The following is a 230686-nucleotide window of genomic DNA, read 5'->3' as shown; positions in this document are numbered from 1 at the left end:
ATCATACGTGTCTGTTATGGCTTCTGATTATACTCGCGGCTTGAGCTTACAAGCAATCAAGATGGTCTTTGACAATCTTGAAACATCTGTTAAAACAGCAGATCCAGAAGCCCGTGAAAAAATGCATAATGCTTCTGCAATGGCAGGGATGGCCTTCGCCAATGCTTTCTTAGGAATTTGTCACTCAATCGCTCATAAGATCGGTGGAGAATACGGCATTCCTCACGGACGTACCAATGCGATTCTATTACCGCATATCATCCGTTACAATGCGAAAGATCCACAAAAACACGCGATGTTCCCTAAATATGACTACTTCCGTGCAGATGCTGATTATGCTGATATCGCTAAGTTCTTAGGACTTAAAGGCAATACCAATGCAGAATTAGTAGAGGCATTGATTGAAGCAGTGTACAACTTAGGTGTGACTGTTGGAATCGACATGAACTTGAAAGCACAAGGCGTGACTCAAGAAACCTTGAATACGACGGTTGATCGTATGGCTGAACTGGCTTACGAAGACCAATGTACAACAGCAAATCCAAAAGAACCATTGATCAGCGAGCTGAAAGAAATTATTGTGACAGCTTACGATTACAAAGCATAAATTTTCGTGAAAGAACTCTCCTCGTGAGGGTTCTTTTTTTGAATTTAACTCAAATGCAGTATTTTATTTAAAAAATTCATTTTATTTAGATTAAATGAATCTCTTTGATTGTTCTGACCCTCAAAAAACGATAGACTAGAATTAAGATGGGGGGAAGGATTCAAGATCATGGAAAAATTGAAGCGTGAGATACAAGAATTAAGTGAATCCAATGCGCGATTAGGCGCCTTGATTGACTATCTAGTAAATGAAAAAAAATTGATGGCCAGTAAGGCAAATCATATTTTTATGTTAGATATGCAAGACTATGTTGCTGCATTGAATGGCTTGGCTCCTTCGAATGCACAAATTTCTGTGACTCCTCAAGAGATCAAACAAATTAATTATTTGCTGACACAGCAATATGAACTGATGAAAATCATTCAAAGGGATTATACCCGCCTTGCTGTCGCGGAAACTGAAGAGAAACAGGCGGCAAATGAAAAGAAGCTACGCATCATTAAACGGCTGTTGGTGATTAACCAGTTGTTGCTGCAAGATAATATCTTGTTTCAATCCTTGCTCGAAGCAAAAAAAATAAGCGGAACGATTCGTATTGGTGAAAAGAAAAATTGGCTGCAGCGGTTATTGAGACGCTAGAGGCTGATTAATAAAGGCTTTCGTGTAGCCGGACATGGATATATCTTCTGTAAAGCGATTGATTCATGTGAAAAATTTATACTTTCTTTGTATGAGGCAAAATAAGAGGTGGAGATCAATTGATCTCCACCTCTTATTTGCGTGTCGCTAATTGTTTGTAATCAATTCCGCGGGCTTGGCACCATTCTTTAGGTGCACCGCTTAAAATAATCGGGTTCTGGCTTAATTCTGCCGTGGTTGCTTTGTTAGTCATTAGATATAAACGCTGCAGCTGAATTTTCCAGTCTTCGATCATAGCAATAGTGGATTCGATGCCATCACTCATTAGCTGATCAAGGATCGTCGCCGAAATACCAACAGCTTTAGCACCTAAACATAAAGCTTTAAAAATATCATAGGCACCTCGAATGCCACCAGAAGCCAGAAGGGTCAGATCATTAACTGACTGAGCTTCTAAAAGGGATACGACCGTCGATTGGCCCCAATCATCCAAATAAGTTAGTTCCCGCTTTTTCCGGCGAGCGTTCTCAATTTGTGAGAAGCTAGTACCGCCGCGACCGGAAACATCGATTGCCTGCGCTCCTAATGAGTGTAATTGTTGAAGCGTTTCTCGTGTCATGCCAAAACCGACTTCCTTGACGATGACAGGAACATTCAGTGCTTGAATGGTTTGTTGGATATTTTGTGGCCATTCATGAAAATCACGATCGCCTTCAGGCATGACTAATTCTTGCGGAACATTTAAATGGATTTGTAAACCATCTGCTTGCAGCAGCTCTACGATTTTTTTGGCATCTTCACTAGTTCGACCAGCCCCCATATTGCCCAGAATCAGGCCGTGAGGATTGGCTTTTCGAACGACCGTGTAGGAATCTGCCACACTTGGATCTTTCAACGCCGCGCTGACAGAACCAGTTGCCATCATTAGATCCGTCTCGCGAGCGATGATGGCCAAGTCGTGATTGATTTTTTTAGTTTTTTCACTGCCGCCGGTCATAGCGTTGATATAAAAAGGGACGCTTAATTTAAGGCCGAGAACTTTGGTGCTTAAATCGACCTCTTCAGGACGTATCGTTACGATGGAAGAATGCAATAACCGAATCGCATCGAAATCATTTTCCTTTGGTTTTTGATGGAAAGCTCGAGCCAATGAAACATGTTCGTCTTTACGATTCATGGCGATCCTCCGTAAAATGATAGACGTGAAGAGGCAGTGGCGTGATGCCAGCCTTTTCCCAAGAACTCATTAAAGGCAGGATTCCTGCACGTTTGTCAACGATCACAATGCCGCAATCACCACCGCCAGCACCGGAAGATTTTGCGGCGCCACCGTATTGTTCAGCAAGATCATTCAACCGTTTTAATTCCTCGGTTTCAATCAAGACGTTGCTGATCGTCGTCAATTGGTTCAGTAATTCGCGATTTTCACGAATCATTTGCTGGATCAAGGATACATCATTTCGCTTGAACCCTTGGATCATTTCGTCTACGCAAGCTTTGCTGTCTTGTAGAAAGTGTTCGTAAGAGGTGCGTTTTTCATCCCGTGATTGATGGACTTGGTCGACTAGATCAGAAGTCGATGCTGGACTGCCAGTCCAACCGATTAATAGGCGCAAGTCTTCGGGGACTTGCAATGGTTCAATTTGTAAATTAGGCCAGTCATTTTCGATTAAAGTGGTCAATTTTTCGGTCGTCATTTTTTCTAAGACCCAGTCATGGTCGAAGGTAGAAAAGGCTAACCAACCACCGTAGCAGCTGGCGGCAATATCTCCACAGGAGCCGTTGCCTTGGACATTTAAATGAGCGAGGGTCGCTAATTTAAATAATTCTAACTGCGAAAGATTCAGTTGATAAAAAGCATTCAACGCTTTGACCGTGGCCACAGTGACAGCACCACTGGAGCCTAGACCGTATTTCCGGCCATTAGAATTATCCAGTTCACTTGTTACTTTTAAGTCGAAGAAGGCCAATTTTTTGCCTTTTTCCTGGGCGTATTTCTCGGTGAAGTGAATCGCCGCTAAAATATAATGGAAAGGATTGTCACGAATGTCTAGGACTAATTCGTTATTCCGGCGAGTCCAACGTATGGGTAGATCGCTATATTGGGCGGATTGGATACTTCCGCTTTTTTTGGCCGGTCCGATGGAGACGGAAATGAATTGGTCGATGGCTACGATGATCGCGGGATGTCCCGGTTCTACAACGGCGTATTCACCGGCGATATAAAGTTTTCCAGGGGCAGATACTTCAATCATTTACGCGTCCTCCTTTGATAAAATTTCGATTTTGGGTCCTGCGTGAGCAAGGATTAATTGTTGGGAATCAAAATGCTCGGCTAAGGCAGCCTGAACCTTTGCTTCATTTTTACGTTCGACTAAGATTTTGACATTTGGTCCAGCATCCATTGTGAAGTAGCAAGGAATACCGGCAGTTCTGATTTGGCGGACGAGATTCATGGCTTGCATGCTTTCTGCCGACCAATAGGTGAAGGGCGGATTCGCGGCTAAGGTTGTACCGTGCATTTTTAAGGCGCTGGCTTCGGTAACTTCTCCTAAGGCAATGAAGTTTTTTTCAGCGATGGCTTGTTTGGCTTTTTGTAAATCTTGCGGAACAGTTTGTAGCCAACCATCATAAAAAGCCGACGTTTCGACCGTTCGTTGCATGCCATCGCGACTAGAAATATCTTTTTGGGCATCATTGACCACAACAAAGAGCATACTTAACTCATTTTCGAAGTCGTTGCTTGGTATTTCGACTGCATAGGACGTCTCGTCACTAGTCCCTTTTTGCCATTCTGCAAAGCCGCCGTAAATGCTGCGGCAGGCAGAGCCGGAGCCCCGACGTGCAAGCCGCGATAATTCTTCCGGTGATAAGTCTAGATTTAATGCTGCACTAGTAGCGCCAGCCAAAGCGGCCAAACCACTAGCAGAAGAAGCTAAACCTGCAGCTGTAGGGACGAAGTTTTGGCTTTTTACCGTCGCATAAAGGCTGCAGTCGGCTTTTTGGCGGACTAAATCAAGAAAGCGACTCACTTTTAAGGTCGCTTTCGGATCTTGCAGTTGATTGTCTAAGTAGAAATGATCTTCCTTCAACTCTTCGGAAAAAGTGACGGTCGTTTCAGTATAAAAAGCATCCAACGTTAACGATAAACTATTGTTCATTGGAATGATTAGTTCTTGATTTTCTTTGCCCCAATATTTAATCAAGGCGATGTTCGTATAAGCTCGAGCTTTGCCACTAAACATGTGCGTAGACACCTAACCCTTCAATCCATGTATCACGTGCGCCAGCGTCTAATAATGTTTTCTGCAGCTGACGTCCGCTTGTTTCATTCTCTGCTAGAGCGATCATGCAACCACCGCGGCCGCCACCGGTCAGCTTCGCACCTAATGCGTGATGTTCTAACGCCGTTTCGATTAGGTGGTCTAAGTTGCGATTGCTGGCACCTAATAAGCGTAAGAGACCTTGAGCTTGGTTCATACAGTCGCCTAAGACGCGAGGCTTATTTTGCAAAACGGCTTGCTGAGCTTGATTGGTTAACTGTCCAAGTGTCCGCATTTGCTGATTGGTCTCATAAGGGCGCAGTTCCATCAATTTAGCGATATCTTTCACTGCTTTGCGCGTCTGTCCTTTTACGCCAGTGTCAGCCACAACTAAAAAAGCATCCATGTTTAATTGGAAAGGTTGGAAGCCGATGCCTTTTTGATAAAGGATCGGTTCAGTTCCACTAATCGTCGTCGCGTCAATGCCGCTAGGGTTGCCATGAGCCACCGCTTCCGCTTGATTGACAAAGTGTAAGACGTTTTCTTGGGTTGCTGGTTCTTCCATCCAATCGAAAACAGCCCGGGTAATCGCAACTGCTACGGCAGCGCTTGAACCCATTCCCCGTTCGGCTGGAATCGAGCTTTCAATCTTTAAATAGAAAGGTTCTGGAATTTTAAAATGTTTTACTAAATACCACAGTAAGACCGTTACATTGCGCATCGTATTCGGCGCGGCTGAAAGCGGTCCGTGGAAGAAGCTGGATTCGATCCACGACTCAAGTTTATTTACCTTGATCGTCGCTTGGATACCTGTTCCTGCAAAAGGAAAGGCGATCGCCGGCTCCCCATAAACAACCGAGTGTTCTCCCATTAAGATAATTTTTCCACTGGCATAACCCGTGCCAATCGATTTCATTAAAAAAACCCCTATTTCGTTTTAGAGTATGTATTTTTCATTTTTATTTGTTTAACTATTGTTTTCATTGAGAAAAATTCTTGTTTCTCGACTTCCTTATTATAAACGAAATTATTACTTAATAGTAATAAGCCATTTTAGTCTCTTCCCATTTTACTCAGAGAAGACCTACAAGTAAACGAAACCGCTGAAAAGTTTTTGAAAAGCTACGATTTTTTAAACATTCCTTAGAAGAATAAAGTTTGTTTTTCTGTAGATATTTTGTTTGACGCTACAAGATATTGGGGGTATATTGGATAAGTTGAAAAATACGCACTATATTTTGTATGAAACGAGTTGGGGGTTTATGAGTGTGATCGTATTAGCAGGAACCATTGGAGCAGGGAAATCAAGTTTGACCGCAATGCTGTCAGAGCATCTAGGAAGTCAGGCTTTTTATGAATCGATTGATGATAATGAAGTATTGCCGCTATTTTATGCTGATCCAGAGCAGTACGCATTTTTATTGCAAATCTATTTCTTAAATAAACGTTTTGATAGTATTAAAAAGGCGATGCAAGACGACAACAATGTCTTGGACCGTTCAATCTATGAAGATTCTTTATTATTTCATTTAAACGCTGATCTTGGCCGGGCAACCGAGACAGAGGTCAAAGTTTACGATGAATTGTTAGCCAATATGATGCAGGAGTTGCCTTATGCGGCTCATAAAAAGCATCCCGATCTATTGGTCCACATCCGGGTTTCTTTTGAAACGATGATGGAACGAATTCAAAAGCGTGGACGTGAATACGAGCAATTAGAATTTGATCCCACCTTGTATGATTATTACAAGGAGTTAAACAGCCGTTACGATCAATGGTATGAAGACTATCATGAAAGTCCCAAAATCCAAATCGATGGTGATCGTTTGAATTTTGTTGATAATGCTGACGCACGGGATGAAGTGATCCGTATGATCGATGAGAAAATTTTAGAGGTTCAAGGAATTACAGCGGAATAAGCAAAAAAACTTTGCCAGATACTTAGGCAAAGTTTTTTTGTTTACTTGAGATAGTTATTAGTAATGAGTCAATGCTTTTTGACTACAATGGCTTCATACGGGCGCAGGATCAATTTTTTTTGCCAAGTCGTATTTGGATAATTGGTTAACAATACTTCAAAGGAATCATTTGGATTGGTCCAATAATTTGGTAAAGTAACGGTTTGTTCCTTTTCGCTTAAATTGGTTAAAACAAAGACTTCGTTTGTTTCATCTTTACGAGTGTATGCCCAGACTGAAGGATGCTTGGCGAGCGCGATCTGATAGCTTCCAGAAGTAAAGACGGGCAGTGATTTTCTTAGAGTAATCAGCTTTTTGTAATAATTGAAAGGTGAAGTTGGATTCGCCTGCTGAATGGCAACATTGATTCTATCCGTATTGGTATTTAGCTTCATCCAAGGTTGATTGGTAGAAAATCCGCCAAGCTCTGTCCAATGCATCGGTGTTCGTGAGTGGTCGCGTGTCCAGTGAGTGGTCAAACGCAAAGCTTCATTTTGTGATAGCCCTTTGTTTAGCCAATCATGATAGGTTTGCAGCGATTCAGTTGTCCGCAGCTCATCGATTGATTCAAAGGGGAAATTCGTCATTCCCAATTCTTGTCCTTGATAAATAAACGGTGTCCCTCTTAATAACAGATAGGCAGTTGCCAAAGCAGTGGCGGATTCATTCGTTTCATTTCCAAAGATCGAATTGCTTCTGGGATTATCGTGATTGTCAATATACAGAGCATTCCAGCCGTTTGGTTGTAAATCTTTTTGCCAGCGAGAGAGGACCTTTTTAAAGTCAGGCAAGCTTCCAATTTCGTATCCTGGCTCGCCAGTCCTAACTTGATGTTCCAGTTCAAAAATCATATCGATATATCCGTCTTCTGGATCGGTCCAAAGCGCGGCACTTTTACTGCTAACACCACTGGCTTCTCCGACGGTCATAATATTATAACTGCGAAAGATTTCTTTTAGTTCCGCCATATAAGTCTCGATGCCAGCGACATTCATGAAAGGAGCCCAAGGATTATCTGTGATCTTGAAGTCCCAGGGCTGCTTTTGGATATGACTAATGGCATCTAAACGAAAGCCATCGATGCCAAAATCAAGCCACCAGCGAATCATTTGATAGATATCCTTACGCATCGCTGGATTCTTCCAATTTAAATCAGGCTGTTCTTTAGCAAAAACGTGGAAATAGGCTTGTTTGGTGGAGGAGTCATACGTCCAAGTTGAACCGCCAAAAAAGCTTTGCCAATTATTAGGCATTTTTTCAGGGGAAGCATCGGCCCACAAATAATAGTCGCGGTAGGGATTTTCTTTGGATTTTTTTGACTCCAAAAACCACGGATGTTGGTCGCTAGTATGATTGATGACGAGATCCATGATCAACTTAATTTGATTATTATGTGCTAGTTGGATCAGTTCTTTTAAATCCTCCAAAGTGCCAAACTCTGGGTTGATGGCTTGATAGTCGGAAATATCATAACCATTATCAACATTTGGACTTTGATAGATTGGATTGAGCCAAATAAAATCGATACCTAATTCTTTGAGATACGGAATTTTAGCTTGAATCCCTTTTAGATCACCAATGCCGTCATCGTTACTATCCATGAAACTGCGAGGATAAATCTGGTATCCAACAGCATTTTTCCACCAATTTGTCATTACACTTCTCCTAACTCCACCACAAAAGCATCCCAAGGTGCTAGGGTGATCGTCTTCTCACGGGGGATCATTGTAGTTAAGTTTGAAATAATTGTCGAGCCGATTTCTCCCTCGGGATAAGTAAATGCATGAGGATTATTGGAAAAATTAGTCACGATGAGCCATCTTTTTCCTTGGTAAGTTCTCAGATAGCTGAAGACTTCCTCATGCGTCTCTGTCAAAAGCTCATAATCGCCCCAGACCATAATGGGAGAGCTTTTTCGCAGTTGGATTAATTTTTGATACGTATAAAAAAGGGACGCTGGATTTTCTAACGCTTGTTGGACATTGATTTTTTCATAATTTGATACAACTGCCAACCAAGGCGTTCCGGTTGTAAAGCCAGCTTGAGGAGATGAATCCCACTGCATCGGCGTTCTTCCGTTGTCGCGTCCTTTTTGGTTGATCAGCGTTAGCAGCTGCTCTTTGGTGTGGCCTTCAGCAGTTTTCTCAAAATACATATTGCGGCTTTCGATATCTTGAACCTCTGAAATATCTGTCACCGTATGATTCGTCATGCCGATTTCTTCCCCTTGATAGATGTAAGGTGTGCCTTTTAAACAGTGAAGTAAGATCGCTAATAATTTTGCCGATTTTTCTCGATAGTCGCGATCATTTCCCCAACGCGAAACGATCCGCGGAAGGTCATGGTTGTTCCAAAAGAGTGAATTCCAGCCTGTATTTTTTAATTCTGTTTGCCATTTAGAAAAAACCGACTTTAATTCATTGATCTGTAAGGGGCGGCTGCTCCATTTGGATTGTCCGGGGACCTCATCTAAACTGATATGCTCAAATTGAAAGACCATCGACAATTCATCCCGTGCTGGATCGGAATAAAGCTTAGCTAACTCAGGTGTCGCGCCCCAAGTTTCTCCAACCGTCAATAAATCCTTTTTACCAAAAGTCGTGTGATTCATTTCTTGTAAGTAATCATGCAATTTAGGTCCATTAGCTGTGATTTCTTGGTCGGGTACTTTTCCGATCAAATCGATGACATCCATCCGAAATCCGCCGATCCCTTTGTCGATCCAAAAATTCATCATATCGTAGATCGCATCACGGACGTTTTCGTTTGCCCAATTCAAGTCAGGCTGTTTTTTACTGAATAAATGCAAATAGTATTGCTGAGTTGCTTCGTCAAATTGCCAGGCGGGTCCGCTGAAGATACTAGTCAGTTCATTTGGATAGGAATCGTTGATAGGGTCACGCCAAATATAATACTCACGAAACGGATTATCTTTGGCTTTTTTTGCTTCAACAAACCACTTGTGTTCGTCGCTAGTATGATTTACGACAAGGTCTAAAATAATTCGAATCCCACGTTTTTTAGCTTCTTGGATCAACTGCTCCATTTCAGCCATCGTGCCAAATTCTTCCATAATCCCACGATAATCAGAAATATCGTAGCCATTATCGTCATTGGGACTTTGATAGACAGGGCTTAGCCACAAAGCTCCGATCCCTAGTTTCTCTAAATAATCCAGCCGTCTAATTATTCCTTTCAAATCTCCAATTCCATCTCCGTTGCTGTCTTGGAAACTCCGTGGATAGACTTGATAAACGACAACTTCTTGCCACCAGTGCTGCATTTTTTATCCTCCTATGAAAAAAGCCGAGAGAGGTCTCCCAGCTTTTTTTATTTTTTAGCGATTACAAATCCGTTCGGCTTAATTGTCAGCTGATTTTTTTGGATATTTGCCAAATGGACAAAGCTGACTTCACCAGAAAGATCTTCTTGGATAGGCTGATCGCCGGTGTTGAAGATGCCGATTAAACACTCTTCAGGTGTGCTTCTTTCAAAGATCAGGATGCCGTTGTCAGGATCGATTTTTAACCATGCGAGTGTGCCTTCGCTAAGCGTAAATTGATTCTCTAAACGAAAGGCAATGAGCTGTTTCATGAAGGTGAACATGTTTCTATCCTGTTTTTCAGGCTCCCAAACCATGCATTTCCGGCAGTCTGGATCCATTCCGCCATCCATCCCAATCTCATCGCCATAATAAAGACACGGAACTCCCTGCTGTAAATAAAGAAAGGCGAGGACTTGCTTCATTAAGTCCTTATTCCCGTCTGCCAGAGTCAGTAAACGAGGTGTATCATGAGTGTCGATCGTGTTTAACATCATTTGGTTAGTCTGCTTTCGATAGAGGGTCAGCTGCTCATTCAAATTACTGACGAATTTTTCCAATGAAATCGTATGTTCTAAAAAATAATTAATGATCGATTCAGTAAAGGAATAATTCATGACAGCAGTGAACTCATCTCCTTGGAGCCAGCTTTGAGAACTATGCCAAACTTCACCTAAAATATAAAAATCATCTTTTAACTCATGACAAGCTTCGGCAAATTTTTTCCACAAATGATGGTCTACCTCGTTTGCGACATCTAAACGCCAAGCGTCGATATCAAATTCGTTGATCCAGTATTTTGCGATGGTTAAAATGTACTCTTGGACTTCTTTGTTGGCGGTATTTAATTTTGGCATGTGGGGCGTGAAAGCGAACGTATCAAAATTCATATCTTTTGCAACTTCGAAATCAGCGGTCTTCGTATAGTGAACAGGAAAAGAATGGATATGGAACCAATCTTTAAAACGCGACGCTGCACCGTTTTCTACCACATCGAGCCATTGCGGTGAGGTATCTCCAATATGATTGAAGACGGCGTCTAACATAATTCGGATTCCGCGCTTATGGCATTCGGTTACTAGTTCTCGAAAGAGTTCTTTGTCGCCGAAGGCCGGATCAATCTCTAAATAATCGATCGTATCGTATTTATGATTGGAATGCGCTTTGAAGATTGGGCAAAAATACAACCCATTCACGCCTAAGTCGCTTAAATAATCCAAGTTGTCGAGCACTCCCTGGAGATCGCCGCCGTAAAAATCTTGACGACCAGGGGAGTCTTTGCTCCCCCAAGCAAGGACATCTTCAGGATCGTTAGAAGTATCTCCATTTGCAAACCGTTCGGGGAAAATTTGATACCAGACAGTCTCTTTGACCCATTGAGGAGCTTTAAAGCGATCGATCTCATGGAAAAAGGGCATACGGAAATAATTATTTGCCATGGTTAGGAATTGTTCTTCGAGTGGAAAAACGCCGTGCTCGGTAAAGAAAACGGCACTGCCATCGTAACCGGTTACAACAAATCCGTAGCTTAGACGACGATAAGGGGCCGTGACATCGACTTCCCAAAAATCATATAAATCAGTCGATAATGTCTTTCGCATGTTTGTCGTTTGTTTGTGCCATCGATCTTCTTCTAACGTATAGGGATCACCGTGGATCAGGGACACAGAACGGCAATCGGCTCTAGCTGTTCTTAGCCGAATATGCATCGAATCTTTGGTATAGAGATACGCGTACTCGCTGTCAGGATGATGATGAATTGCTGCTGTATTCATAAAAAACCTCCGTATTTAATCAATGTCGATTGCTTCTTCAGTATCGAAATCAAAAAAGCGTGCCTTATTTAAATTGAATGCTAGTCTGATCTCGGTGCCGGGATCATGAAAATCGCGGGCATCCACTTTTGAAACAAACTCTGTATCGCCGATCGTCGAGTAGAGCATGGATTCGTGTCCGAGCAATTCGCTGACTACCACAGTCGCTGCAACAACTGAATCCTTGTAAGCCTCTAAAGCAATTGATTCAGCATCAATGTCTTCGGGGCGAATCCCAAACGTCACTTTTTTTCCTTCATAACCGTTCGCAGTTAATAATTTTTTTTGACCTTCTGTCAAAGGAAGATCCAGCCCTTTGTTATTTGTTATTCGTCCGGCTTGATAAGTGACTTCGAAGAAATTCATCGCGGGGCTGCCTAAGAAGCCTGCAACAAATTTGTTTGTTGGCTTGTTATACAATTCCTGCGGTGAGCCGACTTGCTGGATGACTCCCGCATTCATGATTACAATTCGATCGGCTAAAGTCATGGCTTCAGTCTGATCATGAGTGACATAGATTGTCGTAGAACCGAGATTTTGATGGATCTTAGCGATTTCGGCCCGCATTTGAACCCGTAGCTTAGCATCTAAGTTGGACAAAGGCTCATCCATCAAGAAAACCTTTGCATCTCGAACGATTGCCCGGCCCATAGCTACCCGTTGCCGCTGTCCACCAGACATGTCGGCTGGTTTGCGATCTAACAGTTCCGTTAATCCTAAAATTTTTGCTGCATCCTCAACCCGTTGTTTGATTGCGTCTTTTGGATATTTCCGTAACTTCAACCCAAAGGCCATATTTTCGAAAACGGTCATATGAGGATAGAGTGCATAATTTTGAAAGACCATTGCGATATCACGATCTTTTGGAGGGGTATCATTCATACGAACGCCATCAATCTCGAAATCGCCTTCAGAAATATCCTCTAAACCGGCGATCATTCGTAGGGTTGTCGATTTTCCACAACCAGAAGGGCCGACGAATACGATAAATTCATGATTACTGATTTCAAGATTAAAATCTTTAACCGAATACTCAGAGTTATTTATGTATTTTTTGCTTATGTGCTTCAGATTCAATTCAACCATTACCATTGCTCCCTTTTAGCTATTTTTATTTTATTTTTGCTGACATTATCACATATAGCGCAACCGGTTGCAATAATAAAAAATCAAAAACTTAAAAAGAGCGGCTTTTTAACAAATAGTTTGAATATATAAAATGTTTGACAGATGCTGATAATATAGTATTTCCCCTTATTCTTCTTGGTTTTTTAGTGGAACGGTTCAAGTCGCTAATAAATAAATTTCTTTCTGTTTCAAAAAAATTAAGCGTTTGCACTTGCTTTTCAGAGCAACCGGTTGCATAATGTGTCTTGTATTAAAATAAACAATAAGATTCGGGAGGAATCGAGATGAAGAGCAATTTGAAAAAATATTTAGTCTCAGGTGTGTTGTTAGGGGCGGCGGCTTTGACGTTAGCCGGTTGTGGATCAGAAGCGAAAAATGAATCCGCTTCCGATTCGTCTGATAATACTGAAGTTACACTGTGGGTCACGACAGATTCAAAAAAATTCTATACCAATATTTTAAAGGATTTTGAAAAGGACAATCCTGATATCAACGTGAAGGTAGTTGAAACAGAGGATGCCAAGGCGCAAGAAAATGTAAAAAAAGATCCTTCATCGGCGGCGGATGTTTTTGCTCTTCCTCACGATCAATTAGGTCAATTAGTTGATTCAGGAGTGATCCAAGAAATTCCTGAGAAGTATGCTGATGAAATTAAAGCGGATCAATCAGAAACGGCACTAGCTGGTGCGACCTATAAAGATAAAGTTTACGCCTTTCCTTATGGCATCGAATCGCAAGTATTGTATTACAACAAAAAATTATTGAACGCGGATCAAGTGAACAATTATGAAACGATCACTAAAGAAGCGACCTTTGGCGGAAACTTGAAAGCGGTTGATGCATATAAATTCGGCTCACTCTTTATGTCAGTTGGAGATAAATTATTTGGCGACAACGGAGAAGATGTTAACGGGACAGACTGGAATAATCCAGCGGGAGTCTCCGTTTTACAATGGATCGCCGATCAGAAGGATAATCCTGGTTTTGTAAACGTGGGCGATGATTATATCTCGCAATTTGAGAATGAAAAAATTGCTTCCTTTGAATCAGGTCCATGGGATAAAGAAAAAGCAATCGAAGCAGTAGGAGAAGACAATTTAGGAATCGCTGTTTACCCTAAAATCACGATTGGTGGAAATGAAGTTCAGCAAAAGGCCTTTTTAGGAGTTAAATTATACGCGGTGAACCAAGCTCCAGCTGATGGTGATGCTAAAAAGATTGCTGCTGATTACAAAGTCGCTGCTTATTTATCAAATCAAACAACCCAAGAGGCTCAATTTAAAGATAAAAGCCGTAATATCATTCCGTCGAATACAACGATTCAACAAGCAGACTACGTAATGAATGATGAATTAGCCAAAGCAGTCGTTACGATGAGTGGTCCTGAATACTCTGTCGTTATGCCGAAAATTCCTGAAATGGCAAACTTCTGGACGTCATCTGCGGCGGTATTAAGCGATACCTATAATGGGAAAATCAAACCTGATCAATATCAAGCAAAATTAGATACGTTAGTTAAAGATATTTCAGGCGAAAAATAAGCAAAGACGAAAAAAACTTGGGACAAAAGACACGTTCTTTTGTCCCAAGAATATTTTCGCAACTACATAATCCAAAAATTAAGGAGGTCTTGCTGATGGAGCGAGTCAGTGGTTACGACGATCAAGTCTCGATGAAACAAGTCTTTTCAGAGGGTGATCTTAAAACGAAGTTGTCATTTGTGATCATGGGACTAAATAATCTTTTGAATAAGCAATTTTTGAAAGGTTTCTTATTTTTACTATCTGAATTATTGTTTCTTATTGCCTTTGTCTATCAAATTGTCCCAGGCTTTATCGGATTAATTACACTGGGGACCAAAACACAAGGAATGCAGTGGCAAACAATTGATGGGATTCGAATGAAAGTCTCGGTTGAAGGAGACAATTCCATGCTAATGATGATTTACGGATTAGCTGCTATTATTTTTTGTGGGATTTTTATTTATGTGTATTGGTGCAGTTTAAAAAGCAATCGAAAGATTTTTATTTTTAAGAAAGAACAACTGAAATTACCCACTATGAGAGAAGACTTTAAGACGTTGACGGATGGTCGTTTCCATATGACCTTGATGATTATTCCATTGATAGGGGTCCTGCTGTTCACAGTATTGCCGTTGATTTACATGATCTCAATTGCTTTTACAAATTATGATCATAATCATTTGCCACCGGGTCATTTGTTTGATTGGGTCGGACTGGCTAATTTTGGGAATATCTTGACTGGTCGTATGGCGAGCACGTTTATGCCGTTATTGTCTTGGACTTTGATCTGGGCAGTGGTTGCCACTGCAACAAATTTCTTTTTTGGAATTTTATTGGCCTTGCTGATTAACACAAAAGGATTACGAGGTAAAAAGATTTTTCGGACGATTTTTGTTATAACGATGGCTGTTCCCCAGTTCATCTCGTTGCTAGTCATGCGTAATTTATTGGCAGATTGGGGACCGCTAAATGCTTTGTTAGAACGTTGGGGCTTGATTTCAAATGCTCTGCCTTTCTTAAGTGATGGTACTTGGGCAAAATTTTCGATTATTTTCGTCAATATGTGGGTAGGGATCCCAGTAACAATGTTGATCTCGACAGGAATTATTTTGAATTTGCCGACAGAACAAATTGAAGCTGCAGAGATTGATGGTGCGAATAAATTTCAAATTTTCCGTTCGATTACATTTCCCCAGATTTTGCTGATTATGACTCCGACCTTGATTCAGCAATTCATTGGGAATATCAATAACTTTAATGTCATCTACCTTTTAACCGGCGGAGGCCCGAATAATTCGGCTCTTTATCAAGCTGGCGATACCGATTTACTAGTGACCTGGCTTTATAAATTGACAGTCGTAGCCAGTGATTATAATTTAGCCAGCGTAATCGGCATCATTATTTTTGTGTTGAGTGCCATCTTTAGCCTGCTGGCCTATACACGATCCAAATCCTATGAAGGAGGCATCTAATAATGAAAAAACAAAAGCGTCGAACATTAACCTTTGTTTATATTACGCTGATTGTTCTCTCTGTTATCTGGCTATTTCCAATTTTATGGGTTTTCCTGACCAGTTTCCGAGGTGAGGGAGCGATGTCTGTTAATTATATTATCCCTAAAACCTATACCTTAGATAACTACAAGATGCTGTTTAGCAATAGTTCCTATCCCTTTGCTCGCTGGTTTGGAAATACCTTTTTTGTAGCGACCGTGACCTGTATCATCTCGACCTTTATCACGGTTGCGATTGCTTACTCTGTCTCAAGAATCAAGTTCAAATTCCGTAATCGCTTTTTAAAACTGGCGTTAATCTTAAATATGTTTCCAGGCTTTATGAGCATGATCGCCGTCTATTATATTTTAAAGGCGATTGAGCTGGATGGGACGCTGATTGCTTTGATCATGGTTTATTCTAGTGGAGCGGCACTTGGTTTTTATATCGCGAAAGGCTTTTTTGATACGATTCCTTATTCTTTGGATGAGTCTGCGATGATCGATGGCGCGACGAAAAAGGATATTTTCTTAAAGATCACCTTACCGTTGTCAAAGCCAATCATTGTTTACACGGCTTTGATGACGTTCATGGCCCCATGGATGGATTTTATTTTCGCACAAGTGATATTGGGGCAACAAAAACAAAAGTATACTGTAGCAATTGGTCTGTTTACCATGCTGCAACCGGATAAAATCAATCAGTGGTTCATGCCGTTTACTGCGGGATGTGTCATTATCGCTATTCCAATCACCTTATTATTTATGTTCATGCAAAAATATTATGTAGAAGGAATCACTGCTGGTGGAGTAAAAGGATAGCAAAGATCAAAAGCAAGGGCGGAAATCCGTTCTTGCTTTTTTTGCTTAAGGGAATTCTTGTTTATTTTTATCATTCCGATTACTATAAAATAAAGGAGGGAAATAATGGACAGCAAACAAACATTTAATCAAGAGATGTGTTCATGGGTCAATGTCGATGCGACACAGCCTCACGAGATCAAAAAATTGAGAGCTAGCTATTCTATCAGCGATGAGATGTTGACGTATGCGCTAGATGATAATGAACGGGCGCGGGTGGAATATGATCCGATGGAAAAGGCTTTGCTATTGATCTTTAATGTGCCGAACCTCTTAAAGAAAGACAATCATTATGAAACGAGTCCGATGGCCTTCATTTTGAAGGATCATTTTTTCTTTTCGTTTGTCAATGAACGGACGGCTTATGTAGAAAATATTATTGAGAATCTGTTACAGAATGAACCGAACCAAAGCACGGCGAGTCTGTTATTCCATACACTATTTTTGATCTCTGATTACTATTTCCCTTTAGTTGAAGAGGTGGATAGTCAACGGATTGTCTTAAATGCGAAATTACGAGAAAAAACCACCAATAAAAATTTATTGGCGTTGTCCGATTTGGAAATTGGCTTAGTGTATTTGGTAACGGCCACGAAACAAAACGCGGTTTTGCTGGAGCAGGTCAAGGTTCAAGCAATCTTTTCCAGCTTCACGGATAAGGAAAAAGAGGAATTGGATGACGCGTTGATTGAAGCTAAGCAGGCGGTGGAGATGACCAAATTATCCAGTGAAATCTTAGATCAATTATCCGGCACCTACAATAACTTGTTAAATAATAATCTGAATGACACGATGAAAATCTTAACAATCTGGTCTTTGATGTTGACGATCCCTACTATTGTCACCGGTTTTTTCGGCATGAATATGCCATTGCCTTTGGTTCATTCGGAAGCGGGTTGGCTGATTTCATTAGTGATCAGTTTGGGCCTTTCCGCCTGGCTGATTTTGATCCTATGGCGGCGAATACGTTAAAAGGAAGTGAGACGAAATTTCGTCCCACTTCCTTTTTTTGAATAAACGGTATATCAGAAGTCACTTCCTCGAACGTGAGGCAAAATGGTTCTGGAATTTTTCTAGTACAACCAGCTAGTGCAGCAATAAATTAAAGAATAAAGGTCTCAATCACTTCGGCGACAGCGCTGTTTTCATGGTCAGCGGTAGTCGTATGCTGAGCGGCGGCTTTGACAGCCGGCACAGCATTGGCAACGGCGACCCCTAATTCGGCTGCTTGGATCATCGCTAAGTCATTGGTGTTATCACCGATCGCGATGGTTTCCTCCATTGGAATCCCTAAATGATCCGCCAATGTTTGCAAAGCCACGCCTTTATTGACGCCTTTTGGATTGAACTCGATGTAACGATTTGATGAATAACTAATTTCTAGAGCCGTTTTCAAATCGGCAGGCAGGTCGGTTTCAATTTGTTCTAAGTAATGACGGTCCAAGTTTTGGAATAAGGCTTTGTAACAGGTTTGATCTTTTAGAAAATCAATGTCATCGTCTAAACGCTTCTCGTGAGGGATCGTCGTTAAATAGGCATCTTCGTCAGGATTGCTATGATACACATAGGTTTGCTCGAAAGTATAAAGATGGATCGCTACTTCGTATTTTGAACCGAATTCAAACAATTGCGCCAGAACATCATAAGCTAGCGGAAAATCCTTGATAATGGTAGGACCTTGGTTTTCAACGACTACGCCGCCGTTGAAGCCGATCATGTAATGTTGCGCTTTGTTATCGGCAGCTAATTCAGCTAGCGTTTGTTTGATGGAGTAGAAGCCGCGGCCAGTCGCTGGTGCGAAGATCAAACCTTGTGCTTCTGCTTTTTTTATCGTTTCTCTTGTTTTGGGCGAAACGTGACGCTGTTTATCTAACAATGTTTCGTCCAAGTCACAAGCAATTAATCGATACATAATGGTGCCTCCTTCATTTTCTTGACTAGAAAGAAAGTATAAAATTTTCACATGAATAAATCGCTTTACAGCAGGCATATTCATGTCCGGCTTCACGAACTAGCTTTATCGGCAATAAGCAAAACTATTTCGAAATTTGAGAAGCAATTTAGAAATAGTTTGGTCTTATTGCTCAAAAGCTGAGCGAGTTCGCGAAAGCCTTTCTTACTCTCATTATAGCAAAAACCGAGTGAGGACACTCGGTTTTCAGTTTCTTTCTATTCAATTGAATGGAATTTACGATTATAAAAAGTTAGGCTAGTAGTCATCAGCCAAGCGGCTAATAAACCTAACAGACTGCCGATCACGATGCCTAAAAAACGAAACTGCAACAGCGTGTAAAGGTATTGCTGCTTGACTAATATTGAAAGCATTAGGGACATTGGAGTAGTAAAAAATTGTGCAATCGCATAATTGCGTTTAACGAAAAATTCAACCGTTACAAACAAAGCGGTGATCACTAGTAAAGTTGCGAAAACGGATAAGGATAAATTCAATAATAAAGCCGCGATAGCTAAGCCTACCACTGTACCAAAAATTCGTTGAATATTTCGGTGAGCCATTGCGCGCAGATTGTCTCCTTGTAAAATGGAAGCACAAGAGACGACGAGCCAATAAGGATTCTTTAATTGGAGTCCAACGCTTAGATAGACTGCAAAAAATAAAATACCGCTATATAAAAGACTATCCATGATGGCGGCAGGATCTTGATTGACCCGCTGTGTCACTGTTTTTGGAACGTCATTATTTGGGACAGGGTCTGTTTCTAAAAAATGTAGAATGAAAGCAAAAACGAGCGCAAATAGGACGCCAATAAAAAAGTAGCCACTCATGACGGGGATTTTAGTTAAGGGAATTTTGGTACTGACGCCCATTGCCGTAACCATCACAACAAAGAAGGGTCCCGGCTTTGCGATGCCATAAAGCCTAAAAAAGAATCGTCCTAAAAAGCCAATAGCCGCAACTGCGATTGGAGCGGTCCAAGCAGCGTGAGTTGAAAGCATCCCGAAAAAGTTTCCTGCCGTTAAAAAGCCCCCAACGATCGATAACCGAAGCATTAATTGTTTTAGAGGTAGGCGTTGGTAATAGAGAAAGGTAAAAATACCTAATGAACCGAAACTAGAAATGGCCAGCTGATGAGTTAAATAGCCGGTGAATAAAACGCAGATCATACAAAGGCCAGCGCCGATCAAGCGAAAGGGCGATTCCTTTGGTTTATTGTAATGAATCAATTCTTTAAAAAAAGATTGCTCCATCTTATCACTTCCTTCCTATTTAACTTAACATAAAAATGAAAGGAAACTCAACTAATGTTTTCTGAAAACGGGCAAGAAAAGAAATAAACCTGTTGACAATTGCTGAAATAATTTGTATACTATACAAGTTGAGAAATGAAAGCAGAAGCACCCGCTTCTCGCCTTATGCGAATATCTCGCTGGGCTAGATAGTTAATGACTGATCGTTTTGATGAGTCGAACTAGGTGCGGGTTCATAAAGAACTCGTTTTTTTATTTGCTTTTTTTCTCTCAAAAATTTTGGAGGTGAATGACCATAGCAAAGGATATGATGGTTAACGACGGCATTCGTGCACGTGAAGTACGTTTGATCGGACAAGACGGCGAACAACTAGGTGTTATTTCGAAAGTAGAAGCCTTAAAGATTGCTGAACAAGCAAACCTTGATGTAGTTCTAGTAGCCCCAGGTGCAAAACCACCCGTGGCACGTATTATGGACTATGGAAAATACCGCTTCGAATTACAGAAAAAAGAACGTGAAGCTCGCAAGAAGCAAAAAGTGATCAATATTAAAGAAGTTCGTTTAAGTCCTACAATTGACGTGAATGACTTTAATACTAAACTTCGTAACGCACGTAAATTCCTAGAAAAAGGTGACAAAGTGAAAGCTTCGATCCGCTTCAAGGGCCGTGCCATTACCCATAAAGAAATTGGTCAGAAAGTTTTGAATCGCTTAGCTGAAGAAACTGATGATATCGCAACAGTGGAACAAAAAGCGAAGATGGACGGACGTAGCATGTTCTTAGTGCTTGCACCGAAAGAGAAGAAAGACTAGCAATAATTTTGAGAATGCTTCTTCGACTTAGTTGAAGAGTAGGCGAAATGAAAAGTAGGAGGAATTTTAGTCATGCCAAAACAAAAAACACACCGCGGTTTAGCAAAACGCGTAAAACGCACTGGTAACGGCGGTTTAAAACGTTTCCGCGCGTTCACAAGTCACCGTTTCCACGGGAAAACTAAAAAACAACGTCGTCAACTACGTAAAGCGTCTATGGTATCAAAAGGCGATTACAAACGTATCCGCCAACAATTGGCACGCATGAAATAATTGCGCAACCCGCTTTACAACTTAAAAAATTCAATGATTTATTTATTAGGAGGAATTAAACATGGCACGTGTTAAAGGTGGAACAGTAACTCGTAAACGTCGTAAAAAGACATTAAAACTAGCTAAAGGTTACTACGGTTCTAAACACACTCTATTTAAAACAGCTAAAGAACAAGTAATGAATTCATACAACTACGCATATCGCGATCGTCGTCAAAAGAAACGCGACTTCCGTAAATTGTGGATCGCTCGTATCAACGCAGCGGCTCGCATGAACAACTTGAGCTACTCAAAATTAATGCATGGTCTTAAACTTGCCGGTATCGAAATCAACCGCAAAATGTTAGCTGATTTAGCAGTTAACGATGCAGCTGCTTTCACAGCACTAGCTGACCAAGCGAAAGATTCATTAAACAAATAATGAATAGTCAACCCCGCTCATATGAGCGGGGTTTTTCTTTTAAAAAATTTTGATTTAAAGCAGGGCTAAGCATATTAGGAGATACATCGTAGCACTTGTGCTAAGGTAAATACATAGAGAATTGTCAAAAGTCAAAAAATTTTAGGAGGAAATAGAGATGAAAACAGTATTTAAGTTTATGGTGGCTAGTACATTGATCGTCGGTGGTGTTTTAGTGGCAGGTACAGTTTTTTCAGCTAAGAAGATTGATAAATACGGTGATGATCTACAAAACTTTTTGCATTAATTTAATGGTAAATAATTAAACATGCTAAATAAAATGCTCCCTGTCAACCAATGACAGGGAGCATTTTATTTAATGATCAGTTTTAATTTCGGGATAGTCTTTTAAAGCGATTGAAGTCTTTGTCAAAAGTTGGTCGAATTGAGCAGCATCTTTTTCAAATAGGTGCTGATTTAAAGCATCAACTTCTAGCTTGATTCCTTGAGCTGTTTCGGTGCCTAAAGGTGTCAGCTGCAATAATTGACTGCGCTTGTCTTTTGCAGGCAGTTTTTCGATATAGCCTTTTTCAACCAATGAATTGATCGCCCGCGTGATCGTGCTTTGGTTCACCTTAATCAGCGCATTAAAATCACTTTGAGTGATACCAGGATTGTCTAATAGTTTGAGCAGATAAAAATAATTATTCGCGTTGATGGCTGGAAACTGTAACTGTTGATTTAATAGATTCGTTATTTCTTGATTCAACAATGCGATTCGCTGAACCCAGCCCGTTTCCTTAATGGTCTGCATGTTTTTGCCTCGCCTTCATTCTCTCTATAAATGAAGATAGCGAAAAAAAGGAACAGAAGCAAGAGCTTCTGTCCATTTTATATTTAGGATTCTAAAAAGGTTGGATTTTCTTTAAACATATTCCATGTATTTTGTGTAGTTTGGTCGTTGACTTCTTTAGTGGCGTTGAACTGTTCATTCGAAGTACCAAAAGTAATGTTAAATTGGTCTGATTGAATTTGTTTAATCACGGCTGGAATGAAATCATCCAAGGATACGCCGTAAGTATGCTCACCAGAACCTCCAAGGTTTGTGTTGACTGCTGGTGGGAAGACTTCAAAGACTTTCACCTTGGTATCTTGTAACTGCAGACGCAATACTTGAGAATAGCCGTGAAGCCCTGTTTTGCCGGCTGTATAAAACGGAACCCAAGCGCCTGGATTGATAACGAGGCCAGAAGAAACATTAATGATCGCAGCTTCTTTTTTATTTAATAATTGATCCAGTGTCAAAAGTGACAAATGAAGCGGTGCTTCAAAATTGATCGCTAATTCTTGGTGATAGAAGCTCCAATCTTTTTTATCGCTGTTTTGTAAGTTGATCCAACGTTGGATGCCGGCATTATTAACTAAGACATCGTAATCAGGGAAAACTTTTTCTAAATCTTTCACAAGGATTTCTCGTTCTTGTGGATTACTTAAATCGGCCTTTAAGGCTTTTAGTTTTGGTTCAGCTGCCAGCGCTTTTTCAATATTCTCTGCGCTGAAATCAACGACCAGCACTTCGTTTCCTAAAGCTAAGAGCGCTTGTGCTAATTGAAATCCGATCCCGGTTGTTCCACCAGTAATGATAATATGTTTATTTGTAAGTTCCATCATGATACCCCTTTCTTAATGGCTAAATAATAGCACTAAGCGAGGGATAAGTAAATGCATTTGCATCTTTATTGTGATAAGTGTTACAATTAGTTTAATAAAGAAGGAGGAAAAGGAAATGATTTTAGTTACATCAGCAGCGGGTAATACCGGAAGAGTGATCGTCAAGCAATTAGTTGAAGCTGGATTAGATGTTTTGGCTACAGATATCAATCCTAAAGTGAAAGATCTACCTGGAATTAAAGAAGCGATGGTTGGGGATTTGACCCAATTGAATTTCATTGATGAATTAATGCAGAAGGCCGATCAAGTTGTCTACATTCCACCATTGTTTTCAGCCGAAGAGGCGTTGATTGGAAAACGAATGGCAGATAAGGCAGTGGAACATGACGTGGCTCATTTTGTTTTTGTTTCAGTAATTCACCCGATTTTGACCACTTTATTGCAGCATACGGCTAAGCGAGATGTCGAAGAATACTTGATCTACAAAGGAATGTCTTCTGATTTTTCTTATACGATCTTACAGCCAATGCATTACATGCACAATTTCAATCCGCAAGCAGTGGCAGAGAGCGGCGCCTACAGTATTTTTTACAATATTGATACGAAGGTTGGCTATGTGGCGACAGAGGATGTTGCTGAAGTGATCGCAAGTGTATTGGCTGATCCGAAAAAACATAACAAAGCTACCTATGAATTAGTTGGAACACAACCTTATTCACCGAATGATTTAGTAAGCATCTTCAATCAGCTATCCGGAAACAAAGCTACAGCTACCTATATGGAGGTTGAAGCCTTCTTAGATATGATTCATGCTGAGGATCTTTATTTCCGCGAAGGCTTCAAACAATTGGCTTATTCTTATTCGACTTGGGGCTTAGATGGCAATAGTAATGTGTTGGCCTTATTATTAGGGCATCAACCAACGTCTTTCGAAGAATATGTGAAGGCTCATTTAGCTTAAACTTAATAGACAAAGGTTAAAGAGTAGAGAAATCTACTCTTTTTTCTTTGAAAAAATCGATTGTTCAGGTTAGTAAAAACTACTGACACCTTATTTTGGAAAACGTTACCAAGTGTTTGCTGCCGCGATGAAGCTGTTTTTGAGGTTTAAAGGACAGTTTTCTTTTACTCAATTATTTCAGGTAGGACTGAAATTATCGACCTTAGAAAAACTTATTTCTCCGTATACTAAGGGTATCAAGTAAATGATATGGAGGAATAATTATGAAATGGTATAAACTTTCGAGTACAGAAATGCTAAAGAAGACCGCAGCACAAAAGCAAGGTCTAAATAAACAAGAGCGTGAATCAAGATTGATGAAAAATGGACCAAATAAGATAGAAGAAAAAAAGCAATTAAAGACTTGGCAGAAAATCGCTAAACATTTTACGGACTTATTGATGGTAGTTCTGATCGTTGCGGCACTTTTAAAATTTGCAACAGGAGAATTTGTTGAAGGCGGCATTATTTTCTTAGTCGTCATCGTGAACGGTTTTGTCGGTTATTGGCAAGAACGAAAGGCAGAAGAATCATTAGATGGACTGAAACAAATGATGGGACAAGAGGCGACTGTTCTGAATGAAGGACAGCCAATCAAAATCGCTTCAGAAGAATTAGTCCAAGGGGATGTCGTAGTATTAAAGGCTGGGGATGTCGTTCCCGCAGACTTAAGAATGATTGAGGTCCATGACTTAACCATCGAAGAATCTATCCTAACTGGAGAGTCAGAAGCAGTCGAGAAAAGTATTGCTGCCATTGACCGGGAAGTGCTTGCCGGCGATCAATTAAATATGGCTTTTTCAGGAACGCTGGTCCAGACAGGATCGGCTAAAGGGATCGTGGTCGAAACGGGAAATGATACTGAGATCGGTAAAATCAATCGAGCCTTACAATCAATCCAATCGCAAACGACCCCGCTAGTTAAAAAGATGCATCAATTGAACAAACAGATTTTTAGAGGGATTTTGGCACTGATCGTGTTCTTACTATTCTTTACTACCTTTAGATACGGCATGGATTGGAACTTGATGTTCTCTGCCAGTATCGCGCTGATTGTAGCGATGATCCCAGAAGGTTTGCCAGCCGTTTTAACGATGATCCTTTCGATGGGTGTGAAAGAAATGGCGAAGGAAAATGCGATCATTAAAGGAATGCCAGCAGTGGAAACATTAGGTTCGATGACGGTTATCTGCTCGGATAAAACAGGAACGTTAACGAAAAATGAAATGACTGTAACCGAAGTTGTGACGGAAGAAGCGCCGATCGTAAAAGAAATCATGAATAATTGTCAGGAATTAAAAACCCAAGATGACCAAGCGATTGAAACAATCCAAGGAAATCCGACTGAGTTGGCACTCTTAAAATACATAGCTGAGGAAAAACAAAGCCTAAAACAAGTTTTAGGTAAAATTCCTTTTAGTTCTTCTTATAAATATATGGCGACGATGCATCCCGCTGATCATGAGCAAGTGATTTTTGTTAAAGGCGCACCTGAAGTATTATTGGAAAAAGCTGACTTGACGACGGAAGAAAAAGCCAACTGGGAGAATCAAGGCGAGCAGTTAGCCAGCAAAGGTCAACGGGTACTAGGCTTTGCCTATAAAAAAGTGAGCCCGCAAGAAGCATTGACGCATGAATCATTATCAGAACTAACCTTCGCTGGTTTGGCGGGAATCATTGATCCACCAAAAGAAAGTGCCATTCAAGCCGTTGAAAAGGCACAGCAGGCAGGAATCTCTGTAAAAATGATTACAGGTGATCATAAAGCAACGGCACAAGCGATCAGTAAACAAATTGGCTTAAAGCACACCTCAAAAATTTTAGAAGGAGCGGATCTTGATCGCCTTTCAGATGAAGAGCTGGCACAGCAAGTTGAACAGGTAGACGTCTTTGCTCGGACAACACCAGAGCATAAGTTGCGGATCGTGACAGCCCTACAAAAGAAGGAAGAAGTTGTCGGAATGACTGGTGATGGAGTCAATGATGCTCCTGCACTAAAACAGGCAGATATTGGAATTGCGATGGGAATCAAAGGTAGCGAAGTCAGTAAACAAGCCGCAGACATGGTCTTGGCTGACGATAATTTCTATACGATTATCAAGGCAGTCAAAGAGGGTCGGCGAATTTTTGACAACTTGCAAAAAACAATCAATTTCTTTTTACCAACAGCCTTGGCACAAGGCTTGATCGTTATTCTTGCCTTATTAATGAATCGCCCACTGCCATTAACCCCCATTCAAATTTTATGGGTCAACATGGTCACCACGATTACTCTATCCTATGCGTTAGGTTTTGAAGGGGCTAGTAAAGATACGATGAAGCGCCCGCCAAGAGATACAAAGATGGGGATTTTGACAGGCTACAGCTTCTTTAGGATTATCTATGTATCCTTACTGATCATGATCCCTGCCTACTTGTTATCGATGCGTTTTGAAGGGGCAGCTTTGCAGCAAACGATCCTATTACAAAATATCGTGATCGGCCAAGCGGTCTACATGATCAATTGTCGTGAAAGGCTGGATCGTTCAATCAATCGTGGTATGTTGAAGAATAAAGTACTATTTATTTCACTAGGTATTCTTATTTCACTACAAGCCGCCGTCGTTTTCTTACCTATCGGTCAACAGTTGATAGGAACGACAGCACTAAGCTTAGGACAACAAACAGTGATACTTGGAAATGCGTTACTACTATTCTTTGTAGTAGAACTAGAGAAACGAATCAGTAAAGGAATCTTCCAAAGAAAAGCCAAAACGGTCAGCCACTACAATAATTCATAGCCGTCTAACCGTTTCGTTTAGAAATAAGAACTAGAGGTGAGCTCAATCAACTGACTGAGCTCATTTTTTGTTGGCGTAGTTGATAAATAGAAAACCGGAATCGCTACTGAGTCCAACGGGATGTTTGACACCAGCAAAGTCCCTTCTGCAATCTCAGCAGTAGATAATTGAGAAATTTCGATGGGAACAAGTTTGACTCGTTTACCTAGAAAATCAGTCAGCTCTTGAAAAAGGAAACTTTTCCAAGCGGGTTCGCTTTGAAAAATAAAATAAACGATCTTAGTATCCGAGTGAATGGATGAAATGGCTTGGCGGCTCAAAAGCAGAAAAAGATTCACGAAATAAGTGGTGTCTTCAATCGTAGAAAATTGTGGAAGCCCCTCAAAAAGTTTCCTTCCGTTATCATTCAGACTAGGATAGCCTTCGTTATGCTGGATCAACAATTCCTGATATTCTAATTGAAATTGCTGCGATAACGCTGGTGATTCGGCATACTTTAATAGAAGCAGCAGTAAATTTTCAGTTAGGTTAGTCGTTAGCAGTTGAGGCAGCTGCAGTTCATTTGCAATTTCCTGAACCGTTCGTTGGGCTTGTTCCAATAAAAAGAGATAATCATTAGTAAGGATTTTAGCAACCTGAGACCCTAAGTGATTATCGTAATTCCAACTTTCTAAAAAGCAGAAAAAAGCAAAAAAGATATCTGAGCTTTGCAAATAAATGCCTTCTTTTTTATAGAGCTGCTGCAAAAGCGGCGCGTATAGCTTAAACAAGGAATCATTGAAATCATAGCTGAAGTCATCAATTCGACAGCCTGCCTTGATTCGAATGCTATTAATAAAGAACCAGCAAATACCAAAAATCTGTTCTGTATCGACTGCCGTGTCACCAGCGAGTTCCCTAGTTAAAAAATATAAATAATGCTCCTCATGAATCGAATAATCCTCAAAGAAATAATTGTTATGGGTGAAGGGGAGCAGCAGGCGATGATAGAAAATTCGTATGGCACTTTCAGCACCAGTTAAACTTGCTTGATAAGTTGTTAATTTGATTTTTATCTGATAAGGAGCTAATTGTTGGTTGATTTTATTTTTATGGCGTTTCAGCGTTTCGTATGAGATTCCTGTTTCAGCGAGAAACTCAGAGACCTTCAGCTCTTTAGTAAAGAACAGCTGTTTAATTAATTGTAAACTTACTGAATGAGGTAAAAACACTTCCCAAATATCATTGGTTAGCGAGTTCCCATCAGTGATTAAACGAATCCCGTTACTATCTGTATCTAATTCCCAATTTTCTGGCAGGTAATCGCGGATGAGCTGAAGATCAGAAAAAATGGTCCGCTGGGTCGTTCCAGTTTTTTCTGCCAATTCTTTAGCGGTTAGCTGGGAGTGATTAAGCAACTGTTCTAATAGTAAAATTTGACGGTAAATATCTTTTTCTGTAATGATTTTTTTTAGCATCGAATACATCAAGGAACCCTCCCTTATAAAAACTAGCATACGGAGAAAATCAAAGAGGGTCAAGCCGGAGCTGTTTGATACTGACAGGAATAAGTGGAGGGCCGACAATTAATTGTCCCATCTTTTTCACTAGCAATTTGTTCAAAATAGTCTATACTTTTAGAGGTAAGTAAAAAGTTTCTTCAGAGAGGATGAACCCTATGTTACAACGTAAAATCGGCAACAGCTATTGGGAAACTTCAGCAATCGCTTTAGGCAACATGCGAATGGCAGCGCTAACTTCAACCGAGGCGGCGGAAGTTTTAGATACAGCTTTAGAAAATGAAATCAATTTTATTGATTCAGCAGATATGTATGGTAATGGGAAATCAGAATTGATTTTCGGCGAAGCACTAAAGGAAGCAAAAATCTCGCGGGATAAATTTTTCATTCAATCAAAAGGTGGTATCGTTACCGGTGACGAGAAGCGCTATGACTTTTCAAAGCAATATTTATTAGATTCAGTAGATGGTATTTTGAAACGGATGGGGATCGAGTATTTAGATAGTTATTTGTTACACCGTCCAGATCCATTGATGGAACCTGAAGAAATCGCGGAAGCTTTCGATATTTTACAAGCCAATGGCAAAGTCCGTCACTTCGGTGTATCCAACTTCAATCCAGAACAATTCCAAATGTTGCAAGCCGTTGTAGATCAAAAACTAATGATCAACCAATTGCAATTCTCTATCATGCATACAGGAATGGTCGACTATGGAATGCATACCAACATGACGGATACACGCTCTTTCGATCATGATGGCGGCATCTTGGAGTTTGCTCGCCGCAATGATGTGACGATCCAAGCGTGGTCACCATTTCAATATGGTTTCTTTGAAGGAGTCTTTGTTGATAACGACAAATTCCCAGAATTAAATGAGCTATTGGCGAAATTAGCCAAGAAATATGATACGAATAAAAATGCGATCGCGGTGGCCTGGATCTTACGGCACCCAGCGAACATGCAAGTGATCCTGGGTACGATGAATCCTAAGCGTATTAAAGAAAGCGCGGCTGGCGGAGCGATTACGTTAACGAAGCAAGAATGGTATGACGTATATTTTGCAGCGGGAAATGATTTGCCATAAGAATGACTAAACGAGATGCGGAGTCTAGCATCTCGTTTCTATTTGTTTAAGGAAATATCTATCGATGAGCGGTCCATCATGTGACGGCTCTTTTTTGCGTGCTAATAAAAAACAAATGAAAAAGTTGATGGTTTAATGTCAACACTTCAAAATTTGGCTTAGAAAATAAAAAAGATTTCCTTTTGAACGCCTTTTTTTGTGTAAAAAACCGTCGTTTTTCACAAATAAATGGCTAAAAAAGCTAAAATCTCAGTTTAAATGAAAACGTTTCCCTTTTTTATTTGAATTGTATTAGAAAAAAATCGTGATAGGAAAAAATGTTTTTTATTCAAATTAACTGATAGTCAAAATTTCTTTGTGAGTAAACTAGCTTCAAATATTTCCGCTAAAAAAGTATTTAATAAGTATTTTTTTAGGATTAATCAATAAATTCGCGTTTCATTGTGAAAGATCATTCATTTAAAAGCTTTCTCCATTTAGGAAATATTTTTTTGGATGTTATGTTAAAAAGGGGCCGAGATCAATTATTAAATAAAATCTATTAGAATTGGTTTGAGTTTTATGATAATTCAAAGAATTGTCTGTTCACAAACTTGTAAACGTTATCAATCGCCGATAAACTAAGAGTGTAAATTACGAAAGCGCAAACATTAAAATAAGCTGTTCGCTTTTTTCGCTAATAAAAATAACAACTTAAATTGCGCAATAATCAGTATGGAGGAGAATTGTTATGAGTTCAAAAGTTCTTGACCAATTTCTAGAAACGAATTTGGAAGATTTAAAGGAAAAAGGATTGTTTAACACAATCGATGTTTTAGAAGGAAGCAATGGACCAATCATTACTGTCAATGGTAAAAAAATGGTCAACTTAGCCTCTAATAACTATCTAGGATTCGCTACTCGTCCAGAATTGATCGAAGCAGACGTTGAAGCAACGAAACATTATGGCGCTGGAGCTGGAGCTGTTCGGACAATCAACGGAACTTTAGACATTCACCAAAAATTAGAAGAAAAAATTGCTGAGTTCAAAGGAACGGAAGCAGCGATCGCTTTCCAATCAGGGTTCAACTGTAACATGGGCGCAATCTCAGCAGTGATGAAAAAAGGCGATGCGATCCTTTCAGATGAATTGAATCATGCCTCAATCATTGATGGCTGTCGTTTATCCGGCGCAAAAATCATCCGCGTCAATCACCAAGATATGGAAGATTTAGAAGCGAAAGCCAAAGCAGCAACTGAAAGCGGCGAATACAACAAAGTAATGTATATCACTGACGGCGTCTTCTCAATGGACGGCGACGTGGCTAAGATTCCTGAAATCGTAGAAATTTGTGAAAAATACAATGTGATCACTTATGTAGACGACGCTCACGGAACGGGTGTTATGGGTGAAGGTCGCGGAACAGTGAAACACTTCCACATGCAAGATCATATTGATTTCCAAATGGGTACGTTATCAAAAGGGATCGGTGTTGTTGGCGGATATGTCGCTGGGACAAAACAGTTGATTACTTGGTTAAAATCTCAAGCACGTCCATTCTTATTCTCAACTTCTTTAACTCCAGGAGCTGCGGGTGCTTGTATCGAAGCGATTGATTTGATTCAAAACCATCCTGAATATGTTGAAACACTTTGGGAAAATGCGAATTACTTCAAATCAGAATTAAAACGGATTGGTTATGACATTGGTAAATCAGAAACACCAATCACACCAGTTATTGTTGGTGATGAAAAATTAGCACAAGAATTCTCTAAGAAATTAATTGAAAACGGCGTCTATGTAAAACCAATCGTGTTCCCAACTGTACCATTAGGAACTGGCCGTGTACGGAACATGCCGAATGCCGGTCATACAAAAGAAATGTTAGATGATGCAATCAAAGTTTACGAAAAAGTCGGTAAAGAATTAGATATCATCAAATAAAACTGATCATTAAAACCAAAATAGGATAATGAGAGAGGAAGTCACAGTCATGAAAAAAGTATTAATCACAGGTGCGTTAGGACAAATCGGATCAGAATTAACGGAAAGATTACGTAAAGACTTAGGTGTTAAAAATGTTATCTCAACAGACATTCGTACGGTTGAAGGCAGCCCAGTCGTTGAAAATGGTCAATTTGAGGAATTAGACGTAACAAACTACGAAAACTTTTTAGATATGGCAAAACGTTATGAAGTAGATACCATTATTCACTTAGCAGCATTACTTTCAGCTACAGCCGAAAAACGTCCAGCGTTTGCTTGGAACTTGAATATGACTGGTTTAATGAACGCCTTAGAAGTGGCTCGTGAAATCGGACCAGAAACAAAATTCTTCGCACCATCTTCAATTGCGGCCTATGGACCAGATGCTGAACCAGATAATACACCACAAGATACTGTGATGCATCCAACAACAATGTATGGTGTCACGAAAGTAGCCGGCGAATTATTGGAAAACTACTACCATGAAAAATATGGTGTTGATACTCGTTCCGTTCGTTTCCCTGGTTTAATCTCATATAAAGTAGAACCTGGTGGCGGTACAACAGACTATGCAGTTGATATTTATTACGAAGCATTGAAAAACAAATCTTACACATCATTCATTGATAAAGGAACTTATATGGATATGATGTATATGGATGATGCGATCGAAGGAATCGTAAAATTAATGAATGCGGATGCTAGCCGTTTAGAACATCGTAACTCATTTAATATTACAGCGATGGCGTTTGAACCTGAACAAATCGCCGCTTCAATCAAACGTCGTATTCCAGACTTCGAAATGAAGTATGATGTTGATCCCGTTCGTCAAGGCATTGCCAACTCTTGGCCAAACTCAATCGACGACAGCGATGCTCGCAAAGAGTGGGACTTCAATCCTCATTTTGATTTAGATAAAATGACCGACGAAATGTTAGAAAGATTGTCAGAAAAATTTGAAGCTGAAGGTGTCGAAACAAAAATCTCTTTCGGGAAAGTAAATTCTTAAAATAGTCTGTAATTCTTAACGCAGCATGAGGGGAGAGTAAGAAAAAAGGAAATGTTAAAAATAACGTTTCCCTTTTTCTTTGCTCATGTTAGAATAATCTCCGGACAGAGACTTTACGCCTTGAATAGTTGTTATAGAGCAATTCTTTATTTTATTTAATTTATCAGGTGATAAGGTCTATTGTTCTTAAAAAATCAAGTTAAGAAGTGAGCAAAGCGCCGCTTCACAAACCATAAGGAGGAAAAATTATGGCAGTCAACCAGCAAGATGTCGTTGGTTCACACGAAGGTGAATTAAAACGGACAATGACATTCTTCCCAGCCCTTTCAACAGTAATGGGTACCGTAATCGGTGCGGGAGTATTCTTTAAAGCCGCAAGTGTGGCAGCAGTTACAGGATCAACGAGCTTACATATGTTATCTTGGTTCTTGGGAGGATTAATCAGTGTCTGTGCCGGCTTGACCGGAGCGGAATTAGCTGCAGCGATCCCAGAAACAGGTGGTATGCTACGTTACATTGAACGCGCTTATGGCGAGTTCTGGAGTTTCTTATTAGGTTGGGCGCAGGTAATCATTTACTTCCCAGCAAACGTCGCAGCATTGGCGATCATCTTCTCAACTCAGTTCATTAACTTGTTCGGCATGAGTCAAGGACTGTTAGTGCCAATCGCAATTGTCGCAGCAACTTCAATCATGTTGATCAACTTCCTAGGCTCAAAAGCCGGCGGAATGTTCCAATCATTTACGTTAGTTTGTAAATTAGTACCTTTGGCATTAATCGTCATTTTCGGTCTGTTACGTCAAGGCGATGTAACGGTTAGCTTGTTCCCAGTAGAAGCAGGTCCGGCAGTTGGCGGTTTTGCTCCAGCATTAGGTGCCGGTTTATTAGCAACAATGTTTGCTTATGACGGTTGGATTCACGTCGGTAATATCGCCGGCGAATTGAAAAAACCAGCCCGCGATTTACCTCGTGCGATTGCAGGTGGGATCTTAGGAATCATGGTAGTTTACTTATTAGTTCAATTTGCATTCCTACGGACAATGAATATCTCTGATCTAGCTGGTAATGATAACGCAGCAATGCAAGTTGCCAATACGATCTTCGGCGGTATGGGTGGTAAATTAGTAACCATTGGTATCTTGATCTCTGTATACGGAACAATCAACGGCTACACCATGACTGGTATGCGTCTGCCTTATACAATGGGGCTTGAAAAACAATTACCATTCTCTGATAAATTAGTTAAGTTAAACAAAAACCAAGTTCCTTATATCGCGGGAATTTTAGAATTAGTGATCGCCATCGGTATGATGATGATCGGTGGATTCGATATGTTGACAGATATGTTGGTCTTCGTTATCTGGATCTTCTACACATTAGTCTTTATCGCAGTTATCAAAATGAGAAAAACAGAACCAGATTTGGTTCGTCCTTACAAAGTACCGCTTTATCCAATCATTCCAATCGTTGCGATTATTGGTGGAGTCTTCATCTTAGTGATGACATTGATCAACCAATTCCAATTAGCGATGGTCGGGATTGCGATTACAGCATTAGGAATTCCATTCTATCTATACTTGAAGAAAAAATATAATTAATTAACTTAAATTATTAAAGGAAGGATCTCTGCTTATTGCAGAGATCCTTCCTTTTTTTATAGTACATGCTTATTTCGAAAATTATTTGGAGAAATTCCAAAAATTTTTTTGAAATATTTAGATAAATAATAACCGTGTTTAAATCCAGTTAACTCTGCAATTTCTTCAATCGGTAAGTTAGTCGAAACAAGCAATTGTTGGACATTTTTTAGGCGAACGTTTAACAAGTATTCTTTAGGTGTGTAACCGGTCTCTTTTTTAAATAACCGTGATAGATACGAAGCGTTAAAAGAATATTTTTTACTTAAATCAGCTATTGAAAGATCTTCTTGATAATGAGTATCAAGATAATAAAGTATTTCAAGAACCCGTGGGTTATGAATCATTGGTTGAGTTAATGATTGAATTGGTTTTCGATAGGAGAAGCTATTAAAAAGTAGAAAGTCTTGAACTAAATGTGTTCGAATAAAAAAGCTATAAGCAGATAAATCGTATACATATTGTCTCAAAATATCTTCATTCAAGACTAAACGTTCCTTTGTTATTTCATGAAGGCCAGATTGTAAATGTAAGTAAGAATGGGGTCCTATTAGGTCTAATCGAAAAAAATGAAAAGAAAGAGGAGTTAATACCTTTCTTTCAAATACTATATTCGGCGGGCAAATCAGTATACTAGGACTCGATGCAATACCAGAAGTATCCCCAATCCTAAATTGACAATCTCCTTCAATTAGTAAATAGATGACCCAGAAACTATCTTGATCTTCCGCTAACAAAAATTCCTCTTTTTTTTCCCACCAAATGTGATCAATAATTTTTAACGTTTCCATGATTTCCCTCCAAAAGTCAAAAAAAGCCAAAAACAGGACTGATTAATACATTGTTGAATATATCACAAATATTATAATAAAACTATCAAAGTTAGGAGAGCGGTTACATGAGAGAAATAAAAAAAGAGATTGTAGTAGTGGGTGGAGGACTAGCTGGTATTTGCGCTGCCATTGCTGCAGCACGAGCAGGTAAAAAGGTTTTGTTAGTACAAAATCGCAGCGTATTAGGTGGGAATTCCAGTAGTGAAGTTCGTGTCTGGGTTTGTGGAGCCACTAAACATGGCGTCAATCGTTACGCAAGAGAAACCGGAATTATGGGAGAATTATTTTTAGAAAATCAATTTAGAAATCCTCAAGGGAATGTTTTTCAGTGGGATTTATTATTGCTCGAAAAAGTAAAAAAAGAACAAAATATTGAACTTTATCTAAATACAGAAGTTCTAGATGTGACGATGGAAGGAAATAAAATTGTTGGGGTAGTAGCAAGAATCCAAGGGTCAGAGGAAGTATTTCAGTTTTTAGGTGATTATTTTATAGACTGTACTGGAGATGGAACAGTTGGAGCAAATGCACAAGCAGAATTTCATATAGGGAGAGAAAGCCAAAGTACTTATGGTGAATCTTTAGCTCCCGAACTTTCTGATAATGAGTTGCTGGGGAGTACCATACTATTTTATACAAAAGATACAGGTGAAAAAACTAAGTTTATTGCTCCCACTTTTGCTAAAAAAATCCAAGATACATCAATAATTAAAAATCGAACATTGAATCCAACTGATAGTGGTTGTGCTTATTGGTGGATTGAATGGGGCGGTGAATTAGACACAATCAAGGATAATGAAAAGATTAGGGATGAGCTGCTCTCTGTAGTATATGGTATCTGGGACTATATTAAGAACTCAGGGGAATATGACGCTGACACATTAGACTTGGAATGGGTAGGGACAATTCCTGGAAAAAGAGAATCACGACGTTTTATTGGTGATTACGTTTTGACTCAACAAGATATTGAGAAACAAACTTTTTTTGAGGATCGGATTGCGTTTGGAGGTTGGTCTATCGACCTTCACCCAGCAACGGGAATGTACACACAAGCCGCGGGTGCTCGTCATGTAGTAGCAGATGGAATTTACCACTTACCTTATCGGATGTTATATTCGAAAAACATTGAGAATTTATATTTTGCTGGACGGAATGTTTCTGCAAGTCATGTAGCTTTCGGAACGATTCGAGTTATGGCCACTTGCGCTATTTTAGGTGAAGCGGCAGGAACCGCTGCTGCAATGGCTCATAATCTGAATTGTACTCCTAGAGAAATTTACCAGCATCATTTAGTGGAGTATCAACAGGAATTGCTGAAAAATGATGGTTCTGTCATTGGTTTAAAAAACGAAGACAAAAATGATTTAGCAAAAGAAGCACAAGTATTCGTCACAAGTGAGTTGGAAGAAATCAATACAGAATCCGAGTGTTTAACGAAACAGTCTTTAGAAAAAGGACAGGGATTTCAATTTTATAAAACGAAAAAGAATAATAAATTGAGTATTCTGTTGGAAGCTACGGGAGCGACCTGCTTAGAAGTAGACTTCTATCTAACTGGTCGTAAGGAAAATTATATTCCTCAAGAAAAGATAACATCAGAAACAATCCAGTTAACAAAAGCAGGTCGTCAATGGCATTCACTTACGTTACCTGAGCTTTCAGAAGAGCAAACTATTTTTATTGTACTAAAAGAAAATGTGAATGTTTTTACTTTTTTGAGTCCAACTGTCATTCCAGGTGTCTTAAGTTTTATTGAAGATCCAATTCAAGAATTGAAGCAACCGGAACTCCATGACTATGCTAGAAAATCTCCGATTCTTTACTGGACGAATCAAAAAATAAATCGGAAAAATGTTGTATTTAAAGTAGAGACCGATGGTTATTCTGGAAATCAGCTTTTAAATGGATATAAACGTCCCTATGGATCACCTAATTTATGGGTCTCTCAATTAAACTCAAAGAAATCAGAGAAAATTACATTGAGTTGGAAAAAACCACAAAAGATTTCAGAGATCATTTTGACATTAAATGATGAGGTTAACGAGGACCTGGTTAATTTACACCATCATCGTACGCCTTTTGAGATAATGCCTGAATTAATCAAGGATTACGAGATTTGGGCAATTTCTGGTAACGATCGTAAATTGCTCGTTAAAGTGGCTAATAATCGCGTTCGTCAAAGAAATCATAAAGTGGATTCACAAGTGGTTGATCAAATCGAAGTGCAATTGTTAGAGACGAACGGCAGCAGTTTCAAGTCAGTGTTTGAAGTCAGAGTATACTAAGGAGAATAAAATGAACACATTACAAAATGTTGAACAACCTAAAAATAAGTTTAAGATGCGCTATTTAATTCTTGCTTTGGTTTTTGTAAATATTGTTATTAATTATATGGATCGTACGAATGTTTCGATAGCAATGCCTGAACTAGCCAAGGAAATTGGTTTGACAACGGTTCAACAAGGATTGATTTTCTCAGCTTTTGGTTGGATATATGCAGCTATGCAAGTACCTGGTGGAATTTTGTTAGATAAGTTTGGATCACGGATTATGTATTTTATCAGTCTATTTGGTTGGTCTTTAATGACACTTTTTCAAGCCGGAATTCATAATTTTAGCCACTTTTTAGGGTTACGTTTAGGTGTCGGATTTTTCGAATCTCCTGTGATGCCAGCAAATAACCGAGCAATCTCTTATTGGTTTCCTGAAAATGAAAGAGGCACAGCAATTGGTATTTATTCTTCAGCTCAATTTCTAGGCCTAGCTTTTTCAATGCCAATCTTATATGCTATCCATAATTCAATTGGTTGGCGAGGATTGTTTATTGTTACCGGCGCTATTGGGATTATTTGGTCTTTTGTATGGTATATCATTTATTCAGACCCACAAAAAAATAAATGGGTCAGCCAAAGTGAATTGATATATATTAAAGACGGCGGTGCAATATTTGAAGAAGAAATAACTGATGAAAAACCTAAAGCAAAATTGACGAGAGAAAATTTGAAAAAGTTATTTACTAAAAAACTAATTGGAATTTATCTCGGTCAATTTGCAATAAGTGGAACATTTTGGTTCTTTCTAACTTGGTTTCCTTCTTACTTAACAGAAGAAAAAGGTCTATCTTTGAGTAAAACAGGATTTTTATCAAGTATTCCATATTTAGCAGCCTTTGTAGGAGTAATATTGGCAGGCTATGTATCAGACAAATTAAGTAAAAAGGGCTTCTCAAAAAGTATGTCACGAAAAATTCCTGTTATTACAGGGTTACTATTAACTTTGTTGATCATGGGAGCAAACTATACGTCGAATCCCTATTTGATTATCACCTTTATGTCAATCGCCTTTTTTGGGAATGGACTTGCAACTATCACGTGGGTCTTTGTAACGTTACTAGCGCCGGATAATTTGCTGGGACTCGCTGGTGGTATCTTTAACCTATGCGGAGCTTTATCTTCAATCGTGATTCCAATTGTTATTGGCTTTTTAGTTGCAAATGGAAACTTCTCGTCTGCATTAGTTTTCATTGCGGGAATTGCATTACTAGGTGCTTGCTCATATATTTTTGTTGTAGGTAATTTAGAAAAGGATAATTAGAGCAGAGGCTCTCTGAGACTTTCGAAAATCTTATTGTTTGTGAATAGAAAAAGAAGGAAAAAGCCTCTGACGGTCTTAATCGTCAGAGGCTCTTCTATATTATAGCGATTCTTTCGTCGATTCGTAATAGTCTAAAAACAATTCATGCAATCGAGGATGTTGTTTTTTTAGATGGACCAAACGATTGGTCTCGGATGACATAAAGCAATGCTGGCTAGTACCAACGGTAGCCAAGGTATCCCCTTTATAAATTCGATATTCGAAATTCATCCGGGTACCGGTGTATTTTGTAACGATCGGTTGGATGACGATCTCATCGCCAAAGCGGATCATTTCTTTGTATTCGCTGCTGATGCCTAAGACCGGAATCATGATTCCATCCGCTTCGATTTTTTCAAACGGGTAATTCATAAAGGAAAGCACATCGACACGGGCTTCTTCAAACCAGCGAATATAATTGGCGTGGTGAATGATCCCCATTTTATCTGTTTCATAGTAGAAGGGCTTACGGACGTAGCCGGGATATTTTTTCATGGTTATTTCCTTTCGTCTGCGTATTTTTTCATATAGTGAGGGATAGCGTTGCTGATCGCTGTTGGCAAGACGACATAATTTTCTTTAGCTAACTCGTCGCCAATCAAACTGTGGAGATAAACGGCGGCACCGATCGTGTCCGTATTTTTTTCAAACTGAGCCAAAAAACCGGCGATCATTCCAGCTAAGGTATCTCCCATGCCGCCAGTCGCCATCCCGGGATTGCCGAGAGGATTATGATAATAGGCCACCGCCTCATCGTAAATCGTCGTGCGATGACTTTTTAAAACGATTTTAGCCCCTAGAAGGACTTGCTTAGAGCGGTTATTTTCATCGGTTTGATGGATGAAATCGAGTCCACTCAAACGTTCCCATTCCGCTTGATGGGGTGTGAAGACGGTTTGAGCTGGATAGTTTAAGGATAACTGAGCGTCGCTAAACAGAGTAATCGCGGAGCCGTCGATGATCAGCCATTGATCTTGCCGTTGATTTTTTAAAATTCGTTTTAGCAGGATCAGTGCGTCCTTATCTAGTCCCAAGCCAGGACCAATCAAAATGATATCCGCATTCTTTAGTACTTCATGGATCAAAGCTGTCTCAGAAAAATCTAATGCCATCGCTTCTGGCAAACGTGTGTGTAGAGGGCCATGATTTTTTTCGGCAGTGATGACGGTCGTCAGTCCAGCGCCGCTTTTAATACAGGCTTCCGCACTCATAAGGATTGCACCACCATATTGAGCGTTGCCGCCGACTAAGACTGCTCGCCCAAAGGTTCCTTTGTGAGAATTTTCAGGTCGTGAGGTAATCACTTGGTGTAAAATTTCTTCCGTTAATTGCGTCATTTTGTCACCCGCTTTCATTAAGTAAATTTTTTTTGACGATTATTTAGTGGCTCAATCGAAAAAATTCATTATGGTTCTCATTATACGTGAAAAAGTCGCGTCTTTCCTAGCATTTATTAAAGAGTTTTCATTTTTATTATAGCCCAGAGAATGCTATCATTATAATGGTTTTAATTAAAGGGTGTCAGTTCAACTTTTCGCAGTTTACGTAAGAAATAAAAAAGTTTCAAAAGTAGAGAGTATCATTTATGTGAATGGATTAGTTGAATGATATACGGCATTCGAATCGAACTAATTTTTCCTTGAAAAATTAATTCATTAAAACGAATAAGGAGGAATCTTTCAATGACAATCGATTTTAAAAAAGAAGTCGAAGCACGCAAAGACGATCTATTAGCGGATCTATTCACTTTATTACGTATTAAAAGTGAACGTGAAGACGACAAGGCAACCAAAGAAGCACCATTCGGGCCTGGACCGGTGGAAGCATTAGAAAAAATGCTTGAAATCGCAGAACGCGATGGCTTCACAACTAAAAATGTCGACAACTATGCCGGCCATTTTGATTTTGGTGAAGGCGATGAAACATTAGGAATTTTCGGTCACTTAGACGTAGTACCTGCTGGTGACGGTTGGGATTCAGATCCTTACGAACCAGAAATTCGCGACGGAAAATTATACGCTCGCGGTTCAAGCGATGACAAAGGCCCATCTGTAGCAGCTTATTATGCTGTAAAAATTATTAAAGAATTAGGTTTGCCAATCTCTAAAAAAATTCGTTTCGTCTTCGGTACTGATGAAGAAAGCGGCTGGGGAGATATGGACTACTACTTCGAACATGAAGAAAAACCTGACTTTGGCTTCTCGCCAGATGCTTACTTCCCAATCATCAACGGTGAAAAAGGGAACGTAACAATGATTCCTCATTTTGACGGAACAAACGGAACAGCCTACGTGTTAGTGAACTTCGAAGCTGGACTTCGTGAAAACATGGTTCCTGGCAATGCGGTAGCAGAAGTTAAAGTTGCAGATAGCGACGCTGCTGAAAAATTAGCGAAAGAATTTGCCGACTATGTAGAAAACAATCCAGTTAGCGGAAAAGCGGAAGTATCAGGCAATACAGTTACTTTACACTTAGATGGTAAAGCTGCCCACGGCGCTAGCCCTCAACTAGGTACCAATGCTGGAACATTCTTAGCAGTCTTCTTAAATAATTATGACTTCGACAAAGGGGCGAAAGCCTTCATCGAAAACAGTGCAAACTATATCCATGAAGATGTTTATGGTAAAAAATTAGGCGTCGCTTTCAACAATGAAAAAATGGGCGAAGTGACAATGAATGCCGGAATCTTCAGTTTCAAAGATGGTCAAGACAATGACAACCATATCACTTTGAACTTCCGTTATCCTAAAGGCACAACGGCTGAAGAAATCAAAGCCAAATTAGATGAACTATTCGGCTCAGATGTGAAAGTCACACAAGGTGGACACCACATGCTGCCTCACTATGTACCAGCAGATGATCCATTGGTTGCTACATTGTTAGATACTTTTGAAGAACACACGGGTATCAAAGGGGAAGAAATGGTCATCGGTGGCGGAACATTCGGTCGTTTACTAGAGCGTGGTGTCGCTTACGGCGCTCAATTCCCAGGTTTTGAAGATACGATGCATCAAGCGAACGAATACATGTCAGTAGAAGACATCTTGAATTCTGCAGTGATCTATGCAGATGCGATCTATCGTTTGGTAAAATAAATTAATGAGGTTGAGACAGAAGCTACTTCTGGATCACCATTTATATGTAAATAAGAGCTGGGATTATATTAATAATCTCCCAGCTCTTTTTTTGACTGCTGATTGGCGAAATAAAGCCGGCTATTGTATGATATTTTTGAGAAATAGAAAGTAGGAGAGCCTATGAACAAAAAATCAATCATAATCAGTACCGACCCGGGGATCGATGATGCCGTCGCCCTAGCTTTAGCCCTTTTTAGTGAAGAACTAGAGGTGAAATTGATTTGCCCGACCTTTGGTAATGTCGGTTTAGCCTATACAAAAGCCAACACTGAGAAATTATTGACCCTTTATCAAAAGAAACCACGCGTTGTTTTAGGTAGTCAAACGCCGTTAGTTCGTGAACGGATTGATGCGAGTGAAATTCATGGAGCGTCAGGCATGGATGGCTATGATTTTCCTGAGCCGCGGATTTTTGCGGAGACTGCTCAAACAGCGGTGGCGGCGATGCACGAGGTGGTTAGCCAAGCGGCTGAGCAAACGATTTTAGTCGGGATCGGTCCCTTAACGGATATCGCTTTATTCCTGCATTTATATCCACAAGATTTGCCGAAAATCGAGCGGATTGTCGTGATGGGCGGTAGTCTTGGTCGAGGCAATTCCGGCGTTCTATCAGAGTTTAACTTTGCGGCTGATCCAGAAGCGGCGAAGATGGTCTTTGATAGCGGTGTGCCAATCCAAGTTGCGCCGTTAGAAGTAGGGGACCAAGCCAAGATCATGCCAGCCACCTCAGAAAAAATCAAAGGATTTGGTGAAATCGGCGAGATGATCTATCGGCTATTCACTCATTACCGCAGCGGCAGCTTCTTGGAAGGATTGAGTATGTACGATGCTTTAGCCATTGCGTTGATCGTAAAACCGGAAATCTTTTCGTTAGTCGTTACTAGAGTAGAGATCGAAACGGTCGCCTCATTAACTTACGGTGCTTCCTTAATAGATCTGGAAAATTTCCTAGGGCTACCTGCTAATGCTGAAGTAGCAATCAACGTGGATGCAAACCAATTTGAAGAGTGGTTCATTGATTCTTTGGCAAAAACAGTTTGATATAGCTTCATTTTCAGCTAATAAGCAAAATATTTTTCATCTTTTTGATTATCTATTAAGCTTATAGTAGAAAGTGAGGAGATAAAATGACTGACCCCAACTTAATCGACCCGAGAAAAATGTTTCACGAGCATAAGTTTAAAAAGCAAGATCAAGACACTCCGGCACTACAAGATGAGATGGCACCGAAACCAGATTGTGGTGAGGAAAGCTATGTTGGAAACAAAAAATTAGAAAATCGCCGTGTACTGATCACTGGTGGAGACTCTGGAATCGGCCGCGCAGCTGCTATCGCATATGCGAGAGAAGGCGCGGATGTGGCGATTCATTATTTTCCGGGAGAAGATAAGGACGCCAAAGAAGTCGCAGGATATATCGAAAAAGCGGGCAGAAAAGCCTTGTTATTACCTTATGACTTGCGGGAAGATCAGGCTCCGAAGGAAATGGTAGAAAAAACTGTGGAGGCCTTTGGCGGATTGGATACGTTGGTATTGAATGCTGCTCAGCAAATCTCGCAGCCGTCAATCGAAGAACTGCCGATCAAGCAAGTAGAAGACACCTTCAAGGTCAATATTATTTCAATGTTTGATCTCGTTCAAAAGGCGTTGCCTCATTTACCAGCTGGCAGCAGTATCATCACAACGACTTCTGTACAGGCCTTCAACCCTAGCGACCATTTAATGGATTATGCGACAACTAAGGCTGCTATTGCGAATTTCACTGTCAGCTTAGCGGCACAGCTAGCGAAAAAAGGCATTCGCGTCAACGGTGTGGCACCAGGTCCAATCTGGACACCGCTGCAATTAGATCAAGGACAACCAAAGGATGCACTGCCGGAATTTGGTCAGGATTCATTACTAGAACGCGCGGGACAGCCTGCAGAGCTAGCCCCAGTTTATGTGTTTCTAGCGTCTAATGATGCTAGCTATGTCACCTCGCAAATTTATGGAGTGACCGGCGGCGAACCGATCAATTTATAAGATAAGAAGAAAGAAAGCTCTCAACTTTTTGAAAAGTTGAGAGCTTTTACTTATTCAATCACACGGTCAATACTTAGAACGGCACCGGTCTTCGCGTCCGCTTTAAACTCATAGGCGACTAATTGATCGTCTTCGGTACGAGTGATCCCACCAGAAAGAACATCCATTGTAATCGCGAATTTTTGCATGCGTTCGGTCTCAAAAGAGATCCAAGAGCCTTCAATCGGGCCTTCTTTTAGAAAGTCTGCCTTGATTTGATGTAAGATTTTGTCAGGAGAAAGCTTTTGCTTTTTTCGATAGTAGTGATTTGTCGCAACTCCTGCAGCTAATCCGATTGACGAGCCGATAGCCAGTCCTTGAGCGAATCTTTTCGCTGTACTCATAGTCTTGCCTCCTCTTTCAGTCTGTTCGCTTTATTTTACCATTGATACCCCGGAAATGAAAAACATGCGCCAATCTTTTTTGAACACGTTCTTGTTCGCTATTGATCTAGGATAGACGCCTCTTCTTTCTCAAAAAGTCGGAAACGTGTATAATCAAAGTAGTAAAAGAAAAGGTCGTGACGGAATGATTATCCCTAAAAGTATTGAAGAATTAGCGGGTTATGCGGAAAAAGGCAAGAATGTGTTTTTCTTTACTGCTGACTGGTGTGGTGACTGCAGCTTTATCAAGCCGCAAATGCCGGAGATCGAAGCAGCGTTTCCTCAATTTCAATTTATTCAAGTCGATCGAGATGAATACATCGATGTAGCTGCAGAATGGAATATTTTTGGGATTCCTAGTTTTGTTGTAGTTAATGACGGCGAGGAAATGGGTCGTTTAGTCAATAAAAATCGTAAAACAAAAGATGAAATCGCTGGCTTCTTGCAACGAGTGGAAGGGTAGGAGATCGGAATGTTCACACAATCATATCAAAATATATTAGTCGGAATCGATGGCAGTGATCAAGCAATGGAGGCCTTCAAAAAAGCATTGAACGTCGCGAAAAGAAACCACGGAACGGTTTATGTGGCCAATGTGATCGATCATCAAATCTATACATTCATGAGCTATTCTCCATTGAATGAAAATATTATGGACCAATTAACTACCGATGCCAAGGACTTGATCAATGAGTGTAAAGCGGTAGGTAAGGAATTTGGCTACAATAAAATCGAAGGAATCATTGCTTACGGATCAGCTAAAGAAGCAATGGCCCAAACATTACCGAAGAAATATGATATTGATTTAATTATGGTTGGTCAGTCTGGGTTAAACGCAGTGGAACGTTTTATGACGGGAAGTGTCGCCAGTTATGTCATCAAGGAAGCCTTGTGTGACGTACTGATCGTACATCCAACGACAAAATAAAAGGATGAATGTGGGATAGAAGTGTTCAGCTTCAAGAAATAAGAAGGAATTTCAAAAATTTCGGCTTATTTCCGAAGAAGCTACTTCTATCACACCGTTTATTTTCAAAAGGGAGCGGAGAATTATTTTAATGTCTCAGCTTTTTATTTTGCAATGAAACTAGTGGCTCAAGCAATTTGCTGAAAATTAAACTAGAAATGAAAAAAATCTCATGCACAAGGTTCGCTAGATTTGTTAAGATACGAGAGGACTATGACTGGAGGTAGCAGCGTGATTTTTGCGTATAATAAAAAGAATGTCGGCGATACCTTAATGGTAATCGTCAAGAATGATGAAAATAAAGAAAATCGAGTCGAACGAAAAGGCAATATCGCTCGTGTACAAACCGTAGAAGGTACCACCGTTGCTTGGAACTTTTTTGATGTTTCAGAATATTTGTCAATCAAAGGCAATGGGCAAGTAGAACTGACAGAAGAAGAAATCGACCAATTAAATGAGCAATTAAAATTAACCGGCTTTGAAGAGCGTTTAGTCGCGGATCTGGCTCCTAAATTTGTGGTTGGTTATGTAAAAACCTGCGTCGATCATCCCGACTCTGACCATCTGCATATTACAGAAACAGAGATCGACGGCGAAACATTACAAATCGTGTGTGGCGCAGCCAATATCGAAGCAGGTCAAAAAGTCGTTGTAGCCAAACCCGGTGCGATGATGCCAGATGGTATGATGATTTGGCCAGGCAGCCTACGAGGCGTGGAAAGCTATGGCATGATCTGCTCCGCGAAGGAATTGCATTTACCAAATGCGCCAGAGAAAAAAGGGATTTTAGTTTTAGACGAGAGTGCTAAGACTGGCGAAAAGTTCGAAGTAGGAAAATAATTGAGCAATCAAGTCCAGAGGAAGTTTACTCTGGGCTTTTTTTCTTTATTTGCCTGAAGACAGAAAAAAGAGCCGCGAATCCTCGCAGCTCTTAATTCCTGTTTATTGATTATTATTTTGTTGTTGTTGGCTATTGGATTTTAATGAGTTTGCATCGAGACTCAATTTGATTGAAGCTGTCTCTTTTTTCTCTTTCCGGTAATAAGTGACTTGTACGGTATCGCCAACTTTGTGCTTGTACAATTCTGATTGTAGTTCTACACCGGTAGAAACATCCGTATCATCAATTTTTGTGATGACATCATATTTCTTCAAACCAGCTTGATCCGCTGGGGTTGATGACTGAACGCTGGCTACTACGACACCTTGAGTCACAGAGCTTGGAATTTTAACGATTTCTTGTAATTGTTCCGTTGAAAGGTCGGATAAGTTAACCATTGTAATCCCTAATGCTGGACGAATTACTTTGCCATCTTTTTCCAATTGATTGATGACATTCACGACATCATTACTTGGAATCGCAAAACCAATACCTTCAACACTGACATTTGATTCTGTTTGGACGATCTTGCTGGAATTGATCCCAACCACTTGGCCAGCCATATTGACGAGCGGGCCGCCAGAGTTCCCTGGATTGATCGCTGCATCCGTTTGGATCGCATTGATGTTGACTGTCTGACCATCTTCATTTTGGTTGATGACTTGGCGATTTAACGATGAAATAATCCCAGACGTTACGGAGTTTGCATACTGAGAACCTAATGGTGAGCCTAAAGCAATCGCAGGTTCGCCGACTTTCAAGCTGCTTGAATCACCAAATGTTGCAGGTTTGATGTCAGCAACTTTGTCTGATTCCACTTTTAAAACCGCTAAGTCAGTATAAGAATCAGTACCGACCAAAGAGGCTTTCACTTTTGAGCCATCCTTTAACAAGACTTCAAGGCCATCTTGTTTTTCTACCACGTGATTATTCGTTACGATGTACGCTGTGTTGCCTTCACGCTTGTAAATAACGCCGGAACCTTCAGAAGATTCCTCTAATTTTCCACTGTCATCCGATTGTTCTTGCTCGCTTCCATTACCAAAAATATCTGAGAAGCCACCTAAGCCGCTTTGCGATTGTTGCTTTTGTAAATTGATAACAGAAACAACCGCATCCTGCACTTTACCAGCCGCTTCAGTCACATCAGAATTCACATCCACCTTCATGTTGCTGACTTTTGTATTGCCAGCACTTGGTGATCCGCTAGCATTTTGGTTGTCAGGGGATAACAAGGAACCATTCGCGACATAAAAAACGCCGATCGTCAAAACCGCGCCGATCACGCCACCAAGTAAACTTAGACCAAAACGTCTGAAGAAACCACCAGACTTTCTAGGAGTCGGTGTAATATCTTTTCTTGCCATATTTTTTCTCCACCTCTGCTATAAATTAAGTTATATTAAGTATAGTGTTTTGCTATAAGTTAAGTCTACTATACTGATTTGACTTTTTTATGAAAAAGAATTGTAAGAAATTATGGATAAATGACGAAAAAAATTTTTTCCACAGCCATCGTGGAAAACTAAGGAAAAAGTTTGTCAATAGAACTTAAAAAAGTTATTAACATAAATGTGGATAAAGGGGATAAGCCGGTGCAAAACATACGTTTGTATTCAAAAACACCCCTAAAACAGGAAAAAATAAGCCAAAAGCTGGGGATAAACCTGTGATTAGTGTGCATAAATCCGTGGAAAAAATATGCTGAGTTGCTTTGCTTAATCAAATTGCAGTGGAAAAGTAGTTATCTAGGGCTACATAGGAAAAATACGAAGACCGACTAAATAAAACAATCAAAGGAAGAAAACTGATGAACATTAAAATTATATCCGTGGGAAAACTAAAAGAAAAATACCTTGTCCAAGGCATTGCCGAATATACGAAGCGCCTATCAAAATATTGCAAAATTTCATTAGTGGAAGTTCCCGATGAAAAAGCACCAGAAAAACTCAGCGAAGCTGAAATGATCCAAGTCAAAGCGAAAGAAGGTGAACGAATTCTTGCCAAAATCAAAGAGAGCGAGTACGTCTTTGCTTTAGCCATCAATGGAAAAAATCCCAGCAGTGAAGAATTTGCCGCAACATTAGATAAGTTGCAGACCAGCGGTAATAGTCAGTTTGTCTTCGTTATTGGTGGATCGTTAGGGTTAAGTGATGAAGTACTTAAACGCAGCAATGCACAAATGTCTTTCGGTAAAATGACTTATCCACATCAGTTGATGCGGCTGATTCTGGTGGAGCAGATTTATCGCGCAATGAGGATAAATGCGGGGGAGCCATATCATAAATGATGATATTTTTATAAATTTTGTTGATTTGACGGGATTTCTAACAATCAACCGCAGAGGGATGATACGGAGGAGTTAGCGGTTATCCGAAATATTTACTACCATCTTTTATTGATGACGGTCAAAACGGGTCGTTATATCAGTTTATTACCGTATCGTCCATTTTTTTGATTCTAGGAACCTTTCTAACCAGCAATATTGGACTTGTGAATCTAATCGTTAATAGTTTTTATAGAAACAGAATATGTTTTAGTAATCTGTGTAACGATTAGAACTATTCGAGAATCTCTAATATTATGTGATATTTTTCTTCTACAGAATGAATATTTTTTTAGACATACAAAGGCTCCCTATAAAGTAGATCTGTACTTTTGTTTTTACTCTGTCTACTTTATAGCGAGTATAGCATGATGCGACGGGCCTTTTTCATAAGATTAAGTGTGTTTTTCTAAATATAAGCAAAAAATAATTTTTACAAAAATATGTATTATTTTATACGGATTATTATAAATTAGTAGATTCTCGAATAATCAACTTAGTCGAGTATTTGGAAATTGAAAAGGGAATATCAGGTTCAGACAAGCGATCCATAATGAGGTGCGCGGCTTTTCTGCCCAAGTAGATTTTCGGTGTGTCGATGGTGGTCAAGCCCGGCAAAATTCGCTCGGAGTTCGGGATATTATCAAACCCAATCACGTTGACATCGTCCGGTACTCTATGACCCAGCGCTTGCAAGGCGTAGATCAATTGGATCGCTAGCCAGTCATTTCCGCACAAGAAGACATCTGGCACTTTTTTCATGGAATTGAGCAATTCTTTGATTTTCTCAAAATTCTCAAAAATCGTGTCTGTGTCCTTGAGAATCGAAGCGGGACTATTGATTTCCAGTTCATGCTTTTTCAGCGTATTGAAAAAGGCATAATAACGCTCCATAAAGCCAAGCCCTGTATTAGGTGAATACAAATCACCAATAAAGGCAAAATCTGAGTAGCCCTTTTGAATGAGTAATTCAGTGATTCGTTCAACATTGGAATGATTTTCCATCATAACAATGTCACACTTTCCAATCAAATAATTAGGATTTTTTGGCGCATCCACCGTAACTATCGGAAGGTGGGTCTCCAATAACTTATCCCAAACCGGCCGGAAATTCATTTCGACCACAATGATACCTTTCGTATTCGAACTGTAGACCGCCTCAGGCAAATGCCCTTCCTCGATATCCTCTTTCGATAACGTTGCGATCGTCAACTGGTAATTCGTTTCGGAAAGGACCATTTCGATCCCCGTCAAAACATTGCTCCAAAATTGAGAATCCTTTGCATGATTGATATTCAGGAACAAGATATTTCCCTGATCGATCTTGTATTTTGTCCGTTCTTCCTTCATAAAATACCCCATGGATTCGGCTTTTTTTATAATGTTCTCCGTTGTTCGCTGAGATACTTGAGGATCGTTCTTGAGTGCTTTTGAAACAGTATTTCTTGAATATCCGGTTTCTTTAGCAATATCATTGATCGTACATTTCATTTTTCACCCTCCCACAGGCAGTATACCCACATATGCACATAAAAGCAATATTTATTTGCACGAAAATGCACAAAAAAGTGAAAAACGCTTGTGATTAAGCGCTACCAAAATTATTCTAAAGGTGTTAAATGATCAATTAAGTTTAGGAGAGATGCTGAATGAGTTTATTTTATCGACCGGAGAATGCGTGGGTGGGGGACTTGATCCCGTATTATGAGGAAGGAACATTTTATGCGTACTATCTGCATGATCCAAGAATCATCAAGGGAAAATATGCTGAAGAAACAACGTGGCATTTAGCAACAACCAAAGACTTTGTCCAGATGGATTATCAAGGAGAAGCAATCAAACGGGGAACGAAGGAATCTTACAACCTCAATAATTACACAGGTTCAATCATAAAAGACGCTCAAGGCAAGTATCATGCTTTTTATACTGCTTTTAATGAGAACAAGCCTTTTGTAAATGGAAAGAGCGTCCAGCTAGTCATGAAGGCGGTCGGCGAAAGCTTGTACGAGCTCAAGACAGATTCAAATTTTCTATTTCCATCTGACGGGAAGATCTATGAAGAGTTTGACTGGCGCGATCCTTTCGTTTTTTGGGTAGAGGAAGAGCAATGCTACTTCATGTTGCTGGCATCTAGACGTCAAGGGGCGGGAGATCTGAGAGGCGGCTGCATCTCCTTATCGAAGTCGAAAGATTTGGAGACTTGGGAATATTGCGAACCATTTTATGATCCGAAGATGTACATCACGATGGAGTGTCCAGAGGTCTTTAAGATGGGGGATTACTGGTATTTAGTATTTTCAACATTTTCAGACCGCTTTACGACACATTATCGCTACGCAAAAAGCTTAGAGGGTCCGTGGATTATTCCAGCAGACGACGTGTTTGATACACGAGCTAACTATGCGATCAAAACAGCTTCAGATGGAAAAAGAAGAATTGCTTTTGGATGGGTTGCGACAAAAGAGGGAGAGACGGACTTTGGTCCCTGGGACTGGGGAGGAACAATGGTTTTCCACGAATTGATCCAAAATCCTCAAACTGGTGAACTGAAGGCTGTGATGATTGATTCGGTTGGTGAATTCTTTAAAGAAAAATCGGAGATATCCGCCCCAGTTTTTTATAATGATCATAGTAATGATAAAAATAAGGTCGCAAGCGACACGTTAGGAGCCATGCTGTTCGATAGTCCATCCGACACCTTTTCAGTGACAGTGGACTTTGACGTTTTGAAGGCAAAAGAGTTTGGGATTGCCCTTCATGTGGATGAAGGGATGGAAACGGGCTATTTCTTACGGATGCTGCCGGAACAACAGCTGATAGCGTGGGATCTGTGGCCACGTGCTGAAAAAGGCGAGTATCAGTGGCAAATTAAAGGAGACATCCCCTACCAAGTTGAGACGAGCCGGCTTCTACCGAAAGCCTCGCACTATCATGTGCAGCTATTGCGAGAAGGAAGCATCTGTGTCGTCTATATAAACGACGAAATTGCGTTATCGACGAGACTGTACAATCACAGCGGCAAAAAACTAGGGGTATACGTGGTTCAAGGGGAAGTAGCGTTGCATGAGATCGAGATAAAAGAATAGGAGTTGATTCTTCCATGATAAGAAAAGTTGGAGTTTTGGTTAGTCTTTTGGGCGTTCTTTTTATGGTAGCAGCCTGTGGAGGGAAAAAAGAAGATACCTCCACTACGACAGTCAAATGGCTGACTTCTCGACCAGTCGGCGGGGCAATCGACGAGACCATGCGAGAAATCGCCGATCAATACAGCAAGGAAAAAGGCGGGAAGTGGAAAATTGATTTTGAAACTACTGCGGATAGACCTTCGTATTTACAGAAATTAAAAACATTGGTTGCCGGCAACAACATGCCGGATATCATTGACACCGATCCAGACCTTTACGCAAAAGAGCTTGTCAAAGCAGGGAAGCTCGTAGACATGAAAAAATTTCTGCAAAAGAATGACTACTACCAGAACTTTTACCCGACAGCATTAAAATACCAAGAATTTTCGGATGGCTCGATGTACACGCTTCCACTGGAATACCATGTCGAGATGATCTGGTACAACAAAAAATTGTTTTCTCAACATGGAATCAGTGTTCCGAAAACCTTCGAACAATGGTTAGCGGCATGTAAAAAACTGAAAGAAGCAGGCGTGACGCCAATCTCTGTAGATGGAATCGATCGCTGGCCGGTCCAACGCTACTTAGCAATGCCGGCTTTCAGACAAACAGGAAATCAGTTCATTGAGAATATGAGTCAAGGAAAAGAAAAAATGTCTAGTCAGACCGGGATTGATTCGGTCAAGTTTGTAAAAGAGATCGGGCAATACTTCAATGAAGGTTTTTCTGCCACCGATTACGCAACAGCACAATCCATGTTTTTAGATGGAAAGTCAGCGATGTATTATATCGGTGACTGGGAGATCAGCGCCATGCAGGAGAAATACGACGCGGGAGAGATTGATTATTTTTATATGCCGACAACGAAGGACAGTGTGACAGCAGCCAATGAATTTTGTGTAAACTCTGGGATCGGCATGGCCTTCAACGCTGAAACTTTCGATGAAAAGACGAAGGATTTTCTCTTATATGTGCTTGATCATTACGCGGATATTTACACGAAGAAAATGCAGATGTCCCCAATTAAAACGGAGTTGCCAAAAGATGTCGATTATTCAAGTTTATACTTGAGAATTCGAAAAGATATGGATAACACTGGGGAACAATTTATGAAACCATGGGATACCTATCTGGATTCTTCAACGAATACGATCGTTCAAGACAACTTGTTACTTGTAGGCTCGGGAGACATGAAAATTCAGGATTTTGTCAAAATGATCGATGACTCGATCAAAGTGAACGTTACAGATCAATAATGGAGGGAAAAATATGGGTGTTTTACGTGATAAGAAAGCATTTTTCGTTTTTCTAATACCTGGGCTGCTGTTCTATCTGCTCTCTGTCTTTTATCCAATCACAGAGTCGCTTCGTTTAAGCTTTATCAAATGGAACGGGATCACTCCGCAACAGTTTGTTGGCTTGGATAATTATAAGCGGCTTTTTCAGGACCCGGTGTTTTATAAAGCGTTAGTGAATAATCTGATTTATTTAGTGATCGTTGTCATTATTCAATTGTCGATTGGTTTACTATTTGCGGTGTTGCTGACTTACTTGAAAAAAAGGGCGAATTTAGTCAAGACGCTTTATTATGTTCCATGTATCGTTACGACAGTTGCCATCGCGCAACTCTTTAGAAGTATCTATTCAACGCAGCCAGAAGGTTTGCTGAACCAGATTTTATCGGCAGTAGGCTTAGAAGGTGTAGCGACTTCCTGGTTAACGAATTTGAATACGGTGTTGAGTTCCGTCTCGATTCCAGAAGGTTGGCGCTTCATCGGGATGTACATGGTCATCTTTTATGCTGCGCTGGTCTCATTGGACGAATCGGTCTACGAAGCGGCAAAGATCGATGGTGCAACCGAACTACAAATTCTCTTCAAAATCAAGATTCCGATGATCAAAGACATTTTGCTGCTCACCTTCACGATGTGTTTGACTGGTGCGTTGAGAGGATTTGATATCCCATATCTGCTAACGAATGGCGGTCCGGGAAATGCAAGTGAATTGATGTCCACCTATATGTATAAACAGGCTTTTACGAATAATCAATATGGATATGGAAGTGCCTTGGCTGTTTTCATCATCATAGAGAGCGTATTAATCATCTTTGTCTTAAGAAAAATATTCGAAAACTATGATGTGAAGGCACAGAAGAAGGCAGCAAAGCAGGCACTGGCATTAAGTAAACGCAAAAATAACAAGGAAGGGCGTGTGGCGGAATGAAAGAGAAGGCAATAAAATACCTGTTTATCCTTTTATTGATCGTCTTTTTGATCATACAGATTTATCCTGTGATCTGGCTGTTCATCGCAAGTTTGAAAGACTCCGTAGAACTATCGACGACGCCATTCTCATTGCCCAAAGCTGTGACATTTGAGAACTATAAAAATGTGCTGGGTGATGGGGTAATAGGCGGATATATGTGGAATAGCTTGAAGATTACAATGATTTCACTGGTCCTGATTTTAGTACTGAGTTCAACGATCGGATTCGCGCTATCAAAATTTCGCTATAAACATAGCAAAAAAATCTATTCATTTTTCATGTTCGGCATCATGGTTCCCGTTCAAATCACACTGATTCCGCTATTCATTTTTTATAGCAAAATCGGTATTTTGAACACAAGCATGGCGATGGTTTTGCCGCAGGTTGGGTTTGCTTTGCCACTATCTGTCATGATGTTTGTTAATTTCTACAATTTCGTTCCAGATGAACTGATCGAAGCAGGGATCGTAGACGGCTGTTCACCGTATCGGGTCTTTTTACAGATCGTCGCACCGTTGGCAAGAAATACTATGATCACGATCGCCTCAATGTACAGCATTTTGATTTGGAACGATTTCATATTTGCTAATACATTTATCAGTGATTCGTCTGCTAAAACGATCACTATGGGCTTGAAGGATTACGTGGGAGCGTTTGGAAATGTGGATTGGGGCGCAACTTATGCGGCGATTTCTATTGCGATTTTACCGCCAATCTTGATTTATTTCTCACTAAATAAATGGGTAACATCGGGTATGACAGCTGGGGCAACGAAAGGATAAATCATGAAGAACAAAGCAAATGAAGCCAATCAATATATTGAAACGCATAGAGCTTTAGCAGCTAAAACCTCTCACCAGCCTATTCTCCACTTTACACCGTCATTAGGGTGGATGAATGATCCAAACGGACTGATCTTCTTCAAAGGGGAATATCATCTGTTTTATCAATACCACCCATACCAAACAAAATGGCATCAAATGTATTGGGGACACGCGGTAAGCCACGATCTAATCACTTGGCAGGAGCTGCAGATTGCCTTGGCACCTTCTGAGGTATACGAAGATAGCCCAGAAGGCGGGTGCTTTTCGGGAACAGCAATAGAACATGAAGGCACGCTTTATCTATTCTATACAGCCGTCGCGAAAAATACAGCAGGGCAACTAATACAAAAGCAATGCGTCGCGATGAGCCAAGATGGCCGGCATTTTTCAAAATACGAAAACAACCCCATCATTCAAAACGATTCTCTCGGAAAGGAGAATCCTCATTTTAGAGATCCTAAAGTGTGGCAAAAAGATCACACCTTTTACATGCTTGTCGGCGTTAGTCAGGACCACGTTGGAAAATTGATTCTGTACCGATCAGAAAATCTTTTAGAGTGGACACTGATGGATGTCGCCTTTGAAGAACCCAATGCTTGGATGCTGGAATGTCCAGATTTTTACGAATTGGATGGCAAAGACGTATTGACCTTTTCACCAGTAGGAATAAAAAATGAGTATTCAAGTTATCTGATTGGGCGCATGGATTACGATAAGGGGCGATTCCAAGTAGAAAAGAGAGGCATTCTTGATTATGGCGTTGATTTTTATGCGCCTCAGACCTTTCTAACACCAGAGGGCGAACGGTATATTATAGGCTGGCAAAACGGTTGGGAATGGATGGATGAGTGGAACGGCTTCGGTGAATTAACAGAAAATAGCTGGTGTGGTGCGATGAGTATACCAAGAAAACTGAAACGAAAAGGCGATCGGCTACACGCTTTATTACCAGAGAAAATTTCGCAATTGAAAGCGGCAGAGACGGTCATTTATGATACACAAACCGATGGATATCAAAAGTTAGTTTCGACGATTCAAAAACCTACGCTTATAGAATTATCGCTGGAAGCAGGAAAAATACCGATAACATTGGTGTTCAAGGATAAAAGAACAGGACAGATAGACGTGTTCACCATTGAGGAGCATCTAAGTTACCATTCTGAGGGGAATCCCTTAGGGAGAAAGGATATCACGATGCCGCTTTCCAGCAAAAGTAAGACTCTCAAGATTCTGCTAGATTTATATGCTATAGAAGTCTTTGATGAAGACGAAGGAACGGTGCTAAGCGTGAATAGCTTTTTCAAAGGCACGCTCGCTCGCGAATTTTCCTTCAGCTGCAGCGAAAAAGCACGGCTCAAACAGGTGGTAGTGACAGAACTGAATGAAAAACAATTGATTAAGAGATCTTTGAAAGGGTAGATGAAAGATGTTTGGAAGTATCGAAGCAGGAGGGACGAAATTTGTCTGTGCGGTAGCAACGGATGACTTAGAGATCGTGAAGCGGGACAGTTTTCCCACTACGACGCCTGAAGAAACCATGAAACTTGTACTTGAATTTTTTTCGCCATATAAAGAATTACTGAAGGGAATAGGCATCGGTTCATTCGGTCCCATTGATATTCAGCATGAATCGCCAACTTATGGCTACATCACTTCTACACCAAAATTGGAATGGCAGCAGTTTGACTTTGTAGGAACGGTGAAGAAGGCTTTTACTATACCGGTTGCCTGGACCACTGACGTGAACGCGGCTGCCTATGGAGAATCTGTTTTTGGGAATGGAAAGGGACGATCGAGCATCGTTTATTATACAATCGGAACCGGCATCGGGGGTGGTGCACTGCAATACGGACGCTTTGTCGAAGGCTTCAGTCATCCAGAAATGGGGCATATGCTGGTGAACCGACATCCAACGGACACGTATGAAGGAAATTGTCCATTCCACAAAAATTGTTTAGAAGGTATGGCTTCTGGACCGACGATTGAAAAGAGAGCTGGGAAAAAGGGGCAAGACTTGAGTGAAGAAGATGCGCAATGGGAACTGGAAGCCTATTATCTTGCGCAGTGTGCCTACAACACAACACTGATGCTTTCGCCTGATGTCATCATTTTTGGTGGAGGTGTCATGAAGCAGCGCCAAGTGTTAGAGAAAATGAAGGTAGCTTTCAAAGGACTATTGAAGGATTACGTGGATGTGCCAGAACTCGATCAATACCTTGTTCTTCCGAAATTAGGAGATAACGCGGGAACGTACGGGTGTCTAGCATTAGCAAAAGAGCAGCAGCTGCATTCTTAATAGAAAAGAAATGGGTGAACACATATGACAGAACTAAGTTTAAAACATATTCATAAGAAATACGACAATGCAGAAAAGTATTCGGTGACTGATTTTGATTTAGAGATCAAAGATAAAGAATTTATTGTGTTTGTTGGTCCATCAGGCTGCGGGAAATCTACGACCTTACGAATGATTGCCGGGTTAGAAGATATCTCGGAGGGAGATTTTACGATTGATGGTCAGCGGATGAATGATGTAGCTCCTAAAGACCGAGACATCGCCATGGTTTTTCAGAATTATGCATTGTATCCGCATATGACAGTGTTTGATAACATGGCGTTTGGCTTAAAGCTTCGTAAGTACGATAAAAGCGAAATCGCAAAACGAGTCGAGAATGCTGCTGAAATATTAGGGCTTTCAGATTATTTGTATCGAAAACCAGCAGCGTTATCTGGTGGGCAGAGACAGCGTGTTGCTCTTGGAAGAGCTATTGTCCGTGATGCACGAGTCTTTTTGATGGATGAACCATTATCAAATTTGGATGCTAAGTTGAGAGTTTCGATGCGTGCCGAGATTGCAAAACTGCATCAACGGTTAGAGACGACGACGATCTATGTGACCCATGACCAGACCGAAGCAATGACCATGGCCGATCGGATCGTTATCATGAAAGACGGCGTAATCCAGCAAGTCGGTTCGCCACAGGAAGTCTATAACACGCCCGTGAATGTTTTCGTAGCAGGATTTATTGGTTCGCCAGCAATGAATTTCTTTCAAGTAACATTGAAAGATGGGATATTGACGAATCATCATGGATTAAAACTGAGGATACCTGAAGGGAAGAATAAAGTATTAAAAGAAAAAGGCTATGAAGGAAAAGAAGTCATATTTGGGATTCGACCAGAAGACATCCATGGTGAACAGATCGCTCTTGATACCGCCCCTCAATCAACAGTCCGTGCTCAGGTAGTCGTTTCAGAGCTGTTAGGGGCAGAAACGATGCTTTATTCCGTCATCGGTGACACTGAGTTTGTCGCAAAAGTGGATGCGAGAAACTTCCATGAACCGGGAACTTCTGTCGATTTGGCTTTTGATCTGAATAAAGGAAATTTCTTTGATAAAGAAACTGAGATAGTCATCAAGCTACCTTAATCAAGAAATGGCTGAGTTTTTTCTATTCATTTACACAAAATATTTTACGCTATCCCTAATCAGAGTGAAACAAATACTTTCAACAAGCAGTAGCTATAAATCTTGCTTTATGTCACCAAATATTTTCGTCATTTAACCCAATAAGGACGAAAATATATGTAAAAATTCGTTAATACCACCATTATTTTTCGTCATTCCCTTTGTTAAGACGAAAAATATAAATATATTCGTTTTGAATGCCAATTTCTTTCGTCATTAGAATGTAAATGACGAAAGAAAATAAAAAAATCGTCATTAACGCCAACTTTTGTCGTTATATGCAGCAATAAATAAGAAATCTCCTTTTAAATAACGACAACTTTAATATTTTGTCGTTAATGATGATAAACTACAATGACAAATTTCAGATTTGTCGTCAAGGAAGACACTTTGTATATTGAGAAATCACGATAAATTTACGTATCGTATATTAAATTTTTTAGTGAAATAATGAACCTTATATATATATCGTAAATACTTTATTTTTTATACCTTTTGGATAAAAATAAACCCAATGATATCAAGGGATACAGCGATTAAATGACGAGAAAATACTGTGTTTATACGTGGATAAGACGAGAAAAAACTGTGTATTAAACGAATTGCATTAATTTTTTTCGTCCTTTGGTGTATACCAAAAAATAGAGAAANCCCCCCCCCCGTCCGAATACCCATTTTATAAAGAGCATACTCTATACTTTTATTTTTTTTTTTCAAGAACTCAAAAAGCGGAAAATCCCAGATTTAAAAATCTGAGTTTCCGCTTTTGTCATTTCAAGGATGGACTATTGTCTCAACCTCTTCTAATTTATTCTTAAGATATTTTTACTTTCTCTGCAGGTGCTGATACTTCTTTTTATTCTTTTCGACCTTTCAACTTATACTTCATTAATCTCATGCCATTGAAAATTACCACCAAGATACTACCTTCATGAACCAACATTCCGATAGACATATTCATCCATTCGCTGAAGAAGACGCTGGTCAACAAGACCAACACTACTCCAACTGAAATCACGATATTTTGTTTCATATTATTTGCGGTGGCTTTTACTAATCCTAATGCGTGAGGCAAGTTGCTGAAGTTCGAGTTCATTAAAACGACATCGGATGTTTCAATTGCTACGTCCGTTCCGCTTCCCATTGCGATTCCAATGTCTGCTAAAGCTAAGGACGGACTATCGTTAACGCCATCTCCAACAAAGGCTACAATTTGACCACGTTGTTGAAGTTTTCCGATATAAGCCGATTTGTCTTCCGGCAACATGTGGCCGTGAGCTTCGGTCAAACCAAGTTCGCCGGCGACCACATCAACGGTTCCTTGGTTATCTCCTGAAAGAACAACTAGATTTTTCACGCCCAAGTCTTTTAATTCCTGCAAATTAGCTTTCACACCCGGACGGACTTGATCGCGAATGCCCATCAGTACTTTTAATTCACCGTCGACCGCTGTCAAAACGAGAGAGTTCCCTTGTTGTTCAAACCGTTTGACATCTTTTTGCACTTTTTTGCTGAGAGTGACATTTTCTTTTTCCATCAAGGCAACATTCCCAACAGCCACTCTATGTCCAGCTACACTTGAAACGATTCCGCCGCCTTTCACGACTTCAGTTTCTTCAACAGGATAAAAGTTTGTTTCTCCAATTTGATTTAAGACCGCTTTTGCTAATGGATGATCTGATTCCCGTTCCACACTGGCCAGATAGCCAAGCGTTTCAGCAGAATCTTTTTCATACAGTTCAGTCGCTGCAACGGTTGGGTTTCCGACAGTTAAAGTACCTGTCTTATCAAATACAATTGTATCCACATTGCTGAAGTCTTGAATGACTTCACTCCCTTTTAAAAGAACACCGTTACGAGCACCATTCCCAATACCAGCAACGTTTGAGACAGGCACTCCGATAACTAATGCGCCTGGGCAACCTAGAACCAAGATGGTGATTGCTAACTCAATATTTTGACTGAACGCCCATACAACAATTGCCAGAACCAAGACAGCTGGTGTGTAGTATTTAGAAAAGCGATCAATGAACCGTTCCGCTTCGGATTTAGAATCTTGTGCTTCTTCCACGAGTTCAATAATTTTTCCAAATGTGGTGTCCTCACCAACTCGGTCAGCTCTGATTTGAATCGTTCCGTTTTCTAAAATGGTTCCTGCAAAAACTTCTGCATCAGCTTGCTTGTTGACCGGAACAGCTTCACCTGTAATGCTAGCCTCATTGATATGCCCTTCACCCGTAAGGACTATGCCATCTACTGGAACTTTCGCACCCGTTTTAACGAGTAAGATATCCCCTTCATCTATATCATCCACTTCTACTTCTTCAAATTCGCCATTATCCATTTGTTTCAAGGCGCTTTCGGGTGCCATTTCAGTCAATTCTTTGATAGCAGATCGCGTTTGGTTCAATGTTCGTTGTTCCAAGTAGTGTCCGAATAAGAATAAGAACGTGACAATAGCCGATTCTTCATAATTTTGAATAAAAAGCGCACCAATCGCTGCAATACTGACTAAGACATCAATACTGATGACTTTGACTTTCATTGCTTGAAACGCTTGAATGGCAATTGGCATAATCCCAAAGACAGAGGCGATGATCAAAGACCACTCTGAAAGTCCTACGTTTTCTAAAACAAAGTGACTGAAGAAACCGAGTACGATTAACAATCCACTGATGACGGTGATAACATTTTTCTTGCTTAATATATATTGTTGCATGCTTTTTCCCTCCAAATTTAATTTCTCTCTTATTGATAAACACAATATAAGATAATTACCTAAGTAATTAATTGACTGACATCAAGTTTAGAAAGTTCTCTTTTATCGTTTCTAAGCACCTCGAATCGGATTACAACAAAAAAAAGCAATCCTGAAAAAATAGCTTTTCTTCCAGAATTGCCTAGTTCATTTAATCTGTTAAGCGGCCTTGACTTTTGCTTTAAGGACCGGATAGCCTACGTTTTCGATAGCTTTTTGAATCTCTTCAATCGAAGTGACAGCTGAATCAAAATTGGTTTTGACTTTGCTGGAGTTGAATAATACTTTAATGCTGTCTTTATCAACACCGTTAACTGATTTCACGGCACCTTCAATTTTTTGCATACAACTTGGACAAGACAACGTTTCTAATTGCAATATAGCTTTTTCCATAATTCCTATCTCCTTTATGTGTTTTTATTTTATCGGCAGCAGATTAATGAACACTGCCTTTTCCTCTTTACAACTGTAATATAGCTCACTTTTAGCAAACGAAAATTGACGCATATCAAGTTCGGCACTTCTTTTTATCTTTTTGCTCAATTCACCATCTTAATAGTCTTTTTCTGCCCCTTATTGCCATTAGAATAATAAGAAATTGGTGGATAATCTTGTCTGCGTATAAACCATACTACAATCGCGCCAATAAACAGGGCCAGAGACAAGGCTTGCGAAACGCGGATCCACTCGCCAATCCATAAACTGTTCGTTCGCATACCTTCAATGAAGAACCGACCCACTGAGTACCACAAAACGTAACTCAAAGCGACTTCTTCTTGACGCAAAAGCACTGAGTTCTGTCCCATTGTTAATGAAGAGCGACAGAACACCACCGTGTAGAAAAAAGTGTGTCCGATTATTCGCTGTAAAGCAATAAATCATCTAAATCCTGAATCTTGATTCTTTTCCCAGACAGCTGTTGAATCAATCCCTCGTTCTCCAATTCTCCAAATTTGCGACTGATGGTCTCAGGTGTCGTTCCTAAATAGGAAGCAATGTCCTTTTTTGCCATCGGCAGGGTGATGGTGGGAGAGTTGCCCATTTCAGGTTCCACATTTTCTGCCAAAAACAAAACTAAACGGGTAATGACACTCTCCACGGCTACTTGTGCGGTTTGACGTGCGGATCTTTCTAACCGCTGCGACATCTCTCCTAGCAGCTTTAACGAAATTGCAGGATACTCTTTTAGAAACTCTTGTACATCCTGTTGTTGAATCATGCAGACAGACGTATCTCGAGTAGCTTCTGCGTATTCCTCGTGCACAGCATCAGGATTGAACAACGTCCATTCTCCCGTAAAGTCACCCGGATTCAAAATACGCACTAGTTGCTCTTTGCCAGAATCAGACAAGCGATAGATGCGGACTTTTCCGCGATTCACAATATACAAGGCATCATCTTTTTCTTGCGAGCGAAACAGAAACTCCCCTTTTTGATAGTTCTTCGTGTTAGCTTTTCCAGCGATGCGATCCATCGAGCTTTCCTCCAAATGATTGAATATCGGGACTAAGCGGATACAAGCTGAGTGGTCTCCTGCTGCATGTGGTTGGGTGTATTGAGTCAATTCGTTCTTCCCCTTTATCAGTTTACTGTCCTTTTTTTAACTTTCCTATATTTAGTATAAAGGCCCCTAGCTCAAAAAAATTGACACTCATCAAGAAAAGTTTTTTTAACGGCAAAAAAAATAGGAGCTGGAAAGAGTCCCAACCCCAAAATATTTAATTTCTAAATGTATGTTTACGAAAAACCTAATCTTCATCCTCATCAAACGCATCGTCATCTTCCAATGCCTCTTTGCCAATGAACGCTTGCAACATCCAAATGTTTTTATCTAAGTCATTTTTAAAAGCAATCAGTGTATCTTCTAAAGCATCGTCACCCTCATCTTGTACTAAACGAATAACACGAATCGTTAATTCACGGGTACTTCTGAAATCTTCGATAATATTTTCAACCATGTCTTCTGCTTTAGCATATTTATTGATGGCATCTTCTGAAAGCATGGAATATTTTTCAAATTCAGCGGTGGTTGAAGCCGGTTTATGACCGGAAGTAATCAAGCGTTCTGCTAGTTTGTCGAACCATTCTTCGTTTTGATTATACAATTCTTCAAATTTTTCATGCAGGGTGAAGAAATTAGCGCCATTTACATACCAGTGATATTGGTGCAATTTCACATGTAAAGTATGCATGTTCCCTAAAAGATGATCCGAAATGGCCGCTGCATTAATTTTTGTATGATGGACATGTTCCTTGTGTTCTTGTTCTTCCTGCAATCTTTCTTGGGGTGTTCTTTCTTGAGACGTTTTAATTTTAGTCATGATCTATTCCTCCTATAATTTTGGTTTGTTTAAAATAGCTTCCTTTGATTCCTCCTTTTCCTTTACTGAATTTAGTATAAAGGCCCCCTACCTCAAAAAAATTGACGCGCATCAAGAAAAGCATTTCTTTATAGACGCCAGGCTTCTCTATTAAATTCAACTGAAATAATCAAAGGAATGAAGTCGTTCCCTCCAAACAAAAATTTCATTAAAGTAGGGCCTAAAAAAAGAATAGCAACTATGCTTTGTCAAGAGACCTGACTGCTATTTTTTTGCCTGGTATTCTTCAATTACCAAATGTCTTGCCTTGCAGTATATTTAGGAGATATGATTCAAAAAACGGGTGGCGCAATAAAGTTAAGATTTAGTCCAGAGTCTTCAAAAAAAAAGGCAAAAGCGGTTCTTATCGGATCATTTATTTCATTGCGTTAGGAAATATGTGTGCCTTTTTAGATGTATACCCTAAAAGTGAAAAAGAGTCTTTGACAGATAAAGACAAAAAAGAAATCAAACAATTTATCACTGATTTTAAAGAACAGTTAAAAAAGGGGCTAATTAATATGCGTGATACACTAAAAGACGGTATACATTCCTAACTGGCGGGCATCTAAGGACTCTAACATAAAAAAGCCAGATTATTATATTTCTACAATTAAGTCGGGTATATTCAAGAATTTCATTGTTATTGATTCTAAATGGACGTGGCAACAAATAGAAAAAATATTTAAAGAAGGGTCTTGATTCGTATGACTAAAGTGTCTTTTGAAAACTACACCTTTGAAGTGATCAACGTTGAAAATATTGGTAATAATATTTTAACAGTAAATAAGAACTCTCTTACTTTTGATAAATCCATAGCTGATTTATTAGGTTTTCCAAGTCACATTAAACCACTACTAGATCGTGAAAATAAAGTATTTGCCATACAAGCGTGTAAGTCCACGACTGCCAAATCTATTCCGTTCTCAAAATCCGAGTCTTTACAAAAAGGAAATGTGAAGCTTCATTCTATGGCCGTCAAAACTACGCTTAGAACACTGATGGAAAATGCTTGGAAAACTGAAATGAGATATCAAGTTAAAGGAAGAGTAATTCCAGAGCATAAAGCATTTGTATTTGAACTGAACGATTTCAAAGAACTTCCGCCGCATAAAGGAAATAACCGACATAAATAATACCGAATGTTTTCCCTTATGAACCACATTAAAATTAAAATAAGGGTTTTTCTAACGACTAACCTACGGTGGAGAATATCAGACAGTTTGAGCGAATACGTCATTTTTGTTTAAATAGGGAATATTGTAGGTAGCGAGCAAGATTAAGCAAATAATCATAGTATATGTTTCTGTTTAATTGGATTTATATAGTAGAGCTAAAAAATACTATTTCACGGAGATCTTTCATGAAATTTATTTCTGATGGAGTGTAATAAGCGTGTCCCTGTCATTACCTTTGTGGAAGAATTTGCTGGATATTTAAAAGTAAGAAGGTGTACCGGGTTTAAAACCTCTGAGAATTTGTTGAATAGACTGAGACAAGAACTGTTTGGAGTGTCAGGCTTTTCTGGAATAGCAGGTATTTCAGGTGTTGATTCTTCCAGTCCAGGTTCTTTATTAGGAAAATTCTCATCGCCGGTTTCCGATTGTTCCTCTTCGGAGATATCAAAAATTGGTGTTTCAATCGTTTCGACGTATTTTGCAGAGATGACTTCTTCAAATGGATTGACACCGTCTCGTTCAAAGATATCTAAGAGAGTTAATAGTTCCAGCATTTCTTTGATCTCTTCAGAAGACTTGTCGGTCGTTGGATTTTTGTAAGTAAAGCGAGAGTGTTTGCCATCGCTAGATTTGTAGGTTGCTACTAATTTTCGCGTGTGCTTCTTCATAGTAAACTCCTTTTTTTGTTCAAGTCGTATTTAATGGCAGAGGCTGCTGTTTATCAGTGCGTTTTTTTAACGATTTGATTATTTTTTCAGCGTATTGACGGATGGGGAAATACCGAATTAATAAGTATTTCCATTCTTTTGAATGAAAATACTCTTTAAAGTAAAAGAAGAATTTTTTTACTGTTTTGGTTACTTTTCGTTCCATAAATAAATGGTGGACCAGATCGGAAAGAAATAGGTCAAATTCTTCATCACCTAAGCGCTTTCGGATCAGGAGCGTCATCAGATATTGAATGGTGGCATCGCTGTCGCCGGAGTTGTTGTAGTACGTGACGATACGTTTTTCCAGCGTTGATTTTTTCAAGCCAAACAGCTGTTGATGGGTAAAAGGTTGTTCGTTCATGAATGGTTCCTCCTCGATTTAAAAAAGATTGGACAGAAGCGAAGCCATGCGTATGGTGCGGAGTAAAAAGCGGTGTTTCCAAAACTTCTTGATAGCTAGCATGTTCAATAGACAAAAGATCTATTTGAAAAAGCTGCAACAGCTTAAGACGTTCAAAAAGTTGAATTAATTCTGTCTTTTTAAGAGTCGTTTGTGGCTGTCTGTACTGCCAGCGATGAGCTTTGCCATCACTGGTTTTGAAATCGACGATCAGTTTCATCATTCGCTAGTTTCCTCCCTCTTTTTTTTTAGAAAAGGACGGCAGTGGTCGCCGCCCTTTTGTAATTGATCATTAAAAAATCTCTGTCTCAATTGTTTCGACAAACTTGGCACTTTCAACGGTATCAAATAGATCGAACCCTTCTGAGTGGAACAAGTTCAATGCGCCGATCCGTTCCAACAGGCCCTTAATTTGTGCAGGTGTGTTGTTGGTATCCGGATTGTTAAAGCTCCAGGTATGGCTTTTTCCGCCACTATTTTTAAAAATCGCTACTAGTTTCAGCATATATTTCCTCCTTAATTTTCTAATACCTAGCCAACTTTCGAGGCTCCCAAGTGATGACGTGACCTTCTACTATTTTTCTTTTTGGGGAGCCAGCACAGTTGGCTAGTTCATGGAGCTTTCCCGCTATTTTGTATAACGTGTTTGGGTTGTTAGGACCACACCCTTTAGTGAACTGCCTTCGATTGCAAGTGCGGTCATAATTTCGCCAAGTTCAAGAATCGCGTCTTCTTCAGGTGCATCGATGACGTTTTGAAAATTGACATTTTGCAGCTTCTCTCCATTTGCTGGTTCGATCTGTACTTGCAATTTGTTTCCCATTTTTTGTTTCATCGTTTTTCCTCCAAATTCGTTTTCCCGGCCGGTGAATAAAGAATAACGGAAAGTATGATAGCTGCACAACTAGCGAATTTTGCAGAATACCCCTCAATTTTGCAAGAATAAAATGAAGAGAATCCCGCTATAAAAAGTATTTGTACAAATTTTAGAATGGAAAAGGTGCAAAATTGAGGGGTTAAGGAAATTTTACTTTTTTATTTAAAAAGGACGATTGACCAATTTCTGAGGAATCAGAAACTCGTTAATCGTCCTTTAGCTACGGCTAAAAATCAGTTAACATTTCAGCTAACGTTTGATAATTCAATTGATCAAATGCAATATATCTGTCTAATTTTAAGAAATGAGCAATCATTCGTTCTTTTGATAGCGTTTTGCTTAATGTTTGTTCGGGAATCGGGAAACGTCTTAACAAAGGGCGTTTGGCGATGGCGTGAGTAAAAGGACTCGGGGATAAGGATAAATAATCCATCGGAACGCTTAAATCACTAGTATTCCAAGAATGATCTTTACGATGGACCGCCAAAACCAGCAGGGCATTCTCAGCATTTTTTTGAATACTACGTTTTCTAAGTGAAGTGACAATACCAGGTCCGTGAGCCATTGTAATATAGCTGAACCCCGCTTGTTCAGACACTTCTACAATATCTAGCGGATTAAGCCAGATAGAATGATCTGGGGACTCAAGTGGAAAAAGAGCACAAGATAGACTTACTAATGGGAATTTATATGTTCCAAAACAGCCTAATTGCTTTAGACTGCGTGAAGAGCAGCCATAGTCAAGAAAACCTGTTTCTTCGGAATTACCTTTTAAGACAGTCAGAGATTTATTTTTGGCGATATAAGTTTTGTCAGTCAGTGAAATTAAGGTTTCATTCCGTCCAGGGATGGGAATCGCAGAAGAAGGTTGCCGGTCTTTTTGAGGAATATACAAAGAGGAGTTTCGTAAAATATCTTGCCAGCCATTGGTCCAGTCGTGACAACTTAGATACGTGGTACAGTGGTTTTGATTTGTACAAGTTTGCTCAGTAACACTCATTTTTCCATTCCGCCCTTCGTCGTTAAATTAGTAAGAATATAAGATACATTTAATATAGCGTATTGCAAGAAGGAAAAAAGATATTTATATCAAGATGAAAGAAAGGAAAAGTATGATTTGCTAGAATGAAGCTAATTTTATCAAATGTTTATTTTCTGGTAGCCCAGTTTGTACCTCTTGATTTAGAGCATCTTATGAGATAGATGGGATAGATACAGTGTAAGATGCATTTTTAAAATCCAGTTATTTTTATAGTTGCGTTGAAGGAATAGAAAAAGACTAGATAATATTTTTTTGTCTTATAAGTGGGACTTTTTATAAAAAAAGCAGCTGAGGTAGGAAGTTGGAAAAACACATCATTTTATTTTTGCTCGTATAAAAAACTACTTATTTTTATTATTTAATTAGTACTTTATGTTTTGAGTGACAAGGGGGAATTCAGCATCAAGGAGAAACATTGGGAATTAAAACAGCTTAAAAAATAGTTAATGCTAAAAACGACGATCTCTAAAAGGAGACCGCCGTTTTTTATTTACTCTGAATAATCAAATGTTTGTTGAAGCTGTCCGTCTTGTTTATAGATTTTTACGGAGGCTTCTTTATTTTTTGCGATTTCCTTAGCGCGTTCGAGGGCCTTTTCTTTTGTATCAAATAAATCGCTGGCTTGGTTGGCGCCTTCTGAAATCACTTGCCATTGATCTTCTTTATATTTAACTTCTACATCAGCATTCATTAACTTTTTCGCGTTTTTATTGCGGGTATGGGAATCCGTTTTCTGCGGTGCTTTGGCTTGTTGGAACTCTTTCTTTTCACTATCTGAAGCATCTTTGTACCATTTTTCTGCTTGGCTAGTGGCAATTGGTATCGCTCGGTCATCGGGGTAGCCGTCGTTCAATAAGGCATTACCGATATCGATTGCTTTCTTGCGAATCAAGGGGTCTAAATTTTTCATTGAAATGGGATAATCATTGACGTTCCAAGGCATAAATTGTTCCTCCTTCTAATCGGTGATAGCTTTAGCTTACTATGGAAAGAGTGAATTTTAAATTGATTTGCCTTATCTTTCTAATACATCAGTTTGAGTATTTTATTGAAAAATTATTTTTATCGTGATTTTTAGTCAGTTTATCAATAAATAACTATTGTAAAAAGGTAGTAGCTCAGCCAAAAAAGGTTTTTTATGAAAATATTACATAATTAAAAATAATGACGCATAAATGATTTGCTTAAAATGTCTATTTTTACTTATTATAATTTAAAAGTTGTTAAAAATAAATTTTTTATACAAAAGAAATGAACTATGAACTAGTTAGTGTAAGTTAATTTAGTTAGTTTTAGCGGTCTAGATCGATTTGTGATATTCGTCACTTTCGTCGGATTAAAACCCAATACAGAGACTGACCACTTTTTGGAGGTTATCTATGAATAAGAAAAAAAGATTGATAGGGACTATGTTTCTTCTTTTAGTTTTATTGTTGCCAATGCTTAGTTACTGGCTTGACGGTGAAACAGCAAAGGCAGAAGCAACCACTCAGCAGAATCATGAAATCAATTTATTCGATACACAGCGGGGGAAAGCTCAGCTTTCATATGAAGTCAAAGCAGACCAGATCATGTGGAAGATTGAGGTTGAGCAGCAAGAAACTGAGAAAGAGAATCAGCTCCAATTATCCCTGAAAAGTAATGGGCAGCCAGTGACAATAACAAATGTGAAGATCAATGCTGGAGAGGAAAGTTATGACATTGATTCTCAGACCCAACAATTAGTTGAATCAAGTTTTTCAAATAAAGCTCGACATAATGAATTGACCTTTGAAACAAAAAGACTGTCGGAAGTCACCGTATTTCCTAGTATTATTGAAAAAAATTTGCAGGGTGAATCGACAAATTTATTGGCAGACACTCAGCCTATCGATTTAAAGATCGATGAGTCTGAACAAAGCTCTGCGCCCGTATTAGAAACAACATCTTCTGACACAAGTAATGGGTCTAAAACTTCAACCGAATCAACAACAAGTTCAACGAAAGATAAAGTTGATTTAGGTGAAGCAGATGATCAAACATTAGCTGCTGAAAAGAAAGCGGCCGAAAAAAGGTTTGCAGCAACTGGTAAAGCACAAGAAATTACGCGAAGTGCTGCTGTTGCTAGTACAGGAATTACAGTTACGAAAGATAATTTTCTCCGCTACTTCAATCTTTTGGGGAGTGCTACATTTAATCAAAGTAGTGGGATCATTACTTTAACACCAAACCGTAACAATCAAGTTGGGAATCTAACATTAAAAAATAAAATTGACTTGAATGGTGATTTTATTATGGATGGAGCTGTGAATCTTGGATCGGATTCAAATGGAGCCGATGGGATTTCATTTGGTTTCCATACAGGTAATACGAACACAATAGGTGTAGCTGGCGGAAATCTAGGGATAGGTGGTTTGGAAAATGCGATCGGTTTTAAGCTAGATACATATAAAAATGACGAAGCAGCACCAAATCCTAATGCAACGAATGCAGCGGACCAATTTGGCTGGGCAGCTGATGTTGCTAAGGTTACCTATCCTTATGGAGTTTTTGTTACGACCTCTCAAAAGCGAATTCTTGGAAAGGATGGGAAGCTGTACAGTCGTTGGTGGGCAGAGCCAGATGCAAGCAGCGCAAAAAGTATAGGCAGTTCTTATATGAACGGAAAGTTTTATCCTTTTAAAGTCTCATATAGTGGTTCGACCAAAACTCTAACCGTTGTTTTTGACAATAAATTTACTTGGAAAAGAGTCATTGATGCAAAAGAGGCCCTTTCTCTTGTTGTAAGTGCCTCAACGGGTGGTTCAAAAAATTTGCAACAGTTTCAGTTAAACAGCTTTCAATTCAATCCCCAAGGAGTCATCAATACAAAGTACGTTGATCAGGATACCGGAAAAGAGTTAACGACTGGAGAACAATTTTCAGGCACGTTGGAATCTGCTAAAATTCCGTTGGTTAATTGGCAAACCAATCAGACTTTATTAGATCGAGGTTATGTTTATACAAAGACGACTACTACAACTTCATCACAATACACGGCTGATCCATATGATTCAGTCACAGATCCAGCAAAAATCAGTCCAACAAATGATAATGGTATTTTTTCTGACCAGCCGCTAACAGTTACTTACTATTATAAGAAATTTTCAGGGACAGCGACCTTAACAAAGCAGAATGACAATGGCAAACATCTTGCCGGGGCTCATTTTGATTTGAGGAAAAAAGATGGGTCGACGATTGCTGGGAAAATCGACTTAGTGACAGATGCCAAGGGTCAGATTAATGTAGACGGTTTGAATGCTGGCGAATACTTCTTTAAAGAAGTTAAACCGCCTGCGGGCTACAGGCAATTATCGGATGATCAGAACAACTATCCAATTGTTGTCAGTCCTACAGCGGCAAATAATTCTAATAGCATGACCGTCTCTAATCAGTTGAAATCCTTTGATGTGACATTGACGACTGTAGATGCGGATAATAATAAACTACCCATAGCGAACGTTGCATTTGAACTGAAGGATGCCAAAGGGAATAAGATTCAAACGAATACTACAGGGAATGATACTAATAATGATGGTAAGCTATCCTTTGCTAATCTGTCAGTAGGCACTTATACATTAACGGAAACAGCAAACGAAAATAAAGATTATCTGGCTTTGAAGGAGCCGATTATTATTACGATCGATCAGAATGGGAACGTGACAGTACCTAACACACTTAATCTAAAAACAACGTTGACTGACGGAACTGCCAATAATCAGGTTGACTTCTCAATCGCTGAACAAGCGAAAGTTCCTTTGCCAGCGACTGGTGGTCAAGGAACCTGGAGATATTATCTACTTGGCTTCATGGCATTAACAAGCTCAACCATTTACTTAATTTTTCGCCGTACTCGCAAGGAGGTGGCGTAAATGAAAAGAATAGTTCGATGGTTGCTTATTCTTGGTATATTGCCACTATTGAATAGTGCAACATCAACGGTGAGAGCTACAGAGGCACACCAAGTCCATTTTGTGATCCATAAGATCGTTTTTCCCAATGGTAGGCTGCCAGCCGACAGTGAAAATACTGGTGAAGAAACCGATGCTCACGCGTCGCTTTTAAAAGAATACCGTGGCTTAAATGGCGTCATCTTTGATGTTTACGATCAAACGAATGCCTTTTATGAACTGCGAGCAACTGGCGTATCGGCAGAAGATGCACAGAGAACATTAGCGGATGAAGGGCCTAGAGGTCAGAGTATTGCGGAAACAACTACGAAAACTATCGCAGGTCAAGCAGGATCAGCCGAATTTTCTTTAAATACCAAGTCCAACGGACGTGATGCAGTTTACTTATTCTATGAGCGCGGTGACTCGGAAAATAGTCAAACTAAGAGCCGCAATTTGGTGGCCGTCTTACCAATTTTTGATAATGGAAAAGTTTTAAATACGATTCATCTATATCCTAAGTCAGAAGAGAAGGTACATCAGACACCAGATTTTACGAAGACCATTCTTGATGGAAAGGGCAGCTATGATTATGGGGAAGCTATTTCCTATCAAGATTCAGTGAAGCTGCCAGCTGATATGTTAGACTATAAAACATTTAAAATAGTTGATCAGGCGGATGCAGCTTTAAGTTTAAATCAAGCTAGTTTTAAAATCACCATTGATGGTCAAGATGTGTCTCATTTATTTACGATCAAGCTTGGCGAACATGGCTATGAGCTTTCAATCAAAAATATCGCTGATTTTGAAAAGTATTCGATGAAAACATTAACGATAGCTTATTCCATGGCAATCAATAGTCGAAAAAAAATTGATCAAGCGTTTCTAAATACCGCTAAGTTGATTACTGATCATGAAACAATCACAAAGCAAGTTATGGTCAAAACTGGTGGGAAAAAATTTCGTAAGGTCGATCTAAAGGAGTTTTCCAAAGGATTATCTAAGGCCGAATTCAATGTTTTGAATGAACAGAAGCAGTATTTAAAAGAAACTGCGAATGGCTATAGATGGACGAGTTCGGCCAGTGATTCAGAGATTGTTAAGGTGATTTCCGATAAGAACGGTGCCTTTCAAATCGCTGGTCTATCTTACGGAACGTATCGATTAAAAGAAATCAAAGCGCCTGATGGATACGAAAAAGGTGACGAATTGATCCCTTTTACTGTTACATCAAAAAGTTTTTCTACCAATGAAGATGTATTACGAGTGGTGAATAAACGAATAGAATCACCGCCCCCAAAAAAAGGCTTGATTAATACTATTTTAGGAAAGTTACATCATCCTACTAACGGAAATGCTCAAACGACAAAGAAAAAAGCAATAAGCAAAACACAACCTTCTGGTATTCTCCGCTTCCCTCAAACGAATGATCAGTTCAATATGGTACTGATCTGGTTTGGTGGGCTGATTATTTTATGGATGCTTTTGATCCTATGGCGTAGAAGAAAAAGAGAAGAGAAACAGGACGAGGAGATAGAAAAATGAAAAAGTTCAGCAATATTATAATGGGAATACTAGCATTAGCAGGACTCGTAGTTACCTTTGGATTAAGCAGACAAACGACAGTTGATGCTGTGGATAACACTGTCAATGTCACACTTCATAAACAAAAATTTAATCAAGATCAAACAGCAATTCCTAACTCCGGGATTGAGGATGGCCGTTTTACCGGGACACCATTAAATGGGATCACCTTTAATGTTTATGACGTAACAGACAGTTATTATGCGAAAATCACTGGTTCTTCTGAATCCCGAACGGATGCAATCGCGGATTTAGAAAAACTAGATACTAAGAATTTGACCAGTCAAGCAACTGCGATTACTGAGGGACAAGGTGCTGCAAAATTTTCTTTACCCGCAAAATCAAACGGGAAAGATGCGGTTTATCTATTTGTAGAAAGTGAGGAGCCTGGTGCTGATCCGACTCCCGTTGGAAAATCAACGATGGTTTTAGTGCTACCCGCTTACAAGCCTGAACTAGATGGTAATCAAAAGCCAGTCATGGACGGCAATAACATCAAGTATACTGACGACGTAAATACTGATATTCATCTTTATCCTAAAAATAAAGTAATCGATCGTAAAATCACGATCAATAAAGTGGGAACAGATAATGCAACAGCTTTAATTGATGGTGCAGAGTTCACTTTACAAAATTCAACTGGTCAATTTTATACCGGAAATAAAAATGGGCAAGAGAATGGTGATTGGTCAAAAGCTGGAGCAACAGCTGACAAAGATATGTCTACCAATGTGGCACAATTTGGTGATAAAGCTAATAACAAGAATGTAATAGTTACTAATGGTTCAATTGATTTTTACGGATTATTAGATGGATCTTATACGTTAAAAGAAGTCAAAGCACCGAATAATTATGTTCAAACAACAGATTCGCAAGCTATCCAATTTACTATCGCAAATGGAAAATTGGATAAAAGTTACGTGATTGAGGATTCTAGTACTTTAGGAAATCCGGAAGGGTTCACCGATAATAAGCATGACCCAGCAACTAATACGATAGTTGTAGAAAACCGGGCGCTAGGCAGCTTGAAATTCGATAAGGTCGACGCTAATACGAAAGAAAAATTAAGCGGTGCGACTTTCAAAGTAGCGAAGGATAATTCAACGTCTCCTGATTATTTATATCAAAAAGAAAATCCTGCGACTGGTGAATATGCTTACGCTTGGAAGAGTGAACTAACCGATCCAACTAGCTGGAAAGAAGTCGACTTGACGTCTACGGATGGCAGTTATAGCCTATCAAATTTAAAATTGGGAAATTATTATGTACAAGAAACAACTGCACCCGACGGTTACGCATTGCCACAAGGTGACTCAGCATTTACAAAAATCGCTGTTTCTACTGCTGGAATCGTCGCAACAGTAAACGATGGAATCCCTAATGTCCATAAAGGTGCGCTGCCTTCTACGGGTGGAAAAGGAATTTATTTATTCATCGCGGTAGGAATTATTGCCTTGATCATCGCAGGTATCTACTTTACTCGCGGTAGAAAACAATTTGAAGCATAAAATAAATTGATCAGATGAGGTTGGGACAGAAGTGTTTAGCTTCCAGAACCGAGTAGGTACTGTTTCACATCAGCTCTGCTGAAGCAATCGCAGTGTCTCACAGTAATAAGAAGGGATTCCCGAAAATGACTAGGAAACACAACGCTTCTAGCGTTGATGTTGAGTGTTCCTACTTGGTGCTCCTCAAATTTTTGTGAAATTTCGGCTTATTTCCGAAGAAGCTACTTCTGGTACACCGTTTATACGTGAATAGGAGCTGAGACAAATTAATGTCCCAGCTCTATCTTTATACATAGCAAGATATAGCGGAAAGGAACGTTTAGTGAAAAAGCAAAAACGTAATAAACGAAGAATCTTCATGGACTTGTTCATGATGCTTCTTTTATTGATTGGATTTGGCGCATTACTCTACCCCTTCGTCAGCGATAGTCTGAATAACATTCTTGATCAACAAATGATCAATTATTATCAGCACAAAGCCAACACAGAAAATGAAGCTACGATGAAACAAGCGCAGGCGGCGATGGAGAAAAAGAATCAAGAACTAGCCGCTAAGGGCAATAATCCTGGCGCTGATCCGTGGTCTGACAAGATCAAAAAGAAAAAGGTTCCTGAAAAACCGACGCAAGATTATTTTGAGCAGCACACGATCGGAGTGATTGATATTCCGAAGCTGAAGATCAAGCTGCCGATTTTCGATCAAACGAATGATCTATTTTTATCGAAGGGCACGTCGTTACTTGAAGGTACGTCTTATCCAACTGGCGGGGCGAATACCCACGCGGTAATCTCAGGACACCGCGGATTGCCGGAGGCGAAGCTGTTTACTGATTTACCTGAGTTAAAAATGGGAAATAAATTTTACATCCATATCAATAAACAGGTTCACGCCTATCAGGTGGATCAGATTAAAGTAGTCGAACCTACCGATACCGATTATCTACATATTGAGCAGGGGAAAGATTTAGTCACTTTGTTGACTTGTACGCCTTATATGATTAATAGTCATCGGTTGTTAGTCCGCGGGCATCGTGTTCCTTACGTTCCATCTAAGGATGATAAAGAATTGAATCAAGGCAATCGCGATCGTTGGCTGAAATTAATTGGAATTCTCGGCGGGGCCTTTTTATTAGTCTTGCTGTTGCTATATGGTTTTTATCGTTGGCTCAAAGCTGTTCGGATTGCGAATCGGCGTTATTTACTGCGGCTGACAATTGTTGACGAAGATCATCAGCCAATCATTAATCAATCATTTACGTTGTATTCCCGGAATGGTCGTCACGAAGTATATCGTGATGGGAAGCCATTGACTGGTATCAGTGACGAGTCAGGAACAGTCGAATTAGAAGCGGTGAAGGGTGGTCGTTATCGACTGAAGACCGAAGGCGGTAACGAGATCAAGGCTTTGATCAAGAAAATTAACGATGAACAATTCTATTTGACTCCATTGAAGTGCTCCAAGTTTTCAGTGATAGATCAAAACAGTAACCTATTTCAATTCAACGAAAAGAATTATAAGTAGCGGGAAAAGTATTAATTGAAACCTACAATAAAAAAGACGGGCCTAATAGAAATGGGCTCGTCTTTTTTTGTATGTAAAATGAGTATTGAATAGATATATGTTGTTTATACGTTTGCAAATTTTACGGAATATAAATGATTTTTTTAAGTTTTAGTATAAAGTGCGTTTTTAATTGCATTTTTTAAAAAAAATACGCAAAAAAATAAGTTTTTAGGAAGAAAATAGTTTAAAATTACTCTTATAGTAGTGCTGAATGGTATAAGAGTAAGAGATATGCATCTTGAGATACAAATAAATAAAATATAAACGTTATTTTCTGGTAAAACGTGTTGACCTATTGCTTTTTGACATAAATATAAAAAGAAAATAAGTGTGAATAGTGATTTATTCTACTCCTTACATAAAATGCTGGATTTCGACTGTTGATAGGAAGTGAAAAAAATGTACGTAAGAGAATTGTTAAATAAGTGGGATCAAAAAATTATCCAATTTATTGTAAGCTTGAGACAAAATGGTTATCGTTTGTCTAAAAAAGAGATCACCCAAGAGCTATCTCTTACACGACCGACGCTAATTAAATTAGTAAAAGATATTAATAGTATTTTTTGTGCTTTAGAGGGATACAAACTAGTTGTAGAAAATGACTATTATATTCTCGAAATGTCATTGGAAAATAACTTGAGGGATTTATTCATTTATCTATTAGGAGATTCGCGAAAATATCAGATTATTCGAGAGATTTTCAAAAAAACGACGATCAATGTCAATTATTTTTGCGATATGTATCAAATTAGTAGACATACATATTATTCTGAACTGAAAGAGTTAAACACGTTACTTACTGAATTTAATCTTAAAGTCACTGATAATCGATTAAAAGGTTCAGAAATGCAAATTCGGTACTTCTATGCGTCATTGTTTTCTAAAACTTACGAAAAAGAGATCATTGACCCGATTGCACAAGAATACCTTTCTCCTCGATTCATTGAGGATTTTGCTAAGAGCTTTCAAGTAGACTTAGGTCATTCAAGCTACTATGAGCTAGGATTATATTTTTATATTACCGCTAAACGCTACGAGCGTAAAGAAAATCAAAAGGTAGCTTTAGAGGAGGGCTTTGCCAATCGAACTTACGCATTAAAGAATAGAAATCTGTTTATTCAGCAATTAGCTAATTCGGCAGTGATTGATGAGTTGAATGATATAGTAAAGAGAAATTATACTCGGTATCATTGGTTAAATCATAAAAATGAGCAGGTATTTTTACTTTTCTTCCTGATGGGGCACTATGTCTCTTCCACTCATTCACTACTTTACGAGGAGATTGTAAAAATCGAACGTAATAGTAATAATTATAGCGAAGAAGTGATTGATTTTTTCCTTAGACATAGTGGCAATCATAGTGATGCGGATCTAATAAAAAGTACACGGTATAATCTTTCAAAGGTTCTTTGGAAGCAGCTTATTTTTGCAGGGAACATTAGTAAAGAACATGATACTTATTCAGGAGATTATAAAAGTGATTTGTGTCCACAAGCCGTAAATTTTTTTGAAGAATTGAGAAAGACTTTATCCAATCAATTCAAAGGAATTGAATATAAAAATGGAAACAATAAAGAATTGCTCGTTAACTTTGGCATTAATTACAGCATCTTAATCAAACAGAAAAAGAAAAAATTTGATGTAGGATTATTCTTTGAAGGCAACCCAGGCGTGGTCAGAGCAACAATGGATTATTATTTGACGGAACTAAATAAGTATTCTTACATTTCTGCAGCCAAATGGCAGGAAGGGGAAGAGTATGATCTAATTGTTACTAATTCTGAAATACTTAACTTTGAAAAAAGAAATGAAAAAGTTTTTTATATTTCTCTCTCAGAGCCGAGTTTTAATATAAAAAAAATCATCAGTTTGGCAGTTGATAGTAGTAATTCGGGGTTATTTCCAGATTAATTTTAGAAACTCACCGTTTTATATATTCTATCTGAAGCATGTAATAAAAAGAACTCGACAACGAGTTATGGAAAAAATAGAAAAAGTCTTTGTGCCGATTAATATAACCGGTACAAAGACTTTTTTTGATTCTTTTATTAATTATTATCCTATTATAATTCTTAAAATATTAAAAAAATTTTTTTTTAATATTTTTTTGTTTTTAAAGATATAGCTTTAAATCAAGCTTTTGTCACTTATCAGTTATTTTTTTTTAAAACATGCATAAAAAAACTAACATTATTTTTAGCTTAAAAAATTATAAAATTTGGTTAGAGGGAGATTATCCCAAATTTTTTAAGTTTTATAAAAAAAGGAAATTATTAATTGATCGTTCCCTAAGTTGACTGAAAGCAAAGAAATAGTCCTTTGCCTTATCGATAACGTCAGTTATAAATAGAGGTTCGGGTAAAAAGGACAAAAAAATTTTCTGAATAATTAATAGATTAATATCTAAAAATTAATAAAAAAGAAAAGAAAAATAGTCAAATGATAATTGAGATAATTCCCCAACCATAAAACTAAAAAATAAGGAACCAAAAGGAGGAAGCTATGAAAATTAAAGAAAAATGTCAGACGTTAGTACTTTTATTTGCAATTTTGTTGCCTTTTGCACAATATCTATGTACTGGTTTAGTGGCGGTAGCAGAAACGCTTAACACACAATCCGTTGAATTATTTGAAAATGAGAATGGAAATGCAACGTTGGATTACTCTGTAAATTTGGAAGAGGATACCATTGATTGGAACTATTCTTATCAGAAAAATGCTAGTGATGAAGATACTCAATTTGGTCTGGAATTAATGAGTGACGGACAATCGCTAGGCTTAAAGGAAATTGTTAGTTTATCAGGCGCATCATTTGCGAGTTCAAATGACCAGCTTCTTCAGCAGACAGCTACGAAAGTAAATGAAAATGGAACAGTTTCATTTAAGACGGCACTCGTAGAGGAAATAAAAATTTATCCAATGATCATGCAGCGCGGGGAAACGGGAGCAGAGGATTTATTAAAAGATAGTTCACCTGCTACTGTTCATGTGGATATTCCTCAGACGGAGTCATCAGAAAATAATTCTAGTGAGGAAATTCTTTCAGAAGATCAGCAACCAGACAATGCAACCGTTGAGTCTGAAACACCAAGCGACGTTCAGGAGACACTTCCAGAAGAATCAACTGAAGCGTCAAAAGAAGTTTTACAGGAAGCACCCAAAGTAGCGAAAAGAGCCAGTAAAGCCGTTGAGCCACAGAATCAAGGCAGAGATATTACGAGTCTTTCTGGATCGGAATCAATGAAACAAGATTCAGAAGGAAATAAAACGATTTTTGATTCTGCCAAAATTACGAAAGATGGTAAAGAAATTGATGGCAAAGATATCCAAGTCAATGATAGTCTTTTACTGCAATATACATGGAGCTTACCGGAAGCGTTACGCAAAAATATCAAAGCAGGGGACTATTTTGATTTTAAATTACCAGAGAAATTTACGATTAAAGGTAATGGGCCTTTAACAGGAAATTTGTCAGATACAAATGGCGTAACTTTTGGACAATTCACGATTCAAAAAGATGGCTCGGTTCGAATTGTTTTTACTGAGGCTGTTGAAAAAAATTCCGGAATCAAAGGAACATTGAATGTTGCTGGAAATGTCAGCTTAAAAGATGGGGAAGGTGGCGGAGAAACGACAATCGTTATTCCTTTTGTCGATGGCGATGTCCATGTTGTTCCTGATATCGTCGTGCCGAATTCTAAAGATCTATCTAAAAAAGTACTCTCACAAACAGACGCCAAGGATATTCAAGGGAACAAGGGGGAAGTTACTTGGCAAATAATCGCTAATAACACGGGCAAGACAATGACGGATGGTCAATTAACTGATACTTTACCTGCTGGAGTAACCTATAGCGGTGATTTAAAAGTGATGAGCTACAAGGTCGATCTAGTGTCAGGAAATCGAATTGAACCGGGAACGGATGCAACCGATCAAGTAACAGGAAAACCAGCGAATGGTGCCAGCGCGTTTACTTTAGGGTTGCCAACGAGTGATGAGGCTTATGTCATTAGCTTTAAAACGACTGTTGATTTTGATAAATTAAAAACAGATACCTCAGGGAATCAAGCACCCACAGCTACAAATTTGACAGCAAAAGTTGTCAATCAAGCTAAACTAACTTCTAAAGAAACCGGCGATGTGAAGGCGAATGCGACAGCTACTTTCAATTCAGCCAGCACGCTGAAAAAAACCGCTGGAAAATACGATGCGACAAATGAGGTTATCCCTTGGACGATCACGTTTACGAAATCTGGTATGGACATTCCTGCAGACACGAAATTTATTGATGTTATGACGAATGGGCAAAAGCCTGCGGACGCAGCTGGAAATGTATTAACATTAGCGCAGTTACAAAAGATGATCAGCGATGCTTTTAACAAGGGTGGAAGTAATAGTGGAAAAACGGTTCTAGCAACTGAAAGTGCTAACGGCTATACGTTAACATTTCCACAAGGCATCTCAGATAGCTTTAACTTCACGATGTATACGTCCACAAAAGGCGGAGATGCTACAAGCTATAAGAATTCCATTACATGGAATAATAAAGGTGATCACCCAGAAGTACCAATTCCTCATGATAATTCAGGTGTGATCAAGTCGTCCGATAAGGGGACAGGAACGATTTCACCCGAAAAAAATGACGGCAAGGTCACTTGGACCATCACAGTAAATAGTGAACATGCAATGCTAGATAGCTGGTACATCATTGATACGTTAACAAACTCGACTTGGGATGGAAAATCTAGTTCGATCACAGTGAAAGAAGTGAAAAAAGGTCAGGAAGACAATGCAGCGACACTAGTTGATTCAAAAGATTATACAGTGTCAGACATTACAGATAAAAAATTTAAGCTCGACTATAATAACAAAAGTGATAGCAAATTTATTATCACCTATCAAAGTAATTATGATAAAAATAGTTTGTCCACGACGGTAAAAAACAATGTCACGTACCGCTATACACAAGGTGGACGTTCTTGGAGCAGCAGTAAAGACAGCAGCTTCCAAACACCTGGTGATCAACGACAAAAAATTGCCGGAAACAAAGGTGGCGAATTTAACGCGGTGACGAACCAAGTGACTTGGACAATCGGACTGAATACATCAACCGCGGTTCCTTATGGCGATAATGCGGTTCTGACAGATCCGATTCCTACAGGCCAAGTGTATGATTCTTCTGTGACTCCTCTAGTCAAAGATACAGCGGGCAATGCAGTGGCTGGATTTACTTTTAAACTGGTTGAAAAAGGCGAAACAGAAACCATTAATGGTAAAAAGATTGACGGAGGTGCAAATGGTGTCTTAGTTGTAACCGGCTTTAAAAAGGGAGCCGCAGATCAATACAAGGTCACATTTACTACGAAAGTAGTCACGGACAAGGATACGATTGCTGCCGGTAGTGCTACCAATAAAGCTTATTATCAAGACGATACGAATCAACCGTTAGAGGTTACAGCGACAGTCCAATATACAAATAACAACAGTTACGTAAATAAGACGCACCAGTATGATAAGAGTAAAGACGGCGATACCATTCATTACTCAATCGAAGTCAATCCGACCAGCTTAACGCTTAAAAATGTTCAACTGATCGACGGCAGCTGGCAAAACTTAAAAGTCATTCCTTCCACTGTAAAAATCGTTAATAACGCGACGAAAGCAGATGTGACGGATGACTTCAAGCTAGAGACCGCTGAGCAACAGTTTAAAATTCTTTTTAACGATATTAATCAGCACTACACCGTCACTTACGATGCAACGATTATTTATACAGGAAACCCCGGAGCTACTGTTCCAGTTTCGAATAAAGTGACGATTACCGGAGACAATATCAAAACAGATACCAATGATACGGATAAAACAACTGAAATTGTAGTTCCAGATGCAGGTGGTACGGCGGAAGGTGAAGTACGGAAGTTAGTCGTTCAAAAGAAAGATCAAAATTCTGAAGCAAAATTGGAAGGGGTAACACTAGCATTATATCGTGGCCCTGTAGCGAATGGGCAGCTAGTCGCAGAACAAATTACGAATAGTGAAGGACAAGCAACTTTCGATAATTTGACTTACGATACTTATACGCTAGTTGAAGTCAAGCCGGTAGATGGTTATTACATTAGTGAGGCTTTGGCAAAAGGTATTACTTATCAAATCGATAGTAATGTGGACAAGGAAACCGGGGAAGTAGCCAACGCTGAAAATCAGCAAATGGGAAAAATCAAGTTAACCAAAGTAGATGCCAACGATTCCAATAAATTATTAGACGGCGCAGTGTTCAAATTGTACGAAAAAGATGGAACGACCCAAGTGACTAAAGACGCTCTGGGAAATAGCATCGATCAATTTGTTACAACGAATGGAACGATTGAGATCGATAATTTGATACCGGGAGACTATGTATTAAAAGAAATAAATGCGCCAAGTGGTTATCAATTATCCACTGATACAGTTCCAGCGAACGTCGAGCCTGGAAAAACAAGCGAAGTGACAGCGAAAAATAAAATTTATAAAGGTGTCATTGAATTTGTTAAGACTGATGGCAATAAAAAACTTTCAGGTGCAGAGTTTACGTTGAGTTATGACGGTAATCCTGAGCACGATGTAGTTAAAACCTCTGATAAAAATGGTCTCGTTTCTTTTGACCTTGAAGCGAATAAAGTCTACACCGTCAAAGAAACGAAAAATCCTTTAGGGTATCTGGGAAGTTTTGAATTAACTAAGATTCAAGTTACGGATACTGGGAAAGTCATTTATGGAGATGAAGGAAAAGAATATGCTGCGGGGCAACCACTGGAAGTGCAAAACGAATTAGAAACTATTGATATTAATGGTGAAAAAACTTGGAATATTGCCGACAACGATGCGTCATTTGTACTGCCGCAAAGTATTAAGGTTGAGCTTTATCAAAAAGGCGCTGCGGGAAGTAAAGCTCTTCATAAAACAGTCCAAGTAACGGCGGATGATCAATGGCAATATCGTTTTACGAAGTTGCCAAAATACGACACTTCGGTAACACCTCCGTTAGCGTATGAATACAGTATAGCTGAACAAGCAACCGGCTTTACGACCGAGGTAAGTGGTACGGATTTGATCAATACACTGAAAACGACGGAAATAAAAGGGACTAAGACGTGGGATTCACTGGCAGAAAAGTATAATCTGATTCCAGATAGTATCGTTGTTCATTTAGAGTATAGTTTGGATAAGGGAAATACTTGGCAAGCTTATATGCGAAACAACCAGGCAGTAACACAGCAAGTGTCGAAGGACGATAGCTGGAGCTATGCCTTCAGTAATCTGCCACAAAACTATCAAGGATCAGCAGAGGTTCAGTATCGAGTAAAAGAAGAAGCGATAACCGGTTTTTCACCGGAAGTTACAGGAAACAATATTAAAAATAATCTAGACACAACAGAAATTGCAGTCGAAAAAACTTGGTCAGACCAAGACAATTATTACAGTACGCGACCAACCGATTTGTCCTTTACTTTAATGGTAAAAACAGGAGCTGATTGGCAAACATTTGAAGAGGTGTATGGGGTTGAGAAAACAATCACCTTAAATGGTCAGGGAAATAAATGGACCGGCAGCTTTACGAAATTACCGAAATACGATCAGGCGGGTCAACTTATTCAATACGCGGTAAGGGAAAACTTAGCCGGCTCAGCGAGTACCTATACACCAAGCGGTGGACAAATAGGGGAACAGCAACAGACTCTTGAAGTTGCGCAAGGCGAAAAAGTGACCTTCACGAATAATTTGAATACGTTGGAGCTGACGGTTAAAAAAGAATGGGACGATTTTGACAACAAATTCAATACACGTCCTGAAAAAATTACCTTCCAGCTTTATTCATGGTCAGACGGAATGGCCGAATCATTAGCTACAGAGGTAGGAACGCCAGCGAGCCCACAAGGAATTTTTGAAATCATGGGTCCAGATTTTACACCTTTAAACATTGCTGGGTTACCTGCAGCCGACAAATTAGGTCGTCAAATGCATTACAAAGTAAAAGAAATCGACGTTCCGGACAACTATAATCAAACACCAGCTTATCAAGCAACAACAAATGGACTGAATGTGACTAATGAGTTGTTAACGACAGAAATAAATGGTCGAAAGATTTGGGATGATCAAGAGAATCAAGCAGGCATTCGACCAGACTCTGTTTTAATCGCACTCATGCAAGATGGCCAAAAGATCGGTGAAGTAACGGTTACAGATGAAATGAATTGGCGTTATACTTTCGAAGAATTGCCACTTTATGATCCTAGCGGACGAGAATATGAGTACACTGTCAAAGAGGAAAATATTCCGACTGGTTATGTATCACAGGTGAATGGCTATACGATCACCAATACCCATGTACCAGAAACACCTAATCGCTCTAACCTACCTAATACTTCGGGAGGAAAAAAAGTGACTCAATCCAATAGCACGTCAGGTCAATCGAGCAACAGCACCCGAAGCTTGCCTAAGACAAATGATACTCATAACTATGAATGGGTCTTAGCTGGTTTATTGATGCTAATCGTAGTAAGTGGTTTGGTACTGAAGCGTAGAAAGACCGTGAATCGCTAAAAGTTTAGGTTGATTAGATTTTCTACAATTTTTAACCATTTAGTCAGAAGTCGCAAACGTAATCACGAGACTATTTCCAAGGTTTCAGGTTGCGGCTTCTTGATTTTTTAGGCTAAGTAATTACGAAGGAAAGCAACTTGGAAATTTGAAAAGTTGTTTTTCAAGTATTGGGTCGTCAATCATGGTACAGAAAGTAGGGGGTTATATGAGCCGCATATTATTATTAACAAAAAGTCCGTTAAGTGAAGTTGAGTTTGAATTGCAAGTTGAGCAACTAGGCCATGAGGTCTTCTCATCTATGCAGTTGCTGCAGCTATGTTTACAAGATGAATTGTCATTAGATTTTTTATCGATTTTTCATCAAATTATTTTAAGTGAAACGATCGATAATCTAGAAGTGACTAGAATAATGAATAAATTAAAGAGGTATCCATTAATACTATTACGGAAATCCAACGAGTTATTAGCTGAAAAACAAGTTCAGCAGTTGAAACGAGAAGGTTTTTCTGACTATATTGCGAATCAAATGTCCCTTGAAACAATTCGAGAGGCCTTGAGTTGTTTGGAGAAACGTGAGGAAGGATTGTTTTTCACGTTACCAAAAAGAAGTCCTAAATACGATCTGTCTACGTTGGACTTAAACAATAGAGAAATGAAGTTGCTGCGTGTTCTATACGAACAAGGAGACACCGCCATTTCTAGAGATGAATTATGTTTGGTGATCTTGCATAAGAAGTCGAGTAATTCCAATATGTCTCAGCTGTCTACATTAGTCAAACGGCTAAAAAGCAAGCTTGCTGAACAAGGCGTTGAAGGTCAAATTATTGAGACGTTTTGGGGCAAGGGGTATAAATTGCATGCATCTGTTTTTGACCAAGTGTATTTCGATAATGCGGATGCAGTGATTTGAGCAAGAAGAATGAAGTAGCTCCACTCGAATGGTCATAATTAGTAATCAAAAAGTGCCGGTCAAAATTGACCGACACTTTTTTTACGCTGCACTGGCTAAGTCTAAATTTTTCTCATTAAAGGTATCGCCGTGTTCGAGATCACCATATTTATATCCTCGCTTAAACCAATTGATTCGCTGCTGACTCGTTCCATGAGTAAAGCTGTCGGGAACGACATAGCCTTGGTATTCCTTTTGCAAAGTATCGTCGCCAATCGCATTGGCGGCAGTGATCGCTTCGTCGATATCGCCTTCTTCTAAGATCGGCTGGCCTTGATAGGTTTGGCCAGCTAAATATTTAGAAAAACAACCAGCCAAATAATCGGCTTGCAACTCTAAGCGAACACTGTATTTATTATATTCCGTTTCCGAGACACGTTGCCGGATTTTGTCTAGTTGTTTGGAGATTCCTAGTTCGTTTTGGACATGATGACCGACTTCATGGGCGATCACATAAGCCATCGCGTAATCTCCAGTCGCACCGTATTTATTCGTTAATTCATCAGCGAAGCTTAGGTCTAAATAGACATTTTGATCGGCGGGACAATAAAAAGGACCGACTTGCGAACTGGCTTGACCGCAGGCAGAATTTACGCTGTCAGTGAACAGCACCAGCTTTGGATTTTGATAGGTTTCATTCCGTTCGGCGAATTCGCCATCCCAATAATCTTCTAAATGGGCAAAAACCACCGCCGCAAATTCTTTTTGATCGGTGTATTCTTTTGAAGAAACATTTTCTGTCTCATAAGTAGCGGGTGTGATGCCCCCGCCTAAGGTATCTGTCACGGTATTTAGATCACCGCCGGAAATAAAGAAAACAATAATAGCAATTAAAAATACACCAATGCCGCCGCCGGTAGCGATTTTCCCTACTGGTCGGCCGCTACTGCCTGAACGGTCCTCCACATTTGAACTTTGTCGATCCCCTCGCCAACGCATACGATTTCCCCCTTTTTCGTTTCAATTTAATTTTAGACGAAAAGGAGACTTGAGCCAAAGAAAAACACCTAGCCAAATTTCTTTTTATTGTGAAGCGTCAACAGCTGATCGAATAGCCGCCTCTTGTAAAAATTAGGATGCTCAAAGGGGATGATAAAGGAGGGCAGCCCAGAAAAATCAGCTACCAGCTTCTCAGAAGAAGCGATACATAAATCAATTTCCCTTAAGTCAGTGGAAAAGGGCGCGTAGTTTACGAATTTTAGATTTTCAAGATACTCCCTGATTTCCTTCATTGCTAAATAATCTGGTGTTGGTACGACTGTGACGTTGAGACTGACTGGCAGCTGCTGAGGACTGTAAAAAGGTAAAATAGTCGTCGCTAACGTATACGCCATATTTTTTCGCTGGCTTTTTAACCAGTCAAAGTCTTTTCGTCGATTGACCTTTTTCAAAAAAGATTCGATCACATCAGAGAGACAGACAATTTCTCCCAGCTCACTAAAGTCGTTGTCTAAAGAGAGTTCAATTGAAGGGAACGGGACTTCTTTGAAAATTGAATAATTCAGAAAGGTTTTAAAAAAATTGATTTTCAATAAACGCGTTTCAGGCTGACTCAATGGGCAAAGTAAATTTTTTTCTTCTATATAAGAGAGCAATTCATAAACTAATCCCGCAAGTTCGTCGTTCTTATCAGAGAGCATATGGAAGTAATCATAAATAAACGGAAGACGTTCGTCGGATTCATCCACAAAATAGGGGTAGTAATAAATCATATATCCGAGAAAATCAATATGTCGATTTTTTTGGATCGGGTCTGTAATAAATGAAGCAGTGTAAGCGGAAAGGGCCGTGATTGCTTCCGGAAAAATTAGCTCTTTAAAGGGTGTTTCTCGCAAATAAAAGCCTGCATCAGCTCGCAGACGCGAAATAGTAAAAAAAAGCAAGGTTTCCTTTGGGTGGATAAAGTTCAAATTGCTCAGCGGACTATTTTCCAATAAATTATTTTCTTTGCGAGCAAGCTCATCATACGTGGCGAGTTCTTCTCCAAAGGACCCTAGCCAAAAATAGTAGGCGTAAAAGACACGGATACTTGCTTCGTTTAAACTTTGCAGCTGCATCTTAGACAGGTTTAGACGAATATCGAAACGAGCAAGAAAATCTGTAAGAGGTTTCATTCTTCTCGTTAAGGTCGTTCGACTGACAAATGATTCATAGCAAAAGTCATCGATTGTTTTTTTCGGATGAAGCAGTGTCGTTTTGAGCCAGCGATAAGGAATCGATTGCTGAATCAAGAACTGTTGATAGGCGCGATAAGGATAATTTTTAGAGCACCAGCTGATCTTGCCTTTACTGACGCGGAAATCTAAAAAATCCATTTTATGAAAATCTTGTTGCAGTTCATTGCATAAGGTTTGGATCGTTGGATAGGTATAAGAAAATTTCTCGCATAAAAATGCTAAAGAGACTGATTCCAGCGCTTCTGTAAATAAGAATTCCATTATTTGTAATTTATTCTTTGCAGGCTTATCTAAAACCACAAAAGCCATTTCTGATAACATTAGATCACATCCTTATAAATTAATTGTATCAAATAAAGCAAAATAAAATACTATAATTGAATAAAAAAAGTTTAATAGTAACTGTTCTTTTAAATTATGATTCGAATTATTCGCATATAGGAGTTAATTCACTAAATTCTGGACGACTACTTTCTAAAATAATCGAAGAAAATAAAAAAGCCCCACAAATGAATCATTTTTTACCAGTAATTGACTATTTTTTAAAAAGATAAGTAAAAGGTGTTAAAATAACTCATGTTACAGTTATTTTCATTGACTTATAGCGAATAAATAGCGGATTGATAAATTCTTCTGAAATATAAAATAAAACGAGATTGAAATATATTTGTAACATTTCTTTTATCTGTATGATATATCGCTATGTTAGAATTACTTCTGTCTTAATGAGATCGATTAGATTTTAAATTAAAGTAACAGCCGGAGGAATAATTAGTGAAGAAGAGTTTATTATCAGCATTGTTGGTATGTTCAATCGCCGTATCAGCGGTTCCCAATATTGCTTTTGCCGATAATTATGATCAGCAAATTCAAGAAAAAGATCAAAAAATCAGTGATTTACAAGGTAAACAATCCGACGTTCAAACACAAATCGATGGATTAACTGCTGAAATTGCGACAGTTAGCGGAAAAGTTAACGAATTAGAAGCGAAACAAGAAAAATTAAACCAAGATACACTAAAATTACAAGATAAAATCGCTACTTTAAAAGTACGCATCGCAAAACGGAATGAAGTTATCAAAAATCAAGCCCGTGATACACAAGTAAAAGGACAAGCAACGAATTACGTTTCAGCTGTATTAGAAGCAGATTCATTATCTGATGTTGTTGGTCGTGTTCAAGCGATGACGACAATGGTTAAAGCGAACAAATCTTTAATGGAGCAACAAAAAGCTGACGAAAAAGCTGTTGAAGCAAAAGTTAAAGATAATGAAGCAAAAGTTGCAGAAATCGCTGCAAACCAAAAAGAATTAGAAACACAGAAAAATTCAATTGCTAACAAGCAAGCAGAATTGAATGTTGTGAAAGCAAATTACGCAGCAGAACAAGCAACTGCTGAACAAGATAAAGCTAAGTTGAAGAAAGATCAAGAAGCAGCAAAAGCAGAACAAGCGCGTATCTTGAAAGAACAAGAAGCGGCAGCTAAAGCGCAAAAAGCTGAGCAAGAACGCCAAGCAAAAGAAGCGGCGAAAGCGCAAAAAGCTTTTGAAGCGGAACAAGCTAAAGCAGCTGAAGAAGCAGCGAAGGCACAAGAACAAACAAAAGAAACGACTGAAAGCAGCTCAACCACTGCTTCATCTAGTACTAGTGAAGAAAGCACAACAACTTCTTCTTCAACTGAAGCTAGTTCAACTGAAGCGACAGATACAAGTTCAACCGACAACTCTAGTACGCCAACACCTACTCCGACGCCAGCACCAACACCACCAACCGGTGGCGGTTCAAAAGTCGATCATACAGGTTCAGGCAATATGTATGCAGAAGGTCAATGTACTTGGTACGTTAAAACTGTGGCACCATGGGCTGGGACTTATTGGGGCAACGGCTGTCAATGGGGTGCTTCAGCAGCGGCTGATGGCTTCCAAGTAGACGGTTCACCAGCAGCCGGTTCAATCGTAGTCTTTGGACAAGGTCAATCAGTTGGAACATGGAACGCTGATCCAGTTTATGGACACGTAGCGTATGTTCAATCATACAACGCATCAAACAACACGATTACAATTACTCAAGGTGGAATGGGCTTCTCAACACCAAATGGACCAAACACTGCAACATTAAGTGCAGCAGGTTTACAATATATTCACCCATAATCAATAAGTAAAAAGTCGCCGATTTATTCGGCGACTTTTTTTCATGAGAGGAAGAAGAAAATTTTAAAATGAATCAATCGCTTTACAGTAGGCATATCCATGTCCGGCTTAACGAATTCGCTTTATGGGCAATCAGCAAAACGATTTCGAAGTTTGAGAAGCAATTTGTAAATAATTTGATTTTATTGCTCAGCTGACTCCTACTGAGAAAATCATTTTTCCAAAAACACGAAAAATGATTCTGATTGTCCTTACGCCTACCATTTTTCTAATCTCAATAAAGCGAGAAGAAAAACTGGCAAAAAGCTGAGGGAGTTCGTGCAAGTCTTTCTTAAACGCAGCTTATAAATTGAACTAAATTTAATCGTCTTCAAGCCTAGTTATCTTTACAGCCTGAAGGCTTTTTTGATTGTCCGAAAGTGTCAAGGAAATAAATTTCAAAATTTTTTTAAAGGAAAACGGATTCTTTAATTTTCTGAATAAAATACTTGCATTTACATTTTATAAGAGGTAATATCAAACAGCATTAATAACTAACACTATTAGGCATTAATGAGAAACTAGATTTTTTTAAGAAGGAGGAGTCGTATGACATTCGCAGAAGAAGCTGAACGTGAACTGATGGAGCTGATGGTACAAAATCGCCATGGCGCATTCAGTAAGATCGAAAAGAGCAGCAAAGGTGCGAACATCGTCATTAAGGCATTAGATATATTAGGTGAACCTGCCAATCCTAAATTTTTAGCAGACACACTTAATTTATCTACAGCACGAATCGCAGCTGTGTTGGGAAACTTGGAAAAGCGCGGCTTAATCATTCGCACGATGGATCCTGACGATCGTCGTAAGATCAATGTCAGCTTGACGGAAGCTGGAGAAAAAGTAGCGAAAGCTGAAAAACAGGAAATGCGGACGAAAATTATTCGAGTATTTGAGTTAATGGGAGAAGCAGATACTAAAAAATATCTCGAATTAACTGCTAAGTTTGTCGACTACTCAAAAAAAATATCCGCGGAAGGGGAAAGTGATCAATAGTGAAGATTTTTAAATATCTTGGAAAATACTGGTACGCGATCATCGCTGTGTTCTTGCTTTTAATTGTGCAAGCATCCAGTGATTTAAGTTTGCCTAGTTTAACGTCAGATATCGTAGACGTTGGTATTCAACAGGGAGGACTTGAACAGTCGACACCAGACAAAATCAGAAAGTCAACGCTTCAAGGGCTTGAGATTTTCATGACCGACAAAGAGAAGCAAACAATCAAAGATAACTACAAAGAAGCAACTCAAACCGTAGACGGGAAAAAGGTCGATATCTACAAATTAGACTTGCAAAAAGGAACAACGAAGGATGAACTAGCAAAAATCCTCAATCTACCTATGATGATGATTGCTTCCGCCCAATCAAAAGATTCAACCAATGGGAAAGAAGCAAAAGAAGTTCTGACTGAGTATCAAGCCATCGCTAAAGACGGAGCGAAAGCTCAAGCTTTAGGTCAAGAAGCGAAGGCATTAGGCGAACAAGCGCAAGCGGCTGGTAAAGCAGCGGCAAGTGCAACAGATGGCGCAACATCTGCTGCCAAAGGTGCGGAAGCACAAAAATTAGCGGCTGAAGCACAAGCCAAAGGCGCGGAAGCACAAAAAATCGGCGCCGAAGTCAAAATACAAAATGATGCAATGCCAGCAAAAGTTGATGCTGCTCGTAAAGCGACGAAGAAAAGCTTAGGCAATGTTGGTGAAGATTCGCTAAAAACAGTTGGGATTCAATTAACCTTAGCTGAATACAAGGCGTTAAATGTTAATACCCAAAAAATCCAAAATGATTACATGATGAAAACTGGTGCTAAAATGATTGGTTTGACCTTCGTCTCAGCTATTGCTGCGATTATCGTTGGTTTGATCGCGTCATTAGTTGCCGCAACAGTCGGTAAAAATTTACGGGTTGGCCAATTTGAACAGACATTAGCCTTTTCCAACAATGAAATGGAAAAATTCTCACCTGCTTCATTGATCACTCGTAATACCAATGACATCCAACAGATTCAAATGGGGATCGTCATGATCATGCGGATGGTTTTATATGCACCGATCTTAGGTATTGGTGGGGTCTATCGCGTTTATAAAACCGGAACAGGAATGGGCTGGATCGTTGGTGTGGCCGTGGCGGCTGTTTTAGTTCTAGTCTTAACCTTACTATTAACAACGATGCCAAAATTCAAAGCGTTGCAAAACTTAGTTGACCGTGTCAACTTGGTTTCTCGTGAAATCATCACTGGATTGCCAGTTATTCGTGCCTTTTCTCGTGAAAAATACGAAGAGGAACGTTTTGATGTAGCGAATACGAACTTGATGAAGACGCAAATGTTCGTGAACCGGGCGATGTCATTAATGATGCCGTTAATGATGCTTTTAATGAATGGAATCTCAGTACTGATCGTCTGGGTCGGTGGACACAACATGGACATGGGACAATTACAAGTCGGTGACATGATGGCCTTCATTACGTACACGATGCAAATCGTTATGGCCTTCATGATGTTATCAATGGTTTCAATCATCTTGCCGCGTTCAAATGTAGCAGCAGGACGGGTAGATGAAGTCTTGAATACAAAACCTACGATTGTTGATCCTGAAGAACCAAAAGATGATCATGATTTCAAGGGTGAAGTGAAATTTGAAGGCGTCCAATTCCGTTATGGTGATGCCGACGAAGATGTTTTGCATCATATCAACTTCACAGCAAAACCTGGAGAAACAACAGCATTGATCGGTTCAACTGGATCAGGGAAATCAACTATCGTTAACTTGATTCCACGTTTGTTCGATGTAACTGGCGGACGAATCACCGTTGATGGGATTGATATCCGTGAAATGAGCATGCATAAATTACATGAGATTATGGGCTTTGTACCTCAAAAAGGAATTTTATTCTCTGGTAATATTGCTTCAAATATTAAATTTGGCGATTCTGATATTACTGATGAACAAATGAAAAAAGCCGCTCAAATCGCACAAGCAGAAGAGTTTATCGATTCGAATGAAAAAGGCTTTGATCGTGAAATCTCTCAAGGTGGAACGAATGTCTCTGGTGGACAAAAACAACGTCTATCGATTGCTCGTGCGTTAGCGAAAAATCCTAAGATCTTGATCTTCGATGATTCGTTCTCAGCTCTTGATAACAAAACGGATGTGGCGTTACGAAAAGCCCTCGCTGAAAATATCAAAGATGTGACGCAAATCATTGTGGCCCAAAAAATCTCGACGATTCTCCATGCTGACAATATCATTGTCTTAGAAGAAGGTCGGGTCGTGGCGCAAGGTCGTCATGAAGAATTGATGGAATCATCTAAGGTCTATCAAGAAATTGCCCAGTCACAATAAAGCAATGCTGAATTAGGCATAGAAGAAGCGGATTAAGGAGGAGCGAATAAAATGGCAGAACAAAAACAAAATCGCCCTCGTGGTGGCGGTCCTGGACATATGTCTGCGCCAGTGGAAAAAGCCAAAGACTTCAAAGGTACGCTGAAAAAATTAGTCTCGTATCTTGGGGCGTATAAAATCGCGGTGTTCTTTGTAATGATCTTCGCGATCGCCTCAACAATTTTCAATATTTGGGGTCCAAAAATCTTATCAAAAGCAATTACTGAATTATTTAATGGTTTAATCAAAAAATATCAAGGTACTGGTGATATTAATTTTGATAAAATCGGTGGCATTCTTTTATTCATGCTTGGTCTATATGTGGTGGCTTCCTTATTCGGAATCATCCAAGGCTGGATCATGTCGACGATTTCCCAAAAGATCACGTATCGGATGCGGAAAGAAATTTCTGAAAAAATCGATCGGATGCCAATGAATTATTTTGAAAGCCGGACAACCGGGGAAGTTCTTTCACGCATCACGAATGACGTGGATACATTAGGACAATCACTGAACCAGAGTTTGACGCAGTTGATCACTTCCACCTTCACGATCATCGGAGTTATCGTAATGATGCTTTCAATTTCGGTGAAAATGACGGGTGTTGCGATCTTGATCGTCCCTATTTCATTGATTTTGATCTTGATCGTTGTGAAAAATTCGCAAAAATATTTCAAAACCCAACAAGAATATTTAGGGGTTATCAACGGGAAGGTTGAAGAAACCATCGGTGGGTACACGATCGTTCGTTTGTTCAATGATGAAGAAAACTCGTTGAAGGAATTCAAAGAACAAAATGAAGTGCTATTCAAATCTGCTTGGAAGTCCCAATTTCTATCTGGTTTGATGCAGCCGATCATGAACTTTGTCGGAAACTTAGGTTATGTGGGTGTAGCGATCGTTGGTGGATTCATGGCTTATAATGGAACAATCACAGTTGGTGATATCCAAGCCTTTATCCAATACGTTCGTAACTTAACGCAACCAATCGCCCAATTAGCCCAAGTATCGAATATGTTGCAATCAATGGCTGCCGCAGCGGAACGGGTCTTTGAATTCTTAGCCGAAGACGAAGAAGATCAAATGGCTGAGAATCCAGTGCAATTGGATAAAGCAAAAGGCATGGTAGACTTTGAGCACGTACAGTTTGGTTACACACCAGACAAGATCGTTATCCAAGACTTTACTTCTCATGTCGATCCTGGCCAAACAGTTGCGATCGTTGGCCCGACTGGTGCAGGTAAAACAACGATGGTCAAATTATTGATGCGTTTTTACGATGTCAATTCCGGCGCAATAAAAATCGATGGCCACAATATCAAAGACTTTAATCGTGCAGATCTACGGAAAAACATCGGAATGGTTTTACAAGATACTTGGTTGTTCAAAGGAACGATCATGGACAATCTACGGTATGGGCGTTTAGACGCGACAGATGAAGAAGTTTATGCCGCTGCCAAAGCTGCTCACGTGGATCACTTTATTAAGACCTTACCTGGTGGTTATGAGATGGAATTGAATGAAGAATCTTCAAACATCTCACAAGGACAAAAACAATTGTTGACCATTGCTCGTGCGATCTTAGCCGACAAGCCGATCTTGATCTTAGATGAAGCCACTTCATCAGTTGATACTCGGACAGAAGGCTTGATCCAAGAAGCGATGAACAACTTGATGAAGGGCCGCACGTCCTTTGTTATCGCTCACCGTCTATCAACCATTAAAGACGCTGACAAGATTCTTTACATGCAAGGTGGAGACATCAAAGAACAAGGTAGCCACGAAGAACTATTGGCTCAAAACGGACTTTATGCTTCCCTTTACAATTCACAATTTGAAGAGTTAGCTGAATAAGAACATAGCGTATGCCGACTTTGAATCAAATACCAAATGATTTGGTCCAAAGGGCGGCCTTATTCTAAGCACTAGGCAAATATTGAAGCTTGCATGCTTGAGCCTCATAAATATAAATAAGTCTATTCTGATTCCTTTTCATTGGAACCAGAATAGACTTATTTTCGTTTTATACCAAAATTTCAGAAAGAGCTGATTGTTGGTAGACACTATTTTTATTTGGCCTTATTTTTATCACTAGAAATCGCGTAGACGGATAAGACTAGGCAGAGAACTGCTAAAGCAGCCATCACCCAAAAAACATTGTGGAAAGCTTGAATAAAGGTTACCCCCAGCTGAGGTGTAATGTAGCGGACCCCGGGAAGCTGGGCAAAGAGCACGGCAGAAGCGATGCTGATACCTAAGCTCATCCCGATCGTTCTAAAGAAAGAAGTCAAGGACCCAGCAACGCCGGTGAAGTGTTTCTCTACAAAAGACATCGCCAATGAATTATTCGGCGATAAAAAGAGCCCCATCCCGACACCATTTAATAAAATTGGCAACAGGATCAGTAGCCAATTAATTGATAAGGGATAAAAGGTATAACCGATTTGCGAGAGGATTAAGACGATTAGACCGCTGATAATTAATTTGCTGGAGCCGATCTTATCGGACAAACGTCCCGCGATTGGTGAAATCACCAGCATGACGACTGATTGTAAAACCATCACGAGACCACTAATCAAAGGATTAACCCCATTGAAACTTTGCAAATAAAAAGGTAATAGGATATTTGATGCGACATTGGTCAGCATCGCTAAAAATAAAGCGAACATCGAAAGCATAAAGCGTTTGTTGCGAAGAACGCTAGGCGAAATCCAAGGGCTTTTACTATGATCATCCTGAATAAAAGAAAAAACCGTCAAGGCCGCACCACCAACGAAGGCTAGACTGCCGACTAGATAGCGAGCTTGCATATCTTGGAAAAAGAGACTAGAAAGGGATAAAACAATGATCCCAACCGAAAAAATACCTTGCCCCAGCCAATTGGCTTCTTTTAAAGGAGCTTCCAACAATTCTTTTGTAAATTTAGGAATCGTGAAGGTTTTGAATCCAAGGTAACTAAAAATAAGTCCTAAGGGAACATTGATCAAATAAATCCAACGCCAAGAGAAGACCGACAAAATCACGCCGCCTAAAGCGGGACCTGAAATCGATCCAACCGAGATAAACATCGAAATGACCGCTAGGGTTGTTCCGCGGGTCTCGGGAGTAGAATATTCAGTCGTCAAACCAATTGAATTAGCCATGATCATGGCCGATCCAATTGCTTGGATAACTCGGCCGAAGAGAAGCAGGACAAAGGTCGGTGCCAGTCCATTGACTAAGGAGCCAATGGTAAATAAAAGACCACCGACTAAGAAAATTAACTCTTTCGACAACACGTCGCCGAGATGACCAAAGGCGACTAATAAAATTGTTGTGGTAATCAAGCCAATTTGAACGATCCACGTTGCTTGATTATTCGTAATCGCTAAGGCTCGGCTGATCGTGGGTAGCGCTAAGTTGGTACTTTCTCCAGACAGCGAGGTGATAAAAGAAAAGAGTCCGAGAATAATGATTGATTTACTAAGGGTTCGTTGTTTTTCCATATGGTTCACTCCAACGGCTAAGCGAGTTAGTCTTTTTTTATTAGTATAATAATGATTATCAAAAAATACGATTGAAACGTATTCTGAATCTTAGTAGAGGAGCGAACAATGAAAAAAACAAGTGTACCTCGAAGGTTTCAGTCGAGGTACACTTGGCTGATTAATTTAAATAAGGTAGTAACGTTTGGAATAATAGGGCGCTGGAAGCGGCCCCTGGATCAATGTGTCCGATGGAGCGTTCGCCTAAATAAGAGGCGCGTCCTTTTTTAGCTTGTAAGTCTTTGGTTTGTTCTTTCAGCTGTTCAATTTCTTGGCTGGATAAACGTCCTTCTTTTAAAAGAGTGATGCTAGGACCCCAGACGTCTAACATTGTTTTGTCGCCTAGTTCCGCTTTTCCACGATTTTTGATGCCATCGAAACCAGCCGTTAGTATCGAAATTAATTCTTCAGTAGTAGTAATTTCAGGAAGATCTTTAGCAGCTTTCGCCATGTTCATAAAGGCGGAGCCGTATAAAGGCCCTGACGCGCCGCCAACTTTTGAGATCAGTGCCATCGCTAAGACTTTAAAGCTATTAGCGATAGAGCTTGGCTCATTTCCTTTAGAGACAACTAAATATTCGGTCATTCCCCGATGCATATTGTTGCCATGATCACCGTCACCAATCGGCGTATCTAATTCACTTAGATAATCTTTATTTTTTTCAATAGTAGCCGCGAAATCCTGCAACCACGCTTGGATGTCATTTGTTGTGACCTTCATTTATTTTTCCTCCTTGCGATTGTTTACCAAGAGATAGTTGAAACATAGCGGGTCAAGGCGTGTTGCCAAGTTTGATCGGCTAAGTCAATGAATGTTAAAGACAAGCCTTGCATGTCGATGGAGGTCATATAATTTCCGACCTTATGGAAGCTGACGGAAATATTTTCTTCAGTTAATAGATGCAAGACATCATTGATAAAGACAAATTGCTCCATCAAAGGTGTTCCACCCATGCCGTTGACTAATACGCCGATCGTTTGCGGTTTTTCTTCATAGGAAGCCAATAGCTTAGTAACCATTTCTTGGGCCAAAGCTTTCGACGGCTGCAATTGTTCTTTACGATAGCCAGGCTCACCATGAATACCTACACCAAATTCAATTTCATCTTCGGCTAATGAAAAGCCGGGTTTACCCACTTCAGGGACTGTTGCAGCTTTCAAAGCAACCCCGATTGTTTTCGTTGCTGCCACGACTCGCTCACCTAAAGTTTTTAATTCAGTCAAGCTGGCACCGTGTTTAGCGGCATTTCCTAAGATCTTATGAACGAGGATCGTCCCAGCCACGCCGCGTTTGCCAGCGGTATAGGTGCTGTCTTCTACCGCGATATCATCGTCAACGACAACGATCTCCGTAGCAATCTCATTCATTTCCGCCAAATCCTTAGCCATTTCAAAATTTAAAATATCGCCCGTGTAATTTTTGACAATCAATAGAACGCCTTGTCCTTGATTGGCTTCTTCGATCGCTATTTCAATTTGATCGGGAGTCGGTGAAGTAAAAACATCCCCTAAAACCGCTGCGCTCAACATGCCGTCGCCGACAAAGCCTGCATGGGCTGGTTCATGGCCGCTGCCGCCGCCAGAAACTAAACCGACTTGTGCTAAACTTGAATTCTTTGCGATAACACGAGAATCTGCCACTCGATGAACGAGGCTAGGATAGCTTTCGACGATACCAGACAACATTTCTTCAATAATATCTTTTGGATCGTTAATTATTTTTTTCATCTTATTCCCATCCTTTTCCGGGTGCATTCTTTGCTTCAGCGATAATGTGAGAAAGATCATCGGAAACGCTAGCAGTGATTCCTGCTGCGAAAGCTCCCTCAACTAACGGCGCATCAACTAAAATGTATTTGGACTGCTGTATTTCTTCTAACATGTCAAAGGCTAATTCTGCACTTAAAACGGCACTGCCGAGATCGGCAAAAACGAGAAACACTTCAACGGAATCGGCTTCATTGACAACATCAACGATTTTCGTTGGGTCACTGCCAAGCTCACCCTCTGAAGTACCGCCTAATGAATAAATTTCCAGTGAATCACTTTGAGCCATTTGCTCAATCATTTCTTTGATACCGTCAGTGATTTTTTGACTATGTGAGACTAATAGAATTGCCTTTTTCATGGAAAAACTCCTTTTTCAATTTAATGTATTTATTTTTCTTCCAGAAAAATAAATCTGATATTCAAGCCGTATATCATCCTACTAGCTCTTATTTTTTTAGTTCTAGTCGAACTTTTTCGGACTCCGCTCTTTATAAACTGCAAAAAGTAGGACTGACATCCTTTTTCAATTTAATGTATTTATTTTTCTTCCAGAAAAATAAGTCAGAATTTCAAGCCGTATATCATCCTACTAGTTCGTACTTTTTTAGTTCTAGTCGAACTTTTTCGGACTCCGCTCTTTATAAACTGCAAAAAGTAGGACTGACATCCTTTTTCAATTTAATGTATTTATTTTTCTTCCAGAAAAATAAGTCAGAATTTCAAGCCGTATATCATCCTACTAGTTCGTACTTTTTTAGTTCTAGTCGAACTTTTTCGGACTCCGCTCTTTATAAACTGCAAAAAGTAGGACTGACATCCTTTTTCAATTTAATGTATTTATTTTTCTTCCAGGAAAATAAATCTGATATTCAAGCCGTATATCATCCTACTAAAAAGCTATAACGCATAACGTGTTACTAACTCGCTGAGGCAAGTTAGTAACACGACTGTCGATTATTGATGCGCGTCTTTGTAAGCTTGACCGATCCGGTCGGCGACGATAATGGCATTGGCAACTTCTTCTTCCACGATTGGGAATGGCATTGAGTGAATCGATTCTTCTGGAATAGAAGCGATTTTGGCAACTTCAAGTGCTTCTTCAAAGCTGATTGATTCAACACCAAGGTCAGCCAATGTAAGTGGCAATCCGATTGAAGCCATGAAATCCATTACTGCGTTGATTTCTTCTGTTTCAGCATCTTCTAAAACCAATTGTGCTAAAGTAGCAAAGGCAACTTTTTCACCATGTAGATAGTGATGTGTGCCCGCTAGAACTGTCATCCCATTGTGAATCGCATGAGCTGCTGCTAAGCCGCCGCTTTCAAAACCTAAACCAGACAATAAGATATTTGTTTCAACGATCTTATTCAATGCTTCAGTTGGTAAGTTGGCATCACAAGCAATCTTCGCGTGTAGCCCATCTTCTTGAAGATTTTCCCAACATAATTTTGCCATAGCAAGTGCGGCATAAGTCCCACTGGCAGGAGGAGTCAAGCCTTCACGAGATCCCATTGGTAAACTAGCGTTGACCCGTGAGTAAGAATTGTGAGTGGCCCGGGCTTCAAAGTAAGTGGATAAAGCATCACCCATGCCGGCAACTAAGAAACGAGTGGGTGCTTTTGCGACGACCTTTGTGTCGACTAGGACAACGCTAGGGCTTTGTTTGAAATAAGCATAATCATCAAAAGAACCATCTGCGTGGTAAAGTACGGCAGAGTGAGAAGTTGGCGCATCTTGCGCAGCGATTGTCGGAACAATAATCAAATGTTCACCTTCAGCGACCACTTTTGATGCATCGATGGCTTTCCCGCCACCGAGTCCGATAATGCAGTCGGTTTGATATTTTTCTGCCACTGCTTGCAATCGTTTTGTTTCTTCACGAGTAACTTCTCCGTTGAATCCGCCTTCATAAAAAGTGATATCAAATTTCTTTGCGGTCGCATCCAATTGTGGACGTACCCGCTCAACGTCATCCGGATTGGCAATCAATAAGGCAGACTTGCCGAAGGTGGTAACGAAATACCCTAAATTTAATAATTCATCTTCGCCTTGAACATATTTTGTTGGTAAAATCAGTGCTTTTCTCATAAAATGAAGCCTCCTTGTTTTTATTTACAGTGTTATCATAAAGCGTTATCATAAAAGAATCATTGAAGAATGTTACCGTTTTCTTATGAAAAACAATTGAATTATTTTGCTAAATAGAACTATTTTGTTACAAAAAAGGTTCTATAATGTCGCTATGAGGTGATCGTATGAAGGGAACGCAATTTGATATTGAACAAGTACTGGACTTAACGAAATGGGAAAAGTTGCAAGAAAGTATTGCTATCGCGACGCACTTAGCAATTATTTTAGTAGATTATCGTGGTCGGCCGATTACAAAGCATAGCCAAGTCCAGCCTTTTTGTCAGTTGGCTCGCAATCATCCGAAGCTTTCGGCGTATTGTGAAAAATGTGATTCACGAGGTGGGCTGGAAGCAGTACGAACGGGCCAGCCCTTCATTTATCGCTGTCATTTTGATATTGTTGACATGGCGATCCCGATTATAGTTGACGGTCACTACGCGGGCGCGATTATGGCGGGAGAAATTTTGCTGACGGAAGAACAGAATGATTTGGAACAAGTATTGCAGCTGGGAGATCAACAGCTTGTGACTGATTTTAAGCAAGAACACCAAGACTTGATTGCCCGATACCCGCGATTTAATCGAGAGGATCTGAATCAATCGGCCGAGATGTTAGAAAAGCTCAGTGAATATATCATTAGTGAAGCAATCAAAAAAGATTATTTAATTAAGGCTTACAAGCAAACACTGCGCTTGTCGCAACATGAAAAACCGTTAGAAGAAGGCTTGGATCTGGCGTTTGTGCAAAAGGATATCCAACAATCGCTATTAGAAAGTCGACTACAAACAGAAGATGGGGTGTATCAGGCGACAAATCGGCTACTGCAGCCGGCAATCGATTTAGTGTTTGAAAATAAGGGCAGTCATGTTGATCTGCCGACACTAGCTTCGGTGACTAATCTATCCCCTAGTCATTTGAGCCGTTTACTCAAAGAAGAATTTGGCGAACCTTTTAGCAAAATCTATGGAAAATTAAAAGTGTATTGGGCCGAGCAATTATTAGAGACTACCGATTGGTCAATTACCGAGATCAGTGATGAATTAGGATTTGTAGAGCCCAGTTATTTTGTTCGTAGTTTTAAAAAAATTACTGGGACCACGCCGTTAAATTATCGGAAAAATATTATTGAAGCGAATAAAAGACAGTAAAAAGGGTTTGTCTTTTACTCGCTTCTTTTTGTAAGAGATCAAGGTCTATCATAATTTCACGATTCCGCTATAATAGACAAGGATGTTTTATTATAGAGAGGATTCTTTTTCATGCTTAATTTTTCAAAAGATAAGGAGCGGTTGGAAACAGAGGTTTTCAATGATCAAGCCACATTGCAGCACTTATTGGCGCAAAATAATGGGGCAGAGTTCAGTCCGGAGCAACTAGCGGCGATCCGTTTTCCGATGGAGACCCATCTGCGGATTATTGCTGGTGCTGGCAGCGGCAAGACCCAAACGATTTGCGGGAAGGCGGCATATTTAGTCTTAGAAAAAAAGGTCGACCCCAAAACGATCATGATGTGTACCTTTTCCCGCAAAGCCAAATTGGAAATGGAGGAACGAGTAAACCATTATCTAGGAGGTTACGGCCGGCCCCAAGTCCAAACCTTTCATGGTTGGTTCAATCGAGAATATCAAGAATTGATCCGGCACAATCCAGCACTCAAGCAGTGGGGAATTGAAGGAGCGATCGATGAAGAGCTTTATGGGCAAACAGTCAATCAACTAATTAAGAAGTATCGTTTATATAACTTTGATAAATACGAGGATCGCAGTCTCTTGTCGCGAATCAGCTATTGGCGCAATATGGGCTATTCAGATCAAGCGATGATCGGTTTTGTTGCTACTTACTTTGATGGAAAAGATCTCTTGCCTAATCAAACGCTAAGCCAGGTCTTTCAGCAATTTTTAGCAGAGCTAGCCGTGATTAAAAAGAGTCAGCAATTTATTACCTTTGATGACATGCTCTATAATTTAAAATTGATTTTAGAAAATGATCTCACTGCACGAGCAAGCTTGCAGCAAAAATACCGCTACATTTTTATTGATGAGTTTCAAGATATCAATCCGCTGCAAAAGCAAATCGTCGCCTTGATCTGTCCACCAGATAAGCAGAGTCAGAACCTGTCTGCTGGCAAACTGATTATCGTAGGAGATGATGATCAAAGTATTTATTATTTTCGCGGGGCAGAACCGCGTTATATCAAAGACTTTGACCAAGAATACAACCAGACTTCGTTGACACTCATGACGAATTATCGCTCAGAAGCACCGATCGTTGAGGCGGGAAATCGGTTGATTCAACATAACGCCCATGATCGATTGGCTAAAACCATGACCGCCATCAAGCCAGCCGTTCACGAAATCTCCGCTTTGAGTTTTCCTGATGATGAAGCAGAAGCTGCTTGGATCGGTAAAGAAATTCAAATGCTAGCGACTCAAACGCCGAAAAAGGACGGGAAACCCGATTATACCGACACGCTGGTATTGTATCCAACGCGGGTGCAGCTAAGGTCTTTATTAAAAGAATTAGCTGAACAAAAAGTTCCTTTTGTCACACAATCAAATGATGATCTTTTAGGAATCTTCGGGCTGCCTTTGTTTAAACATTTATTTGAACAATTACAAAAAATCGCGGGCGCAACAAATAGTAAAGAAAAAAATGATGCTTTAAAAAAGATCATTCAACAATACGCCTTTTATCACTACATAAAGTTCGGTACTAGCGCGGCTTTCTTGGCGGAACTTTTCACCCAAAACAAATTCAAAATCAATGATCTAGTTACCTTCTTAGTAGCTGAAAAGCAGCTTGATCGATCAGCGCAAACGAAGACAAAAGAATTCTTCAAACAAATCTACACTTTTTATCAAAGCCAGCAGCTGCAACTGGCGCCTTTTGTGGAAGCTATCCTGGCGACCCCTAAATTTAAAAAGGAACTAGGTATGGAAGAAGCTGATTGGCTGGCAAAGGAATTAACGGAAGCCAAGGATTGGCCCGGTTTAATGGCAAGCTTTGAAGAAGCTCAGAAGCAAAATCAAGGAATGAAGCAACGCTTAAAAGAATACGATCAACAGCAACTAAACGCCGTCTATTTATTGTCTATTCATGCCAGCAAAGGACTAGGAAAAAAGAATATCTTTATCAAAGGTGTTTACGAGGACGCTTTGCCCAATCATCATACGGTTGAAAAAGCAGACTGTGATTTGCAGGCGGCCGTTGAGCAAGGCGCACCACCGACGACGATGGAAGAACAGCGACGACTGATGTATGTCGCTATCACGCGAGCGAAGGAAAGATTGTATGTGACTTTCCCCAAAGCTGTCAACGAGAAAAAAACCGAACCGTCAGCCTTTATCCAAGAAGCCGGTCTAACAGTCAAAGAAGTACAATAGTAGGATAAAGAATCGTTGATTCAAGGAATCAGAAATTGGTTCTGAGGAGGAAGAGAGGAATGATCATGGAGCGACAACAGCAAGCAATCGCATCTTTTCAAGTAGGATACAATTGTTGTCAAGCAATAGTTTTAGCTTATCGTGCTGAGTTGAAGATCGATGAAAGAACAGCGATTGAACTAGGCGCAAGTTATGGCGGCGGCCGTTACCAAGGGTTGTGCGGCGCGTTAGCGGGCTGTTATATCGTAACCAACCAGTTAAAAGGTACCCCAAAGACCAACGACCCAGCCGAATGTGTGGGAGCTGCGACGGAAAAAATAATAGTCAGACTCAACCAAGACTTCCAGCAAGCCTGTGGTTCACTTTATTGTAAAGAAATCATTGGCAAACGCCCTTGTTCAGAGTATGTTGGCGAGGCGTGCAGGATACTAGAAAAAACAGTTGGCAGTGGGAAATAAATGATTAAGAAATGAGCGGCTGTGACTGGAACGCCGTTTATTCGGTAGAAGGAGGTTCGACAAAACTTTTGTGAACCTCTTTTTTGCACGCTTGAAAGAAAGTATAAATTTTTCACATGAATAAATCGCTTTACAGCAAGTATATCCATGTCCGGCTTCACGAAATCATTTGGTCTTATTGCTCAGCTGACGCCTAATGAGGGAATCATTTTTCTAATCTCAATAAAGCGAGCAGAAAAACTGGCAAAAAGCTGAGGGAGTTCACGAAAGTCTTTCCTAATGTAAAAACTTATTCTGTCCGTCTCATTTAGGTAGCCATTTTCAGGAACTAATTTTTTTCTTTACGAGAACAATTCTTTGCCGGTTCATTGAAAACATTGTACTATCGGAATTAGAGATGCCAAGCTATAGTGAAAGCGTATTTTAAGGAACTTTCTCTCGTTAGCGGGCATACGTTTAAAGCTAAAACTTATTTTTTTAAATAGAGGAGATGGAACCATGAAATTTGTAGTAATAGGTGGGGTTGCAGGTGGCCCTTCGTTTGCTACCCGCTTACGTCGTTTGAATGAAGAACACGAAATCGTGATTTATGAACGAGGAGAAAATATTTCTTACGCAAGCTGCGCACTGCCTTATTATTTAGGTGGTGTAATTGAGGATTTGGATTCCTTGATCGAACGGACGCCAGAAATATTAAAGGTAAAGAACAATATTGATGTTTTTACGAAGCATGAAGTTCAGACGATTGATCCAGAAAATAAACAATTAGTCGTCAAAGATTTGGCGACTGGCGAAACGACTGCGACCAATTATGACAAATTAATTATTTCAGCAGGAGCTCGTCCAACCTTACCGCCAATCAAAGGGGCCGCAGAAGCGGAAAATGGCTTTGTCTTACGTAGCGTGACAGATGCCGCAGAGATCAAAACCTATCTTGATGAACACGATCCTAACAGTGTTTTAGTTTTAGGAGCCGGCGTGATGGGTCTTGAATTAGCAGAAAACTTTAAACATCGCGGAATGGACGTAACGCTAGTGGATCAATTGCCGCAAGTCGCGTTTCCTTATGATGAAGAGATCGCGGATTTGATCTATGCTAAATTGCTTGAAAATGACTTACATGTTCATTTAAACACACGAGTAGAAGAAATTCGTCAAGCTGGACAAGAGGTTCTGTTATCCGATGGAACGAGACTTAATCCCGAATTGATTCTCTTTGCGACTGGGGTGGCGCCAAATAATGAAGTCGCTAAAACGGCCGGTATTGAATTATCCGAGGACGGACAAATCATCGTCAACGATCAATTAGAAACAAATGTAGCCGACATCTATGCCATTGGCGATATTATTAAAACCACCAGCGTAGTGACCGGGCTGGCAACTTCAAGTATGTTATCCAGTGCCGCCAATCGTCAAGGTCACATGTTAGCTGATATGGTTAATGGTACACCGATGCGCTATCGGGGGTATATCGGGGCCGGTGTAGCGAAAATTTTTGATTACACCGCTAGTTATGCTGGAATGACCGAGCATGCCTTGAAAGCGGCGGGCATCACGAATTACAAATCTGTTTTTGTGACCCCGTTTGATCATGCCTACTTTTACCCAGGAGCGACCCGCTTGAATCTTAAAATTATTTTCGACGCGGATAGCGGTAAAATCTTAGGTGGACAAGCCGTCGGAGAACAAGGTGTCGACAAACGAATGGGGGAACTGTCCGTAGCCATCACTGGCAATCTAACCGTATTTGATCTGCCTGATTTAGAATTACCTTATTCACCACCGTATTCAACCACGAGAGATCCATTGAACATTGCCGGCTATGTGGCAATCAATCAAATGACCAACGTGGTGGAAACAATCAAAGCGGAAGATATTCCAGCTGAAGATTTAGCTAGCGCCTTTTTCTTAGATATTCGTGAACCTAATAAATCCCCATCCGGCTCGATTGAAGCAACTAAAAATATTCCTATGAACGAGCTGCGTGATCGGATCAACGAAATCCCGAAAGATCGTAAGGTTTATATCACCTTTAGAAAAGGGTTAAATACCTATACGTCTGCACGGATTTTAGCTGGCTTTGGTATTCCAGCAATTTTGATTGAGGAGTAGGCGGATGAATGAATTCAAACAAGTTTTTAATCAGTCGCAGCAATTTTTGATTTTGCAAGCGTATATTGACCAGCAGCTTTCGGAAGAAGAATTAATGAACTTTACTTTGTTGGAAACCGTTGATGAGGTGCCAGTGGTATTTTATGATGCAGGCATGTTGGTGATTCAGCCTAATTTAGATTTGAATCAGTTTCAGCATACATTCTTTTCGAAAGAAGCATTCAAGTTGCAACAAGAAAATAATCAACTAGTTGTGACTCTTTCAAATCAGAGATTGACGTTTCAATTTGCTGATTCATCAGAAGCGCAGCAAGTCGCAAGCGATCTGGCGTATTTGTATTCGACAGCCGAATAAGTCGAATAGTTGCCCTTAATAAAGCTCCGTAGTACAGTTGAAGAAGAACGAATTCAGATGAACTAGGAGGCTATTACGATGAAAAGTACGCAATTGGCAATGGAGATTTTGGATCGCGCACAGGAACGTTTTGAAGATACTTTTGAACAAATGACCACAGAAGAGGCTAACAAGATGCCGGCACCATTGATTAAATCAGTGACGTGGCTAATGTGGCATACTGCTCGCGAATTGGATCTGCAGATTTCAGCTTTAAATGGGACCGAGGCACTTTGGACAAGTGCTGGCTGGACAGAAAAATTTGCGTTGGACTTACCAGATGATACCGAAGATTATCGCCATTCGCCGGAAGAAGCGGCAAAAGTCGTAGTAACGGATCGGCAATTAGTTTTAGAGTATCTATCAGCTAGTATCGACTTCACGAAAAAATATTTAGAGCAGCTGGATGAGAGCAGTCTTACAGATGTGATCGATACCAATTGGACACCACCGGTTACTCGTCAAGCTCGAATCGTCTCAGCGATTGATGATGCTGCTATGCATTCTGGTCAAGCGGTTTACACGAGACGCTTAGTAATTGGAAAATAAAGTTAGTAAAAGCAAATCTTTCCTTTGAGAGATTTGCTTTTTTTTAAGCGTATTAATTTACTTTGATGCAATTTACGCTTATTATTAGAACGATCATTCTAAAAAAGAAGGTGTCTAATTGGCTCGAGTAAAAGAATTTGATGAAACAGAAGTGTTAACGAAAGCGATGCAATTATTTTGGCAGCAAGGGTACGAAAAAACCTCCATGCAAGAATTGGTGGATGTCATGGGGATTCACCGGCGAAGTATTTATGATACGTTTGGCGACAAGCACCAGCTGTTTTTAAAAAGTTTAGCCCTCTATGAACAAAACTTAGCAGAAAAAATCAATCAGCGAATTCCAGTTGAACTACCTACTGGCGAAAGAATCAGGCGGTTACTTGCGATAACTTTAGACCGAGAAGCCGATCAACCGGTGGGCTGTCTAGTAGTGAATACTGCGACGGAACTGGCATTGATCGATGATGAAGCTAAATTGCGAGTAGCGGCGATCTTTCACCGAAGCGAAAACTATTTGTTGACGGTCTTGACTCAAGGTCAGAAAAAAGGCGAAATAGCACAAGCGGCATCATTGGAAAGTTTAGCTCATTATTTCCATACGGTCTGGCTGGGGGTGCGGGTCGACGCAAAGATCAGCAGTGATCCCGCAGAAATATTTCAGACGATCGACCACGCGTTGCAAGTGTTGTCTTAGTTGAAAAAAATTTACTAAGACAATCTTTTTTATAAATAAATTAGAACGTTCATTCTAAAAAGGAGAAAACATAATGAAAGCTGTACAAATAAAAAAATATTCAAAAGAGCTTCAAACCGAAATCAATGAAATTCCAATCCCCACAATCACAGAAGAACAAGTCCTGATTAAGGTCAAAGTTGCGGCGGTTAATCCTTTGGAAATATTGAATATCACTGGTGCCGTAAAATTAATCCAAGATTACCCGATGCCTTTAACACTGGGAAATGAATTAACCGGCGTCATTGAAGCTGTCGGGGAAAAAGTGACGGCTTATCAAATCGGCGATGCGGTTTACACCCGCCTTCCGCTTGAACACATCGGGGCCTTCGTAGAATATGCGGCAGTTGACGCGGTGGCTCTCAGCCCATTACCAAAAAATTTGGACTTTTTAACCGGAGCTGCTGTGCCTTTGACTGGGCTAACAGCTTACCAAGCGCTGCACGAAGAACTGGAAGCGAAAGCTGGTCAAACACTGTTTATTCCTGGCGGTTCCGGCAGCTTTGGTCAAATGGCGATTCCTTTAGCAAAAGATTTAGGCTTAACAGTGATCGTTTCCGGCAGCCCTGAAGCAAAGGAACGAACATTGGCAGCTGGTGCAGATCGCTATTTAGATTATAAGACAGAAAATTATTGGGAGCTGATAGAGCCGGTTGATTTTGTGATTGATACCTTAGGAAAGGCAGAACTTGATAGAGAGCTTTCGATTATTAAGCCCGGCGGTCGACTGCTCAGTTTGATTGCAGGGCCCAATAAACGGTTTGCTATCACGAAAGGCATGCCAAAGCCGAAACAGTTTTTACTTGGTTTAGCTGGGAAAACATTAGACAAAAAGGCCAAAGAAAAAGGGGTTGAGTATCATTTTATTTTTGTCCGTTCTGACGGTGAGCAATTAAAAGAAATCAGTCGAATCATTGAAAAAAACCAGATCATTCCTGCCATCGATCCAAGAATTTTTCAGCTTGAAGATAGCAATGAAGCGATACAATATGTTGCCAAAGGCCACCCTCAAGGAAAAGTTTTATTGCGAGTGGATCTAAAAGAATAAAGGCTTAGCCAGACCAATCCCCAAAACGGTTGGTCTGGTTTCGTTCGTTATTTGGAAAGAAATTGAAAAGTCTTTTTATTTGTCAGAAAAAAAACAACGTGCTATCGTTTACCTGTAAGAGGGATGGTGCTCCCTCCTGACTGCTGAATTATTCAGCTGATGGCGCCTGTTATAAGTTCAATACTTTTAACACTTTGGCTGAAAAGCTCAAGGTGTATTTAGAAGTACTCAACTTGTAACAGGCTTTTTTGTATTTATATTTGAGGAGGAAATAGACATGACAGTAGTAATTGAAACAGTAAAAGCAAGAGAGATCTTTGATTCCCGTGGAAACCCTACAGTTGAAGCAGATGTGATTTTATCCGACGGCACATTAGGTCGCGCAGAGGTTCCAAGTGGTGCCTCAACAGGCGATCGTGAAGCCGTGGAATTACGAGATGGCGGCGATCGTTTAATGGGCAAAGGTGTTCGTAAAGCCGTTGAAAACGTCAATACTGAAATCAATGACGCATTAAAAGGTTTAGTACCTTTCGATCAAGCAAAAATCGATCAAGTTATGATTGACTTAGACGGTACACCAAACAAAGGTCGTCTTGGTGCCAATGCGATCCTAGGTGTTTCTATGGCCGTTGCTCGGGCTGCCGCACAAAGTCAAGGTGTGCCATTGTATCGTTATCTTGGCGGTGTCGATCTTGAATTGCCACAACCATTCTTCAACGTGATTAACGGCGGAGTTCATGCCGATTCAGGGATTGACGTACAAGAATTCTTAATTACACCAGTGAAGCGTGAAAGCTTCCGTGATGGTGTTGAAAAAATCGCCAACACTTACCACACGTTAAAAGGTGTGCTTGGCAAAGAAGGCTACGAAACAGCGGTTGGTGATGAAGGCGGCTTTGCGCCTAAATTAGCTAGCACCGAAGCAGCAATCGAAATGCTGTATCGTGCCATCAAAGAAGCCGGCTATGTACCTGGTGAAGAAATTGCCATCGCATTAGACCCAGCATCAAGTGAATTTTACAGCGATGAAACTAAGAAATATACTTTTGAAGGCAAAGAAATGTCTTCTGACGAAATGTTGACCTATTATCAAGAGCTAGTGAAAAAATACCCAGCAATCATCTCAATCGAAGATGGTTTCTCAGAACATGACTGGGACGGCTTCAAGAAAATGACGGAAACAATGGGTAAAGAAATTCAACTAGTCGGCGATGATATTTTCGTTACAAACCCAGCAATCTTCGCTGAAGGTATCGAGAAAAAAGTGGCCAACTCAATCTTGATCAAACTAAACCAAATCGGTACGGTTTCTGAATCGATCGAAACAATAAAAATGGCTCGTGCCAACGGTTATACAACCATGATTTCTCACCGTTCGGGTGAAACAGGCGATACATTCATCGCGGACTTCGCCGTAGCGATGAATGCCGGGCAAATCAAGACGGGTTCCATGGCCCGCAGCGAACGGGTTGAAAAATACAACCAATTCTTACGTATCGAAGAAGAACTAGCCGGTTATGCCAAACTAGCTCGCTTCCCCAAAGCATAATAAAAGATAGCAAGACCGAAACCCCCGATCATCAATAAGATGGTTGGGGGTTTTTGTGTTTGGAACTACGATTCTGTGGGTGCTCCTGTAATAATTTCATGATAAAAAAGCGACATGTTTTCGTTTCGAACTATCGATAAAATGAGAAATATATTTTAACTTGATGTTTTATAAATAAGTATGTTATCAGCGAAGGACATTAACTAAATTTTTCTATTGTGAACTTGCTGTAGAGTTGATACGCTTTTAGCAAAATAGAAAGAATTATTTTACTAGTTAGAAAATTTAGACGTTAATCCAGACACGCTTTGCACAAGTAAGTGGAAAAAATTCAACTTTTCTAATTGAAAGGGTTTTCTTATACTGAACGTGTAAATGATTGCGTTTGCAAAAGGAGAGGTGAAGATGAGGGAAATACAAATACTGGAAGCTTTAAAAGAGAAAGATTATTTAAAAGTCGATCAGTTAGCAAAAATCATCGGGGTTTCTTCTAGAACTATTCGTAATGATTTACGTGAGTTATCAGAAATTAAGCAAGGATTCGTGATCGATAAGTCACCTAGGCTAGGTTATCACTTAAATATCTCAGATGAAAAAAAGTTTTTGACGTATCTCGATCAATTTTCTAATACAACGATTGAGATGCAAAAAGACCGTGTAGAGTCTTTGCTAAGTTTGCTGTTAATCAATGAAGAATATCAGACAGTACAAGAACTAGGTGATGAGTTATTAGTCAGCAGCAGTCAAATAAAAAAAGACTTATCGAAGGTAGCATTGTATTTAAAAGGTAGCTCAATGGTACTAGAGCGCAAGGCTCATTATGGCATCAGAATCGTCAGTACGTTAAAAAATCGTCTCCTATTGTTGGTGGATTTGTATCAGCGAGGAAACAATAAGCTCTTGAAAAAAATAGAAGTAAGATTTGGTTCATCAACACAAAAGTTGCTAAAGGATAATCTTTATCAATTAATTAATCAAAAGAACTGGGAAATTGATTATGTGGAGTTTCGACGATTAGAAGAGGAGTTATTTCTATTATTGCTGATTAAAACAAACACTCCTAAAGAAATTATTTCAGACTCCCATTTAACAACGATTTTGCAAGGAACGTCAATAGTGTCACCGACAGATGAAGCGATTCATAAATATTTTGAGTCCAGCCTTTTAGCAAAGACTAAAAAATTAGAAATTTCAAGTAATAAACAGCTTTTAAAAGAAGAAATTACCGGCTTTTTTAAACAGATGGACGAAGAACAAAACACTTTTTTTTCAAGTGATCAAGAATTTCTAGATTTAGTTTATTTGCATGTTGCAGCGTTGATTGAGCGATCTCGTAAAGAAGTAAATTTTAAGAACCCTTATTTGGAACATATTAGCAAAGAATACCCGGTAATATTCAACTTTGCTGTACTGTTCGCCAAGTGGCTGGAAGAAGAATTCCAGTTAACGATCGCTTCAGATGAAATTGGATATTTAGCGACCCACATGACAGTGCCTTACCATAAATGGCAGCAAAGTCTGATTGAGAATATTTATCGGATTGCGGTTGTTTGTTCATCGGGTGGTGGAATGGCATATCTGGTGGAGATGAAATTACGACGAATTTTTCCAAGAGCGAAAATCCAGACTTTTTCAATGTTTGAAATAGAAAAAATTCAAGACTACTATCCTGATTTGATTTTTTCAATCATTGAATTAACGCTTGCCATTGATTGTCCAGTGATTTTAATGAGTGAAGTACAAAGTGAATTGGACTATTTAGAAGTTAGTGAAAATCTCAGCTTATTGAAAAGCGATGAAAATTTTTCGATTGAACGATCCTTTTTTGAATTATTTTCACAGTCGTTGTTCCAGATCGAAACACACCGAGCATATTCTGATATTTTAGTGGATCTGGCTGATCAAGTCGAAGAACAAGTTGCCTTTGCAGGATATAAAGATTCGTTGATGGAACGGGAAAATTACTTATCCACCATTTATCAAAATGGAATCGCCATTCCTCACCCGTTGATTATGTCAGGTAAAGAGAATCGACTCGCTGTGTGCTTATTGCCAGAAGGAACGAGCGGGACAGAGCGATCCCCTAAAATTATTTTTATGGTTTCGCTAAAAGCGGAACAATTAGATGTCCATCAAATCATTTCGAAAGAACTGAGTAAGCTGATGAATCATCCAGCAGCTATTAAAACACTAGTCGAGAGTAAAGATTATCATGAATTTTACTATACATTAAAACGAGTTTTAGGAAGAAGGAATTTAATTGAACATTGAATTTTTGAGGAATCTTTCCAATGCTGACGGAATTGCCAGTAATGAGAAAGAGGTCCGTCAAGCAATTTTAACGGAACTAGAGGAGTTACCCTATAAAAAAAGAACCGATGGGTTAGGTAGTTTGATCTTTACGAAACCCGGAAAGAGTCCCAAAAGTATTATGATCTGCGGACATATGGATGAAGTAGGTTTCATGGTACGAAGCATCAGTAGTTTAGGACTGATTCATTTAATGGTAGTGGGAGGCGTAAAACCGATTGCCCAACACTTGCAAAAAATCCGTATTACGACATTTGACGGTCGGAAAATCAGCGGTGTGGTTAATGGCGAATATCATGATGGTGTAACGAAGAATCTTTACTGTGATATTGGTGCTACAACAGCTGAAGAAATAGCAGAGTTAGGTATTGAAGTTGGAAACATGGCTTGTTACGCGACAGAGTTCGAAAAATTCGATACTAGAGATATATATGCTGGAAAAGCATTAGATGATCGGCTTGCTTGCTTTGTGATGGGAGAACTAATGAAAACGTTAGCCCAAGAAGAACTGCCATTAACGATTCACTTTGCGAATACAAGTAGTGAGGAGGTTGGGATTCGAGGAGCGAAGACAGCTGTTCAGTTGATAAATCCGGATATTGTTTTTGTTATCGATGTCGCGACGTTTAGTAGTGAATTTGTTCGTGATCATACCAATCAACGTCAAATTGGCAAAGGCCCCATCTTGACTCATTTTGATCGGACGTTAGCCCCCAATTTAGAAATGATTCACTATGTGAAAGAGACAGCGAAGCAACAAAATATTTCATTGCAGCTGGATATGTTTAATTCTGGTGGGACTGATGGTGGCGAGGCGCATAAAGTCAATGAAGGCAAGCCAACAGTAGTTACGATCCTACCTGTTCGATATGGTCATTGTGCGTACTCCATTGTGAATCAGCAAGACATTCAGCAGATGATTGAGTTGTTTTTAGGGTTAATAAAAAATTTTACGGAAGATACTTACCATCGCATGGTAGATTTTATTTAAAGGAGACGACACATAATGACAAAAGAAGAACAAGAAATCGTACAGCTTATCTCAATAGCAGGGGAAAGCAAAGCCAAAGCTTTTGAAGCGTTGAAGTGCGTAAAGACCAAAGATTTTGACTTGGCAAAAGGCTTGATTGCTGAATCACGCAACTTAGATCTAGAAGCCCATAATATTCAAACTGATTTGATCAGTCGCGAATTGAATGAAGATATTGAATCATCAAATGTTGGCTTATTGATGGTTCATGCGCAAGATCATTATATGACAAGTCAGCTAGCTCGTGATTTAATCGAAACATTAATTACCGTCTTACAATAAAAAAGATAGAGGAGAATGAGATATGAAAATTTTATTATGTTGTGCTGGAGGATTTTCTACGAATATGTTAATGCAAAATATGCGCAAGGTGGTTCAACAAAGCGCCAAATTAAAGGATGAGGATTTTGATTTCACTGCGATACCGGCAGATTCAATTGAAAGCCAAATTGATGGTTGGGATATTGTTTTAATTGGACCGCAAATCACTCATAAAATCGATTTTATTCAGTCAATCACTGAACCAAGAGACATTCCTTACGCGGTCATCGATAAAGATATTTATGGGCAAATGGATGGTGCGACAGTAATGAAGCTTGCTTTGGTTACCTATAAGAAACATCAGTTGGCGAAACAAGCAGTCTAATAAAACGAAAAGAAAGAGGAAATCTTATGTTTGCAAAATTTGAGGCTTTTATGAACCGATTCTTCGTCCCTCTAGCGCACAAAGTCGATAATCAACGACATTTAAGTGCGATCAAGGCTGGGATGGTTGCAATGACCCCTTTCACTATTTTAGGAAGTTTCTTTGCTATTTTGCCAGCTCTTCCCAATATGCTAGGTGAAACCAATAGCTTCAGTCAGTTTATACTTAGCAATGCGGAATTATTCAACCTGCCAGTAACATTGTCAACTGGATTAATCGGCCTATATGCCTGTGCAGCCATTTCCTATAATTTAGGAAATCATTACAAGTTGTATATTCCCGGTGCAGTAACGTTATCACTTTTTGGCTTTTTATTTATGACTGCTACTTTTGATAAAAATGGGATGTTAGATATCACTAATTTAGGGGCTAAAGGACTATTCACTTCGATGTTTGTAGCATTACTGACAGTGGAATTATATCATCTTTGTAAAAAACACAATCTGACAATTCGAATGCCTGAAGGAGTTCCGGATTTTGTTTCAAAATCATTTGAGCTTATTCCTGTAACATTAATTGTTGGTGGAACCTTTATAATCGGACGTTTTGCTTTGATGCAAACTTCTGGAGAATTACCTCCAACGATCTTAACGCGTTTCTTGGCACCACTCGTTGGTTCGATGGATAATCCATGGTCGGTATTGGCTTTGAATTTCTGCATTTGTTTGATTTTCTTTTTTGGAATTCATTCATCTGTTTTCAGTCCAATTACTCGTCCAATTATGGTTGCATTTATTGCAGAGAATATTTCAGCTTTTCAGGCTGGCCAACCAATTCCTCATTTCTATACGGCGGGAGCATCAAGTGCTTTCTTCGGATTTACTGGCTGTGGGATTTCAATCGGCTGTGTCGTTGCTTGTTTGATTTCAAAATCAAAACGTTATCGTCAAATCGGAAAAGTTTCACTTTTTCCAGCGTTGTTTGGAATCAATGAACCAATTTTGTTTGGTGCACCAATTATCTTGAATCCACTAATGTTTATCCCGCATGTTTTCGGCGGAGCGATTATCGGAACCTTACCAATGTTTTTCATGCACTGGGGGTTGATTAACAAACCAATTTTTGATCCACCATACGTAGGCGTTTTCTTGGAAGGCTTTTTAACGAATGGCGATTGGCGAACAATTCTAGTGAATGCTTTGCAATTAGTTCTTGCGGTGGCTATCTATGTACCTTTCTTCAAAATTATGGAACGCAATGAGTTGAAGGATGAAGCGAAGAAAAAAGAAAAGAAAAATATTTTTGACCCAGGTGAAACAGATATTTTGGATGGTTTGGATTTAGATTTCTAGAATTGAGGCTTAATAAATGAGAATTGAAAAGTTACAACAGCTTGTGGAAGAATCGAATAATGAAGCCGTTATCATTAAGAATAAGGAGAATAAAAAGTATTTTGGCTCCTTAGGTGGGAGTGGTATCTATCTAGTGGTCACTCCAACGACACAAATTCAATTTTTCGATGGACGTTACCGGCAAGAAATCAAAGACTTAACGAGTGGTTTTGAAAATAGCGAAGTTCCGCAAGGAAGTTATTTACCAAAAATTTTTGAATGGTTGAAAAAGCAAAAGATTACGAAAGTAGCCATTGAACCAAATGGTTTGTCGATACAAGAATATCAAGCATTTTCAGAAAATTTTGAAGTAACAATTTGGTCCAAACAGATTCAGCAATTGCGAGCAATCAAATCTAACAAAGAAATTCAATTGATTAAAAAGGCTTGTTCTATGACTGATGAAATCTTTGCAGAACTATTACCGAAAATTAAAATTGGAATGAAAGAGAACGAGCTGGGGGCATTGATCCATTACCTTTCCTTAAAAAAAGGGGCTTCAGCAATGGCTTTTGATCCGATTGTTGCCAGTGGTCCTCGTAGCGCATTGCCACATGGACGCCCGACTCAACGAGCTTTTCAGTCAGGTGATTTTATCACGATTGATTTTGGGATTGTTTTAGATGATTATCAATCAGATATGACGCGAACTGTTGCTTTAGGGGAACCAAATCAAGAATTGAGAGAAATCTATCAAGTCGTCAAGGAAGCGCAACAAGCGGCGGCTGATTTTGTTAAAATCGGTGTGACGGGTCAAGAAGTGGATGCTGTCGCACGAAAAGTGATCACAGAAGCAGGCTATGGTGAGTTTTTTAGTCATGGCTTGGGTCATGGTATCGGTATGGGCGGTGATGGACCAATCTTAAATCCTAAAAGCGAAACAATACTAAAGGAAAATATGGTGATGAGTGTCGAGCCGGGTATTTATTTACCCAGCGTCGGTGGTGTACGGATTGAAGATGACGTGATGATCGAAAATAAAATTGGGGTCCCTTTGAATCAAACGACGAAGGAATTACTAGTTGTAGGTGAATGTTATGTATAATTTGGACAAAGTCATTGATCGCAAGCAAGGAAATGCGCGTAAATGGAGTAATCAGGTTCTTAAAGAAAAATTTGGATTAAACGAGGACGCTATTCCGATGGACTTAGCTGATATCGACTTTGAAGTAGCACCGGCGATTCAAAAGGCTTTAATGAAAAGAGCCAGCATTGGGGATTATAGCTATTCTTATGTACCGGATGATTTTTATGAAGCAGTAATTGATTGGAATCAGCGTCGGTATGATACCTACATGGAAAAAGAATGGATCAAGCTGACTTTTGGGACAGTTTCAACGTTGCATTATGTTATACAAGCTTTTACAGCGATAGGCGAAGGTGTCTTAATTAATACACCAGCTTATGATCCATTTGCTGAAGCGGTAGAGAATAACGATCGAAAATTATTTTGTAGCTCATTGATTAATCGCGATAATCGCTATTATCTTGATTTTGAAGATATGGAGCAGCAGATGAGGGAGAATGATATTAAAGTCTTTATTTTCTGTAGTCCGCAAAATCCTTCCGGTCGAATTTGGACCAAAGAAGAGCTTTATCAACTATCTGAACTATGTATTCGCAACAATGTCTTGTTAGTCTGTGATGAAATCCATCGGGACATCGTTTATAAAGGACGGACTTTCACTTCAATTTGGAATGCGCATCCTGAGATTAAACAACATAGTGTTCTTTGTCTATCACCTAATAAAGGTTTCAATTTAGGTGGATTGAAGACTTCTTATGTCGTAGTTCCCAATCCTACGATCAGAGAAACACTGCTAGAACAATTGAAGCGAAATTCGATTACTTCGCCTCATGTCTTTGCGGTACCAGCGATTGTAGCTGCTTATAATGAGAGTGAAGCGTGGTTAGATGAGATGATCGATTACGTCGAAGCGAATATGCAGCTAATCTATGAGTTCTTCGCAGAGATTCCGGAAGCGAAAGTCATGCCCGCGGAGTCTTCATTCTTAGCTTGGATCAATGTACAAAATTGGTTTAAAGACGAAACTGAAATGACTGAATTTTTCCAACGGGCCAACCTAACAATGGTTGTTGGCAGCTATTTTGTACAAGATGGTGAAGGATTTGTACGGTTAAGCATTGGTATGCCGAGAGAATTATTACTAGAAGCATTAAGTCGAATTAAGCGAGCATATGTAAATAGTCTTGAGTATGCAAGCCATGTAATTAATTAGAAATATTTGAACAAAGCCAAAACACTTAAATAAAAGTGCTTTGGCTTTTTGATTAATTTTTGAGCTGCTTATTTTTAATCTCCTAAAAAAATTTCCGGACAAAAAATGACCATTTTTTGAAAAAAAAGAGAAATCTCTGGGATTTCATAGTCATAGACAGCCACTTCCGCTTATAATAGAATTAGCGAAAAAAGCGATTGATACCATGTTTCTCATGGATTGAAAAAAATACATAAGGACCAATACTCCAACTTGCTTGAAGTTTTGCCAAGATAGCTTAACAATGCCTTTAAAGCATGCAGACCCTATTTTTTTGCGAGTAAACCAAGTCGTTCATAAAGAGTAGGGAAAAATTTTCATTGATCCGAAAATACGACCAAAGAAAGAGGGATTCGCATGTGCGCACAAGAGAAAAAGAGTAGATGGTTTTCAAACCGAACCATCATGGATAAGATTAACGCAATTCCTGATGAAAAAATTACTAGAGAGTCTGAAGCGAAGATTGCTCAATTAGCGGATAAGATCGCTTCGAAGCAATTAGAGGAAATTACGGAATTAAAACAGATTCTGACTGAAAAAGAAGCAGCACTGCAGCAGTATCCGCAGGAGATGACGGTAAAAAGACAGCGGCTTGAAAATGAAAACGAAAATTATAAACAGGCGATCCAACGTTGGGAAGCGGAGAAAGCTAAAAACATTGAGAAGATGCACACGTTGGAAATGGAAATAAAACAAATTAAAGAAGACACGGAGACACTGCAAAAAAGAGAAGAGCTGGAGCAACTCAGATCAAAATTAGTACACGCTAGGGCAGAAACTAGAAAATTGCAACAGGCGAAACAACAGCTGCCAGCTCTGGAAAAAGAAATCCAAATGCTGCAGCAGAAATGCCAAGAAGCAATCGCACAGCAAAAGAACCGAGAGCTTTGGCGTTATAACAAAATTAATCAATTAGAAAAGCAAGTGGCTTCATTGATTGCTGATTTGGATAAAAAGGAAGAGCAGATCGAGCAGCAGGAACTGATTCTTTGGAAAAAAGAACAGCGAATCAGAGAATTGATGCATGAGCAAAGCAGCAGACAGGCGCTGGTAAAAGAAGCTGCGGTGACTGAGCTGCGTCAGCATGTGACAAGTGAAAAGAAAGAAAATGAACGCTTGAAGCAGGAGGCACTTCAGTCCCAAAAAGAAGTCGCCGACGTGTTGAGTTCCACCCGTAAACAGGCGGACCGCATGATCGGAAAAGCTCGCTATGATTCTCAGCGGATCAGGCAATCATCTGAAAAGGAGGCGCAACAGATTCATACTCGCGCACGAGAAATTTCAGTTGAAATCACGCAAACAAGAAAAGAAATCACGGGTGTCTATGATGATCTGCAAAGCCGGATCGACCAATTAAAGCAACTGAACAATGACTGACTAAAATAGTGAATCTTTTGGAGCTGGGACATTAATTTGTCTCAGCTCTTATTCACGTATAAACGGTGCGACAGAAGTAGCTTATTCGAAAAATAAGCGGAAATTTTTTGAAGCTGAACACTTCTGTCCCAACCGCTTTTTTTTGTGGGTTAAAATTAGTAATCCCAAATCTTCAAGCATAGCTTCATTTGCCACAAGCTGGGAGGAACAATGACTTTTTGTTTTCATCAGTAAAAGTGTTCGTTTTGTGTTAGACTACTGGAGAATAATCGAAAGTAAGAGGAGCCTTATTCATGCGAAATATAAAATTAACGATCGAATATGATGGGAAAAGATACCTTGGCTGGCAACGGCTAGGAGACTCAGATAAAACGATCCAAGGCAAAATTGAAAGTGTCATCAACCAGATGACCGGAGAAAAAATTGAAATCACCGGATCAGGCAGGACGGATGCGGGGACCCATGCTCGTGGACAAGTGGCAAATTTTAAAACCAACACGGAGCTATCTCGGCCTGAAATGCTGAGCTTTTTCAATCGTTATTTGCCAAGTGACATCGTGGTGAAAAAAGTCGAAGAAATGCCGGAGCGTTTCCATGCGCGCTACAATGTTAAAGGCAAACAGTACAGCTACTATGTCTGGAATGATCCCATTCCAACCGCCTTTGAACGCTACCACAGTTTTTATGTACCACAGGAATTAGATCTTGCGAAAATGCAGGAAGCCTGTGAAAAATTAATTGGGACTCACGATTTCCTAGGGTTTTCGGCTTTGAAAAAATCTAAAAAATCAACGACTCGGACGATTGATGAGATTGCGATTGAGCAAGAAGGCAGCATGCTGCATTTCACGTTTATTGCGGATGGTTTTTTGCATAAAATGGTGCGAATCTTGATGGGAACGATCTTAGCCATCGGTTCAGGTGATTTGGGGCTTGAGGTTATTGATGAAGTCTTGACGGAGAAAGTTAGAAAAGCAGCGGGAGAGACGGCCCCCGCACAAGGACTTTTTCTTGATGAAGTCTATTACTAAAAAGTGAATAATAAAAAAGCGGACCTTTAGCAGTTGCTAAGAGCCCGCTTTTATTAGCTTCGCAGTCCGCGGCCTTTTTGAATCAAGTACCAGCAGATGCTATAAAGCACGGCGATAAAGAGGATCAAAATTGTCATAGAAACGACGATTGACACGTCCATCACGCCGAGAAAGCCATAACGGAAACCAGAGATCATGTAGACGATCGGATTGATTTTTGAGACGGCTTGCCAAAAGGGTGGCAGCATAGAGATGGCATAAAAAACACCGCCAAGATAGGTTAAGGGCTGCAGGACAAAAGTCGGTACGATGGAAACATCGTCAAAAGATTGGGCGAAAATCCCGTTCAATAAGCCTGCTAGTGAAAATAAAATCGCCGTCATCAATAATGTCACAACCACGATGAACCAAGAATAAACATGGAGGGGCACAAAAAATAAAGAAATGATCGTAACCAGTGCGCCTACTAAAACACTGCGGCCTAAGCCACCAATCACAAAGCCCCAGATAATAATATGGGTCGGCACCGGAGCGACTAAGATCTCTTCAATGTTTTTTTGAAACTTCTGAGAGAAAAAAGAAGACGAGACATTGGAATACGAGCTGGTGATCGCCGACATCATGATCAAGCCGGGAACGATAAATTCCATATAAGAAAAGCCCGCCATATCCCCGATCCGACCACCAATTAAATTACCAAAAATGACAAAATATAATGACGTTGTAATGACTGGTGGGACTAAGGTTTGGACCCAGATTCGCATGTAACGATTGGTTTCTTTTGCCGCGAGGCTTTTTAACGCAGTGAAATATAAATTAAACATGATTTTCCTCCGTGATTTTTAGAAATAGCTCTTCTAAACGGTTTGATTTATTCCGCATCGACAAGACTTTGATTCCTTGCGCTGTCAGCTGGTCGAACAATTCATTGATCCCTTGATCTCGTTCGACTTCCACCGCTAATGTTTGCTCATCTTCGAAACTATAATTAAAACCATTGATTTCTGGTTGTTTATCATAGGGGGCCAAATCAAGAATAAAAGTTTCAAATTGTAATTTTGCCAGCAATGATTTCATACTGGTATTTTCAATCAATTCCCCTGATTGAATAATCCCGATATGACGGCACAACATTTCCGCTTCTTCAAGGTAATGGGTCGTTAAAATAATGGTCGTACCATTGGCATTCAGTTCTCGTAAAAACTCCCACATTTCACGCCGCAGCTCGATATCCACACCGGCGGTCGGTTCATCTAGAATCAATAAACGAGGTTCGTGCATCAAAGCCCGAGCAATCATCAGCCGCCGTTTCATTCCGCCTGAAAGCATTCGCGCCCGTACGTTGCGTTTTTCCCATAAATCAGATTGTTTCAAATATTTTTCACTGCGTTTCATGGCTTCTTTCCGTGGTACGCCATAGTAGCCCGCTTGGTTGACGACAATTTGTTGGACGGTCTCAAAGGGATTGAAGTTGAATTCCTGTGGGACTAACCCAATTTGTTGCTTGGCATTGACTAAATTAGTATCTAAGTCATAATCAAAAACCTTTACCTTACCGGAAGTTTTGTTAACAAGGGAAGTGATGATTCCGATCGTCGTTGATTTTCCTGCGCCATTCGGACCTAAGAGGGCATAAAAATCCCCTTCTTCTACTGCTAAGTCAATGCCTTTCAAGGCTTCGACACCCGTTTGGTAGACTTTAGTTAAATCTTTTATTTCAAGTGCATAAGTCATGTAAGTCTGTTCTCCTTATAGAGTTGATTCCTTATTCTATCATTCATTTTCGTGGGAACAAACCTGGAAAGCTTATAATAGTGAAGGGCTGTTTAATATAAAAAGAAACCGGCAACCCCTGCAAGACACATCAATAAGATTGGATTCAACTTGAACTTGCGCAAGATAAATAAGAACACAGAAAAAAGAATCACAGCGAGCCAATCAATATGAGCATTGAGTATACTTGATAATTCTGATGAACCAAAGAAGGTCAACAGTAAAATGGTAAAGCCAGCGGACATAATCAGACCAATCGAAGAGGCCTTTAAGCTTTTTAATACTTCTGAGACATAAAAGGATTCTTGATGTTTTTGGAAAAAGGAGTACAGTCCGATGGAAATGACACAGCCGCCTAAGATACAGCCGACGGTTGCGACGATTGCTCCGACAATCCCGTTTATTTGCATGCCGACAAAGGTGGAAGTATTTACTGCAATCGGTCCCGGTGTCATTTGAGAGATTGTAATGATATCCGTAAACACTTTATCTGTCAGCCAACCTTGTTGATTAACGACTTGTTCTTGGATCAAAGGAATGATCGCGTAACCGCCACCGACGCTAAACAACCCAATTTTTAGAAACGTCCAGAATAATTGCATTATTTAGCCTCCTTTGTTTGTTGATAGCGAACTTGAAGTAAACACATCACTGCTCCGAACACCAAAATAAAAATGACATTTACATTGAAGAAAACATTGGCAATAAAAGCGATTGGGACTAGTAGATTAAGCAGTTTAGATTTTTCTTTACGTAACAATTGATACATATCGATCACGACGTCGACGATCAATGCTGTGACGCAGGCTTGCATGCCTTTTAGAATCGCCATAATCATTTGATTCGCAGCGAAAGCTTCATACCAGCTAGAGATAAAGCCCAAAATAACCAACGGCGGCAAGATCGAGCAAATGACACTGAGAATGGCGCCAAGAGTGCCGCCAGCTTTTTTTCCGGCTAGGACACTGAGATTGATGGCGATTGCCCCAGGCGAGGATTGAGCAACTGCCGCCATTTCCATTAATTCTTCGTTGGAGAAGACGTGCTTCTGCTCAACGTAATATTTACGCACCATCGGAACGACAACATAGCCGCCACCAAAAGTAAATGCGCTGATAAACAAATTGACTGAACAAAGCCATAAATAGAATTTAAGTGATTTCATGAGTTGATCCTTTCCAAACAGACTAGTTCTAGTGTAAGGCTTTATTTGTCATGTGTGAAATGATATTATGATCTTGTTAGTATGAATTCAATTCATGGGAGTGAAGGCAATGAACTTTAAGCAGTGTTTGATTTTTCGTGAAATCGCTCGGACCAAAAATTTTACGAAAGCGGCACATAATTTATACATGACACAGTCGGCTGTCTCACATGCTATCAAGGATTTAGAAAACGAAGCGGAGACTCAACTGTTTGAACGGCTTCATCGCAGCGTCAAGCTGACACCAGCCGGAGAATTATTTTTAAAAGAAATCCAGCCGATGATCGAAGAATTTGAAACGGTGGAGGCTCGGTTGCCGCATTTAGAAAAGCAATCGCCCTTAAAGATCGCTTCTTGCATTACCTTTGCCCAAACCCAACTGCCCCAGCTTTTACAAAGGTTCCGAACACTTCAGCCAGCGGCAAGCTTTGAGGTTCAAGTTTTTCCGGCGGCGGAATCAATTGCACGGCTAGAAGAAGGAAAAGTCGATTTAGCGTTTATTGAAGGTCAAATTGTTCAACAATCGGTTGAAGCCAAAAAAATCGCTGAATACCCTCTGTGTGTTGTGGCAGAAGCGGCACACCTGGCGGCTGAGTTGTCCTTTCACGAATTACTAGAGCAGCCTTTATTATTGCGCGAGCGGGGCAGTGCGGTACGGGAAACTTTTGAATCATCAGCGGTCTTGCAAGGAGAAAAAGTATTTCCAATTTGGGAAAGCGTGGATTCTCAAGCGTTAATCGCGGCGGTGAAGTCGGGACTAGGGATCTCGGTGCTTCCAAAGATTTTAGTGGAAGAAGAATTGGTAAGCGGCCGTTTGAAGGAAATAAAAATCAAAGAATGGTCGTTAACTAATGATATTACTGCTTTACTGCGAAAAAGCCGCTATCAGTCAAATTTGTTAGCCACCTTTTGGCAACTGCTAGATGAAATATAATGAGCAAGCGACATTCAATCGAAATAAGCATTGATTTATAAGACATTTATAATCAATTCCTATATAATTAGAAAACAAAAGGGGGTATTAATTATGAAAACGACTGCTGAATTAAAAGCAGAAGCGAAGGAAGCATTAAAAGGAAGATGGGGGCAGGCTGTGCTGTTAAACTTAATTCCTACATTATTAGGTATTGCCGTGCTATTCTTTGTTTTCTTATCGGGAATGATTGGCTATTTACTTCATGGATCTGGTGATGGGATGATTTCATCTGTTTCAGACTATCAGCAAAATTACAGTAACGGAGCGGGAGCAAATCTTGTTTCCTCGATTGTCAGCGCCTTATTTATGAGTGGGATTTCTTGGACTTATTTAGATTTATTACGAGGTGAAAAGACTGAGATTGAACCATTCAAGGATGCTTTTCGCGGCTTCCAAGGGGTATTCATCGTAGGCGTCATTTTACTTGCACTATTGACGAATATCTTTTCTACCTTGTGGGCCTTGTTACTGATTATTCCTGGAATAGTCAAAACTTATTCTTATTCACAAAGCTATTTTCTTTATTACGATCAAATCAAGCAAACGGGCGAGAAGCCAAAAGTGTTGGAAACAATCACGGCCAGCCGTCGTTTGATGAGTGGACATAAAGGTCGCTTGTTCTGGTTGGATATCACTTTCATTGGTTGGCATATTCTGGCACTCATTACATTAGGGATTGGCTATTTATGGCTAACGCCTTACATCACAGCGACTAAAGCAGCTTTTTATAAAGAGCTGTCACAAGCTTAAACAAAAAACGTTGGAACCCATCGAGGCTTCCAACGTTTTTTCGTTAGTAAAGAGGTTCCAGAACGCCTTAACCAGAAAACTTTTTATTGTTTTGAATACTCAGTAAGAGTGGTAAAAGTCTGGTTTCATAATTGGCGTTTAAAAGATTGATTAAATAATAAGAGCTCTCTTGATCTGGCAGCAGCTCTTTAAAGGAAGTAATGAATAAATCGATCCGATCCTCTGGAGTAGGCTGGTAAACAATTTCGATAAAGCTGAGATTGTTTAAAAATTTTACTACATGCTGCAAGTAGAGATAATTTGGAATGGCGACTAAGCCGACCCGGACCTTTTCATCATTAACGATAAAGAGCGGCAGCAAGTTCAAACACAAAGTCTTTGAAATCGAATCGCAAATCGTCGCTAACCAATTTAATTGTTTTCGGCGGCTAAGCTTTTTAATGGCTGTTTTTACGGCTGGATATAGCTCGTGATACAATTCTGTTTGTAAAAATTGTTCCTTATCACCAGTTTCAAAAAGTAATGGGATTTCTGTTTTTTGAATCGAGTAATTGAGAAAGGTACGGGCAATATTAGTCAGTAAGATTTTTTCTTCCGGTTCATTAAGTGTTTGCCGCAGTAATTCCTTCGAGCAAAACCGATGGAATGTGTCGATGGCTAAACATAGCGGGTCTCGTTCTTCGACATTTTTGGCATAATAGAGCATCATGGGGTTCATCGTTTGCGGATCTCTTTTCACGCAATAAGGATAGTAGTAAAATAAATAATTTAAAAATTCAATATTACGAGTGATCTGTGTCGGAGAATCTAAAGTGGTCGAAAGATAAGTATCTAGGTGGCGCTCTGTTTGAGAAAAAAGGATATCTTCAAACGGTGCCTCGTCTAAATATTTTTTTTGATCGTTACGCAAGCGGCAGACGCATAGCATTAAACGTACTAACTTGGGATGAAGTTGGAGTGGCAGCAAGGGTATCAGCGATTCAAGCAGTAGTTCCTCGTCATTAAAGCAGTGCTTGCAGTCGATTAGATCGTCGCCTAATGAAGCGGCCCATAACGCTTTGATATAAGCGATACGTAGGACGGCTTCACGCCCATTCAATTCCATTTTAGAAAAGTTGACATGGATATTGCATTTTTCTAAATAGTCGATGAGAGGATGCATTCGGCGTAGAATGGTCGATTCACTAACAAAGGTTTCTTTACTGAATTCTTTTAAGGTTTTTGCTGGATGCAGTAGTGAAGTAATTAAAAAGCGATAAGGAATGGATCGCTTGACTTGTGACATTAAAAAGTTATTTGAGCGGCTCGGATCAACTTTCCAATAAATTTTTGATGGTCCAATAAATAAAGGAGTCTCCTTCAATTCGAACAAGACTTCATCAAGCTCTTGCAGCATCTGCAAAAAAGGTAGATAGCTGCTTCCAAAATTTTGGCTAAGGGTGTGAACGGAATATTCGCCCTCCGGGTATTCTTCCATTTGTTTGAAAAATTGGATTTTCTTGAGTTGCTGACTCGTCAAAAAACGCTCTCTAAACATCAGGTTCCACCTTCCTAAATTTATTCTTTTATTCTATAGTTCGATCCGATTCAGAAGATAAAGAAGGACAATTGCGTCAGGGGCAGACTAAAAATTAATTTATAATTTATTCTAGCATAATGTTACTTTTGATTTTATCGAGGATTAATCAGTGGTATCGCGATAATTCGTCATTTATTTAAAAATTTTATGATATTTTTGAATGGAATGTCAGAAAAAAAGCAGGTATACGATTAAAATTTTGTTTTATTTGTTATTTCATACGTATTGTTAAAAAATCTGATAGTTGGTAAAAAACTTGGGTTTAATCTGCATCTCAATAGTGATCGAGCTGTGGTGGGAGCAGTTGGCTACACACTAGGAAATAGCAACAAAAGAAAAGAGCATGATACAATAAAATTCTGACAGGAGGCGACAAAAGATGAAAAGCTATCAGTGGTACAGTGACCAATGGGGAAAACCAACGAAAGATGATCGGTTATTATTTTTACTGCTGACGGTCGGTGTTTTTCAAGCAGGCTTAAGCTGGCAAGCTGCTGCTAGTAAACGTGAAACTTTCATGCGCCATTTCAGTGAAATGGATTTTCGCAAGGTCGCCGCTTTTTTTCCTGAAGATGTCGAAAAAATCATGAATGATCCCGAGATGATCCGTAATCCTCGGAAGATTAAGGCGGTCATTCAAAATGCCCGGGCGATCGTGAACTTGCTGGAGGATTACGATAGTTTTGCGGACTATCTATGGGATTTCTTCGGTGGCGTACCCGTGTTGCACCAGTATGAAACTAGGGATGAAGTGCCGAATCAATTACCGGAAGCCACGGTGATCGCTAAGGATATGAAGAAACGCGGCTTTACCTTTGTCGGTCCGGTAGTGACTTGTATGTTTTTGAAGGCCGCGGGGATTATTCAAGATCAGGTGATGGAATAAGGAACTGTTAAGGAGATAGAAATGGTCACAAATATCGAAGAATTATATGAAGCCTTTAGTCAGGTCATGGAACACCGTCGCTGGTGGGATACTGATAATAAATGGGAGATTTTACTTGGTGCGGTGCTCGTTCAAAATACCAACTGGCGCAATGTTGATTACGCGCTGACAAATCTAGCGGATGCGACCCAGTTTTCACCAGAAAAAATACTGGCGTTAGAAAAAACAGAATTACAAGACTTGATTCGGCCTAGTGGCTTTTATAAAGGCAAATCTGAAACGATCCAGCGATTATTTGCGTGGCTGGCTAAAGCGCAATTTGATTTGGGATTAATTGCGCAACAAGATTTTTCAAAACTGCGGAAAGAATTGCTGACGATTAAAGGAATTGGTGAAGAAACGGCGGATGTTTTGTTAGTCTACGTTTTTGACCATTCGACGTTTATCGCAGACAAGTATGCGCAACGAATTTTTGAAAACCTTGGTTTTTTATCCTCGGGTTATAAGGATTTGAAGCAGCATATCTTTTGGCCTGAGACGTTAGATACCATCAAAGCCCAGAATCTTCACGGCTGGATCATTGAGTATGGACAGATTTATCTAAAAAATAAAGATCTTTGGCAAAGTGGTCCATTGAATCAATTTAAGCTGAAATTAAGCTCTTGACGGTTTTTAATCGTTGGCCTTTTCTTTGAAAGCGATTCGTGTTATAACGTTCAAGTATCAATGAAGGAGCAAATAAATGATCACTTTAAAATCAACAAGAGAAATTGAACAGATGAAAGAATCTGGTGCTATTTTAGCGGGTATCCACAAACAATTACGGGAAATTATTGTTCCCGGCATTACCACCAAAGAAATCAATCGCTTCGTGCAGGAAAAAATTGAAGCGGCTGGAGCGACAGCGGCTCAGATTGGTTTCGAAGGTTATGAATTTGCGACGTGTACGAGCGTAAATGATGAAATTTGTCACGGCTTTCCGTCAAATTATCGGTTGAAAACGGGCGATGTTCTGAAGGTCGATTTTTGTGTCGATTATCATGGCGCAATCTCGGATAGCTGCTGGACATATGCGGTTGGCGCAATCACGCCGGAGCATCAAACGCTGATGGATGTAACCAAAGAAGCGTTGATGTTAGGAATCGAACAAGCCCAAGTCGGCAATCGTGTTGGGGATATTGGTCACGCCATCCAAACGTATGCAGAAGGCAAAGGCTACGGCGTCGTTCAAGATTTCCTAGCTCATGGAATTGGTCCGACGATTCATGAAGAACCATTCTTTCCACACTTTGGTGTTGCCGGTAAAGGAACCCGGCTTAAGGAAGGCATGACGATTACGATCGAGCCAATGATCACTACGGGAACTTGGGAAGCGGGAGTCGATGGCAATGGCTGGACTGCTCGGACCTTGGACGGCAGTTTTTGTGCCCAATATGAGCATTCCATCGTGATAACCAAAGACGGTCCAGTAATTATGACCGAACAAGAGGGATAAATGTATCAGCAAGCAATCGTTTTTTGATTGCTTGCTCTTTTTTTTAGACAAATACTTCAATTAGTCTAGTTTTCCAGATTGTTCAACGCGTCTTATTTCTATTATTATTTTCTGACTGGTATGCTGAATAAAGAAAGCCAATGATTTTATTATCGTTGGCGGAGCACTTGAGAAAATAAAATAGGAGGGAACAATATGAGATACACGAATGGAAACTATGAGGCATTTGCTAGACCGAGAAAACCGGAAGGCGTTGACGACAAGAGCGCCTATATTGTAGGAGCAGGCTTAGCGGGCTTAGCCGCTGCAGTTTTTCTAATTAGAGATGGTCAAATGAAGGGTGAACATATTCATATCTTTGAGGAACTTTCATTGTCTGGCGGTTCGTTGGATGGAAAATTTATTCCCCATGATGGTTTTGTCACGCGGGGTGGTCGTGAAATGGAAAATCACTTTGAGTGTTTGTGGGATCTCTTTCGTTCGGTGCCATCACTGGAAGTGGAAGATGCCTCTGTCTTAGATGAATTTTATTGGTTGGATCATGACGATCCTAACTCATCTAATTGTCGGATCATCCATAATCGTGGTGAACGGACGGCCGACGATGGGGACTTTACCTTATCGAAAAAGGCGCAAAAAGAATTAGTTGATTTGTTTATGACATCCGAAGATCAATTAATCGGCAAAAAAATCGAAGACGTGTTTGGTGAAGAATTCTTTGAATCAAACTTCTGGTTGTACTGGTGCTCAATGTTTGCCTTTGAAAAATGGCATTCCGCCATTGAGATGCGCCGTTATGTGATGCGTTTTATCCACCACATCAAAGGGTTGCCAGATTTCACCGCGTTGAAATTCACTCGCTACAATCAATATGAATCTTTAGTGAAGCCATTGTTATCTTTCTTGAATGACCATGGTGTAGACTTCCAATATGAAACGAAGATCAATAATATTCAAGTTGAAGCGACACCAAATAAAAAAGTAGCCCAGAAAATTTTGCTGACGCATTCAGGTCAAGCCGAAGAAATCGCTTTGACGGAAAATGATTTAGTTTTTGTTACTAACGGATCGATCACAGAAAGTTCAACCGAAGGGGACCATCATACACCAGCACCAATTACGCATGAATTGGGCGGTAGCTGGAACCTTTGGAAAAACTTGGCGAAACAATCAAATGAATTCGGTCATCCAGAAGTTTTTTGTGACAATTTGCCGGATGAAAGTTGGTTTGTCTCTGCAACCGTGACATGGGAAAATTTTGATATTGAACCGTATATTTCCCGCTTGACCAAACGGAAATTACGGACGGGTAAAGTTGTTACCGGTGGGATCATCACAATCAAAGATTCGAATTGGTTAATGAGCTTCGCGACTCACCGTCAACCACATTTTAAAGAACAAAAAGATCAACAAACAGTAACCTGGGTCTATGGACTTCTTTCCAACACTCCAGGAAATTATATTAAGAAGCCGATCGAACAATGTAGTGGACAAGAAATCGTCCAAGAATTGATGTACCACTTAGGCGTGCCGGAAGAGGACATCAAGAAATTCTCTGAAGAGTCTTGTGTCGTGATTCCCGTTTACATGCCTTTCATCACTTCCTATTTCATGTTGCGAGAACCGGGAGACCGCCCATTAGTCATCCCAAATGGCTCAGAAAACTTGGCCTTTATTGGGAATTTCGCTGAAACCGAGCGAGACACCGTCTTTACCACAGAATATTCTGTTCGTACCGCGATGGAAGCTGTCTATTCCTTCTTGGATATTGAACGAGGTGTGCCGGAAGTTTATGCATCAGCTTATGATATCCGCACATTAGCCAATTCGGTGTATTATTTAAGTGATCGGAAGAAACTTTCCGAAATGGATCTGCCTTACGTTGAGAAAAAAGTGCTGGGGCATTTCGTGAAAAAAGTGGAACACACGTATATCGGCGATGTATTGAAGGACAATCATTTATTATAAAAATTGTGGTGGAGACAGAAGCTACTTCTGTCACACCGTTTAAACGTGAAAAGAAGCTGAGACAAATTAATGTCTCAGCTTCTTTTTTGCGCCTCTAAGTCAAAATTAAAATGAGCTTTTTTTAATTTTAGTTCTTGTTTTATTGTATAATTTTAATAAATACATTTAGGAGGACGGCGAATGATTAGAGTAGCAATTATTGGGTATGGAAACTTAGGGCGTGGGGTTGAACGAGCATTAAAACAAAATGCGGATATGGAATTGGCAGGTGTTTTTTCCCGAAGAGAGCCTGCAACAGTCCAAACCGACGGAGCTTCGGCTTATCCCTTAGCTGAATTAGAAGACTACAAGGAAAAGCTTGATGTGTGTATTTTGTGTGGTGGCTCAGCGACTGATTTACCTATTCAAACACCAGCAATCACAAAAAACTTTAATACAATCGATAGTTTTGATACCCATGCCAAAATTCCTGAGCATTTTGCAAACGTTGATCGGGTCGCTAAAGAGCATCAAACCGTCTCGATCATTTCCACCGGCTGGGACCCGGGATTATTCAGTTTGAATCGTTTATATGCCCAAAGCATTTTGCCAGAAGGCGAGACGTATACATTTTGGGGTAAAGGAGTCAGCCAAGGACACTCCGACGCTTTGCGCAGAATTGTCGGCGTTGCCGATGCGATCCAGTATACGATTCCCAACAATGACGTGATTGAAAAATTAAAAGCCGGCGAAAAAATGAATTTAACGACACGAGACAAACATCTACGGGAATGCTTTGTAGTGTTGGCCGAAGGAGCTGACGAGGAAGCAATCAGACAGGAGATCGTGACGATGCCGAATTATTTTGATGAATACGATACAACGGTTCATTTTATTTCAGCAGAAGCATTAAAACGGGATCATCAGGCGATGCCTCATGGAGGAACCGTGTTGCGGACCGGAACCACTCACGAAAAAACGAAACAAGTCATCGAATACAATCTGCAACTCGAAAGCAATCCTGAATTCACTGCCAGTGTACTGGTCGCTTACGCCAGAGCGTGCGCACGTTTAGCGAAAGAGAAGCGTTACGGGGCCTTCACTGTTTTAGATATCGCACCAAGCTATTTATCACCGATCGATGATGCGACGTTGAGGAGAGAATTATTGTAAAAAAAATCTTGAGGATGAATCCTTCAACGGATCATCCTCATTTTTTTGTTTTGTATGGATTGGATCGGTATCGACCAAGCTACTTGTTCGATAATTCCTCCAATTTGTGGTAAATTGCAGTTAAATTTTAGCTTGCAGACTGCCGCAAAGGGAGTGGTTATGATGGCTTTAGACCAAGAAAAAATTTTAGAAAAAATCTATAATCTGATCTTAAATCCCAACACGCGAGACTGGGAACGTTACTTGCTGACGAATGCAAAAAATGCTTTAGCAGCACGTGGGAATTTTAATGAGCAGACAGCCAAGTTGGAGGCGGAGCTGCGGCCACTGGCTAGCCGAAATAATTTGACACCGGATGTTGCTGATTTTTATCAGGAACTGACTGGAAATGAACCGGGAATGGAAGAACCAGTCAAAGAAAAACATATGATCAGTGATCCAACCCATCAAGAGCGGGCAATTTTTGCAGGCGGCTGTTTTTGGTGTATGGTAGAACCTTTCGAAACGCATCCTGGGATTGTTTCAGTGTTGTCAGGGTACACGGGTGGAATAGAGGATCGACCGAATTATGATCAGGTCAGCGGCGGTTTCACCGGGCATGTGGAGGCGGTAGAAATTATCTTTGATACGCGGGTCGTTAGTTATCAAGAATTAATGACACTTTATTGGCAGATTATTGATCCGACAGATACTTCTGGCCAATTCCAAGATCGTGGTGATCAATACCGCCCAATCATTTTTGTGTTAAATGACCAACAACGTCGAATCGCTGAAAAAGCCAAACAAGGGGTGATTGATTCTCATCGCTATAAAAAGCCGATCATCGTGGAGATTAGAAGAGCGGAGACGTTCTGGCCAGCGGAAAATTATCATCAAGAATTTTATAAAAAGCAGCCCAAAAGATACAAAGCCATCAAACGGACCCGGCAGCAATTTTTGACGTATCAGCATTTAAAAGGGAAATTGCTAGCAAGAAAATAGCCACTTGTTAATCGTCATTTTTGTTTTGCTAACGCTAAAAAAGGCCAGAATCTTTTTTTTAGATTCTGGCTTTTTTGATCAACCAAGATGATTTGAATAATAAATGTTGATTTATATTTTATATAAAATAATACTATGATAATATAATTATAAAGGAACGAGTGAATTATATTAATAAAAAATCTTTTTTTTTAGTTTTTACAAGGAAAGCAGAAGATAAATACATGATTCCAAACTTTAAATTTGTTTAGTTTAAATAATATAATTAAATGAAATATAATTATATTCTTATTTTGAAAGGAGCAGACGATGCAGGCCAATGATTTATTGATGGAAGATGATCGATATAAATGGTATCTGCTTCAGTATTTGGAATTGAATAAAACTGCTTATAGTTCTGTTGAACAAATAGGCGACCTTTTAGAGATTTCTCGATACAAAGTAGAGAAATATATCCAAGAGTTACAAATAGAACTCAAAGAAGTAACTGACGAAACGCTAATCGAAATACAGGATACCGGAAAAATTACTGTTCAACGACTAAACCATGCGATCGTTAAAAAAATGCGTCTGCTTTTGATTGAACGAAGTATTTCCTATCAAATATTTCATCGCTATGTGACGAAAGAAACTAGCTTGGATAAGCAAATCGAAGAGCTGCATTTGAGTCGTTCCAGTACGTATCGTCTCTACAAAAAGTTAAAGGAACAACTTGCTGATGAGGGGTTCCAATTAAAGAAAAATCAATTAAGCGGCTCCGAATTAAAAATTCGAAGTTTTCTCTTTGGCATCTATTATGAGATTTTCAATGGATTAGCGAACCCATTTGACGAAGAGATCCAACAGCAATCAAAGGAATTGTTTCGCTACCTTATCCACCATTTAAATCTTTCTATTCCCAAAACAAAAGAGCATAAGCTGATTTATTTTATCAGTATTGCTCTTTTAAGAATGCGCAAAGGACACGTGATCGACGAAGTTTTTATTGAATATACAGAAAATGACGCCACTCATTATTTAGTTAAATGGTTGAAACAACATTATGATTTTACGGCAGAAGAACAACAAAAAGAGATTGCTGCCTTACTGCTATTTTGTCATTTATCAGAAATTCCTTTAGAACAAAAGCTCACGTTTTTGGACCATCCAAGCAATCAACAAGCCGCAGAATTAACGACGACTTTTTTTAAATATTTAGCGGAGCATTCTAATTTTGGTTTTGATGCGTTGCGACAAAATTGGTCTTTAGGAGAGGGCCTGTTGCGTATCAATCAGAAGTGGCTAATTTATCATCTTCGTGAAACGACCTTTGTCACTAAGATCCAAAGACGCTATTTTCAAGAAATCAATCCTAAGCTGGATCAAATGATTCAAGATTTTATCGAAGAAATGATTCCCCACGGTTTGTTTCAATCGGATCAAGAAAGAAATAAATTGTATTATGACTATTTATTTTTCTTGATTACTCAGATTTCGGTGGAAGAGCTAGAAAAACCGATTTTTATTTGTATCGATTTTTCTCACGGCAATAGTTACAACGACTATATTCGAACGATGCTACGTTCTTTGCAAAGCATGAACATCAGTTATGAAGAAAAGCTGACGAATAGGACGCAGATTTACCTTTCTGATTTTTTGATTGACACTCTCCCTTGTCAACAAATGATCTGGAAACGTCCGCCGACCCCGGAGGATTGGGCGGAGTTTGGGCATTTATTATTGACAGTCAAAGGGAACGCGTATGGGTAATGGTCAAACATCCACGCAAACAGTCAGCCAATTTTACGTGAGTAATCAGACAAAATAAAACTCCGAGCCTTGCTACGATCAGAAGACTTGGAGTTTTTAATCATTTAATTTTTTTGTTTTTTTCAAAAGCAATAGATCACTTCTTAATTGCTCGCTAAAGATGATGGTTCCTAGGCCGAATAAAAGTATGCCTGTGATACCGGCAGGTCGAGGGATGGGGTAGCGGATCATGAAGATGCTTCCTAAGGTAAGAACCAGCGAAAGAATCAACAAGAGACTGCTTTTGATACATTGGGACAGAAGCTGTCTTTTCGGCAACTGTGGATCTGCTGAAGCGGGATGAGTTTTGGCGCTAGGCCGATTAATTTGAGCCGGTTCGTAATGATCGTGAAGCAGTTCTCCCTGATGATTAGAAAAGCGATCACTTCCAATCGTTGTACCAAGAATATCTTGCGCGTCGATCCAAGCGGTTTCTTCGCTGTAAGTGATCGCTGAAAATAATTCTTCAAGCTCAGTCAGTAACTCGGCGCTGTTTTCAAAAAAGAACAGATAATCTAAATAGATAAGTTCGATTGTCGGAGCATGCGTGCTTTCTTCCATAATCACTCGTTGGAAATCTTCATAAAGATCAAGGAGTTCGGGATAAAGGGTCGAAATGTATTCTTCTCGATCAACGAGATTATTTTGAAAATCGTTCATTTTCGTTTTGATCACACCAAATTGTTTTTCTTCCAATCTGCGAACAAGCTCTGGTTGAGAAAGCTTCTTTGCAAGCTCGTAGGTTTCCAATTGCTGTGCCAAAGCTTGTAGCTGTTCCTCTCCTAAGCCTAACAGCCAAAAGGTCGGCAAGTGATTGGTTGATTCGAAAATTTGAATCGTATCGGTTGTTAAATAGCAACGCTGTCCCATATCAGCTTTCCTCATTTCATGACGTGAAGGTTCTCTATAAAAATATCATAGCATACCGCAGACCTTCGTTTAGGGTCTTTTATAAATCCATAAATTTTATCAAAAAAGAGATATTGTTTGCTAAATGGTTTGTGTCTAAACAGGAATACCTATATGATGAAAGAAAACGTTTTTACCTTAAAGCTTATATTGAGGAGAGAAAAATGAAAAAACTTAAAGTGATAATAATTATGGCGCTAGCGCTGCTTTTTTTTACGGGTTGTAAAAAAGAAAATCAAAAGGAATTTTCGGCAGAACTTGCAAAGCAAAATGAAATGAATGCAGGGAACTATTCTGTCGTAGTTGACGAGCTAGCGATCAAAGGTAATGATCAAGATGCACCCACGCGGGCATCGATGGAGATGATCGCAAAAATGGTCAGCGGCACTAAAATTACTGGGGATTATCAAAAGGACACAGAAGCAAAATTGGCTAAGATCAATATGAATATTGCGGCGTTAGGACAAACGGTCCCCTTGAATCTGTATTTTGATATGAAAGAAAACGATCCGTCCGTTTATTTAAGTACAGAATTTATGTCGAAGGCGTTAGAGATCGCGAAAGAATTCAATGCCGAGATGCCGATCGACGCCAAAGAGTTTGAACAGTTCAAGGGGAAATATATCCATTTAACCAATGAAGATCTTGAAAAAAATACTACTGGAAAAAAGCAGACGAGTGATATTACGGCCAGCTTCAACTCGAAGTACTTTGCTGATTATCTCGCTACGTTAGATACTGATTCCTTTAAGCAAGAAGGGGATACGATCCAACGAACCTTCACAAAAAAAGACCTTCAAGGCTTTTTCGACTACGTGAAGGAAAACGGCAGTAAGAAAGAACAAGCATCCATCAAAGATGCTGAAAAGCAACTAGATCAATTATCAAGCTATAAACAAACAACGACGTTAAATACCCAAAAGCACTCCCAAACAACCACTATGCAGGCCGATGCGAAAAATGCTGAGGCGACTCTGTCACTGAAGCTGACGATTAAAAATGACACAAAATATTCGAAGCAAAAAATCGAATTGCCAAAAAAAGGTGACACGATTTCAGTGGAAGAATTCACTGAAAAGATGTCGGCAGGACAGCAGCAAGGCCAGGTTTCCCAAGAGGAATTCGCTGATATTTTAGCAGACATCAATAGTAGCAATGGACAGATCACACCGGAGTCAGCAGAGCAGGTCAAACGCGCGTATAAGCCCTACTTGACCGAGGAACAATACCAGCAGTTGGAAGAAGCATTGAATTCAAAGACCACTATGGCAACTTAATAAAATGGAGAGAGGACAAATTTTTGTCTTCTCTCCATTTTTGATTGGATTATTAGTTACTGGAGAAATTCATCGATGGATGAAGAGAACCAGCATGAAACCAATAAAATCATAAACATAATGAATCGCAAAGCTGGTCAGCAGTGAGCCGGATTTTTCATAGCTTTGGTTGAACCAAAAACGTGCAGAACCTTGGACGGCAATGACTTGAATGATCGTTAGGATCACGGAACCGTTGAAATACGTCCAATAGTGAATCAAGCCAAATAAGATACAGACGAATAAATTTGCCACAAGGGGAGAAAGCTTTAGTTTAAATAGATTATAGAAATAAATACTGAATATCTCTTCTCCAATCAAGGCGAAGGGCATGATCAAAAAGAAGAACCAAAGCGGATTATTGTCCGCCGGATTGGCTTTATGAAGATGAGTTAGATAGGTAATTAAGCCGCCCAAAAAAAGTGCGAAGAGATTGGCTAATAAAAAATATTTAAAAAAGTTTTTCCCAAAATGGATGGGTCGTTGAAAAAGCTTTTGATAGCCCATGGAACCAAAAACGAGCCAGTAGGCGATACTTCCGAAGAGTACTAAGGAAAAATAACCTAGATTGGGAATCGGGATGAGGCTTTCAATATGGCTGACTAAGTAGAAACCAAGCAGCATGATGAAAGTGGCAAATAAAATCATCTTATAAGATGTATCAAATTGTTTATGGGTCAAATTATTTCCTCCTAAATGAGTGGATTAAATTTTTTGTTTTTTTGATACGAACCATAACCAGCTGAAGAGGCTTATTAACAGTCCGAAGCCAGCGAAGGTAAAATAATTTCCGGATCGTTGATCGCTACCTGTTTTGGGAAGACTACGGTTCTCAGGATGAAAGACGTGGCTGACGGGAACAACTGAAGCAACTGTAGAAATATTCTCAGTGGAAGGAACCGTTGCTTCTGAGCTGACTGGTGTTGTGTTTATGTTACCTGTATCGGATACGCTGGTAGTCGCCTCACTAGAAATAACTGTTTCCTAAGGTTGAGGAGCTTTTTCTATTGTGACTGGCGGAACCAAAAGTGTAGCAGAAATTTCTGGCGTGCTTTGCTTTTCCACACTTGAAGCAGTAGCAGGCTCAATTGTCGTTTCTATTTGACTGGAAACCGTGGTTGATTCACTATTTTCTGTCGAAGATGATTCAGCTTCCACTTTTTCCACGGTAGTTTCAGGAATATAAGGAACTAGCTGGACTTTACCCGTATCTGTGTACCAATCAGAGCCGTCGCGATGGAGGACGAAATTCTCTCCTTGGTCGCCATGCAAGGTTAATAAACTCTCAGTACTGGTTTGGTCAGCGCGGTAAACTGCTCCATCAATCAAATATTCTTGTGTTGCTCCATTTACTGTCAATGGATGGACAGAAAAAAGTAAAGTGATAAAGGCTGCCGAGTAGAGCCTTTTTTTAAGTGGCTGTTCCATAAAAATTCCTTTCCATTCGTGATTACTTTGTCGATAGGAATAGTTTTATCATAATTGAAATTAATTATTTGCTTTGGTCTTGAATACAGGACCAAAAAAGCCGTTTCAATTAAGAAACGGTTTAAAGTAGCGATTCTAGTTCTTTGGCTAAAGTTAGATGGTCCAATTCGTAAAGGATAGACAGAACGCGTTGAGCTTCTTTCCAACCAGCAGGATCACCGCGTTTCATTTTTAAGATTCCTTTGAAAAATTTAGCGCAGAGTCGTTGGAAAAGTTCTTTGTAGTCTGTTGTAAGCAAAAATAATTGTTCGATTAAGACGTCAGCATAGTCCAGCAGATTCTCATCTAGTGTCTCGCGAATCAAATTAACCAGCAGACTACAAAAAATTTCCCGGCCCCGATCATACTCCAGATAAAGCTCTAAGGATTTTGATAACTGCTTAAAGAAAATCAGTTGTTTTTCAGCGTCAATAAATTCTAAGGTATTGGCGAACAATTGTATCTCCTGCAGCGTCCACGTTTGCAGATTGGTCAAATAGTGAATGATTGTCGCTTTATCTTCCGCTAGCACGACAGTGGAGTGTATTTCCCTGTTTTTTGCACGGCTTCAATGATTCGAATCCGTGAGCGAACTTCAGCGATTCGGACTTCAGCAATTTTTCCGTGATAAGATTGAAGCTCGACCAGTAATTGTTTCAATGCTGGTAAGTCATGATCGTTGCTATATTTTGAGTAGCGAAAAATATAGTCCGCCTGTTCCGGTAAACGATAGTCTTGACTAATATAAAGAAATTCATCCATATCAATTGAGATTCGCTCCAGAATATCAAGAAGCAAGGTAGCCGAAATACTGTGATTGCCTTTTTCAAATTCAATCGCATACGACTTCGAGACGATCCCTGAATAGACCTCTTTTTGTGTGAGTCCTTTATTGATTCGGATTTTTCGAACGACTTCTCCATGATACATCTTATCACCTGCCTTTTTTAGTAGCATAGCATATTTGAATAAGGCTGAGCCAACATAAGAACTGTCGAGTTATCCCAGCTTTCTTGCTATAATTAACGTGACTAAAAATAGAGGAGGCGCATCCATGAAAACGATTGGATTGCTTGGCGGCATGAGTTGGGAAAGTACGGTGACCTATTACACCCGCATCAATCAGCTGGTGAATCAGCAGTTAGGCGGACTGCATTCGGCAAAAATCAAGCTCGCCAGTGTCGATTTTGAGGTGATTGAAAAACAGCAGCTTAATGATCAGTGGGAAAAAAGCGGCGAACTTTTAGGCCAGGAAGCGCAGCGTTTAGAACAAGCGGGAGCTGATTTCTTAGTGATTTGCACCAACACGATGCATAAGGTCGCCCCGCAAATCGCTGAGCACTTGACCATTCCCATTTTACATATCGCCGAGGCGACGATCGAGGAGTTGAAAGAACAAAAGCTCACGAAGGTCGCTCTGTTAGGAACAAAATACACGATGACCCAGACGTTTTATAAACAAAAAATCATCGATAGTGGGATCAACGTCTGGATTCCAAGTGAATCAGACATCGAGCTCGTCAATCAAATTATTTTTGCTGAATTGTGTCAGGGAAAAATTTTGACGAAATCAAAGGAAGCCTTTCTGAATGTGATCGCTAAGGCTATTGAAGCTGGAGCAGAAGGCGTGATTTTAGGCTGTACCGAGATTGGCTTATTGATCCAACAAAGGGACGTAGCGATTCCAGTCTTCGACACGACCGAGATTCATTCGCGTAAAGCCGTCCAACGTGCGTTGGCTGAGTAAAGGCTACAGGACTACAAAAGTTAACACTTGACCTTCCATTAACGGGAAGCTGTAAACTACCAAAGAGAGAACAGAAATGGAGGGCTGCCGATGTTAAGCATTAGTCAATTTTCACGAGTCAGTCATATTTCTCCCAAGACGCTGCGCTATTACGATGAGATCGATCTCTTAAAGCCCCAAGAAGTCAATCAGGAAAACGGCTATCGTTATTATTCCAGCGAGCAGTTAATTACCGCGCTAAAAATTCAAAAATTAAAACAGTACGAGTTTCGGCTGGCGGAAATTCGTTTAGCATTGACCGATGAGCTGTATCTCCATGATCGTTTACTTGAAAAAGCAGGAGAGATCCAGCAGAAAATCGTAGACTATCATGATCTCCAAGCCGCGCTTGAAGGAGACCTCGCCACTTTGGCAGCCGGAGGGAATTTTCTTTTTAATCAAGAGACGGAGAAGATTACTTATCATGAGTCTGTTTCATGGCAGATTATTTCTATTAGAAAGACCATTAACGTCAAAGACTTTAGTCAATTATTGCAGGAAGTGGTGGCTTTAGTGGAGCTCAAGCAGGCAACGACGGTTTATGCGCCAATCACGATTTATCATAGTATGGAGTACACCCCGGATCATTACGACGTGGAAGTCGCGATCCCGATTTTAGAGAAAAACTTGGCTACGCGTCAATTGATCGCCCAAGGCTGCGTAAGCTATCATTTCAAAGGAAATTATCAGAAACTGCCGGCCGCTTATGCCCAGCTAGGAAAATGGGTAGATGAGCATCAGTATGAAGTAGTCGATCCCTTTTTCGAAGTCTATCTCACTGACCCCAGTGTCACGCCAGCAGATGAAAACGAAGTAGTGATCTATTTACCAGTCAAAGAAAGATGAGGGAAGCGATGGATTCAGCCTTACGTTTGAGAATCAAATACGACAATAATGAGAAGATCGAACAGCCAATAGAATGGCTCAAAGAATCAGAGATCGTCGCGAAATATACGCAGCTAACCAACTTAACGACGTTGGGGAAAATTTTTGCGTTGATCGGATTGGCTGAGATTCCTTATGCCGAGCAGCTACCGCAAACCCAAGAGCTAATCACTTTTGTGAATCAACACGTTGCTACGTCAGAGGGGTTTTCTTATACCGGCAAGTTAGAAGAAATCGTTCCTTGCTACAATGCGCTGTTATTGGAAGCCTACTGTCGTTTAGGACTAGGCAATACCCCAGAGGCTCAAAACGCGCTGCAATGGATCAAACAGTATCAAGTCTTCGAACGTGAGCAAACAACGAGCTGGGCTCATAAAGGCATCTGTAAATATGGCGGCTGTATGAAAGCGACGCCTTGTTATATCGGTATCGGAAAAACGGTTCGAGCATTATTGACTTATCAAGAAATTGTCACTGCAGATGACCAGCAGGTGAAGCATTTGATTCAAGTAGGTCTGGATTATATGTTGCGGCATCAATTATTTCGTCGGCTCTCCAATCAAAAACCAATCAGTGCTCATATCACGGAAAGTATGTTTCCGCAAAGCTATGCTCTTTCCTTCACCGATCTTGTTTACATCGCGGAAAAAGGTCAGCTAAGAGAACATAAGCAGACACAAGCACTGGCAGCGTTACTGTTGGAAAAACGCAGGAAAAGCGGTGGCTGGAAAAACGAGTACATTTACAAATACAAAGGCTATCTAGCTTTTGACAATCGCCGCAACGATTCTGACTGGCTGACCTATTTGTATACACGTTATCTCAAATAAAAACGGAGCTGGGACAATAATAACCCTAGCTCCGTTTTACGGATAAACGGTGGTGCAGAAGTAGCTTCTGCACCATCCTCGCTTTTATTTTAATTCGCTATAGATTTCAAGAAATTCTCCTTGATGAGAAGTACCATCTAGGAGAAGCTCCGCAATTTTCCCCGCAACATCATCTGCAGTGTGAAAGCCTTCAGCGGTCATATTGCCATTTAAATCGGTAGTCGTTGGACCTGGGTGAACGCTGAAGATCTCCAAGTCCTTCTTTTCCTTGTCAAAGTCGATGGCAAGCGCCTGCATCATAACATTTTGCGCGGCCTTCGTCGCTTTGTAGGCAAAAGGATTCCAAAAAGGATTTGGACCAGTTGGGATCGTGATGTTTACGATCCGGCCATGATTCTTTTCTAATACCGGCAGTAGACCTTGTGTTAACTGAAAGGTACCGAAGAAATTGACTTGCATCGTCGCTTGTAAATCGTCTAAGCCTTCTTCCAAGCTTGATCCGTGTCCGCCAGGAATCCCAGCGTTGTTGATTAGTAAATCAAGTTTTGCAAAATTTGTTTTGACTGTGTTGATTGCTTGAGTGATCGTCGCGGACTCGCTAAGGTCGATTAAAATAGAATCGACTTGTTGGATTCCCTCGGATTGAAGTTTTTCAACAGCGGCTTTTGCCCGTTCTTCATTTCGAGCACCGATGACGATGTGCCATTCTTTTTTGCCTAAGGCTTTCGCAAGGGCAAAGCCGATCCCTTTATTTGCGCCAGTAATTAATGCTGTTTTCATAGTAAATCCTCCGTTTTGACTAACTATTCTTTTTGAACTATGGTTAGCATAAAGCCTAAACCATGGTTTAGGGCAAGAAGAATGTTTCAGGAGGAAAAAAGATGACGACTTATTCAATCAAAGAAGTGGCGGATAAATTTGATTTAGCCATCTCCACCCTGCGTTATTACGATAAAAAAGGCCTGCTGCCTTTCGTCGCTAAAAATAAATCAGGCTATCGCGAGTTCACTGAATCTGACCTGAATTTGATACACACGATTTGCTGCTTAAAAAATACTGGAATGCCGATCCATGACATCAAAGAATACATCGAATGTTGTATGGAAGGGTCAAAGACGATCAAACAGCGAAAACAATTGTTGCAGGCTCATAAGGAAGCGGTGTTGCAGCAACAAGTTCAATTAATGGAGAACTTGAAGGAGCTTGATTGGAAGATTGAGCGTTACGAATCATCCGATGCGAAAGAAAAAATAGATGCCCAAGTAGCTTATGTAATTAAAGAAAAACAGGAGCAGCAATTAGCTCACGGCTTTCGTTTGTAAAAAAAGGCGACGCTCAAATTGAGCATCGCCTTTAAACAGGGGCATAATCTTATTCGCCTTTGGCAGCCATGTTGGCCGTCACTTTTTCATCGATCCGCAAGAAAGGCAGATAGATAAAGACGCTGACAGCGATGATGAAGATTTGTAAAACTGCGGCGCGCCAATCACCGCCGGTTGCTAGAAAACCAGAGATAACAGGAGGCGTTGTCCACGGTATTTGGACAACTACGTGATTGATCAAACCAGCCGCTGTTGCGAAATACGCAACAACTAATGAAAAGATCGGAGCCAAAACGAAAGGAATAATCAAACTAAGATTAAACACGATCGGCAGCCCAAAGATAATCGGCTCACTGATATTAAACAAAGCAGGCGAGACCGATAATTTAGCAAAGTCTTTGTAGTCTTTGCGACGACTGAAAATAAAGATGGCGATCAATAATGCGATCGTATTTCCCGAACCGCCCATGACAGCGAAGGTATCTTTAAAGGCCATATTGATAATGTGAGGAATTTGTTCATGATTGGCATAAGCCGCCATGTTTTCCTGCATATTTTGCAATAAGAACGGATCAAGTAAAGACCCAGAAATTACGGCTTGATGAATCCCAAAACCAAAGAACAAGTTAGCGATAGAAGTAATCAAGAGAAAGCCAGGCAACCCAGTCGTTACTTTACTCAAAGGACCAGTGATTGCTTTAGTGATCATTGTATTGACATCCATATGAAGTAATTGATTGACAGCAAATGATACTAAGGCAAAACAAGTAACTGTAATAATGATCGGAATCAATACGTTGAAGGATTTCAACACAGCTGGCGGGATATTCCCAGAAATTTTGATTTGAAGCTTTTCATTGTTTGAGAGCTTAATGAACAGTTCAGTTGCTAAAAGACCAACGAAAATTCCGACAAACATACCTGATGCACCTGTATGCGATCCTGGGATCACGCCTGTGACCTCGATTGCTTTTTTTGCATTTTCAGGTGTAAACATGGTTGTCATTGGTGTTAACACCATGAAAGTTGAGATAGATACTAAAACAGCAGCGATATGATTGGAATAATTTCTGCTAATACACATATGATAAGAAACTGCTGCAACAACTAAAATAGTAGTGATACCTAATGTTCCATTCGTAACAGACATACCAATTTCTTGGATCGTCATCAGGGTTTTTGGATTGACAATTTTCCCCATAAAACCGGTTGGTTCTAAAATTACATAATTAATTAAAGTTACAAAACCAGCTAACATCATGAAGGGCATGAAGGTAGCGAAGGCATCACGCAAAGTTCTTAGGTGTATTTGATTGCCTAGTTTAGTTGCGATGATCCCAAATCGTTCAAATATTTCTTCCTTTTTATTCGGTTTATCCACTTGAAATCCTCCTCAGATTTTTTGTAAGCACTTACTACGGACTTATCATAAACCGAATGCCAATAAAAGTAAATAACTTTTTTAAAAAATATATATCTTTTTTCGGAATGCAAAAAAAGAGAGCTGTATGATTCAGCTCACAGCTCTAATTCTCGACGAATACCGCTTCAAAAATAAAGTCTTGGTATAAATGTCTGGTGATGGAATATTCAAAAGGGGTCCCACTAGCTAAGGAAACACTTTTTTCAATTTCAATCATGAAACCTCCTTGCTCAATCCCTAATATCTTGGCGTCAAATTCACTGGCTAGAACACCTTTCATCCAAATATGAGAAGCATTGATCTCTAAATGCAGTTCATCTCGAATATACGCATAAACGGATTTTTTTAAATGCTTTGGCTGTAGACCAGGAATAATCGATAAAGGCATAAAGGTCTGCTCCAAAGAGTAAGGTTGTTGATCGACGAAACGACTGCGGATAATGTTGTAGACATATTCCTTTGGATCGATCGTCAACTTTTCGGCAACTTTTTTAGAAGGCAATTCGATAGAAAATGTGTGAATCTCAGATTCAACATGCTCCTCACCAACGACGCTCATTAAGCCTTCGTTAGGACCAAAAACTTTGGAATTATCGATCGGTTTACGTAAAACCTCTGTACCGAAACCACTTCGGCTGCGTAACACTCCTTCGGATACTAATAAATCTAAGCCCTTTTTGACCGTTAATTTACTGGCATCATAATAGTCCGCGAGTTCAGTGCCTGAAGGTAGTTTTTCACCAATGGCATACGTACCGTCCTCAACTTTTTTCTTCACGTCCAAATAAATTTCCATATACTTTGAATTCTTTTTCATGCGGACCTCCTTTTAAAGTAGTGTAAAGTTATAAATCATTATATACTTTTCCGTGAATTTAGCAATAAAATCTCCAACAAAAATATAGTGTTAAATAAAAAGTATATATTTTTGAATTAAAAACTATTCCATTTTTTTGGGTGGGATGTTATGATGGGACAGAATTCAATATAGAGCATACGTCTGAGGAGGATACTATGAGTAAACAACAACTAACATTTCCAGAAGGTTTTTGGTGGGGGTCCGCTTGGTCAGCAGAACAAGCCGAGGGTCGTGGTGAAACGGGCAAAGCAGAAACCGTTTGGGAACGCTGGTACAAAGAACAACCTTACCGCTTTTATCAAGGAATCAGTTCAGAAGTAACGACAGATCATATCCATCGCTACAAAGAAGATGTGCAGCTAATGAAGCAAACTGGTCATAATTCTTTCCGAGTATCAATTTCATGGGCAAGAATGTTTCCAAATGATGGAATTGGTGCAGTCAATCCCAAAGCCATCGCTTTTTATCGCGATTTATTTAACGAGATGAATCAAAATGGCGTCAAAGTATTCGCCAATCTTTATCATTTTGATATGCCGGCTGCGCTACAAGACAAAGGTGGCTGGGAGTCACGAGAAGTCGTGGATGCGTATGTTCATTTTGCGGATACTTGTTTTAAGGAATTCGGTGATTTGGTTTATCACTGGTTCACCTTCAATGAACCGTTAGGCCCAATTTTAGGCTCTTATTTAGAAGACTTCCATTATCCCAATATCATTGACTTTAAACGAGGAGCACAAGCAGCTTTCTTCACTGTCTTAGCCCATGCTAAAGCGATCGCTGCTCATAAAAAATATCAACTACCAAGTAAAATCGGTGTCATCTTGAACCTAAGCCCAACGTTTCCGCGAAGCCAAAATCCTGCGGACGTAAAAGCAGCGGAGATCGCAGATTTATTTTATGTACGGAGTTTCTTAGATCCGATGGTGAAGGGTGAGTTTCCGGAAAAATTAGTTGAACTCTTACGTGAATATGATCAGCTGCCAGCCGATTATACTGAGAAAGATTTAGCTGAGATCAAAGAAAATACGGCTCAAATCTTAGGCTTGAATTATTATGAACCCCGTCGTGTGAAGGCTCGGTTGACTGCAATCAATCCTGAAGGACCGTTTTTACCGGATTGGTTCTTCGAAAATCATGTGATGCCGGGTCGTCGCATGAATGAGTATCGTGGCTGGGAAATTTATGAAAAAGGAATCCACGATCTATGTATGGATATCAAAGAAAATTATGGTAACATCGAAGCCTTTATCTCGGAAAATGGAATGGGCGTTGCGGATGAAGCCCGCTTCATGAATGAGACGGGGCAAGTGGTTGATGATTATCGAATCGAATACATCCAAGATCATCTAGCCTATTTATGGAAAGCAATCGAGGATGGCTGTAATATCAAAGGTTATCATCTATGGGCCTTTATTGACTGCTGGTCGTGGATCAATGCGTATAAAAATCGTTATGGGCTAGTTTCGTTAGACTTAGCCACACAAAAACGAACGATTAAGAAAAGCGGCGAGTTCTATAAACAATTAAGCGATAATAATGGATTTGTGTATGATGTTGATCGGTTAGTATAAACAAAGAAGGAGTGAGTCGAAATTTGCGACTCACTCCTTCTTTATTTGCGATTTAAATGGATGTCTAGAGAAAATTTACTTTTATTGCTAATAAAATAAGATTTTGAAAATTCGAAAGCAGTTCCTTTTTGGTCGTAAGCAATTTGTTCAATGACTAAAATTGGAAAACCTTCATCAATCTTAAGAGCGGCACTAATTTCAGCATTTGCTTGATCCGCATAAATAATTCGACGTGCATCGGTCAGCTGTAATTTTGCTACATGCCCCAAATAATCGTATACAGATCCTTGTAAAATCTCTTCGTTTAATGGTGCCACTTGAGTAGGCATAATAACATGTTCCAAACTGTAGATTTGGTCATTGATTGAACGAACTCTTTTGAATTCGTAAACAGGATCACTAGCAGTGATATTTAAATTTTGTTGCTCATCTGCTAGAGGAAGTCGCGCATCGAAAGATAGTGTTTGACTAGAAATTTTTTGATCACGATGAGAGTAAGTTACACCAACGGGTAAATCTAATGGCAGCAGTTCGCTGTCGCTATTGTCTATTTGAGGTCGGATATAGGTACCAGATCCTTGTTTACTAAATACTAACCCATCATTTTCTAATAAATTTAATGCTTTTTTTAACGTAATTCGCGAAACGTCGTATTTTTCAGCAAAATATTCTTGAGTAGGTAACAAAGTCCCAGCACGATAGTGATTTGTTAAAATATCTCGCTTGATATCTGAGTAGATCTCTCGGTATTTGTACAAATTGTATACCTCCTTTTCTTTTGTTTGTATATACAATTTAACATCATTTTTGAAATTTGTAAATGTTTTTAAAAAATATTGTGTTTACAAATTTATATATTTGTATATAATTAAATCCAGAAAACGTTTTCCAATAAATTTTAAGGAGTATCGATAATGAAATTTGATATGCAAAAAGTCCAAGAGCCTCTACTGAAAGCTTCGGCTTGGGTAGAAGGTAACACTATCTTACAGGCGATTAAGAATGCTTTTGTACGAACTATTCCATTTACAGTAGTGGGATCATTTTCCAATTTAATTAAAATGCAGCTAGATGCACTTATTAAGAACCAACATATCGATAATGTCATTTTAACAAATATTAGTGAATTATTCGGTTACTTAGGAAACGCGACATTAGGAATAGTGGCATTAATTGTCGTCTTTTCTTCTGCCTATTCATATGCAGTTGAGTTGAAACGTAAAGAGAATAATGAACGATTAAATCCTATTATCGCAACTTTATTAGCTTTCGCGGCGTATTTTGTAATGGTTCCCAAAAATGTCAATTTTATAGATCCGAAAGCAAAAATAATTGAAGGATTTTCAACCTCCTTCTTCAGTTATGAAGGAATGTTTACAGGCTTAATCGTCGGAATGATCTCAGTAGCGTTGTTTGCTAAATTTACGAGAAGTAAATTTACGATAAAAATGCCTGGAAATGTTCCGCAAAATGTTTTCGATTCATTCTTCTCACTGATTCCAATCAGTGAAGTACTATTAATTTTCGGTGTTGTCCGAATCATAATCGAATCGCTTGGCTATGTTTCATTATTACAAATGATTTCGGATGTTTTAATTAAGCCTTTATTATCTGTTGGAACTGGCTTACCGGCGATTTTAGTAGTCATTTTGTTACAACAAATTTTATGGTTTCTTGGCTTACATGGGTTCAACATCGTTTGGGGTGTTGTTTCGGCTTTCTGGTTGCCATTGTTCTTAGAAAATGTAGCGAAATTCGCAGAAACACAAAGCTTTGCTGGGATTACGATTTCACCTAATACAATGACGAATGTTTACGCCATGATTGGTGGTTCAGGAGCCACTTTTGGTTTGATTATCGCCATGCTGATCTTCACTAAAAAAGGTGAGAAAGAGCGAGAAGTAGCAAAATTAGCTCTTATCCCAGGCTGTTTTGGGATTAATGAGCCGGTTATCTTTGGTCTGCCGATTGTTTTAAATCCGTTAATGTTTATCCCATGGATTTTAGTACCGATTATTAACGCGATTATTGCCTATATCGTAACTTCATTAGGTTGGGTCGTACCCTTGGTTGTTTTGAACTCAGGAAATGAACCAATTTTTATAAGTACTTGGGTTTTGGGAGCATTCCATCTTAGTCCAGTTATTTTGACGGCGGTATTAGTTGTCTTGGATGTTGTATTATATGCGCCATTTGTTGTGCTAAACCAACGCAATGAACGTGCAGAACAACGGATTGTTGAAGAAAAAAAAGAAAAACAAGCTGCGCAATTAATGGCAGAAAATATTGGATAGAAAACTGATCTATAAGAATTGAGGAATTTTTTGTTATGAAGGATGTTTATACGGTAGCACACACTCATTGGGATTTTGAATGGTATTTCACTCGTCAGGAAGCACGGGTTCAATTTATATTTCATATGGATGAAGTTCTTACAGCGTTAGAAAGTAATCAATTAGACTATTATGCATTAGATGGTCAAATGTCGATCATTGAGGATTATTTAGCCATTTTCCCGGAAAAGGCGGAACAGCTAAAAAGATTTGTAACCGCAGGGCGCCTATTTGTTGGTCCGTGGTTTACCCAGATTGATGAGATGACGACTTCTGGGGAATCGACTGTTCGGAATCTACGAATCGGAATTCAAGAAGCAGAAAATCTAGGTAATTGTATGCGGATTGGCTATTTGCCTGATTCCTTCGGTCAAAGCCAAGACATGCCCAAAATTTTTAATGGCTTCGGGATTGAACAAGCCTTATTTTGGCGAGGAATGCCCAAGGACGCAAAGACACGCTATTTTTATTGGACAAGTAATGATGGGTCGAAAGTATTAACAGCTAATATCAAAAATGGCTACTATGCAGGTGTTGACTTAATTGAACAAGATAATTTCACTGAATTAGTTGATAGAATCTCGACCGAGACGAAAAGCAGTGTGCATTTATTACCGGTAGGCGGAGATCAACGGGCTGTCGATTTCAACTTAAAAGAACGTATCGCTAAAGCCAATCATGAGGTTGAAAAAGAAGTACGCTTTGTTGAAAGTAGTTACCCTGATTTCTTTAAAGCTTTAGAACGGGAAACGTCTTCCTTTAAGGAAATTTCTGGAGAATTTATTGATCCATCCGATTCGAAAATTCATCGGGGAATCTATTCTTCACGTTACGATTTGAAACAAATATATGATCAATTAGAGCGAGTATTGACCTATCAGTTAGAGCCGATGTCCGCTTTGGCAAATACACATGGTATTGAAACAAAACAAGGGTTGCTTAATAGCCTTTGGAAAACAGTTGCTCGTGGGCAAGCTCATGATAGCGCTGGTGGGTGTAACAGCGATAAGACCAACCAAGATATCTTAATGCGCGGTGTCAATGCCTTGCAAGAAGCTCAATCTTGTATGGATTATTTGTTACGAAAGCTTAGTATCTCGTTAAATAGTAATCAAGAGAATGATTTATTTATTTGGAATCCGCTGCCGTTTGCAATGACTCGTTCACGGAAAATGCTTGTTTCTACGAAGAGTGCGTCTTTTGCGCTAGTCGATCAAAACGGGAAGAAGATTGATTTTGAAATTGTAGAGCAGCAAAAGGAAAATGCTGGCTGTTTACGTCGTGACCGATCAACAATGATTAATGAGTATTATTATGAAGCGATGATTATTGTGGCTTGCGAAATGCCAGCGATGAGCTGGGTACAGTTACAGATTGTGGAGACTGAGACTCCAGCTAAGCGAATCCAAACAGCTGAGCATCTTGAAAATGATCAGTTCTTAATCCAATTTCAAAATGGAAAATTCGATTTATTTTCAAAGATCAATCAAAAATGGTATGTGGACTTCTTGAAGGTTGAAGATGGTGGAGATGAGGGGGACACCTATGATTTTTCTCCAGCATTTGATGATTGGCTACTGAATCTTGATTTCAGTGAGGCCGGTGATGTGAACATCCAACAAGGAAGTTTAATCAGTCGAATGACTGTTAGCGGTCAATGGAAGCTTCCATATGATTTAGCTGCTCGTAAGGCACAAAAACTAAATGGGGTCGTTCATTATGCATTGGAATTGGAATTAGCAAAAGATAGTTCAGCCATTGACCTGAAAATGACTATTGATAATCAAGTCTTGGATCATCGCTTACGTTTATTAATTCAGACGGATGTTGAAGCGACCCATTCATATGCCGATACACAATTTGGTGTTATCAAACGACCTGTGGAAGATATCCATTTACATGACTGGCAGGCGATTGGCTATAAAGAAGAACCGACAAGCATGCGACCAATGCTTCACTTTTGCAACATTCATGCTGAAGATTCCAGTTGGAGCTTTTTAACAAAGGGAACGAAAGATTTCCAAATTGTCGGCGAAAATTATCAAACGTTAGCAGTCACTTTATTCAGAGGTGTAGGATTCTTAGGACGTCCAGATACCTTGAGAAGACCGGGAGATGCTTCTGGATTACAAACTAAAGTGGTTCCAACGCCGCAAAGCCAATTGTTAGGAAAGTTGGTGTTTGAAGGAAGTATTGTGATCAATTCTCATTTTGATCCGCAGGAATTGCAAATGACCTATCTGGCAGCGACTCAGGAAGATTTGTATTACCAAACGCAGACGATCAATCGGTTTACAACACCAATCCAATATTTCCCTGTGAATCCTTTGCAGAAAGAAATAGCCGGACAGTCCCTCATTTCCATTGAAGATTTATCAGTCGTGTTTAGTAGCTTCTTGCCAACAATTGATAATACTGGGTTTGAACTACGTCTTTATAACGCGGCAGATACGGTGAAAACACAATCTGGTAAGCTATTGTTTAAACAATCAGCAAATATTGTATTACTGGATTTAGAAGGGAGATTCATTCGGACAGTCGCAGCAAATGTCACGGAATATGAATTGGCGGATTTCAACAGTGGTGAGATTCGGACCTATGGTATTTACTTTAATCAACGCAAAAGTGAGGAAATACAATGATCAACCAAGCAAAGTTAATTGATGAACTAAACGCATATGCTGAGACAGTGGAATTACCCACGGCTAAACAAACTCAATTATTTCGGCAGGCCTTCATTGATACGATCACAAATACTGTTTCGGTTCGTGAAAATGGCGAGATTTTTGTGGCAACAGGAGATATCCCAGCAATGTGGTTGCGAGATTCGACATTTCAAGTATTGCCTTATTTACGGATTGCAGAGAAGGTGCCTGATGTAAAAAAATTAATTCACGGGGTCTTGGAACAACAATTGACCTATTTGATGCATGATCCATACTCGAATGCCTTTAATAAAGAGGCTGATGGCGGGCATTATAGTAATGATACATCGAATGTACCTATTTCTCCGTTAGTCTGGGAACGAAAATTTGAGATTGATTCTTTATGCGCGCCTTTTTTCTTAGGCTATCATTTGTATCAAACAGGCTATGACGAACATTTGACTCCAAAATTCTGGGAGGCTGTCTCAGTGGCTGTGGATACATTTATCTGCGAACAGCATCATGAAGTTTCGCCGTATATGTTCGTTCGGACAGATTGTCCTGCTTCAGACACAATTCCATGTGACGGCAAGGGACGTCCTATTGCGTATACCGGAATGGTGTGGAGTGGCTTTAGACCAAGTGACGATGCGTGCTACTATGGCTATTTTATTCCAGGAAATCAATTTATTACCGTTGTTTTGAAACAGTTGTTAGCTATGCTACCGGAAAATAAACAGCCGGAGCTTACTCAAAAAATGGTTCGATTGCTAGACGAGGTTACAGCCGGGATTGAAAAATACGGTCGTTTAGTAAATGAGCATGGTGAACATTATTATGCTTATGAAGTGGATGGTTTAGGGAATACGTTATTTATGGACGATGCCAATGTGCCAAGCCTACTTTCATTACCATTTTTAAGCTATTGTGAGAAAAATGATCCCGTTTATCTAGCTACGCGAAATAAAATTTTAAGTGATGCTAATCCTTATTATTATGAAGGAAAATGTTTGCGAGGAATTGGTAGTCCACACACGCCACCAAACTATGTTTGGCCGATCTCCTTGGCGATGGAAGGCTTAACTTCTGATAATCTAGCAGAAATCGAAAGAAAACTTCAAATAATTGCGACGACGGACGCAGGTACGATTCAATGTCATGAGGGAATTGATGTAAATGATCCTCAGCAGTATACTCGGGAATGGTTTTCTTGGGCCAATATGACCTATTGTCAATTGGCAATGCATTATTTAGCTTTGAAAGAGCAGGATTCAAACTGATTTTTTCTCTGGAATTTGTTTTTTTCGGTAAAGAAGATATTGCGATGATGCAGTATCTTCTTTACAATTTTGGGGAGGAAGCTAAGGACGAAGAGTTTTCCTTTGTCCTTTTTACTAAATAAACTGGATGAACTGGGAGGAGCAAGAAATGGCTCAAAAAATTTTAGCAATCGATATCGGCGGATCAGCGATAAAAAGCGGTTTATGGGAGAAGGATAGCTTAACTGAGCTGCCGAGTTTTATTACACCTAAAACGTGGGACGAAATGAAAGCGTATTTAAAATCGTTGGTAGAGGAGCACCAGATTACAGATGGGGTCGCGATCAGCGCACCGGGGGCAGTCAATGCAGAGGAAGGCGTCATTTATGGAGTGAGCGCCGTACCGTATTTGCACCGCTTTCCGATCAAGCAAGAGTTGACGGATTTCTTGGGAGTACCGGTAACGTTTCAAAATGATGCGAATTGCGCGACCTTGGCCGAGGTTTGGCAAGGAAATGCGCAAGGAATCGAAGCGGTGGCGTTTATGATCATTGGAACGGGGATTGGCGGCGGCATCGCAATTGACGGCAAGTTGCGTACTGGAGCAAATTTATTTGGTGGGGAGTTTGGCTACCAAATCATCAATCCAACAACCTTGGAAACCTTGAGTGATCTTGGCAGTCCGGTCGCTATGGCGAAGCATTTTTCAAAACTTAAAGCCGAAGACCGCGAGTATACAAGTAAAGAAGTTTTTGACTTGGCAGCGACTGGTGATGAGTTGGCGCAAGAACAGATCGATCAATTTTATGATGCGTTAAGTATTGGGATTTATAATATTTTAGTATCGCTAGACCCCGATCGTGTATTGATCGGCGGCGGAATTTCAACTAGAGCGGACTTATTGGAAAATCTTGAAGTCCGTGTCAAACGATTACTGCAAAAGAATGGTGCGAAGGAATTGAAGGCGTCAATCATGCCATGTAAGTTTTTGAATCAAGCGAATTTGATTGGAGCTGTCTATCAATTTTTAACGGAACAGGCGTAGTCATAGCATCGTTTTCTGAGGTTAAGAAAATTTTAACTGGATTTACGGTAGAAAAAGGCGTAAATTACGGAAGGAACTTTTTTTAAGTTAGAAAGCGAGTGTTTTATTTGAAAAAAATCGATTTAGCTAGAACAGCCTTGGTCGTGATTGATTTACAAAAGGGAATTGTGGGGACGGGAGAATTACAGCCGTGTAGTGCGTCAGCCGTACTTGAAAAAAACAATCAATTAGCAGCAGCGTTAAAAAATACCGCTGGCTTAGTTACGCTAGTTAACGTTGATCCGACAACGATGCAATTTTTGAATCCAGAACGTAGCGGCGGGTACGCAAATTTACCTGCAGCATTTTCAGAATTTGTGATGCCGATTGCGACGGATTCCAACGCAAAAAATGTTATTAAAGTGACAAAGCATAATCCAGGAGCCTTCTTTGGAACTGATTTAGATCTGCAGTTACGACGCCGAGATATTGATACAATCATTCTGACCGGTGTTGCTACAGCCAACGGAGTTTACGCGACAGCTTTGGACGCCTATCAACATGGTTATAAAGTTATCGTGGTTGAAGATGCCTGCGCCGATCGTGATATTGAATTGCATCAGATCTTTTTTGAAAAGTTGTTTACTAAGCTAGGTCAGGTGGCAACGACGAAGGAAGTTTTAGAAATGATTTAAGGGAAGTGGGGGAGTTTTTCTCTCGCTTTTTTTTAGCAAATTTCATTCAGTAGAAAAAGTTGACTTGAAAGAAAAAACAAAGGAACCGCTGCCAATAAATAATGATACAATAGAGCTTGAAAACATCGGACACGCGAAATTCGTAACTCTGTATGTGGAATAAAACTAAATGATTGTGAGTGAAGCTTAGTGGAAAAATTATTTGGCGGGATCGAAGCCGGCGGTACAAAATTTGTTTGCTCTGTAGGAAATAATGACTTAGAAATCATCGAACGGGCCAGCTATCCAACAACTACACCGGAAGAAACGATGGCGTTAGTGATCGGCTTCTTTAAGAAATACGAGGAGCAGCTAGTCAGCATCGGTATTGGTTCATTTGGTCCAATCGATATTCATCGGGATTCGAGAACCTATGGCTACATTACATCAACACCGAAGTTAGCGTGGCAAAATTATGATTTTGTCGGCACAATGAAGCAGCATTTCGATTTGCCGATGGCATGGACGACTGATGTGAATGCAGCTTGTTATGGTGAGTACGTGAAAGGCCGCGGCGATGGTGTCAACAGTGTGGTTTATTACACAATCGGTACCGGTATCGGTGGTGGCGCGTTACAAAAAGGCAACTTTGTCGAAGGCTTTAGTCATCCAGAGATGGGGCACGTACTGGTTAGCCGCCATCCAGAAGATGATTTTGAAGGGGTTTGTCCTTTTCACGGTCATTGCTTAGAGGGGATGGCTGCTGGTCCGGCAATTGAAAAACGCTTAGGCCGCAAAGGGCAAGACTTGAGTGAAGATGATCCATTTTGGGAGATCGAAGCGGATTACATTGCTCAATGTGCGTATAATACTACGTTGATGTTTTCTCCTGATGTAATTATTTTTGGCGGCGGTGTGATGCAGCAAGAGCATTTAGTCAAAAAAGTTCGCGCACGGTTCAAAGAATTGGTCAATGACTACGTGAAAACACCAGCTTTAGAGGAATATATCGTCACGCCAGCATTAGGCAATAATGCCGGAACAATTGGCTGTTTGGCTTTAGCACGTGAAGCAAAGTTACATTCATAAAAAAATTTTTTTAGAGTGGAGGAATCCACTCTTTTTTTGTTTTAAGGGACACCCTTCATTTAATCCTCTGTGTATTCATCCTTCAATCAAATCAATAAAATCCAAATCCTTAGAAAATAGTTCGCATCCACTTTTTTATAAGAAGCCGATTTTTAGGAATCTCAAAATCAAAAAAATAAATTATAAGCCATGGAAATAACTTCCGTGATATAGAAAAAACATGGATATGTTATTGTCAATAAGCACAAAAAAACTTTTTGCCAATAAAATCTCATTTTTTGTGAACTAATCGAAAAAAAACGGATAAAAACATCTTATTTTTTATTAAAAGAACAGATAAATTAAATATAATTAAATAAAGTTATAAATAAAGAAAAATATAATTAGAAAGTGGTGATAATTAGTGTGCTTTAAATTGGTAGTTAATTTTTAAAAGAGAAATAAATTATAAGAAGTGAGTATGAATTATTTATGTGGTTTTTATTTACTTTAATTTCTCAATTATTATAGCGCCTGTAAGAAAAAGAGCCTGTGATGCATCTGACATTTAGGTGAATAATGCTAGTTAGCAATTTTTATAGAAGTGGAGGGGAAGATAATGAATAGACATTTATTGCTTGCATTTGTACTTCCAACACTTCTTTTTCATCAATCAGGAACGCCGATTTTATACAGTAGCCAGCTTTTAATCGATCAAGTCAAAGAGCAGCATCGGATTACTTTTGACATGGCCGAGGGTGAGAATGTGCTGATTGTTCCAAATGAACGGAAACAAGGAACAGAATCAGCCGCTGTTTTTGAAAAGAGAGACAAAGCATCGAGCTCTGTTGGCGGAGAAAAAAGGAACAAAAAGCTCCCTAAAACGGAATCAACGGACTCTCCAACGGAAAAAAAAGTAGAACCAAGTTTCTTTGAGAATATTGAACAAAAATTTACTGATCTATCAGAAGATTTGCTAGTAAAAGAAAACGAGGGTAGTGAATTCGCTAAGATGCTGGGTAGTATGTCCGGCACGGTTTTTTATGGCACCAAAATGAATGATGAGAAGAGAAATGAATACATTATTTTTTAGGAGGATGGATGAAAATGAAAGTATTAAAAAGACTTTGCTCATTAGCCGCGATCTTCAGTATTATCGCTGGCTTAGTACCGGCACAGATGTTTGCTGAAACGACGGAAGAAGCAGCAACAGTTGTTGTTACAGACGCGGTCATCAAGGACCCTGAGGAACAAGAAGTTACAAAAAACAATCGCTTAGCGCCAAAATCAAACGTTAAGTTGGAGCTTGATTGGTCCTTATCTAAAACAACCTTGATCGAAGATGGCGCAAAAGCCGCCTATACACTACCTAGCAATCTTACCTACCCAGAGCAGTCGGGGGAATTATCAGGAGTGGGAAGCTATGAGGTAAAAAATAAACAAGTGATCTTTACCTTTGATCAAAATTATTCATTGATGGAAGACGGTCAAGCACCTGATTTTTCAAGTGCTAAATTTTATGAAGGCATTGTTACCTTGAATGCTCAAACAACTGGCGAAGAGCTGGAAGAAGAACCAGTTGATTTCGGTAAGAATATTGTGAAGACCTTGTATTATGATAAAAAGGTCGATCCAGTTGCTGATCCACTAAAAGAAAAAGAGAAAACGGAAGCGGCGGTGAGGGCGCAAACTGAGACTATTCAGCCGCAAGCTCACGAACCAAATTTAAATACCCGGGGCGTAAAATTATTCACCAATATCAAAATCACTGATTTTGACGATAATGAATTTTCTGAAACCAATCCAGCGGGTCAGGATGCGAATATCAAAATTCATTTTGATTGGGTCCTAGATGATGAGGAAAAAATTCTTAATGGAGATAACTTCACTTATACATTGCCAAACTATTTTTCGATTCATAATACGCTCGTTAATCAGCCACTAACAAATGGTGATAAAGAAGTTTTAGGACATTTCAGTTTAGGTAAAGATGGTGTACTAGTTGTCACATTTAATAAAGAAGCTGAAAAACTAGTACAACGTGCGGGTACGATCGATTTGAGAACGCAATTAAGTATTACGACCGAAAATGAAATTGTCGAAATTCCAACTGGAATCACTGGAGAAGATGGAAAAGACATCACCATAAAAATCCCTGTTGCTAAAGCAGATATCACTAAGAAGGGAATAATTGAGAAAGATAATTCCGTTACTTGGACGATCATTCTCAATGAAGAGCGTCGAGAGTTAAAAAATGCGTTAGTGAAAGAGTATTTTCCTGAAGGACTAGAACTTTGGTACCATTTAGATGCACAAGTAAAGAATGATGCGGGTGTATGGGAAAAAGCACCAGATGGATTAATCACGGCGTGGAAGGATAATAATGATAATACTTACAATTATCGTTTCTCTAAAGATGGCATGAACAAGCCTGTAAAGATTACGATCAAAATGAAAATCACTGATAAAGAGAAAAGAAGCTTTACAAATAGAGTAACGATCACTGGTGACAACTTTGCCGCAAATAAAGCAGAGGCGACAGTTGCTTTTAATGAAAATAAAAATTATAAACGTTGTAATGGATATGATTTAACGAAAGGGACGTTTGATTGGGAAGTTAAAGCGACCTATAAAAATAAAGGCGGCGTGATGAAAGACTGGCTCTATAACCGTTATAAGAATCCTGAAACAGACCCTAACGTCGTCGTCAATCACTATCTAGTAGAGGGTTCAATCGAGGTAACTGATGAAGCTGGGGAAAAAGTACCGAATTCTAAGTGGAGTCTTTCAACAGATGAAAAAGATTTTGTCAAAAAAAACGGGAAGTATATTCACTTTACGTTACTATTTGAGGATCCGGGAGTATATATCATCAAATACTCCAGTCAATCGTTTGAAGTGCCAGCACCGATTAAGACCAGCTTTGGGAACACTGTTGTCATCCAAGATGGCGAATCAAATAAGGAAGAGATTTCGATTGGAGAAAATACTAATGTCGATGGCACAATTGGTGTTGGAAAAACTGCTTCTAATAAAGATTATAAAAATAATACCATTGACTGGAAGGTAGATATCAATACAAAAGGCGTGGAAATGAACAACGCGGTCATTACCGATCACTATACAACGCTTGCCGGCAACAACAAAAGTGCGTTGCAATTAATCGAAAGCTCAATGAAGTTAGTGGAGAATAATGGCTCAGAAAATAATGTAACTTTAGAAAGAGATAAAGATTATAGATTAGATCATTTAGATGGCGATCCTGATTTCAAGGAAGGCTTTGTGATTACCTTGATTGGGAATTACGAGAAAACGACAAGCACTATCTATCTGACTTATCAAACTCACTTTTTTGTGGATGAGCAACCACAAAATGCAACAGGTGCAACTTTGATGTTTGTCAACAGTGCTGTAGTCAATTACACCGATGCAAAAGATGAAGGACATACGGATGGTGCGGAGACGTCTACGTGGGTACACTCGACCTATAAATATAATGGGGTAAAATATGGAAAATATCTAAGAGAAGGCGAGAAAGTGGACTCTGCCTTCCACCATAAAAATCCTGTTACAGAGCAAGCGGCGGAAGAAAATAGTGTCTATTGGACGGCGCTATTTAATACTTGGCAAACAAAGGTTCCCAAAAATACTGTGATCAAAGAGGCGTTAGGTGATGGCCAAGAGCTAAAAGAATTAGTCATCTATGATGTCGAGCTTTACAAGGGTGCGATGGATGGTACTTTAGCGGTTGAGACATTAGGAGACAAATGGGACAAAGATGATTATAAATACGAAGTCATTGATGGTATCCCAACGATCACTATCTTAAAGGAAAAAAACAAACCATTTGCGGTCTTTGTTTCAGCTAAGGCGTCAGATGAGCTACATCGTTACAAAAATAAAGCGACGATGAGCACAGATGGTGATGATATGGTAATCGAAGGCTTAGTTGAGAAAAGTGAGAAAACGAAATGGATCGATAAAAGTGGTACGCAAGGTACTGATTCCGACTATCGCAAGATTAACTGGTCCGTTGTTGTAAATAAGGATGCTCACAAGATCCTTGATCCAGTAATCAAAGATACAATCAAAATGAATCAACAATCCTTTGTTTATGATAATGATAAAAATGTTGTTGTGAAAGTCTATAAAGCGAAAAAAATAGGCAGTACGAATAATTTTGAGAAGGATGGTGCTGCGATCGAATTTGCCAAAGGCAAAGAGCCAATTGTCAGCATGGATTCTGATAAAGGAACTCAGACTTTGGAAATTTCTTTGGGCGAATCCATCGATACGGCGTATATTATTGAATACCAAACGATGTTAGATCCAGAAATTCAAAATGGCGAAAAAATCAGCAATAGTGCAGCAATTTCTGGTAAAGACATCCAATTTCATGAAACCACTAAAGAAGTTATTGTCAAATCAACAGATGGGGAAGGAACATCCAGTGGAATCAATGGAGTATTGATGTTCAGAAAATTAGACGAAAAAGGAGCTTTGATCACTAGCTCACCTGCCTTCTTTGATCTTTATCGTCGTGATAAGGATGGAAATTTGAGCTTGCTAATGCAAGATATCGAAGTCCAAGGGGATAAAATTATTCAAGGAAACGATAAAGTAGACAAGTTGTCTAATCTACGCTACGGCGATTATTCGATTAAAGAAAGTAAAGCGCCAGAAGGCTATATTAAAGATGAACAGCAACATGATTTTACAATCTCGAAAGATAGCGTAGAACATACCTTCAGCTTAAACAATAAAAAAGATGTCCAAACAACGGATATCCAGTTGAAGGCGAAAAAAGTATTAAATGGCCGAGACTTAACTGAAAATGAATTCTCATTTGTCTTAAAGGATAAAGCTGGCACGGAACTTCAAACGAAGAGCAACGCGGCGGATGGAACGATTACTTTTGATAAGCTAGATTACGATAAGAAAGGTGATTACACTTACACGATTTCCGAAGTGATTCCAGCCGAAAAAGATAAAGCTGCTGGCATGACTTATGATAAAACGGTATTCGATGTTACCGTGAAAGTAACCGAGAAAGAAGGCAAGTTAACAGCGGTCGCTGATTATAAAAAAGTTGAAAAAGACAAAGTACCAACCTTTACTAATGAATTCACGCCGGCAAATAGACCATCAAATGCCTCAATCGTATTAAACGCGAAGAAAGTATTAAACGGCCGAGACTTAGTCAAAGACGAATTCTCATTTGTCTTGAAGGATAAGGATGGCACGGTTCTTCAAACGAAGAGCAATGCGGCGAATGGAACGATTACTTTTGACGAGCTGAATTATACTGAAATTGGTGAACATAATTATACGATTTCCGAAGTGATTCCAGAGGGCGAAGCTAAAGAAACAGGAATCACTTATGATGAAAAAGTCTACAGCGTAACAGTAACCGTATCAGAAAAAGAGGATAAGCTCAGTGCAACAGCTGTTTATAAAGATGCTGATAACAAAGAAGTAGAAGAAGCTATCTTCACTAACAAATACAAGGCATTGCCGACAGATATAAACTTGAAGGCGAAGAAAGTATTAGAAGGCCGAGACTTAACTGAAAATGAATTCTCATTTGTCTTGAAGGATAAGGATGGCACGCTACTTCAAACGAAGAAAAATACGGCAGACGGAATGATCACTTTCGATAAGCTAGATTACGATAAGAAAGGTGATTACACTTATACGATTTCCGAAGTGATTCCAGAGGACGAAGCTAAAGAAACCGGAATCACCTATGACGAAAAAGTCTACAATGTAACGGTAAAAGTTGAAGAAAAAGCAGGTCAATTAAGTGCGACAGCCGTTTATAAAGATGCTGATAACAAGGAAGTAGACGAAGTAGTCTTCACCAACGAATACAAAGCGTTGCCAACAGATATAAGCTTGAAGGCGAAAAAAGTATTAGAAGGTCGTGATCTAACCGAAAATGAATTCTCATTTGTCTTGAAGGATGAAGCGGGCGCTGTACTTCAAACGAAGAAAAATATGGTAGACGGAATGATCACTTTCGATAAGCTAGATTACGATGCAGAAGGTGACTACAATTATACGATTTCCGAAGTGATTCCAGCAGAAAAGGAAACCGGAATCACCTATGACAAAAAAGTCTACAATGTAACGGTGAAAGTTAAAGAAAAAGCAGGTCAATTAAGCGCAACAGCTGTTTATAAAGATGCTGATAACAAAGAAGTAGACGAAGCTGTCTTTACCAATAACTACAAAGCATTGCCGACAGATATCAGCTTGAAGGCAAAAAAAATATTAGAAGGTCGTGATCTAACCGAAAATGAATTCTCGTTTATCTTGAAAGGTAAACATTCTCAAACGAAGAAAAATGCGGCCAATGGCACGATTACTTTTGACGAGCTGAATTATACTGAAATTGGTGAACATAATTATACAATTTCCGAAGTGATTCCAGAGGACGAAGCTAAAGAAACGGGAATTACCTATGACGAAAAAGTCTACAATGTAACGGTAAAAGTTGAAGAAAAAGCAGGTCAATTAAGTGCGACAGCTGTTTATAAAGATGCTGATAACAAAGAAGTAGACGAGGTAGTCTTCACCAACAACTACAAAGCGTTGCCGACAGAAATAAGTCTGAAAGCGAAAAAAGTATTTGACGGTCGTAAACTAACCGAAAATGAATTCTCCTTTGTCTTGAAAGATAAAGATGGCACAGTCCAAACGAAGAAAAACGCTGCAGACGGCGCGATCACGTTTGATAAGCTGAATTACGATAAAGTAGGAGAACACAATTACACGATTTCTGAAGTGATTCCAGCAGACAAAGAAGACGGAATGACCTATGATGAAACAGTCTATAACGTAACGGTAAAAGTTGAAGAAAAAGCAGGTCAATTAAGTGCGACAGCTGTTTATAAAGATGCCGATAACAAAGAAGTAGACGAAGCCATCTTCAAAAATATTTTCAAAGAGACCCCCAATAAACCTAAAGATCCAAAATACGGGGAAATCTTATTGAAAAAAGTCGACGGTGACTCAGGCGAAGCGTTAGCAAAAGCCGAATTTAAATTAATTGATGCGGACAAGAAAGTGATCGCAGAAAAGATCATTACGGGAACCGATGGAACAGTTCTGATCAAAGGCTTAAATGATGGTGAATATCAATTGATTGAAACCCAAGCACCAGATGGCTATAAGCTGGATGCGACACCAATCAAATTCGTAGTGAAAAACAGTCAGGCGGACAAGAAAGAAGTAGAGAAGAAAAATAATCGGACGACGTTACCGGGAACCGGAGGCGATGAAGCTGACAATGGAAGTTCTAATAACAGCTCGAAGCGACGCTCCACTTATACGGTAAATAACGAAACTAACTCTGCTTCAAGTAGATCACTTCCTAAAACCGGTAGTTCCAGCAACATCGGCTTGATTATTTTGGGATTGTTCTTCTTATCGGTCGTAAGCTTAGTCTATATCGGAAAAAGAAAAAAAGTCTAAGCCTCAGGTGAGGTTCATTCCCTGACAGATAATGGTCCAAGAGGTAAGCGCAGTGCTTGCTTCTTGGACCATTTATTCGGTTATGAAGACGAAGCAATCAGATAATTTTGTTTTCAATCGAAAGCTTCGCTATAATTAATTTATTAGAGTGGGAGGTTGTTTATGAAAGGGACCTTTAAGCAATTTGAAAAACTGATTAGCACGATTGTTGATATTATGTTGGCGTTATTAGTGATCGTCGTGGTGATTGTCATGGCGGAGGGAATTATTAATATTGTGTCACACGTGATTCCGCTTAGTTCGATGGAGGATTTATCTTTATTGATTGAGGAGATCGCCACGCTGTTTATTTTACTTGAGGTCATCTTGATGTTGATGCGTTACATCAAAGAAGGCCACCACATTCCGGTCCGTTACTTGATTTTGATCAGTATCACGGCCATTTTACGGGAGTTGTTATTAGCTCAAGGAGATGGTCTACATTCGCTATTGCTTTCCAGTTCGATCTTAGTTTTAGTATTGGTGCTGCTGATTTTAGAAAAAGTGAAGGCTTTTCATAAGGCCGATCATTAAAAAGTGAGACAAAAAAATTCCTCATCCATACGGGTGAGGAATTTTTGCTTAGGCGGTAACCGTTTTGCGTGATTTTAAAATATATTGGATACCGGTATAGAAAATAATAACAATCACTAAATAAGTAATGATCGTAATATCAAGTCCCATCAAGAATTGCGAGGCGATGATGACCCCGGGAATTCCTCCAATCGTGATGGCTAAGGCGATTTTTCTTGAATACGCTTTTTCACGAATGAAGTTGATACTTGCGACTGGCTGTAGCCCAGCACATGAGCACATCATAATCGGGAAGGCAGCCAGGGGTGTCATACCTAGCATGTAAACCATCGCCATGCAAGGAGCGTACAAGCCGACACCGACAGTCATTAACGCGCCGAAAAAGAAGTTCCCCACAATTCCGATCACTAATTTTGCTCCGGTCAGACCCATCGCAGTATTGCCTTTTCCTAATAATGCAATCACTTCTGTTTGTCTTAACAGCATTAAAATAGCTGTGATCAGCAAGGCCCAGCCAATCCATTTTTGAATCGCTGTTTCGGAAAGTTTTGTAACAAACTTCGATCCGAACCAAGAGCCGACGATCGCTGCTAGAATCAACGTGACTAAAGTCACTGGGTCAACTTCGATGACCGTGACGAAAATCACTGCCTCGGTCAACACAGGAATCGCGTGGCCGACATTTAAAATCCCCGGCAGCTTGCGGTCATCCTTGTTTTGCTTCGTAACATTCAGCATCATGGTCGTCAGCGCGAAGCTTCCGATTCCAATCGTGTCAGCGAAGTCAGCGATAAAACCGATGATTCCATTGATGATCCAATTTCCCGGGCCGAGGTCGTCACGATGCATCAACACGTCACGTACCAGCATAATTGCTTGAAAAATAATTAACCCAATCAAAATATAAAAAATAATCTGTGCCATAACTCACGCTACTTTCTCTGTTTTTTAATAATTATAACAATAAATGAAATAGAAAAACCACAATAACCAAAATTTTTGTGATCAATTGAACGAATAGGTAAAAATTAATGGTTGAAATCGGTAAGGAATGCACGGCTGGCGACAGAAAGTAATTGTTGGTCGCGATAAAGAAGCCCGATTTTGCGAGATATAGGAACGTCGAGTGGACGCAAAGCCACATTGTAAGCTAAACGCTGCAAAATTAATTTTGGTAAAATACTAATACCTAATCCTTGTTCAACCATAGACAAGATAGAATAATCATCCCATGTCCGATATTTAATATCTGGCTGGATTTGATAGTTTTCTAATAGCTCCGTAATGTCGGAAGTACCTTGACGCTCTAAAAGAATAAACGGTTGATCAATCAAATCTTGAGGCGAAATTGATTTCTTTGCTAACAAAGGATGGTCGGTAGGCAGGACAACCAGCTGTTCATCACTTGCTTGAAACACTTCGATTAAGTCAGCCTGAGCCGGCAAACGTGAAAAGCCAAAATCGACCCGACCTTCAAAGATCCATTGCTCGATTTCTTCATAGTCTCCTAGCAGTAATTCGAATTCGATTTTAGGGTATTTGATTTGAAATTTTTTGATTGCTGCCGGCAGCCAATGGGTCGCGACACTGGAAAACGTACCGATCCGAATTAGGCCTGTATCTAAATGTCCCAGCTCGGCCAATTGGTTTTGCAATGCTTGATATTTTTCCGCCAGCTCTTTGGCAAAGGGCAGGACATTCAACCCATCAGAGGTCAAACGCAATCCCGCTCGATTTCGTTCCAACAACGGGAAGCCCCATTCTTGTTCTAAGTCATTAATCATTCGGCTGATACCGGATTGGGAATAATTTAAAACCTTTGCCGCTTTAGTAAAGCTGCCTAATTCAACCGCTTTAACGAAAGCGATATATTTTTGAATATTCATATCCATGATAGGCTTCTCCTTTCTATCTGTTTTTCTCATACTAAGTATGTTAAAAATTCGTTTTTGTAATTGATATACCTATGATAAATTACAGCTAGCAACTATTCAATGTAAAGGAATGAGAGTAATGGTTTTGGTAAGTGAGATTTTTACAGATGGTCCCAAAAATTATAGCACGGCGTTGCAAAAAGAGGTCTACCACGCATTAGCAAAGTTGAAGCTTGATTTTCAACGTGTCGCCACGGATGAGGTGATCACGATGGAGGACTGTCAGCAAATCAATGAGCGGTTGTCGATGGATATGGTGAAGACTTTATTTCTCTGTAATCGACAAAAAACAGCTTTTTATTTATTCGTAACGAGTGGAACAAAGCTATTTAAAGCGAAGGATTTTAGCCAGGCCTTACAAGTCGCTCGGGTTTCTTTTGCTTCAGCGGATCAAATGGAAACGATGTTAGGAACTCAGATCGGAGCCGCGACGATCTTTAGCACGTTAATAGCAGAATCAAAAGAAGTGCAATTAGTGCTAGATCAAGAGGTTGTCGAAAATGAATGGTACGGTTGCAGCGACGGAACGACGACCGGCTATTTAAAATTACGCACCACAGACGTGTTGGAAAAATTTTTACCTTTTGTTCAGCGTCAGCCGAAGATTATAACTATCTAAAAAGAAAAAGCCGCTAAAAAATCAGAAGGATAAACTGATTTTTTAGTGGCTTTTAGAATGTCTATTTGGAAATCTTTTTCAATTCAAATAAGCTTTTCTTCTTATTCTAGAGAACTGACTAATGAAGAGAGCTCTTGATTTTTACAGCAATGAATGGCGCTTGACTCTTTTAAAAATCAGCCTCGATATAAATATCTTCGCCGGCGATTTCATCATCGATCACGTCGTTCCATTTGTCAGCGGGAATCTCTTTAAAGGAGACTGAAACGACGTTAGGTTCACAACCTAATTCATTTACGACGAGGTTCTGCAACTTGTTAGCGAAGTCTTGCTTTACTTCCTTCGAACGACCTGGATATAATCTTACAGATAAATGGGGCATATTTTTTTCCTCCTTTTTTTATGATTAAGACCATTCAGTCCCAATTTTCGCTTCGCGAGCACGCTCATAAATTTTTTGTGCCGTGACTAAATCTTGTGCGCCAATGCCAACGGTTTTAAATACGATGATTTCATCAGCTTGCTCACGACCAACAATGTTTCCGGCTAGCACGTCACCAATATCACCAGTGAAATCTTTTTTGGTGATCCGTCCTTCTTCCAGTGGAATCAAAATATCACCGGCTTCAGAGAGCACGGCTTCTTGGGAATCAAAATAAATTTTCGCCGACCGCTCTAAAATCACCGGGTCCATCTCCTGCATGTGGGGTTGATAAGAGCCCACACAGCTAACAGTTGCGCCTGCTTTGACCTTGCTGCCATCAAAAACCGGGGAAGTAGCAGGGGTGACAGTAATGATCAAGTCTGCTTCACTAATGGCTTCATCAGAAGTTTTCGCTGGTAAAATTTTGGTCCCATACCGCTTCAGCTCTTGGTCCATTTTTTCGGCGAAGGCTCTAGTGCGTTCGGAATTTTGGTCATAGACGAGGACCGTTTCTAACTCTCGAACGCAAAGCATAGCTTCTAATTGGGCAGCGGCTTGTCCGCCGGTGCCGATCAATGCACCTCTTTTCGCGTCTTTCCGACCTAAAACGTCCAAGGCAACACCGGAAGCTGCACCTGTTCGTAATTGGGTGACTGTGGCACCGTCTAACAAAGCGTTGACGTAGCCGGTTTTTCCATCCACTAGTAACACTTGCGCGGGTGCGGAGGACAAGCCCTTGTCGATATTGTTGGGGAAAATATTGATGATCTTCAAAGCGGCAGCATCCAAATCAGGGGCATAAGCCGGCATGAATAAAAATGTCCCATTTTGTTTTTCTGAAACAATCTGTGTTCTTAGCGGGACATCGGTCTTACCGTCACTAAATAATCGAAAGGCCAGCTTATCCGCTGCAATCGCATCTTTCATAGAAAAAACGTGGCGGATGTCTGTAGGGGATAAAAGTAGCATTAAAAAACCTCCTTTTCGTCTTGTGAAACCGTCTTCTTACTATTAAGATTATAAGCGATTCCATTCGATGCTTCAAAGTTATTTTGATTTTTTTAATTATTATAATGATCGTTATAAAAAAATGGTTATTGGCGATTTAAAATCTTGTCTGAGTGTTTAATTAACGCTGTTTATTATTATTTCTATTTTTTATTTTATCGATTAAATAGTTATTGAAAAGCATGGTTCCTTTCTATATACTTTATTTGAAGATAACCCTTACATACAGCGGGTGGAGGTGAGAGAATTGTCAGCGTATCGTTTATGATCATGAGAAAAATGGATACTTAGAGTCTCTAAGGACGGGCAGAAATTCTTTCATCAACACTATCTTGACGGCATTATTTGTGACCAATTTCACTAGTGGTTGCGAAATAAAAAAATATCGGGGATCTTCAGCTTGATGAAAGTTTTTCCATGCAAAAAAATTTGATATGGAAGAAGGATTTAAAGTGAAAAAAAGAGTAAATGGAATTGTAATGATTTTATTGGCAGTCTTTGCTGTCGTAGTAACTGGTTGTGCGAAAGGCGATGCGAAGGAAGATCGTGCTGAAGCTGATATCGATTGGCAGATGATCGCACCGAAGGATATGAAAAAAGTGATTGAGAGTGAGTCGAAGGACAGTTATCAAATAATTGATATCCAACCAGAATCTGACTTCAAAAAAGGCCATTTGCCGAATTCGATCAGTGTTCCAGCCTATCCAGTAGATACAGAGAAGCTTGAAAAAGTGGTTGTAGATCATGCGGATCAATTTAAAGAAGGGGATAACCCAATCTATGTTGTCTGTCCTGGTGGCGGCAGTGGTGCGAAACGCACAGTTTCGATTTTAATCGACGAAGGGGTCGATGCTTCACGTATGCATATCATTGAAAATGGCGCGAAAAAATGGCCGTATAAAGATGACAAGAAACTTTGGGTAACTGAATAATCAAATAGGCTTAGAGAGCAAAAACTCTCTAAGCCTATTTTTTTCCGCTAGTTTTAGGGGCAATTTATTTTGGAATTGTTCTGTTTTCCCATTTTTTATCAAGTATAATGAATTGAAAATGGAGTGTTTGGAGGAAATATGGAAAATTCAAAGCAGCTGAAATTAAATTTACAATATATCGGGATGCAGGTTCCTTATTGGATGGGCTACTCGGTTTTAGGAACTTTTACTTCTGTATTTTTGTTATCACGGGATTTTACGAATGGGCAGATCGGAATGGTACTGGCATTGGCAAATTTATTAGCGGCGATCGTTCAGCCGTTTTTGGCTTCGTTTGCTGATCGGATGACGCGTATTCGGCTGTCGCAATTAGCCGCGGGGATGGCGGCTCTGTTAGTTTTATTTTCCGGCGTCTTAGTCCTTTTGCCGAAAGAATTCTTGATTGTCGCGGTGGTGTACGTGCTGCTGTATGCTTGTTTAGTTTTGCTGCAGCCGTTGACGATTGCAATTGGAACTTTTTTTATTAGTCGCGGCTACGGATTGAACTTCGGTTTGGCTCGTGGGTTAGGCTCATTGGCTTTTGCCGGGGCAGCGGCGGTAACGGGGGTTTTGATTGAAGCTTTTTCGGCGAATATAATTTTATTTTTATTGATTGGCATTTTTCTTTTCTTTATGGTGATTACCTTGTTTTTAGATACACGAAAACACGGGGGCAATTATTCAGACTCTTTGTTAATGATAGAGACGGCTGAAGATCAGCTTGAAGAACCGATTGATCTTTTTTCTTTTATGAAGAAGTACAAACGTTTTATGGGTTTATTGGCAGGTGCCTCTTTATTATTTGTTTTTCATACGATCGTCAATAGTTATATGTTCCAGATCATGCAGCCTTTAGGTGGCAGTGAAGCAAATGTTGGTACGTCGTTGTCTATCGCCGCATTGAGTGAATTGCCGACGATGTTTTTCTTTTCTTGGCTGCTGAAACATTTTAAGATTCATTCCTTGATGCGTGGCGCGGCCCTTTTCTTTTCAATCAAAGCGTTGATTATTTTATTTGCAGGGAATCTTTTTATGATTAATTTGGCTCAAGGGTTACAAATGGTCGGTTTTGCGATGCATACGATGGCATCGGTCTACTATACCAATCAAATCATTCCCCAAAAGGATTTAGTCAAAGGCCAGACACTAATGGCAATGGCCAATACAGTTGGCGGTATTATTGGTTCACTAGTAGGGGGTCAAATGCTGAACTTTCTGTCCGTTCAAGCCATGTTGTTGATTGGAACCGTGATCTCGATTATAGGGACGGTAATCGTATGGGGGACAGTTCAGCGGACTAGCTGATTGTGTTAGGCGTTTTAGTTTCACTTCTTTTTAAAATAGGCTAGAGTAAGAATAAAGTCTATTTAGAGGAGGTCCTTTATGAAACGTTGGCATTATTATTTAGTTTTAACGTTGATTGCGGGGCTTTTTGTGATGCCTCAACTCTTTACTCATAAGCTGATTTTAGGCGCGGACGCGTTGTTTCATTATAATCGTTTTTATGAAACGGCGGAACAAATCAGAACCGGAACTTTCAGTTACTTTATTTCAATATTTGGCTTTCAACAATCTGGTCGCATCGTGAACGCGATTTATGGACCGATTTTTTCTTATTTGCAAGGTGTGCTAGTCTTGCTTGCTGGCAGCTGGTTCAAGTATCAAGTCCTATCGAATTTTTTAGTCTATTTGATTGCCGGCTGCTCGCTGTTTAAACTGCTGAGTTATGCAAAGGTCCGTGAATCAACAGCTCTTTTGAGCTCCATTATATTCATGACGACTTATTCGATTAATTATTGGGTCTTGAACCAAGGCTTTACTAGTTGGGGAACCAGTTTGCTGCCACTGTGTCTATTGCCAATCATCGATATGAAGAATCAGCGCTTTCCAATCTTGAAGGTTGCGGTGAGTATCGCTGTCATGACTCAGATCCACATGTTAACGGCTGTGATGGTGAGCTTGATTTATCTGCCTTTTTTCATTGATTATGGTATTAGGCAAGCAAGCTGGTCTAATACGGTGAAAGTTTTTTTGAAGTCGCTAGTTCTATATGCCGGCTTATCCAGTAATGTTTGGCTTAGTTTTTTTCTGATTAACTCCGATGACCAGTTAAAAATGCCTTTTACCAATCAGCAGATGAGTGAAAAGTCGATCGATCTTGGCGGTTCTTATTGGCTGCAGTATCCTAAATTTTTATGGCTGCTGCTGGTTGCCAGTCTTTTGCTGTGTATTTTTTATTGGCGCAGACTGGAACGTTTTACGAAACAGTTAGTTATCATTGGTGGATTGTTTTTCTTTCTTTCTACCGGTATCGTTCCATGGGATTGGTTAATCGCCCATCAGGTTCCGTTTGTTTCACTCGTTCAATTTCCTTTTCGTTTTTTCGCCCCTTTTACTGTATTGTTCTTCTTATTTACTGCGTTGATGTTTGAACACTTGCCAAGAAAAAAAAGCGCACTGGTCCTTTTGGCAATTGTTAGTTTGATCAGTGTCGGTCAAAATCTTCAGGTTCTTATACAAGAGTTACAACGCTGGGACAACCAGAGCTTGGCTGCCAAGCATACCTTTGTCCAGGTGCCGGAAGCGCAAGCACGAGCCAGTTTTTTTACGGCGGATCTGGATTTGGCATTGCGGTCGGTTGAAAAATCCAGCCCGGATTATTTGCCGATCTATCACGAGAACAATGAAAATAAATACGTAAGTTATGAGAAGCAAATTTTAGCAGAGAGAAAAGGCTTTTCTAAAACGATCAAGCATGGGCAGTTGCAAGTGAGTTGGACCGCCCAAAAAGCGGGAACGACTCAAGTACCAGTGATCGTTTATCAAAATACGCGACTGTATTCGGGTAATCAAGAAATCCAGCCGCTGGCTTTATCAGATATCGGTACACCAACTATCAACCAAGTAGCGGGCAAAAATACGATTCAGCTGCGTTACATGCCGCCTGCTTATGTGACCTGGCTCTTATTTGGCTGCGGAATCGGTTGGCTGCTGTTGCTTTTTTGGATTGGGTATCAATTTTTCAAAAAATGAAAGGGGATTGTCATGGAATTTATTGGCATTTTAACGTTGATTTTATTTACAACAACGATCGCTGGACATTTTTCAAGGCGGATGGGCATTCCATCCGTGATTGGACAGCTGTTAGTCGGGATTCTTTTAGGGAATGCGGGGCTGAGGTTTGTTCATCCGGATATTTTAGTTTCGGATTTTTCGGAGATCGGCGTGATTATTTTGATGTTCTTAGCCGGCATCGAAAGTAATTTGAAGCTGTTAAGAAAATACCTTCGTCCGAGTCTCTATGTGGCTATTTTAGGAATTATTTTTCCAGTGGCACTAGGTACAATAAGCGGCTATGGCTTTGGGGTCGCGCTGGATGAATCTTTTTTCTTAGGGCTAATCTTAGCGGCGACGTCGGTGAGTATCTCGGTGGAAGTATTGAAGGAGTTGCGAGCGATCAATACGAAAGAAGGCTCGACGATTCTAGGGGCTTCGGTAGCGGATGATCTATTAGTTATTTTGATTGTCAGCTTGAGTATGTCAATGCTGACAGGCGAACCGACGGCTTCTGCTAAATTACCGTTGATTTTAGTGGAACAAGTCTTATACTTCTGTGTCATTTTCTTTTTGGTTCGCTGGGGTGCGCCGTATTTGATGCAATTAAGCAATAAATTATTGGCGGAATCCTCGGTGATCATTGTTTCGCTAATTATTTGTTTAGGAATGTCTTATCTCGCTGATTTGGTTAGCTTGAGCTCGGTCGTCGGTGCTTTTTTTGCAGGGGTTGCCATCGGTCAAACGAAAGTCCGACAAGAAGTTCAGTTGAATGTCGAGGCGATTGGTTATGCGGTCTTCATTCCCGTCTTTTTTGTGAATATCGGGTTGGAAGTATCCTTCACACGGTTGGTTCCACAAGGTTTTTTCATTTTAGCTTTGACTATTTTGGCGATCGCTTCTAAGCTATTAGGTGGGTTTATCGGCAGTCGGTTTTCTGGATTTTCAAAAAGTAGCAGCTTGATGGTGGGTTCTGGTATGGTTTCTCGCGGTGAGATGGCGCTGATTATTTTACAGCTAGGTTATCAGGCGGAGCTAGTCCGTCAAGATTATTATTCCGCTTTTATTTTGATTATTCTATTCACGACTTTAGCTTCGCCATTTTTATTAAAATATTTTACGCAGCGGGTTCATGGATGATTCAAGGAAATTTTTAAGAGAAAGCTTCGACAAATGGCTAACTTTGGCTTTCTTTCGAGGGATCAGGTAAACTATTTTTAAAGGACAAGGAGTGAAGTAAGATGACGAATTATGATAATGAAAAAAAACGCCGATTAAGAGGCTCAATGGCACCAAAAACAGATGACGATGTAGCGTTGGCGGGGACTAATTCTAACGAAACAGAACATAAATCAGAAGCAATGGCCGGCAGTAATTCCAGTGAACCAAAGGAAGTTGCTCGCTCTGGCTCAAATGCCGTAGATGAAGAGCTTCCCCATAAATCATTGAAAGAAGAAGTAAAAGAACTGATCGAAGACGTCGAAGAAAAATTTGACTCTAAGAAATAATCTTTGAAAATAGACAAGCAATGGATAATTATTTAGAAGTCTACACTCAGTGGTATCCAAACAATTATGGATTAAGTGATTACCCACTGGAATGCCATGTGACCTATGACAATAATGAAAGAAAAAGCTTATTTCAGCAATTAACGAAACCACAGCAAGAACTGGTTAATCAACAAAAGAAATATCAGGTGCGTTCGCTGTTTTTACAAAATCAATATTTATTTACCTCTGACTGGGAGTTTGTTCGACTGAACATTGACGATGACTATGAGCGAGGCAAACGCAGTCAGCTAAAATGTGATTGTGGCCGGCCTCTGAAGTATCAATTTGTGATCGAGTCGAAGCAAACCGGCCAAGAGGTTCATTTAGGGATTCAGCACTTTAAAGATCATCTAGGGATTCCCCAGAGCATCGCGGAGGATATCAAAAAAGGCGTGGCTCATGTTGATCTAGCCTTAGATGAACTTTTATGGCTGACCGCAAAACCGATCGCCTTTCCAGAAGATCTATGGCAACGCTATGTCTTTGCTTATTATCGCAACAACACACTGCGGCGACCAATTGCCTTGAATCAAAAGCTGGCGGATCGTGTCTTAGCCTTCCGTCAAGTAGAGATGCCTCTATTTATTGCGGATTATTTGGCAGTCTTAGGCGAGATCAATCAAGTCGATCGAGAAGTCTTCGATAAAAAGGAGTCGTCATTCTTAGCGGATAAGCAGGCCTTTGAAAAATATTTAACTGATTTTGATCAAGATATCGTGACACCGCTATATCAAACGCGGATCTTTTTTGCACGCAGATTAACAGACTTTATTAAATTGGATCAATTCGTGAATGAAAGTTATGAAGCAGCAAAGAACCGCTATTTTGATGAGATCCTGTCATTTTGCTTATCGCTAAAAGGAAAAACAGGTATTGCGCGGGAGAAAGCTATCCGTAATTTCATTACCTATCATGTAAAAAAATATGAGGGACAAACAATCATCCCGTTTATTATTAATAAATATGAAACGTATCAATTCACTAAAAATTTCTTTCTTGCTATTCCCAAGGTTTATCGTGTCGGGCTTCGCCAAGCCATTAAACGCAAACAAGAAAGACGTCACCTAAAAAATAGAAAAGCAGCAGAGCTGGGTCAATGATTGACCGCAGCTCTTTTTTTAACTATAAAGGAAACACAAAATTTTCACATGAACAAATCGCTTGACAGCAGGGCTAGCCATGTCCGGCTTCACGAACTAGCTTTATCGGCAATAAGCCAAACGATTTCGAAATCGTTTGGTCTGATTGCCCAGCTGACTCCTAATTAGGGAATCATTTTTCCAAAAATACGAAAAATGATTCTGATTGTCGTTACGCATACCATTTTTCTAATCTCAATCAAGCGAGCAGAAAAACTGGCAAAAAGCTGAGTGAGTTCGCGAATGCCTTTCTCAAGTAAAGCTAATTAAGGCTTGAATACGCTGTGTAATTTTTTATTTTTATGAGATAATAACAAGAATAAAGAGGATCATTTTTAGGAGTTGAAAACGGATGTTTGATTCGCAAAAGGTCAAAGAATTAAATGAATTGGAGCTGATGGTTTACCGCTACATTTTGGAGCATATGGAAGAAGTCTACAGCATGACGATTCGCGAGCTCTCCGATAATTGTCACGTGTCCACTTCGACGATTTTACGAGGCTTGAATAAGCTGGGCTACTCAGGCTACTCCGAATTTAAATACGCGCTAAAGGAAGAACTTTCGCAAAAACGCCAATCATTTGAAGCGTTTTATGATGCGAATGTCCACGTCGATGCCTTTCTAAAAAAAGTCAATAACGAAAGCTATCATGCGGTCCTTGATCCGGCAGTAGATTTAATTTTAACCAGTAAGCATTTGGTTTTTACCGGGATTGGAACAAGCGGAACGCTAGGAACCTACGGCAGCCGCTACTTTTCTAATTTGAAATTTAACGCCTATGCGATCACGGACCCGTTTATTCCGGTTCCAACGAGAGGGTTAGATACAACTTTGGTGATCACCTTGTCTGTTTCCGGTGAAACAACGGAAATCATTAAGCAAATCGAAGACTTTAAGCGTTATGGGGCAAAAATATTGAGTATCACCAACGATCAGCACTCTACGATCGCGCAAATGGCGGATTTCAATATCTCCTATTATATGCCAGAAGTTTCTGGTCCCGATCCCACCGATGCGGCAATTAATTTAACGACTCAAGTTCCGGTGATCGCGCTGTTAGAGATTCTTGCCCATCAAGCCTATCAACAAGAAAACAATGCTAAGACTGAATAAACGGTCTTGGTATTGCTTTTTTTATGGCTTTTTATACTAAGAAATAAAAAATTGTTTTTTTGTTTGGAACATGTTTCTCACTGTTCCAAAAGTATTTCAATGAGCGCGGCTATCCCTTATGATAAACTTGTAAACGGATACAATGCGGAATGGCCATCGCAGCAAAATAATTTTTTTAAAGGAGAATCTTTTATGAATCAGTGGATTAACGAGAAATTATTACCCCCTATTTTAAAATTTGTAAATACCAAAGCAATTACGGCGTTACGTAATGGGATGCTATACACGATGCCCTTTACGATCGTTGGTTCAGTTTTCTTATTGTTAGCGAATTTTCCGGTTCCAGCCGTGTCAGAATGGGTAGCCAACAGTGGTTTAGATGTTTATTTTAACGAAGCGTACGGCGCATCATTTGCTATTATGTCAATTTTTGCTGTTATGGGTATCGCAAATTCATATGTTAAAGAAGAAGGCTTTGAAGGCTTGCCAGCAGGGATGATTTCTTTAGTTGTCTTCCTTTTGACACAACATTCAACTGCCACCAACGCAGAAACGAAAGCGATGGTTTCTAACGTTATCGATAAAACCTGGACAGGCGGTCAAGGAATGATCAGCGCGATTTTAGTTGGTTTGTTTGTTGGTTGGGCTTACTCTTGGTTCTTGAAACGCGACATCCGCATTAAATTGCCAGAACAAGTTCCGGCAAACGTAGCTAATTCATTTACTGCTTTGATTCCAGCGGCAGTGATTACCACCTTCTCATTAGTGGTTTATATCATCTTTGATAAAGTATTTAACACGACAGTGGTCGAAGCTATCTATAAAGTGATCCAAACACCAATGCAAGGGGTAACTGATACCTTTGGTGGTGCCATGATGTTAGGCTTCTTGGTTCCATTCTTGTGGTTCTTCGGAGTACACGGTTCAACCCTAGTCGGCGGGATCATGGGTCCGATTCTACAAGCCAACTCTTTACAAAATACAACGATTTTAAATTCAGGCAAAGAATTAACGGTTGCTAACGGCGGACACATCGTAACACAACAATTTTTAGATCAATTTATGACAGTGACTGGTGCAGGGATGACGATTGGGATCGTTATGTTCATGGTTATGTTCGCGAAATCTGCTCAGTTCAAACAATTAGGACGTTTGGCTTTACTACCAGCCTTCTTCAATATCAATGAACCAATTTTATTTGCTACACCGGTTGTGATGAATCCAATCATGGCGGTACCATTTATTTTGACTCCAATGGTTTCTGGTGTAGTAACGTACTTCTCACTATACACCGGCTTAGTACCATTATTTACAGCGGTTCAAGTTCCGTGGACCACACCACCAATTATTTCAGGATTCTTAGTTGGCGGCTGGAGAACAGCTGTATTACAAGCATTTGTTCTAACACTAGGATTCTTCATCTATCTACCATTTGTTCGTAAAGTAGATTCATTGAACTACTTGCAAGAACAAGGAGAAAGTGTAGAACAAATCGAAAAAGATTTAGCAAACGAAAATAAAACAGCCGAAGGTAATGCAACGGTTTAATCAAAGATAAGAGGTAGGAGCATGAGTATTTTTAAAGAAAACTTTTTATGGGGCGGCGCGGTTGCCGCCCACCAATTAGAAGGCGGCTGGCAAGACGGCGGCAAAGGGATCAGTGTGGCGGACGTGATGACAGTAGGAGCCAATGGTGTTCCTCGTCGCATCACAGAAGGTGTCTTAGCGGGAGAAAACTATCCCAACCATGAAGCGATTGACTTTTACGGTCGTTATAAAGAAGACGTGAAGCTTTTTGCAGAATTAGGATTGAAATGTTTTCGGACTTCGATTGCTTGGACACGAATTTTTCCTAAAGGGGATGAGCCGGAGCCTAATGAAGCCGGCTTACAATTTTATGATGATTTATTTGATGAATGTCTAAAATATGGCATTGAACCGGTGATTACGTTATCTCATTTCGAGATGCCTTATCATTTAGTGACAGAATACGGCGGTTGGCGCAATCGCAAAATGATCGATTTCTTCGCTCGTTTTGCAGAAGTTTGTTTTAGCCGCTACAAGAACAAAGTCAAATATTGGATGACCTTTAATGAAATCAACAATCAAGCAAATTTCCAAGAAGACTTCGCTCCTTTTACGAATTCTGGTTTGAAGTTTGAAGCGGGAGAAGATCGGGAAAAGATTATGTATCAAGCCGCTCACTATGAATTGGTGGCAAGTGCCAAAGCAATTGAGCTTGGTCACAAAATCAACCCTGATTTTGAGATCGGCTGTATGATCGCGATGGTTCCAATCTATCCTTACTCTTGCAGTCCGTCTGATATGATGGCGGCAACAGTGGCAATGCAGCGCCGCTATTGGTTCACCGATGTTCATTGTAAAGGCCGCTACCCAAGCTACATGAAACGTTATTTTGAACGGAAAGAATTTGAGTTAGATATTACGGCTGAAGATGAAAGCCAATTAACCAAAGGTACCGTCGATTATATCGGCTTCAGCTATTACATGTCCTTTGCCATTAAAGATCACGATAAAGGTCCCGCTTATGATTATGATGAAGCTCACGACTTAGTGAAAAATCCATATGTCAAAGCGTCTGAATGGGGCTGGCAAATTGATCCTACCGGTTTACGCTATGCGATGAATTGGTTCAACGATCGCTATGAATTACCCTTGTTTATCGTAGAAAATGGGTTTGGCGCAGTGGATGAAATCACCGAAGATGGGGGCATCCATGATGAGTATCGAATCGAGTATTTACGTGAACACATCGAAGCGATGCAAGAAGCGGTAATCTATGACGGAATCGACCTAATGGGCTATACACCTTGGGGCTTTATCGATCTAGTTTCTGCCGGCACCGGTGAAATGAAAAAACGTTATGGCTTTATCTATGTGGACAAAGACAATGATGGCAGCGGAACCTTGAATCGCAGCAAAAAAGATTCCTTCTATTGGTTCCAAAATGTGATCGCCACCAATGGCGAAGTATTGGAAGAACAAGGAGTGGCAAAAAATGAGTGAAAAAACGATTATGTTGGTTTGTAACGCGGGAATGAGTACCAGTATGCTCGTTACTAAGATGCAAAAAGCAGCGTTGGCTAAAGGGCTAGATGTGGATATTTTTGCCACAGCGGCGGCTGACGCAACAAATAAGATCCAAGAAAAAGAAATTCATACTGTTTTGTTAGGACCACAAGTTCGGTTCATGCAAAAACAATTCGAAGAAAAATTAGCGCCGCTAGGCATTCCTGTTGATGTGATCAATATGACCGACTACGGTATGATGAACGGTGAGAAGGTACTTGATCAAGCCGTCAACATGATCAAAGGATAGGAAGTGAACGGATGCAAGAAGAAAACTTGGAAGCTGTGATGGGTCTGATCATTCATGGCGGTAATGCCAAAAGTAACGCGATGGAAGCAATCCAAGAAGCCAAAAATGGAGACTTTACTTTGGCCGATGAAAAAATCAAGTTGGCAGAAGAATCATTAGTTGAAGCGCACCATTCACAAACAGGACTACTGACTAAAGAAGCGCAGGGCGAACACATAAGCTTAAATTTGTTGACGGTACACAGTCAAGATCATCTAATGACGTCCATCGCCTTTACCGATTTAGCCAAAGAAATCATCGATGTTTACAAAAAAATCAGTGCATAAGAAATCCCGTTCCATGAATCTCGTTAATTCATGGAGCGGGATTTTTTTATATTTGTTTTTGACTAATTGCGACAAATATTTTTTGGACGATATCTGCTTGTACGTCAACGGCAAAAATATTTGAAGGAACGTTGATTATTCTTGGAAGATCAATCTCAAGAGCGGCTATCGCGGCAAGACCATTTTCGGGGACGAGATAAAGCCCCTCTGGATTAACGTTGTCGATAAGCCCTCGTAATGAAATCAGCTTGATTGAAAAACTACTACCGAGTCTACGTTCTAGCTGTAGTAATGGCTGCCGATAGGGCTTTTGAACAAATGGAGAACTGGAGAGGACCATAGCTGGAATAACAAAATAAATAGTTTGCGTGACCAAAAGATTCATCTTCCTTCAACGTTTTATAAAACGAATTGTTCTGTCGATTTGAAGATAATAGTGTACCGTTGCTAGGTAAAAAGCAAAGGATTTTTTTAGCAGGCTTTCCCTTTTTTTGGAAGTCCTTTTTCAGCCCTTAGACGTTTTCGAGGCTTTAATTTACGGTTTGATATACGCGTATCCTTTAGCCTGAAGCTCAATCAAATCCAGCACACCAGCGGGGACGACTTCAACGTTTTGCGGCAGTTGCGCAGCCTCGATTTTATTTGCCCGCATGGCGTTGTTGCAGGCGTGGAATGTAATTTCAGCAGTTGAAATAAATGATTTATTTTCTGGCGCCAAGTAGCCTTTAATTGCACCACCGTTAACTAAGACAACAATTTTGACCTCTACGGGTTCTTTTAATAAATTTTTGACATTGCTGGCGGTTTCTGACCATTTTGCTAATTCGTCGATATGGAAGACGACATTCATATTCTCACCTTATTTCTTAATAATCATATTGATAGCTTGTTCCAATTTTTCCGCTTGTTCAGTGGGATCGTTCTCTGGATGTTCAAAACAGTTTTTTAAATTTTCAGCGACGATCATCCCCATCACCCGATCAATGCTGGAACGTACGGCACTTAATTGAGTAATTACATCGATACATTCCTGTTCTTCATCAATCATTTTTTGTACACCACGAATCTGGCCTTCGGTTCGTTTTAAGCGATTAAGCATTTTATTTTTTTCTAATTTCATTGGCAGACACTCCTTTATTTCTATAAGAATATACCTACTTAGGGTATCCCTCGTCAAATTTTATGATTTGAGGGAAAGTGGACTAAACAGAATCGTTGACACAAGTAATTTTTTTATGATAAAAATACCCTTGTAGGTATATTAAAAAGAATGCGAGGAAAAAGCAAGTATGTTTCATTTATTTCAAAAGATCCCGACTATTTCAACACAGAAACTAGCTGAAAGACTGAACCAATCAATTGTTTTGCTAGATGTTCGTACCCCTAGTGAATACCGGGGTGGGCATATTACACAAGCAATCAATCATCCATTAAATAAAATTGATAGTTATCAAGGAAAGAAAAAGGAAGTTTATGTGATCTGTCAATCGGGGATGCGTAGCAAACAAGCAGCCAAGCGTTTAAAACAAATGGGCTACGAAGCAATCAATATCCAAGGTGGAATGAATCGTTGGCAAGGTTCGACTAGAGGAGGTAAATAGAATGAAAATTATCATTGTAGGTGGAGTTGCAGGTGGGATGTCGGCAGCGACACGATTGCGGCGGTTAATGGAGGACGCAGAGATTATTGTGTTGGAGAAAGGCCCGTTCGTTTCCTTTGCTAATTGCGGCTTGCCTTATTATGTTTCTGGTGAAATAACCCAGCGGGATGCGTTGCTTGTTCAAACACCGGCCTCGCTGCAAGCTCGTTTTAATTTAGATGTCCGCCCGTTTCATGAGGTTACAAAAATTTCCCCAGCGACTAAATCAGTCACGATCAAAAATCAGCAAGGGACTGTTGAAGAAAGCTACGATAAATTGATCTTGTCACCAGGTGCCAAGCCTTTGATTCCTGAAATGGCAGGTTTACTAGCAGCTGACAACGTTTATAGTTTAAGAAATGTTCCTGATTTGGACAAAATCATGGAAGCATTGGAGAAGGAGCCTAAACAAGCGACAGTCATTGGTGCTGGTTTCATTGGGCTTGAAATGGCAGAAAATTTGAAAACTCGTGGGTTAGACGTTACGATCATTGAAAAAGCCCCTCAAGTGTTGCCACCACTAGATGAAGAGATGGCGGCCTTTGTGGAAAATGAATTGAAGGCGAAAGGCATCCGAGTAATCACCGGAGAGTCTGCTCAGGAATTGATTGAAGCGGGTAAAAAAATTATTTTAACCAATGGGGAAGAAATCTCTTCTGACCTAACGATTCTTTCTGTGGGTGTTCGGCCAGAAAATACTCTGGCTGTTGAAGCGGGGATCGAGGTTGGCCTGGGTGGCGGAATTTTAGTCGATGAAAACTATCAGACGAGTGTTTCCGATATTTTTGCCGTGGGAGACGCAATCGTCGTCAAACAGCAAATTACTGGTAAAGATGCATTGATCTCGCTAGCTTCCCCAGCCAATCGACAAGGTCGTCAAGTAGCAGATGTGATTGCAGGATTAAAACGGAAAAATCGTGGCAGCATCGGTACCGCGATTGTCCGAGTATTTGATTTGGCTGCTGCTTCAACCGGACTCAATGAACGAGTGGCCAAACAAGCGGGACTGGATGTCCAAGTCATTCATGTCTCAGGCAAAGACCATGCCGGCTATTATCCCGGGGCCAGTGAAGTTACCTTAAAATTAGTTTTCGACCCTACAACAGGAACTATTTACGGCGCGCAAGGTGTCGGCGCCAATGGGATCGACAAACGAATCGATATTTTAGCTACAGCAATCAAAGGTGGCTTGACGATCTTTGATCTGCCAGAATTAGAATTCACTTACGCCCCACCTTTTGGCTCTGCTAAAGACCCGGTCAATTTGTTGGGCTACGGGGCAATCAATCTAGCAGAAGGTATCAGCGAATCGATTCAATGGTACCAACTAAAAGCAGAACAGGAAAAAGGGCGACAATTAATTGATGTCCGGAACCCTGATGAGTTAGCGAAGGGACGCTTTCCTAATGCCATCAGTCTTCCTTTGAATCAACTTCGGGAACGGATGAATGAATTGGATCCAGCAAAGGAATATATTGTGAGCTGTCACAGCGGCCTTCGTAGCTATGTCGCCGAACGTATGCTGAAACAAAACGGATTCAACGTAAAAAATTTAGACGGTGCCTTTGCTTTATATAAAACCGTTCGACCAGAGGAGCTAATTTATGACTAAGACAATTGCAATGTCCGCTTTTTATCCATTAAGTCAAAAAGAACAACTAAGGATTCTCGATGTTCGAGAGCCGGAAGAATTTTCCTCCGGTCATGTCCCGACAGCGGAAAATTTCCCGTTAAGTCAGTTAGGTGAACACAGCCAGCGGCTTGATCAGACAAAAGAATACTATGTTATTTGCCAATCAGGGGCTCGTTCAGCTAGGGCTTGTGCTTTTCTAGCTGCCCAAGGCTACGATGTAACCAATGTCGAAGGTGGAACTTCTGCTTGGCCAGGTGAATTAGATTAATTTTTAAAGGTACTCGCATAGCTCGAGTACCTTTTTTTAGTAAAAAAGGTAGGAGTCCATGGTACTATAGGAGTATCAGTAAATCCTGAAGGGAGTAGTCAGAATGATTGAATTAAAAGCGTTAGCGAATCAAATCGATCATACATTATTACGAGCAGATGCGACTGAAAATGAATTTCGCCAGTTGTGCCAAGAGGCGGATGACTATGGCTTTAAAATGGTAGCGATCAATTCGTTTCCCGTAAAGCAGTGTCGAGAATTTTTACAAGACAGCCCAGTCCACGTAGGAGCGGCGATCGGATTTCCACTAGGACAAACAACGATTGCAACGAAAGTTTTTGAGGTCCAAGATGCAATTAAAAATGGTGCGGATGAAATTGACTACGTGATCAATATTGGCAAATTAAAAGCCGGTGATAGTGAGTATATAAAAGAAGAAATGACCGCGATTGTCAAAGCTTCACGTGAAGGCGGCATCCTCAGTAAGGTGATTTTAGAAAATTGCTATTTAACGGATAAAGAAAAAGTCATTGTTTGCGAGATTGCTCGAGCAGTCAAACCAGATTTTGTCAAAACCTCGACCGGCTTTGGAACCGGTGGGGCGACACTAGCAGATGTGGCACTAATGAAAAAAGTTGTCGGTGAAGAAGTGAAAGTCAAAGCGGCCGGAGGCATTCGTGATCTGACGACGGCACTAGCAATGATCGAAGCCGGAGCACAGCGTCTTGGCACCAGCTCGGGGATCAAGATTATTGAAGAGTACAAAGAACGTTTCGCCTAGTAAAAAAACGTCTGCTTGAACCTTCAAGCAGGCGTTTGATTAATAAAAAAGTGTTCCAACAAAATAAAGCAGCGGATAAAGCACCATGATCGCTGACATGGCCTTCAACACAATGGGGAAGGTTGTTTTTTTGTCTTGCAAGGCTCGATATTTTTTAAGGCTTTGCCAATTTTTGGGAAAAAGCAACAGTAAAAACAGAATAGTCCACGGAGCGAGGCCAGCGAATACTAAAACAGCCAACCAAATGAAGCTGAAGACATAAACACCCAATAAGACCTTGACGGCTAAGGGTTTCCCTAAGTAGTAAACGAGCGTTTTACGATGATTTTCAATGTCTTCTTCCAAGTCACAAGTGTTATTCGCTAATAAATTATTGAACATCATCAAGACGAGCGGCAGGCTGATCAGAAAGACTTTGCCGACCATCGCAGCTGTAACGACCGGATGTTGATAAACGGCAAGATAGTAACTGACAACGGTAATAAAAAAGCCGCTGGCGGTCCCGGTTAAAGCTTCAGCGATGGGCAAACTATTCAGCGGACGTCGTCCATAGGAATAGAACAATCCGATATAAAATCCAATCACCCCTAGAATGCCAATCACCCAATTCGTCCGCCAAACTAAAAGTAATCCCAATAAAAAGGAAACAACTAAATTAGCTAAATAAAAATTACGGACAAAACGTAGATCCAAATGATCTCGTCCAATGATGTTTGTCTGTTGTTTGTAGTTCTCATCCGAAGCATTTTGATAATCCATGTAGTGATTGAAGACATTCACGGTAATATGAAACATCACGATAATCAAAATAAATAGAAAAAATTCCGGGCTGGGGCGGCTGTTAAATTGAAATTTAGCGATCCCATAGCCTAGTAAAATAATAAAAAGATTCAAGGGAGCGGTATAAATTTCAGACAGTTCCCAAAATTGCTTGAAGGTTAATTGCTTCACAGTGATTCTCCTTTAATTTCTTGCTAATTTTCAAAAACTTTTTAACGCTCTGCTGACACTAGCAACAAAAATTTGTTCTAATGATTCGATTTGATCCTTAATCAAGTTATCGGGGATTGCATCATTTGTCCACTAATATGTTCATCAGAAAAATAGAAACGGAGAATCACCGTAGTGAATGTTCGTGTTTTGACGATTTTCAACATTATTGTTTACTTATTATCATGTTTATTATATGATTATCCTCGTTGTTTGAAAAAACATGCAATTATTTTACGAACATTATTTCGATTGTAGGGGGATCATTCATGAAACGGAAATTAAATTCCTATTTTGAACTTGAAAAATTGAACACAACAGTAAAAAGAGAAATATTGGCGGGCTTTACAACCTTTATTTCGATGGCTTATATTCTATTCGTCAATCCTAGCGTACTTGGCGCCTCAGGAATGAATGAAGGTGCAGTATTTACCGCGACGGCATTAGCCAGTGCCTTAGGCTGTATCTTGATGGGTGTCTTGGCTCGCTATCCCATCGCAACGGCACCTGCTTTAGGGATTAACGCCTTCTTCGCATACTCAGTCTGTATTGGAATGGGGATTCGTTGGGAAACGGCATTAGCTGGAGTCTTTGTTGCTTCACTAATCTTTATCCTGATCACGATTTTTAAACTTAGGGAAATGATCATTGATGCGATTCCTTCTGATTTAAAATATGCGATTTCTGGTGGGATTGGGTTATTTATTGCTTTCTTAGGTTTAAGTGAAGGTGGCATTATTGTTGCCAATAAATCGACGCTAGTTGGCTTGGGATCTATGAGCGTGGGAACGACATGGCTGACTGTTTTTGGTTTGATCGTGACCGCGATTTTGATGGTACGTCGTGTACCTGGTGGAATCTTTATTGGCATGGTGGCTACGACCTTATTAGGATTAGCAACTGGTTTGATCCATGCGCCGACTCAAATCATTTCAGCGGCACCTAGCTTAAAACCGACTTTTTTAGTGGCCTTGAAGCATATAAAAGATATTAATACATTGCAACTTTGGGTCGTTGTCTTGACGTTCTTGTTGGTAACTTTTTTTGATACAGCAGGGACTTTAGTTGGATTAGCCAACCAAGCTGGATTTATGAAGGATAATAAAATGCCGCGGGTCGGAAAAGCGTTAGCATCTGACTCTACTGCAATGTTGGCGGGCTCATTATTAGGAACTTCACCTGTCGGAGCCTATGTTGAATCCTCAGCAGGAATTGCTGTCGGTGGTCGCTCTGGCTTAACGGCAATTACCACCGGTATTTTCTTTATCTTTGGATTGTTCTTTTCTCCGCTATTATCCGTCGTTACCTCACAGGTTACCGCACCAGCATTGATCGTTGTGGGTGTGTTAATGGCACAATCATTGCGTCAAATCAAGTGGGATCAATTAGAAATCGCGATCCCATCCTTCTTGATTTTAATCGGTATGCCATTGACCTATAGTATTTCTGATGGAATCGCATTAGGCTTCATTTTTTATCCAATTACCATGATCGCGGCCAAACGTGGCAAGGAAGTTTCACCGATCATGTATGCACTATTTTTCGTCTTTATTGGTTTTATGTGGATCTTGAATGTAAAATAGAAGAAACTGCTTCGCTCTGTCTGGTTCAGAGTGAAGCAGTTTTTTTTGTATTAAAAAGTTTCGGTAAATATTGATAAACGGTTATTATATTTGTAACAACAAAATAATTATTTAGTCAAAACAAAAAACGCAAAAATTAATGTAAAATAAAATTTGACCTGCAAATAACATTATATTATAATTATTTTAATTAAAAAACGATTATATTTCAGATGCATTCTATAAATATAGCTGTCTTAGTGTTAAGACCGCATCTTTTTAGTTGCTGTTCTGAAAAAAGAGACCAAATAGAAAGTTGAAGCTATCGAAAGGAGCAGATCATGCAATTATTACTTTTGACCAAAGTCCCTCTATATGAAGAAAACTTCGAACGTCAACTGAAGCAGTTAGGACATGAAGTGTATTGTTCCAGTAGTATGATTACTTTGATTCGGAATAAATCATATAGTGAGGATTTTCTTTATCAATTTGAAGCGATTATTTTTAGTGAGACACTTTACGATAAGGAAGCGGAGGAGCTGATTGCGCTGCTGCCTCAGGGGAATTTTAAAGCTTTTCGTCGCTCAAGTGAGATTAGCTGTCAAAATTCTGAGACTATTTTTGATGCTTGGATTCCTGTCGAGGCGAGCTTGGAGCGATTGCGTGAAGTCTTATTAGCAGCAGAGCTTTCCCGTCTTGTATTGAAGGACGTGGAACGCGTGCAGCAAATTACGGTAAAGCAAAAGTTATCCGAGTTGAATTTGAAATTGAAGCAAAAAGAAATTGTTTACTACTTGATCAAGTCCGGTGATCGAACAGTTTCAAGAGAGGAAATTAGTCGCCAAATTTGGGAGAAAGATCCAACGAAATCCGTTTTAGCGAGCTTGTCTAAAGTAGTTTCAAAAGTAAATGAGAAGCTAGAAATTGAATTAGGCGATGAAGCTATCCAAACTGTTTGGGGACAAGGTTATCGTTTGAATAAAAGAATTTTCGATTATTTAGAGGAAGATATTGTCGAAACGGAAGTTTCTTTGTATTAAAGTCCAGAAAGCTTTTTAAAAAAGTAAATCATTCTTAGAGAGAACCACTTCATTAAACTTAAGTTTAATGAAGTGGTTCTTTTAAATCTAACGAGCGAACATCGATTAGATTTGGTGGAGAGAAGAATTTCATATTAATACAGCATTATTAAGTCATTGCTTCGACTGATCCATTCGTAAGAATCATTGTAGAGCTTTCTATAGATTAGCGGTCCGGCAGAAATATCAAAGAATCTATGAGGATTTTAGAAAAAGAGAATGATTCTTATTAAAGATTAAAAGAATGGGAAAAGTATCATATCAAGGGTTTTGGCATTTTATTTCATTCCTAGTTTATAATCCTTACCACGATTATAAATAAGCATGGGTTAATTGGAATTGCTTTAAATAGCAACAAAAAAATTGTAGGTAGAAAAATAACCAGATTTTCAAAAAATGGAAAAATCAAACAATTAATAAAGATTAGAAAAAATGAATAAATATTCTTTTTAGAACTTAATGCATAATATATTTATAATTATTATTTTTTAAGTGAAAATATATTAACATTTTTTTACTCAAGGAACTTTTTAGCATAGAAATGATCCTTAATTTAAGGTGAAAACTCTATTTACTTTTATGAATAGAAGAAAATACTCAACAATTATTTAAAGATAATTATTATTATGTGGGGATTTTTCACGATTACTTCTCCAAAAACGCAAGAAAGAATGCTCGATATTTCTTAAACTGAATTTTATGTATTTTTAATGGTGAAAAGATTAGAAATTTCGTAGAGCAAAAAACATTTTAAAAAAAAGGTTTCTTTAAAAATTAATATACTGTTGATTTATTATAAAAAATATTTTATAATTTTTTAAAAATAGATGTATAACAAAACATAAATATCATTTATTTGAAATAAAAATAATTATTATGCTTTTTGGGTTAAAGTGCAACCGTATTTTTTTTAACCGATTAGATAACTATGGTTATCGAGATGGGTTTCTATACGCTGATCGAGTATTCTCAATAACCTCTCGATCCAAATATCGAAAAAAATTTCTAATCTTTGATTATATAGAAGCTTTCAAGATGGAAATCTATTTTTTATAGTGAGACTGATTCTGTTCTATAAAGAAGAAGGGCTAGCAAAGATAGTCTGAAAATTGGTCGATAATAAGTGAGAAGATAAGTTTTCCTACTATAGAATATCTCAGAGCAGTTCCTATTATTTTACTGATAGATAGCTAAAAACATACATAATAACAGAGAAATTGTAATGGAAAATTAGGATGAAATGAGGAAGAAGAATTGAAGGATTTGAACATCTCTAAATTAAAAGAACAGTCGATCCAACAATTAAATGGAAAAGTTGCGTCATTAGAAATAGAGAATGAACAACTAACTGATGAAGTAGAGCGATTGGCGGGAATTAGAGGCGCGTTAGAAGAGCGAGTTTCCGCTTATCGTAATCATTGTAAAGCGTTGACAAGGCAGTTAGAAGCAATGAATGAACGAGTTTTAATGGATAAAGTCGTTTATCACAACAAGGATAGTTTGGAAAGGCGCAGCTTTATTCTGAAGCAGCCAAAAACATTTATGTGTAATACTGAGCAGAATAGCTTACAAGAAAAGTACGATCAGCTTTTAGAACAATATATGTACTTACAGGAGAGAAACGAGGAATTGTTCAATTACGTATTTTTAAAAGAAGAGCGGGCTGCACTAGAGTTATTTATTCGCGAGGATGCCGCTGATACGCTATTGGAAGCGACGACTTTGAGTCGCAGGATTATCCAAAGTGCGGAAGAAAAAGCTCAAACAATTGGATTGAATTTGAAAAATCAATTGATGGAAGCCGTTGAGGTGAAGAAGGATCTGCCTCAGGAAGTCGTAAACGAGATAAAGAACGGTATTCGTTCTTTAGAGATAGATCAATGATAGGGGTACCATTGATGGTTGAAAAAGTGAGTGAAAAGGGAAGATGGGAGTGACGAAAGATGAAAAAAGTGATTATTCTGACCAGAAATATTATTATCGAGCAAGATTTTCAAAATGAATTGCAACGACTGGATTACGAAGTTTTTGTCTTAAAAGAATTTTTTGATGTTGATAAGCCGCAATATTTTGAGGATATCTTATCTCTTTTTGATATTGTCATTTTTAGTGAAACGTTGACGAATCAGGAATTTACTGATATTTTGCCGATCGTACTTGAAAAGGATTTACACTATTTGAGAAGAACGGATGAACCAGTACCGAATATTGATGACAACCATTGTTTGTCGATTGATTGTACATTAACTGAGTTGCGCGAGTTTTTATTGTTAAGTGATAAACGCGAAGGCCAGGCAGAAACGATTTCCAAAGGATTGGTTCGTCAATCGGAACAGAAGAAACAAGACTTGGTACTTTTTTACAGTTCGTTAAATAATATCGAGAAGAAAATTATCTCGGCGCTTGCTGAAGGCAGCGGTAAAATTATTTCCAGAGACGAGCTATGTAATAAGGTGTGGAATAATGAAGTGAGTAAGTCCCGTCTCGTACAGATGTCAACAGCTGTAGGGAATATTCGTAAGAAAATCGCTCATGCTCATATTGATAATGTGCGAATCATTACGTACTGGGGAAATGGGTATCGGCTGCACGATGTTCCTAACGGTTTAATGAATGATCATATTCAGGAATATAGTGTATAAAATAAAAAGGCTTTGGTCTTCTCCAAAATTGGAGAGAACCAAAGCCTTTTTTGTTTTAGCGAGCATAACTCATTCGATGGAGTACCAATAATAATTCTTTATTTTTTTAAAGTCGCATCCTTCAATTTAAAAAAGTAAGGAAAAAAACTTTCTACCTGCTGACTATACTAATTCGTGTAAGAAAGAAGGTGCTAAGAAATGTTTAGTCAGTGTGTATCAATGGCTTTTCCCTGAAGCTCGTCAACGATAATCAGGTAAAAAAAGGGAAAGAAGCGGTTCTATGAATCAGAAAAAATTAACTTTATTTGGCTTTTTTGCATTGACGGCCTCGATGGTTTTAACCGTTTATGAATATCCAACGTTTGCAACTTCAAAGCTGCACCTAGTGTTCTTTTTATTACTAGGCGGAATCTTATGGTTTTTACCTGTAGCTTTGTGTGCGGCTGAGATGTCTACGGTAGAAGGCTGGCAGAATGGCGGTATCTTTAGCTGGGTCAGTCAAACATTAGGCGAACGTTTTGGGTTTGCGGCCATCTTTTTTCAATGGTTTCAAATTACGGTAGGTTTCGTTACGATGATCTATTTCATTCTAGGGGCATTATCGTATGTATTGAATCTTCAAGCGTTAAATACTGATCCTTTAATGAAATATATCGGTCTCTTAATCATTTTTTGGGGACTGACCTTTTCACAATTAGGCGGAACACAGCGGACAGCAAAAATTGCGAAAGCTGGATTTGTGATTGGGATTCTTATTCCATCTGTAATTTTATTTGGATTAGCGGCAGCGTATTTCATCGGCGGCAATCCAATAGAGATCGCTATTAGTAAAAAAGCATTTATTCCAGATTTTTCACAAGTATCGACACTCGTAGTTTTTGTGTCATTTATCTTGGCGTACATGGGAGTTGAAGCATCAGCTTCTCATATTAATGAACTGGAAAATCCAAAGAAAAACTATCCGTTAGCAATGATTCTATTGGTTATTTTAGCGATTGCCTTAGATGCGATTGGTGGTTTTTCAGTTGCAGCAGTGATTCCCCAAAATGAATTATCTTTAAGCGCTGGAGTGATCCAAACGTTCCAATTATTGATTTTACATTTTAACAGTCATTTAGGTTGGCTGGTGAAAGTTATCGCGTTGATGATTGCTTTTGGCGTAATGGGGGAAGTAAGTTCTTGGGTAGTTGGCCCTTCTCGCGGAATGTTTGCGGCAGCGCAACGGGGGCTATTGCCTAACTTCTTGCGTAAAACCAATACGCATGGTGTACCAGTACCGTTGATTATGATTCAAGGAGTGATCGTAACGATTTGGGGTGCAGTACTGACCTTCGGTGGTGGCGGAAATAATTTATCCTTTTTAGTCGCCATCTCATTGACTGTAGTTATCTATTTAGTTGGGTACTTATTATTCTTTATCGGGTATTTCGTACTATTGTATAAAAAGAAAAACTTGGAACGTTCTTATAACGTGCCGGGAAAAACAATCGGAAAGACAATCATTGCTGGTGTCGGACTACTATTATCAGTTTTTGCTTTGTTGATTTCTTTTGTTCCCCCAGCATCGATTGCAAAGAGTGAGGACCGGACCTACCAAATCATACTATTGATCAGTTTTGTAATCACAGTGATTTTACCGTTTATTATTTATGAGCTGCATGACAAGCAAGGTCATAAAAAGTTGGAAGAGCCCGTTCATATGAAAGCAGGAGATATGAATCCAGCGGTTTATCCGGCAGCTCGTGGTGAACATGAAATCGTCCAAAAAGAAGAACATACATTGAAACATTAATTTAGACAAAAGGATTTTTAGGAGGATATAGATATGTTATATGGAAAAGAAAATCGTGATGAAGCAGAATATTTAGAACCAATTTTTGGATCAGAAAGTGAACGAGTCGATTTACCTAAATATAAATTGAACCAAGAATCTATTGAGCCGCGTGTAGCCTATCAATTGGTACAAGACGAAATGTTGGATGAAGGGAATGCCCGTTTAAACTTAGCCACTTTCTGCCAAACGTATATGGAACCAGAAGCGGTTAAGTTGATGAGCCAAACACTAGAAAAAAATGCTATTGATAAATCAGAATATCCTCGTACGACAGAGATCGAAAATCGTTGTGTGAACATGATTGCTGATCTATGGCATGCTAGTGAGCATGAAAAATTTATGGGAACATCAACCATTGGTTCCTCCGAAGCCTGTATGTTAGGCGGGATGGCGATGAAATTCGCGTGGCGAAAACGGGCAGAAAAGTTAGGGTTGGATCTTAATGCGAAAAAACCAAATTTGGTGATCTCATCTGGCTATCAAGTCTGCTGGGAAAAATTCTGTGTTTATTGGGATGTTGAAATGCGCGAAGTAACGTTAGATCAAGAACATATGTCGATCAATTTGGACAAGGTAATGGATTATGTTGATGAATATACGATCGGAATCGTTGGGATCATGGGTATCACTTATACAGGTCGCTATGATGATATTAAAGGGTTAGATAATCTAGTTGAAGAATATAACAAGCAGACGGATTATAAAGTTTATATCCATGTTGATGCAGCATCAGGTGGTTTCTATGCTCCTTTCACTGAACCTGATCTAGTTTGGGATTTCCGCTTGAAAAATGTTATTTCAATTAATTCTTCTGGTCATAAATATGGATTGGTTTATCCTGGTGTGGGTTGGGTACTATGGCGTGATCAACAATATTTACCTAAAGAATTAATCTTCAAAGTCAGCTATCTAGGCGGTGAACTCCCAACAATGGCGATTAATTTTTCTCATAGTGCAGCCCAATTAATCGGCCAATATTATAATTTTGTACGTTATGGATTTGACGGCTATAAAGCCATTCATGAACGTACACATAACGTAGCGCTATATTTGGCAAAGGCGATCGAAGAAACCGGTTTATTTGAAATCGTGAATGACGGGTCTCAATTACCGATTGTCTGCTACAAATTGAAAGAAGATGCAACTCGTGAATGGAACCTGTATGATTTAGCGGATCGTCTCTTAATGAAGGGATGGCAAGTTCCTGCTTACCCACTTCCTAAGAACTTGGATCAAGAAATCATTCAACGGCTGGTCATTCGAGCTGATTTTGGTATGAACATGGCGTGTGATTACGTTCAAGATATGCAAGAAGCAATTGAAGCATTAAATAAAGCGCATGTCGTCTACCATGAAAAAACTGAAATCAAGACATATGGATTTACTCATTAATAAAGTAAGAGAGCTGGGATATTAACATAATCCCAGCTCTTATTTATGGATAAACGGTCGTCTAGAAGTGGTTTCTTCGGAGATTCCGTCTTACTTTTCGGAACTGAACACTTCTGTCCCAACCTCCTTTTCAGTCGGGTGCATAAGTTGATTGATCTTAAAACACGTTTCGTCGATTGTTTGGAGCGAAACAGGGAAAATCAATGTATTTTCACTACCTAAATTTTGTTGGTAAAGGGCGGTATCACAAACAATAATACGTCTTGAACAAAAGAATACATCGTCGACTACGTCATTTAAGGTGTGATAAATCATATTGCTAATGACAAAATGCCGTTCGTCTAGCAAATCACTTAGATGCTTCTGATAATATAAAAAATTGAAGTCAGATGGCGTGACGATATATAATTCGATTTTTTGGTTGAAGCTGTTTTTCCGTAATAGATCAAGGATCAGTGTCATTTTACAAACGAGGTTTTCGTTCCACTGAATGCTAGTGCAACAAGTGTCTGACCACTGATTCAAGACATGTTTAATTTCTTAATAGGTTTGTAGTTGATGCCTATCTTTCAGGTAGATTAAATCTGGTTGGAATAATTGCAAATTAGCCCAAGTGGAGCGAATAAAGGGCAGAAAAGCCTTTTTTAGTAGCAGCTCATTTTCTGCAGGGATTTCTAAGGAGGAACGGAGCTGTTGAAGCAACCGCTCGATTTCAGGATAACGCTTGATATGATTTTGGTACACAACTTCAAAATCCTTCTGAAGCAACTCGTAATTATTGCAGGTATAATTTCGTGCATTGAAGAGTGAATAGATAAAATACAGTTCCTCTTCGTTTGTAAAAATAGACGAAGTTAACTTTTTCACGCCGGTTTGCAATAGCGCAAATAGCGGTGTTTGCTGAGCCATCTGCTTTTCTTCTTCAGAAAAGTGAATGGCAAAGCACCGTGCGCGCTGGCTGCTTAGTAAGATGCCGGAAATGATAATCTCTCGCTCATTTTCAGGATACGCTCGAGCAAAAAAATGTTCTTCTACGTAAGTAATCAATTCCTCTGCGGCGGTCGCAATCATTTTGTTAAAGGGAATCGCTGAAGCATCGCCGGTGTATCGTGAAATCGCTAATAGCAAGTAGCGAATGTCTTTTTCAGGAAAATCAATGGCGTGAGAAGAGTAAGGATACCCCAGCTCCTTTGCGAAAGTAAAAATATCTTTCCGAATTTGATAAATTTTACTAGTAGAAAGAAATTCTTTTTCTGCAATTTCCGCCCAATGTGTATTCCCCTTCAAGTATTCGTTTAATACCCGTAAAAAATCTGAGCGCCGATAAATTCGCTGGGTTAGTTCTAACAAGGAATAGGTGGAATCAAAAGCGATAAAACAGGTGTCTCTTGTTCGCTCAAACGTAGCGATTTCCTGTCCGAAAGTTTCCTTTAGTAGGTCTAGGTCATTATTGATAGTAACGGTACAAGCGTTTAATCGTTCGGCCATCAATTGGATCGAAATTCTTTTTTTCTGATACAACTGTTGGCAGAGATAGACTTGGCGAAAAATATTTTTTTCAATATACCTTTTTAACATAAAGAGCCTCCCGAGTGGACAAATACATATGATTGATATTGTATACCAATTTAATCCATTTAGATATTTTTATTGTTAATATCTCGTCATTTTTTTAGAGATAGAAATAAAATAATTAAGATTAGTCGATTGCATTGACTGAATCGATATATATTCAATAATTTAAATTATTTTTAGGTAATAATAATTATTGAGAATAAAGCTCTTTATATCAAAGTGTTTTACTAGCAACGCTTTTTTAACCGTCTATTGAATAACAATATCTTTGCATTCTTAGTGAATTAGAAGGAAGCACTAGAATAATGAGATTAAATTTTCTTAAATCTTTTTTTCTTTTTATGAGAGTTTATGGCTTAGAGGATTCACAAACTATTCTGTATCAGTCATCTGTTTTTCAGTTTTACTTTTGTCAGGAAAATGTATTTTAATGAGCAAAAGGAACCCTCAAAGACCACCTGTCTTTCTCAATTACATTTTCTGTTATAGTGAAGAATATAACAGAATAAGGCTAAAATTAGAATAACCGTCATTATTTTAAAAGGTTTTTCAGTATATAGAGAGTAAAAAAGCCCTTTCTTAAAACTGTTTCCTTTGTTATAATCATTTTAAATTAGCTTGAAACTATTTAACAAAGGAGCGCTCTTATGGAAACTACTACAATCGATAAAACTGTTAAACAAACAAATTCACCTTGGGAAGGCTTTAACGAAGGACGTTGGCAGCATGAGGTTAATACGTTAGATTTTATTAAACGAAACTATACAGAATACAAAGGTGATGACAGCTTTTTAGAAGCCGCTGCGCCAAGCACGGAAAAATTATGGGAAAAACTACAAGAACTATTTGAAGTACAACATAAAAAAAATGGCGTGTACGATATGGATAGTGATGTTCCGGCAACGATTACTTCTCATGCACCAGGCTACTTGATTAAAGAAGAAGAAAAAATTGTTGGTTTACAAACAGATGTACCATTGAAACAAGCATTCATGCCTTTTGGCGGTATCAATATGGCCAATAAAGCATTAGAATCGAATGGCTATGACGTGGACGACGAAATGTCATTCATTTTCAATAAATGGCGCAAAACACACAACCAAGGAGTGTTTGATGCCTATACAGATGAAATGCGTTTAGCGCGTAAAAACAAAATCATTACTGGTTTGCCAGATGCTTACGGCCGCGGTCGGATCATTGGTGACTACCGTCGTGTTGCATTATACGGAATTGATTTCTTAATGAAAGAAAAGAAAAAAGATTGGAAAAATGTCGGTAGTAAAGTCATGACAAACGACGTGATCCAATTACGTGAAGAAGTTTCTGAACAATATCGCGCATTGCTAGACATGAAAGAAATGGCTGCCAGCTACGGTTATGATATTTCAAAACCAGCAGCTAACGCGCAAGAAGCGATTCAATGGTTATACTTTGGTTACCTTGCGGCGATCAAATCGCAAAATGGTGCGGCAATGTCAATCGGCCGGATCTCTGCTTTCTTAGATATTTATATCCAACGGGATTTAAACAATGGTGTGATTACCGAATTTGAAGCACAAGAAATGATCGACCATTTGATCATGAAATTACGGATGGTAAAATTTGCTCGGACACCTGAGTACAACCAATTATTCTCTGGCTACCCAATTTGGGCGACATTGTCATTAGCAGGGATGAATATGGACGGGTCTTCATTAGTAACGAAGAATGATTTCCGAATCTTACACACTTTGACAAACATGGGACCTTCACCAGAACCAAACTTGACGGTTTTATATTCGTCTCATTTACCAGAAGGGTTCCGTACTTATGCGGCAAAAGTTGCAAAGGTAAGCTCTTCGATCCAATTAGAAAATGATGATTTATTGCGTCAACACTGGGGCTCAGATGATGCAGCAATCGCTTGCTGTGTGTCTGCAACGGTGATTGGGAAAGACATGCAATTCTTCGGCGCTCGTGCTAACTTAGCTAAAGCGGTGCTTTACGCGATCAATGGTGGCGTTGATGAAATGACCAAGATGCAAGTAGGTCCGCGTTTCCGTCCGTTAGAAGGCGACAGCATTGACTTCAATCAATTTATGGACAGTTACAAGGATGTTTTGGATTGGTTAGCTGAATTATACGTGAATACCTTAAATGTGATTCATTACATGCATGACAAATATGCTTATGAAGCACCACAATTAGCCTTGATGGATACAGACTTGAAACGGACTTTCGCAACTGGGATCGCTGGAATCTCTCACGCGACGGATTCATTGATGGCAATCAAACACGGCAATGTAAAAGTAATCCGTGATGAAAATGGCCTAGCGATTGACTATGTGCCGCAAAATGAATTTCCAACTTACGGAAATGACAACGACGAAGCGGATGAAATGGCGAACTGGATTCTTGAGTACTTCATGACGCAAATCAAACGTCAACATACTTACCGTGAATCAACACCAACCTTGTCATTGTTGACCATCACTTCAAACGTGGTTTATGGTAAAAATACTGGGAATACTCCAGATGGACGTCGTGCTGGGAAGCCGTTGGCACCAGGTGCGAACCCAAGTTATCAAGACGGCAAATTCTTAGGCGAGAAAAATGGCTTGTTGGCTTCATTGAACTCAACAGCGAAATTAAATTATTCTTGCGCACAAGATGGTATCTCTGATACTCAAACCATCAATCCTGGTGCTCTAGGCCGGACAGATGATGAAGCGATGCAAGTGGATAATTTACGTCAAGTTTTAGATGGCTATTTTGACAGAGGTGGTTACCACTTGAACGTCAATGTCTTTGGTCGTGAATTGTTAGAGGAAATGGATAAGGATATCGATAATCCAAAATATGCCAATTTCACAATCCGAGTATCCGGTTATGCGGTGAAATTCCGTGACTTAACAGCGGAGCAACGTCGTGATGTGATTTCACGGACGGACCACACAAAGATGTAATAATCCTTTTAGGATGAAGCAATTTTTAAAAAGCGATTTTGAATCTCATAGCAGATTCAAAATCGCTTTTTTTCACCAAAAATGTTAAATATTATTAATTATTGAGATTTTTAAATAAAATAATGCTTGTTCGTTTTATAATATGAATAATTAATGTTGATAAAGCGGGTGAAAATGGTTGAAGGAGTATGAAAATAAAAGGGTGTTGGTGATTGTTGGAATCGTTGCGGGGGCAATGATGTTTTTTTTATCGATCTATCTGTATTTTGGCTCGCATTTCTTCTTTGGTTCAACCGTTGCAAATGTTGAAGTAGGCGGACTTTCAGTTAGTAAGGCGGCAGCAAAAGTAAAAGCAGAAACTAAACAAGTAGAAATAAAAATGGTTGAGAAAAAACAAAGGAGAAGCATTCAGATCGCCGAACCCTATGCAATAACTAATGACTATCTAAAAAAGAATATTCGTAAAGGTCAGCTTAGTCTGCCGATAAAAAAAGACGCGCACGAACGAGTGATTGACGCCGTCAATCAGACAACTTTCCCGGTCGGAAAAATGCCGGGAAACGCGAAAGTCATTTATCAAAATAAACAGTTTGCGATTCAGTCGGAAAAAGAGGGGACCGCCATCGATTCGTCACACATCAAAAAGAAATTATGGAAAGATCTGAAGAACGGTGAATTACAGCCAGAATATAACTTGAGTGACTTTTATCGCAAAGCAGAAGTAACGACCAAAGATTTAAAAAAAGAGAAAGTCCTTCAGAAACTTCAAGCGTTGACTGATCGAAAAATTAACGTAACAGTGAATAAAAAAAAGATTCCTGTGACGGCACCGATATTAGTGGGGCTGACTGATGATCAAGGAAATTTTGATGACGCGCAGATCACTCAATGGGTGGCGAATTTGGAAAAAGAGTATTCAACAATTTACAAAAAGGTAACCTTTACAAATGTTCATGGGCAAACGCTGCGCTATAAAAATGTTGGCAACTACGGTTGGTTTATTGATATCAAGCAATCAGCGAAAAAAATGCGGAAAGAATTGAAACAGCCAAAGACTAGTGAGATTTCGCTGGTCATTCAAGGGGAAACGAAAAAGCAGCCTTTACACATCACTCAGAATTATGTAGAAGTGGACTTAGATAATCAAAAAATGTATTGCTTTAACAAAGGCGAGATGGTGGTTGAGACGGACGTAATTACCGGGCGTTATGCAAAAGGTACCGCTACAGTCCCAGGGTTTCATACGATCATGGACAAACGGCGGAATGTCGATTTAAGCGGCGTTTTAACGACTGGCGATGGGACATACAATGTGCCGGTTGATTATTGGATGCCGCTACTAAGCCATGGTCAGACCATTACGGAAATTGGTCTCCACGACACAGACCACAAGCTGCAATATTTTGGGCAGCCGGGTGCGTTTAAAACGGATTTAGGTAGTTATGGCTGCGTCAACACACCTAAGGTAGAAGTGGCGAAAATCTATAAATATAGTTTTATTGGGATGCCGGTTTTTATTTATGGACATATTTATGATGAAGCACCGGGAGAATTTGATAAGCCGGTGGAATACGGAACGGAGATTTAAAAAAGTTCAACCAGAAAAACGCTCCTAAAACTAGAGAACAGTGGGGCGTTTCTTTGGTTGAACTTTTTTGGCAGAAGTGTTTTTAAAATATAATATTATCTTTAATCAGTTCGATATTTTTAACTAATATTTTTCGGTTGTGCATCTTGATCGCACCACAACTTTTTAACTGATTCATGATACGGCTGACACTACTCGCCGCATTGATCCCGCAAAAATGGGCGATATCTTCGTTGGTCACAACAAAATCAATCAAAACACCTTCATGTACTTCAATTCCAAATTTGTCATATAGATCATAGATTTGAGTACAAACGGCTCCAAACTTCCCATTCATCAGCATTTGCTGAGTACGCTTCATAGATTTCATCAACCGTTCACGATAATAGTTTTTAACATAAATTTGCAGATCAAAATTCTGATTGATGTCTTTCCAAAATTCGATACGATCAATTTGATAAAGCTCTGCTTTGGCTGATTCTACGCGAATATTGAAGGGAGCATCGATAAATTGAGAATATTCGTCCTTTAGTAATGAGACTACTTCGAGATCGTTGATGTACTCTAAATTGAATTCTCTGCCGTCTTTTGAGATGACGCTGGTTTTGATGACACCACTTTTCAAAATGTAGACGTGGTGATCTTGGATTCCTTCATAGAGTAAATATTTTTTGTATTCTTTCGTGACGATAGGGAAATTTTTCTGTGCTAAGTAGTCTGTTAAGGCTAGATTATTCAATTTGTCTGTAGTCCTTCCGTTGTTTGCTGAGAATATCATATCATATGCACCGATTAGTTTTATAAAAAAATATGCATAGAAAAGATATTAACAAATGTTAATATCTTTTTTTGCTAGGATTTTGCAAAGACTTTTCCTAACATGAAATCTGATTTTTTCTTTTCTTTTTATCCGTATAATCGTTCAGGTAAGTCAAACAAACCAAATAGTCTAGTCGCTAGAACGTTTGGAAATATAAGGAGTGGTTATCTATGAACAAATGGACATACGCAATGATCGAACGGTTGGAATCAGCATATAAGGTTCGGTTTGATAAAGAAGCAGTTTTGATTTTTTTAAATGACGCGTATCAAAATGCCTTGATGTTAAGAAGTGAGGAACTACGAGATCAAAATGATCGGTATGACAGTTTTTTGGAAGAGTTTGATCATACCCGGGATTTGTTTGTGAGCCAAGCAGTTGATCGGTATCCGTCGAATTACAATAAAGTTGCAGAAAAAATTTCCGAGCTTAAAAAATTAAGTGAAAGCTTCGCGTATTAGATGAAAGTAGGTAATGAAAATTAAAGGAAAAGAAAAGTTATTCAATCAAGGATTTATTACGATTACATTGATCAATTTTGTTGTTTTTTTAGTTTACTATTGTTTTGTTGTGATCACGGCAAAGTATGCAACGCAAAGTTTAGGCGCATCAACAGCTCAAGCTGGTTTTGCAGTCGGGATTTATATCATTGGTACATTGTTGGCACGTCTATACATTGGAAAGAAATTGGAATTATTCGGGCGTCGAGCAGTCTTACGCTATGGCGCGCTGTTTTACCTGATTACGACAGCAGCTTATTTAATCAGTAGCAATATTTTAATTTTAGACGGCGTTCGTTTCTTGAATGGGTTTGGCTACGGGGCGGTTTCTACAGCGGCCAATGCGATTGTTACTGCTTATATTCCTGAAGCTAAGTACGGGGAAGGGATCAATTACTACGGATTAAGTACCAGTTTGGCCGCCGCTATCGGTCCTTTTATCGGGTTGCTGCTGTTGCCATTAGTCGGATTCAAAGCCATCATTATCCTCGCAGTGGTACTTGCTTTTATTACTATGCTGGCCTGCTTTAAATTTGATGTCAGCAACATTGTTTTATCAGAAGAACATCGAGCAAAAATTAATACCTTTAGTTTAGAAAGTTTTATTGAGTTAAAGGTAGTATTCATTGCTGGAATTGCATTTCTGATTGGGATCGCTTATTCAAGTGTATTAGGCTTTTTGTCGATTTACGCCGATCAATTACACTTAGTGACTACAGGGGCTTTCTTCTTTGTGGTCTATGCGTTGGTAGTAACCTTGACAAGACCGATGTCGGGGAAAATCTTTGATAAACATGGAGAAAATGCGGTGATGTATCCAAGTTTTATCTGTTTAACGATTGGTCTGATTCTTTTGGCTATCGCTACGAATGCACCGATCCTGCTGGTGGCAGGTGCGTTTATCGGTCTAGGCTATGGAACATTCATGGCTAATGGACAAGCGGTCACTTTAAAACTAGTCGAGAAGGCTCGAATCGGAGTTGCTTTATCCACGTACTTTATCGGTTTGGATCTGGGACTTGGGGTAGGTCCGTATTTCTTAGGTGCCATAAAAGGAATGCTTGGTTCATATCAGCATTTGTATATCTTTTGTGCAGTCATCCCGATAATCGTAGCGGTACTGTACATGATTTTTTATCATCCAGATAAGCCGGCAAAAATCCGCGGGGTTAAGAATACTGAAAAGAGTACAAGTGTCGTTGAATAACGATTAGTAATTAAAAACACTGAGACAGGTAGTGAAATTGGACCTGTCTCAGTGTTTTTTTAAATTCTATTCAATTTTTCGTTGATCATTTGTTTCAAACTAAGATTCTCATTTAGTTTCGCGTAATAATCGGCTTGCTTCAACAATTCGATTTGTTCTCTTTGGTCGTCTTGAATGATCGCTTTTTCAAAGTAAAGCTCTTCTAAGCCGTCAGTCATGTTGACTTCCAATAACGTTTCAATGCCTTCGTCACAAATAGCACGGGCTTTCTCTTGATTGCCTCGATCAGCGAAAAAGCAAGCGGCTTGATAATAAGATGGGCCTAACTGTTTTTGAGTTTTCATTTCATCCTCCATGTGTTTGACGCGCTCAAAAAAGATCCGCGCGCGCTTATTTTCTTCATTTGCTTGATAACAAGTGGCTAAGCCTTTCAAAACCATTAGCTCATAGCGTCGTTCATCACGAAAAAGGGTGTAGGCTCGTTGGAAATAATGGATGGCTTTTTGCGGGTCTTGGTTGCCGAATAAATTTGCGTAGGCACGGAAATACATTAGATGCCCCACGATACGAGCATTCTGATAGTTTATTTTTTTACCAAAGGTGTCTAATAAATCTAAGACAGCTGAGTATTGCTGGCGCAAATGCAGACCGCGAACAATATCTAATAAAGAATCTTCTACTAAAAGAATGCTTTCTGGGAAAGCTTGTTGATAAGGAATCTCTAATGTTGTGCAGAGATCTAAAATAACCTCCAAAATGCCTTCGTTGGTCTCTTCGATCACTTCCAAATCAGTTGGGGAGCAAATCGTTCCAAAGGCGTCTTTATTCAATTTTTCTTTCTCGCGCTTTTGTCTAATGATATACCCGTTAACATCCATAGTGGCCTCCTGTGAATAACGCTTACATATTAATTCTAAATCTTTTATTAGAAAATCACAATAAAAATATTCAAAAAAACGTGTTTTTTTAATTTATTTTACAATATTTCGGGTAATAAAGTGGTTTAATGTTTATTAAATAGGTCTAATTATTTTAAAAAGAAAGTTAAAAATGATTACATTGGAAGATATTTAAAGGATTTTTTCTAATTATAAAGATTCAAACAGGTTATAATAAAAGTTTCTTGCGTTTCGGAGGGATTATGGTAGAATATTAAAAAAATGTGAAGCGAAAGAGTGATTACGATGAGAAAAATGAATGTTGCGATTGTCGGCGCTACCGGTGCTGTAGGAACACAAATGATTAAAATGCTAGAAGACAGTTCATTGCCATTGGGAGTAGTAAAATTCTTAGCTTCCAAGCGTTCAGCAGGGAAGCAACTTTCATTTAAGGGAGAGCCTCAAACGATTGAAGAATTAGTAGCGGATTCTTTTGAGGGAATCGATTTAGCATTGTTTTCAGCCGGCGGCGGGATTTCGGCGAAGTTTGCTCCAGAGGCCGTGAAACGAGGAGCAGTCGTGGTAGACAACACGAGTCATTTTCGGATGGACCCGGAAGTGCCATTGGTAGTCCCTGAGGTCAATCCTGAGGCTTTAAGAGAGCACCACGGAATTATCGCGAATCCGAATTGTTCAACGATTCAAATGATGGTGGCCTTAGAACCGATCCGCCAAGTCTTTGGTCTAAAACGAGTCATTGTTTCCACCTATCAAGCGGTGTCGGGAGCGGGTAATCAAGCGGTGGAAGAATTGAAACAACAGACTCGGGATTATTTAGCAGAGAAACCAGTAAGTGAATGGACAGCAGATATTTTACCGAGCGGTGGAGACAAGAAACATTACCCACTTGCTTTTAACGCGCTGCCACAGATTGATGTCTTTACTGACGCGGGCTACACTAACGAAGAGTGGAAGATGATCAATGAAACGAAGAAAATCATGGCGGATGACGGCATTAAAGTCTCGGCGACTTGCGTTCGGATTCCTGTAATTACAGGACACTCAGAGTCGGTTTACATTGAAACGGAAAAAACAGCAACGGTAGAAGAAATCAAAGCGCTGATCGCTAAGGCACCTGGCGCAGTTCTGGAAGACGATCCGAGTCAGCAAATTTATCCACAAGCTTTAAATAGTGTCGGAAAAAAAGAAACCTTCGTGGGACGCATTCGCAAAGATCCAGATGAAGAAAAGGGTGTTCATTTGTGGGTGGTCTCTGATAATTTATTAAAAGGCGCTGCTTGGAATTCCTTGCAGATTGCTGAGACGATGTATGCGATGGGTCTATTTGAATAATAAAGTCTGAAAAAGCTTGTGACTGGTTCCAGTCATAGGCTTTTTCTTTTGCTTGATGACGGCAGTATGCGGTTTTAAATGGGAAAAATAAATTTGATTTTCGTAGCGCATACCATTCCATTAGTCGCAATAAAAACGCGAAGTAGAACGGACAAAAGCTGGATGAGTCCACTATACGTTTCTAGCTGTCTGGTTCCGTGGACTAGCTTTTTCGACAACAAGCAAAACTTTTGTTAAATCTGAGGAACGATTTATCGAAAGTTCCGTCTTGTTGCTCAGAAGCTGGACAAGTCCACTGCACCTTTCTCTTAATCAATGGTTTTTCAGAAAAAATCATGTATAATAGCTTATGAGTATTGGCACAGACCGTACTGATTTCGGGGTCTGAGCACGCTGAGACGAAAGATAAAATAAATAAAAGAGAACTAGAGAGGTGGATATTTTGAGTACAATCAAAATAATTCCTTTCAGCGGTGTACGTGAAAATGGTAAAAACATGTACGCGGTTGAAGTGGATAATGATATTTTTGTCCTCGATTGCGGACTGAAGTATCCAGAAAATGAATTGTTAGGGATCGATGTTGTGATTCCTGATTTTACCTATTTAATTGAAAATGCGGACCGAGTTGCGGGAGTCTTTTTAACTCATGGACATGCAGACGCGATCGGAGCCTTGCCCTATTTGGTATCAGAAGTGGCTGTACCGGTTTTTGGTACGGAGTTAACGATCGAATTGGCGAAATTAAATGTGGATCAAAACGATGAAAGTAAAGGGTTTAAGGACTTCCATGTGATTGATGAGCACACGGAAATTGATTTTGGCACGGCGGTAATCAGCTTCTTCCGGACGACTCACACGATTCCAGATTCAGTGGGGATCAGCTTGAAGACGAATGAAGGAAGTATTGTTTATACGGGTGATTTCAAATTCGATCCAACGGCAATTCCGATGTATGCGACGAACTATCGTCGTTTAGCCGAGATTGGTTCAGAAGGTGTACTAGCCTTGCTAAGTTCATCATCGAATGCAGAGAATGCGATTCAAGTTGCTTCTGAGCGGGAAATCGCTGGCGAAGTCTATGACACCATCAATGAATGGAATGGTCGGATCGTCGTCGCTTCTGTCGCCAGTAATTTACAACGGATTCAACAAATCTTGAATGCCGCTGAAAAAGCAGGTCGTAAAGTTGTCTTGACCGGGCAAGACTTGGATCGGATCATCAAAACAGCGATGCGCTTGAATAAAGTAGAAGTACCAGAAGATATTTTAGTGACCATCAAGGAAATGAAAAAATATCAGCCAGAAGAATTGATTATATTAGAAACTGGTCGGATGGGTGAACCAATTAAGTCCTTACAAAAAATGGCGAATGGTTCTCATCGCAATGTGAAGATCGAAGATGGGGATTTAGTTTACATCACTACAACCCCAACGATCGCCATGGAAACAACGGTAGCGAAAACGGAAGACATGATCTATCGAGCAGGGGGAATCGTCAAGAGCATCTCTGAAAACTTGCGGGTTTCTGGTCATGCCAATCCGCGAGATTTACAGTTAATGATGAGCTTTATGGCACCGAAATATTTTATTCCGGTCCAAGGAGAATATCGTCAATTAGCGGCTCACGCAAGCTTGGCCAATGAGTTGGGCATACCTTTCAAAGATATTTTTATTACTGGTCGCGGCGATGTGTTGGAATATAAGAACAAGCACATGAGCACCGCTGGCAGTGTTCCAGCTGACAATATCATGATTGATGGGATCGGTGTCGGAGATATTGGTAATATTGTCTTGCGGGATCGCAAAGTCTTATCTGATGACGGGATTTTTGTCATCGTGGTGACGATCGATCGTAGACTGAAAAAAATTGTCTCAGCTCCGCAAATTACGTCACGTGGTTTTGTTTATATCAAGGCTAGCCGTGATTTGATCAAAGAGAGTGCAGAAGCGACAAGCGAGATTGTTGAAAAGCATTTGCATTCCGATGATTTTGAATGGAGCAAATTGAAACAAGACATTCGCGATCATTTGAGTCGTTACTTGTTTGAACAAACGAAACGTCGTCCGGTGATCTTACCGGTGATCATGGAAGCCAATCAGCGTCGTGGTCGTCGTAAATAGGCAAAAAGCTCAAACTTCTCAAGTCCACGATGACTTGAGAAGTTTTTTTAATACTTTCCACTCAATTTTTTTGGCAAAAAGGAGTATGATAAGAGGAGAAGAATTGTTAGAGAGGGCTGGTCAAATGTTAGAAAAACCATTAAAGTGTCCAAACTGTGGCACCCATTTTTTTGTTGATGAAGTATTGAACGTTCAAGAGCATCCAAAAGAAGCGATGCCGGTTGAATGTCCTAATTGCCATCACGTTTATGAAACAAGAATTACGAATGGCTATTTCATGACTTTCGAAGATCGTGAAGATGGAAAATATACAAGAAAAGCGGGAGAGTAATCTCTCGTTTTTTTTTTTTGATTTGCTTTTTTTCGAAGGTATCCAGTAAACTAGCTATGGTTCATTTTTTACGTTCCCTTTTTGTGGGAGTCAGTGAAAAAGAGTATTCAAACGAGCGATCGTTTTTTAGTGGAGGGGAAATGCATTAATGAAAACATATCAAGAAGATCCGGTGGTCCAAAAAAATCGCTGGTGGATTTTAGTCTCAGTGGCGATGTTTACCTTCATGTCTACCTTAGATTCTAGTATTGTAAATATTGCTTTACCGACGATTTCCAAAGATTTGGCGGTACCGATGAACAAAGCGGAATGGGTCGTCTCGATTTATTTGATGGTCGTCTGTGCCTGCTTACTGCTTTTTGGAAAAGTTGGTGACAGCTTTGGCAAAATCAAGGTTTATCGAATCGGGACCGTGATTTTCACTGTTGGTTCACTTTTGTGCGGCTTCAATCATTCCTTAACGATGTTGCTCTTTGGGCGGGTGATCCAAGGGATTGGTGCCAGCATGACGATGGCGACGAATACCGGTATCACCACCGAAGTATTCCCGATGAATGAACGGGGACGAGCATTAGGTGCGATTGGCGCATTTGTTTCATTAGGCTCGATTGCCGGACCTGGTATCGGTGGCTTAATCTTAGCCCACTTTTCTTGGTCTTATATATTTTGGATTAATGTTCCTGTCGGCATTCTGACGATTTTGATCGGTGAAAAATTTTTACCAAAAGACATTACGATGTCGAAGAAGAAGATCGATTGGCTGGGCTTTGTAACATTTGCTATGACGATCATGAGCTTCTTTGGAGCCGTCTTTATTGGTCAAGAGGTGGGTTACATTCATCAATTGCCACTGCTGTTATTCGTAGTTGCGGTGATCTTTTTTGTCTTATTTATACAAGTGGAAAAGCGCAAGGAAAACCCTCTTTTGGTCTTCAGTATTTTGCGAAATAAGTTGTTTACTATGAGTTTGATTACCGCACTATTGATTTTTTCGGCCAATTTTTTCGTGAATGTCGTCATGCCGTTCTATTTGCAAGATGCGCGAGGTTTAACGGCTAGTTATGCTGGATTATTAATGATGGTCTTTCCTTTTTTGATGGTCATTGGTTCTCCGCTTAGCGGCTATCTGACGGATAAAATCGGACCGCAAAAATTGGTTTTACTAGGATTGCTGCTGCTGTCCATCACTCAATTAATGTATGTCTTTATGAATCAAACAAGTCCAATCTGGTACTATGTTTTAGCAACAGCGATTATGGGAATGGGCAATGCATTGTTCCAATCGCCCAACAACACGATCGTTATGAGCAGCGTCGAAAAAGAAAATCTAGGGGTTGCCGGCAGTTTGAATTCCTTTGCTCGTAATTTAGGGATGGTTATCGGGATTGCTTTATCAACGACGATTCTATATAGCGGAATGAGCGCTTCTTACGGTCAGCGGGTAACGACCTATATCATGAATCGGGCAGATATTTTTATCTTCGGTATGCGGGTCACCTTTATAGCCTCTTTAGCGATCTGTGTCATCGCTTTGCTGATCTCGCTGTTCCGGTTTAGAAAAAGGGCAATTAATTAAACAGTTGAATAGTACAAAAGAAGTTGATTGTTACGTGAATGGTAACGGTTGACTTCTTTTTTTTAAAGGACTCTGTTATACTAGTTTTGCTTAGCTGTACTATTATAATAGATAAATTTTAAATCGGGAGGTAACTATGGCGACAAAACACGATCTGATTTTAGAGCATATTGAAAATTTGCCTGTGGGCGAGCGCATCTCTGTCCGCAGTATCGCGAAAAATTTAGGTGTGAGTGAAGGAACGGCTTATCGGGCGATTAAGGACGCTGAGAATATCGGTTTGGTTTCAACGATTCAACGAGTAGGAACGATACGAATCGAACGGAAGCTGAAGAAAAACATCGAGCGGTTGACTTTTGGGGAAGTTGTCCGGATTATCGAAGGCGATGTTTTAGGCGGATCTAACGGACTAGATAAGGATTTGAATAAATTTGTTATCGGTGCCATGACTGAGGATGCCATGCGACGCTATATTACGCCCGGCTCTTTATTGATTATCGGGAATCGGGAAGGGGCACAAAAATTAGCGCTGCAAGATGGTGCTGCGGTGCTGATTACTGGGGGATTTGATACAACGCCTGAGATTGCGCAACTTGCCGATGACTTAGAATTACCGGTTTTAAGTACAACCTATGATTCTTTCACTGTAGCGACCATGATCAATCGGGCCTTAAGCGATCAATTGATCAAAAAAGATATTATGCAAGTCAGTGATATTTATATGCCGTTGGAGAAAACCGTTTATTTACAGGCGGGCGACACGATCTCCAACTACCATCGCCTATCGGAAAAAACGGGTCATTCCCGTTTTCCTGTGGTGAATAAAAGTATGCGACTCTTAGGAGTGGTGACGGCGAAGGATGTTTTAGGAAAAGCAGATAGTCAAATGATTGATCGGGTGATGACACGGGACCCGAATGTTGTGAAGCCTAGTATGAGTGTGGCCTCAGTCAGTCACCAAATGATCTGGGATGGACTTGAAATGATGCCGGTAGTCAAGGATGATCTTTCACTAGTGGGGATGGTCAGCCGTCAAGATGTGATGAAGGCAATGCAATTAGTTCAACGCCAGCCGCAAATGTCAAATACGATCTCAGATCAAGTTGTTGGTGACATTGTGACGGTTGATACGGATCGCGAGGATAATCCGCTGGAAAAACCGTACTTCAAATTCGAAGTTACTCCTCAGATGGTCAACAGTGTTGGCACGATCTCTTTTGGGGTCCTTAGCGAGTTGGTGGCGAATGTCGCGCAGCGGAGTATTCTAATGGATCAACGGCGAAATACTTTGATTGAACAAATGAATCTACATTATTTACGCTTAATCCAATTAGAAAGTGAAATTGAGATTCATTCAAGAACATTAGAATTAGGACGGCGCTCTGCCAAAGTTGACTTGGAAGTCTACATTGATAATGTGATCGTGGCTAAAGCGATTGTGGTATGCCAAGTGATGGAGCGTTCTTAGAAAGAGGAAATGGTATGACAATTACAGCAGAAATAGTAGCAATGATTAAACAATATGATCGAATCATGATCCACCGGCACATGCGTCCCGATCCAGATGCGCTTGGTTCACAGTGTGGCTTAGCGGAAATCTTACGAGCGACCTTCCCAGAAAAAGAAATTTACCAAGTCGGCGGACCGGTCGAAGGGTTAGCCTTTTTGGCGGAAATGGATCAGGTTGCAGATGAACTTTATGAAGGCGCGTTGGTGATTGTCACAGATACCGCTAACGCACCTAGAATCAGCGATGAACGCTATAAGCTGGGGGATAAATTGATTAAGATTGACCATCATCCAAATGACGATCCTTATGGCGATCTTTTGTGGGTCAATACCGAGGCTAGCAGTTGTAGCGAAATTATTGCAGATTTGGCATTTACGGAAGGGTTGGTCGTAACCAAAAACGCCGCTCGTTTATTATATGGCGGGATTATCGGGGATACAGGCCGTTTCCTATATCCAGCGACGACCTCACATACTTTGCAAGTCGCAGCCCAACTACTAGATTATCAGTTTGATGCAGCCAAATTGAATCGTGAGATCGATCAGATTTCTTTGGAAGTCGCAAAGCTTTCCGGCTATCTGTATCAAAATTTGCAGATTGATGAAAATGGTGCTAGTTATGTGATCTTAGATCAAGCCATTTTGAATAAATATGGTATCAAGGATTCAGATACAGCCGCTCTCGTGCCGCTGCCTGGAACGATCGACGTAGTACTCGCTTGGGCGGTCTTTGTTGAACAGCCGGAAGGGTACTACCGAGTTCGCTTGCGCTCAAAAGGCCCTGTCATTAATGAGCTGGCAAAGCAATATCATGGCGGTGGACATCCGTTAGCCAGTGGGGCCAATGCGAAAGATCAGGCGATGTGCCAAGAGATCTACCATAAAATCCAAACTTTATGTGAAAACTATCGCGGAAACGAGTAATTGTAAATAGAAGGGGCCGATCATTTTGGCGCCTTCTATTTTTTTGTTAAGATCCGTCGTTAAAATCGTTTGAGAAAAGCTTTTCAAGTCGCGTTTTTTTCGATACACTAAGGATTCAGAAAAAATATTGGAGGAAGAATATGCCAAATTGTCCTATGTGTCAGTCAGAATATACGTATGAGGATCGCGGTTTATTTGTTTGTCCCGAATGTGGACACGAATGGTCGGAAAATGAGGTCGTTGAAGCAGGTCTTGTTGTGAAAGACAGCAACGGCAACCAATTGCAAGACGGAGATAGTGTCAGTGTGATTAAGGATTTGAAAGTCAAAGGTGCTTCAGGCGCAATCAAGCAAGGAACTAAAGTAAAAAATATTCGTTTAGTCGAAGGTGATCATAATATTGATTGTAAAGTCGACGGCTTCGGTCCGATGAAATTAAAATCGGAATTCGTTAAGAAACTGTAATTTTACTAGAGATTCTTAGAGTTGTATTCATAAAAAATTCACGGCTTTCATGGTAAACTATAATCAGGAAACTATTCATTAGAATAGTCAATTATCTTTGATTTGAGGAGAATGTTTATGTATGGGAATGGAATGTTTTATAATTTTTTCGATCCCACGTTTTTATTAGTCATTGCAGGCTTAGTGATCTCAGGTCTAGCGTCTGCTTATGTGAATTCGACGTTTCGGAAATATGATGATTTCCGCAGCCGTAAAGGAGTAACCGGAACAGCGGCGGCAGAATACATCTTACACAGCCAAGGGATCAATGATGTGGGTGTACAGCAAATTGCTGGAGATTTGACGGATAATTACAATAGCGGAAATAAAATGCTAAGCCTTTCAGAAGCGACCGCCCAATCAACCTCGGTGGCAGCGATCGGTGTAGCAGCCCATGAATGTGGTCATGCAGTTCAGGACGCGAAAAATTATTTTCCGTTACGTTTGCGAGCAGCGATTGTACCAATTGCCAATATCGGCTCGACAATTTCATTTCCGTTAATTATTTTAGGTGTTATCATGAGTTGGAACGCGACCTTGATCAATATTGGGATTTTGGCTTTTTCATTAGCGTTAGTATTCCAATTAGTGACCTTACCGGTGGAATTTGACGCTTCACGCCGGGCCTTAGGTATTTTACGCGAAGGCGCGCTGTTAGATGAAGAAGAATTAGAAGCGGCCCGCAAAGTTTTAGTTGCTGCGGCTTTGACGTATGTTGCCGCCGCCTTAGCAACATTTTTACAATTACTGCGTTTGATTCTACTATTTGGTGGTAATCGCAGTCGTGATTAGAAATTAAGCCACGTTTAAACTTCTTAGGGAGTTTAGACGTGCTTTTTTTTACAACCATCCTTTGGTGGACGAGCCAAATCAATTCATTTTCTGTTTTTGCGTTTACGCTTTCATTTCCTGGTAGCTCTTATTATTGTTAATTTTAAGAGTATGGTATCATGGGAGAAAGGAGCTGATACCATGAAAAGATCGACTAAAGTCAAAATCGGAGTGGGCGTTGTTGTAGCTGCTAGTACAGCGACAGCCGTGATTGCTTCGGGAAAATTAATTGAAAAAGCTCGTCATGTTTCGAATCGGTATAAAGTGAAACGTTTTGTTAATGATAAGTTTGATGGCAATGAGCCGTTACTTTCAATCGTTGATAAACTTTCAGATGAAGATTTAGATAACATCATGAGTATTTTAGACAAGATCAAAAGCGGAAAAAAGCGTGTGTCTGTCTACGGTGAGTCCATCAAAGATACGACCGAAGACTTGAAGGGCAAATTGATGGATTTTGTAGATAAAATGATGTAAAAGTCATACTGATCATCAAGTAGCAGCTATTAAGCTATGACTTGATGATCGTTTTTTTTATGGCGTAACTTGCATAAATTTATTACTGCTTATTTTTTTCGGATATGCTAAAGTAGGTTAATCAATTAGCGATAGGCGAGGAAAAAAATGGAACGAGAAAGTCGATTGACGGAAGAAGAAAAAATCATTTTTATGCAGGCGGCAATCAATGAGGCGTTGAAGGCGGAAGCGATTGCTGAAGTGCCCATCGGGGCGGTGGTCGTTCATCAAGGCAAAATTATCGGACGCGGGCATAATTTGCGGGAGCATAGTCAAGATGCCACGAGTCACGCGGAAATGTTCGCGATTCGTGAAGCCTGTAAAGCATTAGAAAATTGGCGCTTAGAAGACTGCCAGCTGTTTGTTACTTTAGAACCTTGTCCAATGTGCAGCGGCGGCATGATTTTGTCACGGATTGAAGAGGTTTATTTTGGAGCCTATGATCCGAAAGGCGGGACCGCGGGTACTTTAATGAATCTGTTGACCGATGAACGCTTCAATCATCGCGCTTATGTAGAAGGCGGGATTTTAGAAGAAGAATGTGGTCAGCTTTTGACCAACTTTTTCCGTCAGTTACGAGCACGAAAAAAAAAGACTAGCCAAACGGACTAGAGTTTGTTATACTATTTTTTGCCGAAAGGCAGGACAATGCCGGGCCTGTGAATTGTGTCAGGTCTGGAAGGAAGCAGCACTAAGTAGGATCCGGCATGTGTCTGATATAAACCGCGTAACAGCAAGCCTGAGAGCTTGCTTTTTTATTTGTCAAAAACTAAAAGGGGCAGAAAAGGGGCAAAACTCATTTACCTTTAGCATTGAGCTTTTCAACAATACTAGCCTTTGTCTTCTTGGTTACATGGGTGTATATCTTCATTGTTGTTTCCATGTCGGAGTGTCCTACACGTTCCATGATTGCTTTTACTGGTATGTTTAATTCAGCAAGTAGGGAGATGTGAGAGTGTCTAAAAATATGACTAGACATTTTCTTTTTGATAGCATCTTTACCAAGTTTGTCATTCATAGCTTTTAGCGAATTGTTGAACGCATTGATTTGAATTGGTTTGCCAGTCTTGCCAACAAAAAGATAAGAAGTCTTTCCTTTAAATTTTAACTTATTCTCTAAAATCAATTCGTCAATTATTTCTATCGCTCGATTCGATAAATCAATTTCACGATATGATGCTAATGTCTTTGGCATCTCTTTTTTTGCATTCTTGTAGCCGTCTGAATAATCTAGAGTACCAATCACTTTTATAGTTTTGCTATCCGGATCGTAATCATCGATTGTGAGGCTTATGGCTTCGCCTGCACGCAGTCCAGTCAAATACATGAACTCAGCAAGCCTTCCGTGATGGACGCTCTGAAACGTGCTGTAATAGACATTTAATAGCTTGTTGATTTCTTCTTCTTCTAAATATTTATCCTCGATTTTTTCATAAGTCTCTTTTGTTAAAGCTGGCTTTGGAACTTTCGTTCTACTAATAGGATTAATTTTGATCATTTCCATATCGACTGCATAATCAAGCGCCATTTTTAGCACACTTCGAAACTTCTTCTTATATTCGTAAGATTGAGTTAACCCGTTTAGGAAATCTTGATAAAACTTTGTATCTGTATTACGTACCACTGCTTCAGTGTTAATGTTCTTTCGTATGTATTTCAAAAGTTTCTCATAATTAACTTTTGATGATTGGCGAATAGAAACCTTATGCTGGTTCCACCATGCATTCAATAATTCTCCAAGCGTTATCTTGATTTGATTTTTCTCTTCGATCTTCTTATCAATTTTTTCTTGAAGTTCTATGTTTGCTTGTTTTTTTGCTTGATTAGATTTGCTGTTAAGTGTGATGGAAACTTTTCTGCTTTTTTCTGTGTATGGGTCAATGTATCGTTCAGAATATTTGTATTTACCGTTCGGTAATTCTTCAATCCACATGTTTATTCAACTCCTTAAATGGAACGTGCGTTCTTTTTTTGGCGTTATTAAAGAAGCCCCTAAAGTGGGGCGTAGGCGCAGTTGATACTAAAACATGGAAATAATAAACCATAAACACAAGAGTCCTATGGGTAGCATGAATAAAAGGCAACCAATTTGAGAAATAGTTTCTCCAGTTTTTTCTAATCGTTCTCCTGATTTTTGCATTCTTTGACTGTGTTGATATAATTTAGAATTAGCAAGTCTCGATTCATAATTATAAAAAATTTCGTGTACTTCATCGGTATTAAACGCTATTCCACATTTCGGACATTTTACCGTATGGAAAGTCAATATAAAATCATTTTCACAAGACTCACACTTCATTTTTAATGTCTTTTTTTCTACATCCATTTCTACCCCTCCGAATAATTAATCAGGTAAATTATTGATCGCATATTGTGCTTCGTCAGGCGTATACTTGTCGTGAATTAACTGATCGTACAAACCTTGATCGGAAAAAGAAGTAAAATCTAAGTAGTCTTCAGCTGTTTGAAGGGCATTTTGGTTCCAATCAGCAGAAATATTATCAATAGCGTACTGCGCGGCATCCGCGGGGTATTCCTCAAATATTAACTGATCATATAAACCCTGTTTTGAAAATGCTGTGTAATCGAGATATTCCGTTGCCGCACTTAAAGCATTACTTTGTTCTCTAGTAGCTGAATTCTCTTGAACTTCAACTGAACTAGAACTTGATTCATATGGTGTCACCGATGAAGTTCCTTCTGTTTCTCCACCCACATATTCAATATCCGGATCGGCGGTTAAATCATCATCGCCAGCGCTATCTTTAGCTTTTTCAAATTCCGAGTCAAAATCATAAGAAGATGAGTTTTCGTCCTTAATCGCTTCATCACTTTTAGATGAACAACCAGCAACTGTAAAACCTAGAGTCATAACAACCAAACCTAATAACATCTTTTTCATTTATAAAACCTCATTTCCGTATAATAATTTGATATGTAAACCCTAGCCGAAGCTGTAACTCCGACTGGGGTATTTTTTTAGAGGTCGGCACTCATTTTAAGTGCTTTACCTAAAATTCTTGCTGGATTGTCTGGTGTCACTACATAAGGGTCGTACGATTGGTTATCAGGCATCAACATCACTAGGCTTCCTTGACGTTTCACACGCTTTAGAGTAGCTTCCGTATCCCCATTAACCAACACCGCTGCAATCTCTCCATCTTCCACATCTGGCTGTTGTCTGATTAATACATAAGCGCCGTTAGGAATAGTAGGAGCCATGCTGTTACCTTTACAATGTAAGTAAAATAGATTCCCGGTTGGCAGTGTGTCGGCTGCTTCGTCACGATAGCCTTGAATGTTTTCAACTGCTGTGATTGGGTCGCCACAGGCAATATCGCCAATGATTGGAATTGAAACCAATTGGCTGACTTTTAACATTCCATCAATTTGTTCCTCTGTAATTCTAGATCGTGGAACATTGAAGTAATCTGCTAAAGCTTGAATTTTATCAAGTCTTGGATATTTTTCACCACTAAACCAGCTTCTAACGGTTGCTTCTGCAAAACCAGTATCTCGTATCACGTCGGCTTGTGTTTTTCTTTTTAATTCAAGTAATTCGTTTAAGTTATTTGCTAAAATTTCTCGTTGTTTTTGAGCTGTTGTTAATTGTTTCATACTACTTTATACCTCCTTTCAATGTATTAATCATACACCCAAAGTGAGGAAAAGTAAAGAATGAAACGTAATTTTTTTTTACTTTAAGTGTTGACTTCGCACTTTTAGTGCGGTATAGTATAGACACAGACAAGGAAGCGAGGTGATATAAATGCCAGAGCAATTATCAATTTCAGCATGGCGGGAAGAGAAAGGCTTGACTCAAGAAGCTTTAGCACAAAAGCTTGGCGTAAACGAAAAGACGGTTAGCGAGTGGGAAAATAAAAAAGTATCTGTTAAACCTATGCACATTTTCGCCATTGCTTATGTATTAAAAGTGGATGCTGATAGAATTCGTCCCTGATTTTTTTTAATATAAACCGCACTTTAAGTGAGGTTTGAAGGAGGTTAAACAGTGAACGAGATACAACTATCGAAAGATATAAACATCTTAACTGCTGAAATAAATTCCTACAAACAGATTGCAGGTCAATCGATTTGGGAAATTGGCAGACGCTTAAATTATGTAAAAGAAAATGATTTGGTTCACGGTGAATTTGGAAAATGGTTAAAAAAAATAAATATCGAACATTCAGAAGCTAACCGCTTTATGAAAGTAGCTCAAGAATTACCAAATTATGACACGTGGCAGAATTTAGGCAATAGAGCATTATACCTAGTAGCTACACTTCCGGAAGAAGAACGAACTCAACCACACGAAACAGCCAAAGGCGAAACTAAAACGCCTGACGAAATGACGGTAAGAGAGTTACAAGAGCTAAAAAAACAGCTCAAAGCAAAGGACAAACAGATAGACAATTTGTCAGATGTCATCAATGACATGAGCGTGCAACAGCCAGAAGTAGTTGAAAAAGAAATAGTTATCGAAAAAATTCCAGATGATTATGAAAATCTGAAAACGACTAACGAGCAACTAGAAAAACAGCTCTCATCAGTCCGTAACGATTTGAAAATGAAGAAAATGCAGTATGACTTGCTGGAGCAGAACACCGAAAGCGCTAAAACGCTTGAAGCTAATATCAAAGCTTTGCAACAAAAGGAAAAATCGATTGACCAGCGTGTAAAAGCGACGATCGAATTTAACGATTTAATGCGAGAAATCGAAACGTTCTTTGACACGAAAATGGCAAGCCTCAGATTTAAACCACTTATCAATGATTTGTACGATACGGAAGCCTCAAACAAGCTTTCCGAAGTCGTAAACAGCGTTGATTTTTGGGTAAGCGAAATGCGGAAAATCATTCCGAATGAAAAAACAAAAATTATAGAAGGAGAGATTATAAATGGATAACACGCCAACATTGAACGAAGAGAATCAAAGTTTGGAAGTTTTGCAATTTACATTACAAAGACAAGATAACCAAAGTAAAGCGTTGCAAGAAGTCATTACAGCAGTTATCAAGGTAAAAGATGAAATGGTTGAAATGCGTGACGAAACTAAAAAGCAATTTGAAATGATGAAAGATGAAAACAAGATTACTCGGCGCCAAGCAGGGAAATTAAAAAGTGCAGTCGGTAAAAAGTCTGCAAAGTTGGTTAATGACCTTTTCGGTAAAAGAGTATCTAACGAATTGTTTTCCAAAAAAACAGGGCATCTAACTCGTGGGATTTACACAAAACTAGGAATTGAGTACGACGTTTCAAGTTATTTAGATATCCGCAGCATTGACTTCGAAAAGGCTAAATCTTTTGTTCAAGGCTTAGAATTATCGGATTTTGAAAGCTATCAACTAAGAATTACTGATAAACAAGCTGAAACAGCAGAAAAACATGGCGATGATATTTCGTTTTTATTGGAGGAATCAAAATGACTGAACATGACAACATAATTGATGTTCTAAAAGATTTGTTTGAATTGAGCGATGCTAAAAATATTACAGTTGACGGAAAAATCGCAACTGTCGAGGATTTACAAGAATTTTATAAAGAGTCGCTTGTCAACCTTGCTGATTTATTAGGCGTGAGCGAATTGTACCTAGGAGAGTAAAACGAAAGGAGGCATAACGATGAAAGAAGAATAATTACTTACCGATGATTGAACGTGAACAAACAGCGTAGGAGGTAACACAATGAAGGAAGAAATGAACCAAACACTCAAGATACAAAAAATGATAGATGACTTAACTTATGGAATTGATAGCCAAGCCGATAAAATCATCAAAGAATTACAAGGGCAAAAAATTAAAGATGTAAAAATATTTCTCAAGACTATCAGTTTTGAAATGAATCCAACAAAAAGAAAGCTCGTCGATTTGTTGGAAGAAAAGCTCTCCTCCGCTATCAACGAGCAGGAATTACTATTTGAATCCGACACTTTTAACAGCTGATGTTTTGTAGATGACAATGTCATTTGAATCTATGTTGTCACCAAGAGAAAAGAATGTTGCTTTTGATAGGAATCCGATAAGCCCTATAGGAGGTGAGATGAATGGAGAGACCAAAAGGGTGCGTAACCATCGACCTAAAAATTACAAAAACCAACTCAAAAATGAGCTGGCTTCATAGACTATTCTTTTGGAAAGTCTAGATTAAAAGCGTCTAAACTACGGATGAAGCGATAAAATATTTCGAATTTGAAGGACATGAATCTACATTTCAAAGATTGTTAGCAGAATTCAAAGTACATCCTGATTACAAACGTGGTTATCGAGCACCGACATACAAAATTGTGCTGATAAACATCAATCTGTTTGATCAATTTTTAGATTGGAAGGACAAAAATAAATTTAAATAAAGGAGCGTGACAGTATGAAAAAAATCTACTGGCTTCGTAGAACAGGAGCAATGTTGTTTGCGTTTGGAATTGGGGCTGCAATTACAGGAAATGTGCCAGAATGGCTCAAAGCAGCATATGTTACAGCAGTTTTCGGCTTAGTTTTGATTTATGACTTTGCGGAATATGACACAAAAAAGCCAACCGAGGGGGCTGACTAAAGTGTGGTTCTGTTTATTAGGTGTTTATCTCGTGGCCGTTTTAGGAAATAACTACATGAGAAAACGCGGCGAATACTGGTATACATCCTATGCGGTTCTAGTATGTCTAATGCTTACAATTTTTCTAATGATTTATTCAAAATAGGTAATACTTTGTCAATCAAATAAGTTTCAAGAGATTTTTGTTCTGCATTAGTGTTGCCGTAACCAAAACGGCTTAAGAAAATTTTCATAACCTCTATATCTTCATTTTGAATATATGGCAGGACTGCATAACCTGATGCTTTTACAGCAGATATATTTTTATCAGTGTTACTACCAATACAAATACCCACATTGTTGAGAAATGTTGAGAAAGTTGTTTGTATTGTTTGGGTTTTTGAATCGTGTTTTTGTAATTCAATTTCTTTATCCTTCATCGATTCAGCATGCTTATTATTTATAACCGCTGTAATCCAAGGGGATATAAGAGCTACTAAAGCTAGGATAATCGAAATTGTGATCGTGTTATCGAAACTCATTTTTTCACCATCCAGTTTTTAAACCATTATATCAAATTGAAAGGGTGAGCATATGAAATGCACAAAAAAAGACTAGCCCACCGTCCAAAGTTAGCTAGTCAAAAAAACATCTATTTAAGGAGATTATACCATGAATGAACAAAATTTTGGAGTCCCAACCGACCCACCAGAAGAAAAACCGATTTTAAAAGATTACTACGGTGATCCGATCTATTTGAATAGCACAGTCTACATTAATTCAAACGGACTTTTACTCGAGCAGAACTTAGAACGATACTCAAAAGAGTATGTGGAGGAGTTAACCGCCGGTGAAGCGAATGAAGATTTGCGAGAAGTGATGCTGCCGAGCGAATACTCAGAAGTAATTAAAGAAGCGTTACTCACATGGATCGTAGATAACGGATATGCGAAGTTCTTTGATTTAGTTCCGAAAAAAGGAGAGATGTTAGTTGAATCTAGAAGAAATTACTAAAGAGATTGAATTAATGAAACAAGTTCAGAAATCAAAGCTTGATCTATATGATCGCCAGATTGGTGAGATCATGGATGCAAAGGCTAAATTCTTAAATGAGTCAAAGCAAGAACTAGACGCAGCGTTAGAGCTGCAGAAACAACTTTTAGGCGATGCCGAATCAATTGAAACGGATAGTTTTATTGTCAGCAAGAAATATCCCAACTTAAAAAGTAAGGCAACTTATAAATTGAGTTTGCCAAAATCAAAAGAGGAAAAAGTCCGATTTGATCGATACATGAAGGAAGAACATCCAGGCTTAATAAAGGAAGAAGTCGTTATTAAGCCGATTCAAAACGATATTAAGCAATTAATTGTGGATGGTGTCTTCCACCGAACAGAAGAAGGGTTGTTGATTGATGATAATGGCATGGCGATTCCTAATACGACCGTTAATGTGAAAGGTATGGAAGTGAAAGTGAAGGTGAAAGAGTAGATGGAAATTGTTAAAGCGTCGGATATCGATCGTGCTGATAATTTTTCAGTCCTAATCTATGCGCCGCCAGGCGGAGGAAAAACCTATACCGCTAATTATCTTGAAGGTAAAACGTTAGTAATTGATATCGATCGGACAACAAACGTCTTAGCTGGTAATCCTAACATTGATATTGTTTATGCCGATTTAAACGATGTTGAAGTCGGGATGAAGATGTTGCTTAAAGATATCCATGATAATTATTTAGATAAATATGACAATATCTTTTTCGATAATCTATCCGAATTTGAACAAGCGTGGTTAGCTGAAAAATCACGGTTATCAAAAACGCGCGATGGCAAAGCAATGGGTATTCCTGAAATGGGCGACTACAATAAATTCTCATTTTATCTGCCTGACATGATTCGGTATATCAATTCGTGGAAAGGTGTAAATAAAGTTTTTACTGCATGGGAAACGCAAATTCAAATACAATCACCAGGCGGTCAGATATTCAATCAGTTTCATCCACAGATTCGAGAAAAGATTGTAAATAATGTAATGGGTCTGATGAATATGGTTGGCCGGTTAATGATCAATGAAGAAACAGGAACACGAGGTTTTTTGTTGAAACGAACAGATCAAACATTTGCTAAGAACCAACTAGATGATCGAGAGTTTGCTCTGCAAGAGGAGTTGTTCGATATTGATGGAACTGTACGATTATCAGAATGATTTAGTCAAACGTGCTAGACAGGCTTATATCGAAGGTTTTAAAGCGCCTTGCATCGTTTCGCCATGTGGTTCAGGTAAGTCGGTTATGGTCGCTGAAATCGCACGTATGACGACTTTAAAAGGCAATCGCGTTCTGTTCTTGGTTCATAGACGAGAATTGATTGATCAAATCAAAAATACATTTAAAGAAATCGGTGTGAATAATGCGCTAGTAAATTTTGGAATGGTTCAAACGGTCGTGAGACATCTTCAAACAATTAAAAAACCGCAACTCATTATTACTGACGAGAACCACCACGGATTAGCTGCTTCGTACCGAAAAATCTATGATTATTATTCAGATGTTCCACGATTAGGTTTTACTGCAACACCTATCCGATTAAACGGGAGCGGATTAGGCGATGTGAATGATTTATTGATCGAAGGCGTATCAGCTAAATGGTTGATTGAGAATCATCGATTAGCACCTTATGAATATTACGCACCTAAATTGATCGATACAGCCGAATTAAAGAAAGCTTCGACTGGAGATTTTACAAAGAAATCAATGGATAAGGCAGTCAAAACAACGATTTATGGTGATGTATTGAAACATTATCAAACGCTTGCTGATAACGAGCAGGCAATAGCCTATTGTCACAGTATAGAGGCGAGTAAACACACCGCTAATATATTTAACCAAGCTGGTTATAAAGCCGCTCATATAGACGCTAAAACGCCAAAGGATGAACGCTCGGAAATCATTGAATCGTTTCGCAAACACGAAATAAAAATTCTGTGCAATGTAGATTTGATCGGAGAAGGGTTTGATGTTCCTGATTGTTCGACTGTAATTATGTTGAGACCTACTCAATCGTTATCATTGTACATTCAGCAATCGATGAGGGGGATGCGATTTAAAGAAGGCAAGCGGTCAGTCGTCATTGACCACGTAGGTAATGTAAACCGATTCGGATTGCCTGATATGGATCGTGAGTGGAGTTTAGACACAAAAAAGAAAACAAAAACTGATAGTGATATATCGATTGTTCAATGTGCATTTTGTTTTGGGGCTTATGAAAGACCAAAGGGCGAAAATATTTGTCCGTATTGCGGAGAGTTGCAGCCAATTGAAGAACGAAAGTCAGAGTTAGAAATCGATGAATCGGCTGAATTAATGAAAGTCGGAGAAACGAAAATTACTTTGAATTTTGAGAACAATAAGTATTACAACATGACGGAAGATGAGGCTTCCACAGTTGAAGATTTATACGCCATAGCCCGTGCAAAAGGGTTTAAGCCAGGATGGGCATATATGGCTTGTAAGAGGAAGGGGTGGTTGTAGATTGGACAATAAAAGTAGAAACAGGAAAGATTATTCAGGAACCGTCATTGGAGATATAAAAGTTATTGGAGATACTGGTAAAAATACGAATCAAACTAATCAAATACTTTTAGTTAGGAATTTGCTAACTGGAGAATTAAAAGAAGTTAGTGCATCTAGCTTAAAAGCTGGCAGAATTACTGGATGGAAAGGAAGCAAAGCACACAAAGAACATAACAAAAGGATTTCCGATAAAAATAAAGAGAAAAATGCCGAGCGTTTGAAAATTTATTCAAAACAAAACGGCAATAAATATGGCGCTAAAAACCTTGAAAAAAGCCATAAAAAAGTATCGGAATTAAAGACAAATGTAGGATACTGGAAAAATTCAATAGCCAAATTGGGAGATAAGAATATCACGTATGATAAAACCAGAAAAAAATGGAGAGTACAGATTATCTTTAGAGGAGAATTTATAGTAAACAAAAGATTCGAAACGTACGAAGAAGCTGTTTTCGAAAGAAACAAAACGTATGAAACAATCATCTACCCATATATTAATGAACTACAAAAATAGGAGGAAACTAACATGACAGGATTTAATTTAGATTTTTCAAAAGCACAACAAGGAAACGAGATCAAAGACGGAACATATGAAGTAATCATTAATAAAGCAGTAGAAAATGCAACAAAATCAGGAGCAGAATTTATCGATATTGATTTAATCGTAAGAAATGATGTGCAGCAACAATTCCAAAACAAACACATTTTCCCAAAAATTTGGAAAGCTAAAGCAACTGGAAAATACAACGAAGGAATGATCATGGCAATCGCTCAAGCATTGCAATTAGAAGATGGAAAATCTTATAACGGATTTGATGAACTATTAGCTGATTTCGTACTAAAACCAGTGTTGGTTCGAGTGAAAACAGAAGAATCAAATGGTTATAAAAACGTGAATGTTAAGTCTTGGGAAAAGACGAACACAACTGGACCAGTGAATCACCAATTTAAAAATGGAGACGAACCATCATTTGGGCCTAGTCGTGAACCAGCTCCAACCGCAAAAGAAGATGATCTACCATTCTAATCACGAGGTGTGAAGATGTACGAAAAAATCCCAATAGAGCTTAAAAATCTCAAACAGTGGTGTGTTTACAAGCTAGTTTGGGATGAAAAAAGAAACAAACACACAAAGATTCCTTATAACGCAAACAATGGATACAAAGCGAAATCTAACGACGAGAGCACATGGTCTGATTTTCAGACTGCTCTCGATGCTATCAATAAATTTGAGATGACTGGTCTAGGTTTTTTCTTCAAACCGCCATATTTTGGAATTGATATTGATAACGCTGAAGGTGAAGTCGAGCGATATAAAACAGGAGATGTGGAAGAGAATATCATTTATGAATTTATCGAAAGCATGAAATCATACGCTGAATATTCACAGTCAGGCACTGGCATCCACATTATCGCTAGGGGCGAATTGCCTGGCGGGAGACGTCGTAAAGGCGATGTTGAGATGTATCAAGAAGGACGTTTCTTCGTTATGACTGGTCATTCGGCATCAAAATATACTGATGTTATCAAATCTGATCCAAAAAATATCAAGCGACTTTATGATCGGTATGTTGGTGATAAAAAAGTCATCCAATTTAAAGAAGAAAATCCATTAATGAATACCGTTGATTTGCCTATCGAAGAAATTATCCAACGTGCTGAATCGTCTTCTCAAGGCGCAAGATTTAAAGTTTTCATGGAGGGCGGTTGGGAAGCTTTTTATTCCTCGCAATCCGAAGCGGATATGGCCTTTGCTAATGACCTAGCTTTTTGGACTGGTAGAGATTACGAAAAGATGGATGAAATTTTTCGAGCATCTGCAATGATTCGTACTAAATACGATCAAAAACGTGGAGCGACCACATATGGTGAGGGACTGTTAAACAAAGCAATCGCTGATACAAATTCCGTGTACAATCCTAAACGAAAATCTGATTTTAGAATTTTCATCAAGGATCAAGAACAGCCGAAAGAAAAGAAATACTATTCTTATGACGATACCGGAAATGCCGATCGATTCAATGACATCTACGGAACATTAGTCAAGTATTCGTATATCGATAAAGCATGGTATTACTACAACGGAAAAGTGTGGTTGCCCGACAACACTGGCGAAGTGCGGAAAATGGTAGATACCACAGTGGAAATCATGGGCAAAGAACCGTTAATTGTTCCTGAAAACGCCGACGATGAAACAAGAGAAGCTTTAGAAAAAGCAAAAGAAAAGCACGTCAAGCGTTCCCGTAGTAATGCCGGGAAAAATGCCATGATGGACGAATTGAAACACCGGTTATCCGTTTTACCAGAAGAGTTTGATAAAGATAAATCTCTTTTCAATACTCAAAGTGGTTTTCTATCTTTGAGTGACGGCCTTCTACACGAACACGAGATAGACAAAATGTTTACACGTGTTTCAAATGTCGAGTACACAGAATCGGTCGATTGTCCTATGTGGGAAGAATTTATTAATCAGATATTTAACAATGATCAAGAGCTGATTAACTACATTCAAAAATGTGTTGGATATTCGCTTACAGGTTCCACGAGAGAGCAATGTATGTTCATTCTTTATGGTCACGGTTCAAATGGTAAGTCAGTATTTTTGGAAATTATTTCTGAGTTAATGGGTAATTACGCCATGACCATGCAAGCCCAAACGATCATGGTAAAACAAAGCCAATCGTCTGCAAACAGTGATATTGCTCGATTAAAAGGCGCGCGGTTAGTCACATCATCAGAACCAAATGAAGGCGTTCGGCTGGACGAAGGTTTGGTCAAGCAGTTGACTGGTGGTGATAAGGTGACCGCACGGCATCTTTATGGAAAAGAATTCGAGTTTGAACCTGAATTTAAATTGTGGTTAGCAACCAATCACAAACCAATTATTCGAGGTACTGATGATGGAATTTGGCGAAGATTGAATTTAATTCCATTCATTGTTCAAATACCTGACCACAAGAAGGATAAAAATCTTAAATACAAATTACAAACCGAATTACAAGGCATTTTAAAATGGGCCATCGATGGTTGCCTGTTGTGGCAGAGAGAAGGGCTTCAAAAACCGCAATCAGTGGTTGCAGCAAGTCAGGATTATCGTAGCGAAATGGATCAGATCGGCACGTTTATCGAAACGTGTTGCGAAACGGGACCGGGGCTAAAAATATCAGGCGGTGAATTATATAAAGTTTATCGTGAATGGGCATCGGACAATGGTGAACACACTTTTACTAACACAAAGTTTGGTAGAGAGATTTCAAAGAAATATAGCAAAGAAAAAGCTGGTGGATTTATGGTTTATAAAGGAATCACATTAAAACCAAGAAAATACGATAACGTTAGAGAACTTTTCAAATAAATCTGGAGGGTTCTGGAGGGTTGAGAACGAAACCCTCCAACCCTTAGAAACGTTGATATATCAGTATTTATATTATATTTTTCTTTCTTTCTGGAGGGTTTAAAAAAAATAATAAAGTATTAAAGTAAAAAATAAAAAGTAAATTATATAAAAAAGAATAGGTTTTTGGGTCTGACCCTCCAAACTCTCCACCAAAATCTTCCTAAATGCTTTAATACCAACGATTAAACAGTCTGGAGGGTTACATTGAAATCAGAACATCAAATACAAGACGAAATCAGAATTGCTCTATCAGAAAATGGCTGTACGATTTTTCGATCGAATGCAGGACAAGTGACTACAATTGAAGGGCGCCAATTTTATGGTATGCCAAAAGGCTTTCCCGATTTATGTGGGCATCGTAACTCTGATGGAAAATCAATTTATATCGAAGTCAAAAACGAAAAAGGCAAACTTCGACCAGATCAAATAAAATTCGGAGAGTTCTTAAAAACGCAGCCAGTTCTATATGGGGTTGCAAGATCTGTGGAGGACGCTTTACGGATCATTAACAAGAAATAAAAATATTTCAAATGAAATAGGAGGCAACCAATGAAAACCATAAACATTTACGGCGAATATATTGAGGGGGAAGAAATTGAGTATTTAGACCAGCCCTTTAAAAATATCATCATCGTTGAAGATCAGAACGGCGAGAAGCATGTTGTGCACAAAGAGACAGTTGATCCGAAACATAAGCGCGCAGCCAGTCGTGCAGGCGTTAAATTTGATCTACTCGCTTGCCAGTCTAATGGGCGTAAGGGTCCGATGAGACGTTGGCGGAAGATTGGGTAATAGTTCCGCAACATGGGGCTATCACAGAAGAAGAGAAGGTGAAAAGATAGTGGAAGAACTATATATGGAAATCGAAATTAATAATTTACTTGAATTTAAAAAACTGGTCAAACAGGCTGAAAGCCAACTTAACCAGTTAAATGAAACATTAAACAAAATAGAAACTTTTGAATTTAGAACCCAAGCTGTTTAGCAGTCCAGAGTTGTGCTGCCTCGCCTTTCATGGAATCCCAAGAATTAAATTTGGTGTTTTTCTTAACATAATTATCTAGATCATGTTCGTTGATGGATTCCATATTAGAAAAATCAAACTCGGACTTGTCGACGAATTGTTGAATACTAGAAAACTTAGTGTTTTTCTTCATGAACTTAGAGTCGAAAAGTTCGGTAAAAGGGACAGAATTTGATCCACCCATTGATTTCGCTTTTCTTTCCATCTTCTCAAGATTTCTTTGTAGATCATTTAACCCTTTAATTTTTACACTCATATACATTCTCCTTTAATTGTATTTGGGAAAACGTTGGCAGACGCAATACCCACTATTGATTATATACGACATATACGGGGAACGCAATACGAACGACACTATATATAGTGTTTTGGAGGATATCGAAATGTGGAATAAAGTCGAGAAAGAAATGAAAAAAGCCGGATTAAGTCAAGAAAAATTAGCTCAAAAGATGGATGTTCACTCTGGAACCATCTCAGATTTAAAACATGGACGTAATAAAAAGCCAAGTTTCGAACTGATTGAAAAGATTGCTGACGCACTGGATATCAGCATGGATGTGTTTAGAAACAAAAAAATAAGATAGTTCCACTAACGGAAGTAAACAAAGGAGGAAATTCAATGGAATTAAAACAAGTAATTAAAGAACTTCGAGAGTATGAAAAAGATTTTGGTGGTTCTGTTGATGTCTTTGCAAATGCTGAAAATGATTCGTTTCTAAAGGAAATTCAAGAAATTCGTCTTCAAACTGGATTACAAGATGAAGATGGTTATGAAATCGATGAACGAGTGATCGTTTTGGAACTCAACTAATTGTGAAGGTCAGTAATCGAAGGGAATTAAGGAGGTTTTATAAATGTTGGAATCAGTACCAGACGGCGTGATAACTACAGGAGAGTTATCAGGATTCATGAAAGGGGTCGGATATTACTGGAGTAATGAAGCACAGGTTTATTATCACGAATCTTATAAGCTCCCCATCTTCACGTACGATCAAGCCGTTGAGTTGTATATTATGCGCAAGAAGGAGGACAGCGAATGAAAGCTGATATTCAATTACTACCTTGCGAAATCGAGGTTGTTACTAAGAGGGAACATGGATTTGTAAAGGAAACGGAATGGGTTAAAGCTGGCCTTTATGACTTTTTCCAGTTCAGCAAGCCTATTCCACCATCATTAATAAAGGGCGGTCATTCGGGTGGCGTGATAGCTTATCCAATCGCGGTAGTTCGGCTTGAAAGTGGCGAGTTTAAGACCGTCAACGCTAATGAAGTGAGAATGAAACCACAGGAGGACGGCGAATGAATGAAATTGTTTTAAGTGACGCTGATATTCAAAGTATCATAAATGGCCGTGATGTGATCAAAAAAGTTGGCGATCAAAAAATAAAAATCAGACAAAGCTATTTAAAAGACATGGCAGCCCCTGTAATCAACGATAGGTTCCAGATAAAAGATACCGTAATTGAAAATCAGGTAAAAGCTTTTAGATCAAGCATGAAAAACAGTTATGAGTTAGGCGGATAGTTCCGCTAACCACGCCTATCAACTATGAAAAGGAGTGATCGAATGTCGCTGTTTAATCAAGAACAAATAGAGTTCATTAAAAAAAACGTAGACGGAAATCGGAATAAAGAGCTTGCTCAACTAATTAATGATCGCTTTTCACTTTCGATCACTTCGACACAAATCTGTCAGTGGAAACAGACACATGGTGTCAAAAGCAAGACAAGCCTTTACGGGTGGCGAAAAGGCAAGACAGGCGGTCAAGACTTCAAAATACCTAGCGAACCAAGCCATAGTAAACCAGTTGGTTCAGAGCGAGTAACTAAACGTGGAGTCACTCAAATCAAAGTTGCTCGTGGAAAATGGATCGATAAGCATCGATATATTTGGGAGCAAGCACACGGCCCAATTCCAGAAAAGCATACTATTATCTTCATGAATGATGATAAGACTGATTTCCGCTTAGACAATTTGAAGTGCATTTCAAGGCGAGAACTAAGTTACATGAATAAGCAGAAATATCCGTATTACGATAGAGAATCTAAAGAAGCTGCAATACTGCTCAGTAAGATCGGATTAAAAGGAAGTGAATTGACCAGTGACCTTGACGACTGAAAAAATAAATGAATTGATTGGCGTTAAAGAAAGTTATCAAGCTTCAGACGCGCTGATGGCAATTCTTTTTGACAAAGCAAAAAGAGAAAAAATGTTCAAATCCTTTTTAGAAATTGAATGGCGGTTGGACCATGACTGGTTTCACGCTTATTTCGAGGAGGAGCACGCGAACAAGAAGAAATACGCGCAGGACTTTACACCTGATTCAATATCGAAATTGTTAGCTAAAATAGCTGGTTCATCCTCATCTAATCTGGATGTGGCGGCGGGAACCGGCAGCTTGATGATACAAAAATGGAATCAGGATCGATTGAGTATTTCTCCATTCGAGTATAGACCTTCGCTATTCTTCTATCAATGTGAGGAGCTATCTGATCGAGCGCTGCCGTTTCTACTTTTCAATTTACTGATCCGCGGAATGAATGCGACAGTAGTTCATGGAGATGCGTTAAGTCGTGAGGCGAAGCAAGCTTATTTCCTTCAAAACGACAAAAATGATCCTGTGTCGTTTAGTAATCTTAATGTCATGCCACATAGTCCGATCGCTGAAAGAGAATTTGACATAAGTAAATGGCTAGAGAAGCCTTTAAAACACATAGAGAGTCCAAAAATCATCATTGATTCTGAGAAAGAACAACTAAGTCTATTTTAGGAAGTGACAAAATTGGCAAGAAAGAAAAAAAGCGAGCTGTTACTCGTAGATTATTTTGAGGAATGGATTGAGACTTACAAAGTTGGGGCGATTCGAGAAATCACCTTAAGCAAATATTATGTTACACTGCAACGCCTAATTGAAATAGTTCCTAAGTTAAAATTGGGGGATCTAGATCGAAGAACATATCAGAAAATAATAAATGAATATGCT

General features: G+C 39.5%; 217 protein-coding genes, 1 other RNA gene, 1 pseudogene, 1 riboswitch and 1 other annotated feature (1 of these 221 cut by a window edge). Of the genes and pseudogenes, 149 read left to right on the top strand and 70 right to left on the bottom strand.

Features of this window, described 5'->3' with window-relative positions; genetic code table 11:
* Together adhE and RV00_RS05740 are read left to right on the top strand one after the other, a co-directional pair.
* On the top strand, positions 1 to 607 hold the final stretch of the coding sequence (gene adhE, locus RV00_RS05745) for a bifunctional acetaldehyde-CoA/alcohol dehydrogenase (protein WP_071861658.1). 1994 nt of this gene lie to the left of the window's left edge; the window shows 607 of its 2601 coding nt (coding positions 1995-2601); its start codon lies off the left edge, out of view; its stop codon occupies positions 605 to 607.
* 168 nt (positions 608 to 775) lie between these two features.
* Positions 776 to 1246, top strand: coding sequence for a hypothetical protein (locus RV00_RS05740; protein ID WP_071861657.1), 471 nt, complete (start codon positions 776 to 778; stop codon positions 1244 to 1246).
* 133 nt (positions 1247 to 1379) lie between these two features.
* Here the strand turns inward: RV00_RS05740 and fni are convergent, their stop codons facing one another.
* From fni to mvk, 4 genes are read right to left on the bottom strand one after another with little or no spacing between them, the layout of a single operon-like run.
* Complete coding sequence (gene fni, locus RV00_RS05735; protein ID WP_071861656.1) at positions 1380 to 2423, bottom strand: type 2 isopentenyl-diphosphate Delta-isomerase; 1044 nt, start codon at positions 2421 to 2423, stop codon at positions 1380 to 1382.
* Positions 2413 to 3501 carry a phosphomevalonate kinase gene (locus RV00_RS05730; protein WP_071861655.1) on the bottom strand — a complete coding sequence of 363 codons (1089 nt, stop codon included), beginning with the start codon at positions 3499 to 3501 and terminating at the stop codon, positions 2413 to 2415. The genes fni and RV00_RS05730 overlap by 11 nt, the downstream gene beginning before the upstream one ends.
* Complete coding sequence (gene mvaD, locus RV00_RS05725; protein WP_071861654.1) at positions 3502 to 4491, bottom strand: diphosphomevalonate decarboxylase; 990 nt, start codon at positions 4489 to 4491, stop codon at positions 3502 to 3504.
* Complete coding sequence (mvk, locus tag RV00_RS05720; RefSeq protein WP_071861653.1) at positions 4484 to 5425, bottom strand: mevalonate kinase; 942 nt, start codon at positions 5423 to 5425, stop codon at positions 4484 to 4486. Before mvk ends, mvaD begins: the two co-directional genes overlap by 8 nt.
* Positions 5426 to 5771: 346 nt before the next feature.
* On the opposite strand from mvk, the gene RV00_RS05715 reads away from it, so the two are divergent.
* Positions 5772 to 6428 carry a deoxynucleoside kinase gene (locus RV00_RS05715; RefSeq protein WP_071861814.1) on the top strand — a complete coding sequence of 219 codons (657 nt, stop codon included), beginning with the start codon at positions 5772 to 5774 and terminating at the stop codon, positions 6426 to 6428.
* A gap of 68 nt (positions 6429 to 6496) precedes the next feature.
* On the opposite strand, the gene RV00_RS05710 is transcribed toward RV00_RS05715, so the two are convergent.
* The 4 genes from RV00_RS05710 to RV00_RS05695 are packed head-to-tail and all read right to left on the bottom strand — an operon-like array spanning position 6497 to position 12689.
* Complete coding sequence (locus RV00_RS05710) at positions 6497 to 8122, bottom strand: glycoside hydrolase family 13 protein (protein WP_071861652.1); 1626 nt, start codon at positions 8120 to 8122, stop codon at positions 6497 to 6499.
* Positions 8122 to 9750 carry a glycoside hydrolase family 13 protein gene (locus RV00_RS05705; protein ID WP_071861651.1) on the bottom strand — a complete coding sequence of 543 codons (1629 nt, stop codon included), beginning with the start codon at positions 9748 to 9750 and terminating at the stop codon, positions 8122 to 8124. The genes RV00_RS05710 and RV00_RS05705 overlap by 1 nt, the downstream gene beginning before the upstream one ends.
* A gap of 47 nt (positions 9751 to 9797) precedes the next feature.
* Positions 9798 to 11564, bottom strand: a complete 1767-nt coding sequence (locus RV00_RS05700; protein WP_071861650.1) for a glycoside hydrolase family 13 protein — start codon at positions 11562 to 11564, stop codon at positions 9798 to 9800.
* 15 nt (positions 11565 to 11579) lie between these two features.
* Positions 11580 to 12689 (bottom strand): ABC transporter ATP-binding protein, encoded by a 1110-nt coding sequence (locus tag RV00_RS05695; protein ID WP_071861649.1) that lies wholly within the window; start codon positions 12687 to 12689, stop codon positions 11580 to 11582.
* Positions 12690 to 13015: 326 nt separating this feature from the next.
* On the opposite strand from RV00_RS05695, the gene RV00_RS05690 reads away from it, so the two are divergent.
* The 4 genes from RV00_RS05690 to RV00_RS05675 all read left to right on the top strand — a co-directional run bounded on the left by RV00_RS05690 (position 13016) and on the right by RV00_RS05675 (position 17579).
* On the top strand, positions 13016 to 14272 hold the full coding sequence (locus RV00_RS05690; protein ID WP_071861648.1) for an extracellular solute-binding protein: 1257 nt from the start codon (positions 13016 to 13018) through the stop codon (positions 14270 to 14272).
* Positions 14273 to 14367: 95 nt separating this feature from the next.
* On the top strand, positions 14368 to 15726 hold the full coding sequence (locus RV00_RS05685) for a carbohydrate ABC transporter permease (protein ID WP_071861647.1): 1359 nt from the start codon (positions 14368 to 14370) through the stop codon (positions 15724 to 15726).
* Between the two features lie 2 nt (positions 15727 to 15728).
* Positions 15729 to 16568 (top strand): sugar ABC transporter permease, encoded by an 840-nt coding sequence (locus RV00_RS05680; protein WP_071861646.1) that lies wholly within the window; start codon positions 15729 to 15731, stop codon positions 16566 to 16568.
* A 105-nt stretch (positions 16569 to 16673) separates the two neighbouring features.
* Complete coding sequence (locus tag RV00_RS05675) at positions 16674 to 17579, top strand: magnesium transporter CorA family protein (RefSeq protein ID WP_071861645.1); 906 nt, start codon at positions 16674 to 16676, stop codon at positions 17577 to 17579.
* A gap of 130 nt (positions 17580 to 17709) precedes the next feature.
* Here the strand turns inward: RV00_RS05675 and RV00_RS05670 are convergent, their stop codons facing one another.
* Together RV00_RS05670 and RV00_RS05665 are read right to left on the bottom strand one after the other, a co-directional pair.
* Positions 17710 to 18519: a Cof-type HAD-IIB family hydrolase gene (locus RV00_RS05670; RefSeq protein ID WP_071861644.1), complete on the bottom strand. Its 810-nt coding sequence runs from the start codon at positions 18517 to 18519 to the stop codon at positions 17710 to 17712.
* A gap of 257 nt (positions 18520 to 18776) precedes the next feature.
* Positions 18777 to 19814, bottom strand: coding sequence for an FUSC family protein (locus RV00_RS05665; protein WP_071861643.1), 1038 nt, complete (start codon positions 19812 to 19814; stop codon positions 18777 to 18779).
* 133 nt (positions 19815 to 19947) lie between these two features.
* Positions 19948 to 20076, top strand: a sequence feature (ribosomal protein L20 leader region).
* Between the two features lie 27 nt (positions 20077 to 20103).
* Here RV00_RS05665 and infC point away from each other — a divergent pair.
* The 4 genes from infC (at position 20104) to RV00_RS16805 (ending at position 21608) form a co-directional block, all read left to right on the top strand.
* Positions 20104 to 20628, top strand: a complete 525-nt coding sequence (gene infC, locus RV00_RS05660) for a translation initiation factor IF-3 (protein WP_071861642.1) — start codon at positions 20104 to 20106, stop codon at positions 20626 to 20628.
* A gap of 72 nt (positions 20629 to 20700) precedes the next feature.
* Positions 20701 to 20901 carry a 50S ribosomal protein L35 gene (gene rpmI / locus RV00_RS05655; protein WP_010742869.1) on the top strand — a complete coding sequence of 67 codons (201 nt, stop codon included), beginning with the start codon at positions 20701 to 20703 and terminating at the stop codon, positions 20899 to 20901.
* A gap of 61 nt (positions 20902 to 20962) precedes the next feature.
* Positions 20963 to 21322 carry a 50S ribosomal protein L20 gene (rplT, locus tag RV00_RS05650; RefSeq protein ID WP_071861641.1) on the top strand — a complete coding sequence of 120 codons (360 nt, stop codon included), beginning with the start codon at positions 20963 to 20965 and terminating at the stop codon, positions 21320 to 21322.
* A gap of 157 nt (positions 21323 to 21479) precedes the next feature.
* The gene (locus RV00_RS16805) at positions 21480 to 21608 is read left to right on the top strand and encodes a hypothetical protein (RefSeq protein WP_143141772.1); all 129 of its coding nucleotides are present in this window, start codon (positions 21480 to 21482) and stop codon (positions 21606 to 21608) included.
* A gap of 69 nt (positions 21609 to 21677) precedes the next feature.
* On the opposite strand, the gene RV00_RS05645 is transcribed toward RV00_RS16805, so the two are convergent.
* Positions 21678 to 22115 carry a MarR family winged helix-turn-helix transcriptional regulator gene (locus tag RV00_RS05645; protein ID WP_071861640.1) on the bottom strand — a complete coding sequence of 146 codons (438 nt, stop codon included), beginning with the start codon at positions 22113 to 22115 and terminating at the stop codon, positions 21678 to 21680.
* 83 nt (positions 22116 to 22198) lie between these two features.
* A complete protein-coding gene (locus tag RV00_RS05640; protein WP_071861639.1) occupies positions 22199 to 22969 on the bottom strand; it encodes an SDR family NAD(P)-dependent oxidoreductase in 771 nt (256 codons plus the stop codon).
* A 118-nt stretch (positions 22970 to 23087) separates the two neighbouring features.
* On the opposite strand from RV00_RS05640, the gene RV00_RS05635 reads away from it, so the two are divergent.
* Together RV00_RS05635 and RV00_RS05630 are read left to right on the top strand one after the other, a co-directional pair.
* Positions 23088 to 23933, top strand: coding sequence for an SDR family oxidoreductase (locus RV00_RS05635; protein ID WP_071861638.1), 846 nt, complete (start codon positions 23088 to 23090; stop codon positions 23931 to 23933).
* A gap of 263 nt (positions 23934 to 24196) precedes the next feature.
* Positions 24197 to 26752 (top strand): HAD-IC family P-type ATPase, encoded by a 2556-nt coding sequence (locus RV00_RS05630; RefSeq protein ID WP_071861637.1) that lies wholly within the window; start codon positions 24197 to 24199, stop codon positions 26750 to 26752.
* Between the two features lie 17 nt (positions 26753 to 26769).
* Here RV00_RS05630 and RV00_RS05625 read toward each other — a convergent pair whose 3' ends face one another.
* Positions 26770 to 28209 carry a global transcriptional activator MafR gene (locus RV00_RS05625; RefSeq protein WP_462804781.1) on the bottom strand — a complete coding sequence of 480 codons (1440 nt, stop codon included), beginning with the start codon at positions 28207 to 28209 and terminating at the stop codon, positions 26770 to 26772.
* A gap of 200 nt (positions 28210 to 28409) precedes the next feature.
* Between RV00_RS05625 and RV00_RS05620 the strand changes: the two genes are divergently transcribed.
* The 4 genes from RV00_RS05620 to RV00_RS05605 all read left to right on the top strand — a co-directional run bounded on the left by RV00_RS05620 (position 28410) and on the right by RV00_RS05605 (position 33909).
* Positions 28410 to 29336 (top strand): aldo/keto reductase, encoded by a 927-nt coding sequence (locus tag RV00_RS05620; protein ID WP_071861635.1) that lies wholly within the window; start codon positions 28410 to 28412, stop codon positions 29334 to 29336.
* Between the two features lie 730 nt (positions 29337 to 30066).
* Positions 30067 to 31260 (top strand): glycine C-acetyltransferase, encoded by a 1194-nt coding sequence (locus RV00_RS05615; protein ID WP_071861634.1) that lies wholly within the window; start codon positions 30067 to 30069, stop codon positions 31258 to 31260.
* A 49-nt stretch (positions 31261 to 31309) separates the two neighbouring features.
* Positions 31310 to 32311: an NAD-dependent epimerase/dehydratase family protein gene (locus tag RV00_RS05610; RefSeq protein WP_071861633.1), complete on the top strand. Its 1002-nt coding sequence runs from the start codon at positions 31310 to 31312 to the stop codon at positions 32309 to 32311.
* Between the two features lie 248 nt (positions 32312 to 32559).
* On the top strand, positions 32560 to 33909 hold the full coding sequence (locus RV00_RS05605; protein WP_071861632.1) for an APC family permease: 1350 nt from the start codon (positions 32560 to 32562) through the stop codon (positions 33907 to 33909).
* A 56-nt stretch (positions 33910 to 33965) separates the two neighbouring features.
* On the opposite strand, the gene RV00_RS05600 is transcribed toward RV00_RS05605, so the two are convergent.
* The gene (locus RV00_RS05600) at positions 33966 to 34739 is read right to left on the bottom strand and encodes an AraC family transcriptional regulator (RefSeq protein ID WP_071861631.1); all 774 of its coding nucleotides are present in this window, start codon (positions 34737 to 34739) and stop codon (positions 33966 to 33968) included.
* A 107-nt stretch (positions 34740 to 34846) separates the two neighbouring features.
* Between RV00_RS05600 and RV00_RS05595 the strand changes: the two genes are divergently transcribed.
* Together RV00_RS05595 and RV00_RS05590 are read left to right on the top strand one after the other, a co-directional pair.
* Positions 34847 to 37066 carry an FAD-dependent oxidoreductase gene (locus RV00_RS05595; RefSeq protein WP_071861630.1) on the top strand — a complete coding sequence of 740 codons (2220 nt, stop codon included), beginning with the start codon at positions 34847 to 34849 and terminating at the stop codon, positions 37064 to 37066.
* A 10-nt stretch (positions 37067 to 37076) separates the two neighbouring features.
* Positions 37077 to 38375 (top strand): MFS transporter, encoded by a 1299-nt coding sequence (locus tag RV00_RS05590; protein WP_071861629.1) that lies wholly within the window; start codon positions 37077 to 37079, stop codon positions 38373 to 38375.
* Positions 38376 to 38474: 99 nt separating this feature from the next.
* Here RV00_RS05590 and RV00_RS05585 read toward each other — a convergent pair whose 3' ends face one another.
* Together RV00_RS05585 and RV00_RS05580 are read right to left on the bottom strand one after the other, a co-directional pair.
* Positions 38475 to 38909: an acyl-CoA thioesterase gene (locus tag RV00_RS05585; RefSeq protein ID WP_071861628.1), complete on the bottom strand. Its 435-nt coding sequence runs from the start codon at positions 38907 to 38909 to the stop codon at positions 38475 to 38477.
* Between the two features lie 2 nt (positions 38910 to 38911).
* On the bottom strand, positions 38912 to 39751 hold the full coding sequence (locus RV00_RS05580; protein ID WP_071861627.1) for an NAD(P)H-hydrate dehydratase: 840 nt from the start codon (positions 39749 to 39751) through the stop codon (positions 38912 to 38914).
* Positions 39752 to 40096: 345 nt separating this feature from the next.
* Here RV00_RS05580 and pepV point away from each other — a divergent pair, with 345 nt between their 5' ends.
* The 3 genes from pepV (at position 40097) to RV00_RS05565 (ending at position 43572) form a co-directional block, all read left to right on the top strand.
* On the top strand, positions 40097 to 41509 hold the full coding sequence (gene pepV / locus RV00_RS05575; RefSeq protein WP_071861626.1) for a dipeptidase PepV: 1413 nt from the start codon (positions 40097 to 40099) through the stop codon (positions 41507 to 41509).
* Between the two features lie 162 nt (positions 41510 to 41671).
* Positions 41672 to 42592: a nucleoside hydrolase gene (locus tag RV00_RS05570; protein WP_071861625.1), complete on the top strand. Its 921-nt coding sequence runs from the start codon at positions 41672 to 41674 to the stop codon at positions 42590 to 42592.
* An 86-nt stretch (positions 42593 to 42678) separates the two neighbouring features.
* On the top strand, positions 42679 to 43572 hold the full coding sequence (locus tag RV00_RS05565; RefSeq protein ID WP_071861624.1) for an SDR family oxidoreductase: 894 nt from the start codon (positions 42679 to 42681) through the stop codon (positions 43570 to 43572).
* Between the two features lie 50 nt (positions 43573 to 43622).
* Here RV00_RS05565 and RV00_RS05560 read toward each other — a convergent pair whose 3' ends face one another.
* Positions 43623 to 43955: a PepSY domain-containing protein gene (locus RV00_RS05560; RefSeq protein WP_071861623.1), complete on the bottom strand. Its 333-nt coding sequence runs from the start codon at positions 43953 to 43955 to the stop codon at positions 43623 to 43625.
* 145 nt (positions 43956 to 44100) lie between these two features.
* Between RV00_RS05560 and RV00_RS05555 the strand changes: the two genes are divergently transcribed.
* The 3 genes from RV00_RS05555 to ytpR all read left to right on the top strand — a co-directional run bounded on the left by RV00_RS05555 (position 44101) and on the right by ytpR (position 45801).
* Positions 44101 to 44457: a thioredoxin family protein gene (locus RV00_RS05555; protein WP_276327092.1), complete on the top strand. Its 357-nt coding sequence runs from the start codon at positions 44101 to 44103 to the stop codon at positions 44455 to 44457.
* 9 nt (positions 44458 to 44466) lie between these two features.
* Positions 44467 to 44922, top strand: a complete 456-nt coding sequence (locus tag RV00_RS05550; RefSeq protein WP_071861622.1) for a universal stress protein — start codon at positions 44467 to 44469, stop codon at positions 44920 to 44922.
* A gap of 270 nt (positions 44923 to 45192) precedes the next feature.
* Positions 45193 to 45801, top strand: coding sequence for a YtpR family tRNA-binding protein (ytpR, locus tag RV00_RS05545; protein ID WP_071861621.1), 609 nt, complete (start codon positions 45193 to 45195; stop codon positions 45799 to 45801).
* 102 nt (positions 45802 to 45903) lie between these two features.
* Here the strand turns inward: ytpR and RV00_RS05540 are convergent, their stop codons facing one another.
* On the bottom strand, positions 45904 to 47208 hold the full coding sequence (locus RV00_RS05540) for a S1C family serine protease (protein ID WP_071861620.1): 1305 nt from the start codon (positions 47206 to 47208) through the stop codon (positions 45904 to 45906).
* 443 nt (positions 47209 to 47651) lie between these two features.
* Between RV00_RS05540 and rlmH the strand changes: the two genes are divergently transcribed.
* Positions 47652 to 48131 (top strand): 23S rRNA (pseudouridine(1915)-N(3))-methyltransferase RlmH, encoded by a 480-nt coding sequence (rlmH, locus tag RV00_RS05535; RefSeq protein ID WP_071861619.1) that lies wholly within the window; start codon positions 47652 to 47654, stop codon positions 48129 to 48131.
* 501 nt (positions 48132 to 48632) lie between these two features.
* Here rlmH and RV00_RS05530 read toward each other — a convergent pair.
* Entirely contained in the window at positions 48633 to 49658 is a 1026-nt protein-coding gene (locus RV00_RS05530; protein ID WP_071861618.1) for a LacI family DNA-binding transcriptional regulator, read from the bottom strand.
* Between the two features lie 158 nt (positions 49659 to 49816).
* Between RV00_RS05530 and RV00_RS05525 the strand changes: the two genes are divergently transcribed.
* Genes RV00_RS05525 through RV00_RS05495 form a run of 7 tightly spaced genes read left to right on the top strand, consistent with a single transcriptional unit; the run spans position 49817 to position 57811 of the window.
* On the top strand, positions 49817 to 51253 hold the full coding sequence (locus tag RV00_RS05525) for a glycoside hydrolase family 32 protein (RefSeq protein WP_071861617.1): 1437 nt from the start codon (positions 49817 to 49819) through the stop codon (positions 51251 to 51253).
* Positions 51254 to 51267: 14 nt separating this feature from the next.
* The gene (locus RV00_RS05520) at positions 51268 to 52548 is read left to right on the top strand and encodes an ABC transporter substrate-binding protein (RefSeq protein ID WP_071861616.1); all 1281 of its coding nucleotides are present in this window, start codon (positions 51268 to 51270) and stop codon (positions 52546 to 52548) included.
* Positions 52549 to 52561: 13 nt separating this feature from the next.
* Positions 52562 to 53515, top strand: a complete 954-nt coding sequence (locus tag RV00_RS05515; protein ID WP_071861615.1) for a carbohydrate ABC transporter permease — start codon at positions 52562 to 52564, stop codon at positions 53513 to 53515.
* Positions 53512 to 54339: a carbohydrate ABC transporter permease gene (locus RV00_RS05510; RefSeq protein WP_071861614.1), complete on the top strand. Its 828-nt coding sequence runs from the start codon at positions 53512 to 53514 to the stop codon at positions 54337 to 54339. The genes RV00_RS05515 and RV00_RS05510 overlap by 4 nt, the downstream gene beginning before the upstream one ends.
* 3 nt (positions 54340 to 54342) lie before the next feature.
* Complete coding sequence (locus tag RV00_RS05505; protein ID WP_071861613.1) at positions 54343 to 55800, top strand: glycoside hydrolase family 32 protein; 1458 nt, start codon at positions 54343 to 54345, stop codon at positions 55798 to 55800.
* A 7-nt stretch (positions 55801 to 55807) separates the two neighbouring features.
* Positions 55808 to 56677, top strand: a complete 870-nt coding sequence (locus tag RV00_RS05500; RefSeq protein ID WP_071861612.1) for an ROK family protein — start codon at positions 55808 to 55810, stop codon at positions 56675 to 56677.
* Positions 56678 to 56701: 24 nt separating this feature from the next.
* A complete protein-coding gene (locus tag RV00_RS05495; RefSeq protein ID WP_071861611.1) occupies positions 56702 to 57811 on the top strand; it encodes an ABC transporter ATP-binding protein in 1110 nt (369 codons plus the stop codon).
* An 895-nt stretch (positions 57812 to 58706) separates the two neighbouring features.
* Here RV00_RS05495 and RV00_RS05490 read toward each other — a convergent pair.
* The 5 genes from RV00_RS05490 to RV00_RS05470 form a co-directional block, all read right to left on the bottom strand.
* A complete protein-coding gene (locus RV00_RS05490) occupies positions 58707 to 60569 on the bottom strand; it encodes a heavy metal translocating P-type ATPase (RefSeq protein ID WP_071861610.1) in 1863 nt (620 codons plus the stop codon).
* A gap of 198 nt (positions 60570 to 60767) precedes the next feature.
* Complete coding sequence (locus RV00_RS05485; RefSeq protein ID WP_022797162.1) at positions 60768 to 61001, bottom strand: heavy-metal-associated domain-containing protein; 234 nt, start codon at positions 60999 to 61001, stop codon at positions 60768 to 60770.
* Between the two features lie 146 nt (positions 61002 to 61147).
* Positions 61148 to 61441 (bottom strand): prolipoprotein diacylglyceryl transferase family protein, encoded by a 294-nt coding sequence (locus tag RV00_RS05480; protein WP_338070739.1) that lies wholly within the window; start codon positions 61439 to 61441, stop codon positions 61148 to 61150.
* Positions 61442 to 61464: 23 nt separating this feature from the next.
* Positions 61465 to 62172 (bottom strand): Crp/Fnr family transcriptional regulator, encoded by a 708-nt coding sequence (locus RV00_RS05475; RefSeq protein ID WP_143141771.1) that lies wholly within the window; start codon positions 62170 to 62172, stop codon positions 61465 to 61467.
* Between the two features lie 184 nt (positions 62173 to 62356).
* Positions 62357 to 62929 carry a Dps family protein gene (locus tag RV00_RS05470; RefSeq protein ID WP_071861608.1) on the bottom strand — a complete coding sequence of 191 codons (573 nt, stop codon included), beginning with the start codon at positions 62927 to 62929 and terminating at the stop codon, positions 62357 to 62359.
* 410 nt (positions 62930 to 63339) lie between these two features.
* On the opposite strand from RV00_RS05470, the gene RV00_RS16650 reads away from it, so the two are divergent.
* Together RV00_RS16650 and RV00_RS05460 are read left to right on the top strand one after the other, a co-directional pair.
* Complete coding sequence (locus RV00_RS16650) at positions 63340 to 63525, top strand: hypothetical protein (protein ID WP_338070740.1); 186 nt, start codon at positions 63340 to 63342, stop codon at positions 63523 to 63525.
* Between the two features lie 150 nt (positions 63526 to 63675).
* Complete coding sequence (locus RV00_RS05460; RefSeq protein WP_084133239.1) at positions 63676 to 64104, top strand: hypothetical protein; 429 nt, start codon at positions 63676 to 63678, stop codon at positions 64102 to 64104.
* Between the two features lie 212 nt (positions 64105 to 64316).
* Here the strand turns inward: RV00_RS05460 and RV00_RS05455 are convergent, their stop codons facing one another.
* From RV00_RS05455 to RV00_RS05430, 6 genes are all read right to left on the bottom strand, one after another.
* Positions 64317 to 64814, bottom strand: coding sequence for a DUF2922 domain-containing protein (locus RV00_RS05455; RefSeq protein ID WP_071861607.1), 498 nt, complete (start codon positions 64812 to 64814; stop codon positions 64317 to 64319).
* A 19-nt stretch (positions 64815 to 64833) separates the two neighbouring features.
* Positions 64834 to 65217 (bottom strand): hypothetical protein, encoded by a 384-nt coding sequence (locus tag RV00_RS05450; protein WP_071861606.1) that lies wholly within the window; start codon positions 65215 to 65217, stop codon positions 64834 to 64836.
* A gap of 331 nt (positions 65218 to 65548) precedes the next feature.
* A complete protein-coding gene (locus RV00_RS05445) occupies positions 65549 to 65761 on the bottom strand; it encodes a DUF2922 domain-containing protein (RefSeq protein WP_071861605.1) in 213 nt (70 codons plus the stop codon).
* A gap of 123 nt (positions 65762 to 65884) precedes the next feature.
* The gene (locus RV00_RS05440) at positions 65885 to 66091 is read right to left on the bottom strand and encodes a hypothetical protein (protein ID WP_071861604.1); all 207 of its coding nucleotides are present in this window, start codon (positions 66089 to 66091) and stop codon (positions 65885 to 65887) included.
* A gap of 268 nt (positions 66092 to 66359) precedes the next feature.
* A complete protein-coding gene (locus tag RV00_RS05435; protein ID WP_071861603.1) occupies positions 66360 to 67133 on the bottom strand; it encodes a hypothetical protein in 774 nt (257 codons plus the stop codon).
* Between the two features lie 532 nt (positions 67134 to 67665).
* Positions 67666 to 68118 (bottom strand): DUF2188 domain-containing protein, encoded by a 453-nt coding sequence (locus tag RV00_RS05430; protein WP_071861602.1) that lies wholly within the window; start codon positions 68116 to 68118, stop codon positions 67666 to 67668.
* A gap of 436 nt (positions 68119 to 68554) precedes the next feature.
* Between RV00_RS05430 and RV00_RS05425 the strand changes: the two genes are divergently transcribed.
* From RV00_RS05425 to RV00_RS05395, 7 genes and pseudogenes are all read left to right on the top strand, one after another.
* Entirely contained in the window at positions 68555 to 71065 is a 2511-nt protein-coding gene (locus RV00_RS05425; protein WP_071861601.1) for a lectin-like domain-containing protein, read from the top strand.
* Positions 71066 to 72628, top strand: a complete 1563-nt coding sequence (locus RV00_RS05420; protein ID WP_071861600.1) for a pilin N-terminal domain-containing protein — start codon at positions 71066 to 71068, stop codon at positions 72626 to 72628.
* Complete coding sequence (locus RV00_RS16085; RefSeq protein ID WP_084133238.1) at positions 72625 to 74175, top strand: pilin N-terminal domain-containing protein; 1551 nt, start codon at positions 72625 to 72627, stop codon at positions 74173 to 74175. The genes RV00_RS05420 and RV00_RS16085 overlap by 4 nt, the downstream gene beginning before the upstream one ends.
* 358 nt (positions 74176 to 74533) lie before the next feature.
* Positions 74534 to 75370 (top strand): annotated as a pseudogene (locus RV00_RS16800) (class C sortase); the annotation flags it as partial.
* A 768-nt stretch (positions 75371 to 76138) separates the two neighbouring features.
* Positions 76139 to 77650 (top strand): AcpB/EbpR/MafR family transcriptional regulator, encoded by a 1512-nt coding sequence (locus tag RV00_RS05405; RefSeq protein ID WP_071861598.1) that lies wholly within the window; start codon positions 76139 to 76141, stop codon positions 77648 to 77650.
* Between the two features lie 591 nt (positions 77651 to 78241).
* Positions 78242 to 84319, top strand: a complete 6078-nt coding sequence (locus RV00_RS05400; protein ID WP_071861597.1) for a Cna B-type domain-containing protein — start codon at positions 78242 to 78244, stop codon at positions 84317 to 84319.
* A 205-nt stretch (positions 84320 to 84524) separates the two neighbouring features.
* Positions 84525 to 85229, top strand: coding sequence for a winged helix-turn-helix domain-containing protein (locus RV00_RS05395; protein WP_071861596.1), 705 nt, complete (start codon positions 84525 to 84527; stop codon positions 85227 to 85229).
* Positions 85230 to 85310: 81 nt separating this feature from the next.
* Here RV00_RS05395 and ypfJ read toward each other — a convergent pair whose 3' ends face one another.
* Entirely contained in the window at positions 85311 to 86207 is an 897-nt protein-coding gene (ypfJ, locus tag RV00_RS05390) for a KPN_02809 family neutral zinc metallopeptidase (RefSeq protein ID WP_071861595.1), read from the bottom strand.
* A gap of 68 nt (positions 86208 to 86275) precedes the next feature.
* Positions 86276 to 87766, bottom strand: a complete 1491-nt coding sequence (locus RV00_RS05385; protein ID WP_071861594.1) for a helix-turn-helix domain-containing protein — start codon at positions 87764 to 87766, stop codon at positions 86276 to 86278.
* Positions 87767 to 88219: 453 nt separating this feature from the next.
* On the opposite strand from RV00_RS05385, the gene RV00_RS05380 reads away from it, so the two are divergent.
* From RV00_RS05380 to RV00_RS05365, 4 genes are all read left to right on the top strand, one after another.
* Positions 88220 to 89596: a CHAP domain-containing protein gene (locus RV00_RS05380; protein WP_071861593.1), complete on the top strand. Its 1377-nt coding sequence runs from the start codon at positions 88220 to 88222 to the stop codon at positions 89594 to 89596.
* 588 nt (positions 89597 to 90184) lie between these two features.
* Positions 90185 to 90631, top strand: coding sequence for a MarR family winged helix-turn-helix transcriptional regulator (locus tag RV00_RS05375; RefSeq protein WP_071861592.1), 447 nt, complete (start codon positions 90185 to 90187; stop codon positions 90629 to 90631).
* Positions 90631 to 92976: an ABC transporter ATP-binding protein gene (locus RV00_RS05370; RefSeq protein WP_071861591.1), complete on the top strand. Its 2346-nt coding sequence runs from the start codon at positions 90631 to 90633 to the stop codon at positions 92974 to 92976. The genes RV00_RS05375 and RV00_RS05370 overlap by 1 nt, the downstream gene beginning before the upstream one ends.
* A 51-nt stretch (positions 92977 to 93027) precedes the next feature.
* Positions 93028 to 94869, top strand: coding sequence for an ABC transporter ATP-binding protein (locus RV00_RS05365; RefSeq protein ID WP_071861590.1), 1842 nt, complete (start codon positions 93028 to 93030; stop codon positions 94867 to 94869).
* 215 nt (positions 94870 to 95084) lie between these two features.
* Here the strand turns inward: RV00_RS05365 and RV00_RS05360 are convergent, their stop codons facing one another.
* The 5 genes from RV00_RS05360 to RV00_RS05340 form a co-directional block, all read right to left on the bottom strand.
* Positions 95085 to 96500: an MFS transporter gene (locus RV00_RS05360; RefSeq protein ID WP_071861589.1), complete on the bottom strand. Its 1416-nt coding sequence runs from the start codon at positions 96498 to 96500 to the stop codon at positions 95085 to 95087.
* A gap of 160 nt (positions 96501 to 96660) precedes the next feature.
* Positions 96661 to 97260, bottom strand: coding sequence for a dihydroxyacetone kinase subunit DhaL (dhaL, locus tag RV00_RS05355; RefSeq protein ID WP_071861588.1), 600 nt, complete (start codon positions 97258 to 97260; stop codon positions 96661 to 96663).
* 23 nt (positions 97261 to 97283) lie between these two features.
* A complete protein-coding gene (dhaK, locus tag RV00_RS05350) occupies positions 97284 to 98267 on the bottom strand; it encodes a dihydroxyacetone kinase subunit DhaK (RefSeq protein ID WP_071861587.1) in 984 nt (327 codons plus the stop codon).
* Position 98268: 1 nt separating this feature from the next.
* The gene (gene dhaM / locus RV00_RS05345) at positions 98269 to 98667 is read right to left on the bottom strand and encodes a dihydroxyacetone kinase phosphoryl donor subunit DhaM (RefSeq protein ID WP_071861586.1); all 399 of its coding nucleotides are present in this window, start codon (positions 98665 to 98667) and stop codon (positions 98269 to 98271) included.
* Positions 98668 to 99263: 596 nt separating this feature from the next.
* On the bottom strand, positions 99264 to 100397 hold the full coding sequence (locus tag RV00_RS05340; RefSeq protein ID WP_071861585.1) for a glycerol dehydrogenase: 1134 nt from the start codon (positions 100395 to 100397) through the stop codon (positions 99264 to 99266).
* Between the two features lie 167 nt (positions 100398 to 100564).
* Between RV00_RS05340 and RV00_RS05335 the strand changes: the two genes are divergently transcribed.
* The 18 genes from RV00_RS05335 (at position 100565) to truA (ending at position 120729) form a co-directional block, all read left to right on the top strand.
* Positions 100565 to 101587, top strand: coding sequence for a PocR ligand-binding domain-containing protein (locus RV00_RS05335; RefSeq protein WP_071861584.1), 1023 nt, complete (start codon positions 100565 to 100567; stop codon positions 101585 to 101587).
* 111 nt (positions 101588 to 101698) lie between these two features.
* Entirely contained in the window at positions 101699 to 103822 is a 2124-nt protein-coding gene (locus tag RV00_RS05330; RefSeq protein WP_071861583.1) for an ATP-dependent helicase, read from the top strand.
* Positions 103823 to 103881: 59 nt separating this feature from the next.
* Complete coding sequence (locus RV00_RS05325) at positions 103882 to 104280, top strand: C-GCAxxG-C-C family protein (RefSeq protein WP_249024065.1); 399 nt, start codon at positions 103882 to 103884, stop codon at positions 104278 to 104280.
* A gap of 498 nt (positions 104281 to 104778) precedes the next feature.
* On the top strand, positions 104779 to 106392 hold the full coding sequence (locus RV00_RS05320) for an FAD-dependent oxidoreductase (RefSeq protein ID WP_071861582.1): 1614 nt from the start codon (positions 104779 to 104781) through the stop codon (positions 106390 to 106392).
* 4 nt (positions 106393 to 106396) lie between these two features.
* The gene (locus RV00_RS05315; protein ID WP_071861581.1) at positions 106397 to 106747 is read left to right on the top strand and encodes a hypothetical protein; all 351 of its coding nucleotides are present in this window, start codon (positions 106397 to 106399) and stop codon (positions 106745 to 106747) included.
* Between the two features lie 78 nt (positions 106748 to 106825).
* Entirely contained in the window at positions 106826 to 107335 is a 510-nt protein-coding gene (locus RV00_RS05310; protein WP_071861580.1) for a DinB family protein, read from the top strand.
* Between the two features lie 118 nt (positions 107336 to 107453).
* Positions 107454 to 108029, top strand: coding sequence for a TetR/AcrR family transcriptional regulator (locus RV00_RS05305; protein WP_071861579.1), 576 nt, complete (start codon positions 107454 to 107456; stop codon positions 108027 to 108029).
* A 73-nt stretch (positions 108030 to 108102) separates the two neighbouring features.
* Positions 108103 to 109116, top strand: a complete 1014-nt coding sequence (locus tag RV00_RS05300; protein WP_071861578.1) for an NADP-dependent oxidoreductase — start codon at positions 108103 to 108105, stop codon at positions 109114 to 109116.
* 110 nt (positions 109117 to 109226) lie between these two features.
* Positions 109227 to 109292, top strand: a riboswitch (Fluoride riboswitch).
* A gap of 101 nt (positions 109293 to 109393) precedes the next feature.
* The gene (gene eno / locus RV00_RS05295) at positions 109394 to 110665 is read left to right on the top strand and encodes a phosphopyruvate hydratase (RefSeq protein WP_071861577.1); all 1272 of its coding nucleotides are present in this window, start codon (positions 109394 to 109396) and stop codon (positions 110663 to 110665) included.
* 405 nt (positions 110666 to 111070) lie between these two features.
* Positions 111071 to 112936, top strand: a complete 1866-nt coding sequence (locus RV00_RS05290; RefSeq protein ID WP_071861576.1) for a BglG family transcription antiterminator — start codon at positions 111071 to 111073, stop codon at positions 112934 to 112936.
* Complete coding sequence (gene ypdE, locus RV00_RS05285; RefSeq protein WP_071861575.1) at positions 112926 to 113966, top strand: aminopeptidase; 1041 nt, start codon at positions 112926 to 112928, stop codon at positions 113964 to 113966. Before RV00_RS05290 ends, ypdE begins: the two co-directional genes overlap by 11 nt.
* 12 nt (positions 113967 to 113978) lie before the next feature.
* Positions 113979 to 114287, top strand: coding sequence for a PTS sugar transporter subunit IIA (locus tag RV00_RS05280; protein WP_211272374.1), 309 nt, complete (start codon positions 113979 to 113981; stop codon positions 114285 to 114287).
* Between the two features lie 22 nt (positions 114288 to 114309).
* On the top strand, positions 114310 to 114651 hold the full coding sequence (locus tag RV00_RS05275; protein ID WP_071861573.1) for a PTS sugar transporter subunit IIB: 342 nt from the start codon (positions 114310 to 114312) through the stop codon (positions 114649 to 114651).
* 26 nt (positions 114652 to 114677) lie between these two features.
* Positions 114678 to 116003, top strand: a complete 1326-nt coding sequence (locus RV00_RS05270; protein ID WP_071861572.1) for a PTS sugar transporter subunit IIC — start codon at positions 114678 to 114680, stop codon at positions 116001 to 116003.
* 16 nt (positions 116004 to 116019) lie between these two features.
* Positions 116020 to 117087, top strand: coding sequence for an aminopeptidase P family protein (locus RV00_RS05265; RefSeq protein ID WP_071861571.1), 1068 nt, complete (start codon positions 116020 to 116022; stop codon positions 117085 to 117087).
* Positions 117080 to 118282: a MalY/PatB family protein gene (locus RV00_RS05260; RefSeq protein WP_071861570.1), complete on the top strand. Its 1203-nt coding sequence runs from the start codon at positions 117080 to 117082 to the stop codon at positions 118280 to 118282. The genes RV00_RS05265 and RV00_RS05260 overlap by 8 nt, the downstream gene beginning before the upstream one ends.
* Positions 118283 to 118678: 396 nt before the next feature.
* A complete protein-coding gene (locus tag RV00_RS05255; protein WP_071861569.1) occupies positions 118679 to 119698 on the top strand; it encodes a coiled-coil domain-containing protein in 1020 nt (339 codons plus the stop codon).
* 293 nt (positions 119699 to 119991) lie between these two features.
* Positions 119992 to 120729: a tRNA pseudouridine(38-40) synthase TruA gene (gene truA / locus RV00_RS05250; protein WP_071861568.1), complete on the top strand. Its 738-nt coding sequence runs from the start codon at positions 119992 to 119994 to the stop codon at positions 120727 to 120729.
* Between the two features lie 53 nt (positions 120730 to 120782).
* Here the strand turns inward: truA and RV00_RS05245 are convergent, their stop codons facing one another.
* The 4 genes from RV00_RS05245 to RV00_RS05230 form a co-directional block, all read right to left on the bottom strand.
* A complete protein-coding gene (locus tag RV00_RS05245; protein WP_071861567.1) occupies positions 120783 to 121553 on the bottom strand; it encodes an ABC transporter permease in 771 nt (256 codons plus the stop codon).
* The gene (locus RV00_RS05240; RefSeq protein ID WP_071861566.1) at positions 121546 to 122463 is read right to left on the bottom strand and encodes an ABC transporter ATP-binding protein; all 918 of its coding nucleotides are present in this window, start codon (positions 122461 to 122463) and stop codon (positions 121546 to 121548) included. The genes RV00_RS05245 and RV00_RS05240 overlap by 8 nt, the downstream gene beginning before the upstream one ends.
* A gap of 92 nt (positions 122464 to 122555) precedes the next feature.
* Entirely contained in the window at positions 122556 to 123104 is a 549-nt protein-coding gene (locus RV00_RS05235; RefSeq protein WP_071861565.1) for a chromate transporter, read from the bottom strand.
* On the bottom strand, positions 123104 to 123667 hold the full coding sequence (locus RV00_RS05230) for a chromate transporter (protein ID WP_071861564.1): 564 nt from the start codon (positions 123665 to 123667) through the stop codon (positions 123104 to 123106). The genes RV00_RS05235 and RV00_RS05230 overlap by 1 nt, the downstream gene beginning before the upstream one ends.
* 109 nt (positions 123668 to 123776) lie before the next feature.
* Here RV00_RS05230 and RV00_RS05225 point away from each other — a divergent pair, with 109 nt between their 5' ends.
* Positions 123777 to 124640: a LysR family transcriptional regulator gene (locus RV00_RS05225; protein WP_071861563.1), complete on the top strand. Its 864-nt coding sequence runs from the start codon at positions 123777 to 123779 to the stop codon at positions 124638 to 124640.
* A 93-nt stretch (positions 124641 to 124733) separates the two neighbouring features.
* Complete coding sequence (locus tag RV00_RS05220; RefSeq protein ID WP_071861562.1) at positions 124734 to 125432, top strand: DUF975 family protein; 699 nt, start codon at positions 124734 to 124736, stop codon at positions 125430 to 125432.
* A 67-nt stretch (positions 125433 to 125499) separates the two neighbouring features.
* Here the strand turns inward: RV00_RS05220 and RV00_RS05215 are convergent, their stop codons facing one another.
* Entirely contained in the window at positions 125500 to 126969 is a 1470-nt protein-coding gene (locus tag RV00_RS05215; RefSeq protein WP_071861561.1) for a helix-turn-helix domain-containing protein, read from the bottom strand.
* A gap of 421 nt (positions 126970 to 127390) precedes the next feature.
* Between RV00_RS05215 and RV00_RS05210 the strand changes: the two genes are divergently transcribed.
* The 7 genes from RV00_RS05210 to RV00_RS05180 all read left to right on the top strand — a co-directional run bounded on the left by RV00_RS05210 (position 127391) and on the right by RV00_RS05180 (position 135242).
* Positions 127391 to 127897, top strand: coding sequence for a DNA-3-methyladenine glycosylase I (locus RV00_RS05210; protein WP_071861560.1), 507 nt, complete (start codon positions 127391 to 127393; stop codon positions 127895 to 127897).
* A gap of 21 nt (positions 127898 to 127918) precedes the next feature.
* Positions 127919 to 128563: an endonuclease III domain-containing protein gene (locus tag RV00_RS05205; RefSeq protein ID WP_071861559.1), complete on the top strand. Its 645-nt coding sequence runs from the start codon at positions 127919 to 127921 to the stop codon at positions 128561 to 128563.
* Between the two features lie 76 nt (positions 128564 to 128639).
* Positions 128640 to 129392 (top strand): type I methionyl aminopeptidase, encoded by a 753-nt coding sequence (gene map, locus RV00_RS05200; protein ID WP_071861558.1) that lies wholly within the window; start codon positions 128640 to 128642, stop codon positions 129390 to 129392.
* Positions 129393 to 129587: 195 nt separating this feature from the next.
* Positions 129588 to 131360, top strand: coding sequence for an oleate hydratase (locus RV00_RS05195; protein ID WP_071861557.1), 1773 nt, complete (start codon positions 129588 to 129590; stop codon positions 131358 to 131360).
* A 180-nt stretch (positions 131361 to 131540) separates the two neighbouring features.
* Positions 131541 to 132512 carry a diaminopimelate dehydrogenase gene (locus RV00_RS05190; RefSeq protein ID WP_071861556.1) on the top strand — a complete coding sequence of 324 codons (972 nt, stop codon included), beginning with the start codon at positions 131541 to 131543 and terminating at the stop codon, positions 132510 to 132512.
* 162 nt (positions 132513 to 132674) lie between these two features.
* Complete coding sequence (msrA, locus tag RV00_RS05185; protein ID WP_071861555.1) at positions 132675 to 133493, top strand: peptide-methionine (S)-S-oxide reductase MsrA; 819 nt, start codon at positions 132675 to 132677, stop codon at positions 133491 to 133493.
* Positions 133494 to 133802: 309 nt separating this feature from the next.
* Positions 133803 to 135242, top strand: coding sequence for a helix-turn-helix domain-containing protein (locus RV00_RS05180; RefSeq protein WP_071861554.1), 1440 nt, complete (start codon positions 133803 to 133805; stop codon positions 135240 to 135242).
* Positions 135243 to 135338: 96 nt separating this feature from the next.
* On the opposite strand, the gene RV00_RS05175 is transcribed toward RV00_RS05180, so the two are convergent.
* The gene (locus tag RV00_RS05175) at positions 135339 to 136151 is read right to left on the bottom strand and encodes a hypothetical protein (RefSeq protein WP_071861553.1); all 813 of its coding nucleotides are present in this window, start codon (positions 136149 to 136151) and stop codon (positions 135339 to 135341) included.
* A gap of 203 nt (positions 136152 to 136354) precedes the next feature.
* Here RV00_RS05175 and RV00_RS05170 point away from each other — a divergent pair, with 203 nt between their 5' ends.
* Positions 136355 to 137467 carry a hypothetical protein gene (locus tag RV00_RS05170; protein ID WP_071861552.1) on the top strand — a complete coding sequence of 371 codons (1113 nt, stop codon included), beginning with the start codon at positions 136355 to 136357 and terminating at the stop codon, positions 137465 to 137467.
* A 69-nt stretch (positions 137468 to 137536) separates the two neighbouring features.
* Here RV00_RS05170 and RV00_RS05165 read toward each other — a convergent pair whose 3' ends face one another.
* The 5 genes from RV00_RS05165 to RV00_RS16635 all read right to left on the bottom strand — a co-directional run bounded on the left by RV00_RS05165 (position 137537) and on the right by RV00_RS16635 (position 139903).
* The gene (locus tag RV00_RS05165) at positions 137537 to 138187 is read right to left on the bottom strand and encodes a CPBP family intramembrane glutamic endopeptidase (RefSeq protein WP_249024064.1); all 651 of its coding nucleotides are present in this window, start codon (positions 138185 to 138187) and stop codon (positions 137537 to 137539) included.
* A gap of 24 nt (positions 138188 to 138211) precedes the next feature.
* Positions 138212 to 138388, bottom strand: coding sequence for an LPXTG cell wall anchor domain-containing protein (locus RV00_RS16865; RefSeq protein WP_379971616.1), 177 nt, complete (start codon positions 138386 to 138388; stop codon positions 138212 to 138214).
* Positions 138389 to 138490: 102 nt separating this feature from the next.
* Positions 138491 to 138934 (bottom strand): hypothetical protein, encoded by a 444-nt coding sequence (locus RV00_RS05160; RefSeq protein ID WP_071861551.1) that lies wholly within the window; start codon positions 138932 to 138934, stop codon positions 138491 to 138493.
* Between the two features lie 121 nt (positions 138935 to 139055).
* The gene (locus RV00_RS16640; RefSeq protein ID WP_249024063.1) at positions 139056 to 139505 is read right to left on the bottom strand and encodes an Rgg family transcriptional regulator; all 450 of its coding nucleotides are present in this window, start codon (positions 139503 to 139505) and stop codon (positions 139056 to 139058) included.
* A complete protein-coding gene (locus RV00_RS16635) occupies positions 139499 to 139903 on the bottom strand; it encodes a helix-turn-helix domain-containing protein (RefSeq protein ID WP_249024062.1) in 405 nt (134 codons plus the stop codon). The genes RV00_RS16640 and RV00_RS16635 overlap by 7 nt, the downstream gene beginning before the upstream one ends.
* Positions 139904 to 140027: 124 nt before the next feature.
* Here RV00_RS16635 and RV00_RS05150 point away from each other — a divergent pair, with 124 nt between their 5' ends.
* From RV00_RS05150 to RV00_RS05140, 3 genes are all read left to right on the top strand, one after another.
* Entirely contained in the window at positions 140028 to 140720 is a 693-nt protein-coding gene (locus RV00_RS05150) for an aspartate/glutamate racemase family protein (protein ID WP_071861550.1), read from the top strand.
* Positions 140721 to 140810: 90 nt separating this feature from the next.
* Positions 140811 to 141605, top strand: coding sequence for a MerR family transcriptional regulator (locus tag RV00_RS05145; protein ID WP_071861549.1), 795 nt, complete (start codon positions 140811 to 140813; stop codon positions 141603 to 141605).
* A gap of 8 nt (positions 141606 to 141613) precedes the next feature.
* Positions 141614 to 142474, top strand: coding sequence for a hypothetical protein (locus RV00_RS05140; RefSeq protein ID WP_071861548.1), 861 nt, complete (start codon positions 141614 to 141616; stop codon positions 142472 to 142474).
* An 84-nt stretch (positions 142475 to 142558) separates the two neighbouring features.
* Here the strand turns inward: RV00_RS05140 and RV00_RS05135 are convergent, their stop codons facing one another.
* Positions 142559 to 143254, bottom strand: a complete 696-nt coding sequence (locus tag RV00_RS05135) for an SDR family NAD(P)-dependent oxidoreductase (RefSeq protein ID WP_071861547.1) — start codon at positions 143252 to 143254, stop codon at positions 142559 to 142561.
* A gap of 101 nt (positions 143255 to 143355) precedes the next feature.
* Between RV00_RS05135 and RV00_RS05130 the strand changes: the two genes are divergently transcribed.
* The gene (locus tag RV00_RS05130) at positions 143356 to 143796 is read left to right on the top strand and encodes a MerR family transcriptional regulator (RefSeq protein ID WP_071861546.1); all 441 of its coding nucleotides are present in this window, start codon (positions 143356 to 143358) and stop codon (positions 143794 to 143796) included.
* A gap of 49 nt (positions 143797 to 143845) precedes the next feature.
* Here RV00_RS05130 and RV00_RS05125 read toward each other — a convergent pair whose 3' ends face one another.
* Both RV00_RS05125 and RV00_RS05120 read right to left on the bottom strand, forming a co-directional pair.
* Positions 143846 to 145177 (bottom strand): PTS sugar transporter subunit IIC, encoded by a 1332-nt coding sequence (locus RV00_RS05125; RefSeq protein ID WP_071861545.1) that lies wholly within the window; start codon positions 145175 to 145177, stop codon positions 143846 to 143848.
* 145 nt (positions 145178 to 145322) lie between these two features.
* Positions 145323 to 146036 carry a GntR family transcriptional regulator gene (locus RV00_RS05120; RefSeq protein ID WP_071861544.1) on the bottom strand — a complete coding sequence of 238 codons (714 nt, stop codon included), beginning with the start codon at positions 146034 to 146036 and terminating at the stop codon, positions 145323 to 145325.
* A 197-nt stretch (positions 146037 to 146233) separates the two neighbouring features.
* Here RV00_RS05120 and RV00_RS05115 point away from each other — a divergent pair, with 197 nt between their 5' ends.
* Positions 146234 to 147652: a glycoside hydrolase family 1 protein gene (locus tag RV00_RS05115; protein WP_071861543.1), complete on the top strand. Its 1419-nt coding sequence runs from the start codon at positions 146234 to 146236 to the stop codon at positions 147650 to 147652.
* Positions 147653 to 147693: 41 nt separating this feature from the next.
* On the opposite strand, the gene RV00_RS05110 is transcribed toward RV00_RS05115, so the two are convergent.
* On the bottom strand, positions 147694 to 148410 hold the full coding sequence (locus RV00_RS05110; protein ID WP_071861542.1) for a GntR family transcriptional regulator: 717 nt from the start codon (positions 148408 to 148410) through the stop codon (positions 147694 to 147696).
* Positions 148411 to 148566: 156 nt separating this feature from the next.
* On the opposite strand from RV00_RS05110, the gene RV00_RS05105 reads away from it, so the two are divergent.
* From RV00_RS05105 to RV00_RS05065, 9 genes are all read left to right on the top strand, one after another.
* A complete protein-coding gene (locus RV00_RS05105; RefSeq protein WP_071861541.1) occupies positions 148567 to 149946 on the top strand; it encodes a PTS sugar transporter subunit IIC in 1380 nt (459 codons plus the stop codon).
* 35 nt (positions 149947 to 149981) lie between these two features.
* The gene (locus RV00_RS05100; protein WP_071861540.1) at positions 149982 to 152627 is read left to right on the top strand and encodes a glycoside hydrolase family 38 N-terminal domain-containing protein; all 2646 of its coding nucleotides are present in this window, start codon (positions 149982 to 149984) and stop codon (positions 152625 to 152627) included.
* Positions 152624 to 153910 carry a glycoside hydrolase family 125 protein gene (locus RV00_RS05095; RefSeq protein WP_071861539.1) on the top strand — a complete coding sequence of 429 codons (1287 nt, stop codon included), beginning with the start codon at positions 152624 to 152626 and terminating at the stop codon, positions 153908 to 153910. Before RV00_RS05100 ends, RV00_RS05095 begins: the two co-directional genes overlap by 4 nt.
* A 148-nt stretch (positions 153911 to 154058) precedes the next feature.
* A complete protein-coding gene (locus tag RV00_RS05090) occupies positions 154059 to 154934 on the top strand; it encodes an ROK family protein (protein WP_071861538.1) in 876 nt (291 codons plus the stop codon).
* Positions 154935 to 155041: 107 nt separating this feature from the next.
* Positions 155042 to 155608, top strand: a complete 567-nt coding sequence (locus RV00_RS05085) for an isochorismatase family protein (protein WP_071861808.1) — start codon at positions 155042 to 155044, stop codon at positions 155606 to 155608.
* Between the two features lie 189 nt (positions 155609 to 155797).
* Positions 155798 to 156676 carry a fructokinase ScrK gene (scrK, locus tag RV00_RS05080; RefSeq protein WP_071861537.1) on the top strand — a complete coding sequence of 293 codons (879 nt, stop codon included), beginning with the start codon at positions 155798 to 155800 and terminating at the stop codon, positions 156674 to 156676.
* A 598-nt stretch (positions 156677 to 157274) separates the two neighbouring features.
* Complete coding sequence (locus tag RV00_RS05075) at positions 157275 to 157748, top strand: hypothetical protein (protein ID WP_071861536.1); 474 nt, start codon at positions 157275 to 157277, stop codon at positions 157746 to 157748.
* A 14-nt stretch (positions 157749 to 157762) separates the two neighbouring features.
* Positions 157763 to 164131, top strand: coding sequence for a Spy0128 family protein (locus RV00_RS05070; protein ID WP_249024061.1), 6369 nt, complete (start codon positions 157763 to 157765; stop codon positions 164129 to 164131).
* A gap of 162 nt (positions 164132 to 164293) precedes the next feature.
* The gene (locus RV00_RS05065; protein WP_071861534.1) at positions 164294 to 164704 is read left to right on the top strand and encodes a phosphate-starvation-inducible PsiE family protein; all 411 of its coding nucleotides are present in this window, start codon (positions 164294 to 164296) and stop codon (positions 164702 to 164704) included.
* A gap of 48 nt (positions 164705 to 164752) precedes the next feature.
* Here the strand turns inward: RV00_RS05065 and RV00_RS05060 are convergent, their stop codons facing one another.
* Entirely contained in the window at positions 164753 to 165628 is an 876-nt protein-coding gene (locus RV00_RS05060; RefSeq protein WP_071861533.1) for a TSUP family transporter, read from the bottom strand.
* A gap of 104 nt (positions 165629 to 165732) precedes the next feature.
* Positions 165733 to 166596 (bottom strand): LysR family transcriptional regulator, encoded by an 864-nt coding sequence (locus RV00_RS05055; RefSeq protein ID WP_071861532.1) that lies wholly within the window; start codon positions 166594 to 166596, stop codon positions 165733 to 165735.
* A 121-nt stretch (positions 166597 to 166717) separates the two neighbouring features.
* Here RV00_RS05055 and RV00_RS05050 point away from each other — a divergent pair, with 121 nt between their 5' ends.
* Complete coding sequence (locus RV00_RS05050) at positions 166718 to 167257, top strand: YbaK/EbsC family protein (RefSeq protein WP_071861531.1); 540 nt, start codon at positions 166718 to 166720, stop codon at positions 167255 to 167257.
* 169 nt (positions 167258 to 167426) lie between these two features.
* Here RV00_RS05050 and RV00_RS05045 read toward each other — a convergent pair whose 3' ends face one another.
* Together RV00_RS05045 and RV00_RS05040 are read right to left on the bottom strand one after the other, a co-directional pair.
* Positions 167427 to 167639 carry a tautomerase family protein gene (locus RV00_RS05045; RefSeq protein WP_071861530.1) on the bottom strand — a complete coding sequence of 71 codons (213 nt, stop codon included), beginning with the start codon at positions 167637 to 167639 and terminating at the stop codon, positions 167427 to 167429.
* A 24-nt stretch (positions 167640 to 167663) separates the two neighbouring features.
* Entirely contained in the window at positions 167664 to 168650 is a 987-nt protein-coding gene (locus RV00_RS05040; RefSeq protein ID WP_071861529.1) for an ornithine cyclodeaminase family protein, read from the bottom strand.
* A gap of 491 nt (positions 168651 to 169141) precedes the next feature.
* On the opposite strand from RV00_RS05040, the gene RV00_RS05035 reads away from it, so the two are divergent.
* The 11 genes from RV00_RS05035 (at position 169142) to RV00_RS04985 (ending at position 180183) form a co-directional block, all read left to right on the top strand.
* Complete coding sequence (locus RV00_RS05035; protein WP_071861528.1) at positions 169142 to 169621, top strand: rhodanese-like domain-containing protein; 480 nt, start codon at positions 169142 to 169144, stop codon at positions 169619 to 169621.
* A 138-nt stretch (positions 169622 to 169759) separates the two neighbouring features.
* Entirely contained in the window at positions 169760 to 170965 is a 1206-nt protein-coding gene (locus RV00_RS05030) for an MFS transporter (RefSeq protein ID WP_071861527.1), read from the top strand.
* A gap of 78 nt (positions 170966 to 171043) precedes the next feature.
* On the top strand, positions 171044 to 172693 hold the full coding sequence (locus RV00_RS05025) for a hypothetical protein (protein ID WP_071861526.1): 1650 nt from the start codon (positions 171044 to 171046) through the stop codon (positions 172691 to 172693).
* A 12-nt stretch (positions 172694 to 172705) separates the two neighbouring features.
* Positions 172706 to 173854, top strand: coding sequence for a cation:proton antiporter (locus tag RV00_RS05020; protein ID WP_071861525.1), 1149 nt, complete (start codon positions 172706 to 172708; stop codon positions 173852 to 173854).
* 101 nt (positions 173855 to 173955) lie between these two features.
* Positions 173956 to 174222 (top strand): rRNA processing protein, encoded by a 267-nt coding sequence (locus RV00_RS05015; RefSeq protein WP_071861524.1) that lies wholly within the window; start codon positions 173956 to 173958, stop codon positions 174220 to 174222.
* Positions 174223 to 174242: 20 nt separating this feature from the next.
* Complete coding sequence (locus RV00_RS05010) at positions 174243 to 175364, top strand: hypothetical protein (protein WP_071861523.1); 1122 nt, start codon at positions 174243 to 174245, stop codon at positions 175362 to 175364.
* A 391-nt stretch (positions 175365 to 175755) separates the two neighbouring features.
* Positions 175756 to 176517 carry a MurR/RpiR family transcriptional regulator gene (locus tag RV00_RS05005; RefSeq protein WP_071861522.1) on the top strand — a complete coding sequence of 254 codons (762 nt, stop codon included), beginning with the start codon at positions 175756 to 175758 and terminating at the stop codon, positions 176515 to 176517.
* A gap of 192 nt (positions 176518 to 176709) precedes the next feature.
* Positions 176710 to 178065 (top strand): PTS sugar transporter subunit IIC, encoded by a 1356-nt coding sequence (locus RV00_RS05000; RefSeq protein WP_071861521.1) that lies wholly within the window; start codon positions 176710 to 176712, stop codon positions 178063 to 178065.
* A 21-nt stretch (positions 178066 to 178086) separates the two neighbouring features.
* Positions 178087 to 179544 carry a 6-phospho-beta-glucosidase gene (locus RV00_RS04995; protein ID WP_071861520.1) on the top strand — a complete coding sequence of 486 codons (1458 nt, stop codon included), beginning with the start codon at positions 178087 to 178089 and terminating at the stop codon, positions 179542 to 179544.
* Positions 179537 to 179857 (top strand): PTS sugar transporter subunit IIB, encoded by a 321-nt coding sequence (locus RV00_RS04990; protein WP_071861519.1) that lies wholly within the window; start codon positions 179537 to 179539, stop codon positions 179855 to 179857. Before RV00_RS04995 ends, RV00_RS04990 begins: the two co-directional genes overlap by 8 nt.
* An 11-nt stretch (positions 179858 to 179868) precedes the next feature.
* Positions 179869 to 180183 carry a PTS lactose/cellobiose transporter subunit IIA gene (locus RV00_RS04985; protein WP_071861518.1) on the top strand — a complete coding sequence of 105 codons (315 nt, stop codon included), beginning with the start codon at positions 179869 to 179871 and terminating at the stop codon, positions 180181 to 180183.
* A gap of 46 nt (positions 180184 to 180229) precedes the next feature.
* On the opposite strand, the gene RV00_RS04980 is transcribed toward RV00_RS04985, so the two are convergent.
* The 3 genes from RV00_RS04980 to RV00_RS04970 form a co-directional block, all read right to left on the bottom strand.
* Positions 180230 to 180559, bottom strand: a complete 330-nt coding sequence (locus RV00_RS04980; protein WP_071861517.1) for a hypothetical protein — start codon at positions 180557 to 180559, stop codon at positions 180230 to 180232.
* A 159-nt stretch (positions 180560 to 180718) separates the two neighbouring features.
* Positions 180719 to 181033, bottom strand: a complete 315-nt coding sequence (locus tag RV00_RS04975; RefSeq protein WP_071861516.1) for a DsrE family protein — start codon at positions 181031 to 181033, stop codon at positions 180719 to 180721.
* A 9-nt stretch (positions 181034 to 181042) separates the two neighbouring features.
* Positions 181043 to 181303 (bottom strand): metal-sensitive transcriptional regulator, encoded by a 261-nt coding sequence (locus RV00_RS04970; protein WP_071861515.1) that lies wholly within the window; start codon positions 181301 to 181303, stop codon positions 181043 to 181045.
* Between the two features lie 169 nt (positions 181304 to 181472).
* Here RV00_RS04970 and RV00_RS04965 point away from each other — a divergent pair, with 169 nt between their 5' ends.
* The 4 genes from RV00_RS04965 (at position 181473) to deoC (ending at position 184505) form a co-directional block, all read left to right on the top strand.
* Complete coding sequence (locus tag RV00_RS04965; protein WP_071861514.1) at positions 181473 to 181784, top strand: rhodanese-like domain-containing protein; 312 nt, start codon at positions 181473 to 181475, stop codon at positions 181782 to 181784.
* Position 181785: 1 nt separating this feature from the next.
* Entirely contained in the window at positions 181786 to 183435 is a 1650-nt protein-coding gene (locus RV00_RS04960) for an FAD-dependent oxidoreductase (RefSeq protein WP_071861513.1), read from the top strand.
* Positions 183428 to 183724: a rhodanese-like domain-containing protein gene (locus RV00_RS04955; RefSeq protein ID WP_071861512.1), complete on the top strand. Its 297-nt coding sequence runs from the start codon at positions 183428 to 183430 to the stop codon at positions 183722 to 183724. Before RV00_RS04960 ends, RV00_RS04955 begins: the two co-directional genes overlap by 8 nt.
* A gap of 103 nt (positions 183725 to 183827) precedes the next feature.
* Positions 183828 to 184505 carry a deoxyribose-phosphate aldolase gene (deoC, locus tag RV00_RS04950; protein WP_071861511.1) on the top strand — a complete coding sequence of 226 codons (678 nt, stop codon included), beginning with the start codon at positions 183828 to 183830 and terminating at the stop codon, positions 184503 to 184505.
* A 39-nt stretch (positions 184506 to 184544) separates the two neighbouring features.
* On the opposite strand, the gene RV00_RS04945 is transcribed toward deoC, so the two are convergent.
* On the bottom strand, positions 184545 to 185456 hold the full coding sequence (locus RV00_RS04945) for a UbiA family prenyltransferase (RefSeq protein ID WP_071861510.1): 912 nt from the start codon (positions 185454 to 185456) through the stop codon (positions 184545 to 184547).
* Between the two features lie 308 nt (positions 185457 to 185764).
* Between RV00_RS04945 and RV00_RS04940 the strand changes: the two genes are divergently transcribed.
* The 6 genes from RV00_RS04940 to gad all read left to right on the top strand — a co-directional run bounded on the left by RV00_RS04940 (position 185765) and on the right by gad (position 194004).
* A complete protein-coding gene (locus RV00_RS04940) occupies positions 185765 to 187078 on the top strand; it encodes an NCS2 family permease (protein WP_071861509.1) in 1314 nt (437 codons plus the stop codon).
* A gap of 320 nt (positions 187079 to 187398) precedes the next feature.
* Positions 187399 to 188097 (top strand): helix-turn-helix domain-containing protein, encoded by a 699-nt coding sequence (locus RV00_RS04935; protein ID WP_071861508.1) that lies wholly within the window; start codon positions 187399 to 187401, stop codon positions 188095 to 188097.
* Positions 188098 to 189390: 1293 nt separating this feature from the next.
* Positions 189391 to 190020 carry a hypothetical protein gene (locus tag RV00_RS04930; RefSeq protein WP_071861507.1) on the top strand — a complete coding sequence of 210 codons (630 nt, stop codon included), beginning with the start codon at positions 189391 to 189393 and terminating at the stop codon, positions 190018 to 190020.
* Between the two features lie 59 nt (positions 190021 to 190079).
* Entirely contained in the window at positions 190080 to 190778 is a 699-nt protein-coding gene (locus tag RV00_RS04925) for a helix-turn-helix domain-containing protein (protein ID WP_071861506.1), read from the top strand.
* Positions 190779 to 191058: 280 nt separating this feature from the next.
* Positions 191059 to 192570, top strand: a complete 1512-nt coding sequence (gene gadC, locus RV00_RS04920) for a glutamate/gamma-aminobutyrate antiporter (RefSeq protein ID WP_071861505.1) — start codon at positions 191059 to 191061, stop codon at positions 192568 to 192570.
* Positions 192571 to 192603: 33 nt separating this feature from the next.
* Positions 192604 to 194004 (top strand): glutamate decarboxylase, encoded by a 1401-nt coding sequence (gene gad, locus RV00_RS04915; protein ID WP_071861504.1) that lies wholly within the window; start codon positions 192604 to 192606, stop codon positions 194002 to 194004.
* A 90-nt stretch (positions 194005 to 194094) separates the two neighbouring features.
* On the opposite strand, the gene RV00_RS16630 is transcribed toward gad, so the two are convergent.
* The gene (locus RV00_RS16630; RefSeq protein WP_249024060.1) at positions 194095 to 194466 is read right to left on the bottom strand and encodes a hypothetical protein; all 372 of its coding nucleotides are present in this window, start codon (positions 194464 to 194466) and stop codon (positions 194095 to 194097) included.
* A 78-nt stretch (positions 194467 to 194544) separates the two neighbouring features.
* Entirely contained in the window at positions 194545 to 195582 is a 1038-nt protein-coding gene (locus RV00_RS04910; protein WP_249024059.1) for a helix-turn-helix domain-containing protein, read from the bottom strand.
* Between the two features lie 644 nt (positions 195583 to 196226).
* On the opposite strand from RV00_RS04910, the gene pflB reads away from it, so the two are divergent.
* Together pflB and RV00_RS04900 are read left to right on the top strand one after the other, a co-directional pair.
* Positions 196227 to 198524: a formate C-acetyltransferase gene (gene pflB, locus RV00_RS04905; protein ID WP_071861503.1), complete on the top strand. Its 2298-nt coding sequence runs from the start codon at positions 196227 to 196229 to the stop codon at positions 198522 to 198524.
* 178 nt (positions 198525 to 198702) lie between these two features.
* Positions 198703 to 200112, top strand: coding sequence for a L,D-transpeptidase (locus RV00_RS04900; RefSeq protein ID WP_249024058.1), 1410 nt, complete (start codon positions 198703 to 198705; stop codon positions 200110 to 200112).
* A gap of 82 nt (positions 200113 to 200194) precedes the next feature.
* On the opposite strand, the gene RV00_RS04895 is transcribed toward RV00_RS04900, so the two are convergent.
* A complete protein-coding gene (locus RV00_RS04895) occupies positions 200195 to 200851 on the bottom strand; it encodes a Crp/Fnr family transcriptional regulator (protein ID WP_071861501.1) in 657 nt (218 codons plus the stop codon).
* Positions 200852 to 201102: 251 nt separating this feature from the next.
* Here RV00_RS04895 and RV00_RS04890 point away from each other — a divergent pair, with 251 nt between their 5' ends.
* Both RV00_RS04890 and RV00_RS04885 read left to right on the top strand, forming a co-directional pair.
* Positions 201103 to 201393 (top strand): hypothetical protein, encoded by a 291-nt coding sequence (locus RV00_RS04890; protein WP_071861500.1) that lies wholly within the window; start codon positions 201103 to 201105, stop codon positions 201391 to 201393.
* 13 nt (positions 201394 to 201406) lie between these two features.
* Positions 201407 to 202639, top strand: coding sequence for an MFS transporter (locus RV00_RS04885; RefSeq protein ID WP_071861499.1), 1233 nt, complete (start codon positions 201407 to 201409; stop codon positions 202637 to 202639).
* A gap of 59 nt (positions 202640 to 202698) precedes the next feature.
* Here the strand turns inward: RV00_RS04885 and RV00_RS04880 are convergent, their stop codons facing one another.
* On the bottom strand, positions 202699 to 203517 hold the full coding sequence (locus RV00_RS04880; protein ID WP_071861498.1) for a tetratricopeptide repeat protein: 819 nt from the start codon (positions 203515 to 203517) through the stop codon (positions 202699 to 202701).
* A gap of 306 nt (positions 203518 to 203823) precedes the next feature.
* On the opposite strand from RV00_RS04880, the gene RV00_RS04875 reads away from it, so the two are divergent.
* From RV00_RS04875 to ffs, 11 genes are all read left to right on the top strand, one after another.
* Positions 203824 to 204870, top strand: coding sequence for an aspartate-semialdehyde dehydrogenase (locus tag RV00_RS04875; protein ID WP_071861497.1), 1047 nt, complete (start codon positions 203824 to 203826; stop codon positions 204868 to 204870).
* A 442-nt stretch (positions 204871 to 205312) separates the two neighbouring features.
* Positions 205313 to 206992: a ribonuclease J gene (locus RV00_RS04870; RefSeq protein WP_071861807.1), complete on the top strand. Its 1680-nt coding sequence runs from the start codon at positions 205313 to 205315 to the stop codon at positions 206990 to 206992.
* A 124-nt stretch (positions 206993 to 207116) separates the two neighbouring features.
* Positions 207117 to 207323, top strand: a complete 207-nt coding sequence (locus RV00_RS04865; protein ID WP_071861496.1) for an MJ0042-type zinc finger domain-containing protein — start codon at positions 207117 to 207119, stop codon at positions 207321 to 207323.
* Between the two features lie 148 nt (positions 207324 to 207471).
* Positions 207472 to 208899 (top strand): MFS transporter, encoded by a 1428-nt coding sequence (locus tag RV00_RS04860; protein ID WP_071861495.1) that lies wholly within the window; start codon positions 207472 to 207474, stop codon positions 208897 to 208899.
* Positions 208900 to 209035: 136 nt separating this feature from the next.
* The gene (locus RV00_RS04855) at positions 209036 to 210367 is read left to right on the top strand and encodes a DRTGG domain-containing protein (RefSeq protein WP_071861494.1); all 1332 of its coding nucleotides are present in this window, start codon (positions 209036 to 209038) and stop codon (positions 210365 to 210367) included.
* Between the two features lie 14 nt (positions 210368 to 210381).
* Positions 210382 to 211332 (top strand): DHH family phosphoesterase, encoded by a 951-nt coding sequence (locus RV00_RS04850; protein WP_071861493.1) that lies wholly within the window; start codon positions 210382 to 210384, stop codon positions 211330 to 211332.
* Positions 211333 to 211472: 140 nt separating this feature from the next.
* A complete protein-coding gene (locus RV00_RS04845) occupies positions 211473 to 211796 on the top strand; it encodes a zinc ribbon domain-containing protein YjdM (RefSeq protein WP_071861492.1) in 324 nt (107 codons plus the stop codon).
* 117 nt (positions 211797 to 211913) lie between these two features.
* Positions 211914 to 212627, top strand: a complete 714-nt coding sequence (locus RV00_RS04840; protein WP_071861491.1) for a zinc metallopeptidase — start codon at positions 211914 to 211916, stop codon at positions 212625 to 212627.
* 180 nt (positions 212628 to 212807) lie between these two features.
* Positions 212808 to 213143, top strand: coding sequence for a hypothetical protein (locus RV00_RS04835; RefSeq protein WP_071861490.1), 336 nt, complete (start codon positions 212808 to 212810; stop codon positions 213141 to 213143).
* 147 nt (positions 213144 to 213290) lie between these two features.
* The gene (gene tadA / locus RV00_RS04830; protein WP_071861489.1) at positions 213291 to 213794 is read left to right on the top strand and encodes a tRNA adenosine(34) deaminase TadA; all 504 of its coding nucleotides are present in this window, start codon (positions 213291 to 213293) and stop codon (positions 213792 to 213794) included.
* Positions 213795 to 213820: 26 nt separating this feature from the next.
* Positions 213821 to 213904, top strand: an RNA gene (gene ffs / locus RV00_RS04825) — signal recognition particle sRNA small type.
* A gap of 74 nt (positions 213905 to 213978) precedes the next feature.
* On the opposite strand, the gene RV00_RS04820 is transcribed toward ffs, so the two are convergent.
* From RV00_RS04820 to RV00_RS04805, 4 genes are all read right to left on the bottom strand, one after another.
* Entirely contained in the window at positions 213979 to 215115 is a 1137-nt protein-coding gene (locus RV00_RS04820; protein WP_071861488.1) for a tyrosine-type recombinase/integrase, read from the bottom strand.
* Between the two features lie 87 nt (positions 215116 to 215202).
* The gene (locus RV00_RS04815; RefSeq protein ID WP_071861487.1) at positions 215203 to 215508 is read right to left on the bottom strand and encodes a hypothetical protein; all 306 of its coding nucleotides are present in this window, start codon (positions 215506 to 215508) and stop codon (positions 215203 to 215205) included.
* An 18-nt stretch (positions 215509 to 215526) separates the two neighbouring features.
* Positions 215527 to 216084: an Ltp family lipoprotein gene (locus RV00_RS04810; RefSeq protein ID WP_071861486.1), complete on the bottom strand. Its 558-nt coding sequence runs from the start codon at positions 216082 to 216084 to the stop codon at positions 215527 to 215529.
* A 77-nt stretch (positions 216085 to 216161) separates the two neighbouring features.
* The gene (locus RV00_RS04805; RefSeq protein ID WP_071861485.1) at positions 216162 to 216800 is read right to left on the bottom strand and encodes a LexA family protein; all 639 of its coding nucleotides are present in this window, start codon (positions 216798 to 216800) and stop codon (positions 216162 to 216164) included.
* 151 nt (positions 216801 to 216951) lie between these two features.
* Between RV00_RS04805 and RV00_RS04800 the strand changes: the two genes are divergently transcribed.
* The 6 genes from RV00_RS04800 (at position 216952) to RV00_RS04770 (ending at position 219734) form a co-directional block, all read left to right on the top strand.
* Entirely contained in the window at positions 216952 to 217143 is a 192-nt protein-coding gene (locus RV00_RS04800; protein WP_071861484.1) for a helix-turn-helix transcriptional regulator, read from the top strand.
* 51 nt (positions 217144 to 217194) lie between these two features.
* The gene (locus tag RV00_RS04795; protein WP_071861483.1) at positions 217195 to 218091 is read left to right on the top strand and encodes a DUF3102 domain-containing protein; all 897 of its coding nucleotides are present in this window, start codon (positions 217195 to 217197) and stop codon (positions 218089 to 218091) included.
* Positions 218084 to 218611, top strand: coding sequence for an ORF6C domain-containing protein (locus RV00_RS04790; protein WP_071861482.1), 528 nt, complete (start codon positions 218084 to 218086; stop codon positions 218609 to 218611). The genes RV00_RS04795 and RV00_RS04790 overlap by 8 nt, the downstream gene beginning before the upstream one ends.
* Positions 218608 to 218787, top strand: a complete 180-nt coding sequence (locus RV00_RS04785; RefSeq protein WP_071861481.1) for a hypothetical protein — start codon at positions 218608 to 218610, stop codon at positions 218785 to 218787. The genes RV00_RS04790 and RV00_RS04785 overlap by 4 nt, the downstream gene beginning before the upstream one ends.
* 82 nt (positions 218788 to 218869) lie before the next feature.
* Positions 218870 to 219127, top strand: coding sequence for a hypothetical protein (locus RV00_RS04780; protein WP_071861480.1), 258 nt, complete (start codon positions 218870 to 218872; stop codon positions 219125 to 219127).
* Positions 219128 to 219548: 421 nt separating this feature from the next.
* Positions 219549 to 219734, top strand: coding sequence for a hypothetical protein (locus RV00_RS04770; RefSeq protein ID WP_071861479.1), 186 nt, complete (start codon positions 219549 to 219551; stop codon positions 219732 to 219734).
* Positions 219735 to 219847: 113 nt separating this feature from the next.
* Here the strand turns inward: RV00_RS04770 and RV00_RS04765 are convergent, their stop codons facing one another.
* On the bottom strand, positions 219848 to 220255 hold the full coding sequence (locus RV00_RS04765; RefSeq protein WP_002323904.1) for a hypothetical protein: 408 nt from the start codon (positions 220253 to 220255) through the stop codon (positions 219848 to 219850).
* 130 nt (positions 220256 to 220385) lie between these two features.
* Here RV00_RS04765 and RV00_RS04760 point away from each other — a divergent pair, with 130 nt between their 5' ends.
* The 10 genes from RV00_RS04760 to RV00_RS16795 all read left to right on the top strand — a co-directional run bounded on the left by RV00_RS04760 (position 220386) and on the right by RV00_RS16795 (position 227664).
* Entirely contained in the window at positions 220386 to 220727 is a 342-nt protein-coding gene (locus RV00_RS04760; RefSeq protein WP_071861478.1) for a hypothetical protein, read from the top strand.
* The gene (locus tag RV00_RS04755) at positions 220705 to 221202 is read left to right on the top strand and encodes a hypothetical protein (RefSeq protein WP_071861477.1); all 498 of its coding nucleotides are present in this window, start codon (positions 220705 to 220707) and stop codon (positions 221200 to 221202) included. Before RV00_RS04760 ends, RV00_RS04755 begins: the two co-directional genes overlap by 23 nt.
* Complete coding sequence (locus tag RV00_RS04750; RefSeq protein ID WP_071861476.1) at positions 221203 to 221916, top strand: AAA family ATPase; 714 nt, start codon at positions 221203 to 221205, stop codon at positions 221914 to 221916.
* On the top strand, positions 221891 to 223240 hold the full coding sequence (locus tag RV00_RS04745) for a DEAD/DEAH box helicase (RefSeq protein ID WP_084133236.1): 1350 nt from the start codon (positions 221891 to 221893) through the stop codon (positions 223238 to 223240). The genes RV00_RS04750 and RV00_RS04745 overlap by 26 nt, the downstream gene beginning before the upstream one ends.
* 1 nt (position 223241) lies before the next feature.
* Positions 223242 to 223796, top strand: a complete 555-nt coding sequence (locus RV00_RS04740) for a hypothetical protein (RefSeq protein ID WP_071861474.1) — start codon at positions 223242 to 223244, stop codon at positions 223794 to 223796.
* A 12-nt stretch (positions 223797 to 223808) separates the two neighbouring features.
* On the top strand, positions 223809 to 224309 hold the full coding sequence (locus RV00_RS04735; RefSeq protein WP_071861473.1) for a DUF669 domain-containing protein: 501 nt from the start codon (positions 223809 to 223811) through the stop codon (positions 224307 to 224309).
* Between the two features lie 15 nt (positions 224310 to 224324).
* On the top strand, positions 224325 to 226637 hold the full coding sequence (locus RV00_RS04730) for a phage/plasmid primase, P4 family (protein WP_071861472.1): 2313 nt from the start codon (positions 224325 to 224327) through the stop codon (positions 226635 to 226637).
* A gap of 246 nt (positions 226638 to 226883) precedes the next feature.
* The gene (locus RV00_RS04725; RefSeq protein WP_071861471.1) at positions 226884 to 227198 is read left to right on the top strand and encodes a VRR-NUC domain-containing protein; all 315 of its coding nucleotides are present in this window, start codon (positions 226884 to 226886) and stop codon (positions 227196 to 227198) included.
* 30 nt (positions 227199 to 227228) lie between these two features.
* A complete protein-coding gene (locus tag RV00_RS04720) occupies positions 227229 to 227471 on the top strand; it encodes a hypothetical protein (protein ID WP_071861470.1) in 243 nt (80 codons plus the stop codon).
* 64 nt (positions 227472 to 227535) lie between these two features.
* A complete protein-coding gene (locus tag RV00_RS16795; protein ID WP_276327089.1) occupies positions 227536 to 227664 on the top strand; it encodes a hypothetical protein in 129 nt (42 codons plus the stop codon).
* Here RV00_RS16795 and RV00_RS04710 read toward each other — a convergent pair.
* Positions 227645 to 227959 carry a hypothetical protein gene (locus tag RV00_RS04710; RefSeq protein ID WP_071861468.1) on the bottom strand — a complete coding sequence of 105 codons (315 nt, stop codon included), beginning with the start codon at positions 227957 to 227959 and terminating at the stop codon, positions 227645 to 227647. The two genes, RV00_RS16795 and RV00_RS04710, sit on opposite strands and share 20 nt — an antisense overlap.
* Positions 227960 to 228086: 127 nt before the next feature.
* On the opposite strand from RV00_RS04710, the gene RV00_RS04705 reads away from it, so the two are divergent.
* From RV00_RS04705 to RV00_RS04670, 8 genes are all read left to right on the top strand, one after another.
* Positions 228087 to 228287: a helix-turn-helix domain-containing protein gene (locus RV00_RS04705; protein ID WP_071861467.1), complete on the top strand. Its 201-nt coding sequence runs from the start codon at positions 228087 to 228089 to the stop codon at positions 228285 to 228287.
* A 35-nt stretch (positions 228288 to 228322) separates the two neighbouring features.
* On the top strand, positions 228323 to 228514 hold the full coding sequence (locus RV00_RS04700) for a hypothetical protein (protein ID WP_071861466.1): 192 nt from the start codon (positions 228323 to 228325) through the stop codon (positions 228512 to 228514).
* A gap of 43 nt (positions 228515 to 228557) precedes the next feature.
* Positions 228558 to 228743: a hypothetical protein gene (locus RV00_RS04695; protein ID WP_071861465.1), complete on the top strand. Its 186-nt coding sequence runs from the start codon at positions 228558 to 228560 to the stop codon at positions 228741 to 228743.
* Positions 228740 to 229006 (top strand): hypothetical protein, encoded by a 267-nt coding sequence (locus RV00_RS04690; protein WP_071861464.1) that lies wholly within the window; start codon positions 228740 to 228742, stop codon positions 229004 to 229006. The genes RV00_RS04695 and RV00_RS04690 overlap by 4 nt, the downstream gene beginning before the upstream one ends.
* Positions 229003 to 229227 (top strand): hypothetical protein, encoded by a 225-nt coding sequence (locus RV00_RS04685; protein WP_071861463.1) that lies wholly within the window; start codon positions 229003 to 229005, stop codon positions 229225 to 229227. The genes RV00_RS04690 and RV00_RS04685 overlap by 4 nt, the downstream gene beginning before the upstream one ends.
* 42 nt (positions 229228 to 229269) lie before the next feature.
* The gene (locus tag RV00_RS04680) at positions 229270 to 229821 is read left to right on the top strand and encodes an HNH endonuclease signature motif containing protein (RefSeq protein WP_071861462.1); all 552 of its coding nucleotides are present in this window, start codon (positions 229270 to 229272) and stop codon (positions 229819 to 229821) included.
* Positions 229805 to 230473 (top strand): N-6 DNA methylase, encoded by a 669-nt coding sequence (locus tag RV00_RS04675; RefSeq protein ID WP_071861461.1) that lies wholly within the window; start codon positions 229805 to 229807, stop codon positions 230471 to 230473. Before RV00_RS04680 ends, RV00_RS04675 begins: the two co-directional genes overlap by 17 nt.
* 12 nt (positions 230474 to 230485) lie before the next feature.
* Positions 230486 to 230686 (top strand): tyrosine-type recombinase/integrase (locus tag RV00_RS04670; protein WP_478210312.1); only part of this gene is annotated, 201 nt, incomplete at its 3' end.

It is taken from the genome of Enterococcus devriesei (genome assembly GCF_001885905.1).
Lineage (GTDB): Bacteria > Bacillota > Bacilli > Lactobacillales > Enterococcaceae > Enterococcus_A > Enterococcus_A devriesei.
This window is presented reverse-complemented; position numbering and strand designations above follow the sequence as displayed.

Bases quoted from the DNA above. Each gene is read 5' to 3' on its own strand.
- RV00_RS05705 (WP_071861651.1), bottom strand. From the start codon at position 9,750: ATGCAGCACTGGTGGCAAGAAGTTGTCGTTTATCAAGTCTATCCACGG.
- RV00_RS04800 (WP_071861484.1), top strand. From the start codon at position 216,952: ATGCCAGAGCAATTATCAATTTCAGCATGGCGGGAAGAGAAAGGCTTG.
- RV00_RS04940 (WP_071861509.1), top strand. From the start codon at position 185,765: ATGAAACGGAAATTAAATTCCTATTTTGAACTTGAAAAATTGAACACA.
- RV00_RS04845 (WP_071861492.1), top strand. From the start codon at position 211,473: ATGCCAAATTGTCCTATGTGTCAGTCAGAATATACGTATGAGGATCGC.
- RV00_RS05045 (WP_071861530.1), bottom strand. From the start codon at position 167,639: ATGCCCCATTTATCTGTAAGATTATATCCAGGTCGTTCGAAGGAAGTA.
- RV00_RS05290 (WP_071861576.1), top strand. From the start codon at position 111,071: ATGAGGGAAATACAAATACTGGAAGCTTTAAAAGAGAAAGATTATTTA.
- RV00_RS05550 (WP_071861622.1), top strand. From the start codon at position 44,467: ATGTTCACACAATCATATCAAAATATATTAGTCGGAATCGATGGCAGT.
- RV00_RS04690 (WP_071861464.1), top strand. From the start codon at position 228,740: ATGAAAGCTGATATTCAATTACTACCTTGCGAAATCGAGGTTGTTACT.
- dhaL (WP_071861588.1), bottom strand. From the start codon at position 97,260: ATGAAGGTCACAACAAATGACATCCAAGCGTGGTTGCAGGATTTCGCG.
- RV00_RS05440 (WP_071861604.1), bottom strand. From the start codon at position 66,091: ATGAAACAAAAAATGGGAAACAAATTGCAAGTACAGATCGAACCAGCA.
- RV00_RS04720 (WP_071861470.1), top strand. From the start codon at position 227,229: ATGAAAACCATAAACATTTACGGCGAATATATTGAGGGGGAAGAAATT.
- RV00_RS04735 (WP_071861473.1), top strand. From the start codon at position 223,809: ATGACAGGATTTAATTTAGATTTTTCAAAAGCACAACAAGGAAACGAG.
- RV00_RS05605 (WP_071861632.1), top strand. From the start codon at position 32,560: ATGGCAGTCAACCAGCAAGATGTCGTTGGTTCACACGAAGGTGAATTA.
- RV00_RS04910 (WP_249024059.1), bottom strand. From the start codon at position 195,582: ATGTTAAAAAGGTATATTGAAAAAAATATTTTTCGCCAAGTCTATCTC.
- RV00_RS04835 (WP_071861490.1), top strand. From the start codon at position 212,808: ATGAAAAGATCGACTAAAGTCAAAATCGGAGTGGGCGTTGTTGTAGCT.
- RV00_RS05065 (WP_071861534.1), top strand. From the start codon at position 164,294: ATGAAAGGGACCTTTAAGCAATTTGAAAAACTGATTAGCACGATTGTT.
- RV00_RS05365 (WP_071861590.1), top strand. From the start codon at position 93,028: ATGGCAGAACAAAAACAAAATCGCCCTCGTGGTGGCGGTCCTGGACAT.
- RV00_RS05220 (WP_071861562.1), top strand. From the start codon at position 124,734: ATGAAAACGACTGCTGAATTAAAAGCAGAAGCGAAGGAAGCATTAAAA.
- RV00_RS05445 (WP_071861605.1), bottom strand. From the start codon at position 65,761: ATGCTGAAACTAGTAGCGATTTTTAAAAATAGTGGCGGAAAAAGCCAT.
- RV00_RS05315 (WP_071861581.1), top strand. From the start codon at position 106,397: ATGAATGAATTCAAACAAGTTTTTAATCAGTCGCAGCAATTTTTGATT.
- RV00_RS04710 (WP_071861468.1), bottom strand. From the start codon at position 227,959: ATGAGTGTAAAAATTAAAGGGTTAAATGATCTACAAAGAAATCTTGAG.
- RV00_RS05020 (WP_071861525.1), top strand. From the start codon at position 172,706: ATGGAATTTATTGGCATTTTAACGTTGATTTTATTTACAACAACGATC.
- RV00_RS05100 (WP_071861540.1), top strand. From the start codon at position 149,982: ATGAAGGATGTTTATACGGTAGCACACACTCATTGGGATTTTGAATGG.
- RV00_RS16085 (WP_084133238.1), top strand. From the start codon at position 72,625: ATGAAAAAGTTCAGCAATATTATAATGGGAATACTAGCATTAGCAGGA.
- RV00_RS05645 (WP_071861640.1), bottom strand. From the start codon at position 22,115: ATGCAGACCATTAAGGAAACGGGCTGGGTTCAGCGAATCGCATTGTTG.
- deoC (WP_071861511.1), top strand. From the start codon at position 183,828: ATGATTGAATTAAAAGCGTTAGCGAATCAAATCGATCATACATTATTA.
- RV00_RS05270 (WP_071861572.1), top strand. From the start codon at position 114,678: ATGTTTGCAAAATTTGAGGCTTTTATGAACCGATTCTTCGTCCCTCTA.
- RV00_RS04995 (WP_071861520.1), top strand. From the start codon at position 178,087: ATGAGTATTTTTAAAGAAAACTTTTTATGGGGCGGCGCGGTTGCCGCC.
- RV00_RS05245 (WP_071861567.1), bottom strand. From the start codon at position 121,553: ATGTTTAATTTATATTTCACTGCGTTAAAAAGCCTCGCGGCAAAAGAA.
- RV00_RS05530 (WP_071861618.1), bottom strand. From the start codon at position 49,658: ATGAAATGTACGATCAATGATATTGCTAAAGAAACCGGATATTCAAGA.
- RV00_RS04890 (WP_071861500.1), top strand. From the start codon at position 201,103: ATGAACAAATGGACATACGCAATGATCGAACGGTTGGAATCAGCATAT.
- RV00_RS05690 (WP_071861648.1), top strand. From the start codon at position 13,016: ATGAAGAGCAATTTGAAAAAATATTTAGTCTCAGGTGTGTTGTTAGGG.
- RV00_RS05670 (WP_071861644.1), bottom strand. From the start codon at position 18,519: ATGTATCGATTAATTGCTTGTGACTTGGACGAAACATTGTTAGATAAA.
- RV00_RS04730 (WP_071861472.1), top strand. From the start codon at position 224,325: ATGTACGAAAAAATCCCAATAGAGCTTAAAAATCTCAAACAGTGGTGT.
- RV00_RS05525 (WP_071861617.1), top strand. From the start codon at position 49,817: ATGAGTTTATTTTATCGACCGGAGAATGCGTGGGTGGGGGACTTGATC.
- RV00_RS04765 (WP_002323904.1), bottom strand. From the start codon at position 220,255: ATGAGTTTCGATAACACGATCACAATTTCGATTATCCTAGCTTTAGTA.
- RV00_RS04925 (WP_071861506.1), top strand. From the start codon at position 190,080: ATGAAAAAAGTGATTATTCTGACCAGAAATATTATTATCGAGCAAGAT.
- RV00_RS05710 (WP_071861652.1), bottom strand. From the start codon at position 8,122: ATGACAAATTGGTGGAAAAATGCTGTTGGATACCAGATTTATCCTCGC.
- rplT (WP_071861641.1), top strand. From the start codon at position 20,963: ATGGCACGTGTTAAAGGTGGAACAGTAACTCGTAAACGTCGTAAAAAG.
- RV00_RS04975 (WP_071861516.1), bottom strand. From the start codon at position 181,033: ATGAATGTCGTCTTCCATATCGACGAATTAGCAAAATGGTCAGAAACC.
- RV00_RS04760 (WP_071861478.1), top strand. From the start codon at position 220,386: ATGAATGAACAAAATTTTGGAGTCCCAACCGACCCACCAGAAGAAAAA.
- RV00_RS04700 (WP_071861466.1), top strand. From the start codon at position 228,323: ATGGAATTAAAACAAGTAATTAAAGAACTTCGAGAGTATGAAAAAGAT.
- RV00_RS05435 (WP_071861603.1), bottom strand. From the start codon at position 67,133: ATGAGTGTTACTGAGCAAACTTGTACAAATCAAAACCACTGTACCACG.
- RV00_RS05055 (WP_071861532.1), bottom strand. From the start codon at position 166,596: ATGGATATGAATATTCAAAAATATATCGCTTTCGTTAAAGCGGTTGAA.
- RV00_RS04860 (WP_071861495.1), top strand. From the start codon at position 207,472: ATGAAAACATATCAAGAAGATCCGGTGGTCCAAAAAAATCGCTGGTGG.
- RV00_RS04790 (WP_071861482.1), top strand. From the start codon at position 218,084: ATGGATAACACGCCAACATTGAACGAAGAGAATCAAAGTTTGGAAGTT.
- RV00_RS05515 (WP_071861615.1), top strand. From the start codon at position 52,562: ATGGGTGTTTTACGTGATAAGAAAGCATTTTTCGTTTTTCTAATACCT.
- RV00_RS04780 (WP_071861480.1), top strand. From the start codon at position 218,870: ATGAAGGAAGAAATGAACCAAACACTCAAGATACAAAAAATGATAGAT.
- RV00_RS05005 (WP_071861522.1), top strand. From the start codon at position 175,756: ATGTTTGATTCGCAAAAGGTCAAAGAATTAAATGAATTGGAGCTGATG.
- RV00_RS05460 (WP_084133239.1), top strand. From the start codon at position 63,676: ATGACTAAAGTGTCTTTTGAAAACTACACCTTTGAAGTGATCAACGTT.
- RV00_RS05540 (WP_071861620.1), bottom strand. From the start codon at position 47,208: ATGGCAAGAAAAGATATTACACCGACTCCTAGAAAGTCTGGTGGTTTC.
- RV00_RS05635 (WP_071861638.1), top strand. From the start codon at position 23,088: ATGATTTTAGTTACATCAGCAGCGGGTAATACCGGAAGAGTGATCGTC.
- RV00_RS05665 (WP_071861643.1), bottom strand. From the start codon at position 19,814: ATGGAGCAATCTTTTTTTAAAGAATTGATTCATTACAATAAACCAAAG.
- RV00_RS05625 (WP_462804781.1), bottom strand. From the start codon at position 28,209: ATGCTAAAAAAAATCATTACAGAAAAAGATATTTACCGTCAAATTTTA.
- RV00_RS05190 (WP_071861556.1), top strand. From the start codon at position 131,541: ATGATTAGAGTAGCAATTATTGGGTATGGAAACTTAGGGCGTGGGGTT.
- RV00_RS05320 (WP_071861582.1), top strand. From the start codon at position 104,779: ATGAAATTTGTAGTAATAGGTGGGGTTGCAGGTGGCCCTTCGTTTGCT.
- RV00_RS05145 (WP_071861549.1), top strand. From the start codon at position 140,811: ATGTTAAGCATTAGTCAATTTTCACGAGTCAGTCATATTTCTCCCAAG.
- RV00_RS05240 (WP_071861566.1), bottom strand. From the start codon at position 122,463: ATGACTTATGCACTTGAAATAAAAGATTTAACTAAAGTCTACCAAACG.
- RV00_RS05420 (WP_071861600.1), top strand. From the start codon at position 71,066: ATGAAAAGAATAGTTCGATGGTTGCTTATTCTTGGTATATTGCCACTA.
- RV00_RS05300 (WP_071861578.1), top strand. From the start codon at position 108,103: ATGAAAGCTGTACAAATAAAAAAATATTCAAAAGAGCTTCAAACCGAA.
- RV00_RS04990 (WP_071861519.1), top strand. From the start codon at position 179,537: ATGAGTGAAAAAACGATTATGTTGGTTTGTAACGCGGGAATGAGTACC.
- RV00_RS05075 (WP_071861536.1), top strand. From the start codon at position 157,275: ATGAATAGACATTTATTGCTTGCATTTGTACTTCCAACACTTCTTTTT.
- RV00_RS05050 (WP_071861531.1), top strand. From the start codon at position 166,718: ATGGTTTTGGTAAGTGAGATTTTTACAGATGGTCCCAAAAATTATAGC.
- RV00_RS05120 (WP_071861544.1), bottom strand. From the start codon at position 146,036: ATGAAAAAGAATTCAAAGTATATGGAAATTTATTTGGACGTGAAGAAA.
- RV00_RS05140 (WP_071861548.1), top strand. From the start codon at position 141,614: ATGGATTCAGCCTTACGTTTGAGAATCAAATACGACAATAATGAGAAG.
- RV00_RS05215 (WP_071861561.1), bottom strand. From the start codon at position 126,969: ATGTTTAGAGAGCGTTTTTTGACGAGTCAGCAACTCAAGAAAATCCAA.
- rpmI (WP_010742869.1), top strand. From the start codon at position 20,701: ATGCCAAAACAAAAAACACACCGCGGTTTAGCAAAACGCGTAAAACGC.
- RV00_RS04815 (WP_071861487.1), bottom strand. From the start codon at position 215,508: ATGGATGTAGAAAAAAAGACATTAAAAATGAAGTGTGAGTCTTGTGAA.
- infC (WP_071861642.1), top strand. From the start codon at position 20,104: ATGACCATAGCAAAGGATATGATGGTTAACGACGGCATTCGTGCACGT.
- RV00_RS04875 (WP_071861497.1), top strand. From the start codon at position 203,824: ATGAGAAAAATGAATGTTGCGATTGTCGGCGCTACCGGTGCTGTAGGA.
- RV00_RS05070 (WP_249024061.1), top strand. From the start codon at position 157,763: ATGAAAGTATTAAAAAGACTTTGCTCATTAGCCGCGATCTTCAGTATT.
- RV00_RS05090 (WP_071861538.1), top strand. From the start codon at position 154,059: ATGGCTCAAAAAATTTTAGCAATCGATATCGGCGGATCAGCGATAAAA.
- RV00_RS05175 (WP_071861553.1), bottom strand. From the start codon at position 136,151: ATGGGACAGCGTTGCTATTTAACAACCGATACGATTCAAATTTTCGAA.
- RV00_RS05160 (WP_071861551.1), bottom strand. From the start codon at position 138,934: ATGGAACAGCCACTTAAAAAAAGGCTCTACTCGGCAGCCTTTATCACT.
- RV00_RS05495 (WP_071861611.1), top strand. From the start codon at position 56,702: ATGACAGAACTAAGTTTAAAACATATTCATAAGAAATACGACAATGCA.
- RV00_RS05510 (WP_071861614.1), top strand. From the start codon at position 53,512: ATGAAAGAGAAGGCAATAAAATACCTGTTTATCCTTTTATTGATCGTC.
- RV00_RS05260 (WP_071861570.1), top strand. From the start codon at position 117,080: ATGTATAATTTGGACAAAGTCATTGATCGCAAGCAAGGAAATGCGCGT.
- RV00_RS05095 (WP_071861539.1), top strand. From the start codon at position 152,624: ATGATCAACCAAGCAAAGTTAATTGATGAACTAAACGCATATGCTGAG.
- RV00_RS05425 (WP_071861601.1), top strand. From the start codon at position 68,555: ATGAATAAGAAAAAAAGATTGATAGGGACTATGTTTCTTCTTTTAGTT.
- RV00_RS04785 (WP_071861481.1), top strand. From the start codon at position 218,608: ATGACTGAACATGACAACATAATTGATGTTCTAAAAGATTTGTTTGAA.
- RV00_RS05695 (WP_071861649.1), bottom strand. From the start codon at position 12,689: ATGGTTGAATTGAATCTGAAGCACATAAGCAAAAAATACATAAATAAC.
- RV00_RS05010 (WP_071861523.1), top strand. From the start codon at position 174,243: ATGGATAATTATTTAGAAGTCTACACTCAGTGGTATCCAAACAATTAT.
- RV00_RS05470 (WP_071861608.1), bottom strand. From the start codon at position 62,929: ATGACTAAAATTAAAACGTCTCAAGAAAGAACACCCCAAGAAAGATTG.
- RV00_RS05490 (WP_071861610.1), bottom strand. From the start codon at position 60,569: ATGCAACAATATATATTAAGCAAGAAAAATGTTATCACCGTCATCAGT.
- RV00_RS05040 (WP_071861529.1), bottom strand. From the start codon at position 168,650: ATGCTACTTTTATCCCCTACAGACATCCGCCACGTTTTTTCTATGAAA.
- RV00_RS05060 (WP_071861533.1), bottom strand. From the start codon at position 165,628: ATGGCACAGATTATTTTTTATATTTTGATTGGGTTAATTATTTTTCAA.
- RV00_RS05675 (WP_071861645.1), top strand. From the start codon at position 16,674: ATGGACAGCAAACAAACATTTAATCAAGAGATGTGTTCATGGGTCAAT.
- gadC (WP_071861505.1), top strand. From the start codon at position 191,059: ATGAATCAGAAAAAATTAACTTTATTTGGCTTTTTTGCATTGACGGCC.
- RV00_RS04810 (WP_071861486.1), bottom strand. From the start codon at position 216,084: ATGAAAAAGATGTTATTAGGTTTGGTTGTTATGACTCTAGGTTTTACA.
- RV00_RS05180 (WP_071861554.1), top strand. From the start codon at position 133,803: ATGCAGGCCAATGATTTATTGATGGAAGATGATCGATATAAATGGTAT.
- RV00_RS05610 (WP_071861633.1), top strand. From the start codon at position 31,310: ATGAAAAAAGTATTAATCACAGGTGCGTTAGGACAAATCGGATCAGAA.
- pepV (WP_071861626.1), top strand. From the start codon at position 40,097: ATGACAATCGATTTTAAAAAAGAAGTCGAAGCACGCAAAGACGATCTA.
- RV00_RS05570 (WP_071861625.1), top strand. From the start codon at position 41,672: ATGAACAAAAAATCAATCATAATCAGTACCGACCCGGGGATCGATGAT.
- RV00_RS05400 (WP_071861597.1), top strand. From the start codon at position 78,242: ATGAAAATTAAAGAAAAATGTCAGACGTTAGTACTTTTATTTGCAATT.
- tadA (WP_071861489.1), top strand. From the start codon at position 213,291: ATGGAACGAGAAAGTCGATTGACGGAAGAAGAAAAAATCATTTTTATG.
- RV00_RS05015 (WP_071861524.1), top strand. From the start codon at position 173,956: ATGACGAATTATGATAATGAAAAAAAACGCCGATTAAGAGGCTCAATG.
- RV00_RS05430 (WP_071861602.1), bottom strand. From the start codon at position 68,118: ATGCCTTGGAACGTCAATGATTATCCCATTTCAATGAAAAATTTAGAC.
- RV00_RS05130 (WP_071861546.1), top strand. From the start codon at position 143,356: ATGACGACTTATTCAATCAAAGAAGTGGCGGATAAATTTGATTTAGCC.
- RV00_RS05500 (WP_071861612.1), top strand. From the start codon at position 55,808: ATGTTTGGAAGTATCGAAGCAGGAGGGACGAAATTTGTCTGTGCGGTA.
- RV00_RS04685 (WP_071861463.1), top strand. From the start codon at position 229,003: ATGAATGAAATTGTTTTAAGTGACGCTGATATTCAAAGTATCATAAAT.
- RV00_RS16805 (WP_143141772.1), top strand. From the start codon at position 21,480: ATGAAAACAGTATTTAAGTTTATGGTGGCTAGTACATTGATCGTCGGT.
- RV00_RS05680 (WP_071861646.1), top strand. From the start codon at position 15,729: ATGAAAAAACAAAAGCGTCGAACATTAACCTTTGTTTATATTACGCTG.
- RV00_RS05195 (WP_071861557.1), top strand. From the start codon at position 129,588: ATGAGATACACGAATGGAAACTATGAGGCATTTGCTAGACCGAGAAAA.
- RV00_RS05275 (WP_071861573.1), top strand. From the start codon at position 114,310: ATGAAAATTTTATTATGTTGTGCTGGAGGATTTTCTACGAATATGTTA.
- dhaM (WP_071861586.1), bottom strand. From the start codon at position 98,667: ATGAAAAAGGCAATTCTATTAGTCTCACATAGTCAAAAAATCACTGAC.
- pflB (WP_071861503.1), top strand. From the start codon at position 196,227: ATGGAAACTACTACAATCGATAAAACTGTTAAACAAACAAATTCACCT.
- RV00_RS05405 (WP_071861598.1), top strand. From the start codon at position 76,139: ATGTACGTAAGAGAATTGTTAAATAAGTGGGATCAAAAAATTATCCAA.
- msrA (WP_071861555.1), top strand. From the start codon at position 132,675: ATGGCTTTAGACCAAGAAAAAATTTTAGAAAAAATCTATAATCTGATC.
- RV00_RS04850 (WP_071861493.1), top strand. From the start codon at position 210,382: ATGACAATTACAGCAGAAATAGTAGCAATGATTAAACAATATGATCGA.
- RV00_RS04705 (WP_071861467.1), top strand. From the start codon at position 228,087: ATGTGGAATAAAGTCGAGAAAGAAATGAAAAAAGCCGGATTAAGTCAA.
- RV00_RS05025 (WP_071861526.1), top strand. From the start codon at position 171,044: ATGAAACGTTGGCATTATTATTTAGTTTTAACGTTGATTGCGGGGCTT.
- RV00_RS05340 (WP_071861585.1), bottom strand. From the start codon at position 100,397: ATGAGAAAAGCACTGATTTTACCAACAAAATATGTTCAAGGCGAAGAT.
- RV00_RS04820 (WP_071861488.1), bottom strand. From the start codon at position 215,115: ATGTGGATTGAAGAATTACCGAACGGTAAATACAAATATTCTGAACGA.
- fni (WP_071861656.1), bottom strand. From the start codon at position 2,423: ATGAATCGTAAAGACGAACATGTTTCATTGGCTCGAGCTTTCCATCAA.
- RV00_RS05630 (WP_071861637.1), top strand. From the start codon at position 24,197: ATGAAATGGTATAAACTTTCGAGTACAGAAATGCTAAAGAAGACCGCA.
- RV00_RS05560 (WP_071861623.1), bottom strand. From the start codon at position 43,955: ATGAGTACAGCGAAAAGATTCGCTCAAGGACTGGCTATCGGCTCGTCA.
- RV00_RS04750 (WP_071861476.1), top strand. From the start codon at position 221,203: ATGGAAATTGTTAAAGCGTCGGATATCGATCGTGCTGATAATTTTTCA.
- RV00_RS05375 (WP_071861592.1), top strand. From the start codon at position 90,185: ATGACATTCGCAGAAGAAGCTGAACGTGAACTGATGGAGCTGATGGTA.
- RV00_RS05730 (WP_071861655.1), bottom strand. From the start codon at position 3,501: ATGATTGAAGTATCTGCCCCTGGAAAACTTTATATCGCCGGTGAATAC.
- RV00_RS05235 (WP_071861565.1), bottom strand. From the start codon at position 123,104: ATGCAATTATTCTGGACGTTTCTAAAAATTGGGTTGTTTAGCGTCGGT.
- RV00_RS16635 (WP_249024062.1), bottom strand. From the start codon at position 139,903: ATGTATCATGGAGAAGTCGTTCGAAAAATCCGAATCAATAAAGGACTC.
- RV00_RS04965 (WP_071861514.1), top strand. From the start codon at position 181,473: ATGTTTCATTTATTTCAAAAGATCCCGACTATTTCAACACAGAAACTA.
- RV00_RS04985 (WP_071861518.1), top strand. From the start codon at position 179,869: ATGCAAGAAGAAAACTTGGAAGCTGTGATGGGTCTGATCATTCATGGC.
- RV00_RS04805 (WP_071861485.1), bottom strand. From the start codon at position 216,800: ATGAAACAATTAACAACAGCTCAAAAACAACGAGAAATTTTAGCAAAT.
- RV00_RS05520 (WP_071861616.1), top strand. From the start codon at position 51,268: ATGATAAGAAAAGTTGGAGTTTTGGTTAGTCTTTTGGGCGTTCTTTTT.
- RV00_RS05325 (WP_249024065.1), top strand. From the start codon at position 103,882: ATGATCATGGAGCGACAACAGCAAGCAATCGCATCTTTTCAAGTAGGA.
- RV00_RS05700 (WP_071861650.1), bottom strand. From the start codon at position 11,564: ATGAATACAGCAGCAATTCATCATCATCCTGACAGCGAGTACGCGTAT.
- RV00_RS05115 (WP_071861543.1), top strand. From the start codon at position 146,234: ATGAGTAAACAACAACTAACATTTCCAGAAGGTTTTTGGTGGGGGTCC.
- RV00_RS05715 (WP_071861814.1), top strand. From the start codon at position 5,772: ATGAGTGTGATCGTATTAGCAGGAACCATTGGAGCAGGGAAATCAAGT.
- RV00_RS04840 (WP_071861491.1), top strand. From the start codon at position 211,914: ATGTATGGGAATGGAATGTTTTATAATTTTTTCGATCCCACGTTTTTA.
- RV00_RS04955 (WP_071861512.1), top strand. From the start codon at position 183,428: ATGACTAAGACAATTGCAATGTCCGCTTTTTATCCATTAAGTCAAAAA.
- RV00_RS04880 (WP_071861498.1), bottom strand. From the start codon at position 203,517: ATGGATGTTAACGGGTATATCATTAGACAAAAGCGCGAGAAAGAAAAA.
- eno (WP_071861577.1), top strand. From the start codon at position 109,394: ATGACAGTAGTAATTGAAACAGTAAAAGCAAGAGAGATCTTTGATTCC.
- RV00_RS04745 (WP_084133236.1), top strand. From the start codon at position 221,891: ATGGAACTGTACGATTATCAGAATGATTTAGTCAAACGTGCTAGACAG.
- RV00_RS04935 (WP_071861508.1), top strand. From the start codon at position 187,399: ATGCAATTATTACTTTTGACCAAAGTCCCTCTATATGAAGAAAACTTC.
- RV00_RS04865 (WP_071861496.1), top strand. From the start codon at position 207,117: ATGTTAGAAAAACCATTAAAGTGTCCAAACTGTGGCACCCATTTTTTT.
- RV00_RS05455 (WP_071861607.1), bottom strand. From the start codon at position 64,814: ATGAAGAAGCACACGCGAAAATTAGTAGCAACCTACAAATCTAGCGAT.
- rlmH (WP_071861619.1), top strand. From the start codon at position 47,652: ATGAACATTAAAATTATATCCGTGGGAAAACTAAAAGAAAAATACCTT.
- map (WP_071861558.1), top strand. From the start codon at position 128,640: ATGATCACTTTAAAATCAACAAGAGAAATTGAACAGATGAAAGAATCT.
- RV00_RS05585 (WP_071861628.1), bottom strand. From the start codon at position 38,909: ATGAAAAAATATCCCGGCTACGTCCGTAAGCCCTTCTACTATGAAACA.
- RV00_RS05620 (WP_071861635.1), top strand. From the start codon at position 28,410: ATGTTACAACGTAAAATCGGCAACAGCTATTGGGAAACTTCAGCAATC.
- RV00_RS05230 (WP_071861564.1), bottom strand. From the start codon at position 123,667: ATGAAATCACTTAAATTCTATTTATGGCTTTGTTCAGTCAATTTGTTT.
- RV00_RS05505 (WP_071861613.1), top strand. From the start codon at position 54,343: ATGAAGAACAAAGCAAATGAAGCCAATCAATATATTGAAACGCATAGA.
- RV00_RS05105 (WP_071861541.1), top strand. From the start codon at position 148,567: ATGAAATTTGATATGCAAAAAGTCCAAGAGCCTCTACTGAAAGCTTCG.
- RV00_RS05360 (WP_071861589.1), bottom strand. From the start codon at position 96,500: ATGGAAAAACAACGAACCCTTAGTAAATCAATCATTATTCTCGGACTC.
- RV00_RS05565 (WP_071861624.1), top strand. From the start codon at position 42,679: ATGACTGACCCCAACTTAATCGACCCGAGAAAAATGTTTCACGAGCAT.
- RV00_RS05615 (WP_071861634.1), top strand. From the start codon at position 30,067: ATGAGTTCAAAAGTTCTTGACCAATTTCTAGAAACGAATTTGGAAGAT.
- RV00_RS04680 (WP_071861462.1), top strand. From the start codon at position 229,270: ATGTCGCTGTTTAATCAAGAACAAATAGAGTTCATTAAAAAAAACGTA.
- RV00_RS04885 (WP_071861499.1), top strand. From the start codon at position 201,407: ATGAAAATTAAAGGAAAAGAAAAGTTATTCAATCAAGGATTTATTACG.
- RV00_RS04695 (WP_071861465.1), top strand. From the start codon at position 228,558: ATGTTGGAATCAGTACCAGACGGCGTGATAACTACAGGAGAGTTATCA.
- mvk (WP_071861653.1), bottom strand. From the start codon at position 5,425: ATGAAATCGATTGGCACGGGTTATGCCAGTGGAAAAATTATCTTAATG.
- RV00_RS16630 (WP_249024060.1), bottom strand. From the start codon at position 194,466: ATGACACTGATCCTTGATCTATTACGGAAAAACAGCTTCAACCAAAAA.
- RV00_RS05485 (WP_022797162.1), bottom strand. From the start codon at position 61,001: ATGGAAAAAGCTATATTGCAATTAGAAACGTTGTCTTGTCCAAGTTGT.
- RV00_RS05310 (WP_071861580.1), top strand. From the start codon at position 106,826: ATGAAAAGTACGCAATTGGCAATGGAGATTTTGGATCGCGCACAGGAA.
- RV00_RS05335 (WP_071861584.1), top strand. From the start codon at position 100,565: ATGAAGGGAACGCAATTTGATATTGAACAAGTACTGGACTTAACGAAA.
- RV00_RS05640 (WP_071861639.1), bottom strand. From the start codon at position 22,969: ATGGAACTTACAAATAAACATATTATCATTACTGGTGGAACAACCGGG.
- RV00_RS04855 (WP_071861494.1), top strand. From the start codon at position 209,036: ATGGCGACAAAACACGATCTGATTTTAGAGCATATTGAAAATTTGCCT.
- RV00_RS05225 (WP_071861563.1), top strand. From the start codon at position 123,777: ATGAACTTTAAGCAGTGTTTGATTTTTCGTGAAATCGCTCGGACCAAA.
- RV00_RS05150 (WP_071861550.1), top strand. From the start codon at position 140,028: ATGAAAACGATTGGATTGCTTGGCGGCATGAGTTGGGAAAGTACGGTG.
- RV00_RS05590 (WP_071861629.1), top strand. From the start codon at position 37,077: ATGAACACATTACAAAATGTTGAACAACCTAAAAATAAGTTTAAGATG.
- RV00_RS16795 (WP_276327089.1), top strand. From the start codon at position 227,536: ATGGAAATCGAAATTAATAATTTACTTGAATTTAAAAAACTGGTCAAA.
- dhaK (WP_071861587.1), bottom strand. From the start codon at position 98,267: ATGAAAAAAATAATTAACGATCCAAAAGATATTATTGAAGAAATGTTG.
- RV00_RS05685 (WP_071861647.1), top strand. From the start codon at position 14,368: ATGGAGCGAGTCAGTGGTTACGACGATCAAGTCTCGATGAAACAAGTC.
- RV00_RS05030 (WP_071861527.1), top strand. From the start codon at position 169,760: ATGGAAAATTCAAAGCAGCTGAAATTAAATTTACAATATATCGGGATG.
- RV00_RS05255 (WP_071861569.1), top strand. From the start codon at position 118,679: ATGTGCGCACAAGAGAAAAAGAGTAGATGGTTTTCAAACCGAACCATC.
- RV00_RS05385 (WP_071861594.1), bottom strand. From the start codon at position 87,766: ATGTTATCAGAAATGGCTTTTGTGGTTTTAGATAAGCCTGCAAAGAAT.
- RV00_RS04770 (WP_071861479.1), top strand. From the start codon at position 219,549: ATGAAAAAAATCTACTGGCTTCGTAGAACAGGAGCAATGTTGTTTGCG.
- RV00_RS05210 (WP_071861560.1), top strand. From the start codon at position 127,391: ATGAAAAGCTATCAGTGGTACAGTGACCAATGGGGAAAACCAACGAAA.
- RV00_RS05170 (WP_071861552.1), top strand. From the start codon at position 136,355: ATGAAAAAACTTAAAGTGATAATAATTATGGCGCTAGCGCTGCTTTTT.
- RV00_RS05205 (WP_071861559.1), top strand. From the start codon at position 127,919: ATGGTCACAAATATCGAAGAATTATATGAAGCCTTTAGTCAGGTCATG.
- RV00_RS04970 (WP_071861515.1), bottom strand. From the start codon at position 181,303: ATGAAATTAGAAAAAAATAAAATGCTTAATCGCTTAAAACGAACCGAA.
- mvaD (WP_071861654.1), bottom strand. From the start codon at position 4,491: ATGTTTAGTGGCAAAGCTCGAGCTTATACGAACATCGCCTTGATTAAA.
- gad (WP_071861504.1), top strand. From the start codon at position 192,604: ATGTTATATGGAAAAGAAAATCGTGATGAAGCAGAATATTTAGAACCA.
- truA (WP_071861568.1), top strand. From the start codon at position 119,992: ATGCGAAATATAAAATTAACGATCGAATATGATGGGAAAAGATACCTT.
- RV00_RS05000 (WP_071861521.1), top strand. From the start codon at position 176,710: ATGAATCAGTGGATTAACGAGAAATTATTACCCCCTATTTTAAAATTT.
- RV00_RS05595 (WP_071861630.1), top strand. From the start codon at position 34,847: ATGAGAGAAATAAAAAAAGAGATTGTAGTAGTGGGTGGAGGACTAGCT.
- RV00_RS05135 (WP_071861547.1), bottom strand. From the start codon at position 143,254: ATGAAAACAGCATTAATTACTGGCGCAAATAAAGGGATCGGCTTTGCC.
- RV00_RS05600 (WP_071861631.1), bottom strand. From the start codon at position 34,739: ATGGAAACGTTAAAAATTATTGATCACATTTGGTGGGAAAAAAAAGAG.
- RV00_RS05450 (WP_071861606.1), bottom strand. From the start codon at position 65,217: ATGAACGAACAACCTTTTACCCATCAACAGCTGTTTGGCTTGAAAAAA.
- RV00_RS05395 (WP_071861596.1), top strand. From the start codon at position 84,525: ATGAGCCGCATATTATTATTAACAAAAAGTCCGTTAAGTGAAGTTGAG.
- RV00_RS05330 (WP_071861583.1), top strand. From the start codon at position 101,699: ATGCTTAATTTTTCAAAAGATAAGGAGCGGTTGGAAACAGAGGTTTTC.
- RV00_RS05265 (WP_071861571.1), top strand. From the start codon at position 116,020: ATGAGAATTGAAAAGTTACAACAGCTTGTGGAAGAATCGAATAATGAA.
- ypfJ (WP_071861595.1), bottom strand. From the start codon at position 86,207: ATGCGTTGGCGAGGGGATCGACAAAGTTCAAATGTGGAGGACCGTTCA.
- RV00_RS05740 (WP_071861657.1), top strand. From the start codon at position 776: ATGGAAAAATTGAAGCGTGAGATACAAGAATTAAGTGAATCCAATGCG.
- RV00_RS04960 (WP_071861513.1), top strand. From the start codon at position 181,786: ATGAAAATTATCATTGTAGGTGGAGTTGCAGGTGGGATGTCGGCAGCG.
- RV00_RS05580 (WP_071861627.1), bottom strand. From the start codon at position 39,751: ATGACGCAATTAACGGAAGAAATTTTACACCAAGTGATTACCTCACGA.